The sequence below is a fragment of the Pseudonocardia endophytica genome, assembly GCF_004339565.1.
In the GTDB taxonomy this organism is placed as follows: Bacteria; Actinomycetota; Actinomycetes; order Mycobacteriales; family Pseudonocardiaceae; genus Pseudonocardia; species Pseudonocardia endophytica.
Genome location: NZ_SMFZ01000001.1, coordinates 2811138 through 3041823 on the forward strand (window position 1 = coordinate 2811138; position 230686 = coordinate 3041823).

The 230686-nt window shown below is 72.0% G+C and carries 224 protein-coding genes (2 of these 224 only partly in view); 102 read left to right on the forward strand and 122 right to left on the reverse strand.

The features are described from left to right. From EV378_RS12785 to EV378_RS36740, 3 genes are all read left to right on the forward strand, one after another. Positions 1-207: the 3' portion of a maleylacetate reductase gene (locus EV378_RS12785; protein ID WP_132424383.1), read on the forward strand. 885 nt of this gene lie to the left of the window's left edge; the window shows 207 of its 1092 coding nt (coding positions 886-1092); its start codon lies beyond the left edge, outside the window; its stop codon occupies positions 205-207. Positions 208-624: 417 nt separating this feature from the next. Continuing rightward, positions 625-1221 carry a tyrosine-type recombinase/integrase gene (locus EV378_RS35825; protein WP_207908651.1) on the forward strand — a complete coding sequence of 199 codons (597 nt, stop codon included), beginning with the start codon at positions 625-627 and terminating at the stop codon, positions 1219-1221. Between the two features lie 231 nt (positions 1222-1452). Further along, positions 1453-1704 carry a tyrosine-type recombinase/integrase gene (locus EV378_RS36740; RefSeq protein ID WP_279389646.1) on the forward strand — a complete coding sequence of 84 codons (252 nt, stop codon included), beginning with the start codon at positions 1453-1455 and terminating at the stop codon, positions 1702-1704. 112 nt (positions 1705-1816) lie between these two features. Here EV378_RS36740 and EV378_RS12795 read toward each other — a convergent pair whose 3' ends face one another. From EV378_RS12795 to EV378_RS12820, 6 genes are read right to left on the reverse strand one after another with little or no spacing between them, the layout of a single operon-like run. Continuing rightward, the gene (locus EV378_RS12795) at positions 1817-2062 is read right to left on the reverse strand and encodes a hypothetical protein (protein WP_132424386.1); all 246 of its coding nucleotides are present in this window, start codon (positions 2060-2062) and stop codon (positions 1817-1819) included. Next, positions 2059-3075: an iron-containing redox enzyme family protein gene (locus tag EV378_RS12800; RefSeq protein ID WP_132424389.1), complete on the reverse strand. Its 1017-nt coding sequence runs from the start codon at positions 3073-3075 to the stop codon at positions 2059-2061. The genes EV378_RS12795 and EV378_RS12800 overlap by 4 nt, the downstream gene beginning before the upstream one ends. Then, positions 3075-3284, reverse strand: a complete 210-nt coding sequence (locus tag EV378_RS12805; protein WP_132424392.1) for a CDGSH iron-sulfur domain-containing protein — start codon at positions 3282-3284, stop codon at positions 3075-3077. Before EV378_RS12805 ends, EV378_RS12800 begins: the two co-directional genes overlap by 1 nt. Next, positions 3274-3936, reverse strand: coding sequence for a HemK2/MTQ2 family protein methyltransferase (locus EV378_RS12810; protein WP_132424395.1), 663 nt, complete (start codon positions 3934-3936; stop codon positions 3274-3276). The genes EV378_RS12805 and EV378_RS12810 overlap by 11 nt, the downstream gene beginning before the upstream one ends. Before the next feature lies 1 nt (position 3937). Continuing rightward, positions 3938-4894, reverse strand: a complete 957-nt coding sequence (locus EV378_RS12815; RefSeq protein ID WP_132424398.1) for a DUF8129 domain-containing protein — start codon at positions 4892-4894, stop codon at positions 3938-3940. Positions 4895-4937: 43 nt separating this feature from the next. Further along, positions 4938-5882: a manganese catalase family protein gene (locus EV378_RS12820; RefSeq protein ID WP_132424401.1), complete on the reverse strand. Its 945-nt coding sequence runs from the start codon at positions 5880-5882 to the stop codon at positions 4938-4940. A 715-nt stretch (positions 5883-6597) separates the two neighbouring features. Between EV378_RS12820 and EV378_RS12825 the strand changes: the two genes are divergently transcribed. The 3 genes from EV378_RS12825 to EV378_RS12835 all read left to right on the forward strand — a co-directional run bounded on the left by EV378_RS12825 (position 6598) and on the right by EV378_RS12835 (position 9920). After that, positions 6598-7032 (forward strand): STAS domain-containing protein, encoded by a 435-nt coding sequence (locus tag EV378_RS12825; protein ID WP_165922264.1) that lies wholly within the window; start codon positions 6598-6600, stop codon positions 7030-7032. 426 nt (positions 7033-7458) lie between these two features. Continuing rightward, positions 7459-8739: a cation:proton antiporter gene (locus EV378_RS12830; RefSeq protein ID WP_132424407.1), complete on the forward strand. Its 1281-nt coding sequence runs from the start codon at positions 7459-7461 to the stop codon at positions 8737-8739. After that, a complete protein-coding gene (locus EV378_RS12835) occupies positions 8736-9920 on the forward strand; it encodes a zinc-dependent alcohol dehydrogenase (RefSeq protein ID WP_132424410.1) in 1185 nt (394 codons plus the stop codon). Before EV378_RS12830 ends, EV378_RS12835 begins: the two co-directional genes overlap by 4 nt. A 1692-nt stretch (positions 9921-11612) precedes the next feature. On the opposite strand, the gene EV378_RS36895 is transcribed toward EV378_RS12835, so the two are convergent. The 4 genes from EV378_RS36895 to EV378_RS12855 form a co-directional block, all read right to left on the reverse strand. After that, positions 11613-11900, reverse strand: coding sequence for an RGCVC family protein (locus EV378_RS36895; RefSeq protein ID WP_341540421.1), 288 nt, complete (start codon positions 11898-11900; stop codon positions 11613-11615). Then, entirely contained in the window at positions 11860-12099 is a 240-nt protein-coding gene (locus tag EV378_RS12845) for a hypothetical protein (protein ID WP_132424416.1), read from the reverse strand. Before EV378_RS12845 ends, EV378_RS36895 begins: the two co-directional genes overlap by 41 nt. After that, the gene (locus tag EV378_RS12850) at positions 12096-12458 is read right to left on the reverse strand and encodes a DUF3099 domain-containing protein (protein WP_132424419.1); all 363 of its coding nucleotides are present in this window, start codon (positions 12456-12458) and stop codon (positions 12096-12098) included. The genes EV378_RS12845 and EV378_RS12850 overlap by 4 nt, the downstream gene beginning before the upstream one ends. Positions 12459-12616: 158 nt before the next feature. Then, complete coding sequence (locus EV378_RS12855; protein ID WP_132424422.1) at positions 12617-13567, reverse strand: acyl-CoA desaturase; 951 nt, start codon at positions 13565-13567, stop codon at positions 12617-12619. Positions 13568-13881: 314 nt separating this feature from the next. On the opposite strand from EV378_RS12855, the gene EV378_RS12860 reads away from it, so the two are divergent. Then, on the forward strand, positions 13882-14082 hold the full coding sequence (locus EV378_RS12860; RefSeq protein WP_132427816.1) for a cold-shock protein: 201 nt from the start codon (positions 13882-13884) through the stop codon (positions 14080-14082). Between the two features lie 74 nt (positions 14083-14156). Here the strand turns inward: EV378_RS12860 and EV378_RS12865 are convergent, their stop codons facing one another. Then, positions 14157-14591: an ATP-binding protein gene (locus tag EV378_RS12865; RefSeq protein WP_132424425.1), complete on the reverse strand. Its 435-nt coding sequence runs from the start codon at positions 14589-14591 to the stop codon at positions 14157-14159. Positions 14592-14725: 134 nt separating this feature from the next. Between EV378_RS12865 and EV378_RS12870 the strand changes: the two genes are divergently transcribed. Then, positions 14726-15166, forward strand: a complete 441-nt coding sequence (locus tag EV378_RS12870) for a hypothetical protein (protein ID WP_132424440.1) — start codon at positions 14726-14728, stop codon at positions 15164-15166. Here the strand turns inward: EV378_RS12870 and EV378_RS12875 are convergent. Next, positions 15147-15779, reverse strand: a complete 633-nt coding sequence (locus tag EV378_RS12875) for a TetR/AcrR family transcriptional regulator (RefSeq protein ID WP_207908652.1) — start codon at positions 15777-15779, stop codon at positions 15147-15149. The two genes, EV378_RS12870 and EV378_RS12875, sit on opposite strands and share 20 nt — an antisense overlap. Before the next feature lie 51 nt (positions 15780-15830). On the opposite strand from EV378_RS12875, the gene EV378_RS12880 reads away from it, so the two are divergent. Next, a complete protein-coding gene (locus EV378_RS12880; protein ID WP_207908653.1) occupies positions 15831-16871 on the forward strand; it encodes an alpha/beta hydrolase in 1041 nt (346 codons plus the stop codon). Positions 16872-17195: 324 nt separating this feature from the next. Here EV378_RS12880 and EV378_RS12885 read toward each other — a convergent pair whose 3' ends face one another. Together EV378_RS12885 and EV378_RS12890 are read right to left on the reverse strand one after the other, a co-directional pair. Next, the gene (locus tag EV378_RS12885; RefSeq protein WP_132424442.1) at positions 17196-17663 is read right to left on the reverse strand and encodes a hypothetical protein; all 468 of its coding nucleotides are present in this window, start codon (positions 17661-17663) and stop codon (positions 17196-17198) included. Beyond that, positions 17660-18466 (reverse strand): class I SAM-dependent methyltransferase, encoded by an 807-nt coding sequence (locus tag EV378_RS12890; RefSeq protein WP_132424444.1) that lies wholly within the window; start codon positions 18464-18466, stop codon positions 17660-17662. The genes EV378_RS12885 and EV378_RS12890 overlap by 4 nt, the downstream gene beginning before the upstream one ends. 383 nt (positions 18467-18849) lie before the next feature. Between EV378_RS12890 and EV378_RS12895 the strand changes: the two genes are divergently transcribed. From EV378_RS12895 to EV378_RS12905, 4 genes are all read left to right on the forward strand, one after another. Then, a complete protein-coding gene (locus tag EV378_RS12895) occupies positions 18850-20001 on the forward strand; it encodes a glycosyltransferase (protein ID WP_341540441.1) in 1152 nt (383 codons plus the stop codon). A 106-nt stretch (positions 20002-20107) separates the two neighbouring features. Continuing rightward, a complete protein-coding gene (locus EV378_RS35320; RefSeq protein WP_165922265.1) occupies positions 20108-20278 on the forward strand; it encodes a hypothetical protein in 171 nt (56 codons plus the stop codon). Positions 20279-20281: 3 nt separating this feature from the next. Further along, positions 20282-20881, forward strand: a complete 600-nt coding sequence (locus tag EV378_RS12900; RefSeq protein WP_132424446.1) for a TetR/AcrR family transcriptional regulator — start codon at positions 20282-20284, stop codon at positions 20879-20881. Positions 20882-21005: 124 nt separating this feature from the next. Then, on the forward strand, positions 21006-22991 hold the full coding sequence (locus EV378_RS12905; RefSeq protein ID WP_132424448.1) for a serine hydrolase domain-containing protein: 1986 nt from the start codon (positions 21006-21008) through the stop codon (positions 22989-22991). Positions 22992-23034: 43 nt separating this feature from the next. Here the strand turns inward: EV378_RS12905 and EV378_RS12910 are convergent, their stop codons facing one another. Together EV378_RS12910 and EV378_RS12915 are read right to left on the reverse strand one after the other, a co-directional pair. After that, positions 23035-24576 (reverse strand): AMP-binding protein, encoded by a 1542-nt coding sequence (locus EV378_RS12910; protein WP_132424451.1) that lies wholly within the window; start codon positions 24574-24576, stop codon positions 23035-23037. A 76-nt stretch (positions 24577-24652) separates the two neighbouring features. Then, on the reverse strand, positions 24653-25828 hold the full coding sequence (locus EV378_RS12915; protein ID WP_165922266.1) for a serine hydrolase domain-containing protein: 1176 nt from the start codon (positions 25826-25828) through the stop codon (positions 24653-24655). Between the two features lie 133 nt (positions 25829-25961). Here EV378_RS12915 and EV378_RS12920 point away from each other — a divergent pair, with 133 nt between their 5' ends. From EV378_RS12920 to EV378_RS12995, 16 genes are all read left to right on the forward strand, one after another. Further along, positions 25962-26810 carry a helix-turn-helix transcriptional regulator gene (locus EV378_RS12920; RefSeq protein ID WP_132424457.1) on the forward strand — a complete coding sequence of 283 codons (849 nt, stop codon included), beginning with the start codon at positions 25962-25964 and terminating at the stop codon, positions 26808-26810. 314 nt (positions 26811-27124) lie between these two features. Next, on the forward strand, positions 27125-28147 hold the full coding sequence (locus EV378_RS12925; RefSeq protein WP_243653422.1) for a LacI family DNA-binding transcriptional regulator: 1023 nt from the start codon (positions 27125-27127) through the stop codon (positions 28145-28147). Between the two features lie 151 nt (positions 28148-28298). Beyond that, positions 28299-29822 carry a class-II fumarase/aspartase family protein gene (locus EV378_RS12930; protein ID WP_132424460.1) on the forward strand — a complete coding sequence of 508 codons (1524 nt, stop codon included), beginning with the start codon at positions 28299-28301 and terminating at the stop codon, positions 29820-29822. Then, positions 29819-31288, forward strand: coding sequence for an NAD-dependent succinate-semialdehyde dehydrogenase (locus tag EV378_RS12935; protein WP_132424463.1), 1470 nt, complete (start codon positions 29819-29821; stop codon positions 31286-31288). Before EV378_RS12930 ends, EV378_RS12935 begins: the two co-directional genes overlap by 4 nt. A 22-nt stretch (positions 31289-31310) precedes the next feature. After that, positions 31311-32288 (forward strand): AraC family transcriptional regulator, encoded by a 978-nt coding sequence (locus tag EV378_RS12940; RefSeq protein WP_132424466.1) that lies wholly within the window; start codon positions 31311-31313, stop codon positions 32286-32288. A gap of 199 nt (positions 32289-32487) precedes the next feature. Next, positions 32488-33447 carry a DJ-1/PfpI family protein gene (locus tag EV378_RS12945; protein WP_243653423.1) on the forward strand — a complete coding sequence of 320 codons (960 nt, stop codon included), beginning with the start codon at positions 32488-32490 and terminating at the stop codon, positions 33445-33447. 88 nt (positions 33448-33535) lie between these two features. Further along, positions 33536-33970 carry an ester cyclase gene (locus EV378_RS12950; protein WP_207908654.1) on the forward strand — a complete coding sequence of 145 codons (435 nt, stop codon included), beginning with the start codon at positions 33536-33538 and terminating at the stop codon, positions 33968-33970. 9 nt (positions 33971-33979) lie between these two features. Then, complete coding sequence (locus EV378_RS12955; RefSeq protein WP_132424475.1) at positions 33980-34453, forward strand: nuclear transport factor 2 family protein; 474 nt, start codon at positions 33980-33982, stop codon at positions 34451-34453. A 12-nt stretch (positions 34454-34465) separates the two neighbouring features. Beyond that, positions 34466-35995 (forward strand): ferritin family protein, encoded by a 1530-nt coding sequence (locus EV378_RS12960; protein ID WP_132424478.1) that lies wholly within the window; start codon positions 34466-34468, stop codon positions 35993-35995. After that, complete coding sequence (locus tag EV378_RS12965) at positions 35992-36267, forward strand: toluene-4-monooxygenase system B family protein (protein ID WP_132424481.1); 276 nt, start codon at positions 35992-35994, stop codon at positions 36265-36267. The genes EV378_RS12960 and EV378_RS12965 overlap by 4 nt, the downstream gene beginning before the upstream one ends. Positions 36268-36278: 11 nt before the next feature. Then, complete coding sequence (locus tag EV378_RS12970; RefSeq protein ID WP_132424484.1) at positions 36279-36584, forward strand: MmoB/DmpM family protein; 306 nt, start codon at positions 36279-36281, stop codon at positions 36582-36584. A 13-nt stretch (positions 36585-36597) separates the two neighbouring features. Next, positions 36598-37641, forward strand: coding sequence for a ferritin family protein (locus tag EV378_RS12975; RefSeq protein ID WP_132424487.1), 1044 nt, complete (start codon positions 36598-36600; stop codon positions 37639-37641). A gap of 26 nt (positions 37642-37667) precedes the next feature. Further along, positions 37668-38021, forward strand: coding sequence for a Rieske 2Fe-2S domain-containing protein (locus EV378_RS12980; protein ID WP_243653424.1), 354 nt, complete (start codon positions 37668-37670; stop codon positions 38019-38021). Then, positions 38018-39259: an NAD(P)/FAD-dependent oxidoreductase gene (locus EV378_RS12985; RefSeq protein ID WP_243653425.1), complete on the forward strand. Its 1242-nt coding sequence runs from the start codon at positions 38018-38020 to the stop codon at positions 39257-39259. Before EV378_RS12980 ends, EV378_RS12985 begins: the two co-directional genes overlap by 4 nt. Beyond that, complete coding sequence (locus EV378_RS12990) at positions 39256-39660, forward strand: uL22m family ribosomal protein (protein WP_132424490.1); 405 nt, start codon at positions 39256-39258, stop codon at positions 39658-39660. The genes EV378_RS12985 and EV378_RS12990 overlap by 4 nt, the downstream gene beginning before the upstream one ends. Beyond that, entirely contained in the window at positions 39660-39986 is a 327-nt protein-coding gene (locus EV378_RS12995; RefSeq protein WP_132424493.1) for a metal-sulfur cluster assembly factor, read from the forward strand. Before EV378_RS12990 ends, EV378_RS12995 begins: the two co-directional genes overlap by 1 nt. A gap of 65 nt (positions 39987-40051) precedes the next feature. Here EV378_RS12995 and EV378_RS13000 read toward each other — a convergent pair whose 3' ends face one another. Then, positions 40052-40747, reverse strand: a complete 696-nt coding sequence (locus EV378_RS13000; RefSeq protein WP_132424496.1) for a type 1 glutamine amidotransferase domain-containing protein — start codon at positions 40745-40747, stop codon at positions 40052-40054. 273 nt (positions 40748-41020) lie between these two features. Between EV378_RS13000 and EV378_RS13005 the strand changes: the two genes are divergently transcribed. Beyond that, a complete protein-coding gene (locus EV378_RS13005; RefSeq protein WP_243653426.1) occupies positions 41021-41899 on the forward strand; it encodes a helix-turn-helix transcriptional regulator in 879 nt (292 codons plus the stop codon). Between the two features lie 160 nt (positions 41900-42059). Here EV378_RS13005 and EV378_RS13010 read toward each other — a convergent pair whose 3' ends face one another. From EV378_RS13010 to EV378_RS13050, 9 genes are all read right to left on the reverse strand, one after another. Beyond that, complete coding sequence (locus EV378_RS13010) at positions 42060-44006, reverse strand: hydantoinase B/oxoprolinase family protein (RefSeq protein ID WP_243653427.1); 1947 nt, start codon at positions 44004-44006, stop codon at positions 42060-42062. 13 nt (positions 44007-44019) lie between these two features. After that, positions 44020-46047, reverse strand: coding sequence for a hydantoinase/oxoprolinase family protein (locus EV378_RS13015; RefSeq protein ID WP_132424502.1), 2028 nt, complete (start codon positions 46045-46047; stop codon positions 44020-44022). A 14-nt stretch (positions 46048-46061) separates the two neighbouring features. After that, on the reverse strand, positions 46062-46283 hold the full coding sequence (locus tag EV378_RS13020; protein WP_132424505.1) for a hypothetical protein: 222 nt from the start codon (positions 46281-46283) through the stop codon (positions 46062-46064). A gap of 86 nt (positions 46284-46369) precedes the next feature. Continuing rightward, positions 46370-47173 carry an HpcH/HpaI aldolase family protein gene (locus EV378_RS13025; RefSeq protein WP_132424508.1) on the reverse strand — a complete coding sequence of 268 codons (804 nt, stop codon included), beginning with the start codon at positions 47171-47173 and terminating at the stop codon, positions 46370-46372. Further along, positions 47170-48264, reverse strand: a complete 1095-nt coding sequence (locus EV378_RS13030; protein ID WP_132424511.1) for a CaiB/BaiF CoA transferase family protein — start codon at positions 48262-48264, stop codon at positions 47170-47172. Before EV378_RS13030 ends, EV378_RS13025 begins: the two co-directional genes overlap by 4 nt. Continuing rightward, complete coding sequence (locus EV378_RS13035) at positions 48261-50201, reverse strand: flavin-containing monooxygenase (protein WP_243653428.1); 1941 nt, start codon at positions 50199-50201, stop codon at positions 48261-48263. Before EV378_RS13035 ends, EV378_RS13030 begins: the two co-directional genes overlap by 4 nt. A gap of 79 nt (positions 50202-50280) precedes the next feature. Then, positions 50281-51903: an AMP-binding protein gene (locus tag EV378_RS13040; protein WP_165922267.1), complete on the reverse strand. Its 1623-nt coding sequence runs from the start codon at positions 51901-51903 to the stop codon at positions 50281-50283. A 4-nt stretch (positions 51904-51907) separates the two neighbouring features. Further along, positions 51908-52666, reverse strand: coding sequence for an SDR family NAD(P)-dependent oxidoreductase (locus tag EV378_RS13045; RefSeq protein ID WP_132424516.1), 759 nt, complete (start codon positions 52664-52666; stop codon positions 51908-51910). An 81-nt stretch (positions 52667-52747) separates the two neighbouring features. Continuing rightward, positions 52748-53374 (reverse strand): TetR/AcrR family transcriptional regulator, encoded by a 627-nt coding sequence (locus EV378_RS13050; protein WP_165922268.1) that lies wholly within the window; start codon positions 53372-53374, stop codon positions 52748-52750. Between the two features lie 336 nt (positions 53375-53710). Between EV378_RS13050 and EV378_RS13055 the strand changes: the two genes are divergently transcribed. Then, on the forward strand, positions 53711-54724 hold the full coding sequence (locus EV378_RS13055) for a hypothetical protein (protein ID WP_207908655.1): 1014 nt from the start codon (positions 53711-53713) through the stop codon (positions 54722-54724). Positions 54725-54823: 99 nt separating this feature from the next. On the opposite strand, the gene EV378_RS13060 is transcribed toward EV378_RS13055, so the two are convergent. Further along, a complete protein-coding gene (locus EV378_RS13060; RefSeq protein WP_424511217.1) occupies positions 54824-56128 on the reverse strand; it encodes an MFS transporter in 1305 nt (434 codons plus the stop codon). A gap of 72 nt (positions 56129-56200) precedes the next feature. Here EV378_RS13060 and EV378_RS13065 point away from each other — a divergent pair, with 72 nt between their 5' ends. Then, a complete protein-coding gene (locus EV378_RS13065; protein WP_243653429.1) occupies positions 56201-57178 on the forward strand; it encodes a GlxA family transcriptional regulator in 978 nt (325 codons plus the stop codon). A 135-nt stretch (positions 57179-57313) separates the two neighbouring features. Here the strand turns inward: EV378_RS13065 and EV378_RS13070 are convergent, their stop codons facing one another. From EV378_RS13070 to EV378_RS13095, 5 genes are all read right to left on the reverse strand, one after another. Then, positions 57314-57706, reverse strand: a complete 393-nt coding sequence (locus EV378_RS13070; protein ID WP_132424525.1) for a type II toxin-antitoxin system PemK/MazF family toxin — start codon at positions 57704-57706, stop codon at positions 57314-57316. Positions 57707-58843: 1137 nt separating this feature from the next. Then, positions 58844-59104 carry a hypothetical protein gene (locus EV378_RS13080; RefSeq protein WP_165922269.1) on the reverse strand — a complete coding sequence of 87 codons (261 nt, stop codon included), beginning with the start codon at positions 59102-59104 and terminating at the stop codon, positions 58844-58846. Next, positions 59062-60054, reverse strand: coding sequence for a hypothetical protein (locus EV378_RS13085; protein ID WP_132424531.1), 993 nt, complete (start codon positions 60052-60054; stop codon positions 59062-59064). Before EV378_RS13085 ends, EV378_RS13080 begins: the two co-directional genes overlap by 43 nt. Before the next feature lie 90 nt (positions 60055-60144). Next, positions 60145-60405: a hypothetical protein gene (locus EV378_RS13090; RefSeq protein ID WP_132424534.1), complete on the reverse strand. Its 261-nt coding sequence runs from the start codon at positions 60403-60405 to the stop codon at positions 60145-60147. 10 nt (positions 60406-60415) lie between these two features. After that, the gene (locus EV378_RS13095) at positions 60416-60754 is read right to left on the reverse strand and encodes a DUF6247 family protein (protein WP_132424537.1); all 339 of its coding nucleotides are present in this window, start codon (positions 60752-60754) and stop codon (positions 60416-60418) included. 313 nt (positions 60755-61067) lie between these two features. On the opposite strand from EV378_RS13095, the gene EV378_RS13100 reads away from it, so the two are divergent. The 6 genes from EV378_RS13100 to oxdA all read left to right on the forward strand — a co-directional run bounded on the left by EV378_RS13100 (position 61068) and on the right by oxdA (position 65959). Continuing rightward, a complete protein-coding gene (locus EV378_RS13100) occupies positions 61068-61250 on the forward strand; it encodes a DUF4177 domain-containing protein (protein ID WP_132424540.1) in 183 nt (60 codons plus the stop codon). Positions 61251-61328: 78 nt separating this feature from the next. Beyond that, a complete protein-coding gene (larE, locus tag EV378_RS13105; protein ID WP_132424543.1) occupies positions 61329-62126 on the forward strand; it encodes an ATP-dependent sacrificial sulfur transferase LarE in 798 nt (265 codons plus the stop codon). Further along, positions 62123-62794, forward strand: a complete 672-nt coding sequence (gene larB / locus EV378_RS13110; protein WP_132424546.1) for a nickel pincer cofactor biosynthesis protein LarB — start codon at positions 62123-62125, stop codon at positions 62792-62794. The genes larE and larB overlap by 4 nt, the downstream gene beginning before the upstream one ends. A gap of 175 nt (positions 62795-62969) precedes the next feature. Beyond that, positions 62970-63701 carry a dienelactone hydrolase family protein gene (locus EV378_RS13115; protein WP_132424549.1) on the forward strand — a complete coding sequence of 244 codons (732 nt, stop codon included), beginning with the start codon at positions 62970-62972 and terminating at the stop codon, positions 63699-63701. Positions 63702-63835: 134 nt separating this feature from the next. After that, positions 63836-64789, forward strand: coding sequence for an AraC-like ligand-binding domain-containing protein (locus tag EV378_RS13120; protein ID WP_165922270.1), 954 nt, complete (start codon positions 63836-63838; stop codon positions 64787-64789). A gap of 114 nt (positions 64790-64903) precedes the next feature. After that, positions 64904-65959 (forward strand): aliphatic aldoxime dehydratase, encoded by a 1056-nt coding sequence (gene oxdA / locus EV378_RS13125; protein ID WP_132424555.1) that lies wholly within the window; start codon positions 64904-64906, stop codon positions 65957-65959. Here the strand turns inward: oxdA and EV378_RS13130 are convergent. The 5 genes from EV378_RS13130 to EV378_RS13150 are packed head-to-tail and all read right to left on the reverse strand — an operon-like array spanning position 65898 to position 69762. Continuing rightward, a complete protein-coding gene (locus tag EV378_RS13130) occupies positions 65898-66197 on the reverse strand; it encodes a helix-turn-helix domain-containing protein (protein ID WP_165922271.1) in 300 nt (99 codons plus the stop codon). The two genes, oxdA and EV378_RS13130, sit on opposite strands and share 62 nt — an antisense overlap. Then, complete coding sequence (locus tag EV378_RS13135) at positions 66194-66970, reverse strand: alpha/beta fold hydrolase (protein ID WP_132424561.1); 777 nt, start codon at positions 66968-66970, stop codon at positions 66194-66196. The genes EV378_RS13130 and EV378_RS13135 overlap by 4 nt, the downstream gene beginning before the upstream one ends. A gap of 4 nt (positions 66971-66974) precedes the next feature. After that, positions 66975-67721 carry a dienelactone hydrolase family protein gene (locus tag EV378_RS13140; RefSeq protein WP_243653430.1) on the reverse strand — a complete coding sequence of 249 codons (747 nt, stop codon included), beginning with the start codon at positions 67719-67721 and terminating at the stop codon, positions 66975-66977. After that, positions 67718-68674: a 3-carboxyethylcatechol 2,3-dioxygenase gene (locus EV378_RS13145; protein ID WP_132424564.1), complete on the reverse strand. Its 957-nt coding sequence runs from the start codon at positions 68672-68674 to the stop codon at positions 67718-67720. The genes EV378_RS13140 and EV378_RS13145 overlap by 4 nt, the downstream gene beginning before the upstream one ends. A 2-nt stretch (positions 68675-68676) precedes the next feature. After that, complete coding sequence (locus tag EV378_RS13150; RefSeq protein WP_132424567.1) at positions 68677-69762, reverse strand: LLM class flavin-dependent oxidoreductase; 1086 nt, start codon at positions 69760-69762, stop codon at positions 68677-68679. Between the two features lie 174 nt (positions 69763-69936). Here EV378_RS13150 and EV378_RS13155 point away from each other — a divergent pair, with 174 nt between their 5' ends. Together EV378_RS13155 and EV378_RS13160 are read left to right on the forward strand one after the other, a co-directional pair. Then, positions 69937-70962, forward strand: coding sequence for an AraC family transcriptional regulator (locus EV378_RS13155; RefSeq protein WP_132424570.1), 1026 nt, complete (start codon positions 69937-69939; stop codon positions 70960-70962). A 14-nt stretch (positions 70963-70976) separates the two neighbouring features. After that, complete coding sequence (locus EV378_RS13160; protein ID WP_132424573.1) at positions 70977-72308, forward strand: NAD(P)/FAD-dependent oxidoreductase; 1332 nt, start codon at positions 70977-70979, stop codon at positions 72306-72308. Between the two features lie 264 nt (positions 72309-72572). On the opposite strand, the gene EV378_RS13165 is transcribed toward EV378_RS13160, so the two are convergent. Continuing rightward, positions 72573-73487, reverse strand: coding sequence for a LysR family transcriptional regulator (locus EV378_RS13165; RefSeq protein WP_132424576.1), 915 nt, complete (start codon positions 73485-73487; stop codon positions 72573-72575). Between the two features lie 40 nt (positions 73488-73527). Between EV378_RS13165 and EV378_RS13170 the strand changes: the two genes are divergently transcribed. Genes EV378_RS13170 through EV378_RS13180 form a run of 3 tightly spaced genes read left to right on the forward strand, consistent with a single transcriptional unit; the run spans position 73528 to position 76111 of the window. Next, the gene (locus EV378_RS13170; protein WP_165922272.1) at positions 73528-74298 is read left to right on the forward strand and encodes a sulfite exporter TauE/SafE family protein; all 771 of its coding nucleotides are present in this window, start codon (positions 73528-73530) and stop codon (positions 74296-74298) included. A gap of 44 nt (positions 74299-74342) precedes the next feature. Beyond that, entirely contained in the window at positions 74343-75005 is a 663-nt protein-coding gene (locus EV378_RS13175) for a TetR/AcrR family transcriptional regulator (protein WP_132424582.1), read from the forward strand. Continuing rightward, positions 75002-76111, forward strand: coding sequence for an FAD-dependent oxidoreductase (locus EV378_RS13180; protein ID WP_132424585.1), 1110 nt, complete (start codon positions 75002-75004; stop codon positions 76109-76111). The genes EV378_RS13175 and EV378_RS13180 overlap by 4 nt, the downstream gene beginning before the upstream one ends. A gap of 29 nt (positions 76112-76140) precedes the next feature. Here EV378_RS13180 and EV378_RS13185 read toward each other — a convergent pair whose 3' ends face one another. Next, a complete protein-coding gene (locus tag EV378_RS13185) occupies positions 76141-76941 on the reverse strand; it encodes a GntR family transcriptional regulator (RefSeq protein WP_243653431.1) in 801 nt (266 codons plus the stop codon). A gap of 119 nt (positions 76942-77060) precedes the next feature. Between EV378_RS13185 and EV378_RS13190 the strand changes: the two genes are divergently transcribed. Continuing rightward, positions 77061-78149: a YeiH family protein gene (locus tag EV378_RS13190; protein WP_132424588.1), complete on the forward strand. Its 1089-nt coding sequence runs from the start codon at positions 77061-77063 to the stop codon at positions 78147-78149. 10 nt (positions 78150-78159) lie between these two features. Here EV378_RS13190 and EV378_RS13195 read toward each other — a convergent pair whose 3' ends face one another. From EV378_RS13195 to EV378_RS13230, 8 genes are all read right to left on the reverse strand, one after another. Next, on the reverse strand, positions 78160-79803 hold the full coding sequence (locus EV378_RS13195; protein WP_132424591.1) for a flavin-containing monooxygenase: 1644 nt from the start codon (positions 79801-79803) through the stop codon (positions 78160-78162). A gap of 178 nt (positions 79804-79981) precedes the next feature. Then, on the reverse strand, positions 79982-81802 hold the full coding sequence (locus EV378_RS13200) for a sigma-54-dependent Fis family transcriptional regulator (RefSeq protein ID WP_207908656.1): 1821 nt from the start codon (positions 81800-81802) through the stop codon (positions 79982-79984). Between the two features lie 179 nt (positions 81803-81981). Continuing rightward, on the reverse strand, positions 81982-82665 hold the full coding sequence (locus tag EV378_RS13205) for an HNH endonuclease family protein (protein ID WP_243653432.1): 684 nt from the start codon (positions 82663-82665) through the stop codon (positions 81982-81984). A 73-nt stretch (positions 82666-82738) separates the two neighbouring features. After that, positions 82739-83953 (reverse strand): L,D-transpeptidase, encoded by a 1215-nt coding sequence (locus EV378_RS13210; RefSeq protein WP_132424594.1) that lies wholly within the window; start codon positions 83951-83953, stop codon positions 82739-82741. A 166-nt stretch (positions 83954-84119) separates the two neighbouring features. Continuing rightward, positions 84120-86714 carry a benzoate 1,2-dioxygenase electron transfer component BenC gene (gene benC, locus EV378_RS13215; protein ID WP_243653433.1) on the reverse strand — a complete coding sequence of 865 codons (2595 nt, stop codon included), beginning with the start codon at positions 86712-86714 and terminating at the stop codon, positions 84120-84122. A gap of 10 nt (positions 86715-86724) precedes the next feature. Then, entirely contained in the window at positions 86725-87231 is a 507-nt protein-coding gene (benB, locus tag EV378_RS13220; RefSeq protein ID WP_132424597.1) for a benzoate 1,2-dioxygenase small subunit, read from the reverse strand. Continuing rightward, complete coding sequence (gene benA, locus EV378_RS13225; protein ID WP_132424600.1) at positions 87228-88586, reverse strand: benzoate 1,2-dioxygenase large subunit; 1359 nt, start codon at positions 88584-88586, stop codon at positions 87228-87230. Before benA ends, benB begins: the two co-directional genes overlap by 4 nt. A 185-nt stretch (positions 88587-88771) precedes the next feature. Beyond that, a complete protein-coding gene (locus EV378_RS13230; protein ID WP_207908657.1) occupies positions 88772-89269 on the reverse strand; it encodes a redoxin domain-containing protein in 498 nt (165 codons plus the stop codon). Positions 89270-89294: 25 nt separating this feature from the next. On the opposite strand from EV378_RS13230, the gene EV378_RS13235 reads away from it, so the two are divergent. Beyond that, the gene (locus EV378_RS13235; protein WP_132424603.1) at positions 89295-89741 is read left to right on the forward strand and encodes an SRPBCC family protein; all 447 of its coding nucleotides are present in this window, start codon (positions 89295-89297) and stop codon (positions 89739-89741) included. A 6-nt stretch (positions 89742-89747) separates the two neighbouring features. Here the strand turns inward: EV378_RS13235 and EV378_RS13240 are convergent, their stop codons facing one another. Further along, entirely contained in the window at positions 89748-91229 is a 1482-nt protein-coding gene (locus EV378_RS13240; RefSeq protein WP_132424606.1) for an aldehyde dehydrogenase, read from the reverse strand. Between the two features lie 166 nt (positions 91230-91395). Further along, a complete protein-coding gene (locus EV378_RS13245; RefSeq protein ID WP_132424609.1) occupies positions 91396-93063 on the reverse strand; it encodes a hypothetical protein in 1668 nt (555 codons plus the stop codon). A 123-nt stretch (positions 93064-93186) separates the two neighbouring features. Between EV378_RS13245 and EV378_RS35325 the strand changes: the two genes are divergently transcribed. From EV378_RS35325 to EV378_RS13285, 9 genes are all read left to right on the forward strand, one after another. Further along, positions 93187-93342, forward strand: coding sequence for a hypothetical protein (locus EV378_RS35325; RefSeq protein WP_165922273.1), 156 nt, complete (start codon positions 93187-93189; stop codon positions 93340-93342). 82 nt (positions 93343-93424) lie between these two features. Continuing rightward, entirely contained in the window at positions 93425-94417 is a 993-nt protein-coding gene (locus EV378_RS13250) for a hypothetical protein (RefSeq protein WP_132424612.1), read from the forward strand. A 150-nt stretch (positions 94418-94567) separates the two neighbouring features. Beyond that, positions 94568-95824 carry a hypothetical protein gene (locus EV378_RS13255; RefSeq protein ID WP_132424615.1) on the forward strand — a complete coding sequence of 419 codons (1257 nt, stop codon included), beginning with the start codon at positions 94568-94570 and terminating at the stop codon, positions 95822-95824. Further along, positions 95821-96237: a cupredoxin domain-containing protein gene (locus EV378_RS13260; protein ID WP_132424618.1), complete on the forward strand. Its 417-nt coding sequence runs from the start codon at positions 95821-95823 to the stop codon at positions 96235-96237. The genes EV378_RS13255 and EV378_RS13260 overlap by 4 nt, the downstream gene beginning before the upstream one ends. Beyond that, on the forward strand, positions 96234-97544 hold the full coding sequence (locus tag EV378_RS13265) for a hypothetical protein (RefSeq protein WP_207908658.1): 1311 nt from the start codon (positions 96234-96236) through the stop codon (positions 97542-97544). The genes EV378_RS13260 and EV378_RS13265 overlap by 4 nt, the downstream gene beginning before the upstream one ends. A 79-nt stretch (positions 97545-97623) precedes the next feature. Continuing rightward, positions 97624-98406, forward strand: coding sequence for a sensor histidine kinase (locus EV378_RS13270; RefSeq protein ID WP_132424621.1), 783 nt, complete (start codon positions 97624-97626; stop codon positions 98404-98406). 7 nt (positions 98407-98413) lie between these two features. After that, a complete protein-coding gene (locus EV378_RS13275) occupies positions 98414-99037 on the forward strand; it encodes a response regulator (protein ID WP_132424624.1) in 624 nt (207 codons plus the stop codon). A 91-nt stretch (positions 99038-99128) separates the two neighbouring features. After that, on the forward strand, positions 99129-99848 hold the full coding sequence (locus EV378_RS13280; protein ID WP_132424627.1) for a hypothetical protein: 720 nt from the start codon (positions 99129-99131) through the stop codon (positions 99846-99848). Next, positions 99845-100501, forward strand: a complete 657-nt coding sequence (locus tag EV378_RS13285) for a GNAT family N-acetyltransferase (RefSeq protein WP_132424630.1) — start codon at positions 99845-99847, stop codon at positions 100499-100501. The genes EV378_RS13280 and EV378_RS13285 overlap by 4 nt, the downstream gene beginning before the upstream one ends. A 399-nt stretch (positions 100502-100900) precedes the next feature. Here the strand turns inward: EV378_RS13285 and EV378_RS13290 are convergent, their stop codons facing one another. Beyond that, positions 100901-102049 carry a hypothetical protein gene (locus EV378_RS13290; RefSeq protein WP_132424633.1) on the reverse strand — a complete coding sequence of 383 codons (1149 nt, stop codon included), beginning with the start codon at positions 102047-102049 and terminating at the stop codon, positions 100901-100903. 122 nt (positions 102050-102171) lie between these two features. Next, positions 102172-104580, reverse strand: coding sequence for a galactose oxidase early set domain-containing protein (locus EV378_RS13295; RefSeq protein ID WP_132424636.1), 2409 nt, complete (start codon positions 104578-104580; stop codon positions 102172-102174). Between the two features lie 185 nt (positions 104581-104765). On the opposite strand from EV378_RS13295, the gene EV378_RS13300 reads away from it, so the two are divergent. Further along, positions 104766-105011, forward strand: coding sequence for a hypothetical protein (locus EV378_RS13300; protein ID WP_132424639.1), 246 nt, complete (start codon positions 104766-104768; stop codon positions 105009-105011). 9 nt (positions 105012-105020) lie between these two features. Here EV378_RS13300 and EV378_RS13305 read toward each other — a convergent pair whose 3' ends face one another. The 5 genes from EV378_RS13305 to EV378_RS13325 all read right to left on the reverse strand — a co-directional run bounded on the left by EV378_RS13305 (position 105021) and on the right by EV378_RS13325 (position 108568). Continuing rightward, positions 105021-105515 carry a CBS domain-containing protein gene (locus tag EV378_RS13305; protein WP_165922274.1) on the reverse strand — a complete coding sequence of 165 codons (495 nt, stop codon included), beginning with the start codon at positions 105513-105515 and terminating at the stop codon, positions 105021-105023. Between the two features lie 221 nt (positions 105516-105736). Then, positions 105737-106567, reverse strand: a complete 831-nt coding sequence (locus EV378_RS13310; protein ID WP_132424645.1) for an SDR family NAD(P)-dependent oxidoreductase — start codon at positions 106565-106567, stop codon at positions 105737-105739. A 2-nt stretch (positions 106568-106569) separates the two neighbouring features. Then, positions 106570-106959: a MaoC/PaaZ C-terminal domain-containing protein gene (locus EV378_RS13315; RefSeq protein ID WP_132424648.1), complete on the reverse strand. Its 390-nt coding sequence runs from the start codon at positions 106957-106959 to the stop codon at positions 106570-106572. Continuing rightward, positions 106959-107390 (reverse strand): MaoC family dehydratase N-terminal domain-containing protein, encoded by a 432-nt coding sequence (locus tag EV378_RS13320; RefSeq protein ID WP_132424651.1) that lies wholly within the window; start codon positions 107388-107390, stop codon positions 106959-106961. Before EV378_RS13320 ends, EV378_RS13315 begins: the two co-directional genes overlap by 1 nt. After that, the gene (locus EV378_RS13325) at positions 107387-108568 is read right to left on the reverse strand and encodes a lipid-transfer protein (protein ID WP_132424654.1); all 1182 of its coding nucleotides are present in this window, start codon (positions 108566-108568) and stop codon (positions 107387-107389) included. The genes EV378_RS13320 and EV378_RS13325 overlap by 4 nt, the downstream gene beginning before the upstream one ends. A gap of 113 nt (positions 108569-108681) precedes the next feature. Between EV378_RS13325 and EV378_RS13330 the strand changes: the two genes are divergently transcribed. The 3 genes from EV378_RS13330 to EV378_RS13340 all read left to right on the forward strand — a co-directional run bounded on the left by EV378_RS13330 (position 108682) and on the right by EV378_RS13340 (position 113814). Then, positions 108682-109815, forward strand: a complete 1134-nt coding sequence (locus EV378_RS13330; RefSeq protein ID WP_132424657.1) for a TetR/AcrR family transcriptional regulator — start codon at positions 108682-108684, stop codon at positions 109813-109815. A gap of 88 nt (positions 109816-109903) precedes the next feature. Further along, positions 109904-111451 carry an acyl-CoA synthetase gene (locus EV378_RS13335; protein WP_132424660.1) on the forward strand — a complete coding sequence of 516 codons (1548 nt, stop codon included), beginning with the start codon at positions 109904-109906 and terminating at the stop codon, positions 111449-111451. Positions 111452-111912: 461 nt separating this feature from the next. Beyond that, entirely contained in the window at positions 111913-113814 is a 1902-nt protein-coding gene (locus tag EV378_RS13340; protein ID WP_132424663.1) for an HNH endonuclease, read from the forward strand. 25 nt (positions 113815-113839) lie between these two features. On the opposite strand, the gene EV378_RS13345 is transcribed toward EV378_RS13340, so the two are convergent. The 4 genes from EV378_RS13345 to EV378_RS13355 form a co-directional block, all read right to left on the reverse strand. Continuing rightward, the gene (locus tag EV378_RS13345) at positions 113840-114154 is read right to left on the reverse strand and encodes a muconolactone Delta-isomerase (RefSeq protein WP_132424666.1); all 315 of its coding nucleotides are present in this window, start codon (positions 114152-114154) and stop codon (positions 113840-113842) included. Positions 114155-114243: 89 nt separating this feature from the next. Then, positions 114244-115719 (reverse strand): aldehyde dehydrogenase, encoded by a 1476-nt coding sequence (locus EV378_RS13350; protein WP_132424669.1) that lies wholly within the window; start codon positions 115717-115719, stop codon positions 114244-114246. Between the two features lie 174 nt (positions 115720-115893). Further along, positions 115894-116226 carry a DUF6422 family protein gene (locus EV378_RS37050; protein WP_424511218.1) on the reverse strand — a complete coding sequence of 111 codons (333 nt, stop codon included), beginning with the start codon at positions 116224-116226 and terminating at the stop codon, positions 115894-115896. Positions 116227-116334: 108 nt separating this feature from the next. After that, positions 116335-117408, reverse strand: coding sequence for an enolase C-terminal domain-like protein (locus EV378_RS13355; RefSeq protein WP_243653434.1), 1074 nt, complete (start codon positions 117406-117408; stop codon positions 116335-116337). Positions 117409-117523: 115 nt separating this feature from the next. Here EV378_RS13355 and EV378_RS13360 point away from each other — a divergent pair, with 115 nt between their 5' ends. From EV378_RS13360 to EV378_RS13375, 4 genes are all read left to right on the forward strand, one after another. Next, complete coding sequence (locus tag EV378_RS13360) at positions 117524-118006, forward strand: MarR family winged helix-turn-helix transcriptional regulator (protein WP_243653435.1); 483 nt, start codon at positions 117524-117526, stop codon at positions 118004-118006. Positions 118007-118011: 5 nt separating this feature from the next. After that, the gene (locus EV378_RS13365) at positions 118012-119355 is read left to right on the forward strand and encodes a chloride channel protein (protein WP_207908767.1); all 1344 of its coding nucleotides are present in this window, start codon (positions 118012-118014) and stop codon (positions 119353-119355) included. Between the two features lie 106 nt (positions 119356-119461). Beyond that, positions 119462-120631, forward strand: a complete 1170-nt coding sequence (locus EV378_RS13370) for a uroporphyrinogen decarboxylase/cobalamine-independent methonine synthase family protein (protein WP_132424672.1) — start codon at positions 119462-119464, stop codon at positions 120629-120631. A gap of 78 nt (positions 120632-120709) precedes the next feature. Then, complete coding sequence (locus tag EV378_RS13375; protein ID WP_132424675.1) at positions 120710-121843, forward strand: uroporphyrinogen decarboxylase/cobalamine-independent methonine synthase family protein; 1134 nt, start codon at positions 120710-120712, stop codon at positions 121841-121843. A gap of 124 nt (positions 121844-121967) precedes the next feature. Here EV378_RS13375 and EV378_RS13380 read toward each other — a convergent pair whose 3' ends face one another. The 7 genes from EV378_RS13380 to EV378_RS13410 all read right to left on the reverse strand — a co-directional run bounded on the left by EV378_RS13380 (position 121968) and on the right by EV378_RS13410 (position 130844). Continuing rightward, on the reverse strand, positions 121968-124283 hold the full coding sequence (locus EV378_RS13380; RefSeq protein WP_132424678.1) for a permuted SH3 domain-containing protein: 2316 nt from the start codon (positions 124281-124283) through the stop codon (positions 121968-121970). A 1-nt stretch (position 124284) separates the two neighbouring features. Further along, positions 124285-125517 carry an ABC transporter permease gene (locus EV378_RS13385; protein ID WP_132424681.1) on the reverse strand — a complete coding sequence of 411 codons (1233 nt, stop codon included), beginning with the start codon at positions 125515-125517 and terminating at the stop codon, positions 124285-124287. After that, positions 125514-126218 (reverse strand): ABC transporter ATP-binding protein, encoded by a 705-nt coding sequence (locus EV378_RS13390; protein ID WP_132424684.1) that lies wholly within the window; start codon positions 126216-126218, stop codon positions 125514-125516. Before EV378_RS13390 ends, EV378_RS13385 begins: the two co-directional genes overlap by 4 nt. Continuing rightward, entirely contained in the window at positions 126215-127519 is a 1305-nt protein-coding gene (locus tag EV378_RS13395) for an efflux RND transporter periplasmic adaptor subunit (protein ID WP_132424687.1), read from the reverse strand. The genes EV378_RS13390 and EV378_RS13395 overlap by 4 nt, the downstream gene beginning before the upstream one ends. A 93-nt stretch (positions 127520-127612) precedes the next feature. Next, positions 127613-128848, reverse strand: coding sequence for an acyl-CoA dehydrogenase family protein (locus EV378_RS13400; protein WP_132424690.1), 1236 nt, complete (start codon positions 128846-128848; stop codon positions 127613-127615). 59 nt (positions 128849-128907) lie between these two features. After that, entirely contained in the window at positions 128908-129849 is a 942-nt protein-coding gene (locus EV378_RS13405) for a helix-turn-helix domain-containing protein (protein WP_132424693.1), read from the reverse strand. 47 nt (positions 129850-129896) lie between these two features. Further along, positions 129897-130844 carry an amidohydrolase family protein gene (locus EV378_RS13410; RefSeq protein ID WP_132424696.1) on the reverse strand — a complete coding sequence of 316 codons (948 nt, stop codon included), beginning with the start codon at positions 130842-130844 and terminating at the stop codon, positions 129897-129899. Between the two features lie 53 nt (positions 130845-130897). Here EV378_RS13410 and EV378_RS13415 point away from each other — a divergent pair, with 53 nt between their 5' ends. Next, positions 130898-132193, forward strand: coding sequence for a PucR family transcriptional regulator (locus tag EV378_RS13415; protein ID WP_132424698.1), 1296 nt, complete (start codon positions 130898-130900; stop codon positions 132191-132193). Between the two features lie 249 nt (positions 132194-132442). After that, on the forward strand, positions 132443-133648 hold the full coding sequence (locus EV378_RS13420; RefSeq protein ID WP_132424701.1) for an acyl-CoA dehydrogenase family protein: 1206 nt from the start codon (positions 132443-132445) through the stop codon (positions 133646-133648). Between the two features lie 45 nt (positions 133649-133693). Here EV378_RS13420 and EV378_RS13425 read toward each other — a convergent pair whose 3' ends face one another. The 6 genes from EV378_RS13425 to EV378_RS13450 are packed head-to-tail and all read right to left on the reverse strand — an operon-like array spanning position 133694 to position 139596. Beyond that, positions 133694-134068 (reverse strand): anti-sigma factor antagonist, encoded by a 375-nt coding sequence (locus tag EV378_RS13425; RefSeq protein ID WP_132424704.1) that lies wholly within the window; start codon positions 134066-134068, stop codon positions 133694-133696. Positions 134069-134115: 47 nt separating this feature from the next. Continuing rightward, a complete protein-coding gene (locus EV378_RS13430) occupies positions 134116-135516 on the reverse strand; it encodes a 4-hydroxyphenylacetate 3-hydroxylase N-terminal domain-containing protein (protein ID WP_132424707.1) in 1401 nt (466 codons plus the stop codon). Continuing rightward, the gene (locus tag EV378_RS13435; protein WP_132424710.1) at positions 135513-137171 is read right to left on the reverse strand and encodes a class I adenylate-forming enzyme family protein; all 1659 of its coding nucleotides are present in this window, start codon (positions 137169-137171) and stop codon (positions 135513-135515) included. The genes EV378_RS13430 and EV378_RS13435 overlap by 4 nt, the downstream gene beginning before the upstream one ends. Continuing rightward, positions 137171-137980 carry a mycofactocin-coupled SDR family oxidoreductase gene (locus EV378_RS13440; RefSeq protein WP_132424713.1) on the reverse strand — a complete coding sequence of 270 codons (810 nt, stop codon included), beginning with the start codon at positions 137978-137980 and terminating at the stop codon, positions 137171-137173. The genes EV378_RS13435 and EV378_RS13440 overlap by 1 nt, the downstream gene beginning before the upstream one ends. A 1-nt stretch (position 137981) precedes the next feature. After that, positions 137982-138368, reverse strand: coding sequence for a nuclear transport factor 2 family protein (locus EV378_RS13445; RefSeq protein WP_132424716.1), 387 nt, complete (start codon positions 138366-138368; stop codon positions 137982-137984). A 31-nt stretch (positions 138369-138399) separates the two neighbouring features. Further along, positions 138400-139596, reverse strand: coding sequence for an acyl-CoA dehydrogenase family protein (locus EV378_RS13450; protein ID WP_132424719.1), 1197 nt, complete (start codon positions 139594-139596; stop codon positions 138400-138402). Positions 139597-139918: 322 nt separating this feature from the next. Between EV378_RS13450 and EV378_RS13455 the strand changes: the two genes are divergently transcribed. Then, positions 139919-142558 (forward strand): ATP-binding protein, encoded by a 2640-nt coding sequence (locus EV378_RS13455; RefSeq protein WP_165922275.1) that lies wholly within the window; start codon positions 139919-139921, stop codon positions 142556-142558. Between the two features lie 163 nt (positions 142559-142721). On the opposite strand, the gene EV378_RS13460 is transcribed toward EV378_RS13455, so the two are convergent. The 5 genes from EV378_RS13460 to EV378_RS13480 all read right to left on the reverse strand — a co-directional run bounded on the left by EV378_RS13460 (position 142722) and on the right by EV378_RS13480 (position 147142). After that, positions 142722-143021: a hypothetical protein gene (locus EV378_RS13460; RefSeq protein ID WP_132424725.1), complete on the reverse strand. Its 300-nt coding sequence runs from the start codon at positions 143019-143021 to the stop codon at positions 142722-142724. Then, positions 143018-144079, reverse strand: coding sequence for an FAD-binding oxidoreductase (locus tag EV378_RS13465; protein WP_132424728.1), 1062 nt, complete (start codon positions 144077-144079; stop codon positions 143018-143020). The genes EV378_RS13460 and EV378_RS13465 overlap by 4 nt, the downstream gene beginning before the upstream one ends. A 234-nt stretch (positions 144080-144313) precedes the next feature. After that, positions 144314-145540: a PucR family transcriptional regulator gene (locus tag EV378_RS13470; RefSeq protein WP_132424731.1), complete on the reverse strand. Its 1227-nt coding sequence runs from the start codon at positions 145538-145540 to the stop codon at positions 144314-144316. A gap of 31 nt (positions 145541-145571) precedes the next feature. Next, complete coding sequence (locus EV378_RS13475) at positions 145572-146591, reverse strand: NAD-dependent epimerase/dehydratase family protein (RefSeq protein WP_132424734.1); 1020 nt, start codon at positions 146589-146591, stop codon at positions 145572-145574. After that, positions 146588-147142 (reverse strand): TetR family transcriptional regulator, encoded by a 555-nt coding sequence (locus EV378_RS13480; protein WP_132424737.1) that lies wholly within the window; start codon positions 147140-147142, stop codon positions 146588-146590. Before EV378_RS13480 ends, EV378_RS13475 begins: the two co-directional genes overlap by 4 nt. A gap of 71 nt (positions 147143-147213) precedes the next feature. Here EV378_RS13480 and bioB point away from each other — a divergent pair, with 71 nt between their 5' ends. Genes bioB through bioD form a run of 4 tightly spaced genes read left to right on the forward strand, consistent with a single transcriptional unit; the run spans position 147214 to position 151437 of the window. After that, positions 147214-148272: a biotin synthase BioB gene (gene bioB, locus EV378_RS13485; protein WP_132424740.1), complete on the forward strand. Its 1059-nt coding sequence runs from the start codon at positions 147214-147216 to the stop codon at positions 148270-148272. Then, positions 148269-149585, forward strand: a complete 1317-nt coding sequence (gene bioA, locus EV378_RS13490; RefSeq protein ID WP_132424743.1) for an adenosylmethionine--8-amino-7-oxononanoate transaminase — start codon at positions 148269-148271, stop codon at positions 149583-149585. Before bioB ends, bioA begins: the two co-directional genes overlap by 4 nt. After that, on the forward strand, positions 149585-150733 hold the full coding sequence (locus tag EV378_RS13495) for an 8-amino-7-oxononanoate synthase (protein WP_132424746.1): 1149 nt from the start codon (positions 149585-149587) through the stop codon (positions 150731-150733). The genes bioA and EV378_RS13495 overlap by 1 nt, the downstream gene beginning before the upstream one ends. Then, positions 150730-151437, forward strand: a complete 708-nt coding sequence (bioD, locus tag EV378_RS13500; RefSeq protein WP_132424749.1) for a dethiobiotin synthase — start codon at positions 150730-150732, stop codon at positions 151435-151437. Before EV378_RS13495 ends, bioD begins: the two co-directional genes overlap by 4 nt. A gap of 92 nt (positions 151438-151529) precedes the next feature. On the opposite strand, the gene EV378_RS13505 is transcribed toward bioD, so the two are convergent. Continuing rightward, a complete protein-coding gene (locus EV378_RS13505; protein WP_132424752.1) occupies positions 151530-151850 on the reverse strand; it encodes a hypothetical protein in 321 nt (106 codons plus the stop codon). A gap of 270 nt (positions 151851-152120) precedes the next feature. Between EV378_RS13505 and EV378_RS13510 the strand changes: the two genes are divergently transcribed. Beyond that, positions 152121-152870: a helix-turn-helix domain-containing protein gene (locus EV378_RS13510; protein ID WP_132424755.1), complete on the forward strand. Its 750-nt coding sequence runs from the start codon at positions 152121-152123 to the stop codon at positions 152868-152870. Between the two features lie 7 nt (positions 152871-152877). On the opposite strand, the gene EV378_RS13515 is transcribed toward EV378_RS13510, so the two are convergent. Next, on the reverse strand, positions 152878-153924 hold the full coding sequence (locus EV378_RS13515; RefSeq protein ID WP_132424757.1) for a hypothetical protein: 1047 nt from the start codon (positions 153922-153924) through the stop codon (positions 152878-152880). 94 nt (positions 153925-154018) lie between these two features. Here EV378_RS13515 and EV378_RS13520 point away from each other — a divergent pair, with 94 nt between their 5' ends. Next, the gene (locus EV378_RS13520; protein ID WP_132424760.1) at positions 154019-154627 is read left to right on the forward strand and encodes a TetR family transcriptional regulator; all 609 of its coding nucleotides are present in this window, start codon (positions 154019-154021) and stop codon (positions 154625-154627) included. A 93-nt stretch (positions 154628-154720) separates the two neighbouring features. Here EV378_RS13520 and EV378_RS13525 read toward each other — a convergent pair whose 3' ends face one another. The 3 genes from EV378_RS13525 to EV378_RS13535 all read right to left on the reverse strand — a co-directional run bounded on the left by EV378_RS13525 (position 154721) and on the right by EV378_RS13535 (position 157065). Next, entirely contained in the window at positions 154721-155365 is a 645-nt protein-coding gene (locus tag EV378_RS13525) for a TetR/AcrR family transcriptional regulator (protein ID WP_165922276.1), read from the reverse strand. A 103-nt stretch (positions 155366-155468) separates the two neighbouring features. After that, complete coding sequence (locus EV378_RS13530) at positions 155469-156611, reverse strand: cysteine--tRNA ligase (RefSeq protein ID WP_132424766.1); 1143 nt, start codon at positions 156609-156611, stop codon at positions 155469-155471. Positions 156612-156639: 28 nt separating this feature from the next. Beyond that, the gene (locus EV378_RS13535; RefSeq protein WP_341540424.1) at positions 156640-157065 is read right to left on the reverse strand and encodes a MarR family winged helix-turn-helix transcriptional regulator; all 426 of its coding nucleotides are present in this window, start codon (positions 157063-157065) and stop codon (positions 156640-156642) included. A gap of 71 nt (positions 157066-157136) precedes the next feature. On the opposite strand from EV378_RS13535, the gene EV378_RS13540 reads away from it, so the two are divergent. After that, on the forward strand, positions 157137-157529 hold the full coding sequence (locus tag EV378_RS13540; RefSeq protein WP_132424769.1) for a DUF5313 family protein: 393 nt from the start codon (positions 157137-157139) through the stop codon (positions 157527-157529). 210 nt (positions 157530-157739) lie between these two features. On the opposite strand, the gene ligD is transcribed toward EV378_RS13540, so the two are convergent. The 7 genes from ligD to EV378_RS13575 all read right to left on the reverse strand — a co-directional run bounded on the left by ligD (position 157740) and on the right by EV378_RS13575 (position 168075). After that, complete coding sequence (gene ligD / locus EV378_RS13545) at positions 157740-158711, reverse strand: non-homologous end-joining DNA ligase (protein WP_243653437.1); 972 nt, start codon at positions 158709-158711, stop codon at positions 157740-157742. A 24-nt stretch (positions 158712-158735) separates the two neighbouring features. Continuing rightward, positions 158736-159404: a response regulator gene (locus EV378_RS13550; RefSeq protein WP_207908659.1), complete on the reverse strand. Its 669-nt coding sequence runs from the start codon at positions 159402-159404 to the stop codon at positions 158736-158738. A gap of 1 nt (position 159405) precedes the next feature. Further along, positions 159406-160629, reverse strand: a complete 1224-nt coding sequence (locus EV378_RS13555; protein WP_165922277.1) for a sensor histidine kinase — start codon at positions 160627-160629, stop codon at positions 159406-159408. Between the two features lie 355 nt (positions 160630-160984). Continuing rightward, positions 160985-162475, reverse strand: a complete 1491-nt coding sequence (locus EV378_RS13560; protein ID WP_132424775.1) for an FAD-dependent oxidoreductase — start codon at positions 162473-162475, stop codon at positions 160985-160987. Between the two features lie 18 nt (positions 162476-162493). Then, positions 162494-163387 (reverse strand): AurF N-oxygenase family protein, encoded by an 894-nt coding sequence (locus EV378_RS13565; protein ID WP_132424778.1) that lies wholly within the window; start codon positions 163385-163387, stop codon positions 162494-162496. 182 nt (positions 163388-163569) lie between these two features. Continuing rightward, a complete protein-coding gene (locus tag EV378_RS13570) occupies positions 163570-164748 on the reverse strand; it encodes a family 16 glycosylhydrolase (protein WP_132424782.1) in 1179 nt (392 codons plus the stop codon). A 120-nt stretch (positions 164749-164868) separates the two neighbouring features. After that, a complete protein-coding gene (locus EV378_RS13575; protein ID WP_341540425.1) occupies positions 164869-168075 on the reverse strand; it encodes an acetyl-CoA carboxylase family protein in 3207 nt (1068 codons plus the stop codon). Between the two features lie 162 nt (positions 168076-168237). Between EV378_RS13575 and EV378_RS13580 the strand changes: the two genes are divergently transcribed. After that, complete coding sequence (locus tag EV378_RS13580) at positions 168238-168951, forward strand: 2OG-Fe(II) oxygenase (protein ID WP_132424788.1); 714 nt, start codon at positions 168238-168240, stop codon at positions 168949-168951. 96 nt (positions 168952-169047) lie between these two features. Next, a complete protein-coding gene (locus EV378_RS13585) occupies positions 169048-169956 on the forward strand; it encodes a proline-rich domain-containing protein (RefSeq protein WP_132424791.1) in 909 nt (302 codons plus the stop codon). An 18-nt stretch (positions 169957-169974) separates the two neighbouring features. Here EV378_RS13585 and EV378_RS13590 read toward each other — a convergent pair whose 3' ends face one another. After that, complete coding sequence (locus EV378_RS13590) at positions 169975-170538, reverse strand: P-loop nucleotide/nucleoside kinase family protein (RefSeq protein WP_132424794.1); 564 nt, start codon at positions 170536-170538, stop codon at positions 169975-169977. 43 nt (positions 170539-170581) lie between these two features. Between EV378_RS13590 and EV378_RS13595 the strand changes: the two genes are divergently transcribed. Further along, positions 170582-171787, forward strand: coding sequence for a class I SAM-dependent methyltransferase (locus tag EV378_RS13595; protein WP_132424797.1), 1206 nt, complete (start codon positions 170582-170584; stop codon positions 171785-171787). Here EV378_RS13595 and EV378_RS13600 read toward each other — a convergent pair. Next, the gene (locus EV378_RS13600) at positions 171765-172187 is read right to left on the reverse strand and encodes a VOC family protein (RefSeq protein ID WP_132424800.1); all 423 of its coding nucleotides are present in this window, start codon (positions 172185-172187) and stop codon (positions 171765-171767) included. The two genes, EV378_RS13595 and EV378_RS13600, sit on opposite strands and share 23 nt — an antisense overlap. A gap of 92 nt (positions 172188-172279) precedes the next feature. Here EV378_RS13600 and EV378_RS13605 point away from each other — a divergent pair, with 92 nt between their 5' ends. After that, positions 172280-173296, forward strand: a complete 1017-nt coding sequence (locus EV378_RS13605) for an NAD(P)-dependent alcohol dehydrogenase (RefSeq protein WP_243653438.1) — start codon at positions 172280-172282, stop codon at positions 173294-173296. Further along, a complete protein-coding gene (locus EV378_RS13610; RefSeq protein WP_132424802.1) occupies positions 173293-173895 on the forward strand; it encodes a uridine kinase family protein in 603 nt (200 codons plus the stop codon). Before EV378_RS13605 ends, EV378_RS13610 begins: the two co-directional genes overlap by 4 nt. Before the next feature lie 3 nt (positions 173896-173898). Here the strand turns inward: EV378_RS13610 and EV378_RS13615 are convergent, their stop codons facing one another. The 3 genes from EV378_RS13615 to EV378_RS13625 are packed head-to-tail and all read right to left on the reverse strand — an operon-like array spanning position 173899 to position 175915. Continuing rightward, positions 173899-174636: a hypothetical protein gene (locus tag EV378_RS13615; protein ID WP_132424805.1), complete on the reverse strand. Its 738-nt coding sequence runs from the start codon at positions 174634-174636 to the stop codon at positions 173899-173901. Then, positions 174633-175556, reverse strand: a complete 924-nt coding sequence (locus EV378_RS13620; RefSeq protein ID WP_132424808.1) for an ATP-binding cassette domain-containing protein — start codon at positions 175554-175556, stop codon at positions 174633-174635. Before EV378_RS13620 ends, EV378_RS13615 begins: the two co-directional genes overlap by 4 nt. Next, positions 175553-175915 (reverse strand): GntR family transcriptional regulator, encoded by a 363-nt coding sequence (locus EV378_RS13625; RefSeq protein WP_132424811.1) that lies wholly within the window; start codon positions 175913-175915, stop codon positions 175553-175555. Before EV378_RS13625 ends, EV378_RS13620 begins: the two co-directional genes overlap by 4 nt. 128 nt (positions 175916-176043) lie before the next feature. Between EV378_RS13625 and EV378_RS13630 the strand changes: the two genes are divergently transcribed. From EV378_RS13630 to EV378_RS36750, 4 genes are read left to right on the forward strand one after another with little or no spacing between them, the layout of a single operon-like run. After that, positions 176044-176415 (forward strand): ArsR/SmtB family transcription factor, encoded by a 372-nt coding sequence (locus EV378_RS13630; protein WP_132424814.1) that lies wholly within the window; start codon positions 176044-176046, stop codon positions 176413-176415. Further along, on the forward strand, positions 176412-177005 hold the full coding sequence (locus tag EV378_RS13635) for an SRPBCC family protein (protein WP_132424817.1): 594 nt from the start codon (positions 176412-176414) through the stop codon (positions 177003-177005). Before EV378_RS13630 ends, EV378_RS13635 begins: the two co-directional genes overlap by 4 nt. 17 nt (positions 177006-177022) lie before the next feature. Next, a complete protein-coding gene (locus EV378_RS13640; RefSeq protein ID WP_132424820.1) occupies positions 177023-177484 on the forward strand; it encodes an SRPBCC family protein in 462 nt (153 codons plus the stop codon). 41 nt (positions 177485-177525) lie between these two features. Beyond that, positions 177526-177651, forward strand: coding sequence for a hypothetical protein (locus EV378_RS36750; RefSeq protein WP_279389624.1), 126 nt, complete (start codon positions 177526-177528; stop codon positions 177649-177651). Positions 177652-177949: 298 nt separating this feature from the next. Here the strand turns inward: EV378_RS36750 and EV378_RS13645 are convergent, their stop codons facing one another. Then, on the reverse strand, positions 177950-178585 hold the full coding sequence (locus EV378_RS13645) for a hypothetical protein (protein WP_132424823.1): 636 nt from the start codon (positions 178583-178585) through the stop codon (positions 177950-177952). Between the two features lie 109 nt (positions 178586-178694). Here EV378_RS13645 and EV378_RS13650 point away from each other — a divergent pair, with 109 nt between their 5' ends. Further along, positions 178695-179393 (forward strand): TetR/AcrR family transcriptional regulator, encoded by a 699-nt coding sequence (locus EV378_RS13650; protein WP_132424826.1) that lies wholly within the window; start codon positions 178695-178697, stop codon positions 179391-179393. Here the strand turns inward: EV378_RS13650 and EV378_RS13655 are convergent. The 6 genes from EV378_RS13655 to EV378_RS13680 all read right to left on the reverse strand — a co-directional run bounded on the left by EV378_RS13655 (position 179384) and on the right by EV378_RS13680 (position 185547). After that, positions 179384-180115 (reverse strand): hypothetical protein, encoded by a 732-nt coding sequence (locus EV378_RS13655; RefSeq protein ID WP_132424829.1) that lies wholly within the window; start codon positions 180113-180115, stop codon positions 179384-179386. The genes EV378_RS13650 and EV378_RS13655 overlap by 10 nt on opposite strands. Then, on the reverse strand, positions 180112-180933 hold the full coding sequence (locus EV378_RS35840; RefSeq protein WP_132424832.1) for an ATP-binding cassette domain-containing protein: 822 nt from the start codon (positions 180931-180933) through the stop codon (positions 180112-180114). Before EV378_RS35840 ends, EV378_RS13655 begins: the two co-directional genes overlap by 4 nt. 61 nt (positions 180934-180994) lie before the next feature. Beyond that, on the reverse strand, positions 180995-181612 hold the full coding sequence (locus EV378_RS13665; RefSeq protein WP_243653439.1) for a DedA family protein: 618 nt from the start codon (positions 181610-181612) through the stop codon (positions 180995-180997). Positions 181613-181673: 61 nt separating this feature from the next. Further along, positions 181674-181970, reverse strand: coding sequence for an antibiotic biosynthesis monooxygenase family protein (locus EV378_RS13670; protein ID WP_132424835.1), 297 nt, complete (start codon positions 181968-181970; stop codon positions 181674-181676). 155 nt (positions 181971-182125) lie between these two features. Next, positions 182126-184300, reverse strand: coding sequence for a 3-hydroxyacyl-CoA dehydrogenase NAD-binding domain-containing protein (locus EV378_RS13675; protein WP_132424838.1), 2175 nt, complete (start codon positions 184298-184300; stop codon positions 182126-182128). Between the two features lie 26 nt (positions 184301-184326). Next, complete coding sequence (locus tag EV378_RS13680) at positions 184327-185547, reverse strand: acetyl-CoA C-acetyltransferase (RefSeq protein ID WP_207908661.1); 1221 nt, start codon at positions 185545-185547, stop codon at positions 184327-184329. A gap of 114 nt (positions 185548-185661) precedes the next feature. Here EV378_RS13680 and EV378_RS13685 point away from each other — a divergent pair, with 114 nt between their 5' ends. The 3 genes from EV378_RS13685 to EV378_RS13695 are packed head-to-tail and all read left to right on the forward strand — an operon-like array spanning position 185662 to position 187103. After that, a complete protein-coding gene (locus EV378_RS13685) occupies positions 185662-185988 on the forward strand; it encodes a cupin domain-containing protein (RefSeq protein WP_132424841.1) in 327 nt (108 codons plus the stop codon). Positions 185989-186033: 45 nt separating this feature from the next. Further along, the gene (locus EV378_RS13690; RefSeq protein ID WP_132424844.1) at positions 186034-186651 is read left to right on the forward strand and encodes a MerR family transcriptional regulator; all 618 of its coding nucleotides are present in this window, start codon (positions 186034-186036) and stop codon (positions 186649-186651) included. A 17-nt stretch (positions 186652-186668) separates the two neighbouring features. Further along, positions 186669-187103, forward strand: coding sequence for an acyl-CoA thioesterase (locus EV378_RS13695; RefSeq protein ID WP_132424847.1), 435 nt, complete (start codon positions 186669-186671; stop codon positions 187101-187103). On the opposite strand, the gene EV378_RS13700 is transcribed toward EV378_RS13695, so the two are convergent. Beyond that, a complete protein-coding gene (locus EV378_RS13700) occupies positions 187096-188250 on the reverse strand; it encodes a fumarylacetoacetate hydrolase family protein (protein ID WP_132424850.1) in 1155 nt (384 codons plus the stop codon). The two genes, EV378_RS13695 and EV378_RS13700, sit on opposite strands and share 8 nt — an antisense overlap. 196 nt (positions 188251-188446) lie before the next feature. Then, positions 188447-189418 (reverse strand): DUF2867 domain-containing protein, encoded by a 972-nt coding sequence (locus tag EV378_RS13705; protein WP_132424853.1) that lies wholly within the window; start codon positions 189416-189418, stop codon positions 188447-188449. Positions 189419-189467: 49 nt separating this feature from the next. Between EV378_RS13705 and EV378_RS13710 the strand changes: the two genes are divergently transcribed. Then, positions 189468-190067 (forward strand): TetR/AcrR family transcriptional regulator, encoded by a 600-nt coding sequence (locus EV378_RS13710; protein WP_243653440.1) that lies wholly within the window; start codon positions 189468-189470, stop codon positions 190065-190067. On the opposite strand, the gene EV378_RS13715 is transcribed toward EV378_RS13710, so the two are convergent. Further along, positions 190042-190794: an enoyl-CoA hydratase/isomerase family protein gene (locus EV378_RS13715; protein WP_132424859.1), complete on the reverse strand. Its 753-nt coding sequence runs from the start codon at positions 190792-190794 to the stop codon at positions 190042-190044. The genes EV378_RS13710 and EV378_RS13715 overlap by 26 nt on opposite strands. Positions 190795-190903: 109 nt before the next feature. On the opposite strand from EV378_RS13715, the gene EV378_RS13720 reads away from it, so the two are divergent. Then, entirely contained in the window at positions 190904-191992 is a 1089-nt protein-coding gene (locus EV378_RS13720) for an S-(hydroxymethyl)mycothiol dehydrogenase (RefSeq protein WP_132424862.1), read from the forward strand. 2 nt (positions 191993-191994) lie between these two features. Then, the gene (locus EV378_RS13725; protein ID WP_132424865.1) at positions 191995-192624 is read left to right on the forward strand and encodes an MBL fold metallo-hydrolase; all 630 of its coding nucleotides are present in this window, start codon (positions 191995-191997) and stop codon (positions 192622-192624) included. A gap of 67 nt (positions 192625-192691) precedes the next feature. On the opposite strand, the gene EV378_RS13730 is transcribed toward EV378_RS13725, so the two are convergent. The 7 genes from EV378_RS13730 to EV378_RS13760 all read right to left on the reverse strand — a co-directional run bounded on the left by EV378_RS13730 (position 192692) and on the right by EV378_RS13760 (position 201301). Continuing rightward, on the reverse strand, positions 192692-193810 hold the full coding sequence (locus EV378_RS13730; RefSeq protein WP_132424868.1) for an MFS transporter: 1119 nt from the start codon (positions 193808-193810) through the stop codon (positions 192692-192694). A 10-nt stretch (positions 193811-193820) separates the two neighbouring features. Beyond that, positions 193821-194954 carry an amidohydrolase family protein gene (locus EV378_RS13735; protein ID WP_132424871.1) on the reverse strand — a complete coding sequence of 378 codons (1134 nt, stop codon included), beginning with the start codon at positions 194952-194954 and terminating at the stop codon, positions 193821-193823. An 85-nt stretch (positions 194955-195039) separates the two neighbouring features. Then, entirely contained in the window at positions 195040-196725 is a 1686-nt protein-coding gene (gene groL / locus EV378_RS13740; protein ID WP_132424874.1) for a chaperonin GroEL, read from the reverse strand. Positions 196726-196855: 130 nt separating this feature from the next. After that, complete coding sequence (gene mimD / locus EV378_RS13745) at positions 196856-197236, reverse strand: propane 2-monooxygenase effector subunit MimD (RefSeq protein WP_424511219.1); 381 nt, start codon at positions 197234-197236, stop codon at positions 196856-196858. Further along, positions 197233-198417, reverse strand: a complete 1185-nt coding sequence (locus EV378_RS13750; protein WP_132424877.1) for an aromatic/alkene monooxygenase hydroxylase subunit beta — start codon at positions 198415-198417, stop codon at positions 197233-197235. The genes mimD and EV378_RS13750 overlap by 4 nt, the downstream gene beginning before the upstream one ends. Beyond that, on the reverse strand, positions 198414-199472 hold the full coding sequence (locus EV378_RS13755) for an FAD-binding oxidoreductase (RefSeq protein ID WP_132424880.1): 1059 nt from the start codon (positions 199470-199472) through the stop codon (positions 198414-198416). The genes EV378_RS13750 and EV378_RS13755 overlap by 4 nt, the downstream gene beginning before the upstream one ends. 194 nt (positions 199473-199666) lie before the next feature. Further along, complete coding sequence (locus EV378_RS13760; RefSeq protein WP_165922371.1) at positions 199667-201301, reverse strand: ferritin family protein; 1635 nt, start codon at positions 201299-201301, stop codon at positions 199667-199669. Between the two features lie 412 nt (positions 201302-201713). Between EV378_RS13760 and EV378_RS13765 the strand changes: the two genes are divergently transcribed. Beyond that, entirely contained in the window at positions 201714-203597 is a 1884-nt protein-coding gene (locus EV378_RS13765) for a sigma-54-dependent Fis family transcriptional regulator (protein WP_243653441.1), read from the forward strand. 5 nt (positions 203598-203602) lie between these two features. Beyond that, on the forward strand, positions 203603-204673 hold the full coding sequence (locus tag EV378_RS13770) for a gamma-glutamylcyclotransferase family protein (RefSeq protein ID WP_243653442.1): 1071 nt from the start codon (positions 203603-203605) through the stop codon (positions 204671-204673). Between the two features lie 11 nt (positions 204674-204684). Here the strand turns inward: EV378_RS13770 and EV378_RS13775 are convergent, their stop codons facing one another. Next, positions 204685-206040, reverse strand: a complete 1356-nt coding sequence (locus tag EV378_RS13775) for an MFS transporter (protein WP_243653443.1) — start codon at positions 206038-206040, stop codon at positions 204685-204687. Positions 206041-206179: 139 nt separating this feature from the next. Between EV378_RS13775 and EV378_RS13780 the strand changes: the two genes are divergently transcribed. Further along, positions 206180-207118: an ABC transporter ATP-binding protein gene (locus EV378_RS13780; RefSeq protein WP_132424892.1), complete on the forward strand. Its 939-nt coding sequence runs from the start codon at positions 206180-206182 to the stop codon at positions 207116-207118. Beyond that, the gene (locus EV378_RS13785) at positions 207115-208314 is read left to right on the forward strand and encodes an ABC transporter permease (protein WP_132424895.1); all 1200 of its coding nucleotides are present in this window, start codon (positions 207115-207117) and stop codon (positions 208312-208314) included. Before EV378_RS13780 ends, EV378_RS13785 begins: the two co-directional genes overlap by 4 nt. Here EV378_RS13785 and EV378_RS13790 read toward each other — a convergent pair. Continuing rightward, positions 208298-209689 carry a cryptochrome/photolyase family protein gene (locus tag EV378_RS13790; protein ID WP_132424898.1) on the reverse strand — a complete coding sequence of 464 codons (1392 nt, stop codon included), beginning with the start codon at positions 209687-209689 and terminating at the stop codon, positions 208298-208300. The two genes, EV378_RS13785 and EV378_RS13790, sit on opposite strands and share 17 nt — an antisense overlap. A gap of 61 nt (positions 209690-209750) precedes the next feature. Continuing rightward, a complete protein-coding gene (locus EV378_RS13795) occupies positions 209751-211055 on the reverse strand; it encodes a citrate synthase (RefSeq protein WP_132424901.1) in 1305 nt (434 codons plus the stop codon). Between the two features lie 125 nt (positions 211056-211180). Here EV378_RS13795 and EV378_RS13800 point away from each other — a divergent pair, with 125 nt between their 5' ends. After that, on the forward strand, positions 211181-212188 hold the full coding sequence (locus EV378_RS13800) for an NAD(P)/FAD-dependent oxidoreductase (RefSeq protein WP_132424904.1): 1008 nt from the start codon (positions 211181-211183) through the stop codon (positions 212186-212188). 85 nt (positions 212189-212273) lie between these two features. On the opposite strand, the gene EV378_RS13805 is transcribed toward EV378_RS13800, so the two are convergent. From EV378_RS13805 to pdxH, 3 genes are all read right to left on the reverse strand, one after another. Beyond that, positions 212274-214319 carry a beta-galactosidase gene (locus EV378_RS13805; protein WP_243653444.1) on the reverse strand — a complete coding sequence of 682 codons (2046 nt, stop codon included), beginning with the start codon at positions 214317-214319 and terminating at the stop codon, positions 212274-212276. Continuing rightward, on the reverse strand, positions 214265-215521 hold the full coding sequence (locus EV378_RS13810) for an MFS transporter (protein ID WP_132427873.1): 1257 nt from the start codon (positions 215519-215521) through the stop codon (positions 214265-214267). Before EV378_RS13810 ends, EV378_RS13805 begins: the two co-directional genes overlap by 55 nt. Positions 215522-215659: 138 nt before the next feature. Continuing rightward, positions 215660-216322 carry a pyridoxamine 5'-phosphate oxidase gene (pdxH, locus tag EV378_RS13815; protein ID WP_132424907.1) on the reverse strand — a complete coding sequence of 221 codons (663 nt, stop codon included), beginning with the start codon at positions 216320-216322 and terminating at the stop codon, positions 215660-215662. Positions 216323-216543: 221 nt separating this feature from the next. Between pdxH and EV378_RS13820 the strand changes: the two genes are divergently transcribed. Continuing rightward, positions 216544-217674 (forward strand): citrate synthase 2, encoded by a 1131-nt coding sequence (locus EV378_RS13820; RefSeq protein ID WP_132424910.1) that lies wholly within the window; start codon positions 216544-216546, stop codon positions 217672-217674. A gap of 196 nt (positions 217675-217870) precedes the next feature. Here the strand turns inward: EV378_RS13820 and EV378_RS13825 are convergent, their stop codons facing one another. Together EV378_RS13825 and EV378_RS35335 are read right to left on the reverse strand one after the other, a co-directional pair. Continuing rightward, positions 217871-219661, reverse strand: a complete 1791-nt coding sequence (locus EV378_RS13825; RefSeq protein ID WP_132424913.1) for a hypothetical protein — start codon at positions 219659-219661, stop codon at positions 217871-217873. Positions 219662-219952: 291 nt separating this feature from the next. Beyond that, positions 219953-220174: a hypothetical protein gene (locus EV378_RS35335; protein ID WP_165922278.1), complete on the reverse strand. Its 222-nt coding sequence runs from the start codon at positions 220172-220174 to the stop codon at positions 219953-219955. 236 nt (positions 220175-220410) lie between these two features. Here EV378_RS35335 and serC point away from each other — a divergent pair, with 236 nt between their 5' ends. After that, the gene (gene serC / locus EV378_RS13835) at positions 220411-221541 is read left to right on the forward strand and encodes a phosphoserine transaminase (RefSeq protein ID WP_132424919.1); all 1131 of its coding nucleotides are present in this window, start codon (positions 220411-220413) and stop codon (positions 221539-221541) included. 3 nt (positions 221542-221544) lie between these two features. Here the strand turns inward: serC and EV378_RS13840 are convergent, their stop codons facing one another. Further along, positions 221545-222705, reverse strand: coding sequence for an FAD-dependent monooxygenase (locus EV378_RS13840; RefSeq protein WP_132424922.1), 1161 nt, complete (start codon positions 222703-222705; stop codon positions 221545-221547). A 231-nt stretch (positions 222706-222936) separates the two neighbouring features. Between EV378_RS13840 and sepH the strand changes: the two genes are divergently transcribed. Further along, complete coding sequence (sepH, locus tag EV378_RS13845; RefSeq protein ID WP_132424925.1) at positions 222937-224139, forward strand: septation protein SepH; 1203 nt, start codon at positions 222937-222939, stop codon at positions 224137-224139. Positions 224140-224146: 7 nt separating this feature from the next. Here sepH and EV378_RS13850 read toward each other — a convergent pair whose 3' ends face one another. Then, a complete protein-coding gene (locus EV378_RS13850; protein ID WP_132424928.1) occupies positions 224147-224956 on the reverse strand; it encodes a TrmH family RNA methyltransferase in 810 nt (269 codons plus the stop codon). Between the two features lie 156 nt (positions 224957-225112). Here EV378_RS13850 and EV378_RS13855 point away from each other — a divergent pair, with 156 nt between their 5' ends. From EV378_RS13855 to EV378_RS36755, 6 genes are all read left to right on the forward strand, one after another. Next, positions 225113-226600 (forward strand): glutamate-cysteine ligase family protein, encoded by a 1488-nt coding sequence (locus EV378_RS13855; RefSeq protein ID WP_165922279.1) that lies wholly within the window; start codon positions 225113-225115, stop codon positions 226598-226600. Between the two features lie 215 nt (positions 226601-226815). After that, positions 226816-228060, forward strand: coding sequence for a hypothetical protein (locus tag EV378_RS13860; RefSeq protein ID WP_132424934.1), 1245 nt, complete (start codon positions 226816-226818; stop codon positions 228058-228060). Next, on the forward strand, positions 228057-228587 hold the full coding sequence (locus EV378_RS13865; RefSeq protein ID WP_132424937.1) for a hypothetical protein: 531 nt from the start codon (positions 228057-228059) through the stop codon (positions 228585-228587). The genes EV378_RS13860 and EV378_RS13865 overlap by 4 nt, the downstream gene beginning before the upstream one ends. A gap of 3 nt (positions 228588-228590) precedes the next feature. Continuing rightward, entirely contained in the window at positions 228591-229784 is a 1194-nt protein-coding gene (locus tag EV378_RS13870; RefSeq protein WP_132424940.1) for a VldE C-terminal domain-containing protein, read from the forward strand. Between the two features lie 4 nt (positions 229785-229788). Continuing rightward, positions 229789-230373, forward strand: a complete 585-nt coding sequence (locus EV378_RS13875; protein WP_132424943.1) for a hypothetical protein — start codon at positions 229789-229791, stop codon at positions 230371-230373. 18 nt (positions 230374-230391) lie between these two features. Continuing rightward, positions 230392-230686: the 5' portion of a family 16 glycosylhydrolase gene (locus EV378_RS36755; protein ID WP_207908662.1), read on the forward strand. It continues 2282 nt past the right edge of the window; only the first 295 of its 2577 coding nucleotides appear in the window; the start codon lies at positions 230392-230394; its stop codon lies off the right edge, out of view.

A 230686-nucleotide genomic window follows, 5' to 3' on the forward strand; every position in this document is an offset into this window, starting at 1 on the left:
CGGCCGCCCGGGGATCTGTGGACCTTCATCGGGGATCTCGGCGGCCCACGGTCGTTGCGAGAACTCGGCATGAACGAGGGCGACGTCGCGGCCGTGGCCGAGGCCACCGTCCAGCAGAGCTACGCCAACCCACGGACCGTGACGACGTCTGAGGTCGGAGAGCTCCTGCACCGCGCCTGGTCCGGCGCGCCACCTGCAGCGATTTGATCGCCCCTCTCCTGGAGCCCAATGGTCGAGCACACCGGGAGCATCTCGTCGCTGCCACCACTGCACGGCGAAGGTTCTGACAGTCCGAGATCAGCGCGGTTCTGGTTCACGGCCGGAACCAGGAACCGCATAGCCGCGCGGGCCGCCACCTAGTTCGTGGGGCTATTCGTGGTGCGAAACTCCCGCCACGGACGCCTGTGGTGCCACTCGAGCGGCCGCGCGCACCGGCATCGTGCCTGTTCACCGGCCATGCACGCGTTTACGACAAGCCTCCTAAAGCGGGTGCCGCAGGTTCGAATCCTGCCGGGGACACTGCCGGGGGCGCCATAGTCTGACCAGCGGAAACTCCGTTCACGATCGCAACGGATCCGACCGCGTGGAACGATTCGTGGAACGAAACCGGCCTACCCTTCCCTCATGGCGGCGGGGAAGCGCAGGTCACGGGGTCACATCGAGCAGCTACCGAGCGGCTCGTACCGGGCGATCGTGTTCGCCGGCGTCGACCCGCTTACCGGCCGGAGCCGGCAGCTGAAGGAGACGGCGGCGACCCGCAAGGACGCCGAGAAGGCGCTCACACGCCTCCAGGGCCAGGTCGACGAGAACCGGCAGCCGAAGTCCTCGATCACCGTCGGCCTGGCCGTCGCGCAGTGGCTCGACGTCGCCGACCTCCAACCGACCACACGCGAGCGGTACGACGACCTGATCCGGCTCTACATCCTGCCGACCTTCGGCCAGCTCCAGGCCGGCAAACTCGACGCCGAGCTGCTGGAGCGCTTCTACGCCCGCCTGCAGCGGTGCCGGACACTCTGCAACGGCAAGACGCGCGCCGGCCACGACTGCGAGCCGCACTCGACCGCGCTGTCCGGTGGCGTCACCTCGGGGTCAACCCGGCCGCCATCGCCCAGGCGCCAGCGCCAAGCAAGGCCGAGCCGGACCCACCGAGCGCCAATGAAGCCGCGGCGATCCTCAACGAGGCGTGGCGCGATCCGGAATGGGGCCTGCTGCTCTGGCTGACGATGGTGATCGGCCCTCGACGCGGCGAGATCTCGGCGCTGCGCTGGCGCGACTCCGACCTCGACCGCGAGACGGTGTGGGTGCAGCGCAGCAACACCCAGTCCAAGGCCGGCGTCGTCGAGAAGTCGACCAAGACGGAGCGCAAGCGTCGGGTCGCGCTCGATCCGTACACGGTCCAGCTTCCTCCGAGAGCACCGCGAACGTTGCACAGCCCGTCTCGACGCCCTCGGACTGACGTTCGCCCCCGACGGGTTCGTCTTCTCGCCGGCGCCTGACGGCCGCACGCCCTACGCGCCGCGGGCGATCAGCCAGCGCTACCGCCGGCTCGCGGTGCGACTGAAGCTGCGCAGCACCCGTCTCCACTCGCTGCGGCACTACTCGGCGACCGAGCTGGTCGCTGCCGGCGTGGACATTCGAACCGTCGCCGGCCGCCTCGGTCACGGCAGCGGAGGCGCGACAACGTTGCGCGTCTACGCCGCGTGAGTCGAAGAAGCGGACCGACGGGCCGCGTCGACCATCGCGACCGTGCTACCGGCCGACTCACATGAATCCCGCGCGAACATCTGCTGCGGTCGGTGCTGATAAAGACGCGCACTCATCGTCGAAATAGGAAGGCTCCATACTGCCACGCTGGGTCGACCCAGCCGAACTCGAGCGCCATGCCGTGCGCCGCGACGTCGGAGACGAAGCGGTCGGGGTCGAACTTCGCGGAGCCGCGCTCGTCGTAGCCGAACCATGGGGGGATCCGCGGCACCGGCTCGGTCAGGCAGGCCCGCAGCGTCTCGGTGTCCTCCCAGAAGGCCGCCTGCTCCTCGACGGCGACGACGTCCGCGGCGCTCACCGGGCTCCCCCGTCCAGCGGCCGCCGCAGGCTGGACCGTCCCGCGTCCCAACACCCCAACAGGTGGTCGCCGAGCCGGTCGCCGAGGGCGCTCGACGCCCGGATGCCGAACACGACGTCGGCCGTCAGGTGCGGCTCGCCGTCGAGCAGCGGGGCCAGCACGCGGCGCCGGATGATCTGCTCGTGGACGGCGTCGGCCTCCACGTGCTCGTCGTAGAACCGGATCGAGGCGGGTCCGGCGCCGAGCCTGCGCATCGCGCGCACCAGGCGTTCGGACCCGGGCGAGCTCGTCAGCTCGACGACGGCGAACTGCCCCACGAGCGCGCCGCGCAGGCTGCGGTGCAGCCCGCACAACGACATGAAGTTGACCTCGGCGAGTGTCGCGCCCGGCACCGCGTCGACGTAGCCGCCGTAGGCGTCCGACAGGTCGAGCTCGCGCATCATGTCCGCGAACAGGGTGGCGTGCATGCGCTCCGGGTCGCCGCCGCCGTACTCGTCGTGCTCGACGGTGACCAGGCCCGCCTTCGCAGCGCCGGGCAGGCGCGGGATCACCCAGGCCTGCGGGTCGGCCTCCTTGAGGTGGTAGATCGAGCGGTGCGCGACGTACTCGCGCAGCTGCCACATCTCGCCGTCGCGGCACAGGCGGTGCGAGACACCGGTCTCCGCCGCCGGGCCGACCGGCTCCACCAGCAGCTCGTCCACCGCGGACCACACGTCGTCGGACGGCGCGACGTCCTTGCGGAGCGCATCTAGGAACACCCGCTCAAGCTCGCGACGGAGGCCGAGCACGCGCGGGTCCCACTCGAGCTCGTCGTCGACCCGGGAGTAGCCGCGGTAGTGCAGCTCGTAGCAGCAGTGCAGGGCGAGCTGCAGGTCGTCGCCGAATGGGTCGGCACCGGCCGCGTCGACGGGTCCGGGCTCCCCGCCGCGCAGCAGCGCGAGGACCGCACCGGACAGCGGGCCCCTGGCCTGCGGCAGCACGGCGTCCACGGGGGACGCGGTGGCGGCGGTCATCACGCCTCCTCCTCGCGTCCCGGGCGGACCCGGGTGCGGTGGCTGGTGTCGCAGAACGGGTAGCGGCGGCTGCGTCGGCACACGCACAGCGCGGTCACCGGCCGCTCGGACCGGACCCGGCTGCCGTCCGGCAGCTCGACGTCGACCGGCCCGTCGACGAGCACCGGCCCGTCCCCGGTCAGCACCACCCGGTGCGGTTCATCCGGCACGGCGACCTCCGATCACGACGAGCTCTTCGTCGACGGCTCCGGGTTCGACGAGCCCGCGCGCCTCGTGCAGCGCGGACCGGGCCCGCATCACCGGGCCCAACGGCACGCGTACCCGCTGCCGGACGTCCGCAGTGATGCCGGCGGCCGCCAACCGCTCGACGGTCGCGTCCGCACCGCAACCCGCCGTGTGCACGAGCAGCAGGGCACCACCGGGCACCAAGTGGTCGGCGGCGACGTCGCAGATCCGGTCGAGCAGCGCGCGACCGTCCGGGCCGGCGTCCCAGCACCGGGCCATGCCGTAGCGCGGCAACACGTCCGTCTCGGCGGGCACGTACGGCGGGTTCGCCGTGAGCAGGCCGAACCGCCTGCCCGCCACCGGCCCGAACAGGTCGCCGCGGCGGACGGTCACCGGCAGCCGGTGCATCCAGGCGTTCAGGCGGGCGGCCAACACCGACCGGCGCGACAAGTCGACGGCGGTCACCGACCGGGCACCGGACCGGGCGGCGGCCAGCGCCACCGCCCCCGTCCCGGTGCCCAGGTCCAGCACGTCCGATCCGTCGGCGTACCCGGCCCGTTCCAGCGCGCGGATCAGGACGTCGGTGTCGGACTGCGGCCGGTACACGCCAGGAGGGCTGAGCAGGAACGACGCCATCTCAGGAGACGGTTGACCGCGCCGCTTCGGCGTGACGCGACCGGGCGACGGTCAGCACGCCGGAGCGGTTCTTGTGCTCCTCCTCGTAGCGCAGCACGGCCTGCAGGTCCTCCGGGGACTCGAGGCCGCGCACGGCCGACGCCGCGTCGGACACGGACAGCGAGTCGAAGTCGCGGATCGGCAGCTCCGAGGCCTCCAGCGCCCCACGCTCGCGACGCACCGTGCGGACGGCGTCCGCGGCGTCTCCGGCCCCATCCCGGCGGGCCACCTCCTCGGCCCGGTCCAGCGCCGCGTCGACGCCCGTCCCGACCACCTCGCGGGTCTCCCGCGCGGTGCGGTCCAGGCCGCTGACCAGCTCGAGCACCCGGTCGCGGGCCAGCTCACCGGCCCGGGACACGGTGTGCCCGGCACGGTTGACGCCGTCCGCGGCGACGCGAGCGGGGAACCGGATCACTTGGGTGACCCCGTCCCGCACGACCTGCAGCGGCGTGGCGCGCAGCGGTGCCGGTCCGCCGACGGCCTCCTCGGCCAGCACGGTCGTCAGCCACTCGACGGTCTCGGTGTGGGCCTCGACCAGCTCGCCCGCGAGCGCGTGGTGGCTGGCGGACCCGCCGGCCGTGAGCGCCTGCAGGTAGCGGGCCCTGTCCTGGAGCTGGCGCTCCAGCGCGAGGTCACCGAGCAGCGCCTCGTCGAAGCGCTGCGCCTGCTCGACTTGGCTCTTCAGCACGGCGGCGACGCGTCCCATGACGGTGCCGACGACATCCGGGACGGCGCCGAGCTCGCGCAGCGCATCCTGGATGCGCCCGATCCGGCGCTCCGCGTTGTCCGCGTTGCGCTCCAGCTCACGGCGTGTCTCGTCGGTGCGCGCCTGCACTGTGCGCAGGCGGGCGATCTGGTGCTCGGTCCGCGTCAGCTGCTCGAGCGTGCGCAGCTGCGCGACGACGGCGGTCGTGTTCATCGGGTTTCCTCCCCGGTCGATCGGTATGTGCGGCAGGAGGTCGTCAGCCGACGCGGCCCCACTGGCCCTTCGGCTCTTCCATCTCCATCCGCGCCGCGGCCTGCACCAGCTCGAGCAGCTCGGGGTCGAGGCCGGGGCCGAACTCCTCCGGGCGCTCGGTCGCGATCTCCATCGGGGCGCCCTCCGGCGCCTGCTCGGTGGACAGCGTCGTGCCGTCCTTCGACGGCGACGGGCCCTGGCAGAGGCGACCGGCCTCGGAGAGCTGGTCGAGGCTGAACGTGTACTGCTTGCTCTGCAGACCCTGGTCGAGCAGCGTCTCGACCTCGGGGAAGCGCTCGGCGTTCGTCTTCGGGATCGGCAACAGCTTGTTCCACTCCACGCCGAGCGCCTCGAGCGCCTTCGCGTACGCATTCTCGTGCGCCTGGTCGCGCACGATCAGATACGCGATCGTCGACCGGGCCGTCTTGTTCGCCGTCATCTCGTACAGGCGGCACTTCTGCAGCCGGCCGGTCGACTCGAGCATGAGGTTGTACAGCAGGTTCAACGGCAGGTTCCCGCTGTCGTAGACGTACTTGCCCGTCCACGGATCGCCCTGCGCGTCGACCGGCAGCGCGCCCTGCGCCCCGACGAGCCAGTGGTGGATGTTTCCACCGGAGAGGGCCACGCTCAGCGGCGTGGCCCCGTCGGCGCCGGGCTCGTCCAGGCTCGACGGGTTGCCCTGGTAGCGCGGGGACCCGTCGACCAGCCGGGCGATCGTCGTGGCGATCAGCTCGACGTGGCCGATCTCCTCAGTGCCGACGCCGTAGAGCAGGTCGCGAAACGGCTTCCCGTCCGGCCCTCGGAAATTGAAGCTCTGGAACAGGTACTGCATCATCGTGCGCATCTCGCCGAACTGGCCACCGAGACCCTCCTGCAGCGCGTTCGCCGCGGCGGGGTCGGGCTCGTCGGGGACGATCTCGTTGATCAGGCGCTGAACGTGGAAGAACACAGACATACCTCGCAGGGAGGTCGGAGGTGCGTGACACCGGCTCGAGCTGAACCGGCACGGTCACGGAGAACGGCGGCTCGTCGTCGATGACGAGCGTCGGCGGAAACCTGCGCGACAGGTCCGCCCGCGCCGTTGACGGATACCCGCCTGCCGCGCCCCAAACCCTCGCCCGCGTGCGTTGCCGGTCTCCTACTGTCCGAGCGCATCGAACCGCCGCGAGGCCGGTAGGGAGCCGGCACAGACTGGGTTCGTGGGGCGCCCATGGGGGGTGAGCAAGCCCGCCGGCAGTTGGTCTTCGTCCACATCGCCGTCTCGGTCGGCTGGATGGGCGCCGGTGCGACGTACGTCGTGCTGGCCGTGACCGCAGCGACCGCGTCGGAGAGGACTCGCGACGGCGTCACAGGGCGGGACACCGCGGGACTTGTCGGCTCCCGGAGCGGTCCGGCTCTCGTATCGCCGGCGGCGAGACGGTCACGCGCGCTCTCGATCCGCTGCCGCGATTCGTTGTGGTCACCGGTCGAGAAGGTCGCCGGTCATTCGGGGCGTGGTGAACGCGTGACATCGGCGGCGGCGGGTACACCCCCGTACAACGCATCCCACGACACCTTGTCAAGCGAGCCGCACCGACAGTGCGGAGCACGGGGCGGGGGTGACGGCTGACGGGTCGAGGCGTGGCTCGATGCCCCACCGGTCTCTGTCATCCAGGAGTTTTCAAATGGCCTATGTCTCGTTCCCGTTCCAGGTTCCCGCCGGAGGATCTCCAGCACTGACACCCCCGCGGCGACCGATCATCGATACATCCACCCCGGGTGTCAGGGTGATCCGCGTGATCGGGCGAGTGGATCGGGGCACCGGCGCCCGGGTCTCGCGTCTGGTCGATGCTCAACTCGCAATAACCCATGTAGACGGGTGCAAGATCCGGCATGTGGTGCTCGATCTCGACGACGCCGAGATCGTGGACACGGAGGCGGTGCCGGGCTTGAACGAGGCTCATGCCGCGTGCCGGCGCCGTCGCATCACACTGCACTTGAGCGGCGGTTTCGGCGATCAGCGAAAGCTCGGGCTCCAGGCCAGCGCCCAACTTCGCTCATTCAGCCACTTCCCGGACCTAGGAATCGCACTGAACCATCTGGCGACCGCGCCGGCCTGAGCGGCTCGCATGCGACGTGGCGGCCGTCGTTGCGGCCGTTGTAGAGGAACACCCAGCGTTCAGCGGAACTCGGCCGGAGGCGGCGCGATCTGACAATGCTCTCCACGTCACCGAATGGTGATTTGCAGCTCGAGTTACTACGAGTCGCCCGCGCGACGCCCGGTGCTCTCGGGCCGACCGTGGACGGAAGCGGACGGTGCGGCCAGGGGTGCGTGCTATCGCCAGTTGCCGATGCCGGCCGACGGCACTTGCCCGGGCGAGCCCGAGCAGTTGTTTCCACGACTTCGGCACGAGGTCCGGAGCTCCCTCCAGCGTCACCCCCATTCAGTCCGAGAGGGGCATCTGATCACCGCAACGTCCAGTAAGGCAATCGGGCCCTGTTGAACGCAGGCCGTGTGACTGAGCCGCCGGGCAGGACGGAGGAGCATGCAACTGCTTGACCTGGTCTACCTGGCCGTCGGCGCGGCGGCGCTCTTGGCCGGGTTGCTCCCCCGCCTCCTGGCCGGTCAGCCCCTTTCGCTGCCGATCGTGTTCCTCGGCCTCGGGGCCCTGTTCTACCTGCTCGTCCCAGCGCTACCGGACCCGGACCCGCTGGCCCACCCCGGCCTTGCCGAACACCTCACCGAGCTCGGCGTGATCGTCGCGTTGATGGGCGCGGGCCTCAAGCTCGACCGGCCGATCGGATGGCGGCGCTGGTCCACCACGTGGCGGCTGCTGATCATCGCCATGCCCGTGACCATCGCCGCCGGCGCCCTGCTGGGGTGGTGGTGGCTGGGCCTGGTGCCCGCGTCAGCTCTGTTGCTGGGGTCCGCGGCCGCACCGACCGACCCCGTCCTCGCCGCCGACGTACAAGTCGGCGAACCGAGCGGGCACGCCCACGGTGAGGACGAGGTGCGCTTCTCGCTCACCTCCGAGGCCGGCCTGAACGACGCGCTGGCGCTCCCGTTCGTCTACGCCGCCATCGCGATGGCATCCGCCGGGCCCGCGCCATCGGACTGGATCGGCGAGTGGTTGCTGCACGACGTGCTGGTCAAGCTCGCGATCGGCACCGTCGGAGGACTGGTCGTCGGCAAGGCGCTGGGACGAATGTTCTTCCGCAGCCGCACAGCCACGATGCACCTGGCCTCTCAGGCGGAGGGCTTCATCGCGCTGGCGGCGACGTTCCTCGCCTACGGCGTCACCGAGGTCGCCGGCGGCTACGGATTCCTCGCGGTGTTCCTGTGCGCCAGGTCGATCCGGGCCACCGAACGCGACAGCGGCTACCACGAGGTGCTCCACGACTTCGTCGAGCAGATCGAGCGCCTGCTGATCGTGCTCCTGCTCGTCCTGCTCGGCGGCGCCGTCGTACGCGGCCTACTGGAGCCGCTGACCTGGCCCGCGATCGCCGTGGCGGCCGCGATCGTGTTCGTCGTCCGGCCGATCGCGGCCCGTCTGTCGCTGGCCGGAACACACATCAATCCGGGCGAGAAAATCGCGATCTCGGTGTTCGGCATCCGCGGGATCGGGTCGCTGTTCTACCTCGCCTACGCCACCACCCAGGCCCGCTTCGCCGATAGCGCACTGCTCTGGGCAATGGCCGGTTTCATCGTCGTGCTGTCCGTAGTGGTCCACGGAGTCACCGCCACACCAATCATGAAGCGGCTCGACCGCAGGCGCGACGACGCACCCACACCTGACGACGCACCCACACCGAAGGAGTCCGCATGAAGGCAGTGACATGGCACGGGAAGAACGACGTACGGGTGGACACGGTCCCCGACCCTGTGATCCAGGAGCCGACCGACGCGGTCATCCGGGTCACGACAACTAACATCTGCGGTTCGGACCTGCATCTCTACGAGACACTGGGTCCGTTCATGGGCCATGGCGACATCCTCGGCCACGAACCCATGGGGATTGTGGAGGAGATCGGCTCGCAGGTCACGAACCTCTCGGTCGGTGATCGAGTGGTGATCCCTTTCCAGATCGCCTGCGGTTCCTGCTGGATGTGCGGGCAGGGCCTGCAGACCCAGTGCGAGACCACCCAGGTTCGCGAGCAGGGGATGGGTGCGGCGCTGTTCGGGTTCTCCAAGCTCTATGGCGAGGTGCCCGGTGGGCAGGCGGAGTACCTGCGAGTTCCCCAGGCCCAGTACGGGCCGATCGTCGTGCCGCACGAGCATTCCGACGACCGGTTCGTCTACCTGTCCGACGTCCTGCCGACGGCGTGGCAGTCCGTCGCCTACGCCGACATCCCGAAGGGCGGTTCCGTCGCGGTTCTCGGACTCGGTCCGATCGGTGAGATGGCGACCCGGATCGCCCAGCACCAGGGTGTCGGCCGGGTGATCGCCGTCGACCTCGTATCCGAGCGACTCGAACGTGCCCGCGCACACGGCGTCGACGTCGTCGACCTCCGGAACACCACCGACATCGGGGCAGCGATCCGGGACATGACCGACGGCCGCGGAGCCGACGCCGTCATCGACGCGGTCGGTATGGAGGCCCACGGCTCCCCGGTCGCGCGAGGCATCCAGCAGGTCGCCGGCGCTCTCCCCCAGGCCGTCTCGGCGCCGATCATGAAGACCGCGGGGGTGGACCGCCTCGCGGCGCTGACCACCGCGATCGACGTCGTCCGCCGCGGAGGCACGATCAGCCTGATCGGTGTCTACGGCGGCACCGCCGACCCGCTGCCAATGCTCACCCTGTTCGACAAGCAGATCCAGCTGCGGATGGGACAAGCGAACGTCAAGCACTGGGTCCCCGAGATCCTGCCGCTGCTGACCGGCTCGGACGACCCGCTCGGGGTGGACGACTTCGCAACCCACCGCCTGCCCCTGTCCGAGGCGCCGCACGGCTACGACATCTTTCAGAAGAAGCAGGACAGCGCGATAAAGGTCGTCCTGACCCCATGAGCGTGACGACAACGTTTCGACGATTCTCACGCACCTCGATGTCGGCGCCGCCGCCGAACTCGGAACGTATCCCGGCCGGGCAGCGGTCCCGAGGCCTCCACGGGCTCCGGTTCGAGCCGACGACCTGACGAGTCCTACGTCCGCTGTTCAACCACAATCGGCGGTCGCCCACGATCTGCATCTGCGCTGATCACCAGGCAAGTTGGTAATCGGCGGAATCCAGTGGGGGTCGGCGGTGGGCGGTAGTAGACGTGGACATATCCGTGGGAGTTGATCACGGCAAACCCTCTCTACCGGTGAGGATTCCCTTCACGTCTTCCAGCCGGCCCTGACGGGCCGGTCGGGCGGCTGCGCTGCCTCCCGCCTCTACCTTCGGCCCGGCGTACGGCGCGCGCACGCCCGCCACGGAGTCAGGCCCAGCGGAGACGCCAAGGGCCCCCAACCGCGACGAGCTGAGGCGACAGAGACGAGCGAACCGGGCCGGTGGACGAGCTGCAGGTTGGGGTCGTGTTCAAGGCCGCACGGGCCATGGGATCGGGGCGGACCGCCTCCCGGCGGAGACCTGACGGCCCCTGCAGCGTCACATGGCCGCCCTCTGCATCAAGGGTGCTGCGCATCGGCTGACGCCGACCACCTCCGGCGGCCCTTGACACAGAAGCCTCCACGGCCATGACCCGCGCTCCGCGCGGAGGCGGGGGAACGCACCCCGCCACCAGGGACGGGGCCGACAGGCCCACGAACACTCGATAGCCAGCATCATGCCGAGGACTTGGACTTGACCACTACCGTATGGCCTCGTAAACCACGCATATTGCAACGCGAATGGGGTTCAAGAATGACGGCAACCACATTTCTGGCGATTCTCTCGTTCCTTGTTGCTGGCCTCTCAGCGATTCTCTCCTGGCAATCTTCTCGAACTGCACGCAAAGGTCTCGTTGCTAGCAACTTGATTATCGCTTTGGGTGACATGCTCACGGCACTCCAAAGGCTATCCGATGCAGCCGTAGGGTTTTCGATCCGAGGAAGAGTTGAGGCGTAGTCGTCCGGCTCTGGAGTCAGATTTCCAGGAGTTTACAACAGCTTCGATGCGGGTGGAGTTACTGGAAGTAGTATTAACAAGAGATGATTTGGGCGATTGGGTTCGGACACTTTTGAACAACTTCGCCGCTGACCTACTTCAGGCCAACGATCGTGCATTCAGTGACGCCGAGTGGCTAATTTCCGATGACGAGCCTAATCCCATTGCATTTCGCGCGTCGTCTTCATTCCGCTCGGCGACGATGAACGATCGAAGCTTTCCTCCGCCTGGGGCATCTGGTGTCGAGTCCCTCTGATCGACGAGCAGGCCGCGCAGCCCTGTCTCGGGCACGTGGTGTGCCGGCAGTTCTACCGGGGCGAGGACGGCGAGCGGGCGGTCGCCGGCCTGCCCACGATCTGTGCCTCGCCGGGCACGCAGACGGTCATCGGCGTCTGCGTACTCGTTGTCGTCGCTGTGGCGAACAGGCGGCACGCCGTCTGGAGACCGGCTCGGCCTCGGGCGTAGTGATCCCGCCGACCGTCGCGCCCCGTCCAGCCCACAGCCGGCTCCGGACCGATCGCTCAACCGGTGCTGACCGGATCAGTGGACGGGCGGCGGTGCGGTCCGTTCGACATTGCCTGCCGGGAATCGCTGGCGTATCCACGATCGAATCGTCATGCCGGACCTCCCTCTGACCTGCACACGCAGCCACTTCCGCTGCTGCCCGCGATCCGGGCCGCGCAGAAGCGCCGGGAGATGGCGTCGTGGTCCACCCGGCGGTGCGGGCAGACCGGGCAGATCGAGGACGGCGCGACGTCCCCGTCCCCCAGCGGCCGGGTTCCGTTCGGTTCGGTCACGCGTGTTTCCTCCGGTCGGACCGCGCGGCGCAGCGGGTACGGGTCGTCGTCCGCTCTCTGTTCCTCACGCGGGTGACTCCGTCGTCGTCGGCGGGTTCGCAGCACCGGATGCTGCCCGCTCCTGGTCGGGGTCCGGGGACTCGTCCTCGCGTTCCCGGTCCACGGTCGAGCCGAACACCTTCTGTTCCGACCCGTCGACGGCCTGCTCGGGATCGTGTGTCGGGTACTCGGGCATCCGAGGGTCGGTGCCCGGGTGGTGCTCGTGTCGTGACGATCGGCGGACGATCCGGCGGCGGGTGGTCATGAACGCTCCTCGGCGTCGGTGGAGCACGACGCCGTCAGGAGGTCGGTGCCGGTACGGCTGGTGGAGTCGACGGCTGCCGGGTCGCGCCGGTAGCGGCTCATGGTCCGGCGGCTGCGGGGCAACCGGTCGTTCGCGATCAGGACGGCCATCCAGGGCAGCGGGATGGACAGCACAAGCAGGCTGGCGGCAAGCCACGGAGTCGAGATCAGGAAGACCGCGGCCACCATGAGCGGGATCCGCATCCCCATCATCACGGCGTAGCGCCGCTTGCGTGCGGCCAACTCGTCCGCGTACGAGATCGGGGCGTCGGTGATGAGTTCGGGCGGTGGAGCCTTTCGCGTACGGACCGGATCGGTCACGTGTCACCTTCTCGATCACACCGGTGTCGGGTCGGGCCCCATCCGGGCGGGATCGACGGCATCGGCTGTCGTGCCCCCGCAACCCTCCTCTCCCCGTTGGCGTCGCGCGCGGGGAATCGGTGTCCGGTCTGGCGTCGGTGTCACCGGGCCGGTCCGGCTCAGCCGGCCCGGGCAGCAAGCCGGTCGAGGCGTCGGGTGGTGGGCCAGCGCACACCCGTGACCCAGCCGAGCCTCTCGAAGCCGCGGATCACCTCCGCGGAGATGTCGATCTGGCCCTTCCGCACACCGTGGCGGGCGCAGGTCGGGTCAGCGTGGTGCAGGTTGTGCCACGACTCGCCACAGGACAGGACGGCGAGCCACCACACGTTGGCGGAGCGGTCCCGTGAGGCGAACGGACGGTCGCCCCAGATGTGGCAGATCGAGTTGATCGACCAGGTCACGTGGTGCAGGAGCGCGACGCGGACCAGCCCGGCCCAGAAGAAGGCCGTCAGCGCGCCCCACCAGGACATGGTGGCCAGGCCGCCGATCACAGCGGGTCCGAGCAGGCTCATCACGACGATCAGCGGGAACGCACGGTCCACGCGCTGGATGTCGCGGTCGGCGAGCAGGTCCGGTGCGAAGCGAGCCATGTTGGTGCGTTCCGGCTTGAACAGCCACCCGAGATGGGCGTGCACGAAGCCCTTCACCAGGGCCGCGGGCCCGGTGCCGTAGAGCCAGGGTGAGTGCGGGTCGCCCTCCTTGTCGGAGAACGCGTGGTGGCGGCGGTGGTCGCCCACCCAGTCCAGGACGCTGCCCTGCAGCGACAGGCTGCCCGCGATGGCCAGGGCGATGCGTAGCGGGCGGGCCGCCTTGAACGCGCCGTGAGTGAAGTAGCGGTGGAACCCGACCGTGACGCCGAGGCAGCTGAGGAAGTAGAAGCCCACCGCAAGAGCCACGTCGGTCCAGCCGAGCCCCCACCCCCAGGCGAAGGGCACGGCCGCGACCAGAGCCAGCGTGGGCAGGGCGACGAACAGCCCGACCAGAACCATCTGGCCCGGCGGGCGCTGCCCGTCGGTGATCGGGGCGGGACCGCTCCGCGTGGGTGGCGGTGCGATGTCGAGTGTCGTCATAGTCCCATCAGACCCTGTATCGATCCCGAACACAGACCGGCTGGCCCCCGTCTCCGACGTCGGGTTCCGCCGTCACGGTCCTGGAGATACTGCGATCTCTTCCGGAATTTGCCTCGCCGCACCCGGGTGTGTACTGTCGAAACCTGTCACCGTAGTTCTGACTTTCGTGTGTGACACACGCTCGCAGGATGAAGATGCGGGCGGTTCGCTTTCCTTTGGTTTCAGCCGGAGATGGCTTCCGTCTGAATTTCCGCACGGCGACCCGGACGGCGCGACCAGCGGCCCCGGATTACGCGACACCAGAGGAGATGCACATGACACAAGGCACTGTGAAGTGGTTCAACGCCGAAAAGGGTTTCGGCTTCATCGCCCCCGACGAGGGCGGCCCGGACGTGTTCGTCCACTATTCCGCCATCGAGGCCGACGGATTCCGTGAGCTGGCCGAGAACCAGTCGGTCAGCTACGAGGTGACGCAGGGAGCCAAGGGGCCGCAGGCCTCCACCGTGCGGGTCTGATCCCGCACCGGTTCCGAACAACGGCAGCTCCCCGGTCCAGCACCGGGGAGCTGTTGCGTTACCCATCCCCGTCGTCACGACGGACGGGCAGGCCTCCCGCCGAGGTCGGGTACCGCCTCGTCGTACCGCGACGCCGCGTCGAGGATCGCCCAGACGGTCTTGCCGGTGTCGGTCCACACGACGTCCCAGCAGGCGCAGGACCCGACCAGCACCAGTCCGTGACCGCATGCCCCGTCGTCCCCGGCCCGGCCGACGGTCGGCGTTCCGCCGGCGTCGTGGTCGTCGACCTCGACGACCACACTGCGCGGCAGCACGCTGACCCGGAGCACATCGACTCCGGCGCCGTGGTCGATGGCGTTCGTGACGAGCTCGGTGACCACGAGAGCGGTGTCACAGGCCAGGTCCCCGCCGTCGACCAGGCCGCGGACCAGGTGCCGGACGGTGGGCAGATCGGTCGCCACACAACCGATGAGGGTGAACCCGCGCGGGATGGTGTGCGCGACGGCCACGAAGGACTCCAGTCCGATGGGGGATGTGCCATCCGGACGACGGCCCAACAAGTGGCGTACCCGTTCCGGACATCGCCAACCCGGAGCCGCGTGGTCTCGGACCGGAGCGAGACCACGGCAGGGTCGGAGCGAGGATGGCTGACACCTCCACCGACGGTGACCTCGACGCCATGGGCGACCTGCAACGGCTACGGGCGCTCGCCGGAACCGGGCCGTCCGACGCTCCGGACGACGGGATGCAGTTCATCGCCCGCTGGACACGCAGGGCGCCGGGCGTCCCGCTGGCGGTGGTGTCGCTGATCCAGGCGGACCACCAGATCGTTCCCGGGCCGTCCGCAGAGCCCGGGCTCCCCTCGTTCTCCCGGGCCGCCGTGCCGTCGTGGGAGGTGTGCCGCCGCGTCGTCGCCACGGGGGGACCGGTGGTGATCACCGCTCCCGGACCCGATGCTGCGACCCGAACCCACCCGGACGCCGGGCCGGGGTCGTCGCTGCGGCCGAGTCAGCGGCTGCTGCTTGGACGTCGAACCGGTCGACGACCACGGCTGCCGCCCTGGTTCACGCTGTTCCTGATCTGACCGCTACGTGTCCTGCCTCAGGTGAATTCGGGACCTCCGACTCGGAGCCGATGATGCAGTCCAACGCGACCCGCAGGGCTCGTTGTGCTTCCGTGGCGGACAGGCTGCTCATCAGCACGCGCATGGCGAGGCCGTCGGCCGTGGCCACCAGCAACCGGGCCTCGTCCCGGGGATCTCGGAGGTCGGGCGCAACTGTCCGGAGGAGTCGCGTCGCCTCGCGTTCCTGGCCGTCTTTGGCCTCGGCCAGGAGGCTGGCCAGGGTCGGGTGGTTGATGCTGGCGGCGACGTACTGGTGGAACAGCGAGACGCCTGCTCCGGCCCCTTCCGCCCGCGGGATGGGGTGCCCGATCAGGTGCAACAACGCGGCACGATCCTCGACGTGCTCGGTGGCGTCGGCATGGTGTTGCGCTGCGTCGGACAGCATCGCCTCCAGGCTCACTCTGAGGAGCTCGTCCTTGGTTCGGAACCAGTATTGGATCCGGCCGACCGAAACGGCGGCGGCCGCAGCGACCGTACGCATGGACACCGCCTCCATGCCCTGCTCGGCGATCACCCGCCACACCGCCCGGACGATGGTGGATCGACGATCGCCGGTGCCCGTGTCGCCGCTCACGTCACCAGCCTACCAATACGGTCGTATCGAAACACGGGTAGGCTCTGCCTCGTGATCGATACGACCGTATTTTCCGAGACCTCCACGAGCGGCAAGCCGCGTCGACGGGAGCGACGACACCGGTCGTTGAAGGTCCTCGCGGTCCTGACGGTCGCCTGGTTGGTGATCGACAAGGCAGCCTCGATCATCCAGCCGGCGTCGACGGTGGGCCATTGGCGTAGCCACGAGGGTTTCGAGTCCTATCGGACCGCCTACGACGAGGTGATGGCGACACTGCCGGCGCCGACCCGAACTCACGACGTCCACACCGAATACGGCGCCGTTCGGGTCTACGAGTGGGCGGCCGGCAACGACGCTTCGGCTTCCCGATCCCCCGTAGTGCTGCTGCCCGGGATCCGTTCGGGTGCTCCGATGTGGGGAGAGAACCTGATTCACTGGATCGGGCAGCGCACGCTCTACGCCATGGATGCGATCGGCGACGCCGGGATGTCGACTCAGGCGATGCCCTTCACCTCGTTCGACGACCAGGCCGAATGGGTGGAACAGGTGCTGGTCGGCTTGGATCTCGAGCGCGTGCACGTGGTGGGACATTCCTTCGGCGGCGCCATCGCGGCCGTCCATTCACTCCGGCATCCGGGCCGGGTGGTCTCGCTGACGCTGCTCGAGCCGGTGATGGTGCTGCGCGGGTTGCCCGCGTCGACGTACCTGTGGTCGGCGCTGTTGCTGTTGCCCATGCCGCAGTCGTGGAAGGACTACGCCCTGGCGGAGATCGGTGGTGTCTCGGTGGCCGAGGTGCAGGAACGAACCCCGATGTCCGTGATGATCGACATGGGATCCCGGCACTACGCCTCGGTCACCCTGGTGCCGCGGAGCCTCACCGACGACGAGTGGCGATCGACGTCCATGCCGGTCCGGATCGACCTCGCGAGCGACACGTCCCTCGCCGGTGGCGCCGCCGCCGCGGACCGGGCGCGCAGTCTGGGCATGGAGCCGGTCACCGTCTGGCCTCGGACCACTCACTCCTTGCCCGTACAGGTTGCCGAGCAGCTCGGATCGGAGCTGGACCGGTACTGGGAGCAGCACGACCGGTGAGCCGGCCCCCGAGCCCGACCGCCCTCGCCGCCACCACAGGAATCGACGCCGCACCCTGCTACTGGGCAGGCCCTCGCCGGGCGGGCTGGATGCTCCGGGCTGGGCTTGCCATCCCGCCGACCTCACTCCGGCCCACCACTCGGCCGTCCGCGCGGTCGGCCGACAAACGGATCAGTCCTTGGTCGTGGGTGTTCTCTGTGACCCGGCCGGGTGGGCGGCGGTCACGAAGCGGGCATCGGGAGCGGCCGGGGACAGTCGACGGAGCACGATGCAGATGGCCGGGTGGAGCTTGCATTCGACGTGGTCGACGAGCGTGCGGGCGCGTCATCCGGTTCGGACGCCACGGCGGGTCGCGACGGCGAAGAACTGGCGGACCGATCCCGGCACCCACAACATGGCGATGATGGCGACGTGGAGCACGTCCCCCGCGATCGCCCACCAGAGATACCCGGGACCGCGCGTCGCCGAGTCGAGGCTGCCGAGTGTGGCCAGGACGAGCGCGATGGTCAGCGCGACCCGAGCCCATCGCCGGCGCCGCAGCGTCATGGCTCCGAGCCAGGTGACGAGCACGGCGTAGACCAGGTGTATCGCAGCCGCGTACGCGACAGCCGCCGATGCCCAGCTCTGCACCTCCGAGGGAGGCAGCGACGGATTCTGCCGCTCAACGGACGCGGCCGTCGCGGCCGGATCGAGCACCATCGTCACCGGTAACGCCACCAGCACGACGAGCAGAGCGACGATGACCGCCGGAAGCAGGCGAAGCGGGGTGGGTGAGGACGCCGTCCTGGTCAACGCGTGACCTGCCCGCCGCCATCATCGGGACGCCTACCCCAGACCGAGAACGTCAGATAGGAGTTGACGACGAAGTCGGGGTCGCGCAGGGAGGAACGCACCTCGTCCAGGTCGCCTGCCGTGACCGGACCGGTGCGCAACAACTGATCCTCGAGCTGCCGGGAGTTGATCTCCAGCCACCGCGCGCCGTCGCCACCTCCCGGCCAGGGGTCCGCACGGGCGACCGATCCGACCTCGACCAGCCCCGCGTCCCGGACCGCCTGGTAGGCGTGTACGCCCCACTCGATGTCGGCGCCCGCCTGCTCCAGCACGGCGCACAGGGCGCGATGAAAGCGGGCGAACGCTGCGCCGGTGTCCGGATCGTTGGTCGCCAGCACCTGCAGGGTGGTGCAGTCGAACTCGCCGAGCAGCAGCCACCCGCCCGGCTTCAACGCGCGGACCATCCTGGCGAGCGCTCGACGACGTTCGGGCAGGTGCAGGAGCACCAACCGGGCGTGGACCAGGTCGAACTCGGCTTCGGGGAGATCATCGGTCACGATGTCGTGCCGCCGCACCTCGACGTTTCCTCCGGCGTGCAGGCCGTCCGGCACGGTGTCGGTCACCACGACCGATCCGGTGTTCCCGACCTGCCGACCGAGCCAGTCCGCCACCGAACCGCCGCCACCACCGACGTCCAGGCACCGCCATCCCGGGCCCACACCGAGCGCCTCCAACCGCGCGAACGTGATCGGGTCGAGACACCGCTGCATCGCCTCCCGCTGCTCGCCGACGAGATCGGCCCCACCGAAGACGTAGTCGCTCATCAAACCCCCCGGTTCGGGGTCGGCGTCGTCTCGACACCGCCCTCTTGTTAACACGACTGTACTAGTAAACGTGAGCAGGCTCCACCTCGGGGCGGCACCCGGTCGGCGGGACACGACGCGGCACGCGCAGACGGGCGCGCTACCGCGGCCCGGCCAGTCCGGGGTGGGGATCGGGAACGGACGCGACGGGCAACCCGGCTCTGCCGGCGGTAACGGTCCCCTCCGCAGGCACGGCCCAGAAAGTGTCGCCAGCGCGGAATCGAGCGAGAACGGTGAGCCCGGCGAGATCTCGTCTCATGCGGCCAGATTCAACGTATAGCGCACGGGGGGACTTGCGGCAAGCCCCTCATCGACACGCAGAATCCCGTCCGTCTCAGAGGCCGATGGCCGGAACAGGAGTGGGTTACGTGCGGGTGTTGCTGGCGACATACGGAACTCGGGGCGACGTCGAACCGGTTCTGGCCCTGGCGGTGCAGCTTCAGGAACTGGGAGCAACGGTGCAGGTGTGCGCGCCGCCAGACGTCGAGCTCGTGGCCGTGGCCGAACGGTCCGGAGTGGCACTGACGACGTTTCCGAAGCCCTGGCGTTCGTCGGAGACTGCCCCGACGACAGCAGAGGAACGGGTCGTGGATCCGAGCGAGTTCGTCACCGAGCACATCGACATCACGTTCTGCCCGCTTCTCGAAGCGGCCGAACAGAACGACGTACTACTAGCCAGCGGAATGCTGCATTTCGTTGCACGGTCGGTTGCCGAGCTGACCGGGATCCCCTACCGATTTGTCGTGTTCGCACCCGTCCTGGACCTCCCACAGCGGGACGCGGTGATCGGCCCTCCGATCAACGCCCACCGGTCCTCGCTCGGACTCGCGACGATCGACGACGTCCGCAGCCTCCTGTTCACCGCCCGTCCGTGGGTCGCGGCCGACCCGACCCTGTGGCCCGTGTCGGAGCCGTCGAGCGTCGTGCGAAGCCCCGCGTGGATCCTGCCCGACGACCGGCCGCTCCCGCCCGGTCTCGAGGCGTTCCTCGACGCCGGAGAACCACCCGTGTACGTCGGGTTCGGCAGCATGCGGGTCTGCGAGGACGCCGCTGCGGCGGCCACCACCGCGGCCCGAGCCCACGGACGCCGAACGATCCTCGCCCGTGGTTGGTCCGGACTGTCCGCGATCGACGACCGGGACGACTGCACGGTCGTCGGCGAGATCAACCAGCAGGCCTTGTTCCGGCGCGTGGCCGCCGTCGTCCATCACGGCGGAGCAGGCACCACCACGGCGGCAGCCCGCGCCGGGGCACCTCAGGTCGTCGTGCCCCAGGCGGCGGACCAGTCGTACTGGGCCGCCCGCGTCACCGAACTCGGGATCGGCTCGACACACCACGGCGCACGCCGGACGACGGAGTCACTGTCCGCCTGCCTCGACATCGCGCTGTCGCCGGAGACGCGCCGACGTGCCGACGCCCTGTCCGACCTCATCCCCGTCGACGGGGCACGGACGGCGGCACGATGGCTCCTCGAGTTCGCCGCCGACCGCACGTGACCGTCGCCAACCCGGGTGGCGGAGCCGGCGAGACTTTGCTATTACAGATGTACTAACAAAGGGGTGGGTGTCGATGCGTCGTCGGCCGGCGACCGGAGGGGGTTCGATGGACAGCTGCGTCGTCCGTACGGCCGATCTCGTCGCCGATCACCGAGAGACGCTGCACCAACGCCTCACCCGGATCACGATCGTCCGGCGCGACGCCCGTGTCGGGCCGAGCCGGTCCGACATGGAGCTCCGCGCCGGCGGGCGCAGAGCCGTGATCGGTGGGGAGTGATCGATGCCCAAGCTCATCGATCACGACGATCGCAGGACGCAGCTGGCCGAGGCCGCCTGGCGGGTGATCGTCCGGGACGGGGTCGCCGGAGCCTCGGTCCGCACGGTCGCCGCGGAAGCCGGAGTGTCGACCGGGTCGCTGCGGCACCTGTTCGGGAACCACGCCGACCTGCTCGTGTTCGCCCTGCAGCTGGTCATCGACCGCGCCGTCGGGCGCATCACCTCCCTGCCGACCCGATCCGACCCCGTAGCGGCCGTGGAGGCCGTCGCCGCGGAACTGCTCCCCCTCGACCAGGAGCGTCGGGCCGAGATGGAGGTCTACCTCGCGCTGTTCACCGCAGCCAACACCAACCCCGGCCTACGGAGCACCCGGGACGCGGCGCACCAGCAGGTGCAGGACTCCTGCCGGTGGATGATCGACCGACTCGCCCGGGGAGGGGCACTCGACGCAGGCGCCGACCTCCAGCTCGAAACGCTCCGCCTGCACGCCTTGATCGACGGCCTCGCCGCACACCTCGTCTACGACGTCACCGACACCGTCCCGGACCAGGCCCTCCAGGTCCTGCACCGACACATCCAGTCACTCGCCGCTCCCGCCGCGTAGCCGTCGACCATCAGCGCCCGGCGAACAGCTCGGCGCCTCGACGACCTCACACACCACCCACGATCGAGGTTGATCCGTTGTACCCACAGTTCACGGAAGTACCGCACGCACCGGGCTGCGGCACGTGACCCGCCGTCGCCGGACGACGGCCGCGGCCAGTGCGCGCACCGGACCCGCACGCGCGACGATGCTCGTCCTGCCGGCGCTTCTCCTGAGTGCTGTCCTCGTGGTGGCGGCCTCGGGTGCCGGGCTCGCGGCTCCGCCGGGCGACGCCCCCGGGAACCCCGGCGAGACCGCCGACGACGGTCTCCGTGGACTCGTCGACCACGCTGTCACGAGCCATCTCGCCGGGGACCGGATCCCGGGCGCGGCAGTGGCCGTCGTGGCAGGCGGGAGAACGGTGTACAGCCGCGGGTACGGAGTCGCCGACGTCGAGCGGCGCACACCGGTCGTCGGGGACCGGACCGCGTTCCACCCGGCATCGGTCGTCAAGCTGTTCACCGCGACCGCCGCGAGCCAGCTGATCATGCAGGGTCGGATCGACCCCGACGCCGATGTGAACCGGTACCTCGACACGTTCCGGATCCACGACACGTTCCCGGGGCATCCCGTGACGATGAACGCGCTGCTCACCCACTCCGCGGGCTTCGACCAGGACTTCGTCGGACTCAACGACACCACCGGCGACGGTGTGGCTCCGCTCCGGGACACGCTCGCCGACCTCCAACCGGCGCGGATGCGGCCCCCGGGTACCGCGGTCGCCTACGACAACTACGGGTTCGCCCTCGCCGGGCACGTTGTCGAGGTGGTCTCCGGGATGCCGTTCGACCACTACGTTCGCCAGCACATCCTCGATCCGCTGGGAATGGACGCGACCACACTCGCCCAACCTCACCCGGACGAGGTCACCTCGTCGGTGGCCACCGGCTACCGACCGGCAGGCGACGGGTACACGGCCGCGCGCGGCCAGTACGGGCCATGGACACCGACGGGAGCCGGAGCCGTGACCACCGCCCCCGACATGGCCCGCTTCATCAACGCACAACTGACCGGCGACCCTCGCCTCGGCGAGGGGGTGACCGACCTGATGCAGCGCAGGCACTTCGGCCAGGACCCGCGGGTCCCCGGCATGGGATACGGCTTCGCGGAGGGGCAACGCGGCAGCACCCGTCTCCTCCTCAAGGACGGCGACCTCCCAGGGTTCCACAGCAACCTCGCACTGCTGCCCGAACACGGGATCGGAATCTTCGTCGTCTACAACGGCGACGGCACCGACGGCACCGCCTACCAGGACGCCAAGGACCTGGTCCTCCGGATCGTCGACCACTACATCCCACCGACCGACCCGCCGACGCCGACGGCGACGAGCGATCCGGCCCGCTACGCCGGGACCTACCGGGCATCGACCACGAGCCTGCACTCGTTGATGAAGGTCTCCGCACTGACCACGCCGGTCACCGTCGAAGCCGACACCGGTGGCGGACTCGTCACCACCGGACTGTCGGCAGACCCCGCGGCCGACCCCCGGCACTGGGTGCAGGCCGAGCCCGACCTCTTCGTGTCCGACGACGGGCAGGAGCGGCTCGCGTTCGACGAACACGGTGCGCTGGTCGGCGCCGGCCCGGAAGCCACGTCCTACGAACGACTGGCGTGGTACCAGAACCCCACCCTGCACATGATCGCCCTTGGTCTCGGCGCCACCGTCCTGATCATCTCCTTCGTGTGGTTCCCGGCCACGGCACTGCTCCGTCGTAGCCGCCGGGTGCAACCGACACGCGGTCCCCGGCTCGCCCGGCTCACCGGCTGGGCGAGCGCCGCCCTCGCCGTCGCGTTCACCAGCGGCTTCGTGCTCCTGACCTCGGACGGCAACGCGATGATGGAGGCGGGAGTCCTCGGGTCACCATTGCTCACCGCCTTACCGTTCGTAGCCTCCGCGATGATCCTGACCAGCGCCGGCGTCGTCGTTGCGACGCCGATCGCCTGGCGCAACCGTTGGTGGTCACGGCCCGGGCTGCTGGGCTACACGGTGCTCGCCGTCGCCTCCGTGGCGTTCGTGTCCGTCGCGATCTACTACAACCTCGCCGCACTCGGCGATCTGCGGGGGTCGTGACGACATCGACCGGGGCCTGGCGAGCGATCAGCGCTGAGAGCCCTCAGCGTTGTCGCAGCAGGAAGCGCTGGATCTTGCCGCTCGGCGTCCTCGGAAGCGCGTCGACGAACCGCACGGAGCGCGGGTACGCGTGCGCCGAGTAGTCGTCGCGTACGAGCTGTCGGATCTGGGCGGCCAGCTCGTCGCCCGCCTGGACGCCCTCGGCAGGCACGACGAAGGCCTCGATGATCTCGCCGCGGACCCCCTCCGGGTCCGGGTTCCCCACGACCGCCACGTCGACGACGGAGGGATGGGTGATGATGACGCTCTCGACGTCGGTCGGACCGATGCGGTATCCGGCAGCGAGGATGACGTCGTCGTCACGGGCCGTGAAGTAGAAGAAGCCGTCGTCGTCGACGCGGCCGGTGTCCGCGGTCCGGTACCACCGTCCGTCGGCGGTGAAGCGCTCGGCGGTCCTCTCCGGCGCGTCGTGGTATCCGGCGAACCACAGCAGTGGGCTGTGGGACACGTCGACGGCGATCTGACCGTCGACGATGCCTGCCTGGTAGCCGGGCAGCGGCTTGCCCATCGATCCGGGCCGGAGCGGCTCGGCCATGGCGTCGTTCCAGGCGTTGCTGATGACCATCCCGAGCTCGGTCTGTCCGTAATGGTCGCGGACCTCGACGCCCAGCGCACCGGCCGCCCAGTCCACGACGTCGGGCGTCAGGGGCTCGCCCGCTGACGAGGCTCGACGCAACGATATCCCGTCGATCCGCCCGCACTTGCTCAGTGCCCGGTAGATCGTGGGGGCTCCAGCGAAGTTCGTGACCCCGAACCGCTTGATCGTCGCGATCGTGGACTCGGGGGTGAATCCGGCGTCGAGCAGCAGGTTCCGGCGTCCGCAGGCCAGTGGACCGAGCACGCCGTAGTAGAGGCCGTAGGCCCAACCCGGGTCGGCAGCGTTCCAGAAGACGTCGTCCTCGGTCACGTCGAGGCCGAAGTGCATGTAGCTGTGGAAGGCGGCCAGTGCCCGGGTCGGGACGAGAACGCCCTTGGGACTCCCGGTCGTCCCGCTGGTGAACAGCATGACCATCGGGCCGTCGCCGCCCACCGCCGCCGAGCTCGCCAGCGGCGGGCTCGACTCGACCAGCCGGTCGAGCTCGGCGCCGACCTCGAGCACGTCCACCCCGACGGACGAGTCCAGCTTGGCTCGCTGGGACGGCTCGGTCACGACGATCCCGGCACCGGCGCCGTCGAGACGGGTCCGGATCGCCCCCGTGGCGAAGGCGGTGAACAGCGGGACGTGCACGGCGCCCAGGCGCCAGATCGCGAGCAGGGTGGTCACCAGCTCGCGGCGCCTGCCCATCAGGACGGCGACCCGATCCCCTCGGGTGACCCCCCTTGCCGCCAGGACCGTCGCCAGGCGGCGGGACGTGTCCGCCAGCTCGCCGTATGTCATGTCGTGCGCGGACAGGTCGGCTGCGACGAACGTGAAAGCCACAGCGTCGGCGTCGTGCCGGTCGCACAGCAGGTCTGCGACGACGGCGTCGGCGCGGTCGTACGTGTCGAGCAGCGCATCGACCGTCTCGTTCAGGGACGTGGTCATGTCTCCTCCGGGCCACGGGTCGTGGGTCGGGCGGCCGGGGCGGGGCGCGGACCTGCGTCCGGCCCCGCCACGACGGTCACTCGCCGACCAGCGCCGACAGGACGATGTCGGACAGCTTCTGGGAACGTCGGATGTGGTCGGTGTCCTCGAGGGCACCGGTGGTCACCATCGCGAAGCTGACGTCACGGTCCGGGTCGACCCAGAACAGGCTGGAACCGGAGCCCCACCCGCCGTAGGTCCGCTCGCTGCCGAGATTCGGCAGCGGTCCCGGGTTGATGGCCGTCCCGCGGACGAAGAACCCGAGTCCGACGGCCGCGGGCCAGGGGAGCAGGTGCCGCTGCGAGACCGCGTAGTTGAACATGGTGTTCGGTGCGTCGCCGGTCAGGTTCTTCGTGACCAGGTCCAGTGTCGCGGGCGCGATGATCCGGTGACCGTCGGCGGACACCCCGCCCCTGCGCAGCGTGTCGGCGAACCGCCAGAGGTCGCCGATGGTGGTGACGAAACCGCCGCCGGGGATCTGCGAGCCCGGGGCGAGCACCAGGCCACCGATACCGGCGACCTCGGCCTCGTGGAAGATGCCCGCGGGCGCGTTGTACCGGGTGACGACGGGCGCGACCTGCGACGGGTCCTCGGGCGGGCCGAGCGTCGTGTTCACCATGCCGACCGGCTGGAGGATCTCGTCGCGCAGAATCTGGTCCAGGGAACGCTTCTGTGGGTCGGCCGCGACCAGGATCGAGGACAGAACGGCGTGGCCACCGAGCAATGAGTAGATGACCTGGCGACCCGGTTCCGGCGTCTCCGGGAGCGCGCCGCAGACGTACTCGGTCCACTTCTCGTACCGGATCAGGTCCTCCGGCCCGAACGGAGGAATCCCGGAGAAGACACCGCCGGTGTGGGTCAACAGGTGCCAGATCTGGATCCGGTCTTTACCGCGCTGGCCGAACTCGGGGATCACCTCGGCCACCGGCTGGGCCAGGCCGATCAGACCTCGCTCGACGAAACCGAGGATGGCGACGTTGATGAACTGCTTGCTCACCGAGAACGGGATGACGAGCTGGTCCTCGACCATCGGACGTTCCTCGGCACGGTCGGCCCAACCGGCCACGTCGAGCGACACCAGCCCCGCACCGCGGCCGACCGCCACCGCGCCACCGTCGTAGTGCCCGGAGTCGATGTCGGCCTGCAGGGACTCCCCCACCCTGCGGAGACGATCCGGATCGAAACCGGCGTCGATCACGTCCACAGTCGTCATGTCGTGCACCCTTCCTGTTCCCCACCACCGTTGGCGGGACCTCGTCGAGCGCGTCGGTCGTGGCCCGAACGGCGCCGGCCACCTGCCTGGACGCGAACTTGACCACGACTCGCGCCGTGGTGACACTCTCGGCATGGCCGGCGTGGACGGGAACCCTCCGAAGAGGGGGGCGCTGGACGACACGCTGCGTCCGCTGATCGACCGGTCCCTGGTGCGCCTGCGGAAGGAGACCGGCACGTCGTTGACCTTCGCCGGCCGGGTGCAGGACACGGCGCTGGAACTGGGCTACTTCGACGGTCGCGTGGTCGGGCCCCTCCGAGGCGCCCTGCTCGACGCCGGGCACGGCCTCGGTGGCCAGGTGCTGGTTCGGCGTCAAGCCATGGCGCTCAAGGACTATCTGCGCACCCCGGCGATCACGCACGTCTATGACACGATCATTCGGGCGGAGCAGCTGCGGTCCTTGGCCGCGGCCCCGGTCATCGTCGGACGCACACAGGTCGCCGTGCTCTATTCCGCCGTCCGCTCGCCGGTCCAGGAGTTCGGCCGCATGGTGGACGCGGTCCTCACCGAAGCACGTCTCCTGGAGCAGTCGCTGGTGGTAGCCGATGTGCTTCGCCTCCTGCGTTCCCCGGAGAGCGATCGGGCCGTGACGGCGCGCCGCGACCGATGCGACAACGTGCAGCAGAAGATCGACGAGATGGCCGGGAAAGTCCCCGACAAGGACGTCAGGTTCATGGTGCGCGCCGTCGTCGAGGAACTCTCCGACGGCGACCAGGAAAGCGTGCCGGTCCGTCTGACTCCCCGCGAGAACGATGTCTTGATGCTGCTCAGTACGGGGGCGTCGAATCGCGTCATTGCCGAGCGGCTGGGAATCGGCGTACACACGGTGAAAGGTCATGTCAAGAGCATCTTGACCAAACTGGACGCCACCAGCCGTTTCGAGGCCGTGGTCGTGGGGCGCCAGCTGGACCTGTTGCCGTGACCCTGCCTCTGCCGAGGGGCCTTGAAGCGGTCCGGCTGCCGCCATTGCGCGGGGCACGGCCGACGCCGATCTGGTGCAGGCGGCCCTGACAGCGGATCGAGACGGCTCCGGTGGTGTCGATGCGGTCGCGGCGGATCCGCGGGTCCGCCGCGGCGATGGTGGTGGCCGGGGTGGCTTTCGACGGGTGTGCCTCGGCCTGGGCGCGGTGGCGGCCACGGGTTCGTCGGACGGCGGCGATCGTCGCGGCCCGCGCGCCGGTGCACACCTACGGTCGCAGTGGGCCCGAGCCGCCCACCGCTGTACATTGCTGCTCCGTGCCGACTCTCGCCGATGTTGCGCGGCTGGCGGGGGTCGGTGTCGGTACGGCGTCGCGCGCGATCAGCGGCAAAGGATACGTCGACCCGGTCACCAGGGACCGCGTCCTCGTCGCGGCGCGGGAGTTGGGCTACCGGCGCAACGCGGCCGCACGGGCGCTGCGCGAGCGGCGGTCCCGCGCTGTCGGCCTGCTCGTCCCCGACCTCAGCAACGAGTTCTACACCTCGGCCGCCGAGGTCCTGCAGGCCGAGCTGGACGCGGCCGGTTTCCAGCTCGTCGTCGCGCTGACCGGGGCCGATCCGGCCGACGAGCGGCACGCCTGGGAGACGATGCTCGACCGGCAGGTCGACGGCGTGGTCCACGTGCCGGTCGACCCCGCAGCCCCGCTTCCGGACGGACCGCCGATCGTGCAACTCAACCGGCGATCGCGGCGGGTGTCGGTGCCCGCGATCGTGAGCGACGACATCACCGGCGTGCGCGAGCTGACCGAACAGGTGCTGGCCGCCGGGCACCGCGACATCGTCGCCATCGCCGGTCCGCCCCGGCTGAGCACCACCCGTGACCGGGTCGAGGGCTACCGCCGCGCGGTACGGAAGGCCGGGCTCGGTGAGCCCGCCGACGTCGGCCGGACCGGCCCCGATCGTGCGCGCCTGATCAGCGCCGACCTGACCACCGGGGGTGGGCGGGACGCGATGCACCGCCTGGCGGCGGACCCGCCGACGGCCGTGGTGGCCCTGAGCAGCCGGCTGCTGCTCGGCGCCCTGAAGGCCTGCGCGGAGCTCGGCATCCCGATCCCTGACGAGCTGTCCGTGGTGGGCCTCGGCGACCCCGAGTGGTTCGCCATCTGGCGGCCGTCGATCACCACGTTCGCCCCGCCGCTGGCCGAGATGGGGCGCGAGGCCGGGAAGGCGATCCTGGCCGCGATCTCGGCGGACGGCGCCGCGGAGCGCCCCGCGCGGCCGCACGTCCTTCGCCTCCCCGGCCGACTACAGCTCCGCGAGTCGATCCAGCCACCCGGCTGACCCGGGACGGCGAACCCGGTGGACGGGCCTTGACACGACCTGGAATCGATCCCATAGTGGAATCTATTCCACATCGTGCTCCCGCCGCCCGTCCACCAGTGCGGCCCGGCACTCGTCCCGTGAGGACGCACGTCAGATTGGACGCCAGCACATGGACGTCGGCGCGCCGATTACCCAGGCACCGCCCTTCACCCTGCTCACACAGCTCGTCGGGGACCCCGACCAGCTCGAGATCTTCTCCGAGCGTGGCGCGATCGAGAGCTGGCTCGCCGTCGAGCGGGCACTCGCACTCGCCCAGGCCGAGCACGGGATCCTGACCGACGACGAGGCCGTCGCGATCGCCTCGGCGGCCCGCTACGACAACGTGGACCGTGCCCGCCTGTGGGGATCCGCCCGCAACGTCGGCTACCCGATACTCGGGCTCGTCGGCGAGATCGGCCGGTCGCTCGGCCGGCACGACGCCGGTCGGGTCCATTTCGGAGCGACCACCCAGGACATCATGGACTCGGGCCTCGCCCTCCAGATCGTCCGGTCGGTGGGTGCGCTCGACCGCGATCTCGGCCTGCTCGGGGATGCCGTCGCGCGGCGGGCCGTCGAGCACGCCCACACCGTGATGCCCGCCCGCACGCACGGCCAGCAGGCGGTCCCGACGACGTTCGGGGCGACGCTGGGGACCCTGCTCGCCGAGCTCACCCGGCACCGGGCCCGGCTCGCCGAGGGACGCGCGAGACTGTCCGTCGTCTCGCTGTTCGGGGCGGGCGGCACCGCCGCGGCGCTGGGGCCGCGGTCCCGGGAGGTCCGGGCGTCGGTCGCGCGCCTCCTCCGTCTGCGCGACCCCGGGGTCTCCTGGCACGTCGGTCGCGACGTCGTCGCGGAGTTCGGCTGGCTCTGCACGACGGTCACCGCGACCTGCGCGCGGTTCGCGCGCAACATCGTCGACCTGTCCCGCACCGAGATCGGCGAGGTCTTCGAGCCCTACGCCACGCACCGCGGCGCGTCGTCGACGATGCCGCAGAAGGCCAATCCCATCTCGTCGGAGATCCTGATCGGCCTGGCCGGGACGGCCGGATCGCTCGCGTCGTCGCTGGCGCGGATCCAGGAGGCCGGCCACGAGCGGGCGGCGGGCGAGTGGCAGATCGAGTGGCAGGTGCTCCCGCAGCTGGCGGTGCTCGCCGGCAGCGCGCTGAAGGAGGCGACGACGCTGGCCGACGGGATGCGGGTGGACGCCCGGCGGATGCGCGCGAACCTCGACCTCGACGGCGGCCTCGTCATGGCCGAGGCACAGATGATGCGTCTCGCCGACGACATCGGGCACGACGTCGCGCACGATCTCGTCTACACCGCGGCCCACCGCGCGCGGGAACGGGGTGGCGGGCTCGCCGACGCGCTCTACGAGGCAGCGGGTGCGCGCGGCCGTCCGGACCTGTTGCGCGCCCCGCTCCCGACCCCGGAGTCCCACCTGGGCGAGGCAGCGACCGCGGTCCGGACCGCGGTCGATCAGTGGTCCCGGACCCCACCCGGCGCGCCGGAGCCCGACCCCCCGGTGGCCGGGCTGGCCACGACCGGCCCCCGGCCACCGGTGCCCGGCGCCGCGAGTCCGGACCCTCCGCACCTCCGGTCGGAGTCGCTCGTCGCGCAGAAGCACGCCGCCTCCGAGATCGAGAGCAGATCATGACGACGTCACCCGCCGCCACGCGTGGGGCCATCGACCACCTCGACACCCGCCTGTCCGTCGGCGGTGTCCGCCGCGACGCCGCGACCGGCCGCACGTTCGGTGTGGAGAACCCGGCGACCGGCGAGATCGTCTGCGAGGTCGCCGACGCGAACGCCGCGGACGCGCTGGACGCGCTGGACGCGGCCGCGGCCGCCCAGGACGGATGGGCCGCGACCGCGCCACGGGAGCGGTCGGAGATCCTGCGCCGCGCCCACGACGCGCTCGTCGCGCGCACCGACGAGATCGCCGAGCTGATCACCCTCGAGATGGGCAAGTCGCTGGCCGAGTCGCGCGGCGAGGTCGCCTACGGCGCCGACTTCCTGCGGTGGTACGCCGAGGAGGCCGTGCGCATCGCGGGCGAGTGGCGGGTCAACGGTGCGGGCGACGGCCGGATCCTGACCATGCGTCAGCCGGTCGGGCCCTGCCTGCTGATCACGCCGTGGAACGTGCCACTGGCCATGCCCACCCGCAAGATCGGCCCGGCGATCGCCGCCGGGTGCGCCATGATCCTCAAGCCGGCCGAGCAGACACCGCTGACCGCGCTGCTCGTGGCCGACGTGCTCGCCGAGGCGGGCCTGCCGGACGGCGTCCTCAGCGTGCTGCCGACGTCGGACCCCGCACCGGTCAGCGACGTGCTGATGCGCGACCCGCGGCTGCGCAAGGTGTCCTTCACCGGTTCCACCGAGGTCGGCAGGCTACTGCTGGAGAAGTCCGCCGGCACCGTCCTACGCACGTCGATGGAGCTCGGCGGGAACGCCCCGTTCGTGGTCTGCGCGGACGCCGACGTGGACGCGGCCGTGGCCGGCGCCATGATCGCCAAGATGCGCAACATCGGTGAGGCGTGCATCGCGGCGAACCGCTTCCTCGTGCACGCAGACGTCGTCGAGGAGTTCGCGACGAAGCTCGCCGCCCGGATGGGGTCGCTGGACGTCGGCGACGGCAACGCCGACGGCCCCCGGGTCGGACCGCTGATCGACGCCGCGGCCCGGGACAAGGTCGCGGGCCTGGTAGCGGACGCGACGGCGTCCGGGGCGCGCACGCTGGTCGGCGGCACGGTGCCGGACGGTGCCGGGTACTTCTACCCGCCGACCGTCGTCACCGACGTCCCACCGTCGGCGCGGATCAACCGTGAGGAGATCTTCGGCCCGGTCGCGTCCCTCTCGGTCTTCCACGACGAGGACGACGCGATCCGCAGGGCCAACGACACCCCGGCCGGCCTGATCGCCTACCTGTTCACCCGCGACGTCGGCCGGGCCGTACGTCTCGCCGAGCGGCTGCACACCGGCATGGTCGGGCTGAACCGCGGTTACGTCTCCGACGCGAGCGCACCGTTCGGCGGGGTGAAGCAGTCCGGGCTCGGCCGGGAGGGCGGCTCGGCAGGCATCGCGGAGTACCTGGAGACGAAGTACGTCGCGTTCGGGCTCTGACCAGCGCGGCGGAGGGGACACGGTGGCACTCGAACTCCCACCCGAGGAGCGCCTGACCGCGGGCGACCTCATCGCGGAGGTCGCCGACAAGTCCCCGGACACCGGGCCGAACACGTCGGTCTGGCCGGGCCTGACGTTCTACCGCTTCACCCGGCCGCAGCCGGCCCAGTGGTCGATGGTGGAGTCGTTGTCCCTCTGCTGCGTGCTGCAGGGAAGCAAGCGGGTGGTCGTGGACGGGCAGGAGTTCCGCTACGACCCGTTCAGCTACCTCGTCTTCACCGGCGGCACGCACTACGAGACGCAGGTACTCGAAGCGGGTGTCGAGAAACCGTTCCTGTCGTTCGTGCTGCAGATCGGACCCGGCCTCGTGCGCTCCGTTCTCAGCGAGATGGCGGACCCGTCGACGACCGCGGCGGGCAGTGCGGTTCCCAACCCAGGCAACTCCAAGGCATACGTTTCCCCGGTGGACCAGAATCTCATGGGTGCGGTTCTCCGATTTCTACGTTCCCTCACCGCGAATATGGACAGGCGCGTTCTGGCACCCACCTATCTGCACGAGATCACGTATCGGTTGATGCGGGAGGCGCAGGTGGCCCGGCTGGTGGATGCGGCCACCACCGAGCAGGACACGAACCCCGTCTCGGAGGTCATTCGATACGTCCGCGAGCGGATGTCGGAACCGTTGACGGTCGCCGACCTGGCACACCGGGTCCGACTGAGCCAGACCACCCTGTCGACGGTCTTTGCCGAGGCCACGGGCATGACCCCGTACCAGTTCGTCAAGCGGATGCGCCTCGACGAGGCCCGGGTCCTGCTGCTCCGCGACGACGTGAACGTGGGAGAGGCCGCCCGCAGCGTCGGCTATACGAGCCTGTCCCATTTCATCAACGAGTTCAAGCGCTATTACGGCACCACTCCCCGGGCCTACGCCGCCACACAGCGTCGGAACATGGGCGCCGGACCCGGGGAGACGTACCGGAGGTCCGACTTCCGCGTCTGATCCCACGGGAATGGGCACATTTTCCGCGGGATCGCGACTAGGGGGTGGCCGAACGCCGCTTCTACAGTGTTGTCCGACGGCGATCCAGCCCAAAGGAGGAGTTGCGATGCCACGTCTGATGTTCCTCGTTTCGAGTGCTCATAGTCTGCCACTCGACGACGGTACGACCCACCCGACCGGATATTTCGCAGAAGAAGCGTTGACGCCGTACGAACGGTTCGTCGCGGCCGGCCTCGACGTGGATGTGGTCACCCCGGACGGGCGGCCACCGTACGCCGATCCGTACGGCCTCGACCCGATCTTCCACTACCCCGACGAGGACGAGGACTTCCTCGCCTCGGTCACCCGGACGTTCGCCCACGACGTCGACGACATCCGGCTCACCCTGCGCCACCTGACCGAGCTCGGCATGATCGCCGCCCGGCGAGTGTTCTTCGCGCTCCGCGAGGAGGGTCTCACCGCCTCCGACGCGCGGGACCTGGTCGACCGCGCGGCACGGATCTGCTGGGAGCAGGACCGTGAGTTCGTCGAGGTCCTCGTCTCGGAGAACCTCGCGGGCCCGCTGAGCGCGTCGCGCGTCCAGGCCGCCCTGGACGCGGTGAACCTGGACAGCCGCGCGGAGTCCGATCGGGTCGCCCGCGCGCTGTCCGAGATCGAGGGATTCCGCGCGCCGCTGGACCTGTCCCGGATGAGCGTCGAGCAGATGGCCGCCTACGACGCCGTCTTCGCGCCCGGCGGGCACGGCCCGATGGTCGATCTGGCCGACGACGACCAGGTCCAGAGGCTCCTCGCGGTACTGCACGAGAAGACCGCGCCGATCGCCTCGCTGTGCCACGGACCCGCGATGCTCCTCGCCGCCCCGGCCGGGACCGACGGGCAGTGGATCTTCGACGGGTACCGCGTCACCTCGATCACGAACGAGGAGGAGTACCAGACCGAGCCGGCTGCCCGGCCGGTCGCCGACGAGTCGCAGCGGCCGACCGGTGCCGTGCCGTGGCAGCTGGAGTCGGCGCTGCGCAACGCCGGGGTCGTGTTCGACGACGCCCGCGCCCCGTGGACCTCGCACGTCGTGGTCGACCGCAACCTGATCACCGGTCAGAACCCGAACTCGTCGGAAGCGGTCGCCGACGCGGTCCTGAAGTCGCTCGATGTTCTCTGATGTCCGATCCGGGGCGGCTCGGCTGGTCACGGGCCTGACCCGTCGACGCGCCCGGCACGACCCCGACCACCACGATGGGAGCAGCCCCGTGACCGTCCCCGACGGCAGACCCCCCGCAGCCGAGTTCTGGGCCGGACTGGCCGACCGCGACGTGGCGGCGGCGTTCTCGGTCGTGGCCGACGACGCCGAGGTCACCATCATCCCGGCCGGCGTGGTCGGCACGTCCGACGCCGGGCGCCGGTTCTTCGAGGACACCGTGTCCGCGTTTCCCGACGTGGAGTTCTTCGTGAAGAACTCCTTCACCGGGACCGACGGCGTCACCGTGACCGAGGTGTCGATGGAGGGCACCCAGGCGGGCGACTACCTCGGTGTGATCAACCAGGAGAAGCACATCGACGTCGACCAGGTCTGGCTCGTGCACGACGACGGGAACCAGGTCCGGTCCATCACCGGCTACTGGTGCCAGAACCAGCTCTACCGGCGGCTGGCCGTGAAGCGTCTCGACCAGGTCGCCATCATCTGAGGAGTCGTCATGACACTGGCAAGCCAGGAACGTACGACGTCGAGCACCACGGCCGCCGTCACCGCGTTCTTCGACGCCTACCGCGCGCAGGACGTCGAGGGAATGGTCGACTGCTGCTCCGACGGCGCGTCGTTCGAGTACATCCCGTTCGAGATGTGGGGGCGGCAGCGCGTCACGCGCGGCGCGGGAAAGGTCCGGACACTCGGGAAGCCGCTGTGGACGGGAATGATCGACGCTTTCCCCGATCTGACGAACACGGTCCGTTCGATCACGGCCGACGCGGCCGGTAACGCCGCGGTCCAGGTCGTTCTCTCCGGGACCCAGAGCAGCGCGTGGGGCACCATCGCCGGCCGCGGTCTGAGTTTCTCCGAACCGAACCTGTTCGTGATGCGTGTCGACGACTCGTCACTCATCGAGTCCATCACCTGCTACTGGGACTGCGCGAGCGTCGCACGGCAGCTCGGCCACCTCGAAGTCGACTGAGAAGGGAATGCAATGACGCTCCTGAAGCGGGAAGAGTGGCAGGACATCGTCCGGGACGTCGACTGGACGTACGGTTTCGTCGACGACGACGCGGTCTTCCCGGACTGGCAGTCCGGGACCGGGAAGATCCCGCGTGCGGACTGGTCGAAGTGGGAGGAGAGCTACAAGGTCTCCTACCCCGAGTACGTGATGACCCAGCACGAGAAGGAGGGCGCCGCCTACGCCGTCAAGGCCGCGCTGCAGCGGTCGAGGACGTTCGAGTCGCTCGACGCGGGATGGAAGTCGGCCACGAAGATGCACTTCGGTGGCGTCTCCCTGGTCGAGTACGCCGGGCTGCTCGGCGAGCTGAAGATGGCCCGGTTCGGCCTGAGTCCCTCGTGGCGGAACATGGCCGTGTTCGGCGCGCTGGACGAGATGCGGCACGCACAGATCACGCTGTTCTTCGGCCACGAGTTCGTCGCGAAGGACCCGCAGTACGACTGGTCGCAGAAGGCGTTCCACACCAACGACTGGGCGTCGATCGCGCTGCGCACCCTGTTCGACGGGATGATCATCGGCCCGGACGTCGTGGACCTCGCGGTCCAGCTGCCGATGACGTTCGAGACCGGGTTCACGAACCTGCAGTTCGTGGCCCTGTCCTCGGACGCGCTCGAAGCGGGCGACATCAACTTCGCCAACATGATCAGCTCCATCCAGACCGACGAGGCGCGGCACGCCCAGCAGGGCGGCCCGACCCTGGAGCTGCTCGTCGAGCACGACCCGGTCCGAGCACAGTGGACGATCGACAAGTACTTCTGGTTCTCCGCCCGCGCGTTCGCCGGGCTCACCGGACCGCCGATGGACTACTACACCCCCGTCGAACACCGGAAGCAGTCCTACCGGGAGTTCATGGAGGAGTGGATCATCGACCAGTTCGTGCGCACGCTCGAGGACTACGGGTTGCGCAAGCCGTGGTACTGGGACGAGTTCATGCAGGGCCTGGACACCTGGCACCACTCGTTGCACCTCGGGTTCTGGAACTACCGGCCGACGGTGTGGTGGAACCCGCCCGGTGGGGTGGACGCCGACTCCCGCGACTGGCTCCGCGAGAAGTACCCCAACTGGGACAAGTTCTACCTCGAGAAGTGGGAGGTGATGGCGGAGAACATCACTGCAGGAAACGTCGAGGCGACCCTCCCCGAGACGCTCCCCTGGCTGTGCAACATGTGCCACTTCCCGGCCATCAACCCCTCGTTCGGCCGTGACGGGAAATGGCGGGTGCGCAACTACCCGCTCAAGCACAACGGGACGACGTACTACTTCTGCACGAAGGGCTGCCGGCAGATCTGGTGGGAGGACCGCGACGCGGTCAACCACCACACCGTCGTCGAGCGATTCCTGGGCGGCGAGATCCAGCCGATGGACATGCCGGGAATCCTGAACTGGATGGGCCTGACCCCGGACGTGATGGGGGACGACGCCGACGGCTACGCGTGGGCGGAATCGTTCGCCCCGGCCGAGGACCACGGCGGCCTTCTCGTGGCGGGCGGTTCCGGACGATGACCGGCACCGAGACCGCTCCCGAGCCGGAACTGGTCCCGCTGAACGGGATCTTCGCCGACGATTACTCCCAGCTCCTCATCCCGGTGATGTCGAACGAGACGGTCGCCGAGCTCGCCGAGAAGGTCGCCTACCACAGCGAGGGGAAGCGCGTCCGCAAGCAGGACAAGGAGAAGGTCGTCTACCACGAGTCACGCGTCGTACCGATGCACCTGACCGTGGCCGAGGCCGGGATCAAGCCGCTCGACCACGTGCGCGTCGACTACAAGGACTGAGGACCAGACCCATGGACAACCCCGTCGGCCCCGTCCTGCGCATGGGCGACGACGTCGAGCTCGTCGTCGCGGCCATCGAGGACGACAACCCGGACCGCGAGATCGAGGTCATCGACCGCGGCGCGTACGTCCGGGTCCAGGCCTCCGGTCACCTGAGGGTGACGGCGGTGTCGCTGAAGCGACACCTCGGTGAGGCGTTCGAGATCCGATCCCTCGAGGGCATGCTGTCGTCGTTCTCGGGCCGGATCAACACCAGCAGCGACGCCATCGAGTGGTCGCTCGGCCGGCGCGCCGCCACGACCACCGCGGCCCGCTGAGAGGAACACGACCATGACCGAGACACCGTCGGCCCCGCCGGCCGGCAAGCGACTGCGAACCTGGAGCGCGTTCGGCGACATCCGCAAGCGTCCCAGCGAGTACGAGATCGTCACCGAGGGCGCCAACTGGACGCTGCGATCGGGCCGCAAGGCCCCGCTGGAGGGCAACCCGTCCTCTCCAGGGAACCTGTGGCTGACCACCTACCGGGACAAGTCTCCGCTGCAGGTCGAGGACTGGGGCGGGTTCCGCGACCCGGACGCCCAGACCTACCGCTCCTACGTCGCGCTCCAGGACGAGCAGGAGAGTCAGGTCAACGGCCTGCTCGAGCAGTACGCGGAGGCCGGTGCCGATGCCACGCTCGGCGAGCGGTGGCGGCACGTGCTGGCGCACCTGCTCACCCCGCAGCGCTACCCGCTGCACGGGCTGCAGAAGATCGAGGCGTACCTCGGCTACGTCGCACCGTCGCCCTACATCACCAACGCCGCCGCCCTCGGCACGGCGGACCTGCTGCGCCGGGTGACGCGGGTGGCGTACCGGACCCGCGAGCTCCAGCTCGCCCACCCGGAGGGTGGCTTCGGCACCGGGGAGCGCGAGGTGTGGGAGCGCGCGCAGGGATGGCAGCCCACCCGCGAGGCGGTCGAGCTCGCGCTGATCTCCTACGACTGGGCCGAGGCGTTCACCGCGGTCAACCTGGTCCTGCTGCCCACCCTCGACGACGTGCTGCTGCGCCAGTTCGGCGACGTGGCACGGGAGAACGGGGACGAGCTGACCTGGCTGCTCAACTCCTACCTGAGCCGGGACACGGAGCGCCGGGCCCGCTGGTCGGCGGCCCTCGCGCGCTACGCCGTGGAGCACCGGCCCGCCAACGCCGACGTCCTCGGGAAGTGGATCGCGAGGTGGAGCCCGAGGGCGGACGCCGCGGCGGAGTCGCTTGGCACGCTGCTCGAGACGCTGCCGGAACGCGGCCGGGCGGCGGGCGTCGTGGCGGACCAGGCCCGGGACGCCCGCACCCGGTTCCACGCCGAGCTCGGGCTGGTGCCGGCCACGGCCGGCTGAGACGACAGCAGAGGAGGAGGAGATCCGTGGCCCCCGTGAACGACGTCTCGCCCGGTCCGTCGAGCGCCGCTCGGAGCTGGACTCCCGCGTTCGCCGAGGACGACCTGTGGGAAGGAGACATGGTCGGCGTCACCGTCGACGGCGAGAAGGTGCTGCTGCTGAACGTCGACGGCGAGATCCGGGCGTACCGGAACCGGTGCCCGCACCAGGACTGGGCCCTCGACGAGGGCGAGTTCGAGGACGGGACGCTCACCTGCTCCCGTCACCTGTGGGAGTTCGACGCCGTCACGGGCAAGGGCATCAACCCCGACGACTGCGCGTTGACCCGGTTCCCGGTCAAGGTCGAGGCCGGCGAGATCTCGGTCTCGGTGTCCGGATGACCGGGTCCCGGTTCGTGATCGTCGGCGGCGGCGCGGCGGCGGCATCGGCCGCCGCCGCGCTCCGCAGGGCGGGTTACGACGGGGCGGTGACCGTGGTGTCCGCCGAGGGGATGCCGCCCTACGAACGGCCCCCGCTCTCCAAGGGCTTCCTCACCGGTGCATGCGGCCGCGCGGAGCTGCTGCTGCACCCGCCGCAGTGGTACGACGAGAACGGCGTCGAGCTCGTGCTGGACACCCGGGCGGAGTCGGTCGACGTGCCCGGCCACGTCGTGCGGCTCACCGGAGGACGGCGGATCGCCTACGACCGCCTCCTGCTGGCCACCGGCGGCACCGCCCGGCGGCTGCCGGTACCGGAGTCCGAACGGGTGCTGTGCCTGCGCGAGGTCGGGGATGCCGAGGCGCTGGCCGGGCGGCTGGCGCCCGGAGATCCGCTGGTCGTCGTCGGCGGCGGCTTCATCGGGTGCGAGATCGCGGCGTCGGCTCGGGAGCTCGGCGTCGACGTGACGATGCTGGAGGCCGGACGGGTCCCGCTGCAGCGCGTCCTCGGGGACCAGGCGGGTTCCGTGGTCGCCGAGCTCCACCGGGAGCGCGGGGTCACCGTCCGCACCGGCGAGACGATCGAGACGATCGAGTCCGGGGCGGACGGTGCCGTCGTGCACACCACCACCGGGCCGATCGAGTGTGCGACGGTCGTGGTCGCGCTGGGCCTGACGCCGGCCACCGGCCTGGCCGCGGGCGCGGGCATCGCGGTCGACGAGGCGACCGGCGGCATCCTGGTGGACCGGTTCTGCCGCACCTCGGCCCCCGACGTGTACGCGGCCGGGGACGTCGCGGCACACGAGCATCCCGCCTACCCGCGACCGGTGCGGGTCGAGCACCACGACCACGCGGTGCGCCAGGGCGCCGCGGCTGCCCGCAGCATGCTGCACGGCGACACCGAGCCGTACGACGACCTGCACTGGTTCTGGTCCGACCAGTACGAGTTCAGCCTGCAGCAGATCGGCCGGGCCGACGGGTGCGACGGGTCGGTCGTGCGGGGCTCGCTCGACGAGCGGTGCTTCTCGGTCGTCTCGCTGGCCGACGGGCGGGCCCGGTCGGTGTTCGCGTTCGACCGCGCCACCGACATCCTCGGCGGGCGACGGCTGATCGCCTCCGGACGGCAGGTCACGGCGACCGAGCTGGCCGACACCTCGGTGAGCCTGAAGAAGCTCGCCACGGCAGAGAGGGAACGGACATGAGCAGCGCCGTCGTCGAACCGTCCGCGCGGGCCGACCCCGGCCCGAGCCGGGTGTACGTCGGGCGGACGAACCAGGCCAGGGTCGATCCGCGACAGGCCCTGCGGGTGCTGGAACGGGTGGACGGGATGCGCGCCCCGGACGCGGTGGCGACACTGCGGTTCGCCGCCGGCTCCGTGTGCGTCGAGGTCGCGAGGGTCGTCGAGCAGGCCGTCGCACGAGCGAGGTCGACGTCCGGCGTCGACGAGGACGCGCTGGTCGTCACCGGCTTCGAGGTCGGTGACGGGGAAGCGATCACCCGGGTACGGCGGCTGGCCCACGGCCGTGCCGACTGGATCACCACGCGGACGACGTCCGTGCGGGTCGAGCTGACCGACGTGCGAGTGGAACGGGAGGAGCCGTGATGACCGCGAGCACCGTCGGGACCGACCGGCTGCGGGACGCCCTGTTCGACGTGATCGACCCGGACCTGGGTGTGAACGTCGTCGACCTCGGGTTCCTGTACGCGATCGAGTCCGGCCCGGACGGCCGCGTCAGCCTGAGGATGACGCTGACCTCACCGGCCTGCCCGCTCACCGGCGTGATCGAGGACCAGATCCGGGCCGCGCTGGTCGACACCGGCCTGGCCACCGCCGTCGACGTGGAATGGGTCTTCGTCCCGGCGTGGACCCCGGCCCGGATCACGGAGGACGGGCGCGACCAGCTCAGCGCCATCGGCTTCACCCTGTGACGACGACACCCGGACCCGGACGGGCCGGCCGCTGATCCAGCGGCCGGCCCGTCCGTCGTCGTGCGTCAGGACGCCAACGCCTCGACGATCGCGTTCGCCATCGGGGCGCTCGACGCCGGGTTCTGCCCGGTGAACAGGTTCCCGTCGCGCACCGAGTAGGCCTGGTACGCGGCACCGCCCTCGTGCAGGGCGCCCCGCTCACGCAGCCGGCTGGCGAGCAGCCACGGCGCCCCCTCTGCGGTGCCGAACATCTCCTCCTCCTCGTCGGTGAACGCGGTGAGCCTGCGACCGGCGAACCGCCACTCGCCCGCGTCGTCGACAGCGCTGAGCAGGGCGGCCGGGCCGTGGCAGACGGCACCGATCAGCTTGCCCGCGTCGTCGGCGCCCAGCAGGAGCCGGCCGAGGTCCCGGTCCTCGAACAGGTCGACGACCGGACCGTGCCCGCCGGGCAGGACGATCGCGTCGTAGTCGTCGAGCGCGACGTCGGACAGCCTCAGCAGGGGCCCGAACGCGGCGAGCGCCTTCTCCGCGTGCTCGACGTACTGCCCGCAGTCCTCGCCCGCGATCGCCGGATCGGCGCTGTGCTTGTCCAACGGCTGCAGGACCCCGCCCGGGGAGGCGAAGTCCACCGTGTGACCGGCGTCGACGAAGATCTTGTGCGGCGCCGCGAGCTCCTCGGCCCAGTAGCCGGTCGGGTAGGCGGACCCGTCGTTGCGGACCCAGGTGTCCGCAGCGGACATGACGATCAGGATCGTGGACATGCTCGTCCTCTCGTAGCGATCGGTGCAGGTCGGACGGGCGACGCCGGTGAGCCGGGGGGCTCACGGGCCGCCCCCTTCGCGGGGGGCGGCCGGTCGGGGTCGTCCGTCCTGGGTGGCGCCGCGTCGTGGCCGCGGCGTGGTTCAAGCCTCGCGCCGCGGCCACCGGCTCGGGGACGCATGATGAGCCCTGCTCGACCTGGTACCGCCGTGACGAGGACTCCCAGGCCCACCTCGGACGCTGACAGGCCGCGCGTACGGGCGGATGATCGAGGTGTGGCCGACGTCAACCCGGAACTGTCCGACTTCCTGCGCCGCGCACGCAGCCAGTGCGACCCCACGCGGGCCGGGCTCCCCGCCGACGGTCGCGTTCGTCGGGTCCCGGGGCTGCGCCGCGAGGAGGTCGCGCTCCTCGCCGGGATCTCGACCGACTACTACGCACGCCTCGAGCAGGGCAGGCGGATCCAGCCCTCGGCCGCCGTCGTCGACGCCGTGGCCCGCGCGCTGGAGCTCGACGCCGCAGGCCGGGCGCACCTGGCGGACCTGATCGGGAGACGCTCCGGCGCCGCGGGCAGGCGCCCGCAGGGCGTCCAGCGCGTCCGCCCCGGCCTGCGCCAGCTGCTCGACTCGCTCGACGGCCAGCCGGCGCTGCTGCTGGGCAGGCGGACCGACGTCCTGGCCGCGAACCGCATGGGCGCCGCGCTGTTCACCGACTTCGAGCGGTTCCCGGGCCCGGAGCGCAACTACACGCGTTGGATGTTCCTCGACGAGCAGGCCAGGGCCCTGTTCGCCGACTGGGAGACCAACGCCCGCGTGCTCGTCGAGAACCTCCGACTCGACGTCGGGAACGACCCGTCCGACCGCGCGACCACGGCGCTGGTCGTCGAGCTGCGCTCGCGCAGCCCCGAGTTCGCCCGGTGGTGGGACGACCACCGCGTCTACCAGCGCACCCACGGATCCAAGACGCTGCACCACCCGGTCGTCGGCGAGGTCACCGTCGACTACGAGACGCTCCTGCTGCCCGGCGACCCGGACACCACGCTCTACGTCTACACCACCGAGGCCGGGTCGTCGTCCCGCCAGGCGATGGACATCCTGGCCAGCTGGACGCTGACGTCCACGACCCGCGACCGGTCGGCAGGCCCTCCGGCCTGACGGCGTTCCGGACCCGGTGGACGGGCTCGGTCGGCCAGGCGTGACCGGTGCCGGTGGACGTCTGCTCCCGAGACGTCGTTCGTCGCCGCACGCCGGCGAGAGTCGGCCCCGGCACGGAGGGCGATCGCGGGACGCTCTCCGCACCGGGGCCGTGGATCGACTACCCCGCGACGTCGTCGCGCAGTGCGCGGGTCGCGTCCGCGTCGACCGTGATTCCCTCCGGGTCGTCGTCCGGGTCGCCGAGCACGACGACGCCGTAGTCGGCCTTCGCGCCCACGACGCTGACGTACCCGTCGCGGACGTCGCGCAGGACGCGCTCGGGGTCGCGGGTGCGCGGGTCGCCCCAGCCTCCGCCGCCGTTGGTCAGGTAGCGGAACATCGCGCCGGCCTTCGAGTCCCAGGACGGCTGCGAGGCGAAGTAGAAGTACCGGCCCTGCGGGTCGAGTTCCTTGGTCGTCGGGTCCAGCATCCCGCCGACCGGGACGGTTCCGCCGTAGACGTCCGGCGCGTGCGGAACCAGCCCGCCGCGTTCCCGGATCCGCGCGGCGTCGGGCGGGAACATCCAGACCGCGCCGAGCTTGCCGTCGCCACCGCCGTGCGCGCCGACCCCGCTCGGGACCTTCGTGCGGAACGGCGAGCAGTAGGCCGAGGCATCGGTGAGCCAGAGGCTGTCCCGCATGGTCGCGGCGCCGCCGCGGTTGAACCCGGGGCCGGCGGTGTCGACGGTCGCTTCCTTGCGCAGGAGCACGACCGGCACGTCGTGCTCGATCGCCTCGGTGGCCGGGTCGAGGTTGTTGAGCATGAACAGCACGGTGTAGCTGTCGCCGTCCCCGTCACCGGTCGCGCCCCACGGACCGTGCTCGCCGCCGCACTGCGCCGCGGTCGCCCACGGTGTCCCGTCGGGGAGCACTCCGGTCGCGTTGTGCAGGCTCAACGAGCCGTAGTCGCCGGCGACGGCACGCTCGCCCAGCACCGGGTTCAGCGCGTCGAACACGGCGCAGACAAGCGTCGTGGTGATCTCCCAGAACATCATGCTGGCGCCGCTGGGCGGCATGGCGTTGAGCAGCGACCCCGGTGGGCAGGCCATGTCGATGGTGCGCCAGGTGCCGCTGGTGAACGGCGTCGAGGGGTCGAGCAGCATCGTGATCGCCACGCCGACGGCGGTCTTCGAGTCGAGCATGCTCGCGTTGATCGACGTGCGAGCCTGCCGGGAGGTGCCGGACAGCTCGGCCTCGATGTGCTCGCCACGCTTGATGAGCGTGACCTTGATCCGGAACTCCTCGGTGTCGTCGAGGCCGTCGGCGTCGACGAGCCCGGTGCCGACGTAGTCGCCGTCGGGGATCCGGGCGATCGCCTCCCGCATCCGTTCGGCGGACGTGTCCACCGCGTACCGGAGCGTGCCGAGCAGCGGTTCGGCGCCGTAGCGGTCCAGGTTCTCCCGGATCAGGCGGGCTCCGAGGTGCAGCTGCTGGTAGCAGGACTTGAAGTCGGGCAGCAGGATGTCGCCGAAGCGGGAGTTGTCGAAGATCAGGCTGAACGTCGACCGGACCGGCTTGCCTGCGCTGTAGAGCAGCACCGGAGGGATGGTCAGGCCTTCCTCGTACTTGTTGTTCTTCGTGCCGGAGAATCCGCCGGGCACGGTGCCGCCCATGTCGAGCTGGTGGGCTCGGATGTTGACGAACGCGACGATGCGGTCGTCGTGGAAGACCGGATGGATGAACAGGATGTCGTTGACGTGGGTACCGGTGCGGTACGGATCGTTGCCGATCAGCACGTCACCGGGGCGCAGGTTCTCCGGCCCGTACTCGATGACGGTGTTGCGCACGGCATCGCCCATCGTGCCGAGGAACACCACGAGGCTGTTGCTGACCACCGACATCGGGTAGTCCTGCTCGGGTGGGCCGCTGATGGTGCAGGCGAAGTCGTACCAGTCGCGGATGATCGGGGAGAACGCCTCGCGCAGGAAGCCGGTCGACATGTGTTCGACGACGTAGTGCAGCCGGTTGGTGATGACCGAGGCGGTGAACCGGTCGGTCGCGTAGCGACGGGTGAACTCCGCGTCGGACATGTTCCGGAGTCGGACGTCTGGCAGGTCGGTGGTGGTCACGTCGGTACCCTTCTCACTTCCTCGTGACGACGAGCTCGCCGTAGGGGCCGACGAGCGCGCTCTGCCCGGCACCGACGTGGGTGGTGGACAGGCTCTCGTCGATGATCGCGGGGCCGGTGACGACGTCGCCGGCGCGCAGGTGGGCCCGGTCGTAGACCGGCGCCTGCTGTTCGGTGTCGGTCAGGTAGCGCAGCGTGGTGTGCCGTGTCGGTGTCAGGTCGCCGTCGGCACCGCCTCGGGTGGGCACGAGCGGGTAGTCGACCTTCTCGGTACCGAGGATCGCCCGGACCCGGTAGGTGACGCCCTCGACCGGCATGACCTCGAAGCGGTTGCCGGTGTGCTGCTCGTAGGTGTCGTGGAAGTTCGCGATCATCGATGTCACGGCGACCGCGTCCAGCCGGCCGTCGGGCACCGGGACGAACGGGGTCTCCCAGCTCTGGCCGACCAGCCGGCCGTCGAAGCTTCGGGCGAACGTGACGTCGCGGGCCTGCCCGACCCGCTCGCGCAGCTGCTCCTCCATCTCGGAGAACAGGGCGTCGACGCTCTCGGCGGCGTCCTGGGTGAGCACGGTGTAGGCGCTGCGGTTGGCGGTGAACACCTGGTCGGTGGAAAGCAGCCCGAGCGCGGAGAACAGTCCCGGGTTCGGCGGGACGACGACCTGCTTGCACTTGATCAGGTCGAGCAGGGCGGGCAGCAGCATCGGGCCGGCCGCACCGTAGGCGACGAGGCTGTAGTCGCGCGGGTCGACGCCGTGCTTGATGGCGATGTTGAACACGCCCTCGGCGATGTTGTTCACGCCCATCTCGTAGGCGTAGCGAACCCGCTGGGCGAAGGTGAAGTCGCAGTCCAGTGCCTCGAAGGCGGCGCGGGAGCGCTCGACGTCGAGCGAGAAGCGCCCGCCTGCGAAGTGGTCGCCGTCGAGGATCCCGGCCAGCAGGCAGGTGTCGGTCGTGGTCGGGCGATCGCCGCCGCGCCCGTAGCAGGCGGGTCCCGGCTCCGCGCCGGCGCTGCCCGGCCCGACCTGGATCTCGCCGGCCGAGCCGACGGTGACCAGGCTGCCGCCGCCGGCGCCGATGCTGGACACGTCGATCGCCAGCGAGTTGACGATCAGGTCGTGCTCGAGCTCGAACGTGGTGTTCACGGTCGGCTCGCCCCCGGTCACGACGCTGATGTCGCACGAGGTGCCGCCGACGTCGGCACAGAGCAGGTTCCGCTCGTCGATCAGCGCGCCGAAGTGCGCGCAGGCGACGGTGCCCGCGGCCGGGCCGGAGAACACGATCCGGAACGGCTGCTCCATCGCGCGCTCGGCCGGGACGAGCGTCGCGGCACAGTCGGCGTAGTTGAGCTGGCCGGTGAAGCCCAGCTCGGCCAGGCCCTTGCCGAGCTCGTCGGAGTACGCGCTGTAGATGATCTTCATGAACGTGTCGACGACGGTGGTCGACGCCCGCGCGTACTCCTTGGCCAGCGGGGAGACCTCGCTGGAGATCGAGCACGGCACGTCACCGAGCTCCTCGCGGACGAGCTCGCGCAGCCGCTCCTCGTGGGCGCGGTTGACGTAGGAGTTGAGCAGGCAGATCGCGACGCCGGTGACGCCGCACCGGCGCAGCACGGCCAGCTGCGCACGGGCCTGCACCTCGTCGAGTCCGAACAGGACGTCGCCGGAGGCCAGCACCCGCTCGTGCACCGGGCGGCGGAGGTAGCGGGGGACCAGCGGACGGCCGGCGTCGCCGAAGCTGCGCCGCCACCGCGGGTTCAGCATCGCCGACGCGGGCCGCCACGTGCGGCCCTGGTCGAGGACGTCGCGGTGGCCCTCCGTGGTCAGGAACCCGATCTTGGGGAGGTTGCGGGTGATCACGGCGTTGAGGCCGTGGGTGCTGGCGTGGTTGAACACCGCGGCGTTCTCGACGCCCAGCTCGGCGGCACCGGCGAGCACCGGCCCGTACGCGGTGGTCGGGTCGGTCGAGACCTTCGCCGTGCGGATGCGTCCGTTCTCCAGGGCGACGACATCGGTGAACGTGCCGCCCACATCGACTGCGATCATGGCCTTCTCCTCCTTCAGATCGTGTCGGCCAGCAGCTGCAGCGAGCCGAACAGGTTCCACCGCTCGCGGCTCACCGAGTGCAGGCAGTTCTGGCACTTGACGACCTGGAACCAGCCGCCCTCGGAGTTCACGGGGTAGCGGCGGAGCTCGGCCGCCGAGCACGCGGGGCAGGACCCGTCGACCGGCTCCTTCACCAGCGAGACGGTCGGTTCCTCGGGTCGGGGGAATGGGGGCATGCAGCGACTCCTTCGTCGACGAGGCCGGTCGTTCCGGCCGGTTGGAATGTCACGGCGACACGGGAGTGCCGCGCCGGGAGATCGGCTCATCGGCCGGCTGCGATCACCTCCAGCGTGTGCCGGTAGGCGCCGGCCAGCGTGTGCCGGTCGAGCAGCGCGGTCGCGATGCGGCAGCCCGCCGCGCGCCATCGGGCGACGGGCTCGGCCGACGCGTCGGCGTCGGACTCGAGCGTGACGGCGACGCAGTCGAGACCCTCGCCGGCCGCGGCCGCCAGGACGCGGTCGAGGGCGGCCCGGACGTCCGGATGGGCGTGGTCACCGCTGTGGCCCATCGCGACGGCCAGGTCGAACGGGCCCATGACCAGCGCGGTCACCCCGGCTCCGGCGGCCTCCCGGGCGAGGATCTCGATCTCGGCGACGGCGTCCGGGTGCTCGATCAGCAGCCAGACGTGCGGTGCCGGAGCCTCGTCCCAAGCGAGTAGTCCGTGATCGAGCGAGGGCACGTACGGGCAGGCGCCGCGGTTCCCGGCGGGAGGGAACCTGGTAGCTGCGGCGACGCGCCGGGCGTCGTCGGCGCTGCGGACTCCGGGGACGAGGACACCGCGGGCACCGGTGTCGAGTACCCGTCCGATGGTCGTGGCCTCGACCGCCGGGACGCGAACGACGGCATCCGCGCCGCGACCCTGTACGGCCCGGACCATGCCCGCGACCGCGGGCAGGTCGAGCGCGCCGTGCTCCATGTCGACGACCACGACGTCGAAGCCCGCGGCGGCGGCCAGCTCGCCCGTCTCGGGGCTGTTCATCTGGACCCACGTGCCGATGGCGCAGCCGCGCTCGTCGAGCGCAGCCGTGAGCGTCGAGGAGGCCCGAGCACCCGGGGCCGCCGTCACGGCGCGGTCCAGCGAACGAGCGTGTCCTGGATCTCGGACGGCGGTTGCGGCGCGGTCGGCGTTCCCGGGGCGGTGCGGGAGAACCGCGGGGCCGGCGCCGGCTGGACGATGCCCTCGAGCTCGACGAACGCGTCGCGGGCGTGGGCGTGTGGGTGGTCCGCGGCCTCGGAGAAGGTCAGCACCGGGGTCACGCAGGCGTCCAGGTCGGCGAACACGGCAGCCCAGTCATCACGCGGGCGGGACGCGAACTCGGCGGCGAACCGCTCCCGCAGTGCGGGCCATGCGGCGCGGTCGTCCTGGTCCGGGAGGTCCTCGCCGATCAGGCCGAGACCTTTGAGCAGGTCGGCGTAGAACGCGGGCTCGATCGCCCCGACGGCGACGAAGCGGTCGTCGGCACAGCGGTAGCAGCGGTAGTACGGGGCGGCGCCGTCGAGCAGGTTCGCCTCCCGCCCGTCGTCCCACCGGTCGGAGCCCCGCCAGGCCCAGACGGCCTGCATCAGCAGGGCCGATCCGTCGATCATCGCGGCGTCCACGACCTGCCCCCGGCCGGAGCTCTGCCGCTCCCACAGCGCGGCGAGCACGCCGGTCAGCAGCAGCATCGATCCGCCGCCGAAGTCTCCGGCGAGGTTGAGCGGCGCGACCGGCGGCTCCGCTGCCGGGCCGATCGCGTGCAGGGTGCCGTTCGCGGCGATGTAGTTGATGTCGTGCCCGACGGCGCCGGCCAGCGGGCCGTCGCCACCCCAGCCGGTCATCCGGCCGTAGACCAGGGCCGGGTTGCGGCCGGTCAGCTCGTCGGGGCCGAGTCCGAGCCGTTCCGCGACACCGGGCCGGAAGCCCTCCAACACGACGTCGGCGTGGTCGGTCAGCTCGCGGACCTCGTCCCGCTGCGCGGGGTCCTTGAGGTCGAGGACGTGGGTGCGGCGGCTGCGCAGCAGGTGGTCCCGCTCCGGGTCGGTGATCGTGAACCCACCGGGACGCTGGATGCGGACGACGTCGGCGCCGAGGTCGCCGAGGACCATCGCCGCGTGCGGGACCGGTCCGATGCCGCCCAGCTCGACGACCCGAAGGCGGTCGAGCGGCCCGGCGGTCACGACGCCCTCGAGTGCTGCGGCCGGACGGCGGGGGTCGAGGTGAAGTCGTCGAGATCCGCTTCTCGGGTCATGGCCCAGTAGTCCACGACGCGATACGGCGAGTTCGTGACGACCCGACCCCGGGAGTTGCGGTAGTAGGTACTCATCCCGGGGTGGCTCCAGACCATCCGCTCGTGCGCGGCGTCCACGTCGGACCTCCACCGGTCGAGCGCCTGCGGGCGGCAGTCGAGCGTCCCGAGGTCGTCGCGCAGCATCGTCGCGAGGAGATCGACGATGTAGCGGCCCTGGGACTCGGCCACGAAGATGAAGCTGCCGCCCGCGCCGGCGTTGGTGTTGGGTCCGTACATCAGGAACAGGTTCGGGAAGCCGGGCACGCTGATCCCGAGGTGCGCGACGGCGTCGTCGTCGCCCCAGACGTCGTGCAGCTCGCGCTCGTCGCGGCCGGTGATCCGGATTCCCGGCAGGTAGCGTCGTGCGGCGAAGCCGGTGGACAGAACGACGACGTCCGCGTCGTACTGCTCGCCGCCGTCGGTGACCACGCCGGACGGGGTGAACCCGGCCACGGACTCGGTGACGAGCTCGACGTCGTCGCGGCGCAGGGCCGCGTACCAGCCGTTGTCGAGCAGCATCCGCTTGCCGAACGGCGGGTAGTCCGGCACGCACTTCTCGATCAGGTCGGGTCGCCCGTCGAGCTGCTGTTCGATGTAGCGGGTGAAGTGACGGCGGTGCCCGTCGTTGGCCGCGTTCAGGGAACGCTGCGGGTCGTTCCAGGTGTCGTCGATCTGCAGCGACGCGTGCACGCGGTCGTTGAACACCCAGGCCAGCCGGAACCGGTACCAGGCGTGATACCAGGGCACGTGGGCCATCAACCAGTGGACGTCGTCGCCGACCGGGGCGAAGTACTCGTCGTTCGGGGCGACCCACTGCGGGGAGCGCTGGAACACCGTGAGATGCGCGGTCCGGTCGGCGACCGCTGGCACGACCTGCATCGCGCTGGCTCCGGTCCCGACCACCGCGACCCGCTTGCCGGTGAGATCGACATCGTCGGGCCACTCGGCGGTGTGGAACACCGGGCCGTGGAACGACCCGGCGCCGGGCAGGTCCGGCACGGTCGGGGTGTTGAACAGCCCGACCGCACTGATCACAGCGCTCGCGGTCCAGGTACGCGCTCCTGCGGTGACCGTCCAGCGCTGCGCTGTCTCGTCCCAGGTCGCGCCGTCGACGTCGACACCGAACTCGACGTGCTCGCGGAGTCCGAAGTGGTCGACGACGTCGGCGGTGTAGTCGGCGACCTCGTCGCGCTTGCCGAAGTGCGTCGACCAGTTCCGCGGGTGGAACGAGAACGAGTAGAGGTAGCTCGGGGTGTCGACGCCGGCACCGGGATAGGTGTTGGTCCGCCACACGCCACCGACGTCGTTGCCGCGCTCCAGGATCGTGAACGGGATGCCGGCCGCCTGCAGCCGCACGGCGGCGATGATCCCGGAGACCCCCGCTCCGATCACGATCACGGAGAAGTCCCGCTCGGCGACCGCACCGGCCGACACGGTGGGCGGACCGGGGTCGGGGTCGAACCCCATCTCCTCGCGCATGAGCCGCTCGTACTCGTCGGGAACCGGCTCGCCCATCGCCGTGGAGAGCATGCGGCGCAGCAGATCCGGCTCGGGAGCGGGAACGGCGGGCTCGGCACCGCGCGACCAGGCGGTGATCGCCTCGACCGCGCCGCGGCGCAGCTCGTCGGCCTCCGGGGCGTCCAGCCCGCCGGAGTCGTGCGGGCCGAGCCCCGGGCCGCGGGTCGGGCGGAACGGGTCGCGCAGCCAGCGGTGGTCGCCGGTGAGCTGGAAGGTCACCATCGCCAGCGTCGGCAGGTTCGCGGCGGCCACCGCGCGGTGCAGCCGGTCCTCGTCGAGGGGCCGATCGGGCGTCGGGATCCTGGACACGTCGGTCCTCCAGTCGGGCAGGGGAGATCGCGCAACGGGCCGGTCGGGCGCGTGGCGTGACCTTCGGGGTGCGGGCGGGTCAGGTGGTGCGGACGGGTCCGTCCCGCGTCATGCGCCACCCTGCGGCGGTGGCGTCCCATGTGGACTCGCCGACTCCCGCGGAACGCAGCTTGTACTTCTCGACCTTGTCGGTCGGGGTCCGTGGCAGCGCGTCGACGATGTCGATGTAGCGCGGGACCATGTGGTAGGGCATGGACGCGGCGTAGTGCAGGAAGAGCTCCTCCGGGGTGGCCTCGACCCCGTCGCGCAGCACGACGGCGACCCGGACCTCCTCCTCCCCCAGCTCGGACGGGGCCCCGACGGCGGCCGACTCGGCGACCGCAGGGTGGCCGTTCACGAGGCGCTCGACCTCGTAGGAGGAGATGTTCTCGCCGCGGCGGCGGATCGCGTCCTTGATCCGGTCCTGGAACCACAGCGCGCCACCGGCGTCGCGCACGGCCCGGTCCCCGGTGTGGAACCGGCCGCCCCTCCAGGCGACCTCGGTCGCCTCCGGCAGCCCGTCGTAGCCCATCGACAGCAGCAGCGGATCCGTGCAGCTCACGACGATCTCGCCGGACGCACCGTCCTGGACCTCGTCGCCCGACTCGTCGACGACACGGACGTCGAAGACCGGGTTCGGGCGTCCGCAGGCGCCGGGCAGCGATTCCTGCAGCGAGGAGTTCACGATCAGGTTCGTCTCGGTCGAGCCGTAGGCCTCGACGAGCTTGAGGCCGAACCGCTGCTCGAAGTCGTGGTAGATCTCCGCGGGAGCCGGGACGGCGTAGACGATGCGGACCGGGTTGTCCGCGTCGTCCGGTCGCGGCGAGCGCCCGTGCAGCATGTGGCAGACCCCGCCGATGGCGACGAACCCGGTGATGCCGTACTCGCGGGCCTCGTCCCAGAACCGTTCGATCGACAGCCGGGTGCGGAGCACCATCCGCGCGCCGGACAGCAGGCAGCCCAGCGTCGTGAACTTGCCGGAGATGTGGAAGAACGGCGAGTAGTTGAGCATCACGTCGTCCGCCGACAGAGCGGTGATCTCGGCGAACAGGTGCCCGAACGCGACCTGCTGGTGCTGGCTGACCAGCACGCCCTTCGACGGGCCCGTGGTGCCGGAGGTGTAGAGCACGCACGCCACGTCGGACGGCGCGGCGACCGCGTGCACGGTGGCGGGGCCGCCGTCGAGCAGATCCGAGTAGGCGCCCGGGAAGGTCAGGATCTCCGTGATCGTCGGGACGTGGTCGCGGACGGCCTCGACGGCGTCGGCGAGCGTGCCGTGGTCGGCGATCACCAGCGTCACCGCCGCGCGGCGCATCTGATGGGCCAGCAGTTCTCCGCGATAGGCGGTGTTGATCGGCACCTCGACCGCTCCGAGCTTGGCCAGCGCGAACCAGCCGTAGAGGTACTCGATCCCGGTCGTCATCAGCAGTCCGACGCGGGTTCCGGACCCGACACCACGCGCCCGCAGGCCGGCCGCGAGCACGTCGACCCGGTGGTTCACGTCGGCCAGCGTGTGGTCGACCCGCTCGTGGGTGACGAGCACGTCGTCCGGCCGGGACCGCGCGGCCCGTTCGAGCAACCGGCCGACGGTCCGCTCGGCCAACGGCACCTCGGCCAGCAGGCCGGAGACGATGCCGGACCCGGGTTCCTGGGTGGTGATCACGGCGTCAGTAGCCCTTTCCGGCCGTCCAGCCACCGTCGGCGAACAGGGTGGTCCCGTTCACATAGTCCGAGTCCGGACCCGCCAGGAACAGCACCGGCCGGGCGATCTCGTCCGGTTGCGCCCAGCGCTCCATCGGGGCGTTGGCCCTGATCGACGCGGCCATCTCGTCGGATCGGAAGTACGCGCTGGTCATCGGTGTCTCGACCACACCCGGTGCGACAGCGTTGCACCAGATTCCGCTCGCTCCGAACTCCATGGTGATCGTCTTGGTGAGCATCATCAGCCCGGCCTTGGCCGTGCAGTACGCGGCCCGGTCCCGGAACGCCATGTGCCCGGCCATCGACGCGATGTTGACGATCTTCCCGCGGCCCTTCTCGACCATCCCGGGGATCGCCGCGCGGGACAGCACGAAGGGCGCGGTCAGGTCCACGTCCAAGGTGCGGCGCCAGTCGGCGGGCTCGAGCTCCAGCATCGGGACGATCTGGCGCACCCCGGCGTTGTTGACCAGCACGTCCAAGCCACCGAGCTCCGCACGTACGCGCGCAGGCAGGGCCGCGGTCTCCTCGTCGTCGGTGAGGTCGACTGCGATGGTGGCCACGTCGTCGCCCGACCACTCGTCGGCCACCGCGTCGAGTGCCGCCTTGTCGACGTCGACCAGGGCGACCCGGGCGCCGGCGTCGCGCAACCCCCGGCAGATCGACTGCCCGATCCCACCCGCCGCGCCGGTCACGAGGGCCACCTGGCCCGACAGCGTCGTCGTCATGCTCGCGCACCTCGTTTCATACCATCTGGTCGGAATGTTTGTAGCCGACCAGCGGTCAGAGCGCAAGAGGCAATCAGACGGTCAGGACAGCACGACGGTCGAGTGCCGCGCCCCGACGCTGTTCATGGTCATCGTCGCGAACTGGCGCGCCACCTCGTTCGCCTCGCGGGGACCGGTCGGGCGGAACCACTGGTAGGACCACACCCACATGCCGAGCAGGCCGAGCGCGGCCACCGTCGGGTCCAGGTGCCGGTCGAACTCGCCGGCCTCGACCCCGCGCCGCACCGTCTGCTCGAACAGCGCGGTCGAGCGCCGCCGCTTCTCCAGGATCGCCTCCCGGATGTCGCCGGTCAGGACGCCGATCTCCTGGAAGAACACCCGGACGTGCTTCTGGTAGTCGATGCAGATCCGGGTCGTGTCGAACGCCATCTTCGCCAGTTGCTCGGACGGCGAGGAATAGTCGGCGAGAGCCCGCTCCTGCGAGTCCAGCGCACGGTCGATGAACTCGTCGTGGATCAGATGCAGGACGTCGTCCTTGGTCCGGAAATGGTGGTAGAACGCCCCCTTGGTCAGGCCGGCCGCATCGGCCACCTCCTGCACCGAGGTACCGCGGAAGCCCTTCTCCGCGAAGAGCTCCAACGCCGCGGCGATCAGGAGCCGGCGAGTCTCGTCCGGGTCGTAGGACCGCTCCGGAGGCTTACGGGGCACCACCCACTCCTTCCCTCGACCAGAAACCCGACCACATGGTACGAGGCCGTACCGCGGCCGACCCCACCCTGCCGAACTGGTCACCGGGTTCCGCCCGTCGGGGTCGACGCCCGGGGACGACAACACCGGCGCCGGATCCACGGACGTATTCACATCATACCGACCAGATGGTACGTACTGCCCCTGATCGAACTCGTCGAGCTGAGCCACGAGCGCGCCGTCTTCACGACCACCACGACGAGCTGAGAGGTCGACCGGCAACCACCGGGGACGACCCTGAACAACCTCCGGGCAGCGCGGCGCGATCTCACACGCCAGGCGTCCTAGCATCGAGGCGTGCGTCAGCGAATCCGTCGGGTCGCGCCCGCAGTGGGGTTGTTCCTGCTGGCGCCGCTGACCGGGGAGTTCCTGCTCGGCAACCTGCGCATCGACCAGCTGTACATGCTGGCGCCGTTCGCACTGCTGTACGGGTCCGGCGCGCTGCTGATCCGCGAGACGGTGCGGCGCACCGGCCGGGGCTGGCCCGCGATCCTGATGCTCGCGGTCGCGTACGCGCTGCTCGAGGAGGGGCCGGTCGACCAGCTGCTGTGGAACCCGTCGTACAGCGAGCAGGTCACGCTCGCCGGCGACGCGTACCTCCCCGCACTCGGTACGAACGTCTCGATCGTGCAGGCCGTGCTGTCCCTGCACGCGATCTGGAGCATCTGCGTGCCGATCGCCATGGTGGAGACGTTCGTGCCGGAACGCCGCACGGTGCCGTGGCTGGGCCGCGTCGGCCTGGCGGTCACCGTCGGGCTGTTCGCTCTCGGCGTGGCCGTCTGGTGCCTGGGCAGCCGGATGGAGTCCCACTTCGCGGCCGGCGCGGGCCAGCTCGCCGGGTCCGCAGTGGTGATCGGGGTGCTGGTCGTGTCCGCGTTCGTGATCCCGTTCCGTCCGCGGCGGCGCATCGAGCGCGAGGCACCGAGCCCGTGGTCGGTCGGGGTGCTCGCGCTCCTGCTGACCAGTCTGATGCTCGCCCTGGTGATGTTCTGGCCGACCTGGCTCTCCCAGTGGGTGAGCGTGGCCGGCTGGTGCGTCGTGGCCGCCACGCTAATCACCCTCGTCGCGCGCTGGTCGCGGTACCGAGGCTGGGGTGCCGCACACCGGCTCGGCCTCGCAGCCGGCGCGCTCCTGACCTACGTCTGGGTCGCGTTCCCGCATCGCCCGGGGGGCGCCGACCCCGCCGGGACCGCCGACCCCGTCGACCTGCTCGGCAACACGGTGTTCGCACTGTTCGCGGTGGTACTGATCGTGTCCGCCGCTCGGGTCGTCCGTCGTACCGGTGAGCCCGCCGCACCCGTCAGCGCGTAGGCAGGCCCGGGTACGACGGACCAGGACGCCGCAGATCCGGGACGTGGTCCCGCCCTCCACGCGAGCCGGTGGCCGCAGGTACTGGGCTCGCCGGTTCGATCAGGACCGCACGGTCATCGTCCGTCCGCCGGCCGCCGGAACGCGTCGCAGGGCCACGGAGAGAACTGCCGCGAGGACGCAGAGCGCACCTGCGCTCCACCAGGCGCCGTCGTAGTCGCCGGTCAGGTCGTGGATCAGGCCTGCCCCGCTCGCGGCGATGGCCGATCCGATCTGGTGGCAGGCGAACACCCAGCCGAACACGATCGCGCCGCGGTCACCGAAGTTCTCCCGGCACAGGGCGACGGTCGGGGGCACGGTCGCGACCCAGTCCAGCCCGTAGAAGATCACGAACGCCCAGATCGGCGGGGTGGCCGTCGGCGCGAGCACCACGGGCAGCACGAGGAGGGAGACGCCGCGCAGCGAGTAGTAGACGGCGAGCAGGAAGCGCGGGTCCCAGCGGTCGGTGAGCCAGCCGGAGACGACGGTGCCTGCGACGTCGAACAGCCCGATGACCGCGAGCAGGCTCGCCGCGGTCGTCGCGGGCATCCCGTGCTCGTGCGCGGCCGGGACGAAATGCGTACCGATGAGCCCGACCGTGCTCGCGCCGCAGATCGCGAACCCGCCCGCGAGCAGCCAGAACGTCCCGGTCCGCGCGGCGTCGCGCAGTGCCGTGACGGCCATTCGCGCTGCACCGCCGGTCGGTTGCACGGAGGGCGCGACCTGTCCCGGTTCCGCACCGTGCGCGACGGCCCCGACGTCGCGCGGATGCTCGCGCAGGAGCAGCAGCACGATCGGCACGACGAGCAACGCCGCGCCGGCGATCACCAGGGAGGCGGGCCGCCACCCGACCGAGCCGGCGAGCGAGGCGATCACCGGCAGGAAGATCAGTCCACCGGCTGCCTGCGCCGCCGTCAGCACCCCGCTGACCAGTCCGCGGCGGCGGACGAACCAGCGCCCGGTCACCGTCGCGACGAACGCGAGCGCCATCGACCCGGTCCCGACCCCGACCAGCACGCCCCACAGCAGGACCAGCTGCCACGTCGCGTTCATGAACACGGTCAGCCCGCTGCCCGCGGCGACCAGCACCAGTGCGCCCGCCACTACCCGGCGCATGCCGAGCCGCTCCATCAGCGCCGCCGCGAACGGTGATATGACGCCGTAGAGCAGCAGGTTCACCGACACCGCCGACGAGATCGTCGCCGTCGACCACCCGAACTCCGCGTGCAACGGCTCGATCAGCACGCCGGGCGCCGAGCGGAACCCCGCCGCACCGACGAGCGCGACGAACGCCGCCGCGGCGACGGCCCACGGCCACAACGACGGCCGCACGGAGGGTTCGACGGGTGCGGCGCGCTGATCGGTCACGACATCGCAGTCTCATCGTCGGCTCGCCCGCGGAACAGTGGCCGGAACGCCAACATGTGCAAGAATCCGGCCATGCCCACGCCCGACGGTCGTCACGTCGTCGTCGTGCTCGCGTTCGCTCCGGTCGTCGGGTTCGACCTGCAGATCCCGCCCCAGGTGTTCGGCACCGCGGAGCGGGACGGGCGGCCGCTCTACGACGTCCGGGTCACCGGCGTCGAGGGACGCACCGTCCCGACCGCGGCGGGCTTCGCGCTGCAGCTCGAACACGGCCCTGAGGCGCTGGCGGAGGCGGACACCGTGATCGTCCCGGGCACCCGGCACGAGTCCGCCCGCCGGGACGGCACCCTGTCCGACGACGTGCTCGAGATCCTCTCGACCGCACCACCGCACGCACGGTGGATGTCGATCTGTACGGGCGCGTTCGTCCTCGCGGCGGCCGGGCTCCTCGACGGCCGTCGCGTCACGACGCACTGGGCCCACGCCGACGAGCTGCGCCGGCTGCACCCGCGCGTCGAGGTCGACGAGTCCGTGCTGTTCGTCGACGACGGCGACCTCGCCACGTCCGCGGGACTCGCCGCCGGGCTGGACCTGTGCCTGCACGTACTGCGCGGCGACCACGGCGCCGCGGTGGCCAACGACGTCGCGCGCCACCTCGTCGTCGCACCATGGCGCGACGGTGGGCAGGCCCAGTTCATCGACTCCCCCGTGCCCGCCGCCGGCGACGGGTCGACGGCCGCAGCCAGGGCATGGGCGCTGGACCACCTCGACGAACCCCTCGACGTCGCCACGCTCGCCGCCCGCGCGTCGATGAGCGTGCGGACGTTCACGCGCCGGTTCCGCATCGAGGCCGGAGTGTCGCCGCACGCCTGGCTCGTCGCCCGTCGGGTGGCTCGCGCGCGCACGCTCCTCGAGGACAGCGACCTCCCCGTCGACCGGATCGCCGTCGCCGCCGGCCTCGGCACCGCCGCGTCGCTGCGGTCCCACCTCGCCGCGGACGTCGGACTCTCGCCGCTGGCCTACCGCCGCCGGTTCCGGGGCGCTGACCGCTGACCGGCCCCGTGACGTCGGCGACGCCGGCCTGTAGCTCCGCCCGGAGCTCGTCGTGGATCCCACGAGGCGTCGTGCCGTGCTGAGGACACTGCGCCCTCGATGAGCAGCCGGGTCGAACCGATCGGCGGGTGCTGATCAGAGTTCGAGCAACGCGCGCAGCGCGATGTCGACCTGTTCCATCTCCTCGTCCGAGACCACCCCGACCTGCTCGGTGAGGCGTCGGCGCATCACCTGCTCCAGGGTTCCCGCGGCGGCCCAGCCGTGGGGGTCGACGGCGACAAACAGCAGCGAGTCGCTGGCGTCCGCCACAACGTGCACTGCGAACGCCGTCGGCAGGTCGGCCCGATCGATGGAGTCGGAGGAGACGATCAGACGCAGGTTCGAGCGGTTCTCTCGCCCGAGGATGGGGTCGTGGCGCCAGATCTGACCACGGGTCGGGGAGACCGGTCCAGGGAGAAGGGCGCACCAGCCGGGGCTCTCCCGGTATGGCGCCTGGCGGTCGATGCCGGCCGCCCGGCGCGCGGTCATGTTTCCGGATTCTGCCGGGACGGAAGAGAGTGGCCGCTCGCCGACGATGTCGTCACACTGACCGCGTACCGCCCGGCGCGTGCGGGTGGAGACTGGCCGTGCTCGGCCGTGGTGACTAAGAAGGGTCGGGCCGCTCCCCAGCGTTCCTCTCCCCCGGTGGCCGCGGCGATGGCCACTCTGGCCGGGCGCGCAGGTCGGCGTCGCGGTCCGCGGCCCCGGGGTCGGGGTAGGTCCTGTGCCCACCCTGAAGTGCCGTGCGACGCAGGAGCATCCGGCCCCGATCGTGGCCGTCTGGCCCGGCCCCATCAGCGAGTTCTGGTGCCGTGCAGGGGCGGGCTGGGGCGGAGGGTGTGTGCCGGGTGGTCGCCCCTCGGGACGACCACCCGGCTCGCGGCCGCTCACGTCCGCTCCCCAGCGACGAGGCGGCGAGGACTCCATTGTGCGCCGTGCCCTACCCCGTGCGCAGAGGTTTTGCGGCGATATCACCGCGATGGGGCCTGTCGCGTCGCTCGAAGGGGGGTGGCCGTCGCCGCACAGCGACCTACCCTGCGGCGGTGTCGGTGGTGCGGATGTCGTGCCGTGGCCGGGAGTGGGTCGGCCCTGATCGTGCGCACTGCTGTGTCCGTCGCAGTGGGTTCGGCGCGCTGTTCGACGATGCGGAACTGTGGGACGCCCACCGTGGGTCGGAGGCTGCCGCGATCCGCGTGAGCTTGGGCGGGTGGCAATCCGCAACGGGGCCTGGCTGCGCGCGCTCGGTGAAGTAGACCGGTGCGGTCACTCGGCGATCTTGGCGATAGGCCAACCCCAAGGGGGATATTGCCAGCCGGTTTTGATGCAGCACACGCGAGTCTCACCGCAGGGATACCGACGTCCGGCGGTCCGCTATGGAGGGTCGTCCGAGCTGCGTCGAGTCGCGCTTCTTGGCTCAGCGCGCGGGTCTTGACGACGCGGCAGGCCGTCCAATGCGCTCCGGATCTGCGTCCGCTCGTCTCGATCCGCGGAGCTCGCCACGACCCGGGCGACGTCGACGAAGGAGCGGCAGACCGCATGAGATGTCAGCGATGGCCGCACGGGAATATCAGTACATCGGGCCGGTGCCGGTGGAGAGCGACACTTGCCGACCCGAGGGATGCCCATTCACGGCGAGGGACTTCTGGCCTGGACAACGACGGCCGCGATCACGCACGCAACGACCGTGACCACACTACCGAGCAGAGCCAGCGTCAACGGCAGGGCGGCAAGCGCAGCTCCGGCGAGCACGTATCCGATGCCGGTGGACGCGGAGTTGAGGCCATAGGCCTCGGTCTCCCGGCTCTCCGGAGCCAGATGCTGAACGGTCCGCAGCACAGTGACGATCAACGGGGCGGTGCACAGGCCCACCAGCACGTAGCCGGCCACCAGCGCGGTGATGCCCGGCTGGCAGGCCAGCACCACCACACCGACACCAACACCGACAAGCAGAACCGCCCCACGCTGGACGGCGCTGCCGGGTATCCGGTCGCTGCGAGCGGCGTAGACGATCCCCGACACTGCGCTCGCCAGACACACGACACCTGCAACGCCACCGCCAGGACCGTCCCACCGCCCACCTGCCGGGCGAGCGGGAGAGCCGAGACCTCGACCACACCGATTCCCTGACCGGCGGCCACGCCGACGAAGAACCACAGCGCGAACGCCGGCGACCAGAGCCGCGGACCCCGAGCGTGCCCGCCCCCGCCCGCGGATGCCGTGGCCCGCGCCGGCGGGGCCACGAGCCCGCGCACCAGAAGCGCCGCCAGCCCGGTGAACAGGGCCATCGCCCCCACGCCGCCGACCCCGGCCGCCACCGCGGCGGCGGCCGCGACCAGGAGCGGGCCGCTCACGACCGTCAACTCGACGAAGATCCCATCAACGGCCAGAGCCGGCACCAGCAGCCGGACCGGCACTGTGACCGACAGGATCCGTCGCATCCCGGCCGGGGCCCCCGCCGTCAGACCCGAGCTGATCACCGCAAGGCCGACCAGCAGCACCCCCGGCAGGCTCAGCGCCCCGGCCAGGGCCAGAAGCCCGAGAACAACAGCCGCCGCAATCAGCAGCCACGACGTCAGAACCAAAGTGTTCCGCCGGTCGAGCAGCCGACCGACCGGCGCGGCCATGACGACCGCGACCGCCGTCGCGGCAGCGACCATCACCCCTCCCAGCCGATAGTTACCGATCGCCGCCGTCGCCAGCAGCATGAACGCTAGCGGCAACATCGCCGAGGGCAGCCGCACCAGCTGCGCAGTCACCGACCACCGGCGGTAAGCAGGCGAACGAAGCACCTCCGCGACAGCCCCGCCCCCGGAACCCCGATCGTCCTCGCCGGTCACGCACGCGAGCGTAAGCGCCGCCACTTGACCGTCGCTCCACATCGTCTGTCGTGGGTCCGCGGGGCGCGCCTGAAGACCGCGGCCCGGTCGTCAGCCAGCCCAGAGCAACGAGACGAGGTGTACCTCGTCGTCGCGTTCGAGGACCAAGTACGTCAGCAGGCCGGCGGCGTCCGGACCGAACGGCAGGTTCCGTAGCTCCCCGTCCGGATTCGCGACGGGATTGACCGATGGGCCGGCCCACGGGGTGAGTTCGAGGACGGTGTAGAGCTCCGCGAGGGCGGTCCGCCCGGCCGGTGGGAGGTTCGCGATCGCCGCCTGGACCTCGGGGTACACCTTGATCGTGTAGCTCACCGAGCGCGGGTCACTCCCCAGGCCCGAGCTCGGCCATCAGCTGATCCCACGAGACGGTGCCTTCCGGCTCGCCGCCGGTCCGGACCCGCTCGCGGGCGTCGCTGAGCATCTGCCGGTACCGGTCGTGGCCGTGCGCGGTGCTCAGCCACGCGACCCGGCGCCACGCCTCGAGGGCATCGAACAACTCGGTGAGGTCGAGACTCTCGGTGGCCCGGCGCATCACCGCAAGCCAGTGCTGATCGAACGCGGCCGCGTCCTCGACGGTCAACGCCGTCCGGATCTGCGCGGGCGAGGCGTGCGCGAATGGCGGGCCGCTGCCCCCCGTTCCGCCTGCCACCGCCGCGCTCATGGCCCGGATCCTAGCGGGTCGTCCGGGCGCCAATCGGTTCCCGGCGTGAGCGTCGCGCGGAATATCGAGCGCCTCGTGCCAGGGTTCTGCTGGCGTCTCGCGACCGCGCGGACATGGCGCCCACGAACGGACACCTTCTGGCCGGTCCAGGTGCTCATCGATCCGTGCCGGGTGGACGGACGGGCTCGCCCGCCGCGAGAGCGGCTGAGCGGCGCCACACCGCTTGACCCTGCCGCTACGGCACGGTGTCCGATGGCGTCCGCACCGGAGGAACGGCGACGCCGGCCTCCACCGATCGGAGAGTGAGGATGCCGTGTTCGAGCACAAGGTTCTGAAGTTCACGTATGGCTGGAAGGGGTTCGACTACGTCGCGATGGAGCGGGAGCTCAGCGAACTGGGCGCGCAGGGCTGGGAGGCGGTCGGAACGATCGTGCCCAGCGTCGGGGCGGGACAGTCCATCGAGATCGGCGTGATCCTGAAGAGGACGCGGAGCTGAGCGGCGCCGCGCACGCCCCACGTCGCGCTCGTTCCCCGAGAGACGGGGCAGAGGGGCGACCCGACCTAGACTGGCCGCATGCCCGACGGCCCGCTCGATCCCCTGCGGCCGGTTCTCGACGGGTGCCGCCCGGCCGCCGTCGCCGTGTCCGGCGGGGTGGACAGCATGACGCTGGCCCACGTCGCCCACGCGGTGCTCGGCGACGACGTCGCGATGTTCCACGCCGCCTCACCGGCGGTCCCGGCCGACGCCGCGTCGCGGATCCAGGAGCACGCCGACCGGTTCGGCTGGCGGCTGCGGATCGTCGACGCCGGTGAGTTCACCGACGAGCGGTATCTCACGAACCCGTCGAACCGCTGCTTCTTCTGCAAGTCCGACCTGTACGGCACGCTCGCCGCCCACACGGACGCACAGCTGCTGTCCGGCACCAACACCGACGACCTCGGCGACTGGCGCCCCGGCCTGCGTGCCGCCGACGACCACGCCGTCCGGCACCCGTTCGTCGAGGCGGGGATGTCCAAACAGGACGTCCGCGACGCCGCCGCGACGCTCGGCCTGCACGACCTGGCGGAGCTGCCGTCCGCACCGTGTCTGTCCAGCCGCGTCGAGACCGGAATCCGGATCCTGCCGTCGTCGCTGCGGGCGATCGACGCCGTCGAGTCGATGCTGCGCGAGACCCTGCGGCCGGCCACGGTGCGGTGCCGGATGCGGGAGGCGGGCCTCGTCGTCGAGCTCGACCGGGACACACTGGCCCGGCTCGACCCCGCCCACCGCGCCGAGCTCGTGGCGCGGATCCGCGACGACCTCGGACTGTCGGTCAGCGCATTCACGGCGTACGAGCGCGGCAGCGCGTTCCTGCGGGGAGCGCGCGGATGACCGACCGGGAGGTCCGGCTCGATCTCGGCCGCACCGACCGCGTCGGCTTCGACGAGGCCGTGCTCTGCACCGGGAAGTCCGACGCGCAGCTCACCGAGATCATGAACCGGCTCGTCGACGCCGGCCGAGGGATGTTGATGACCCGCCTCGACGCGGACGTCGTCGACCGCATGACCCCCGGGCACCGCGAGCGGCTCGACCACGACGCCCTGTCCCGCACGGCGTTCTTCAACCGTGTGCCCGGACCTGCACAGGCCCCGACGGTCGGGGTGGTCGCCGCGGGCAGCTCGGACATGCCACAGGTCGCCGAGGTCGTACGGACGCTGAGCTGGTTCGAGACGGCCACCGAGACCGTCGTCGACGTCGGCGTCGCCGGGCTGTGGCGGCTGCTCGACCAGGTCGAACGGCTCCGGACGTTCCCGGTGCTCGTCGTCGCCGCCGGGATGGACGGCGCCCTGCCGAGCGTGCTCGGCGGCCTCGTGCCCGGCGTCCTGATCTGCCTGCCCACCTCCACCGGGTACGGCGCGGCCCGGGGCGGCGAGACCGCGCTGCACGCCGCGCTCGCCTCCTGCGCGCCGGGACTGACCGTCGTGAACATCGACAACGGGTACGGCGCCGCCTGTGCGGCGTTCCGGGCCGTGCAGGCCGTCCGCCGGGCGTCCGGCTGATCCCGCAAACCCCTCGCGGCCCGCGACGGCCGCTGCTAGCTTTCCGGCAGCCGTGCAAGCGATCGAGGAGGTGGTACCCGTGAACGTTGCGACAGGGGTGCTTCCCTCCGGGGTCACGGTCGGGCGATAGGTCGTCCGGGAGCGCCGCACACGAGCTCTCCCGAAAGGCACGACCATGCGATTCACGTCCGAACAGCGCCTCGACGACGGCGTCCTCGAACGCACCTTCACCCTCGACGGGATCCCCGGCGTCCTGTGGACGCCCGATCCCGCACCCACGCACGCCCCGCTGGTCCTGCTTGGTCAGCCGGGCGACCTGACACGGATGTACCCGCGGCTGGCGGCCAGGGCCCGGCGCGTCGTCGCCGACGGCTACGCGGCGGCCACCCTCGAGCTGCCCGGCTGCGGTGACCGGCCCCGTTCCGCCGCCTCCGACGCGGCCCGCGCCGACCTGCGCCGGGCGATCCAGGCCGGCGAGCCGGTCCCGGACGAGGTCGTCGACCGGCTCGTCCTCCCGCTCGTCGACCTGGCGGTCCCGGAGTGGCGGGCGCTCGTCGACGCCGCCGTCGAGCTGCCCGGGATCGGCGGCCCGGCCGGTCTCGCGGGCGGGAACATCTCCATCGCCGTCCGGCTGGCACTGGTCGAGCCACGCATCGCGGCCGCCGTGCTGTTCGCCGGGAGCCGGGTGCCGCGCGCCGTCCTCCGGGAGGCCCGACGGCTCACCGTCCCGCTGCTGATGCTGCTGCAGTGGGACGACGAGGGCAACGACCGGCAGGAGGCCCTGGATCTGTTCGACGCGTTCGGGTCGACGGAGAAGACCCTGCACGCCAACATGGGCGGGCACACCGGCGTCCCGGAGTTCGAGGGAGACGACGGGAACCGCTTCTTCGCCCGGCATCTGAGGTAGGAGCCGGCGGTCACCGTCCGCAGACGCGGCGCGGAACCGGCGACACGGAGACCCTCGGCGGCTATTCTCGAGGTTCCGCCCGCGCACGGCGGGTGCCGGGCGGGACCGAGACAGGGATGCCGCGCGGGGTACCCATGACAGTCGATCGTTCGACCGGGCCGGGCCCGGACACCGCTCGCCACCTGTCGCGCTGGCAGGACCTGATCCGGGAGCGCTTCGTGGCGCTCGACATCGACTCCCGGCCCGAGCGCCGGACGTTCCGAGGATCCATCGGGCACACCCACAGCGTCGGGACGCTCGACGTGGCGCGGGTCAGCTCCGACGCACAGACGTTCCGCCGGACCTCCGGCCTGATCAGCAGGTACGGCGAGGACTTCCTGCAGGTCGGGCATCTGCGCACCGGCACGGCGCGGCTCGAGCAGGACGGGCGCGCATGTGCCCTGCAGGCCGGTCAGTTCGCCGTCTACGACACGACGCGCCCGTTCACCTGGACCATGCACGGGCCGTGGACGATGGACGTCCTGACCTGGCCACGACGGGCGCTGGTGGCCGACGACCGGCGCGCGCAGAGCCTCACCGCCCAGCCGCTGGGTGCGGGCCCCACCGGCCAGGTCGCCCGCGCCGTGATGGACGAGCTCGGCCGGCTGGACGGCGACCTCGGTGGAGCCGACGGCATCGTGCTGTCCGCGCGGGTCGCCGATCTGGTGGTCGGAGCGGCGACATGGACCACCGGCTCACCGGACGACCGTCCGGCCGCCCCCGACCCGCGCGTCGACGTGATCCTCGACTTCATCGAGCTCCACCTGGAGGACCCGCACCTGAACCCGGCTCACGTCGCGCGGCAGTTCCACCTGTCGCAGCGCAGCCTGCAGCGCCTGTTCGCCGACCAGCCGCGCGGCGTCGCCGACTGGATCCGCTACCGCCGTCTCGACCGCGCTCGCGCCGACCTCGCCGATCCGCGGCGGAGCGTCACGTCCGTCGCCGCCCAGTACTGCTTCTCCTCGCCGACGATCTTCGCCAGGGCGTTCCGCGGCGAGTTCGGCATCCGCCCACACGACGCCCGTTCGGACGGCCCCGGGGCCCGGTAGGGGTTGGCGCGGAACGTCGCGTTCCTGGCGCCGGATGCACGGGTCGCCCCGGCTGTCGTGGCTACCGTCGTCGGACCCGGCTCCGACGCCCACCACGTCGCCATGGAGGAACGCATGGAATCCGCGATCGACAAGCACATGCAGTGCCCGCGCACGCTGTCCCGCCGCGTCGCCGACGACTACACCCCGCCGTTCCCGATGGTCGTGGCGCGCGCCGAGCAGGACCTGACCCAGGTCGTGATGGCGTACCTCGGGGTCCAGTACCGCGGCGAGGAGAACCGCGCGGAGGCGCTGGAGACGCTGCGGCACATCGTCGGGACGTTCGACGTGGAGGACGGTCCGGGTGAGTGGGACGCCACGCAGCACACGGACAACTCCGGCTACGACAACCTCATCGTCGTCGGCTACTGGCGCCACCCGGAGACCTACACGAGCTGGGCCGCCCGGCCGGAGGTCGAGGGCTGGTGGAGCTCCGACGACCGCCTGCAGGGCAACGTCGGCGTCTTCCGGGAGATCGTCTCGCCGCGCGCCGACCAGTTCGAGACGCTGTACGCGTTCACCGAGGGCTTCCCGGGTGTCGGCGCGATCATGGACGGGGTCAGCGGCGAGATCGAGGAGCACGGCTACTGGGGGTCGGCGCGCGACCGCATGCCGAAGTCGCAGACGGACTGGATGAGCGCGAGCGGTCAGCTGCAGACCGACGGCGAGAAGTCCGGCCGCGTGGTGGTCCGGGCGCACGACAACATCTGCCTGATCCGCTCCGGCCAGGACTGGGTCGACGCCGGTGAGGCCGAGCGGAAGCTCTACCTCGAGGACGTCGAGCCGGTGCTGCGCGCCGGGATGGACTTCCTGCGCGACAACGGCGAGGCCATCGGCTGTTACTCGAACCGCTACGTGACCTACATCGACCTCGACGGCAACCCGATCGAGAAGTCGTACAACATCGGCCACTGGCGGGCGCTGGACATGCTCGAGCGGTGGGCCGAGTCGCACCCGACCCACCTGCGGATCTTCACGAAGTTCTTCGAGGTCGTGGAGAGCCTGGAGAAGCTGAAGCTCTACCACGAGGTCTCGACGTTCGACGCCGCCGACCAGTACTACGAGTACGTCAACTGCCACCCGTCCACCGGCATGCTGCGGGACGCGACCGTTCCGGCCGCCATGGCCTGACGCCGGCCCGCATGCGGGCATGCGGCCGGGTCGTGCTGGCCAGCTCGGACAGGCGGTCGCCGACGCGGTAGCGGCCGTTGCGCCGGACGAGCCAGCCGACGGCCAGCATGTTCGACGCGATCCGGAACACCGTCGTCCTCGGCAGGCCGGTCCGGGCCGTCAGTCCGGCAAGGGACAGGTCGGGGTGCTCCGCGTCGAACGCGCCGAGGACCAGGTCGGCGCGCCCGAGTGCGGTCACGGCCGGTCCGCCAGGAACTCGCGAACCATCGACCCGAGCCGTGTGGGCACCTCGTACTGCACGAGGTGCCCACACGCCGCGAACAGGTGCAGGTCCGCGTGCGGCAGGTGCTCGGCCAGGAACAGGCCGGCCGTCGGGGCGATGGTCCGGTCGTCCTTCCCGTGGACGACGAGCACCCTGTGGCCGACGCCCGCGAGCACCGTCGGGTCGTAGGTCGGCATCGGCTCGCCGGGAGCCATGGCCGCCCGGAACGACCGACGGACCTCCGGCCGCACCGCGACGGCGAGGCGCTCGCGGACGTACCCCTCGTCGGGGTCGCCGCGGGACAGCTGCGCGGCCACCATCCGGCGCATCGCCGGCTCGTCCGGGTCCCGGTAGAAGTCGGTCAACGTCGACAGCGCGGCCTTCACCGGGGTCCCGCCCGCGGCGACGAGCACGGCCCGTCCGACGCGCCCGGGCGACCGGAGCATCAGCTCCAACGCCACCCGGGCGCCGTAGGAGTGGGCGACCAGGTGCACACGGTCGAGGCCGAGCTCGTCCAGCAGCCGGACCACGGCATCGACCCGGTGCGCGAACCAGGGGCCCGGCCCGTCGGGCACGGTCTCGGGGTGGTCACTGCGCCCGAATCCGACGAGGTCGGGGACGAGGCACCGGTAGGTCGCGAGCGCGGGCAGGACCGGCCGGAAGCTCAGTTCCCCGGTGGCACCCGGCCCGGTCCCGTGCAGGAACAGCAGCGGCTCGCCCCGCTCGTCGCCGGCCGTCTCGAGGTGCACGGCGCTACCGGAGGGCACGGTCGAACAGCGCCAGCGTGCGCTCCCACGAGACGGACGCCGCGTGCTCGTGGTGGGCCGGGAGGCGCGCGAACATGAAGCCGTGGTCGGCGCCGTCGAAGATCTCGACGGAGGCGCGGACCGGCGGCCTGCCCAGCTCGTCGCGCAGTGGCTCGTTCAGCTCGAGCGGGGCGAGCGTGTCCGCCGCGCCGAACGCCACGAACAGCTCCGCGGAGATCGACGAGATGCTCCGGTGCGGGGAGTCCGGGTCGTCGGTCACGCAGAACGACGGGTGCATCGTCGCCCCGGCCGCGAACCCGTCCGGATCGGAGGCGAGCAGCCGGAACGTCAGCCGCGCACCGACGCAGAACCCCATGGCGCCCTTGACGCCGTCGCCCGCCGCCGGGTCGTCCGCGACGACGGCGAGCAGCGCGCTCGTGTCGGCCAGCACCGCGTCGTCGTCCAGGGAGCCGACGGCCGCCATCAGCCGCTCGAACTCCGGAGAGCCCGGCCCCTGCCCGACACCCGCCATGTCGAACGAGATCCGCGGCCCGATCCGGTGGTAGAGGTCGGGCAGGACGGCGTAGTAGCCGGCGTCGGCGAGTGTCCTGGTGACGTCGTGGACGTCCTCGCGCAACCCCGGCCCGTCGTGGAACACGACGACCACCGGGAACGGGCCGTCGCCGTCGGGACGGCGGACCGCGACGGTCATGGGTCCGTCCGCGGTCGCCACCGTCAGGTCCTTCTCGATCATGTCTGTCCTCTGTCGACGGGCCGTGCGGTGGTGACGGCGAATCCGATGATCCATTCGGGGACCGGCTGGTAGAACGACGACTCGGTCCGGTACGGGCCTGCGGTGCGCAGTGCCGCGTGCGCCGCGATCCAGGCCCGTACCTCGTGGATCGAGCTGCCGCCCTGCTCGCCGAGCCACCCGACGTCGAGCGCGTCGAAGCCGTCGACGTCGCCGGCCTCGAAGCGCCGGAGGATGTCCCGGTCGAGGTCGGGGTTCAGCGGCCGGAGCGGGGAGTCGCCGCGGGCGAACGCCTGGCCGGCCTCGAACACGGTCTCCTCGCGGGCCTGCTGCTCCGCCGGGGTGCGACGACGGTCGACCAGGTACGCGGCGGCCTCCGGTGTGGCCTCGCGCAGCCGCGGGATCGGAACGTCGTGCGACAGCCCGCCGGAGCCGACGAGCAGGACGGTCCGGTCCAGCCGCCCGGCCCACTCCCCGACGGCCTCGCCGAGGCGGCGGATCCGCCGCAGGGGCCCGAGCGGCTCGGCGACGGAGTTGACGAACACCGGGACGACCGGCTTCGCCGCGCTCGAACCGAACAGGACGTCCAGCGGCTGCGCGACACCGTGGTCGACGACCATCGTCTCGGACATCGCGACGTCCAGATCGGACGCGAGCAGGTGGGCGATCAGGTCGTCGGCCAGGTCCTGCGGCACGTCGAGGGCGCCGGAGCTGGTGCCGTAGTCACCGATCGCCGTCGCCGCCGTGCCGACGCAGAACGGCGGCATGAGCTCGTACCGGAAGCCCTGGTAGTGGTCGGGGCCGAACACGACGACCAGGTCCGGGTCGACCTCTCGGGCGAACTCCCGCGCCCCGCGCAGCGCTTCCTCGACCCGTTCGGCCACGGCCGCACCGGGATCGGCGCGCCGCAGCAGCGGGGTGTGGGACAGGCAGCACAGGGCCAGTTCCGAGGCCACGCCTAGACCGTCAGGGAGTGCAGAGCGGGCACGACGTGCTCGCCGAACAGCCGGTAGGAGCGCATCGTCTGCTCCTTGGTCAGGCCCCCGAACGACCCCCAGTTCAGGAAGTTCCCGCAGCCGATCGTCTCCATCTGGCTGACGATCTGGTCGCGGACCGTCGCCGGGGTGCCGACGCAGATCGCCCCGATCCCGACGAGCGCGTCGAACGAGACGTCCTCTCCGGCGAACGGGCGGAAGAACGACTGGTAGTGCTCGTAGCCCGCGGGCACGTTGTCGAGGTCGTGGAACACGGCGGCCTCCTTGAACGCCGCGAACAGCGCGTCGAACGCCGGCTCGGCGAGGTCGCGGGCCTCCTGCTCGGAGTCGGCGATGAACACGTTGCGGCACACACCCATGTCGCCGGGCTCCGCTTCGCGGCCGGCGTCCGCGGCGGCCTTCCGGTACCCGTCGAAGATCGTTCGCATCTGCTCGGTCGGCGAGAAGACCGACGTGAACCGGAAGCCCTGCCGGGCCGCCCAGCTCACGGTCGCCGGGCTGAGTGCGGTCACCCAGATCGGCAGTTCCGGCCGCAGCGGCCGGGGCCAGATACCGACGTTCTCGTAGTGGTAGAACTCGCCGTGGAACGACCAGGTCGGTTCCTTCCACGCGGACTGGACGAGCGCGACCGACTCCTCGAACCGTGCGCGCGTCTCCTCCATCTTCACCCCCTCGCGGAGGAACTCCGGCTCGTCGACGCCGCGACCCATTCCGATCTCAAGGCGCCCGCCGGTGAGGTGGTCGAGCATCGCGCCCTCCTCGGCGAGCCGGCGCGGGTTGTGGAACGCGGTGATGTTCGCCATCACGCCGATGTTGATCCGGCTCGTTCGCTGGGCCAGCGTCGCGACCAGCAGGTTCGGCGACGGGCTGATGCTGTACGGCGTGAAGTGGTGCTCGGAGAAGAACACGCCGTCGAATCCGTGCTCCTCGGCGGCGATCCAGGACTCCAGCTTCCAGTCGTACAGTTCCTTGCACAGTTGCGGATCGAACTTCTCCGGATTCTGGTCGTAGGGATAGCTGAAGATCTCGAAGAGCCAGGATTTGACCATGTGACGAAAGCTAGGTCGGGCACCGACGATCCGACGATCCGCTGCGCGCGCGGCCACGTCCGCATTCCGCTGCGCGATCCGGACGGTCCGCCGCGAGAACCGGCTTCCCCCGTGGACCACAGCGCCTAGGCTGGCGGGACTGCGACCCAGGGGAGCAGAGGAGGGATCGCGGCGATGGAGCCGAGCGGACCGGCGGGGCGCGAGATCCTCGCCGGCGTGGCGCCCCCGGCCGGTTCGCTGGTGCACACCAGTGACCTCGACGAGGCCAGCGCGGCGATCTCAGAGGCCTACGCCCCGAACAAGCTCCAGATCGCGGGCCGGCCGGGCCGGTTCGACATGCGGCTGTGGACGAACGGCATGCCCGGCCTCGACTTCGGCTACGTCGAGCTCGGCACCGACGTCCGGCTGTATGCGCCGCCACCGGGCTACCACGTCGTGGTGTTCGCCGGCGTCGGACACGTCCGGGTCGGGCAGCGACACGGCTCGGTCCTCGCGTCGCGTGGCCGTGGCGTGGTCGTGTCCCCGCGTGATCCGGTGTTCTTCGAGGACTGGAGCCCGGACTGCAGGCTGGTCACGGCCCGTTTCGACCCCGTCGCCGTCGAACACGTGCTGGGCGCGCTGCTCGGCCGGACGCCCGTCGAACCGATCCGCTTCGGAACGGAGCTGGACCTCGACGGCCCGCGCGGCGGCTCGTTCCTGCGCACGCTGCAGCTACTGCGGTCCGAACTGGACAGACCCGACGGCATGACGACGGATCCGGTGATGGCCGGGAGCCTCGCGAACCTGGCCATGACCGGACTGCTGCGCGGACAGCCGCACAACTACACCGACGAGCTGTCCGACGCCGGCCGGGCCGGCGTGCCCGCGAGCATCCGCAACGCGCGCGAGCACATCGAGGCCCACGCCGGGGAGGCGATCTCGGTGATCGACGTCGCGACGGCCGCCGGCGTCAGCGTGCGTGCTCTCGAGGAGGGGTTCCGGCGGCACGTCGGCACGCCGCCGATGACCTACCTGCGCGAGGTCCGGCTCGCGCGGGTCCACGGTGAGCTGCAGGGCGCCGATCCCGACCAGACCACCGTCTCCGCCGTCGCGCGGCGCTGGGGCCTGCACCACTACGGCCGTTTCACCGCGGCCTACCACGCACGCTACGGCGTCAGTCCCGCCGAGACGTTGCGACGACCGGTCACCGTGCTGCTCTGAGAGGGGAAAGATCGATGCTTCCCGACAAGGTCCGCTACGTCGTCGTCGGCGCGGGCATCCACGGGCTGGCCACGGCACGCGCGCTCGCGCACGGACTGTCCGATGCCGGGCAGGGCGACGGGACCGACGTCCTCGTGGTGGACAAGACCGCCATCGGCGCCGGCGCGTCCGGCGTCGCGTGCGGCGTCATCCGCAACAACTACTTCCAGCCCGCGATGCGCCGCCTGATGGCGCACTCGGTGCAGGCGTGGGAACGCGACGCGGAGGCGCTGTCCTACCACGGCGTCGGCTACATCCAGGCCGCTCCGGACGCGATGGCCGACGACGTCCGGCAGATCGCCCGCGAGCAGAACGAGATCGGCTACGAGTCGGTCCTGGTCGAGGGCGTCGACGCGTGCAACGCCTACATGCGCGAGATCTTCGCCGACTGGCAGGCGCCCGGGATCTCGATCCTGCTGCACGAGAAGCGCGGCGGGTACGCCAACAACACGCTCTCGCTCGCCGGGCTGGCCGGCATGGTCCGGGAGGCGGGCGTCCGGATCGAGACTGGCGTGTCCGTCACCGGCTTCGAGCGCGACGGCGGGCGCGTCGGCGCCGTCGTGACCGACCAGGGCACGGTGGCCTGCGACGCCGTCGTGGTCGCCGTCGGGCCGTGGGTCCGCGACATCTGGTCGATGCTCGGGCTCCCGGAGACGATCACCGTGCAGGACGGGGGCGTCGACCACCCGGACCGGCCGATGTGGACGTACTGGGCGCTGCAGGAGGGCACGCTCGAGGTGGATCCGGAGGAGTTCACCGACAACCGCGGCGGGTTCCCGCCGGTCGTCCACGTCGACTCCGACGCCCCACTGCACGACGACACGGACGGATCTCTCGTCACCGACGCGATGTGGGGCATCTACTACAAGCCGGACTTCCACTTCGGCGGCGTGCAGGGCGGCGCCTCCCCGGAGCGGATCGACCGGCCCGCCGGCACCGTGGCCGTCGACCCGTACGGCCCGGCCAGCCCGGAGTTCACCGTCGACGACTCGTTCGTGCGGATGTGGACCTCCGCGCTCGCCGCATGCCACAAGCGGTTCGAGCGCAAGCGCGGCCTCTACTCGACGGAGCCGTCCGGCGGGATCGGCGCGTTCACACCGGACAGCTTCCCGGTGTTCGACACGTTCCGCGGCAACGCCTACGTCATCGCCGACTCGAACCACGGCTACAAGATGCTCGGCGTCGGCGAGCTGGTCGCCCGCGAGCTGCTCGGCGAGCACCAGCCGCTGCTGGAGCCGTTCCGGTTCGACCGTTACCGCACCGGCGACCTGCACCCGACGAGCCACTCACCGTTCCCGTGGAGCTGACCCGCTTCGACGGCTGCCGGGCGCCGCGGACGACCACCGCCCGTCGCGCGTGACCCTCCGTACGCCCCGGTAGCCCGCACACTCACCGCGATCGGGAACGGATCCGGTGTCGACCCGTCGACGCCCGGGCATACCTTCGGTGCAGGCCAGAGAGCGAGAGATCCACCGCTGGGGAGCCGGTTCTCTCGTTCGGACCACGCGGGGCCGGCTCGTCTCGGGGGCGACCCGCCCCGCGTGGTCACTCCTCCCCTCCCCCACCCGCGATCAGGACCGGGTCGCGTCGCCGGCCACGTACGTCAGGTGCCGGGTGAAGCGCTCCACCGCGGCCGAGGACGGCCCCTCGGACGGCGTGAGCGCGGTGAGCACCCGCGATCCGAGTTCCGCGGGGCCCGGGTGGACCGCGACGCCGCCGACCGGCAGGGCGGCGAGCGTGAGCTCGGGGACGATCGCGGCGCCCAGACCGGCCGCGACGAGTGCCAGGCGCGTCCGCGACTCGGTGCAGACGTGGTGCACGCCGGGCGCGATGCGGTGCTCGTGGCGGAGCCGGTGCAGGATCCGGCTCGTCGGATGGTCGGGCGGCGACGTCACCCACGGTCCGGCGAGCAGGTCCCCGATGTCACCGGTCCGCTCCCAGAGCGCCGGCACGACGACGCGGTAGTGGTCGCGGCACAGGTCGGACTCGTCCACACCGGACGGCAGGCCCGGCCCGTCCGGGTCGCGGGTGCTCAGCAGCAGGTCGAGCTCGCCGAGACGCAGCCGGTCGAGCCCGTCCGGCTCGTCGATCTCGACGATCTCGGCGCGGATCGCGGGATCGCTGATCGACAGCTCCACGACGACCGGCACCGCGAGCCGGGTCAGGGCCGTGGCGAACCCGCCCACGCGCACCGCACCCTGTGAGCCGTCCCGCAGCCGGTCGACCTCGCGCCCGGCCTCGGCCAGCGCGCCTGCCACGGTGTCCGCGCGGCCCGCCAGCGCCAGTCCGGCGTCGGTGAGCCGGACCGCGCGCCCGCCGCCGCGACGGCTGCGGTCGAGCAGGGCAAGGCCGGTCTCGGACTCCAGCCGGGTCAGGTGCTGGGACAGCCCGGACGGCGTGAGGCGCAGCGCGGTCGCAGCGGCCTGGATGCTGCCGGTGCGCCGCACCGCACGGAGGACGAGCAGGCGGTGCGGATCGATCTGCATCAGTCACGCTAACGCAGCGGTCAAGGAGAAGTCACTACCGATGACGACCGGTCCGGGCGAGGGTGGACGCATGGACCGCGTCGGGCTGCTCGTCCTCGCCGGCGTGGTCGCCGGCACCGTCGCCACCGCGGGGGGCATCGCGTCGCTGGTTTCCTACCCGGCGCTGCTGCTGGCCGGCCTGCCTCCGCTGCCCGCCGACATCGTCAACGCCGTCGCGTTCGTCGTGTGTGGACCCGGGTCCACGCTCACGTCGCGACGGGAACTGCGCGAGGTGCGCGGGTCGCTCGCCGCGGGGCTTCCGGTCGCGGCGGGCGGCGCGGCCGTCGGAGCGGTCCTGCTCCTGGTCACCCCGCCCGAGGCGTTCGCACGGGTCGCGCCGTTCCTGGTTCTGACGGGTGCGGCGGGCCTGGCGCTGCAGCCGTGGCTGACCGCGCAGCGCGGACGGCGGCGCGGCATGGCCGTCCTGACCTGGCCGACCGTCGGTGCCGTCAGTGTCTACGCCGGCTACTTCGGAGCGGGATCCGGGATCATGCTGCTCACCACGCTGCTGGTGTTCGTGGACAGGCGGATGCCGGAGGCGAACGCGCTGAAGAACCTGCTCGTCGCCGCCGCGGCGGCTGCGTCCACAGTGGTCCTGGCGCTGACCGCGCCGGTCGAGTGGTGGGCGGTGCTCCCGCTCGCGGCGGGTCTCGTCGTCGGGAGCATGGCCGGGCCGCTCGTCGCCCGCCGGATCCCGGCCCGGGTCATGCGCTGGATCCTCGTACCGCTCAGCGTGGGACTCGCCGCCGCGCTCTGGTGGAACCATGACTGAACCAATACTTTGACTCTTCCAAAAATTGGGCGCACCATAGCCGTGTGGCACGAACGAGCGGGCTCCGTGAGCGGAAGAAGGCGCGGACGCGTCAGCACATCGCCGACACGGCGGCACGTCTGTTCGCCGTCCACGGGTACGACGACGTGTCCGTCCTCGACGTCGCCCGTGCCGCCGACGTGTCCGACCAGACGGTCTACAACTACTTCCCGGCCAAGCACGATCTCGTCCTCGACCGGGCCGAGGAGATCCGCGACCTCTACGCGCGCACCGTCACCGAGCGCCCGGACGGGACGAGCCCGGCAGAGGCCCTGCGCGCCGTGGCCCGGCGCGACGTCGACCGGCACCGCCACAGCGATCCCGACGAGGCGCGCGGCCTGTACCCGGCGCTGTGCGCGAGCAGCCCGGTCATCCGGCGTCTCGCCCTCGAGGACAGGGACCGGCAGACCGACGCCGTCGCGGCCGCGATCGCCGAGACGTCGCCGGGCGTCCATCCCGCCGTCGGCCGCGTCCACGCGGCCGCTCTCGTCGCCGTCTTCCAGATGATCTTCGACCGGCTCGGCCGCAGCGTGCTGGACGGAACCGCCCCGCACGTCGTCGCCGACGAGCTGGCCCCGGACGTGGAGGCCGCACTCGACGACCTCGACGAGCACTTCCACCGCATGCGCCGAGCCCGGCGCACGGTCCGACACGAGGAGCCGTCATGAGCACGTCGGTCACGATCGCCGGTGCCGGCCTCGGCGGCCTCGTCCTGGCGAGGGTCCTGCACGTCCACGGCGTGCCGTCCACCGTGTACGAGGCCGAGCCGTCACCGACCGCGCGCGCCCAGGGCGGCATGCTCGACATCCACGACGACACCGGCCTGCCCGCGATCGCCGCCGCCGGCCTGACCGGACAGTTCCGCGGTCTCGTCCTGGAGGGCCGCGAGGCGACACGGGCGCTGGACCGCAACGGCACCGTCCTGTTCGACGAGCCCGACGACGGCACCGGCGGACGGCCCGAGGTCCAGCGCGCCGCGCTCCGCCGGCTCCTGCTCGACTCGCTGCCGCCGGACACCGTCCGCTGGGGACACCGGGTCGCGACGGCGCGCCCGCTCGGCGGTGGCCGCCACGAGCTCGCGTTCACCGACGGCTCCACGATCCGGACGAGCGTCCTGGTCGGCGCGGACGGCGCGTGGTCGCGGATCCGGCCACTGCTCACCGACGCCGTCCCGGCGTACGTCGGCACCTCGTTCGTCGAGACGTTCCTGTTCGACGGCGACCGCCGTCACCCCGCCGCCGCGACGGCCGTCGGCGGCGGGTCGCTGTTCGCGGTCGACCTCGCCGCCAACGACCGGAGGATCGACGCCCACCGTGAGAGCGGCGGCGACCTGCACGCCTACGTGACGCTCACGGAGCCGCTCGACTGGTTCGACGCCGTCGACTTCACCGACCCGGACGCGGCCACCGCGCGGATCGCCAGGGAGTTCGACGGCTGGGCGCCCGAGCTCACGGCCCTGATCACCGACAGCGACACCGCGCCGGTGCACCGCCCGCACTACGCCCTGCCGGTCGAGCACCGCTGGGAGCGCACGCCCGGCGTCACCCTGCTCGGCGACGCCGCCCACCTCGCGCCACCGGACGGCGAGGGCGCGAACCTGGCCATGCAGGACGCCGCCGAGCTCGCGCTGGCCCTCGTCGCGCATCCCGGCGACGTCGAGGCCGCGCTCGGCGCCTACGAGGCGACGCTGTTCCCGCGCAGCATCGAGCACTCGGCCGCCGCGGCCCGCACCCCGACGACGCAGGAGATCATCGACTTCTTCACCGGGAGCTGAGTCCCGACGTCCACATCGGACGTAGGCGGCTATCTCCCGGCGCGGCCCGGTGACGCCACCAGGTCGAGCTGGTACCCGTCGCGGGCGGCGAAGTCGGTGCGCAGGACGAAGCGGTCGCCACGCACGAGCGTGTGGCGCCACTCGACGGGTCGCCCGTGCGACGTGCCGAGCCGGTGCACCGAGAACGCGACCGTCGCCGCGCCGCCGCCGAGGAGCCGCTGCTCGGCGGGCGTCGGGAGGATCGGCTGGATCTCCTCGCGGCCGCCGGTCAGCACGACCCCGCACACGTCGGCGTAGCGCTGGTAGAGCGCGCCCGTGGTGAAGTCCGCACCCAGCAGCGGTGCGGCGAGCGCGTGCGGCAGCCAGACCCGGTCCAGCGCCAGCGGCTCGTCGTCGGCGAACCGGAGCCGCTCGAGATGGACCAGGCGCGTGGACTCCTCGAGCCCGAGGCGGGTGGCGACGACGCCGTCGGCGCGGGTGTCCAGCACCCGGACCTCGCTGCGCTGGTCGAGCCCCATGGCGCGGACCGACTCGTTGAGACTGTAGAGCGCGCCGAGCCGCTGGACGATCTCCTCCGGCTCCCCCCGCCGGGACTGGCGCCCGCGGGCCCCGACGACCAGACCCTCGTCGCGCAGGACCTTCAGTGCCTGCCGCACCGTGTGCCTGCTGATCTCGTACTCGTCGACGAGCGCGAGCTCGCCGGGGAAGCCCTCGGAGAACTCGTCGGCGGCCAGGCGTCGTCGCAGGTCGCCGAGCAGGCGCTCCCACAGCAGCCGTTCGGGCCGCTCGCGCAGCGGGGCCGGGCCGGCCGTCGCCTGATCCGATGCCACGCCCCAAATGTACGGACCTGTCCACGCAGGAGATGTCCGGACATTAGGTCGCGCCGTGCCCGAGATCGCGCTACCATTCTCCGCGGAAATGTTCGGACATTAGCCGGGAGGGCTGGCGGATGGCGTTCCACCTGGACCTGCACCACCCCGTGGGCACGGCTCAGGAGGCCGGATCGGCTGCCGCGCAGTGGCTCCGCAGCCGGTCGCCAGGGCTCCTGGTCGCCCTCGCCGTCGCCGCTGCCGCCACGGCGGCCGGGACGGCGCTGCCGGTCGTCGGCGGGCCGGTCTTCGGGATCGTGTTCGGCCTGGTGGTCGCCGTCGTCCTGCGCCCGGGCCCGCGGATGCGTCCCGGGATCGGGTTCGCCTCCCGTCCTGTGCTGCAGACCTCGATCGTCGTGCTCGGCGCGACGCTGTCGCTGTCCCAGATCGCCGACGTCGGGATGGGCTCGCTCCCGGTCATGCTCGGCACGCTGGCCGTGGCACTGGCCGGCGCGTACGTCGCCGGACGCCTGCTCGGAGTGCGCGGCGACACGCAGCTGCTGATCGGCGTCGGCACCGCGATCTGCGGTGCCTCGGCGATCGCCGCGACCCAGTCGGTGGTCCGCGCGAAGGAGTCACAGGTCGCCTACGCGGTGGCCACGATCTTCGTCTTCAACGTGGCGGCCGTCCTGACGTTCCCGCAGCTCGGGCATCTGATGGGGCTCGACCCGCACGCGTTCGGGCTGTGGGCCGGCACGGCGATCAACGACACGTCGTCGGTCGTCGCGGCCGGGTACGCCTACGGCGGGGACGCCGGGTCGTACGCCGTCATCGTCAAGCTCACCCGCACGCTGATGATCATCCCGATCGTCGTCGGACTGGCGATGTGGGCCGCCCGCCGGGAGGCCGCCGTGTCCGAGCCTGCTGGTGCGGGCGACGCCGCGCAGAAACGCCGGCTGCCCTGGCGGAAGCTCGTCCCGCTGTTCCTCGTCGGGTTCGTCGCCACGTCCGCGCTGACCAGCGTCGGGGTGATCCCGGCGGCGTGGCACCCGGCGCTCACCGCGGTCGGCACGTTCCTCATCACCACCGCCCTGGCCGGCATCGGGCTGTCCATGCAGCCGTCGGAGATCCGGCACGCCGGGATCCGGCCGCTGCTGCTCGGCGCCGTGCTGTGGGTGCTGGTCGCCGCGAGCAGCCTCGGCCTGCAGGCACTGACCGGGACGCTCTGACCCGGCACCGTCACGAGGCGTCGTACTCCTTGAACCCCTGCCCCCTGACCTCGTCCCACTTGCCGAAGTAGGAGACCAGGCCACCACAGTAGTTCAGCATCTGTGCGGGCTTGCCCGGCACGTTCGCGCCCCAGTACCAGGACCGGGCCTTCGTGAACAGCGATCCGTCGAACAACCCGTCGAGGTGCTCGGTCCACTCCGTCTCGCTCTCCCGGGACGACTCGAACCGGGTCACTCCGCGCTCCCGCATGCACTCGAGGAGCTCGATCACGATGTCGCCCTGGTACTCCGCCGACGTCGGGCCGTTGCAGAACCCGGACGGGCTCTGCGGGCCGTAGAGGAACAGCATGTTCGGGAACCCGGCAGTGGACAGGCCCATGAACGTGTCGACCTTGTTCTGCCACTTCTCCTGCAGGCGCTCGCCGTCGACGCCCTGGATGTCGATGGCCAGGATGCCGCCACGGTTGTTGTCGAAACCGGTCGCGAGGGCGATCACGTCGCACTCGATCAGGCCGTTCTTCGTGACCACACCGTTCGGCTCGATCTCCAGGACGGGCTCGTCGTTCTGGTCGATCAGGCGGACGTTGTCCTGGTTGAACACGTCGAAGTAGTTCTGCTCGAGCGCGGGGCGCTTGACCCCGAACGGGTGCGGCGGCTCCGTCGGCGCCAGCAGCTCCGCCGTGGCGGCGTCGTGCACCCGCTCGTGCACCTTCTCCCGCCAGAAGTCGTAGAACGTCCGGTTGGCCTCCTCGTCACCGAGCAGGTCCTGGTACATGCCGAGCCAGATCGGGAACCCGCCCTGCGCCCAGAACCGCTCGTAGAGGGCGCGTCGCTCCTCCGGCGTGGCGTCGGCGGCGTTCTCCGGGGTGAAGTCGAAGTCGAAGCCGGCGAACGCCGTCCGCCGCGCCACGAAGCGCTCCGGCAACCCGTCACGCTCCGCCTCGTTGTCGTCGTGGTCGAGCGCGCGCTGGCGCATCGGCAGCGCCAGGTTCGGCGTCCGCTGGAACACCGCCACCTGCGAGGCGACCGCAGCGGCCTCCTGCACGACCTGGACGCCGCTGGCGCCGGTACCGATGACCACGACCCGCTTGCCGGTCATGTCGAGACCCTCCTGCGGCCAGCGCGCCGTGTGGTGGCACTCGCCGGAGAACGTCTCCATCCCGGGGATGGTCGGGTACAGCGGCTTCGCCCCGAACCCGGTCGCGACGAGCACGGTGCGGGCCTTCTGCTGCCTGCCGTCCGAGGAGAACACCGTCCACTCACGCGCGTCCTCGTCCCACTGGGCCTGGGAGGCGAACGTGCTGAACTCGACGTCCTTCCTCAGGTCGAGCTTGCGATCGACGTGCTCGAAGTACTCCCGGACCGTCGCGAAGTCCGGGTAGCGCTCCGGGAAGTCGAAGTCCTTCCACAGGTCCTTGTGCGCGAACTGGTAGATGTGCGCGACCGTGTCCGTGCGCGCTCCCGGATAGCAGTTGAACCACCAGATCCCGCCGAAATCACCGGCGGCGTCCCAGACCTTGACGTCGTAGCCGAGATCGCGCAACCGGTCGAGTTGGTAGAGGCCGGAGAATCCACCGCCCACCACGAGTACGTCGAGAACGTCGGATTCCTTGCCGTCGCTACGGGCGTCGGCGGAAGACGTCGCTGTCGTCATGGCAACTCCTCATTTTCTGGTCGTTTCGGCGACCGGTCACTCGTCCCGTCGGACGGTAGGGACGGCGACGGCCGGGAACTGTCCGAAATCGCGTCAGTGAATGCGTTCAGGGGGTGCTGAGAAGTCGACGAACTACAGCGTGCCGTCGTACCAGCGCGGGCCCTCGGTGTAGGTGAGTTCAGCCGCGGCCGGCGGCCGGCAGGTGTTTCTCGTCGATTCCGAGAAGGCGCATCTTGCGGTACAACGTGGAGCGGGCCACCCCGAGCCGCTCGGCGGCGGCGAGCTTGTTGCCCTGCGTCTCGGCGAGCGCTTCGAGCACGATGTCGCGTTCCGCGCGTCGCAGCGACGACCCACCGGACCGCCCGGCCGAGCGGTACTCCGGCGGCAGGTGCTCGTGCCCGATGTCGGATCCGAGCGACCGCACGGCCGCCGTGGACAGGACCGCCTCGAGCTCGCGGACGTTGCCCGGCCAGTCCAGCGTCACGAGGGTCCGGAGCGTCTGCGGCTGCAGCCGTGGCGCGGTCCGGTTCATGCCCTGCGCGCGGAGCAGGTGCGGAGCGAGGTCGGCGATGTCCTCCCCGCGGTAGCGCAGGGGCGGCACCGTGACCGAGACCGGGAAGTGGTCCAGGACGCGGTCGGCGGGGCCCTGGCCGCCACGGCCGTGCGCCGTCGCCAGCAGGCGGGCGCCCTCCACCTGCTCGACCACTCCCGCGACCCGTGCCGCGACCGCGGGGGCCAGGTCGTCGAGGTGGCGCAGCACCACTGTTCCGGGAGCGGCGATGCTGACCGTCAGCCGCGCGACCCATGCGTCCGGGTCGTCGTGGGACGCGACCGCGTCCAGGACCGTCAGCGACTCCCCCGGGCTGCGGCGGCCGTGGATGTGGGACGCGACGAACAGCTTCCCGGACCCCGGCTCGCCACAGACGAGGAGCGGCCGGTCGGCGGCGATGGCGGCCTCGACGTCGTCGCGCAGACGGACGCTCGCGACGCTGCGTCCTGGCAGGGCGTCCCGATGGGAGTCCGGCTCCCTACGCCGCCGGCGGCTGCCGGGGCGAGCGGTCGAACACCCGCCGTCGACCCGCTGCCGCGGCCGCATCTCCAGGACGACGCCCGCGGTCGAGCCCCGCTCCCCCACGCGCGTCGCCCTCGCCTGCACGACGACGTCGTGGGACAGCGTGATCTCGCCGGTGTACTCGTCCTGCGTGCCGAGGATCCGGCAGGCCCAGTCCCAGAGCATCGCCTGGTCGGAGAGGTCGAGCAGGCCGGAGGCCGCCGTGTTGGCCATGACGACGTCCTCGTTGAGCGTGACGACGGCCGCGGTGGACCGGCGGCTGGCCCGCACGAACCGTTCGAGCAGCATCTGCTCGCGCCGCGACGCGTCGGCGTAGATCCGGGACTCGATCTCCCGCACGGCGGCGAGGACCAACGGCTTCATCAGTCCGTGGGTCTCGTCGACCTGGCACGTGACGTCCAGGACGCCCTCCACGGACCCCGTGATCGGGTGCCGGACCGGGGAGCCGATGCAGGTGAACTCCGTCAGGTTGTCGCGGAAGTGCTCGGCACCGGACACGACGAACGGCTTGCGCTCCTCCAGCGCGCTGCCGATGCCGTTCGTCCCGGTGAACTCCTCTGCGTAGGAGAACCCGGGCGCGACCATGGCCTTGTCGAGCGCCTTCTCCAGCGTCCGCATGCCGGGGCGCCGGTCGATGATCTGAGCCTCGGAGTCGGCCAGCAGGATCGAGACCGGTCCCTCGCTCATCTGCTCGGCGAGCCGGTCGATGACCGGCTCCGCGGCGCGCAGGAGACGGTTGGGGCGCTCGAACTCCGGCTGGTACGGCACGTCCTGACCGGCGGGCACCACGCCGACGACCTGGCACCGGCGCCACGAGGAGACGATCTCCTCGCGGAACGCGCGAGCCGACGCGGCGTCCTCGCCGAGACCGCCGTCCAGCGCGAGCTCGCGCTGGGTGCGGAGCCGCCCCTCCGGGGTCGTCTGCACGGCCGGCCTCCTCAGCGTCGACGAAAGCCCAGGTCAAGTCTAAGTCCGCGAGTCAATCAGCCGGGTGCGTGCCGACACTGTCCGAATGTGCGACAGAACCGCCCGGAGCGGGCGATCGTGCGGGCCTCTCGCAGCGCCGCCCCGGGCGATCACCGGCATCCCGTCCTTCGGGCCGTCTCCTAGCGTGGGAGCGGCTGGTCCGGGCACCGGGAGAGGATCCGCGCGATCGCGTCCCGCTCCGGTGGCGTCACCCAGAGCCGGTAGCGGGTCTTCACCGCCACCTGCCGGGCGACGTACCCGCACCGGGCTCCCGTCGAGGGCGGCAGCCAGGTCGCGGCGTCACCGTCGCGTTTGGACTCGTTCACCGACCCCTGCGTCGCGAGCAGCCCCAGCGGGTCGTTCGCCAGGCGCTCGCGCTCGTCGTCAGCGAGCTGGGCGGCGCCGGTCTGCCAGGCGTTCGACAACGCCACCACGTGGTCGATCTGCACCTCCTCGCTCGTGCGGGCGCCGCGCCGGAACGCCACCGTCGCGCCGGTGTACGGATCGTGCAGCGAGCCGGTGAGGACCTTGCATCCCTGACGCGTCGTGGCGGTCAGGTCGCGGGCCAGGACGTCGTTGCGGGTGTCGCAGCCGTTGCGGTCGACGTCGGCCCACGACTCGCCGAACCGGTCCCTGGCGTACCCGGTCTTCGGCGCGCGGCCCTTCACCGGCAGCCGGTCGAGTGCCTGCGCCGCCGACCCGGCGGGCGCCGGCGCCCCGGGGGCGACGACGGCGTCGAACGACCCGGCGAGCGAGCAACCGCCGAGCAGCGCGACCAGCACGATGCCGGCCAGTACCCGCAGCGCCGCACCACGTCCCGTCACGGTCGGAGACTCTGCCCGGTCGGGCCGGCCGAACCGGGCACCGACGCGCCGTGCCGGTCCCGCCCGGGGTGGGTCAGAGGGCGGAACCCTCCTGCCACTTCGCCCAGTCCAGTTCCCAGTCGCCGTAGGTGTCGTAGACCGGGAGCGGGGGTCCGCCGGAGTTCGTGATCTCCACGACGTCGCCGATCCCGAAGTGGTCGAAGAACCACTGGGCGTCGGCCGGGGCGAGGTTCACGCAGCCGTGCGAGACGTTCGAGTTGCCCTGCTGCCCGACCGACCATGGCGCGGAGTGCACGAACTCGCCGTCGTTGGAGATCCGCTCGTCGAGGTCGACCTTCTCGTTGTAGTAGCCCGGCTGGCCCTGGCACACGCCGTAGGTGCACGAGTCCATCGTGATCGTGGGCTGCTTGTCCGAGATGACGTGCGGGCCGGTGTGCGACGGGAAGCCCGGCGAGCCGAGGCTGATCTTCATCGTCTTCACGAGCTTGCCGTTGTCGAAGATCTGCATCTGCTCGGCGCCGCCGTCGGCCTTGGCCACCCACGCGTCGTGGACGTGCACGGTCTCGGTCCGGTCGGTCGCGCCGTACACGCCCTTGCCGAGGTCGACGCCGTACAGGTCGGTGTTCACGGTGAGCGTGCTGCCCGGTTTCCAGTAGACCTTCGGGCGGTAGTGCACCTCGGAGTCGGAGATCCAGTACCAGCTACCCGCCTGGTCCGGGGACGACGTGACGTGCAGGTGCTTCTCGGTCGCCGCGCGGTCGTGCACCGGGTGGTCGAAACGGACGACGATCGGCTGGCCGACGCCGACCGACGCCGCCGCCGTCGAGGGCGCCGGGATCAGCGACGGGTAGGCCTGGGCCGCCGGTGCGACGGTCGTGACCGTGTCGTCCTGGTGGGCGGGCGTGCCGTCGTCCCCGGCGCTGTCCACACCGACTCGGTAGGTGCCCGCGTAGGCCAGGTCGCCCGTCGACGTCCAGGAGTGCCCGTCCGGACCCATGCGCCCCTCGACCGCCTTGCCGGTGGCCGTGTTCGTCACGTGCACGGCGCGGAGCACGCCGCCGGCCGCCTGCACCGTGATCGGGTCCGACGGCGCGAGTGCCGTCCCGGACGCCGGGGTGACCGTCACAGCGGCCGGGACCGGTTTACCGGACACGACGGCGGCGACGCCGTTCTGTGCCTCGGCGGCGGCGCCGGGGTCCAGCGCCACCGTCACACCGAGGGCGGTCGATGCGAGCACCGCGATCCCGAGGACGAGCGGGACCCAGCGGCGCCGGGCGGGACGGGCCATCCAGTGCACTCCTCACCACGTGACCAACGATGCCTGCACCGATGCAGCCGCCACCGAGCGTGTCACAACCCGGGGCCCTCGCGCCCGTAGGGGGAGGCCTCTGACCAGTGTGTACAGCGATGTCCGGCCTCGTCCGTTTAGGGGCGGAACGCTCCGCTCACGCGTGCTAACCCAGGTCGCCTCCCGCCACCGGCAGCACGGTGGCGGTGATGTACGACGACTCGTCGGACGCCAGGAAGCACAGCGCCGCGGCCTGCTCGTCGACCGTGCCGTAGCGCTTCATCAGCGCCGACTCCGTCGTCTGGTCGACGATCGTCCGGTACCAGTCCTTCTCCTGCTCGGTCTGCGGAGCCGGACCGCGCGGGTTGCGCCGCGGGGGCGCCTCGGTGCCGCCCGGTGCGGTGGCGACGACCCGGATCCCGTGCGGCGCCAGCTCCAGCGCGAGCGCCGACGTGATCGCGTTGACGCCACCCTTGGCCGCCGCGTACGGCACCCGGTTCAGCCCGCGGGTCGCCACCGAGGAGACGTTGACGATCGTGCCGCCGCCCGCGGAGATCATGTGCGGGGCGACCGCGCGGCAGCCCCACAGCGTCGGCCACAACGAGCGGTTGATCTCGGCCTCGATCTGGTCCGGCGGGTAGTGCTCGAACGGCTTGGCCCAGATCGTGCCGCCGACGGTGTGGATCGCGACGTCGACGCGGCCGAACTCGGCGACCGCCGCGTCGACGGCCGCCTGCGCGCCTGCCCACGTCTCCAGATCGCCGGTCACGCCGAACGCCCGGGGAGCGTCGTCCTCGGCGAGCTCGGAGGCCAGCTCGTGGACGTTCCCGGCGCGGTCGGCGAGCACGAGCGTGCCGCCCTCGGCGTTGATCCGCCGGGCCGTCGCCTCCCCGATCCCCTGTGCCGCACCGGTGACGAGGACGACCTTGCCGTCGAACCGGCCCGGCGAGACGAACCGGGGGCGCGGCGTGCGTCTCGCCCGCCGGTCCCGCATGGCCTGGCGCATCGTCGCCTTCGAGTTCCGGGCGTGGTCGACGATCAGCGTGCGCGCCCGGTCCCGGTCACCCGCCTCGAACGCGTCGACGATGTCCAGGTGGTCCTGCGCGCAGTCCGGATGGCACCACACGGCGGAGCGCAGCGTCTCCTCCATCGCGCCCTTGACGCCGAGCGCCTGGTAGGCGCGCAGCAGGTGCTCGTTGCCGGTGAGTGTGAACAGGTAGTCGTGGAACGCGGCGTTCGTCTCGGTGTAGGCGTGCGCGTCGGTGAACCGCTCGTTGTCGGTGTCCACATAGGGCACCGTGGCCTGGGCGAGCAGCCGGTAGCCGGAGACCTGCTGCGTCGTCAGCCGCCCGATCACCAGCTCCAGCGCGCCGAGCTCGAGTCCCTGACGGGCGTCGAAGATCGCGTCCGAGGAGTGGATCGAGGGGTGCTCCTCGCCGATGACGTACCCGTCGGCGACGACGGTGTCGTCCACCTGCCGCACCGTGAGCGGTGCGATGTCGCTGCGCGGCAGGATCTCGCGCGTCCGCATCCCACGGGCGTCCCCGTGCACGAGCAGCTCGTCGTCACCGTCGTCCACACCGGACGGTGGCGCGGCGGACAGCCACGCGGACGCGACCCGCTGCCCGAGGACCTGCCACGCTGATTCGTCGGGCTCACGGGGTTCCGCGCCGTGCGGCGGCTCGGCATCGCCGTCCCGTTGCTCACCGGCACGGTCGGCCTGCGGCTCCGGCTCCGCCTTCTCGTCCGGGACGGCGGCGAGCGCGAACTTCTCGTAGTAGAAGCCGGACGGCTCGTGCCCCTCCTCGGACAGGAACCCGCGGACCGCCTCCACCATCGGCGGCGGACCGCACAGGTAGACGGCGGCATCGCCGTCGTGGAAGTGCTCCGGCCCGATCAGCGACGTCACGTAACCCTGGTGCTCGGCCGACGTGTTCTCGTCGGCGACGCAGTACTCCCAGGTCAGGATGCCGTCGGCGGCGAGGCTCCGCAGCGTGTCCAGCTCCACGACGTCCTCGTCGGTGGTGGCGCCGTAGACCAGGTGCACCGGCCGCTCGCTGCCGATCGCGACGAGCGTGCGCAGGATCGACAGGATCGGCGCCAGCCCGGTCCCGCCGGCGAGCAGCAGCAGCGGGGCGTCCGACTCGCGCAGGAAGAAGCTGCCGTGCGGGCCGGTCAGCTCGATCTCGTCGCCGACGGCAGCGCGCTCGGTCAGGTAGTCCGACATCATCCCGCCGGGCGTGACCTTGACCAGGAACGTCAGCTCGGGGTCGTCGGGACCGTTCGAGAACGAGTACGAGCGCGTGACGTCCGTACCCGGCACGGCGATGTTCACGTACTGGCCGGGCAGGAACGCCAGCCTGCCGCGCTCGGCGACCTCGATCCGCAGGTCGACCGTGGTGTCCGACAGGCGGTTCACGGCCGTGACGATGCCGGTGTGCGTCGCCGCGCTGGTCTTCGCGACGGCGGACGTGGTCGCGATCTGCACGACCATGTCCGAGCGCGGCTTCGCCTGGCAGGCCAGGAGGTAGCCCTGCTCCGACTCGTCGTCGGAGAGCGCGTCGGAGATGTAGGAGCCGCCGTCGTAGTCGCCGGACTCGCAGAACGCCTTGCACGTGCCGCAGGCGCCGTCGCTGCAGTCCACCGGGATGTTGATCCTGGACCGGTACGACGCGTCGGCGACGCTCTGGTCCTCCGTGCAGGTCACGAACCGGGTGACACCGTCCTCGAAGGAGAGCGCCACCTGATGGGTGGTGGTCACTGCGCTCTCCTCAGAAGTGGTAGACGTCCACGACGTGGTGGATGTAGTCGTTCTTCAGCACCACGGTCTTGCGGCGGATCAGCGGGGCGTCCCCGCTGAAGTCGATCGTGTAGAACGACGTGCCGTAGTACGGGTCGATCGTGTTGTAGCGGAAGTACATCGTGTGCCAGTTGAACCGGACGTCGACGAGATCGCCGCGGCGCTCGATCACCTCCACGTTGGAGATGTTGTGGCTGGTCCGCGGCTCCGGGATGGACGTCGCCGACGAGCGCTCGGTGCGGATCCGGAACACCCGGTCCTCGAGCCCGCCCTTGTTGCCGTAGTAGATCAGCGAGATCTCGCGCTGCGGGTCCTCGGTGAGCCGGTCGTCGACGTCCCAGGACGGCATCCAGTAGACGACGTCGTCGGCGTAGCACTCGAGCCAGCGCTCGAACTCGCGGTCGTCGAGGTAGCGCGCCTCGCGGTAGAGGAACTGCTCGATCGTGTTCTGGGTGATGTGCGTTTCGGTGGTGGTCATCGCGCAGCGACCTCCTTCGCGATCGCGCTCCGCATCACCTGCTGCCAGTAGCTGTGCTGGACGGGGTAGAGGCCCTCGTCCTCGTTCTTCTTACCGGCGGAGATCACGCCGTCCATGCCGAGCGACGTCGCGACCTCGTCCGGTCCGGTGAGCCAGTGCTCCGCTCCGCGGCTCATGTCGTTCCACGGCGCGGCCGTCGCGCGGTAGGTCAGCTGGCAGGCGCGGAACTCCTCCAGGTCGTCCGGGGTGGCCATGCCGGAGGCGTTGAAGAAGTCCTCGTACTGGCGGATCCGGTGCGCGCGGGCCTCGTCGCTCTCCCCCTTCGGCGCGATGCAGAAGATCGTCACCTCGGTCCGGTCCGGCGCGATCGGCCGGTAGTGCCGGATCTGGGTGGAGAACTGGTCCATGATGTAGACGTTCGGGTACACGCACAGGTTGCGGGACCCCTTGACCATGAACTCGCCCTTGGCCTCGCCGAACCTCTCCTTCAGCTCCTCCATCGAGCTCCACAGAGGACGGTCCTCGGGGTTGCCCGCGAACGTCCACAGGCACAGGTGCCCGTTCGGGAACGACCAGTAGCCGCCGCCGGAGCGGCCCCAGCTGCCCGCGTCGAGCGCCTTCGTGTCGTTCGTGGACTCACCGGATTCGCGCCGCGACGTCGTCGCCGCGTAGTTCCAGTGCAGCGACGAGACGTGGTAGCCGTCGGCGCCGTTCTCGGTCTGCACCTTCCAGTTGCCGTCGAACGTGTAGGTCGACGCACCGCGCAGCACCTCCAGGCCCTCCGGCGACTGGTCGACGAGCAGGTCGATCACCTTCGTCGCGTCGCCCAGGTGCTCGTCCAGCGGAAGCACGTCCGGGTTCAGCGAGCCGAACAGGAAGCCGCGGTAGGAGTCGAAGCGCGCGACGTGCGTGAGGTCGTGCGAGCCGTCGGTGTCGAAGTTCGGCGGGTAGCCCGCACCGTCCGGGTCCTTGACCTTGAGCAGCCTGCCGTCGTTACGGAACGTCCAGCCGTGGAACGGGCAGGTGATCGTCATCCGGTTGTCGGTCTTGCGACGGCACAGCATCGAGCCGCGGTGCGCGCAGGCGTTGATGATGCAGTGCAGCTCGCCCTGCTTGTCGCGGGTGATCATCACCGGCTGGCGGCCGATGTAGGTGGTGAAGTAGTCGCCGGGGTCCGGCAGCTGGCTCTCGTGCGCCAGGAAGATCCAGTTCCCCTCGAAGATGTGCGCCATCTCCAGCTCGAAGATCTCCTCGTCGGTGAAGATCCGCCGGTTGGCCCGGTAGACCCCCGCGTCCCGGTCCTCGACGACTGCGGAGTCGACGATCGACTCCACGTGGGTGAGGTCTTCGGTCATGGGAGTCCTCCTGTGGTGGGGGGACACTCCGTCGGTCCCCGGCGCGGCGTCGTCACACTGTCGCCGGGACCGGACGGCACGGGCATCGGACAGATGCCTAGTGCTGACCTGGGGTACCTCCCAGGGCGCCCGTGACCTGCAAAGATGCGGCCAGACGCTTCAGGTCTGGCTTCGGACCGGCGCCGTCAGCCCGCGGGCCGCTCGTCGATCAGCCTGGCCACCGCAGCCGCCAGCACCATGTCGTCGATCGCGCCCATCTGCTGGCCGCGCAGGATCCCGTCGCGGTCGATCAGCAGGGTCGTCGGCGTGCCCTGCATGGCGTAGGTCCCGAACGTGACCGGCTCCGGGTCGGGCGGCTCGTGGGCGTCCACCCCGACCGGGAACCGCACCCGGTACTGCGCCAGGAACGCCGCCAGGCTCGTCGGGGTCATCGCGTCGTGGTGCTCGAACACCGTGTGCAGCCCGATCACGGCGAGATCGTCGCCGAACACCCGCGAGATGTGGTCGGCCTGCGGGAGGCCGTACCGGACGCAGCCGGGGCACAGCATCTGGAACGCCTCGACGAGCACGACCCGGCCGCGCAGGTCGTCGAGCGTCAGCGGGTCGCTGTTGAACCACTGCGCGACCCGCCACGCCGGCGCCTTCTCCCGGTAGCGGCGCTGCGGTGAGAGGGAGATCGTCACGCTCCCACCCTCCTAGACTCGCGGCATGGACACACGGCAGGTCGTGGAACGGGTCGTCGACGCACCGGCGGAGGCGATGTTCGACCTGCTCACCGACCCGTCCCGGCACCACGAGCTGGACGGGTCCGGCACGGTGCTGGGGCTGGTGTCCGGCGAGCGGATCACCGCGGTGGGACAACGGTTCCGGATGTCGATGGACCGTCCGGGCCGCTCGGACTACCGGTCCGACAACATCGTCACGATCCTCGAGCCGGGCACCACCGTCGGCTGGGCGACCACCGAGGTCGACGGCGAGCACCTCGGCTACACCTGGACGTTCCGGCTGGCGCCCGACGGCCCGGACCGGACCGTCGTGACGCACGTCTACGACTGGAGCGACGTCGTCGACCCCGATCTTTTCGTCCGCTTCCCGCAGGTCAGCTACGCGGAGATGATGCGGACGGTGGACCGGCTGGCCGCCGCCGTCGCCTGAGGACGGTCAGCTCCCCGGCGGGACCTCGTTGAGGATCACGCTCTTGTTCTCCAGGTACATCCGCAGGCCCTCGACGCCGCCCTCGCGGCCGAGGCCGGACTGCTTGAAGCCGCCGAACCCGACCCAGAAGTCGGTGCGGTGGGCGTTGTGCCCCACCGTCCCCGAGCGCAGGCGGCGGGCGACGGCGCGGGCGCGCTCGACGTCCGGCGTGAACACCGACGCGTTCAGGCCGTAGTTCGTGTCGTTGGCGATCCGGATCGCGTGCTCCTCGTCGTCGGCCGGGATCACCGAGAGCACCGGGCCGAAGATCTCCTCGCGCCCGATCGTGGAGGCGTTGTCCACGCCGGCGAACACGGTCGGCTCGACGAACCAGCCCTTGTCCAGGCCCTTCGGGCGGCCGCCTCCGGTGAGCAGGCGCGCGCCCTCCCGGACGCCGGTGGCGATGTAGCCCTCGACGCGGTCACGCTGGCGCTGCATCGCCAGCGGGCCCATCTGGGTCGCCTCGTCGAACGGGTCACCGACCCGGACCTGGGAGAACGTCGCCGCGAGCGCCTCGGCCAGCTCGTCGTGCCGGTTGCGGGTGACCACGATCCGGGTCAGCGACGAGCACACCTGGCCGGAGATGTTGCACTCCGCCGCGGACAGCACGCTCGCCGCCTCGGCGAGGTCGGCGTCGTCCAGGACGACCGCGGCGGACTTGCCACCCAGCTCCAGCGTGCAGCGCGCGATCCGCTCCCCGCAGAGCGACGCGATCCGCTTGCCCGCGGCCGTCGACCCGGTGAACGCGATCTTGTCGACGCGCGGGTCACGCACCAGCAGCTCGGAGACCTCGCGGTCGGCCGTGACGACGTTGACGACGCCCGGCGGCAGGCCGATCTGCTCGCAGATCTCGGCGATCAGGTAGCCGGCGCCCGGCGCCTCGGGCGAGTTCTTCAGCACGACCGTGCAGCCCGCGATCAGGGCGGGAGCGACCTTCCACGCGATCAGTCCGGGCGGACCGTTCCAGGGGATGATCGCGCCGACCACGCCGACCGGCTCCTTGACGATCTCGGCCCACGCGCCGGCCTGCGGCGTCGCGGGCTCCGTCCAGTCGAACGTGTCGGCCAGGCCCGCGTAGTACTCGTAGATCTTGCCGGTCTGCGCCGTCCCGGCCCTGGCCGAGGCGTGCAGGATGCCGGACTCGCGGGGCCAGATGTCCGCGGCGTCCGCGGCCCGCTCCCGCAGCTTCTCGCCGATCGCACGCAGGTACCCGGCCCGCTCCTGGTGGCTCATCCGCGGCCACGGGCCCTCGTGGAACGCCTCGGCCGCCGCGCCGACCGCGCGGTCCATGTCGGCCTCGCGGGCCTCCGCGATCCGGTAGTACAGCTGCTCGGTGGCGGCCTCGATCACGTCGATCGTCGCGTCCGTGGACGGGCTGACCCACTGTCCGCCGATGAAGAACCGGTCGAGGCTCCGCAGGGGTGCCCTGGTGTCGTCGGTGATGCTCATGGCGGCTCCTGTCCGTGGTGACGAGGCGTTCCCTAGTCTCAGTGTTACTAGTGAACGGGCCCTGTGTCGACAGGCCGCGCCAGAACAGACGCGCGAGCGCAGCGCCCGGACCGTCCACTTCGGACGTTTCGATCCGGATGCGACCCTCCGGTGCGTTCCGGCCGCCTCACTCGGTGTCGACGAACAGCGACAGGTCGAGCGGCTCGCCGTTCGTCAGGGAGCCCTCCTTCTCCAACGAGAGGTCCGGCTTCGGGCCGAGCACCTGGCCGTTGTGCCGGTCGTCGGCGGGCTGCCCCTCCTCGCGCAGGTACCGGTCACCGGTCCCGGCCAGGTCGAGCATCGCGCCGATGCCGCCGAGGAACCCGCTGCCCTGCGAGCCGTGCGCGAACCGGATCAGCCCGGGCACCGCCTGCGTCGGGAGGCCCTCCTCCTGGTTGCGGTAGCCGGCCGCGCGGTACGTGTCGTCGCCCGCGGAGTCGACCAGCAGTCCGAGCGCCGGAGCGACGAAGATCCCGACGCCCTGCAGGCTCCGCGGGAGGTTGTCGCACCGGCCGCCGACCTTGTCCTCGTCGTTCGGGCTGGCGTGCAGCTCCGAGCCGAGCCCGCTGTCGTCGATCACGCCGCCGGAGCCGTCCGTCTGGAACTCGGCGTCCGGGTCGAGCGGGCCGGGCATGTAGTAGTCGTAGTCGTCGTCGCCCGCGTCGTCGTGGAGGATGCCGACGCCGACCAGCAGGCCGAGACCCTGTGCGTTGCGCATGGCGAGGTAGTGGTCGTCGCCGTCGCGGTCCTCGAGCAGGCCGACGCCGCCGAGGTGCCCGGATCCCATCGTCCCCGTGCGGCCGGTGTAGCGATCGTTCCCGGCCTCGTCGACGAGCATGCCGACGCCCTCGACGCCGGAGCCGATCGTGGCGAACCGGCGGACGGCGGGATCGCTGCTGCACAGGTCGTCCGGGAACTCGGGGGCCTCGCGCACGCCGTAGGTGTCGTCGCCGTCCATGTCCCAGAGCAGGGCGGCGGCCGGGACGCACTCCGGACCGTCGAACGACGGGACACGGCTGCCGTCCGGCCCCTTCAGGACGCGACCGGACAGCGAGTCCGGGTAGGTCTGGCGGCAGCCGCGGGCCGGCTCGTGGTAACGGGCGAGCGGGTTCGTCACGCTGCGCTTGACGTCGATCTGGTTGCCGCCCTGGTTGTTCAGGTACGTGTCGTTCCCACCCTGGTCGACCGTGAGCATGTAGTCCTCGACGTACGTGTCGTCGGTCTCGCCCGGCGAGAACGCCAGCAGCGGCCAGATCCGCAGCGGCTTCGCGTCACCGGTGTCGGTGAGCGCCGGGCGGGCGGCCTCCATCGCGCCGCGCAGCGTCACGGCACAGGCCCGCAGCGCCGCGGCGGACGCCGGATCGGGCTGCGCCGTGCCGTCCATCAGGTCCGCGTGCGACGTCCTCCCCAGCAGGGCCGTCGTGTCGCCGTTGCACAGCCCGAGCTGGGCGACGAGCCCGGCCAGCGCGCCGGACGACTCCGGGCTCAGGTTCGCGTCGTCGACGTCCCGCTGGACCGTCGCGCGGTCCTGGCCGACGCCGAGCCTCCCGGAGACCGAGAGGATCTCGTCGACGAGGGAACCGGCCTCGGGCAGCGATGCCGTGGGGAGCGGCGCGAGCCCTGCGAGCTCGGCCGCTCCGGACGGCACCGCCGGGCCGAGGATCCCGAGCGGGTCGGCGTGCTCCGGCTCCGCGCCCGCGGTCCCGGCGGCCGCCACCGCCGCGCCGACCACCAGGAGAGGTGCGACGACCATCGCCATCGTGCGCCGGAACGGTCGCCGCGTGCGGTTCCCCATGTAGCTGTGCTCTCCTCGTGTATCCCGTCGGTCGGACGGCCCGAGCTTCGGCCGCGGGACGCGCGAGCGACCACCCCCATGTGGGGGCAGTGACCCGATGGGCCGGTGCCTACCGTCCGAGGAGTGTTCGACGGCGTGTTGTGGGGCCATCTGGCCCTCCTGGTGATGGCCGCGGGATCGATCCTGATCCCGGAGCTGGTGCACGCCGCCGTGCGGGAGCGGCGGGGCGCCAGCGTCCCCGAGCCGTCGCCCGTTCAGGTCGCCACCCCGATCGAGTGACCGCCCAGCCTGACCGAACCCACGGTCGATTCGGCCCGTTCTTCTCCGCGAATACGGAACTATCAGGCGAGATGGGGCGCAGGTGCGACTCTCCAGAACGACCCTCCTGACCGCGGTCGCGGCCGCGCTGGTCACGGCCGCCGTCAGCACGACGGCAGGCATCGCCGAGCCCACCGGCAACAACCTGGAGCGCCCGCTCAGGGCGAACCAGACCGAGGGTTTCGGCGAGGGGCAGAACCAGGTTTTCACCTACGCCCAGAACTTCCACTGCACGATCGAGCCGTTCGACGACCTCGACGGCATCGGGCGCGGCGGGGACGGTGTCCCGGCCGCGTCGGACCCGGACGAGATGATCATCCCCGAGTGCCTGGCCGGCACCACGCCCGGCGGCGCGGAGCCGCAGATCGACCCCGCCGGACGGTCGCTGGACGAGGCCCGGAAGTTCTGGGCGATCGTCCCGACGTTCGACGCGAACGGCAACGGCGTCCCGGAGGCGCTCGACCCGGCCCCCGGCGTCGACCTGCAGTGCCCGGAGCCCGGCCCGCCCGCGACCGAGAAGAAGCAGCCGGTCGGGTCGTGCACGATGCACCCGAGCGTCGTGCTCGTCGACCCGATCCTCGGCCGGGCCCTGCGCAACATCACCGGGCTGCCAGCGCCGGACGTCCCGCCGCTGGCCGGCGTCCCCGGCCCGCTCCCGGTGAGCCCGCCGGTGGCGCTGCCGACGGTCGATCCCGGCGCGGTCATCCCGCTGCCGAGCCACAGCCACATCGTGGAGACGACCGACGACCCGGACCAGCAGTGGTGGCAGGTCGTCGTCGTGCTCGTCAAGGACCAGTCGGTCTGGCCGGACAAGGACGGCAACTGCGCCGCGGGCCGGGACAGGTGCCTGACGTCGATCGACTCGCTGCGCGCGGCCCAGGCCGAGGGCGAGACGACGACCGGCCAGGACATCCCGACCAACATCTGGCTGTTCTTCGCGAACGAGCCGGAGCAGGGACCGGTCGGGGAGAACGCGCCCGCCGAGTCGGCCTCCATGGGCTCCATGGGGCACGATATGAGCCACATGACCGGCTGAACGAGCCCGATACACGCGTCCGCGACTGCGGATTCGCATCTCGGTCACGATCCGCAGTAGCGGACTTTTCCGCGGCACAACCGTGACGGTGGGGCCATCGAGACCGTTGTGCACCCAAAGGGCTCAGCTCCCGCCGAACCGAGGTTCTCCATGAGACACAGGGCGACGACGCCCACGGACGACACCCGCCCGCAGAGGGGACGGAGTGCTCGCCTCGTGCTCGCCGCGGCACTCGTCGCGTGCTCGGTGGTCGGTCTCGGCCTCGTGGGCGGTCCGGCGTGGGCCCAGGACAACCGCACGGTCACCGGCCCCGTCGTCGACGGCGTCCGGCCGGCCCTGCCCGCCGGCTCCACGGTGGCGATGACCCCTACCGGAGAGCTCGCGGCCGCCGGCACGTCGGACGTCCCGATGAGCGTCCTCGCGCCGGACGGGCGGGACTTCCTGCGGATCTCCACGCGCGGTGTCGACCTCGACGCGGCCCACCCGTTCACCTACGAGAGCCGGACGCCGCCGGGCATCGCGACCCGCCTGCCCGCCGGCGTTGCACCGGGCGCACCGGAGCGCTGGGTGCACGTCTCGGACGCCGCGTCCTGGAAGTGGTTCGACGCCAGGACATGGCCCGCGGCGGTCGGCTCGCCCTCCGGCGGCAGGCCCGGCACGACACAGGTGCTCGGTGCCTGGACGGTCCCGCTCCGGATCGGCGCCGACCAGTACACCGTGGACGGTCGTCTCGAGCGGCGCCAGCCGGTCGGTGCGCTGCGGACGACGGTCGACTCGCCCCCGGACGGGCTGTCCGCCGTCGTCGCGCCCGGCGACCGGCCGAGCCTGATCCTGCAGGGTCCGCCCGGGCCGGTCGTGACGGTCCTCGGGCTCGACGGCGAGCCGTTCCTCCGGCGCACCGCGGACGGCTCGTGGGAGGCGGACAGCGCGAGCCGGACCTACCGTCTCGGCCTGCTGCGCGACGGCCGCCCGGTCCCGCAGGTGTCCGGCTGGGTCCCGTACGCCGAGGCCGGATCGGTGAGCTGGGCCGACGACCGCCTGCCCCCGCCGGGGCCGGTCCTGCAGGCCGCGTACGCGGCGGCCACTCCGGCCGACATCTGGCGCTGGCAGGTCACCGTCCTCGTCGACGACCGCAGGGACACGCTCTCCGGCGTGGTCCGCTTCGGCCCGGGTCCCGCCGCGGCGGGCGGTTCCGGGTCGGCGAGCCTGCCGCTGATCGGGCTCGGTGCCGCCGTGCTGGTCCTCGGCGCCGGTCTGGTCCTCCTGACCCGGCGCCACCGGCGGCTGGCCGCCGCCGACTTCGCGGCGACCGGCTCGGGCGCCACCACGTCCACGCACGCCGGCTCCCCCGCCGACTCCGACGATGCCGATCTCGTTCCCCCGCGAGAAGGAGCTCCCCTCCCATGACCACGATCCGACACCTCGCACTCGGCGCCGCCACGGTCGCCGCGCTCGCGCTGGGCGGCTGCGGGAACGCCGCCGACAGCGCCGCGCCCGCCCCGCAGCCGGCGAGCCCGGCCGCGGCCGCGGCGCCGTCCGCCGCCCCGCAGGCACCGGCCACGAAGCGGATCGAGATCACCGTCGCGGGCGGGAAGGTCCAGGGTGGCCTGCAACGGATCGAGATCCCGCTCGGCACACCGGTCACGCTCGTCGTGACCAGCGACGAGAACGACGAGGTCCACCTGCACGGCTACGACCGCGAGGCCGAGCTGACCGCGGGCACGCCGGCCACGATCGAGTTCACGGCGGACCAGCCCGGCGTGTTCGAGCTGGAGCTGCACGGGTCGGGGACGCAGCTGGCGAAGCTCGAGGTCCGGTGACGACCGTGATGGTCCCGGCGCACGGCGTCGGCACCCGCAGCGACCTGCCCGTCCCGCTCGGCCCCGCCGCCGCGGCCGCGTCCGTCACGCTGATCATCTCGTTCGTCGTGCTGGCGTTCCTGTGGCGCTCGCCGCGCTCCCCCGGCGGTGGCCGCCCGCTGCCGCGGGTGGTCACGGACGTCGTCGACCACCCGGCGACACGCACGACGGTCCGGGCGGTCGCGCTCGCCGTGCTGATCGCGGTGATCAACATCGGGTTCGTCGGCCCGGACGACCCGTCGGACAACGTCGCGCCGTGGGCGTTCTACGTGACGTTCTGGGCGGGGCTCGTGCCGCTGTCGCTGCTGCTCGGGCCGGTCGTCCGGTACGCGAACCCGCTGCGGCTGCTGCACCGGATCGTCACGGGCGCGCTGCGGATCGACCCGGACGGGCTGCGGACGCCGCCGGCGTCGGTCGGGTACTGGCCCGCCGCCGCATCGCTGACGGCGTTCGCCTGGCTGGAGCTCGTCGCGCCCGGCCGGGCCGAGCCGGCGACCGTGGCCGGGTTCCTGGCCGGCTACGCCGTGGTGCAGGTCGCGGCCGCGACCGTGTTCGGAGCCCGGTGGTTCGACCGCGGCGACGGCTTCGAGGTGTACTCGTCGCTGATCGGCGGGCTGTCTCCGGTGGGCCGCCTGGACGACGGGCGGTTCGGGCTGCGCAACCCGCTGGACGGCCTCGAGCGGCTCGCGCCGGGCCCGGGGCTGGTCGGCGTCGTCGTCGCGCTCGTCGGCACCACCGGCTACGACGGGATCTCCCGGACGACGTGGTGGACCTCGACGGTCACCGAGGGGGTACTCGGCGGCACGCTGGGGCTGGCCGCGACCACGCTGGCCGTCGGCGTCATCTACCTGCTCGGCTGCGCGGCACTCACCCCGCACGGCGCGCACGAGGGTCAGCGGCCGGGACCGGCGACGTTCGCGACCACGCTGGCCCCGATCGCGGCGGGCTACGCGATCGCGCACTACTTCAGCCTGCTCGTGTTCGACGGGCAGCAGACGTTCATCCTGGCCGGGGACCCGCTCGGCACCGGCGCCGACCTCCTCGGCCTCGCCGGGACCCGCATCGACTACACGCTGCTCGGCCCGATCGCGATCATGGCGGTGCAGCTGCTGGCCATCGTGACCGGCCACCTCGTCGCCTCCGTCGCGGCGCACGACAGGGCCGTCCGGCTGTACCGGTCCGAGGACGCCGTCCGCACCCAGTACCCGATGCTCGCCGCCATGGTCGCGCTGACGATCGGCGCCGTCGGTCTGCTGTTTGCGGGATAGTAACTCCGCAGACGCGGACAAAGCTACGATCTTTGGGTGATTCTGCGGAACTCCGGGAACCATTCGTCGTTAAGCAGACATGCGCACAGTGAACGGCAGCGTTGCCGCCCAACCGGGCGTATCCCCCGCGTGGACGCAGGCCGCCACGGCCGGAGCAGTCCGGCACGGGCAGCTCGAGTGCTCGCCACTCCCGTCCCTGCGCCGGGCGTCGGGCAAGCGGGGCGACGACACCGAGATCCGTCGCCGCGTCGACGCCGAGCGCCAGACCCTGGCCGGCGCGCTGCACGACGAGATCGGGCCGCTGCTGTTCGCCATCGCCGCCAGCACCCAGCGGGCCCAGGCCCTCTACCGCGAGGACGTCGGCGAGCTGTGCCGCACGGTGGACGACGTCGCGAACCGCGTGCACGCCGCGTCCGACCGGCTCCGCGAGCTGCTCGCCGCCGCCGCTCCGGTCGACGCGGACGATGCCGTCCCGACGGCCGTCGAGCGCGACGTCGCGGACTTCCGCCGGCGCACCGGCCTCTGCGCCCACCTGGTCGTCCGTGGCCGGGCCCGGCGCCTGGACGCCCGCGTCGAGCGGACCGTCCTGAACTGCCTGCGGCAGGCGCTGTTCAACATCGAGCGGCACGCCGACGCCGACCAGGTCGTCGTCACGCTGGACTTCGCGCCGGAGGAGATCTCACTCGTGGTGCTGGACGACGGCCGCGGCCCCGAGGAGTTCGAGGCGCTGGCCGGCGTGCCGTCCGGCGCCCGGCGCTGGGGCTTCGCCTCGATGTCGCGGCAGGCCGAGCAGAACGGTGGCTCCGTCGGCCTGCGCCGCGAGGACGGCGGGACGGCCCTCCGATTGCGCCTCCCCTGCTGAGGCCCTGATGAGCACCCCGCACACGGTCCTGGTCGTCGACGACCACCCCGTCGTCCTCGACGGCGTGCGCGCGCTCGTCGAGACGGCGGCGGACCTGACGGTCGTCGGAGAGGCGACCGACCGGGCGACCGCGATCAGCCGGGCCGCGCTGCTGCGCCCGGACGCCGTCGTCCTGGACCTGCGCATGCAGGGCAGCCACGCCCCCGAGACCGCGGCGCGGATCAAGAGTGCCGCGCCCGGCGCCCGGGTCCTGCTGCACACCGCGACCGAGGAGCTGGAGCCGGTGCGCGCGGCGCTCGGTGCGGGTGCCGACGGGGCGGTCTTCAAGGACAGCAGGCTGCTCGTCGAGGGTCTGCGTGCGGTCCTGACCGGCCAGGTTCCGTTCGTCGATCCGCGGCTGGCCGCCGGGCGGCGTTCGGACGACCCGCGCTCCGCCCAGCAGGTGCTGTCCCCGCGCGAGTACGAGCTGCTCGTCGCGTTCGCGGACGGGAAGTCGACGCGCGACATCGCGGGCGACCTCTACCTCACCGAGAGCACGGTGCGCAGCTACGTGAAGTCGCTGCTGACCAAGCTCGGGGTGCACAGCCGCATCGAGGCGGTGGCGGAGGCACGCCGGCTGACCTTGATCTGACCAGCGGCACCACCCTCGGATGCGGGTATCAGAACTCGATCTCGCACACGGACGCTGGCGTTCGACCCCGACACGAGACTGGAGCCGGCCGATGACCACGATCGAGAGCTACGAGTCCGCCCTCGATCCCGCACGCACCGCGTTCGCGCAGGATCCCTCCGTCCGCCTCGTGCAGGACCCGGCCATCGGCGAGACCCGCCTGGAGAGCTTCCTGATCACGTTCAACGCGCTCGGGGTCGCGATGACCGAACCGGTCGAAGGGTGGATCCGGCGGGCAGGCCAGGCGTGCGTCGACACCGGCGGGTCCGGCACGACGGAGCTCGGTGAAGCGCTGCAGAAGCACGCTGCGGGCGAGGCCGACCACCACCTGATGATGATCTCCGACCTGCGCGCGCTGTGCGACCGGCGCACCCGGGCGGGTCGCCCCGCACCGGACCCGGACGACATGCTCGGGCTGGAGTGGCCGGAGCCCGTACACCGGTACCGCGAGCTGCACGAGGACGTCATCGCGGGCGACACGCCGTTCGCCCAGATCGCCATCGAGAACGAGATCGAGCTGCTGTCGCTCGGGTTCGGCGCCGGCATGCTGGACAACGCCCGCACGCTGCTGCACAGCGACGGGAGCGAGCTGAGCTTCCTCGACGAGCACGTGTCGCTCGACGTGGGACACACCGCGTTCAACAAGCGGCAGATGGCCGGTTTCCTCAGCGAGCGTCCGGACGCGCTGGAGCCGCTCGTGCAGGCCGGGACGGCCGCTCTGGACGCCTACCGGGCGTTCGTGGGCCACTGTCTCGCCCTCTCCCCGGAGTGACCGCGCCCGCCCGGCCGGACTGGCACGTCCTCGAACCGCAGGCGGCCGGGACGCCATGGCCGATGCTGGACGCCGTCCGCTGCTTCCGCGGGCGGCTCCTCTACGACGACGGGCTGCGGCCCGCGTTCGCCGGTGGCACGGACGGCCCGTGCGACGACGACCCCGCGGACCTCGGCGCCCACCACGTCGTCGCCGTCTCCGGCGGTGAACCGTGCGCGGCGCTGCGCGTGCTGCCGCTCGACGACGGTTCGGCCGGCTTCTGCGACCGGTTGCTCGGCGACGGGGCCACCGCGCGCCTGCTGACCCGCCTCGACGTACCGCTCGAGGACGCGTGGGAGGGGTCCGGATGGGCCGTCCGGCCGGGGCCCGGCCGTGCCCGGACGGCCGCCGAGACGCTCGCGGCGGGCGTCGCCGTGGCCCGTGAGCTGGGCCGGGACACGCTCGTCGGTGCGTCCGGAACGCGGTACGGCCAGCTGCACCGCGTGCTGTCCGCCGGGTTCCGCCGGGCCCCCGGCGTCGACCCCGTCACGGTGCCGGAGCTCGCCGACGACCTGCAGGTCGTGCTGGGACACGTGGACACGTTGCGACCGGAGTTCCGCGCTCTCGTGGACCGGATGACGCCCCGGCTGTCCTGGCCGGCACGCCGCTCCTGAACGACCCGGCACCGTCCGACCGACCGGCACGTCCGACCGACCCGCACGACGAGTGATGCGGACGGCGCGCACTGACTCGGAAGGCGCACCGGTTCGGCGAACGCGCGCTGATCCGGCGAACGCGCGCTCGTCCGGCGAATGCGCGTGCCCGATCGCGTGCGTCTGCCGGTTCGGCGAGCGTTCTCCGATGTCGGGTGCGGCGGGCCGGGACACAGTCGCCGGTGGTCGCGTCCGAGCCCGGCGTGCGCTGGTCCGGAGCACACGCCGATTCGGTGAACGCGTGCGTCTGGGCGCGTGCGGTCACCGGTTCCGCGAGCGTTCTCCGATGTCGTGTGACACGGCTGACGACACGGGCCGGCACCGATACCCGGTGCCGGCCCCTGCGGTCGTGTGCGGGCGTCAGCTCGTGACGTCCGCCTTCGCCCGGTGCGATCCCCGCGGCACGGAGGTGCCCGCGTCGTTCCCGCCGGAGCCGGACGACGTCCGCCTGCGGCGCAGGATCCACCGGGTCCCCACGATGACGACGGCCAGCAGCACGACAGCGCCGCCGATCCACCACCAGATGCTGATGCCGCCCCGGTCGGCCGGGTTGAACGTGGTCACGCCCGGCACGTCGAAGCGCTGGCCGTCGACGATCATGCTGATCGTCCAGTTCTGCACGTCCTGGGAGCCGGACATCGCGTAGAGGTCCGCAGGCGACAGGTCCGAGTCCGCCCACGGAACCGTGAACGAGACCTGCGGGCTCTGCCCGAGCGACCGCCACTGCGGCGGCGCCGCCGGGTCACCCTTCGGACCAGCCGCCTCGGCACCGCCCTGCTGGGCCAGCCACGTCGGGCTCTGCTCGTTCGCCTCGGCGCCCTGCTGCGTCACCTTCAGGAACGGCTCGCCCGCCTCACCGAGGACGACGATCTCGCCGGCGCCCTGGTTGTTCACGCCGATGCCGGGCGTCGGGTTGCCCGGCAGCGCCGTCAGCGACACGCCGTCGGCCGGCTGGGTCTCGGACAGCGTGGGGACGAACGACCCCATCGGCGGCCGGTACTCGAAGTGGCCGTCCGCCGTGCCCGGCCTGTCCCCGACCGTGACCGGCACCGACCAGGCGCCGAACGGGTCGAGCGGGTCCATCGATGCCTTCTGGTCGTCGGTCAGGGTCGCGTCCCGCAGGCGCGGGTCGAACCAGCCCCACGACGGGTCGAGGCTGACCTTGACCCAGACCGGGGTGCCGCGGTCGGCCGCCCGCGGCGGGATCTGGACCTCCTCGGCGACGGCCTTGGACCGGTACCAGTCCGGGGAGCGGAAGTTGGCGAGCACGCCACCCGGCCCGATCCGGAACAGCGGGTCACCCGCCGTGGACATGACCGTGATCTCGGTCGGTGTCGGGTTGTCCAGGACGAACTGCGACCCCATCTCGGTCGCCTGGACGGACAGGGTGGCGCCGGCCAGGTCCGGCGACCGGTCCATCACCGCGGCGATGTCCGACGACGTGCCCTGTGCCTGCGCCGAGGCCACCGGCGCGATGCCCAGCAGCGCGACCAGCGCCAGGAACAGCACACCGGCGCCGGACGCGAGGCGCCCCGTGACGGATGTGACGGATGTGTTCCGGGGGGAGACGCGCCGAAGCGCCCGTCCGGACCGGACGAGCGCTTCGGCGGTGCTCCGTGGGGAGCGGTGGATCATGAAATCGACCTCGGGTGCTTCCGGCGGCCGTGGCCGCGTCGTCCTTCGGAGGCCCCGCCGCCCAGGTTGGGCAGCAGGCCCGGCTGCTGTCCGCTCCCGGACGACCGGCCGTCGTCCGAGGTCGAACCGCCCGGCGGACCCTGCTCGGGCTCGGAACCGTCGCCGTTCACGTTCGGCGGTGCCTGCCCGATCCCGGTGTTGTTCGGGTCGTCGACGTTGCCGCTGACGCCGGGGATGCCCTTCGGCACGCCGAGCGGGTCGGTCTGACCCGGCACGGTCGGGGTCTGCAGCGGGTTCGGCGGGTTGTCCAGGATCGTGTTCGGCTCGGTCTGGGTCGCGCCGTTGGGCTGGAAGCCGTCGACGGTCTCCGGACCCATCGGCTGGAGCGCCTCGCCGCCGTCGGACTGGTCACCGACGTGGACGATGCGAGCCACGGACGGGATCGAGCTGCCGTCCTGGGCCGTCCGGTTCACGAACAGGTAGTAGTAACCGGGCGGTGCCGCGACGCCGTCCTGCGGCGTCGACGCCGACAGGGTGCCGTCGTCCTTCTTCTGGAACGGCAGCTCCAGCGTCCGGGTGTCGCTGTCCATCACGTGCTGCGGCGACGGCATGCGCATCAGCATCACCTTGCTGATGTCACCCGCGTTGCCGGTCGCGATGTCGAAGTCCTCGCCCCACGCGACGCCCTTCTGGACGCCGTCGATGTTCGGGCGGTCTCCCTTGTGCAGGTACGGCGGCGAGAACAGCTCGAAGGACGGGTCCTTGTCGTTGTTGCCCGTGATGCCCGGCACCGCGTCGCGCTGGATGCCGTAGCCCAGCGAGATCGGCGAGTTGCCGCCGATCAGCACCTGGCCGTTGGGCAGGAGCAGACCGTTGTTGTGGTAGGTCCGCGCCCGCTCCGGCAGCGCCATCTGCGTGAACGTCTTCGTGTCCGGGTTGTAGAGCTCCGGCGTCTTGACCGGCAGCTCGGCGCCCGGGAACACGACCTCGTCGTTGCGCGCGCCGTTGGTCAGCAGCGTCTGACCGTCCGGCAGCGGCGTCGGCTGGCTGAACCAGCGGCCCTCGTTCATGAGCGGGCCCGGCTCGTTCGTGACCTTGCCCTCCTTGTCGACGCTGGTCAGCGTCGTGGTGGGCGTCGCGACGTAGGTGCCGGGAGGCGGACCGAAGTTTCCGCCGGCTCGCAGGATCGTCATCTTGTCGTACGGCGCCTTCATCGGGAGCGCCACCGACGCGGGCGAGCTGCGCGGCAGCGTGAGCCCGGCGTTCTCCCACTCCTTGGTCTCCGGGTTGAAGAAGCCCTGCTGCGCATAGAGCGCCTCGTCGGCCGCCTGCCCGAACGGGCCGAACATCTGCCCGTCGCCGGAGTAGAACAGCTTGCCGTTCGGGGTGAGGTACATCCGCGCGTTCTGCGGGAGCGTCTTCTCGGAGTTCGGCCCGGTGTAGTCCTCGGTCCACTGCCCGGTGGCCGGGTCATAGGTCTCGGTGCGACGGACCTGCGAACCCTGGGTCGACTTGATCAGCTTGGTGGTGCCGCTGACGGCCGTGACCTTGCCGTCGGGCATCGTCGTGACCGTCGGGTACCAGCGGCCGTACTTCATCGAGCCGGTCGCGTCCCAGCGGTTCTTCTCGCCGTCGAAGATCCGCGCGCTGCGCAGGCCCTCGAGCTCGATCACGCCGACGTTCGCCGGGTCGCCGTCCGCCTTCTCCAGGATCGACGGCTCGTTGTACCAGTCGGTGCCGCCGACCAGCAGGTTCCGGCCGTCGGGGAGCTGGGCGATGTCGGCGCAGAAGATGTCGCCGTCGTTGTCCTGGACGTCGTCCGGGGAGCAGGTCGGGTTCGCCTGCGGCCCGCCGAGCGCGCCGTTGGTGGAGCCGACCAGGCCGTCGCCGGGGCGACCGGGGACGCCGGCCACACCGAGCGGGTCCTGCGTGAGGCAGTCGTCGCTGGTCCGGCCGGGCTGGATGTTCGGGTTGTCCCCGTCGGTCCGCTCGTTGTCCGGCTTGGTCCACGTCGGCTTGCCGTCACGCAGGTCGAGAACGCGGGTGCGGCCGTCGCGCGCCTCCGGCGAGAGGGCCGGGACGACGGTCTCCTCCGCGTTCTCCTCGGCCTCGATGCCGTTGCCGTACAGGACCCGGCCGTCGGGCTGCATGGCGCTGGTGACCGCGGTCGGCTTGCACTGCAGCCGGTCGCGCTCGTCGTTCGGACCGTCGTTCGGAACGGTCTCGCAACGCGGGGTACCTGCACCGCCCTCCTCGAACGGGACCGACCACGACCCCTCCGCGGCGGGGTCGGCGGCGGGGGCCGCGAACACGAACGGTGCTGTCGCGATACCTCCCCCGGTCACCAGGGCGGTGGTCGTCGCGAGCACGACCAGCCGCCGTCCCCCCATTCTGGGACGTCGCATGAAAGTTCTCCTCTCGAGCACACGCCCTGGGGAGTCGTCCGACGTCCGGGGAGCTGGAGTCGGAGGCATGGGCTCACGCGCAGTCAAGAGGAGATCAACGACAGTCAAATACCCTCATCTGAGGGCAGGGCGGCACCCGCCGTCCTGGCTACCGTCCGGCCGACGCCACCCCCAGGGAGTCAGCCATGCCGCACACGACCCACGTCGGCGCCGAGCCCGGCGAGTACCACTGCAGCGACAACGGGTGCCGGCGTGTCTGGACGCACGACGGTGGACCGCTGCGGCACCAGCCCGTCGACGACGAGTACTCGACCCTCACGCCGCGCCGCTGGCACCCGTGCCCGTCGTGCCTGGACGCCGATCCGCTGATCGCCGACTTCGCGCACGACCTCCGCCGCCGGACCGCCCAGGACATCCTCGCCTGGGTCTGACCGACCGGATCAGCGGCAGGACGGCGCGTCGGCCGCCACGGCCTCGACCCCGCCGATCGGCGGCGGCAGCGCCCGGCCCAGCTCTACGGCCCGGTCGGCCACGTCGGTGTCGCTGCAGAAGCCGCGCCCCGACCGCTTGAGGCAGAGCAGCCCGGCCAGCGCGTTCCCGGGCCCGACGACGGCAAGCCGCCTGCGGTGCCCGGACTCCATGGACCGCCAGGTGCGGTGCAGGTCGGCGTCCGGCCCGACGACGCGCCCGGCCAGCCGCCCGGTCGTCGACGCCGGCGCGTCCGGTGGTGCCGTGAACAGATCCATGGGCTCGACGACGGCGAGCAGAACGCCACCGTCGACGACGAGCACGCAGTGGACGTGGTCGTCGGAGAACATGTCGCGCACCTCGGCGACCGTGGTCTCCGGACCGCACACCTTCGGTCGGCGGATCATCGCGGAGCCCACCGTCCGGGCCGCGCCGTTCCCGAGGCCCGTCCACGAGCCGTTCGCCATCGGACCTCCTCCCGTCCCGCTCATCCCCCGATCGTCCGTCATCCGGCGCCTGCACGCCATGCAGCGCGCCCCCGGGCCCGGTACTCGGCCCGACTCGCGCATCACCAGCCACAGCGCGGGCCCCGCCGGTTCGACGGCCGCCGCGGGCATCCGGGTCGCCCGGCACGTCGAGCCCGATGGTGCGGGCGCCCGGCGTGGATCCGGGACACCCGGGATCCGCGTCAGACCATCAGGCCGCCGCCGCAGACGACGGTCTGGGCGCTGACGTAGTCCGACTCCGGGATGCAGAACAGGTAGACCGCACCGGCGGCGTCGGCCGGGGTGCCGCTGCGGCCCAGCGGGATCATCTGCTCCATCGAGGCCAGCAGGTCCGGGTTGACGCCCACCTTGATCTCGCGGCCCTGCACGTCGATCGTGCCGTCCCCGCCCGCGACCGTGCCGGTGAGCCGGGTCGTGATCAGGCCGAACGCGACCGTGTTGACGGTGACGTTGTAGCGGCCCCACTCCTTGGCCAGCGTCTTCGTCAGCCCGGTGACGCCCGCCTTGGCGGCCGCGTAGTTCGCCTGACCGGCGTTGCCGCCGAGACCCGCGATGGACGAGATGTTCACGACCTTGCGGCACGGCACGTCGTCGCCAGCGGCCTTGGCCGCCTTCACCAGCCCGGAGATCACCGGCTGCGCGGCGCGCAGGATCCGGAACGGCGCCTTGAGGTGCACGTCGAGGATCGCGTCCCACTGCTCGTCGGACATCTTCTGCACGACGCCGTCCCACGTGTAGCCGGCGTTGTTCACGATCACGTCCAGCCCGCCGAACGCATCCACACCGGTCTGCACGAAACGCTCGGCGAACCCGTCGTCGGTCACGCTGCCGACGCAGGCCACGGCGCGTCCGCCGGCCGCCTCGACGGCGGCGACGGTCTCCTTCGCGGGGGCGTCGTCCAGGTCGTTCACGACGACGGCGGCCCCGTCACCGGCCAGCTTGCGCGCGATCTCGGCGCCGATCCCCCGGCCGGAGCCGGTGACGAGCGCGACCTTGCCGTCCAGCTTTCCCATGGTCAGTCCTGTCGGTCGACGGCGACGGTCGCGTCGCCGGTGAGGGTGGTGGTGCCGTCGGCCAGGGTCACGGCGAGCTCGATCGTCGCGAGCCCGTCGTCGACGCCGGTGACGCGGCCGGTGCAGGTCGGCTGCCCGTGCACCGGGGTGATCGCGGCGAAGCGCACCCGGTAGGTGCGGATCCGTTCCTGTCCGAAGTGGTCGGTGAGCAGGCGGGCCAGGTACGCCATCGACAGCATCCCGTGGGCGAACACGTCGTCCAGGCCCGCGCCGCGGGCCACGTCGATGTCGATGTGGATCGGGTTGTGGTCGCCGGACGCGCCGGCGAACAGCGCGAGCGTGGTGCGCGTGATCGGCGGGACGGACAGCTCCATGGTGTCGCCGGTCCGCATCAGCGCACCACGATCGTCGTCGTGGCGTCGGCGATCCGCTCGCCACCGCGGGTGATCTCGGTCCGCTTCACGACGAAGTCCAGGTCCTTCTTCGCGTACGCGCCGGTGATCCGCGGGCGCAGGGTCACGGTGTCCCCGGCGTGCGCGAGCGCGTGGTAGGTGAACGACTGTTCGCCGTGCAGCACGCGGCGCAGGTCGACACCGAGCTCCTCCAGCCAGCCGAACGCCTCGGGCCGCTCCATCTCGAGTCCGAACAGAAACGTCGGGGGCACCGGCACGTCCGGGTGGCCCGCCGCCTTCGCGGCGTCCACATCGGAGTATACGGGGTCCGTCTGCCCGGTGGCCGAGGCGAAGAACGCCAGCCGCCCGCGGTCGACGGTGACCGTCAGCGGCTCGAACACCACCGCCGTCGCCCGGTCCGGATCGATCATCCGGAGACCTTCTCGTACAGCGTCACCACTGCCGCGCCACCGAGACCGATGTTGTGCTGCAGGGCGATCGACACGTCGTCGACCTGGCGGGGCCCGGCGTCGCCGCGCAGCTGCCAGGTCAGCTCGGCGCACTGTGCGAGGCCGGTGGCGCCGAGCGGGTGCCCCTTGGACAGCAGCCCGCCGGACGGGTTCGTGACGACGCGGCCGCCGTAGGTGTTGTCCCCGTCGGACACGAACTTCTCGGCCGTGCCCTCCGGCGTCAGCCCGAGCGCCTCGTAGGACAGCAACTCGTTCGTGGTGAAGCAGTCGTGCAGCTCGACGACCCGGACGTCCTCCGGCGCGACCCCGGCCGCCTCGTAGACCTGCTGCGCGGCGGCCTTCGACATGTCGTAACCGACCAGGCGCATCGGGTCGCCCTCGAAGCTCGACGCGGTGTCGGTCGTCATCGCCTGGGCCTTCACCGCGACGTCGGTGCGCAGGCCGTGCCGCCGCGCGTACTCCTCGCTCACCAGCACCGCCGCGGCCGCACCGCAGGTCGGCGGGCAGCACTGCAGCCGGGTCAGCGGGCCGGTGATGTGCGGGGAGGCCAGCACGTCCTCGACCGTGACCTGGTCGCGGAACACCGCGTACGGGTTCCCGACGGCGTGCTTGCGCGCCTTCACCGAGATCCGCGCGAACACGGCTGGGTCCATGCCGTAACGGTCCACATAGGCCGTACCGGCGGCGCCGAAGTAGCGCGGGGCGAGCGGCACCTCGGGGTTGCCCGCGTCGCCGAGCGCGGTCTCGAAGCGCCCGAACGCGCTCGGCCGGTCGTCCCAGTGCTCCTTCAGGGCGCCGCGCTGCATCTGCTCGAACCCGAACGCCAGCACGCAGTCCGCCGCACCCGAGGCGATCGCCTGGCGGGCCAGGAACAGCGCCGACGACCCGGTGGAACAGTTGTTGTTGACGTTGACGACCGGTAGGCCGGTCATCCCGACCCGGTAGAGCGCGTTCTGCCCGCTCGTCGAGTCGCCGTACACGTAGCCCGCGTACGCCTGCTGCACCGCACCGAGCTCGACGCCCGCGTCGGCCAGCGCGGCGCGCACGGCGCCATCGGCCAGCACGTCGTAGGGCTCGCTCCGGCTCGGCGTCGCGAAGGGCACCATGCCCACGCCCGCCACGGTGACCCGCTGAACCATGCCCGTCCCCTGCTCTATGTGAATTGCGGTTAGCTTTGGTAGGAGACTAGCACCGTTTCGACGTGGCGGAAGAGAACAGCGGCTAGAGTCCTGCCGGACGAAGGAGGTGCCCGATGACGGTGCAGGCCCGCGACGTGCCCCGGCGACGGCCCGCGGACCGGCGCGCGCAGATCCTGGCCGCCGCGGCCCGGCGGTTCCGCCGCGACGGCTACCACCGCGTCGCGATGGCCGACATCGCCGCCGACGTCGGGATCCGGGCCAGCGCGCTCTACCGGCACGTCCGCGGCAAGGAGGAGCTGCTGCTCACCGTGCTCGACGGGCAGCTCGCCCGGATGGAGGAGGTGGCGGCGGGCTCAGCCGACCCGATCGCCGCGCTGGCCGCGCACGCCGTCGAGCTCCGCGAGTTCGGTGCGCTGTGGGGCCGGGAGGCGGGCCACCTCCCGCCGGACGCGCGACGGGCAGTGCGCCACCGGCTGCGCGGGGTCGCCGCATCCCTGGCCGGCGACGTCGCGGACGAGGACGACCTGCGCTCGTGGGCCGTCCTGTCGGTGCTGGACAGCCCGGCCCATCACGGCGTGCAGGTCGACGCGGACCGGCTCTCGGCCGTCCTGCTCGCCGCGGCCCGCGCCGTCGCCGTCGCACCGTTGCCCGACGACCGGGACGTGCTCCCGCCGGAGGACGGCGGCCTGCCGCCCGCGTCCCGGCGCGAGGCGCTGCTCGGCGTGGCGGCCCGGCTGTTCGCCGACCGCGGCTACCCGTCCGTCGGCCTCGACGACATCGGCGCCGCGGCCGGCATCGCGGGGCCGAGCGTCTACAACCACTTCGCCAGCAAGGCCGACGTGCTGGCCTCCGTGCTGCAGCGCGGAAACGAGGCGCTGTGGTTCACGCTGCACCACGACCTGGCCCGCGCGTCGGACCCGGCGGACGCCCTGCGCAGGCTGGCGGCCCGCTACAGCGCGTTCGTCGCCGACGACCCGGCGATCGTCGGCGTGCTGCTCACCGAGGTCGTCCACCTCCCCGCGGACGTGCGGGAGCCGTTCCGCAGGGCCCAGCGGGACTACGTGGCCGAATGGGTGGCGCTGCTGCGCCGGGACCGCCCGGACCGCGACGAGACCGACGCGCTCCTGCGCGTGCACGCCGCGCTGTCCGTGGTGAACAGCCTGTCGCGCATCCACCATCTGCGGACCCGGCCCGGCCACGTGGCCAGGACCGCGACCCTCGCCCGTTCGGCGCTGGAGCTTAGCTAGCCGCGATTCACTTTACCTTGACTTTGCCGCTCGGCGCCGTCACTCTGGGCGACATCGCACTCGCGGTGATTCACATAGGAGTGATCTCGTGTACCTGACGCAGGGTCTGCACCGAGCCGTCCAGCAGCATCCCGACGACGTGATGACCGTGTTCGGGGACCGCACCCGCACGTTCGCCGAGGTCGCCGACCGCGTCGGCAGGCTCGCCGCCGCGCTGCAGGGGCTCGGGGTCGGCTCCGGCGACCGGGTCGCGATGCTCTCGCTCAACTCGGACCGGTTCGGCGAGTACCTGCTCGCCGTGCCGTGGGCGGACGCCGTGCTCAACCCGGTCAACATCCGGTGGAGCCCGGCCGAGATCGCCTACTCGCTGCAGGACTCGGACACCGGTGTGCTGCTCGTCGACGACACGTTCGCCCCGATGCTCCCCGCCCTGCGCGAGGCGGCCCCCGGCCTGCGGACGGTGATCCACGCGGGCGACGGCCCGACGCCGGATGGTGCGGAGTCCTACGAGGACCTGATCGCGGGCCACGACCCGGTGCCGGACGCCCGCCGCGGCGGGGACGCGCTCGCCGGCCTGTTCTACACCGGGGGCACCACCGGCCACCCGAAGGGCGTGATGCTCTCGCACGCCAACCTGATGGTCTCGGCGCTCGGCATCCTCTCGACCGGCTACCTGTTCGGGTCCGGCACGCGCTGCCTGCACGCCGCCCCGATGTTCCACCTCGCCGACATGGCGGCCTGGAACGCGACCACCGCGGCGGGCGGCGCGCACGTGATCGTCCCGGCGTTCGAACCGGTCGCGGTCATGAACGCGATCGCGACGCACGGCGCCACGGACTCGCTGCTGGTTCCGGTGATGATCCAGATGTTGATCGACCACCCGCAGATCGCCGAGCACGACCTGACCAGCCTGCGCGCCGTGCTCTACGGCGCCTCGCCGATCGCGCAGTCCGTGCTGGAGCGCGCGATGAAGGCGTTCCCGAACGCCGACTTCACGCAGGCCTACGGCATGACCGAGCTGTCCCCCGTCGCCACCCTGCTCAGTCCGGACGACCACCGCCGCGGCGATCGCCTGCGCTCGGCCGGTCGCGCGGCGCCGCACTCCGAGGTACTGGTCGTGGACGCCGAGGACGACGAGGTGCCGCGCGGGACGGTCGGCGAGATCGTCGCGCTCGGCGGGCACGTGATGCTGGGCTACTGGAACCAGCCGGAGGCCACCGCGGCGGCGGTGCGCGACGGGTGGATGCACACCGGCGACGGCGGCTACATGGACGACGACGGCTACGTCTTCGTCGTCGACCGGATCAAGGACATGATCGTCAGCGGCGGCGAGAACGTGTACTCGGCCGAGGTCGAGAACGCGCTCGCCACGCACCCCGCCGTCGCCTCGTGCGCCGTCATCGGCGTGCCCGACGACCAGTGGGGCGAGCGCGTGCACGCCGTCGTCGTCCTGCGGGCGGATCAGACGGTGACGGCCGAGGAGCTGCGCGAGCACGCCAAGACCCGGATCGCCGGATACAAGGCGCCGCGCAGCGCGGAGTTCGTCGACGCCCTACCGGTCTCCGCCGCCGGCAAGATCCTCAAGCGGGAACTGCGCGCCGCCCACTGGTCCGAAGGAGACCGGGAGGTCCACTAAGGACCGACACAGCACGGCCGCTCGCCCACCGGTGCGACTTCCGTCGACTCGGCCGGCACGACCGCGAGAACGACGCCGGCCCGGCGGGTCGACCACCAGGTCCGGAGTGGACGGTCGCCGGCGTTCCGACGCCTCGCGGCGGGCGGTCCGGCGTGCGGTGCGACGGCCTGGTCGCCGCAGTCAGCACGGACAGCTCGTCGGCTCGGCCCACCAGGCGAGTGACCATGCGGGTCAGGTCTCCGCGAGCGCGGCCCGGGGCGGCTGCACGGCGCCCCCGAACGCTGAACGGGGCGGCCCTCTTGTCCAGGTCGAGCATCGGTTGCCGCAGGTCGCGCCGCGGTGTCGCACCTGGCCGCACCTGAGGCGAACCGGCGCTCCCGGCCCGTCCGGCAGGTTCACGATCGCGAACGATCTGGAGCGGATCCTGGATATCGTCGGACAAGTTCGATAGAATCGAACACATGTTCGCATTCGTGGACGAGGTGGACCCCGACCTCGTCGAGCACGACACCCGCTGTGCGCACGGGATCCACGCCATGTGGTGCGACGACGCCCGCTGCCGAGGTCCGGTGATCGACCCGGACCGGGCGCCGGGCGCGCGGCTGGCGCGGCAACTGCAGGCCGCCGGTGAGATGCCCGAGCTGTTGTCGCGGACCGAGGTGCTCGACGTCGTCGAGGCCGCGGAGACCCAGATCCGCTGGCTGCACGGGCTGCGCACCCGGATGCTGGCCGAGTTCGTCGACCGCCACCCCGACGGCTCGGTCACCGCCCCACCCGGGGCGGACGAGTCGGCGGCGGTGCCGTCGCAACGCTGGGTGCCCGACGAGATCGCTCTCACCCTGGAGGTGTCCCGGCTCGAAGCGCTCGGGGAGATCGAACAGGCGAAACGGTTCGCGCACGTCCTGCCCGACACCCTCGCCGAGCTCGAGGCGGGCCGGATCTGCCTGCGCCGGGCCGAGGTGATCGCCCGCGCAACGGCGGTGCTGCCCAATGACCTGGCCCGCGCGGTCGAGGCGAAGGTGCTGCCCAAGGCGCACGACGCGACGCTGCGGCAGGTCCGCGACCGGGTGCGGCGGGCGATCGCCCGGGTCGACCCGGACGGGGAGTACCGCCGCCACAAGGAAGCCGACCGCGGCCGGCGGGTGTCGATCCGGGCGCTCGAGGACGGGATGGCGTCGTTGTGGTTCTACGGCTCGGCCGCCGAGATCGAAGCGGCCTGGCAGGTCGCCGACCGACTCGCCCGCTCACTCGGCAAGGACGACCCGCGCACGTTGGACCAGCGGCGGTTCGACCTGTCGATGCAGATCCTGCAAGGCAGGTTGACCGTCACCGACCGCACCGACCTCGAGACCGCGGTCGCCGAGGCGCTCGCCGAGTCGGACGCCGGCGGCGATGATCCTGGAGGCGCCGACTCCAGCAGCGCCGACTCCAGCAGCGCCGGGTCAGACGGCTCCGAGTCAGAGAGCGCTGAGCCCGGCGCCACCGAGTCCGCAGGCGCCGAGTCCGCCAGCGCCGAGTCCAACGCCGACAACTCCGCCAGCGCCGAGTCCAATGCTGCCGACTCCGCCGACGCGGGGTCCGGCTCTGGCGGCTCCGATGTGGCGGAGTCCGCCGGCGCAGGTACGGATCCCGACCCGACCGGGACCGACGGCCCACCCGCTGAGCCGCCCGGCGACCCGTCCCGAGACCGGCCGCCGCCCGACCACCCGATCCCGCTCGACGCCCTCACCGCCGCCGTCGCCGACGCCCTGTCACGACGCCCTGACCTGCATAACGGTGTCGGACGCAAACCCCTGATCCAGGTCGTCGTCGGCATCGACACCCTCATGGGATCCGACCGGCCCGGCGAGCTCGTCGGGCACGGCCCGATCGACGCCGACACCGCCCGCGCCCTCGCCGTGGACAGCATCATCGTCCGGCTCCTGACCGACGAGCCCACCGGCACCCTGCTCGAGCACGGGCGCAAGCACTACGCCCCGCCCGCCGCACTCGCCGACCACGTTCGCGCCCGCGACCAGATCTGCCGGGGACCCCGCTGCACCCGACGCGTACGCGACCTCGACCACCACCGGGAATGGGCCCTCGGCGGCGACACCGACCAGAGCAACCTCTACGGCCTCTGCCAGCACTGCCACCAGCTCAAGGACGTCCCCGGCTGGCACTGCATCACCGACCCGACCGACCCGAACGGCGACGTCGTCTGGGTCTCCCCGTGCGGACGGAGCACCACCAGCGGCCCGTACGACTACCGCGACTACACCGACGACCTCCCCGACCCGGTCGACCACCGGAGCGCGGCCGTCGGCGTGCGGCCCGGCCGCGAGAGCGACACCGGGATGGACGACCCACGTCCGCCGTTCTGATGCCCGGGCGGGCGCCGAGTTACACCTAGTTCTGGAGCAGACGTCCGACGGAGGCAGCGAAGTCCTCGTAGCGGCGCAGCGCGGTCACGTCGATCGTCACGTACTGCCCCATCTCGACCATGATCGGGAGGGTGAGGGAGATCTCGTCGAGCGTGTCGTGGCTGTCCACGTCGACGATGGCGATCACGCGCCGTTCGCCTGCGACCTTCCACAGGTCGACGACGACGCCCGCCTTCTTCGCGCCGAGGGCCGCCTCGGCCTCGCGCGTCCAGGTGGCGAACAGGTCCTGCTGGCTCATCGTGGCGCCGTACTCCACGTGAAAGTCCAGGTGGAAGAGCATCGGGGATCTCCGAATCCGGGTGGGGGAACGCGAACGCCGCAGGCCGGTCCGCCGGCGACGAACGACGGCGGACCGGCCCGTGGAGTGGATCAGTCCAGCTGGTTGGCCGGTGCGTAGATCGACTTGTACTCGAGGTAGTTGTTGATGCCCTCCGGGCCGAGCTCGCGACCGATGCCGGAGTCCTTGAACCCGCCGAACGGCGACCCGAGGTCGATGTCGTAGCGGTTGATGCCGATCGTGCCGGTGCGGATCCGGCGCGCGACGTTCAGGGCGCGCTCCTCGTCCGCCGACCAGACCGAGCCGCCGAGACCGTAGTTGCTGTCGTTCGCGATCCGGACCGCGTCCTCGTCGGAGTCGAACGGGATGACGGCCATGACCGGCCCGAAGACCTCCTCGCGGGCGAGCTGGTCGTTGTTGTCCACGTCGGCGAACACGGTCGGCTCGACGAACCAGCCGCGGTCCTGGTCGGACGGACGCCCGCCACCGGTGACCAGGCGCGCGTTGGAGTTGCGGCCGACCTCGATGTAGCCGAGTACGCGCTCCAGGTGCTGCGCGCTGGCCATCGGGCCACAGGTCGTGGCCGGGTCGAGCGGGTTGCCGACCTGCAAGCCCTGCGAGAACGAGGCCACGGCGTCGACGACCTCGTCGTACCGCGAGCGCGGCGCGAGGATGCGGGACTGCGTGGTGCAGGTCTGGCTGTTGTTCATGAACGACGCGTTCGGCAGGCCCGCGAGGAACGTGTCGACGTCGCCGTCGTCGAGGAAGATCGCGGCGGACTTGCCGCCGAGCTCCAGGGTGCAGCGGCGGATCAGGCGGCCGCACTCGGCGCCGATCTCGCGCCCGGCCCTCGTCGAACCGGTGAACGCGATCTTGTCCACGCCCGGGTGCGTGACCAGCGACGCGCCGGCCTCGCGGCCCGCGAGCACGATGTTCAGCACGCCCGGCGGGAGGCCGATCTCCTGCGCGACGTCGGCGAAGATGTAGGTGTCGAGCGCGGTCTCCGGCGACGGCTTGAGCACCATCGTGCAGCCGGTGGCCAGCGCCGGGGCCAGCTTGAACATGGCCAGCGCCTGCGGGTAGTTCCACGGCGTGATCGCGCCGACGACGCCGACCGGCTCGCGGCGGACGATCGTCGCGCCCTGGGCGCTCGGGCGCGCCTTCTCCAGGTCGACGCCCTGGATGACCTGGGCGTACATGCGCAGGAGACCGGCCGGAGCCGCGCCGTTGAACGCCGACGACAGCGTGATCGGCATGCCGTTCTCCTGGCTGACGAGCTTGCTCGTGCTCTCGGCACGGGCGTCCAGCGCGTCGGCGAACTTCAGCATGAACTCGACTCGCTCGGCCACGGTCGTGCGGCTCCACGGACCCTCGTCGAGGGCCTTGCGCGCGGCCTGGACGGCGGCGTCGATGTCGGCGTCGGTACCGAGGGCGGCCTCGCCCAGCGGCTCGCCGGTCGCGGCCTCGACCGCGCGGTGGGTCTCGGCGCCGCGGGGCTCGACCCACTCGCCGTTGATGAAGAAGCGCGTGCGGTCCAGCTCGGTACGGGCGTCGGCGGTGACGGTCACGACGGGGTCCTTTCCCACGGTCGGTGTGGCGACCACCACTCTGTCCGCAGATGCGTGTCTTTTCAAGAGTCGACAACTCACCTGCGGACAGCAGACGATCGGTGGAACGCGAACGCGGCGTCGCTCCCGGTCCGCGGACGAGGACACGTCCGCCGTCCGTACGGAGATCGACCGTCAGGACCGCAGGTGCAGCCGCTCCGGATGCGAGCACCGGGCCGTGCTGTCCTGCAAGGGCACGCCAGGAGGCGCGATCCTCGTGCTGCAGTTCCCCGTGCCCGTGTAGTTCGAGCACGGGCATCGGCTCCCGTCGAAATGTCCGGTACACGGGTTACCGAACATGGAGTCGCCGTCCAGCCCGGCGTTGTTCAGCATCGCCGCCGCACCTCGCCTGGCACCGATGACCAGCCGCGCCGCATCGTCCACGGTATCGACCTGTTCGGCCGACAATTCCGCGAAACTCGATTTGTCGAATATCGTCCGAATTCCTCCCGCTCGCGCCCGCACCATTTCCAGCCCCGACGGTGCGGCCTCGCGGAGCAGATCGACGATGTTACGAGGACGCGAATTCCGCCGGGAAAGTCGGTTGTGCGGATTCCTACGGAAAAAGGGCCGGAATCAGACGCGATGGCGGTCCACGGCGTCCTCGTCCCATGCGACGCCGCTGCCCGGCCCGCCGGGGATCACCACGGCGCCGTCGACGACCCGGACGGGCTCGCGCAGCACGCCCGCTGCGACGTCGAGGTACTCCAGCAGGAACGCTCCGGGAGACACCGCGAGCAGCGCGGCGCTGACCTCGGGCCACAGATGACTGGAGACCGGGAGCCCCGCGGCATGGGCCACCGGGGCGGCGCGCAGCCACCCGGTCACCCCACCGATGCGCGCCACGTCGAGCATGGCGTGGTCGCCCGCGCCCGCGGTGATGCTCGCGGTCATCTCGTCGACGCCCCACCAGCTCTCCCCCAGCTGGATCGGCGTCGGGACCGCGTCCCGGATGCGGGCGTGCCCGGCCGCGTCGTCGGCGCGGGTCGGCTCCTCCACCCAGAGCAGGTTCTCCTCGGACAGCGCCCGGATGCGGCGCACGGCCTCCGGGACCGGCAGCGTCTGGTTGTAGTCGACGGCCAGATCCGCGACGGGCCCGACGGCGTCGCGCAGCGCGTGCAGCACCTCCCGATCCCGGTCGAGACCGGCGGCCCCGACCTTGACCTTGTAGGCGCCGAACCCGAACGCGGCCAGTTCCGTCGCCTCGCGACGGACGGCGTCGGGAGCCATCGAACGCAGGCTGCCGTACGACCGGACCGGCCGCGGTTCGCCACCGAGCAGGCGCACCAGCGACAGACCGGCGTTGCGCGCCAGCGCGTCCCAGCAGGCCATGTCGATACCGGAGATCGCCATCGTGACCAGTCCCTGCGGGCGCAGCAGCCGCATGCGCCCCCGGAGGGCGGCCTCGACGGCCACCGGCGCGGCGGACGTCCCGACGACGGTGGCGCCCATCTCCTCGACCAGGCTCGTCAGCGCGGCCAGGACCGTCGGCGTGTAGCAGAACAGGTAGGCGTGGCCGACGACGTCGTCGGACGTCGTGACGTCGATCAGGACGAGCGGGGCGGCCGGGACCTCGCCCGCGGCCGTCTGCACCGGCGGGTCGAGCGGGGCCAGCACCGGCCGCGCCACGACGCTCCGGATCGTTCTCATGATCGCCTCCCCTCTCGCCGTCGCCGTCCGGTCAGCCTCGCCCGCGTCCCGGACCGTGGGCAAGACCACGCGCGACCACCCAGCCCAATCAATTGCACACTGCAATGATGTCCGTGTGCAACCCGAGGACGATCCACCGGACGATCAGCTCGTCGACGCCGTGATGACGGCGAGCCGTGCCCTGCTGGCGGTGACCGCGCGCTCGCTCGCGGCGGTGGACGAGGAGGTCACGCTGCCGCAGTACCGGGCACTGGTGGTGCTGGCCCAGCGCGGACCACGACGACCGGCCGACCTGGCCGCGGCGCTGGCCGTCACGCCGTCCACCGGTACCCGGATGTGTGACCGGCTCGTGGCGCATGGACTGGTCCGTCGCGACCGCCCGGACGACGACCGGCGGGCCGTCGCGGTGTCGCTGTCCGAGGCGGGCGAGGCGCTGGTCCGGGACGTGACGCGGCGCCGTCGCAGCGACCTCGCCCGGCTGCTGGAGGCGCTGCCCGCGGACCGCAGGCGGGACGTCGCCGACGCGTTGCGCGCGTTCTCCGACGCGGCGGGCGAGGTGCCGGAGACCGAGTGGGCACTCGCCCCGGTGCAGCTGTGAGCGAGATGGCGCGCGGCAACCGCCTGCACCGCATGCTCGTCGACACCCGGCCGGGGCTCGTCGCGCTGGCGCTGATCGTCGGCGTCGGCGCGGGGCTCGGCGCGGTCGCGTTCCGTTACCTGATCATCGGTATCACCTGGCTCGTCACCGGGCGGGACGACTTCTCCGACGCCGGCCGGGTCGCCAGCACCCACCTGCCGTGGCTCGGCGTGTGGTTCCTGCTGCTCGCCCCGGTCCTGGGTGGACTCGTCTACGGGCCGCTCGTGCACCGCTTCGCCCGCGAGGCCCGCGGCCACGGCGTGCCCGAGGTGATGTACGCCGTGGCGCGCAACGGTGGCCGCATCCCGCCACGGGTGGCGGCCGTGAAGGCGCTGGCGTCCGCGCTGTGCATCGGCACCGGCGGGTCGGTCGGCCGCGAGGGCCCGATCGTCCAGATCGGATCCGCGCTCGGGTCGTCCATCGGAGGGTGGCTGCGGGTGCCGTCGCACCGGCTGGTGCTGATGGTCGCCTGCGGTGCGGCGGGTGGGATCTCGGCGACGTTCAACGCCCCGATCGCCGGTGTGGTGTTCGGGCTCGAGCTGATCCTGCGCGCGTTCACCGCGGAGGCGTTCGGCGTGCTCGTGCTGTCGTCGGTGACCGCGAACCTGCTCGCCCGCTCGCTCGTCGGCGACGACACGATCTTCCACCTGCCCCGTTTCGCGCTTGGCTCGCCGGCGGAGCTCCCCCTCTACGCCCTGCTCGGCCTCGGAGCAGGTCTGGTCGGGTGGGGATTCTCGCGGTTCCTCTACCTGGTCGAGGACGCGTGCGACGCGATGTGGCGCGGTCCCGAGTGGCTCCGGCCCGGCGTCGGCGGCCTGCTGCTCGGCGCGCTGCTGCTCGCCCTGCCGCAGATGTACGGGGTCGGCTACCCGGTACTGCAGTCGGGCATCACGGGCGCCTACGCGGTCGGGTTCCTGCTCCTGCTCGCCGCCGGGAAAATGGTCGCGACGAGCCTGACGATCGGCATCGGCGGTTCCGGCGGCGTGTTCGCGCCCTCGCTGTTCGTCGGCGGCATGGTCGGGACCGCGTACGGCGTCGCGGTCCACGCCGTGCTGCCCGGTCTCGACCTGTCGCCGGGCGCGTTCGGGCTCGTCGGCATGGCCGCCGTGTTCGCGGGCGCCGCACACGCCCCGATCACGGCCGTCCTGATCGTGTTCGAGCTGACCGGCGACTACCCGATCATCCTTCCGCTGATGGCCGCCGTCGCCCTGGCCACCGGCGTCAGCCACCTGATCTCCCGGGAGAACATCTACACGCTGAAGCTCGTGCGTCGAGGCGTGGACATCCAGTCGGAGCCCTCCCGGACGTAGCACCACCGTGGCGCGTTCGGAGGTATGGCTCGCCGACCATGTGTCCTACACTCGGCCTTCGATGTGATCTTGCTCACATGATCACCGTCTCACCGAGGAGACCCCGATGGCGTTCGATCCGCGTGCCGAGACCGGAATCCCGACCGAGCCGGTGGGGTCGATGCCCCGCCCGTCGACGTTGCAGGAGGCCTACGCCGCCTACGACGAGGGAAAGATCGACAAGGCGGCTCTGGAGCAGGAGCAGGAGGCCGCGGTCAAGGACACGATCGACCGCTACGAGTCGACCGGTGCCACGATCATCTCCGACGGCGAGCAGCGGTGGTCGTCGTTCGCCACGTACCCGATCACCGACACCCTGGCCGGCACCGGCCTGGCTCCCTCGCTCGGACCGGGCGGACAGTTCTTCGCGATCTTCGCCGACGGGCACGGACGCCAGCTGCCGAAGCTCGAGCGGGGCCCGTTCGAGTACCAGAACTACGCCGCCGACTCGTTGAAGAAGTCCATCGCCTACGCGAAGAAGCCGATGAAGCAGGCCGTCATCGCGCCGTCGATGCTGGCGCTGCTCTACCCGCTCAAGGACCCGGTGGACGGCTACAGCCGCGAGGACTTCGAGGCCAAGCTCATCGACGAGTGCGAGAAGGACATCCGCGACGCGTTCGCCGCGGGCGCCGCGCGTGTGTCCGTGGACTTCACCGAGGGCCGCCTGGCCACCCGTGAGGACCCGCGCAACCCGTGGACCGGCGCCGGGTTGCTGCCGCACTTCATCGAGCTCAACAACCGGGTGATGGCCCGGTTCTCGCCCGAGGAGCGGACCAACATCGGGATCCACACCTGTCCCGGTGGTGACCGGGACTCCGTGCACTCCGCCGACGTGCCCTACAACAACCTCCTCCCCGAGATGTTCACGATCAACGCCGGCTACTTCCTGATCCAACTGGCGAGCGAGCGGGAGAAGGACCCGGTCTACGAGTCCATCGGCAAGAACATCCGCACCGACGCCGACGGCGTCACGCAGATGGCCTACATCGGCGTGATCAACCCGGGCAACCCGCGGGTCGAGGGCGCACAGGAGGTCGCCGACCGGCTCGTGCGGGCCGCGGACTTCATCCCCAAGGAACAGCTCGGCTCGACCGACGACTGCGGGTTCTCGCCGTTTTCGATCGACGAGAAGCCGAACCACGGCTCGCCGGACTTCGCCCGCGACGTCGCGTTCCAGAAGATCAAGAACCGGGTCGACGGCACGAAGATGGCCGCCGAGAAGCTCGGCGTGGGGTGAGAATGCCCGCGTGACGGCCGCGCGACTCACACGCGGCCGCCACGTCCGCCCTCACCGGTACGACCGGAGGAACCCGAGATGTTCGATGCCCGCGCCACGACCGGGATCCCGACCGAACCGGTCGGGTCGCTGCCCCGCCCGCAGGCGCTGCTCGACGCGAACGCCGCGTTCGACGACGGACGCATCGACGAGGCCGCCCTCGACGCCGCGCGCGACGACGCGGTGCGGGACACGCTCGAGCACTACGCCGCGACCGGAGCGCCGGTCGTCTCGGACGGCGAGCAGCGCCGGTCGTCGTTCGCGGCGTACCCGGTGACCGACACACCGGGCGTCGCCGCGGAGCCGCCGGACGTCCTCGTCGACGGGCACGGGTGGCAGCTGCCCGGGCGGGTCGACGGTCCGTTCCGCTACCGGGCCTACGCGGGCGACGCGCTCGCCCGGTCGATCAGCCTCGCCACCGTGCCGATGAAGCAGTCCGTCGTCTCGCCGTCGACGCTGGCGTTGCTGTACCCGCTGCACGAGCAGACGCCGGACTACCCGGCGGACCGGTTCGAGCAGGATCTCGTCGACGAGTGCGAGCGCGACATCCGGTCGGCGTTCGCGGCCGGCGCGGTCCGGGTCTCGATCGACTACTCCGACGGGCGGCTCACCGCGGGCGGCGGGTCGCGGCACCGCCGTCCGGAGAACGGCCTGCCCACCCACGGGATCGAGTTGATCGCCCGTGTGATGCGGCGCTTCACCGCCCGCGAGCGGATGCACATCGGCGTGCACACGTGCGTGCCGCCGGACCGCGGCGCAGCGGGCGCACCGTCCTATCTGGAGCTGCTGCGCGAGATCCTGCGCATCGACGCCGGCTACTTCCTGCTGCAGCTCGCGGGCGAGCCGGACCGGGACGCGGTCTGCGCGACGATCGGCGAGCACCTGCGCGCCGACGGCGGAGGCGTCACCCCGATCGCCCACCTCGGTGTGATCGACACCCGCAGCCCGCACGTCGAGAGCGCGCAGGAGGTCGCCGACGTGCTCGTCCGGGCGGCCGCGCACATCCCGGCCGAGCAGCTCGGCTCCACCGACGACTGCGGGTTCTCCCCGTTCTCGCGCGACCCGCGCCCGCTGGCCGGGCTCACCGACCTGGCGCGCGGCATCGCGTTCCGCAAGATCAGGAGCCGGGTCGACGGCACGCTGCTGGCCGCGGAGAAGCTGGGGTTCGCCTGACCGCGACGCCGCTCGGTGCCGGTCGTCGGACCTCGACGGCGGCGCGTCGGGCCAGGCTGTAGGGCGGCCTGTGCGATGGGGTGGCCCGCACTCGTCGCGGGCAGACGCGGCCCGTCACCGCTGACTACCCGCCGGGGCGGCCGCCGCCCAGCGACCGCAGGTCGACGCTCGGCAGGGGCCGGGTCAGGTCGGCGATCACGACGCGGTCGCCGGGGCCGACCCCGGACAGGATCTGGGTCAGCCCGGCCCCGACGGCGCCCACCTGCACCGGCGTCGACCGGGTCTCTCCGTCGGACAACAGCGTCACCGTGTGCGACGTGCCGTCGGTGCGTACGGCGGAGCTCGGCACCGCGACGGCGTCGGCGACCTGGGCGGTCACGATCGCGACCGACGCTCCCCGGCCGTCCGGCTGCGACGCGGCGCCGGGCAGGCCGACCGTCACGTCGTAGGCGGCCGGGCTCCCGGCGGCCGCGGTGTCGAGCAGCCCCACCGAGGTCACGGTGCCGGTCAGGGGCGCGGTCGCGCCGTTCGGCGTGACCCGCACGGTCTGGCCGGTCCTGACCATGCCGACGGTGACGTCGTTGACGGCGACGGTCACCTCGTCGCTGCCCGGGCCGAGTACGACGATCTGGCCGTCCGCCGCGGCGGCGACCTTCTGACCGACGGTGAGGTTCACGGCACCGACGGTCCCGTCGATCGGGCTGACGATGGTCGCCTGGTCGAGGGACTGCTGCACGACGGCGACGGCCGCCTCGTCGGCGTCCACCTCGGCCTGGTCGGCGGCCAGCTGCGCGGCCGAGACCGCAGAGCCGCCACCGGCGCCCGAGCCGCCCGCCGCTCCGGACCGCCCCGCCGACGCGCCGCCGGACCGGGACGCCGCACCGCCGCCCGCCGCATCGGTTCCGGGTTCCGCCGACGGCCGGCCCGCGGAGCCGGTCCCCGCCCGACCCTCCGTGCCCGACGGCTGCTTCCCGCTCGCCCCGGCCGCACCAGGTGCGATGGTGCCGGGACCACCGGTGCCCGCGCCGCCGGGAGCCGAGCCGGTGCCGCCGTGACCGCCGGTCGCACCCTGACCACCAGTCCCGCCCTGACCACCGGTGCCCGAGCCACCCGAGCCCGAGCCACCCGAGCCCGTCCCGCTTCCACCGCCGGCGCCGCCTCCGCCCGAACCGCCGGTACCGCCCGATCCCGAACCGCGACCGGCCGCCGTGAGGGCGTCGTCCAGGGCCTTCTCGTCCGCCGCGACGGCCTGCTCGTCCTCCGCGACGGACGTCTGCCGCGCGAGCACCGACTCGAGCGCCGACGCGCAGCCCGCCGGCATCCCCGACACCGCGCCGGAACCACCGGAACCGCCGGTGCCGCCGGAACCACCGGTGCCGCCGGTGCCGCTCGTGGCCGGAGGATCGGTCGTCGCCGACGCGTGCGGGGACCGGCCGGTCGACGCACCACCGCCGGACGTGCCGTCCCCGGTCGAGGCGCCGCCCCCGGCCGCCCCGCTCCCGCCGCTCGGTGTGGGGGTGGGCGTCGGGTCCGGTGTGGACGACAACGTCGCCGGTCGGGCGACCGCGCCATCGGCGAGATCGCCCAGGAACGCCGACGGCTGCGTGCCGGACGTGCGGCACGCCTTGTTCGCGGCGGCGAGCGCGGATCTCGCGGCGGCCAGGTCGATGTCCGTGCGGTGCTGGTCCGCGAGAAGCTGGGCCTGCAGGTCGGGAATCGAGCGGCCGGCCGCCGGGTCCGTCGCCACAGCGGCAGCCGGGTCGGGTCCGCCCGCAGCAGCCGGACCGGCCGCTACATCCGGCGCGACCGCGAGCGCCGGGTCGGACACCGCTGCAGCGGGTTCGGCCGTGGCAGCCGCCATCGGGCCGGTCGTCGACACCGCCGGCTCGGCGTGCGCGTTCCCGTCCGCAGGGACCCGGTACGCCGAACCGGTCACCCCCGGCTGGGAGCCGGTCGCACCGCCCGCACCCCCACCGCCGCCCGTGCCGGACCCGGAGCCGCCGGAGCCGCCGGAGCCGCCGGAGCCGCTGCCGGGGGAGCCGTTGCCCGAGCCGGTGCCGCCGCTGCTCTGCCCCGACTCGTCGGAGGCCAGGCGGTTCCGGGCGGTGGCCAGAGTGGACTGTGCCTGGGCGAGCTGGGCCCGCAGACTCGTCGTGTCCACGGTCGCGAGCGGCTGACCGACCGTGACGTGCTGCCCGATCGTCGCGGGCACCGTCGCGACCGTGCCCGCGACCGGGAACGCCAGGCTCGCCCGGTTCACCGCCGTGATCGTCCCGCTGCCGGACACCGTCGACTCGACGGCGCCGCGGACCGCCGCCGCCGTCCGGTACCGGGAGCTCCCGTCGTCGCCGCTCGCGGCGGCCAGCCCGGCCACGACGGCGACGAGGACGGCGGCGGCGACCACGGCCACGACCAGCAGCCTGCGTCGGGATCGAGGCATGTCATTCGCTCCGCAGGGCGTCGATGGGGGCGAGCCGGGCCGCCCGGCTCGCGGGGTAGACCCCGAACGCGAGGCCGATCCCGATGGACACGGCGAGCGCGAGGAGCGTGGCGGGCACCGAGACCACGACCGGCTGGCCGATGGCCGTGGCCAGCAGCACGGACCCGACGATCCCGAGGATCGTGCCGCAGACCCCGCCCGCCAGGCCGAGGACGGCCGCCTCGACGAGGAACTGCCGCCGGATCACCTTCGGCGTCGCACCGAGTGCCTTGCGCAGGCCGATCTCGCGGATCCGTTCGGTGACCGAGACCAGCATGATGTTCATGACGCCGATGCCGCCGACCAGCAGCGAGATACCCGCGATGCCGGACAGCACGACGGTCAGGATGTCCGTGATCTGGTTCGCCGTGTCCAAGATGGACTGCTGGCTGGTGATCGTGAAGTCGGCGGAGTCCGGCGTGACGTCGTGGTGCAGGGCCAGCAGCTCGCCCTCCGCCTCCTGGTAGGCGGCCGACACGACGTCCTGCGACGCCGCTTGCAGGTAGATGTTCTGCACCGACGTCGCCGCGGTGCCGCCGATCACCCGGTCCGCCGCTGTGCTGAGCGGCAGGACGGCCTGGTCGTCCTGGTTGGCGCCGGCGCTGGACCCGGCCGGGTCCAGCACGCCGATCACGGTGAGCGGGACCCCGCCCGCGGCGACCGTCCGCCCGACCGGCTCGCGGGTGCCGAACAGCTGCTGCGCCGTCGTCGCGCCCAGGACGACGACGGCGCCGTGCCCGGTGACGTCGTCGGCGCTCAGGAAGCGCCCGTCGCCGATGGTCCGGGACCGCACCGCTGCCCAGTCCTCGGTCGTGCCGACGACGGTGGTGGTCCAGTTCGTGCCCTCCGCGGTGAGCGACTCGGACTTCTGCACGGTCGGTGCGACGCCCGCGATGTCCGGGGCGGCCGTCCGGTCCCGCAGGGCGACGGCGTCGGCCTCGGTCAGCGTGGACGCCGTGCCCGCGCCGCCGCGGACCCCGCCGGTCGACGTACTGCTGCCGGGCGTGACGACGAGCAGATTGCTGCCCAGCGCGTTGATCCGCTGGTTGACGCTCGCCTGCGCGCCCTGGCCGAGCCCGACGGTGAGCATGACCGCCGCGACGCCGATCAGGATGCCCAGCATGGTCAGCGCGGAGCGCATCCGGTGCGCCCGTACGGCGTCCAGCCCCGTCCGGATCGTCTCCGCCCAGTTCACGACGCCACCCCTGCGGTGTCCGAGACGACCTCGCCGTCGTGCAGGCGCAGCACCCGTCGTGCGCGGGCCGCGACGTCCTGCTCGTGCGTGATCAGCACGATCGTGCGGCCTGCCTCGTGCAGCTCGTCGAGCAGGTCGAGCACGTCCTCGGTGGACGACGAGTCGAGGTTGCCGGTCGGCTCGTCGGCGAGGATCAGGGCGGGGTCGGTGACAAGCGCCCGCGCGACGGCGACCCGCTGCTGCTGCCCGCCGGACAGCTCGCCCGGCCGGTGCGCGAGGCGCTCGCCGAGCCCGACGCGCTCCAGTGACGCCTCGGCCCGCCGCCTGCGCTCGGCGCGTCCGGTCCCGGCGTAGCAGAGCGGCAGCTCGACGTTCCGCCACGCCGGCATCGACGGCAGCAGGTGGAACTGCTGGAACACGAAGCCGATCCGCTGGTTGCGCACCGCGGCCAGCTCCTCCTCGGACATCCCGCCGACGTCGGCGCCGGCCAGCCGGTAGGTGCCAGCGGTCGCGACGTCGAGGCAGCCCAGGATGTGCATGAGCGTCGACTTGCCGGAGCCGGACGGGCCCATGATCGCCACGTACTCGCCCTCGGCGACGGTGACGTCGACCCCGTGCAGGGCGGTGACCTCGAGCGTCCCGCTGCGGTAGGTCTTGGTGATGCCGGTCAGCTCGAGGAGCGGGGACGGGTCGGGGGTCATCCTCCACCGCCCTGTCCGGTGCCCGTGCGGCCGTTCCCGTCGCCGCCGGCACCGCCGCCACCGCCGAACGGTCCGCCGCCACCGAACCCGCCGCCCCCGCTGCCGGCGGTGGCCGCCGGGTCGGCAGCCGGTGCGGCCGGGACCACGATCCGCATCCCGTCGTGCACTCCCGGACCGCTGATCTGCGAGTTCCCGTCCGACGACAGGCCGACCGTCACCAAGACCGGCACCTGCTGGCCGTCGCGCTCCTCGCGGACGACGGTGCCCCCGTTCTCCTGGTGGACGGCGGCCGTGGGCGCGACGAGGACGTTCGTGGCCTGCTCGACGACGATCTGGACCTGCGCGCTCGCGCCGTCGTGCAGCCCGTCAGGGGTCCCGCTGACCGTGATCGTCACCGGGTAGGTCGCGACGCCCGTGGTCGTCGTGGCGACGAGTCCGACCGTGGAGACCGTGCCGGCGACCGGCGTGGTGGCCCCGTTCGGGGTGATCATCACCTGCTGGCCCGTCCTGACCTGCGAGATCTGGGTGTCGTCGACCGAGGCGTCCACCTCGAACGTGTTCGTCGACACGACCACGATCTGCGACGTCGACGAGCCGGACGCCGACGACGTCGAGGCCCCGGAGCCACCCGCCGAGGAGCCGGATGCTCCCCCACCTCCGCCGGACGCCGACCCGGCGCCGCCGCCCGACCCGGACGTCCCGCCGCCGCCCCCGGACCCGGAGCCGCTCGACGCGGCGGCCGCGCCCGACCCGCCCCCGGACGCCCCGCCCGCGATCTGCTGCCCGACCGTCAGGTCGACGGCGGCGACCGTCCCGGCGAACGGCGCGGTGAGCGTCGCCCCGGACAGCGACTGCCGCGCCTCGTCGAGCTGCGCCTGCGCGGCCGTCACCGCCGCCTCGTCGGCGTCCCGCTGGGCGGCGGACGCGCCGGAGTCGGCGTCGACCTTCGCCTGCGCCGAGGCGAGCGTCGCCTTCGCCTGCGCGACCTGGCTCGGCAGCGACGCGGCGTCGATCGTCGCCAGCGTCTGGCCTGCGGCGACCGTGTCCCCCACCTTCACCGGGACCGACGTGACCTTCCCCGCGGCGCCGAAGTCCAGATCGGCCTCCTGCGCGGGCGCGATCGTGCCGCTCGCACCGACGGTGCGGTGCACCGATCCGGTCGTGACCATGCCGAACCGGGGCTCCGGCGTCGCGGCCGACGACCGGGTCACCCAGACGACCACGGCGGCGATCACCACGACCAGTATCCCGATCGCCACCAGCACCCTGCGTCGCGTCAGGTGTTCCCGTACCGCCGGCATGCCCACCCGTTTCTCGACGACTCGCTGTGCAGCCGAGTATCGAGGCGTCGACGGGTCCGGTTACTGAGCCGATCTCAGATCCGACAATCCGGATCACGACATCCCGGACGCGGCGAGCGGGTCGTAGCCGGCAGACGTGAACAGCGACTGCATCTGGCGCCTGCGCACCCCGATGTTGGAACCCTCGATGACCGGGTACGCGAGCGCCTCGTCGAGGTGACGCTGGAGCGGGAACGCGGTGTCGTAGGCCGAGACGCCGACGACCTGGATCAGCCTGGTGATCACCTCGACGGCCGTCTCCGATCCGAGGACCTTGGCGTGCAGGGCCCACTCGAGCGCGTTCGGATCGCCGGACAGCGCCGCGTCCAGCGCACGCCATGACAGCAGCCGGGTGGACTCGATGCGGGCCTTCGCGTCGGCGAGGGCGTCCGAGACGGCCTGGTGGGAGATGATCGGGACGGCTCCGCCGCGGCGCTCGGTCGTCGCGAACCGGTACGCGACGTCGAACGCCTGCCGCATCGCCGCCACCGAGAACGTCCCGATCGACGCGCCGCTGCCGACGAACGCGTTGCGGGTCAGCTCGACCCCCTGCCCCTCGGCGCCGAGCAGGTTCGCCCGCGGGACGCGGACGTCGCGCAGCCGGACCTGCGCGGTCAGGCAGCCGCGCAGACCCGGCAGGTCGTAGAGGTGTTCGACGTCGACGTGCCCGGCCAGGTGCTCCCGCTCGGCCACGACCAGCGAGACACCGCCCGGCGCCCGGCAGACGATCGTCATGACGTCCGGCCCGTCGCCGTCCCATCCGGGCAGGTGCGACGCCCACGCCTTGGTCCCGTTGATCACGTAGTGGTCGCCGTCCGGTTCCGCCGTCGTACGGGTCCCCTCCGCGGGGGCCGGGGCGTCGAAGTTCGCGCTGCCGCCCGGTTCCGAGTAGGCCATCGCGGCGACCGGTGCGCCGCCGTCGGCCAGGAACGGGGCGACGAACCGCTCGATCTGCTCCGGCGTGCCCACCTGGTAGACCGGCACCAGCGCGATCAGCGGGCCGGCCATCGAGATCACGAAGTCCGGGCTGTGGCAGGCCCACTCCTCGATCAGGACCGCGGCGTCCACGCCGCTCCCGGCGGCGCCCCCGAACGGCACCGGGATCAGCCCCTTGAGGAATCCCGCCTCGACCGCCTTCTCGAACGCGGGACGGGCGAGCGCCGCGCGACGGGCCGGGTCCGGTTCGTCCCGGACGGCCGCGGCGAGGTCGCGCAGGTGCGCCTCGGCGAACTGACGGGCCACCTTCTTCAGCTGCTCCTGCTCGGGCGAGAGCGTGAACGAGACCGGCATGGGCACCTCCGTCGTCGACGTGAGGCCCCAGGATCGCGACGGCGGCGGGTGGCGTCTGTTCAGTCCGTGCGCGGTTCCTGCACATTCCGTGCGCGCGCCTCGGTCGGGGTGCGCCCGAACCGGCGGCGGAACGCCCTGCTGAACGACGACGGGCCGTCGAAGCCCACGGAGGCGGCGATCTCGGTGACCGACGAACGCCCGCCAGCGTCGGCGAGCAGCGTCGCGGCCCGCTCGAGCCTGCGGCGGCGGACCATCGCCGCGAACGTCTCGCCGCCGGCGCTGACGGCGGCGTGCAGGGTACGGGCCGAGACACCGATCTCGCGGCTCACGGTGGCGACACTCAGCGACGGGTCGGCGAGACCCCGCTCGACGTGCCGCTCGATCTCCGCCCGCAGCACCGCGCGGCGGTCGTCGGATCCTGCTGCCCGCTCCGCGGCGACGGCGCTCACGGCCGAGACCATGGCGTGTTCGACGTCCGGTGTCCCGGCACCGGCCTCGAGGCCCCACATCGACGCCATCACGGCCGTCACGACGCCTCCTGCGCCCGTGGCGTCCCAGCTGCGGCCGGTCAGGGACCGCACCGCGTCGAGCCGCCCGCCGATCATCGCGTGCGGGATGCGGTAGGACACCATCCCCCACGGGTCGTCGAACCCGAAGTGGTACGGCTCGGTCGTGTCGACGACGGTGAACCGCCCGGGCCGCACCACCGCCCGTCGACCGCCCTGCTCGACGGCGCACGTGCCGGCCGTCTGCACGTTCACGAACACGTACGCGCCGTCGGTCCGGGCGACCTCGCGGGCGCCGTGCGCGGTGCGCTGCGGCTGCGACGCGAGCCGCGCCCTGACGATCTGCCCGAGCGGGCGCGTCTCCACCCGGCTGTGGAAGTCGTCCGTCGCGCGCAGCCGGGACGGCGTCAGCGGGACGAACGCCTCGCAGATCACCTCGCGCCAGTAGCCGAACTGCTCGCCGGGCGGCCGGGCCGCCACGTCCCACACCGCCATGCCGCACCTCCGGTCCCGGGGAAGCGTCACGCGTCCCGGCCGGACGGTCAATGCCCGCCGGTCCGGGTCAGCAGGCGGCGCGCGTTGTCGGTCGTCAGCTCGCGCCACGTACGCCCGTCCCCGGGAGGCGGCGCCGCGTCGACGGAGGCGACCTGGGCGCGGACGGCGGGCTCCGGCGTCCAGCAGAAGTCGCTGCCGTAGAGCAGCCGGTCGACGCCGAGCGTGCGCTGCAGCGTCGGCACCTGGTGCGGGAACGGGGTCCCGGCCGTGTCGAACCACAGCCCGGCCAGCTGCTCCGGCACCGGCGTCCCGCTGCCGTCGCCGAACGCGGTGCGGAACAGCTCCACCCGGTCGGCCAGCAGCGGCAGCGCCCCGCCGCCGTGCGTGGCGATCCACCGGATGCGAGGGAAGCGCGTGAGCGTCCCGGACAGCGCGAGGTCGGTGAACGCGCGGGTGGTGTCGAACACGAACTCCAGCATCGGGCGCGGGCGGCCCGAGGTGAGCGCCTCCGCGCCGGGCGGGGACGTCGGGTGCACGAACACGGCGGCGCCGCGCCGGTCCAGTTCGGACCACAGCGGCTCGTGGTCCGGGTGCCCGAGGTAGCGTCCGCCCGCGTTCGTCTCCACCGTGACGCCGTCGCTGCCCAGCTCCCCGAGCGCGTGCGCGGCCTCGGCGAGCGCGCCGTCGACGTCGGGCAGCGGGAGGGAGGCGAAGTGCCCGAACCGGTCCGGGCGCCCGGCCCGCAGCGCGGCGCCGTACTCGTTGACCTCGCGGGCGAGGTTCCGGGCGGCGGCGTCGTCGCCGAAGTGGACCCCCGGCGAGGACACCGACAGGACCGATGCCGCGATCCCGCAGGAGTCCATCAGGGCGAGGTGCGCCTCCGGGCTCCAGTCCGGCCAGCCGGGCATGCCGTCCGGGTGGTCGTGCCCGGCCGACCGGGCGGCGTCCACGTAGGACTCGGTGACGAAGTGGGCGTGGACGTCGACGAGACTCATGGGCGGGCTCCGGGGATACTCGGGCGGATGGACACGTGCGAGGAGGCACGTCGATGACGCGCACGGTTCGGGGCCGGGAGTGGCTGCTCGACCTCGCCCCGGACCGCGACGGGGTCGCGCTGGAGCACGCCGCCGGGGCGCCGGCGAACACCGCCGACGCGGTGGAGCGGGTCGGCGCGCCCGCGGTGTGCTGGGCGGTCGCGATCGGTGAGGACATGGCCGCCCACATCGTGCGGGAGATCCCGCAGTTCGGCGGCGGGAACAGCCCGTTCGAGATGCTGCGCAAGGGGACCGAGTCGTCGGTCGTACGCGCCCTGCTGCTGTTCGCGCAGCCGGACGCGGGCCTGGCCACGATCACCGACGAGTCGCTGGAGGGCATCCGCGAGTTCGTGCGGCGGGGGATCTCGCTGGACGGCGTGCTGCGCGGCATCCGGCTCGGACACGCCGAGATGGCCCACGCGTTCCTGCGCGCCTGCGAGGCACTGGTGGCTCCGGACCGGCTCGCCGACGAGATGAAGGCGATCTCCGACGAGCTGTTCGCGTTCGTCGACGGCTTCGCGGACGCGATGACCCGCGAGTACCTCGCCGAGTACGACCGGTGGACGACCAGCGCCGCGGCCACCCGAGCGGAGACCGTCCGCACGATCCTGGCCGGCGACGACGTCGACGTCGCGGCCGCGTCCCGGGTACTCGGCTACGACCTGCGTCGCAGGCACGTCGGCCTGGCCATGTGGACTCGGTCGGTGTCGGCCGACGCGGGTCTGCACCTGGCGGCGACCGAGCTGCTCTCGGCACGCGGGGCGACGTCCACGCTGGTCGTCCCGATCGGGTCCGGTCAGCTGTGGGCGTGGGGTGCGATTCCGGCGAGCGGGCCGGGACCCGCGCCGGCACCGACCGGGCCGGACGTCCGGGTCGCGTTCGGCACGCCGGGCGCCGGCGTCGACGGCTTCCGGCGCACCCACCGGGAGGCGCAGCGTGCCGAGCGGTTGCGGCGGCTGTCCGGCGACCACCGGGACGGCGCCACGGAGTACGACGACGTCGTCGTCGCCGCCCTGCTGGCCTCCGACGTCGTCGCGGCCGGCGAGTTCGTGCGCCGCGAGCTCGGCGACCTGGCCACGCGCGGCGAGCAGGCCGCGGACCTGCGCACCACGCTGCTGCACTATCTCGACGCCGAACGCAGCCTCGTCACCGTCGCCGGTGAGCTGCACGTCGCCCGAGGCACGGTGGCCTACCGCGTGAAGCGGGCCGAGCAGATCCTCGGACGCCCGGCTGGTGAGCGCAGGCTCGCCCTGCACGTCGCGCTGTTGCTGGCCGACGAGCTGGGGGACGCGGTTCTCGGCCCCGCCTGAGCCCGCCGTGGCCGGCGCGTCGGACGGTGTCACCGGGGCAGTCGACCAGCCGCGACGAGCGAGGCGCTCGTACTCCCGGCACAGGACCGACTGCGCGCGTTGGTCCCGCAGTCCGAACCACCGTGATCACCGTCACGCCGGTCCAACGCCGTCGCGCACGCTTGCACTCCGGGACCAAGAGCCGAAGGGGGTCCGGGCTGTCTCCTGATGCCCTGCACGGACCACCCCCTGTGGCGAGGAGAAGAGACGATGACCATCCTGCTGGACCGCCCCGGCGCCACCGACGCCGACCGCGAGCGACGGGCCGATCTCGTCGGCCGCGCCGCGAAGCTCGTCCCCACGCTCGCCCGCAACGCCGCGCGGACCGAGGACGACCGCCGCGTCGTCGAGGAGAACATCGCCGCGATCGACGAGGCCGGGCTGTTCTCGATCATGCGCCCGAGCCGGTTCGGCGGCATGCAGACCGACTTCCGCACGAAGCTGGAGGTCTCCCGCGAGCTGGCCCGCGGCTGCGGCTCGACGGCGTGGGTGACCACGCTGATGAACGTCTGCTCCTGGTTCACCGGGCTGTGGCCGGAGCAGGCCCAGGTCGACGTGTGGGGCGAGACCCCGGACGCGCGGGTCGCGGGTGTGCTGGCCCCGACCGGCTCGGCCCGCGAGGTCGACGGCGGCTGGATCGTGTCCGGCCGCTGGGGCTGGGCGTCCGGCTCCGCGCACTCGCAGTGGGCGCTCGTCGGGCTCCCGCTGACCGACGCCGACGGCAACCCGGTCGACCAGGGCATGGTCCTGATCCCGATGTCCGACATCACGATCGAGGACACCTGGTTCGTCGCCGGGATGCGCGGAACGGCGTCCAACACGCTCGTCGCCGACGGGGTGTTCGTGCCGACGCACCGCTACCTCTCGGTCGGCCCGGCGATCGTCGGCGCGAACCCGTCCGACGAGGCGCTCTACCGCTCGGCGTTCGTGCCGGTCGCCGCGCTCGTGCTGGCCGGCCCGCAGCTGGGCATGGCGCAGGCCGCGCTCGACCTCGTCGTCGACAAGGCTCCGAAGCGCTCGATCTCCTACACGTTCTACGACACTCAGGTCGGCGCCCCGACCGTGCAGCTGGCCGTCGCGAAGGCCGCGTCGTTGATCGACTCCGCGCACCTGCACGCCTACCGCGCCGCCGCCGAGATCGACGAGCTGGCCGCCGGCGGCGAGTACCCGGACTACGACGTCCGCGCCCGGATGCGGATGGACACCGGCGTCGCCGTCACCTACGCCCGCGAGGCGATCCGCACGCTGGTCTCCGCGCACGGCGCGTCCAGCTTCGCCGAGTCCAGCCCGTTGCAGCGCATCTGGCGCGACAGCGAGACCGCCAGCCGGCACGCCGTCGTCAACCCGGAGATCTCGACCGAGATCTACGGCAAGGCGCTGCTCGGCATCCGCGGCGACGTCACGGCGCTCGTCTGACGGGCGTGTCCTCCGACCGCGCCGGCGACCACCGGGTCGAGTGGATCAGTCGGGATCGTCGAGGGCGTCGAGTGCCTCTGACACGCTCGTGCAGGTGTCCACCCGCGTGACGATCCCGCTGATCCGCAGCGGCCGGACCACGGCACGGTTCGTCCCGACGACGAAGCAGAGCCCGACCTCCGCTCGCGCGAACCGGCCGACGGCGTCCAGGAGGGTCGCCACCCCGACCGACCCGAGGAACTCGACCGCGACCAGGTCGACGACCAGGGGGCGGCCGTCGTCGCGGCCGAGCACGGCCGCGATGGCGGCCTCCAGCCGGTCGACGGTGGTCGGGTCGACCTCACCGGCGACGGTCACCACGACCGCGCCCAGCCGGACGTCGACGCCGACATCCAGGTGCGCGGCCGACTCGGCAGCCATCGCCGCAGGTTAGACCGTTGATCCCCGGCGTGGGTCCTGGAACGGCGTCACACCCCGGCGACGGTGCGCGCGTAGTCGATCGCCGGGCCCGTGTCGTGGGCCCTGGCGATCTGCAGCTTCTCGGCCTCCAGCGAGCCCTCGGCGTGCGTCGCGAGCACGGACTGGTAGCCGCCGTACGCGCTCGCGGTCAGGTCGGCGACCAGGCCGAGGATCCGCAGCCGCTGCTCGCCGGGGACGGCGCCCGCGTAGTACTTCTCCAGCACCGGCCGGATCTCCGGGTTCGCCCAGTCCCGCCCGCCGGGCCCGGTGGCCAGCAGGCCGCCCGCCAGGTCGACCAGCGTCGCCGACGCCTCGGAGTACCCGTGCGCGAACGTGTACTTGGCCGTGTTGACCAGCAGCGGGTCCGGCATCCACACGCCGTGCTCCCCCTCGCGCGCCTTGAGCGCGGACAGTTCGGCGAGCCCGCGGACGGTCGCCGCCCACGCGGACAGGCGGGCGAGCTTGTCCCTGACGTGCCCGGCACGCGTGATCCCGTTCGCCTCCGCGACGAGGTGCGCGGCACCGACGATCAGGTCGATCAACGGCAGCTTGTAGTTGATCGCGGTGAACCGGTGGTAGTCGACGAACCCGATGGCCACCGGCCCGGCGAGTGTCGGGTCGCCGTCGAGGAACACACGGTCGCGGGGGACGCGGACGTCGTCGAACACGGTCAGGGACTCGAGCAGCTTGTGGGTCGACGACAGCGGGCGGCTGAAGTCGTCGGGCTCGCCGGACAGGTGCGGCGACACGTAGAGCGAGAGCCCTGGAGTGTCGACGGGCACGGCGAACGACACGGCGTACGCCGCATCGCCCGGTCCCATCGCGCGGGTGGGGAGCACGACGATCTCGTCGGCGTTGGCGGAGAACGACGTGTGCGTCTTCGCCCCGCGCACCGTGATCGAGTCCGTGTCCGACGCGACGATCCGGAGGTACAGGTCGGGATCGTCCTGTTCGGACGGTCCGAGGGCGCGGTGGCCCTTCACGTCGCTCTGCGCCACGGCCAGCGCCAGGTCCTCGTCGAGGCACCGGCGGTGGAACGCTCGCGCCGCCTCCAGCCCGGCACCGCGGACCGTGCGGAGGAGGCCGAACACGGCGTCTGATCCGACCTCCTTGAGCACGATCGTCCCGGCGCCGCGGCGCGAGACCTCCTCGATCAGCCTGCCGCGCGCGGAGAGGTCCTCCGACGTGCCCGGCAGGTGGTAGAACGCCGAGTAGTCGCCGGTCTCGAACGTCGAGCGGACGGCCAGGTCGGGCCGGTCCTCGGCGATCGAGAAGCAGAGCGCGGAATGGTCGACGGCCAGTGCGAGCTCGGGGTGCCCGACGACATCCTTGACGCGTTCACCCTGGTAGAAGACGTTCCGGCGGTCGGAGAGCCCGGCGCGGTACTCGGCCGCGGTGCGCAGTGTCATGCCGGCGTCCCTCCACGCAGCTCGCGGCGCAGCACCTTCCCGCTGACGGTCTTCGGGATCTCGTCGAGGATCTCGAGCCGCCGCGGGTACTTGTAGGCCGCCATCCGTTGCCTCGCGAACGCGATGATCTCCTCGGGTGTGGTGGTCGCGTCGGCCCGCAGCGAGACGAACGCCTTCACGGTCTCGCCCCGGTACTCGTCGGGCACGCCGACGACCGCCGCCTCGCGCACGGCCGGATGCTCGTAGAGCACGTCCTCCACCTCGCGCGGCCAGATCTTGTAGCCGCCCGCGTTGATCTGGTCCTTCTTGCGGTCGACGATGTAGAACCAGCCGTCGGCGTCCATGTACCCGACGTCGCCGGTGTGCAGCACACCGCCGGGCAGCGCCGCCGCGGTCTCGTCGGGCTTGTTCCAGTAGCCGGCGACGACCTGCGGACCGGCCGTCACGAGCTCGCCGATCTCGCCGACCGGCACGTCGTCACCGTGCTCGTCGACGATCCGGACGACCGTGTCGTAGACCGGCACGCCGACCGACAGCGCACCGGACTCCGGGTCGACGGGTGCCTCGGCGTGGAACGGGACGCCGTGCGACGGCGACGTCGTCTCGGTCAGGCCGTAGATGTTGTGGATGTAGTGCCCGAACGCGTCCCGGAACGCCTGCACCGAGCTCGGCGGGATCGGCGCGCCCCCGGAGTAGACCTTCGTCAGCGTGGCCAGCTTCGCCGTGTCCGCGCCCGGCGCGTTCATCAGCGCGATGAACACGGTGATGGACCCGACGGTGAACGTCGCGCCCTCGGCCTCGACGGTGTCGAGGGTGAGCGCCGGGTCGAGCCGGTACATCAGGACCAGCGGCGCGCCGGTCAGCAGCGTGATCGCGATGTGCCCGACGAGCCCGGTGATGTGGAACAGCGGCGCGACGCCGAGCACGACGTCGTCGTCGCCGATCCCGACCCAGTCGCGGTAGGTCTGCGCGTTGAACACGACGTTGCGGTGCGTGGTCATGGCCCCCTTGGGCGGCCCGGTCGTCCCGGACGTGTAGGTCAGGAACGCGATGTCGTCCGGGCGCGGCGTCACCGGCGGCGGAGCGGAGCCGTCGTGCCGTTCGAGGAACGCGAGCAGGTCGTCGGTCCCGGCACAGTCGAGCCGCTCCACGCCGGCGAACACGGACGCCCCGGGGTCGCCGCACAGGTCCAGTTCGGACGTGGTCAGCACGGTGCGCACCGACGACCCCGGCACGACGCCGGCCGCGACGTCGCGCCACAGCGACTGCAGGCACACCAGCACCGTCGCGCCGGAGTCGGCGAGCAGCCCGGTCAGCTCGCGTGCCTTGTTCATCGGGTTGATCGAGACCGCGATGCCGCCGGCCTTCCAGGTCCCGATCTGTGCGATCACGAACTGCGGGACGTTCTGGGTGAAGATCGCGACCCGTTCCCCTGACGAGAAGCCCTCGGCCGCCAGCCCGGCCGCGAACGCGTCGGAGAGCCGGTCGAGCTCGGTGAACGTGACCGTCCGGCCGAAGTACCGGATCGCGGCCCGGTCCCCCGCCCGCGCGACGGTCGCGCGGACCATCGACAACGCGTCGTCGAACTCCGGCGTGATCCCCTCCGGCTGGCCGCGGTCGTAGCGGGCGAGCCAGGGCTTCTCGTCGTAGGACATCAGTACTCGGTCACCCCGGCGTCGGGCGCGAGCTCGTGCGCGGTCATCGTCTTCGACGCATCCGAGGCCAGGAACAGCACCGTGTCGGTGATGTCCTCGGGCTCGAGCTGCTCGACCGGGAGGATGTTCGTGAACATCCCGCCGAGCTTCGGGTGCGCCTCGAGCGCCTCTCCGATGATCGCGAGCACGTCGTTGCTGCCCATCGGCGTCTTCACGGCGCTGGGATGGACGCTGTTGACCCGGATGTCGTGCTCGCCGAGCTCGACGGCGAACGCCTTCGCCATGCCGCGCACGGCGAACTTGCTGGTCGTGTACGGGATCAGGAACGGCTGGACGGTCAGCCCGGCCGCGGAGCTGATCAGCACCATCGACCCGCCGCCCGCGGCGACCAGGTGCGGCGCACCGACCATCGCGGTGTTCCAGACGCCGGTGACGTTCGTGCTCATGTGCTGCTCGAACAGCTCCGGCGTGACGCGGTCCCACATGGCGGGCACGCAGACGGCCGCGTTGGCGACGACGACGTCGAGCCTGCCCAGCTCGCCCACCGCGTCGTCGACGACCGTGCGCAGCGCGGCCAGGTCCCGCACGTCGACCTGCGCCGTGACGATCCGGCGGCCGGTCTTCTCGACGAGCCGTGCGGTCTCGGCGAGGTCCTCGGTCGTCGACGACGGGTACGGCACGCCGAGGTCCGCCGCGATGTCGACGCCGATGACGTCGGCGCCCTCCTCGGCGAACCGCACCGCGTGGCTGCGGCCCTGGCCACGGGCCGCTCCGGTGACCAGCGCGACCTTTCCTTCGAGAACCCCCATGTCAGGCGAGCCCCGTCTCGGCCCAGTACTCGGCGAACGACGGCGGGCAGACGTCCGTGCTGCGCGTGATCTTCCCGTCGACGAACTGGTGGGTGGTGATCATCGTGACGTCGAGGACCTTGTCCCCGAACTTGCGGTAGATCCGGACCCACGCGACGACGAGGCCCTCCGGTGTCGTCTCGGTGCGCGTCACCTCGTTGGCGAACGCGTCGACCTTGGCGAGCACGCCGAAGGCCTCCAGGAACTCGCCCTTCGTGTAGACCTGCTGGGTTCCCTCGAGGGTGAACCCGGCCCACGTCATGTCGTCGTGCATCAGCTCGACGAGCGGGGCGGCGTCGCCCTTGTCGGCGGCCGCGAACGCGGCGACCAGGTTGTCGGCGTCGGACATCACTGTCTCCTTCTCGACGGTCGGTGTCGGGTCAGCGGTTCTGGTAGCCGGCGAGGATCGGGCCCGCGGCCTCGACGAGCGTCATCGGCTCGACGAGCATGTGCTGGGCGCCGACGGAGATGTCGCGGTGGCACCGGCCGAGGACGCTGGGGTTGCGGATCGAGGCGCTGCCGCCCCAGTTGTAGGCGAACGTGACGACGTCCTGGGCGACGCCCTGCACCCAGGTGGTGACCTGGCGCAGGCGGGCGCGCTGCTCGTCGTCCAGCTCGCCGCTCTCCGCGGCGGCCTCGGCGTCGGCGTGCGCGTCGTAGACGTAGCGGCGGGCGGCCTGCAGGAGCGCCTCGTTCGTGGCGAACTCGCGGCGGAACATGTCCGAGTCGCCGATCACCGACGGGTAGCCGGGACGGGTCTTCGCCGCGGCGATCACCGCGATCTCCTCGAGCGCGCGCTGCGCGATGCCGAGCGCGACCGGAGCGTGCCCGCCGACGCCGATGCCGAGCAGGCCGAGCTTGTAGACGCTCTCCGGGCGTGTGGGCACCGTGGAGAACGTGTCCATCGCGTGCGCCTCCGGCACGAACACGTCGGTCACGGCGTAGTTGTCGCTGCCGGTCGCGACCATGCCCATGACGTCCCAGCCGCCGAGGAACTCGATCTCGGAGCGCGGGATGAACGCGACACGGCAGACCGGGGAGACGCCGTCGGCGCCGAGCTCGGGGTTGCCCTCGTCGTCGTGCACGACGAAGCCGGCGCCGATCCAGGACGCGTGCCCCGAGCCGCTGGCGAAGCCGTAGGTGCCGGTGACCTTGTAGCCACCATCGACCCGCACGCCCTTGCCGGTCGGCAGGATCATGCCCGCGGTGATGCCCTTGTCCTCGCCCGCGAACAGCTCGTGCCCGCCGGTCTCGGCCAGGTACCCGGCGGCGATGCCGGTGCTGAACGCGTTGGCCATCACGGCCCAGCCGGTCGAGCCGTCGCTGCGCGCCAGCTCCTCGATGACCTTCAGCGAGTCGACGATGCCGAGGCCCGCGCCGCCCCACTCGCGCGGCACGAGCACCCAGAACAGGCCCTTCTCGGCGATCGCGTCGACCACCGGCTGCGAGATGGCGCGCCCGGACTCCATGCCGTCGGCCTCGGCGTCGATCAGCGCCGCGAGACCGCGGGCCGCCGCGATGTAGCTCGCGCCGTCGCCGATCTCGCCGGCCTCCGGGCGGGACAGCGTCTGCGTCATGGTCGTGGGACCTCCATCGGTCGTTCCGGTCCGCACGTCCGGCGGACCCCGTATGACTGGGAGCACAGTGCTGCCGGCGCGGGGGTGCGCGGCAGCGGGCGACCCCGCAGGTCGTGCGAACAGGTGGTTCGATGTCCGGAAGCCACCCGTGAGCTGCGGGTTCCTCCTCCACGTGCGCAGGGGGTCCGGATCCGACGCCCGGATCGGGACCCCCGCCCCCGGCCCACATCTGGATCGAGGGGGTCCGGAGTCGGCGTCGACCACGTGCCCGTCGAGGTGCTACACCTGGGTCGCAGCGTCGACGACGACGTGGGAGGCCTTCGTGGACACCGACACATGGCTCGACATCAGGGCACGCCACGCCGCCGGCGCGGCGATCAAGGCGATCGCGCGGGAGAGGGGCGTGTCGCGCAACACCGTCCGGCGCGCGCTGGCGGCGGACTCACCACCGAGCCGCGGACCCGCCCCCGTGCGTGCGGGCGCGCTCCACGACTTCACGGCCGAGATCGCCCAGGTGCTCGCCGCCGACCCGTCGCTGCCCGCTCCGGAGATCGCGCGCCGGATCGGGTGGCCGCACTCCCTGACCGCGCTCAAGGAGCGGGTGCGGGCCGTCCGGGCCAGGCCCGCACCGGCCGTCACCCGGCCGTCGGACACCGGTTCGCGGCTGTCCGGCGAGCTGACCTCGTTCGTCGGCCGCGACCAGGAGCTCACCGAGATCCTCTACGCCGTCGAGCGGCACCGGCTCGTGTCGCTCGTCGGCCCCGGCGGCGTCGGGAAGTCCCGGCTGGCCCAGCGTGCCGCCGCCAACGCGGCGTCGGTGTTCCCGGACGGCGTGCGGACGATCGAGCTGGCGTCGCTGCACGACCCGGAGCTGGCGGCGCAGGCCCTGCTCGACGGGTTCGGTGTCTCCGCGGGCGACTCCGCGGGCGGGTCGGCGATGCAGGCGCTCGTCGAGCACCTCCGGCACCGCTCGCTGCTGCTGGTGCTGGACAACACCGAGCACCTGCTGGACCCGCTGGCCGGCATCCTGCACCCGCTGCTGCGCGCGGCCCCCGCACTACGGGTGTTGATGACGACCCGCCAGACGATCGGCATGGCGGGCGAGCACGTGCTGCCGGTCGCCCCGCTGGCCGTCCCGGAGTCCACACCGGACAGTGCGGCCGAGGCGCTGCGCTACCCCGCCGTCCGGCTGTTCGTCGACCGGGCCGACTCCGTGCTGTCCGGATTCGTCCTCGACGCGACGACGCTGGCGGACATCGTCGAGCTGTGCCGCCGCCTCGACGGGATCCCGCTCGCGATGGAGCTCGCGGCCGTGCGGTTGCGCGTGCTCTCGTTGCGCCAGTTGCTGTCCCGTCTCGCCGACCGGTTCGCCGTGCTCACCGGTGGCGACCGGGCCGGGCCCGCCAGGCACCGCACGTTGCTGGCGACGGTCACCTGGAGCCACGAGCTCTGCACGGCGACCGAGCGGACACTGTGGAGCCACGCCACCGTCTTCCCCGGCTCGTTCGACCTCGACGCGCTCGACGCCGTCTGCGCACGGGACGCCACGCTCCCGGCGGGCGTGGACCCGGCGGAGCTGCTCGACGCCGTGTCCGGGCTGACGGCCAAGTCCATCCTGATCCGCGAGGAGGACGGCCAGGACGGGCACGTCCGCTTCCGGATGCTCGAGACGCTGCGCGAGTTCGGCCGCGAGTACCTCGACGACGCCGACGACCGCACGTTGAAGGCGCGCCACCTCACCTACCGGCTCGCCGTCCACGACGCGCTCGCCGACGTCTGGTACGGGCCGGACCAGGCGTCGTGGGTGCGCCGGATGAAGATCGAACAGGCCGATCTGCGGGCCGCGCTGACGCACGCGATGAGCCATGACGGCGACCCGTCCGCGGCGTTGCGCCTGCTCAGCGCGCCGTGGTTCCAGTGGGCGGTGTCGTTGTCGATGACCGAGCACCGCCGGTGGCTGACCCGCGCGCTGGCGGCGTCCCCGGAGCCCGGCCCGGAGCGCGCGGACGCGCTGGTCACGGCCGCGCTGGTCGCCTCGCTCCAGGGCGACCAGCCGGCCGCCGCGACGCTGGTGAAGGAGGCCCGCTCGCTCGCCGACGAGGTGGGCGACCCGCGCTGCGTCGCGTTCGCGGTCCACACCGCGGGCCTGACGGCGTTCTTCAGCGACGACTTCGCGACGGCCGCGGCGTTGTTCGACGACGCCGAGGCGCTCTACCGCGCGGCGGGAGCCGGCGGGGACATCCTGGTCGCCGCGCTCGACGTCCAGATCGGACTGCTGGGCATCTCGCGCGGCGACCTCGAGGGCGCGCGGAGGCGGTTCGCCGACCGGCTCGACCGCAGCATCGCCGTCGAGGAGACGTGGATCCGCTCCTACACGTTGGACGGGCTCGGGTTCATCGCGCTGCTGAGCAACGACGTCGACGAGGCACGCAGGCTCGCCCGCGAGGCGCTCACCGCAACCTCCCGCTTCGACGACACGATCGGGCTCTCGCTGGCACTGGACCTCACCGCGTGGACGGCCGCCGCCGACGGGCGGTACGAGCGGTGCGCGGTACTGCTGGGCGCGGCGTCCGCGCGCTGGGGCTCGTTCGGCAACCAGCTCTACGGCTCGCCCGACTGGCAGGCCCGCCGCCAGGGCTACGAGCAGCAGGCCCGCGACACGCTCGGCGAGCCGATCTTCGACACGGCGTTCCGGCACGGCGCGACGATGGGTGCCCCGGACATCCTCGGTTACGCGCTCACCGACGCGCCGGAGCCGCTGCACGCCGCCGACGAGTACCTCACCGACCGCGAGTACGAGATCGCCGGACACGTCGCGCGGGGCATGACGAACCGGGAGATCGCCGAGCAGCTCGTGCTGTCGCACCGGACCGTCGAGGGCCACGTCAGCCGGGTCCTGACGAAGCTCGGGTTCAGCAGGCGCGCCCAGCTCGCGGCGTGGATGGAGCGCACCCGGGCCTGAGTGTGAGGGGATCACCCGCCGAGCTGGGGCTCGACGAGGCCCGCGGAAACGTCACTCTCGACGGCCCGCGGCATCGAGTGGTGGGTTACGGCTGTTGCGACCGCCAGAACGTCACACTCGATCCACGGGACGGAGTCCAGTGGCGCGTTCCGGTCGCCGGCGGCTAGACGCCCGCGGTGCTCGGGCGCGGCGCCGACACGATGACGGTGACCGCCATCGGTCCGGGGAGAAGTGGCCGGACCGCCCGTCGCACACTGGCCGTGACCTCGGCGTTCGTCGTGTCGCGCTCCGCGATCACGCCGACGACGAGGCACTGCCCCTGGAACAGCAGCCCGACGATGCGGCCGGTGGCCGTCGCGCTGGCGATCCGTCCGGTCGGACCGGCGTGCAGCGACACGACGTCCGGGCAGTCCAGGACCGCGCGCGCGATCCGTCCGAGCTGGTCGAGCTGCGCCCGCATCATGCGGCACCTCCGGCCTCGTCGGCGGTCTCGCCGGTGGTGGTGAACTTGTCGTAGAAGATGTTCGACTCCTTCACGCCGAGTTTCGTCAACGTCGCGATCGCGGCGTCCACCATCGGTGGCGGCCCGCACACGTAGGCGTCGGCACCGGTCAGGTCGGTCTCCTCGGCCTGCACCACGTCGGTGATCAGCCCGGTCCGGCCGGCCCAGTCGTCACCGTCCGGTTCGGACAGTGCAGGTGCGTAGCTGAAGTCGCTGGGGAGCTTGTCCCCCAACGCTTCGATCTCGGACGAGAAGCACAGGTCCTTCGCGGTGCGGGCTCCGTAGTAGAACGTCGCCTTGCGCTCCACCTGACGCTCGGCCAGCGACCGGAGCAGGCCCAGGATCGGGGCCATGCCCGCGCCGCCGCCGACGAAGATCAGGTCCGACGAGCGGCTCTCGCGGAGCGTGCACGTCCCGAACGGCGCCTCCACCTCGAGGTGGTCCCCGACCGAAACCGTCTCCGAGAGGAACTGCGAGAACAGCCCGTCGGGGTAGATCTTGATGACGAACTCCAGGAGCCCGTCCCGGTTCGGCGTGTTCGCCATCGAGAACGACCGCGACTCGCCGGTCCCCGGGATCGTGAAGTCCATGTACTGGCCCGGGAAGAACTTGATCTCCGACGGCTCCACCATCTTCACGACGAGATGGCGCATGTCGTGCGTGACCGCCTCGTTCGAGACGACCTCCACCGTCCCCTTCGTCAACGGAAGACCCGACCGGATGATCTCCTCGTCATAGTTCAGCAACTCGATCGTCAGGTCCTCGTACGCATGCGCACGACACAGGAGCGTCGAGCCCTCCTCACGCTCATAGTCCGGCAACGCGAACGTGGAGTACGAGTCGTACTCGATGTCCTCCCCCTCGAGGACGAACGACTTGCACGCCGCGCACTGACCCTCCTTGCAGCCGTGCATGAGCTGAACGCCCTGCTCGGCAGCAGCACGGAGAATCGTCTGGTCCTCGTCGGCCTCGATCTCGATGCCGACCGGCTCGAACCGCACGATGTGCTTCTCGCCCATCCGTCGCTCCCTACGGTCTCGGTGCTGCGTCGCCGGACCACCGCACGACCGTGTGCGGGTACGCCGGGGTCTCCGGCGGTGAGCGGTGGTTGGTCGACCGGAACGGTCTGTGTCGTGGCGGCCGTGGAGCCCGGGGTGGGCTCCGATCCGGTGCGCTGTCGGACGTAGTGGACCCCGGAACCCCGACCGGCAGAGGTCTCACTCTGAGACAGCGGGTGCCCGCGAGCCTTCACCTCAGGTGACGACGCGCAGCTCAGGACGCTCGCGGTAGGCCTGCAGGACGCGACGCAGCTTCACGCCGACGTGCAGCGAGAGCCTGCTCGGACCGTCGCGCAGCCCGACGCCGGTGAACGTCTCGATCCGACCGAGCCGGTAGTACAGCGTGGACCGGTGCAGCCGCAGCTGCGTGGCGGTGCGGGTGGCGTCGCCGCAGCAGTCCAGGTAGGCCTCCAGCGTGTCGACCAGCACCCCGCCCGTGTCCTGCTCGGCCAGCCGTCGCAGTCCGGCCGGGAGGCGGGACTCGTCGATCTCCGAGGCGGGCAGGCGGAGCAGCAGCCCGTACACGCCGAGCCCGTCGTCGTCGAGGACGTCGCCGAGGAACGGCAGGAGCGCGCAGGCGTGCGCGGCGAGCCGGGCCCCGGACAGACCCCGCACCGCGGCCTCCGGCCCGTGATGCGCCGCGCCGATACCGGCCACCGCCCGGACCGGCGCCGCCGTCCGGGAGAACTCGGCGAGCACCCGCGTGCCGACGGCGCGTCCGGACTCGACGGTCGCCGCGTCACCGAACAGCAGCACCACGGCCCGTCCGCCCCGGACCGTCGCCAGCGACCGTGCGGCGACGCGGTCGCGGGTCGCCCGCTCGACGGCCGTGCGCAGCGCGGTGCCGGTTCCGTCACGGGCGTCGAGCGCGTCGACGGCGACGGTCACGACCGGCCCGTCCGGCGGGAGCCGGAGCTCCGCGCCCGCCGCCCGCCAGGCTCGCTCGCGCTCCGCCGCCGTGTCCGCGACGAGCTGTCCGGCGAGCTCCTCCCGGCGGGCCTGCTCCTGCTCGTGCAGGACCACCCTCCGGTACATCAGCGACCCGACCTCGGCCGCCGCGGCCGCCGCGAGCTCGATCTCCCGGTCCACGACGCCGTCGTCGATCAGGAACAGGTGCCCGAACAGGAGCCCGTGGGCACGGGCCGGGCAGCAGACCCGTGCCTTGAAGCCGATCTCCGGGTTCCGCGGCACGCGGCCGGGCGACGTCCAGTCGTAGATCCCGTGCTCCCGGAAGTGCGCCATCACCCGCGGGTCGGAGTCGCGCTGGAGCACGGCGTACACGCGCAGCGGGTCCTCGTCGCCGAAGTGCCGGCTGACCGAGACCACCCGCCCGTGGGTGTCGTCCACGGCGACGGACCGCCCGAGCCGGTTCGCCAGGCCGTCGACGACCTGTTGCAGTCCGTCCGCGGCGGCACCCGTCATGCCCGGACGGTCGTGCAGCCGCTGGACTCCGTCAAGACCCGGCCAGGCCCCTGCGCACCATGCTCTCGCCGGCGGCGACGATCGCGTCCACCGACGGCCGGGGCGCCCAGCCCAGCACCCGGCGGGCCTTGGAGTCGGAGACCTTCTTCGCGTAGCCGAGGTCGCCGACGACGGGCCGGAACTCCGCGGAGAACAGCGCGGCGAGCCGGACCACGACGCTCGGGATCGAGCGGGTCGGGACCTTGCCTGCGCCGTCGCCCATGTGGTCCCGCAACGTCGCCCCGACCTGCTTCAACGACATCGCGGGGTCGCTCGCGAGCAGGAAGCGCTGTCCGGCGGCGCCGTCGGCGGTCATCGCCCGCACGTGCGCGTCGGCGACGTCGCGGACGTCGACGATCGGGATCCACAGGTCGGGGTAGCCGGGCATCCCGCCGTTCAGGATCCGCTGGAGCAGGAGGTTCGATCCGGAGACGGCGTTCCCCATCACCGGTCCCATCACGGCGACCGGCAGGAGCGTGGTGAGCTCGGTCGGCCCGCCGTCGAGGAGGTCCCACGCAGAGCGCTCGGCGAGCGTCTTGCTCCGGGCGTAGGCATCGGTGCCCGGGCCGTCCAGGACGGTCCAGTCGTCGTCGGTGAACGTGCGGCCGTCGTGCGGGTGGCCCCAGCCGACCGCGTGGAACGCCGAGGTGAGGACGACGCGCGTCACGCCGGCGTCGCGCGCGGCACGCAGCACCCGCAGGGTGCCCTCCCTGGCTGCCGCGATCACGGCGTCGGAGTCGGTCACGTTCTCGGTCGCGACCGGCGAGGCGACGTGCAGCACGTGGTCGCAGCCCGCGACGGCGTCGGCCCACCCGGCGTCGTCGGTGAGGTCGGCCTCGACGAACGTCAGCGCGTCACCGCGGGTCATCCCGGCGTCGGTGAGGACCGACCGCACCGTGTCCACACGCGACAGTGAGCGGACGGTCGCGCGGACCTCGTGTCCCTGCTCCAGAAGCGCCAGGATGCAGTGCCCGGCCACGAAGCCGGACCCGCCGGTGACGAGTGTGGTCATGTGTCCTCCTGTTCGGCGACGGCGTCGAGTCCCCGCACCAGCGCCTCGACGCCGAACCGGAACGCGTCGTCGGTCTCCTCGGCCCGCGCCGGGACGTCGTCGAGAATCGTGGTGCCGACGAGCTCGGCGTAGTTCTGTTCCTCGGCGACGAAGCCGAGGACGTAGCGTACGAGAGTCCTTGCGGCCCAACCGGCCTCGCGCGACCGGTGACGCGCGGCGAACAGACCGTGCAGCTCCCGGAACCCCGGCAGGGCATCCGGCCGGAACGCGAGCGCGAACGAGACGACCTCCGCGCCGTCCCGGACCCTCAGCAGCGCGTCGCGGATGTCGTGGGCGGCCCGCCGGGCGTCGACCGTCGAGATCGGACGTCCTTCGAGGATCCGCCCGGCGATCTCGACGAGCAGGTCCTGCTTGCTCGCGACGTGGTAGTAGAGCGCGCCGGGCTTGACGCCGAGATCCTGCGCGAGCCGGCGCATGGACAGACCGCCGAGCCCCTGCTCGTCGAGCATCGCGCAGGCACCGTCCACGACCTGCGTGCGGTTGAGGACCACGCCCCTCCCTCCGTCGCCCTCCAGTCTGCTGACCCTTGTCGTCACGCCGCGCGTCGGGCTAGGTTTGAACGGTGTTCAAAACCTTCGACGACCTCGCTGAACGGCAACTCACGGGTAGCACGCTCGACCGGGAGGACGCGCTCGCCGTACTGGCCGCGAACGACGACCAGGTCCTGGACGTCGTCGCCGCGGCGGCCCGGTTGCGGCGGGCCCACTTCGGAGACCGGGTCAAGGTCAACTACCTGGTGAACCTGAAGTCGGGGCTGTGTCCGGAGGACTGCGGCTACTGCTCCCAGCGCCTCGGTTCGACGGCCGGTGTCCTGCAGTACTCGTGGCTCTCGCCCCAGGACGTCGTCGCCCAGGCGAGCGCCGGGATCCGCGGCGGCGCGTCGCGCGTCTGCCTGGTCGCGAGCGGACGCGGACCGGGGTCGCGGGACATCGACCGGGTGGCGGGCGTCGTCGACGAGCTGAAGTCGGCCCACCCTGGCGTCGAGGTGTGCGCCTGCCTCGGGCTGCTGAAGGAGGGCCAGGCGGAGCGGCTGTCCGAGGCCGGTGTGGACGCCTACAACCACAACCTCAACACCAGCGAGGACCGCTACGCCGACATCTGCTCGACGCACACGTTCGCCGACCGGGTGGACACCGTCGAGCGGGCCAAGCGCGCCGGGCTCTCACCGTGCTCGGGGCTGATCGTCGGCATGGGCGAGTCCGACGACGAGCTCGTCGACGCCGTGTTCTCGCTGCGCGAGCTGGAGAGCGACTCGATCCCGATCAACTTCCTGATGCCGTTCGACGGCACGCCGCTGGCCGGCACGTGGCTGCTGAACCCGTTGCGCTGCCTGCGGATCCTCGCGATGGCGCGGTTCGCGTGCCCGGCCGCCGAGATCCGCATGGCCGGCGGGCGCGAGATGCACCTGCGGTCGTTGCAACCGCTGGCCCTGCACCTGGCCAACTCGCTGTTCCTCGGCGACTACCTGACCAGCGAGGGCCAGGCGGCGAAGGCCGACCTGGACATGATCGCGGACGCCGGGTTCCGGGTGCTCGGGACGGACGAGGCCCACGCCGGCGCGCGCGTCCCGGTGGCGGTGCGGCAGCGGGGCGCCGGCACGGTCGCGGCACCCAACGCATGACGACGCTGGTCGAACGGGACCGCGGCCTGCTCTGGCATCCGTACGCGCCGCTGGACGGGCCCGCGCCGTACGCCGTCGTCGACGCCTCGGGCACGCGCCTCACGCTCGAGTCCGACGACGGGTGGCGCGGCGACGTCGTCGACGCCATGAGCTCGTGGTGGTGCGCGATCCACGGCTACCGTCACCCGGAGCTCGACGCCGCGGTGCACCAGCAGGTCGACCGCTTCAGCCACGTCATGTTCGGCGGGCTGACACACGAACCCGCGGTGCGGCTCGCCGAGCAGCTCGTCGCCATGACCCCGGACCCGCTGCGGCACGTGTTCCTCGCCGACTCCGGTTCGGTGTCGATCGAGGTCGCCCTCAAGCTCGCCGTGCAGTACCAGGCGGCGCACGGCTTCCCGGAACGACGGGGGTTCGTCGGCCTGCGCGGCGCGTACCACGGCGACACGTCCGGGGCGATGAGCGTCTGCGACCCGGTCGACGGCATGCACGCGCTGTTCCCGGTCGCCGAGCAGCGGTTCCTGCCCCGGCCTCCCGCCGCGCGCGTCGAGGACGGCCGCATCGCCGAGCCGGACGCCGAGGACCTCCGTGCCGTCGCGGCGTGGACGGCGGACGCCGACCGGATCGTCGCCGAGCACGCGGACACGCTCGCGGCGATCGTGGTCGAGCCGGTGCTGCAGGGCGCGGGCGGCATGTACGCGTACCGGCCGGAGTGCGTGGCCGAGCTGCGACGGATCGCCGACCGGCACGGCCTGCTGCTGATCGCCGACGAGATCGCGACCGGCTTCGGGCGGACCGGCACGGCGTTCGCCGTCGGGCACGCCGGCGTCTGTCCGGACGTGCTGTGCGTCGGCAAGGCGCTGACCGGCGGATACGTGACGCTCGCCGCGCTCCTGTGCACCGGCGACGTCGCCGAGGCGATCACCCGCTCCCCGCAGCGGGCGCTGCTGCACGGGCCGACGTTCATGGCGAACCCGCTCGCCTGCGCCGTCGCGTCGGCGTCGCTGTCGCTGCTGACGCCCGAGCGGATGCGCCGGGTCGACGAGATCGGGGTGGAGCTGGCCGGCGCGCTCGCGAAGGCGTCCACACTGGACTCCGTCGGCGAGGTCAGGGCACTCGGCGCGGTCGGCGTCGTCGCGCTCGACCGGCCGGTCGACGTGCCCGCGGTGACGCGGGCGGCACTGGAGCACGGCGCGTGGGTCCGGCCGTTCCGGAACCTCGTCTACACGATGCCGCCGTACGTCGCGGACGCCGACGACGTCGCGACGATCGCGGGTGCGATCACGTCCGCGATCGCCGAGGTGCACGGCTGATGGCCGCCGTCACCCAGTGGCTCGCGTCCGCGGCCGCCGACCGGGACCGCGCCGGTCTCGTCCGCCGCACCGACTCCGCGCGCAACCCGCAGACCCGCCCGCACCTGCTCGACCTCGCCTCCAACGACTACCTCGGACTCGCCGACGACCCGCGCCTGAAGGCCGCGGCGACGGACGCGGTGGCGCGGTACGGCACCGGCGCCCGCGCGTCCCGGGTCGTCACCGGCACGACCGCTGCCCACGACGACCTCGAACACGCGCTCACCACGCTCACCGGCAGGCCAGCGTGCCTCGCGTTCTCCAGCGGCTACACGGCCAACATCGGGCTGCTCACCGCACTCGGCGACCCGGACACGCTGATCGTCTCCGACGCGCACGTCCACGCGTCGCTGATCGACGGGGCCCGGCTGTCCCGCTCGCCGGTCGCGATCTGCCCGCACTCCGACCTGGACGCGCTGGATGCGCTGCTGCGGACCCGCACACAGCGCCGGGCACTCGTCGTCGTCGAGTCGGTCTACTCGGTGCTCGGCGACGCCGCCGACCTCCCCCGGATCGCGGCGCTCTGCGACTCCCGCGACGCGCTGCTCGTCGTCGACGAGGCGCACGGTGTCGGAGTTCGGGGCGACGGGCGCGGCGCCGTGCACGCGGCCGGGCTGGCCGGCGCCGAGCACGTCGTCGTGACGGCGACGCTGTCCAAGGCGCTCGGGGCGCAGGGCGGCGCCGTGCTCGGGTCGCCGCTGCTGCGCGAGCACCTCGTCACCACGGCGCGCACGTTCGTGTTCGACACGGCGTTGGCACCGGCCGCCGCGGCGGCCGCGGCGGCCGCGTGCCGGATCGTCGCGGCCGAACCGGAGCGGGTCGCCGCCCTGCACGAGGCGGCCGCGACGATCGCCGGGGCGGCCGGCGTGGACGTCGCCCCCGGCGCGGTGCAGTCGATCCCGATCGGAGCCCCGGACGTCGCGCTGGCCGCGGCGACGACGCTGCACGAGCGGGGCGTCGTCGTCGGCTGCTTCCGGCCGCCGAGCGTTCCGGACGGGATCTCCCGGCTGCGGCTGACGGCGCGGGCCACCGTGGACCTCGGCCGAGCGGCGTCGGCGGCGGCGCTCGCGGCCCGGCTCGCGCTCGCGCCGGTCGGGGTCGACGCATGACCGTCCGGTTCGTGACCGGCACCGACACCGACGTCGGCAAGACGATCACCACGGCCGCGCTGGCCGCGGCGCTCGTCGCCGACGGTCGATCGGTCGCGGTGTACAAACCCGTGCAGGCCGGGACCGGCGAGCACGGCGACGGGGACGTCGACACGGTCCGCCGTCTCGCGGACGTGACGGTGGCCGAGGGTGTCCGGCTCCCGGAACCGATGGCGCCGGTCGCGGCGGCCACGCGCGCGGGTGTCGCCCTCCCGCCGGCGCGGGCCCACCTCGACCGGATCGCGGAACTCGCCGCACACCACGACGACGTGCTCGTCGAGGGCGCGGGCGGCGTACTCGTCCACCTCGACCACGACGCGACGACGCTCGCCGACCTGGCCGAGGGCGCGGAGGCGGTCGTCGTGTGCCGCAGCGGGCTCGGGACGCTCAACCACACCGACCTCGTCCTGGAGGCACTCGCCCGCCGGGACGTCGCCGTCGCCGGGCTGGTGATCGGGTCGTGGCCGGCCGCGCCGTCGGAGATCGATCTGGACAACCGGGTGGAGCTGGCCCGGCGCGCTCCCCTGCTGGGCGCGATCCCGGAGCGGTCCGGCGCACTCTCCCCGGACCGGTTCCGCGCGCTCGCCCCCGGCTGGGCGGACCCGACGATCCGGCTGACATGGCGCTCATGGCTGCCACAGGCCCTCTCGGACAGCCATCAGTGACATCTCAGCCGGAGTCGATCTCTCGCGCCGACGCGCGGGCCTCCCGGAGCGGACCCCTCACCGCTCCGGGAGACCCACCCCCGTCGCAGCCGTCAGCAGGCCTTGATGTCCCGGACCGCGGCCCAGCCGGCGATGACGCGCGAGTCGGACACCGTCTGCCCCGGCTTGATCGTGTGGCACGTGCCGTCCGTGGTCCCGGCGATGTCGAGCTTGCGCTTCACGGTCGTGTCGTGGCAGTTCCGGATCTTGTAGTAGACGATCTTCAACGGCCCGCCGGGCACGTCTCCCGTCTGGTAGCTGAGGCCGCACGGCTCGGCCGCCATCGCGGGCGTCGCGACGGCCAGGGCCGTTCCGGACATCAGCGCTCCGACCGCGGCGATCGACACGGCCATACGCTTCATCGTCGTCGTCATCGTGCATTCCTTTCCGCAGGGACCCGCGATCCCCTCATCGGGAAGCTGTGCGTTCCGGGAGCGGGTCGGGAAGAAGGTGAGGGACCGTTGTTCCGGTGCGCCACTCACGTCGAGATACGCCGACGAATCTGGTCCCGGCGGCTCCCCCGGGGCAAGGCCGTCGGGGTTTCACTTCTTCAGCGCGGCCCTCAGCGGTAAGGTGATCACCCCTGACCAGCAGGTTCAGGGCCTCGGATCATCTTCACCGGTGAAGAAGGTGAACGGCTCCCCGTGACCGAACACGAACAGAAGCCCGTGGAGCAGGTCGCGGAGCGCGGCTTCACGGCCCGCCTGGAACGGCTCCGGTCCGACGCAGGGCATCCGACCCTCGAGACCATCTCGCGGCACGCCGGCCGGTCGATGGGAGCCGTTTCCAACACGTTCACCGGAAAGGCGGTTCCGAGCAACGCGAAGGCCGAACGGATCGTCGCGGCGCTCGGCGGCACGTTCGACGACGAGTGGCGGGAACTGCTCGACCGGGCCCGCGCGGAACGGAACCGCACACGCACGGACGACGAGCCCGATTCCGTTCCGGCACCGGACCGGAAACGCCCGCGACGACGGACGGTGCTGATCGCGGGAATCGTCGCGCTCGTCGTCGTCGCGGGCGCCGCGATCGCCTTCCTGCCCGACTGGAACGGTGCCGCCGACCGTTCCGGGTCCGGCGGCGTCGGTCCGGTCGTCGTCACCCGGGCCGGCCCGCTGGGCCTGATCGTGCGGTCGTCCGGCACGCGCGACGGCGAGCAGATCGGCAGCGCGGCGGAGGGCCAGACGCTCTGGGCCGAGTGCCACGCCGTCACCGACTTCGACCCGCGCCCGGACACCGGGAAGGGGCCCGTCTGGTACCGGGTCCGCTGGCCGAGCTCCGGCCCGACGAAGGACTTCCTCGGCTCGACACCGGACGACGCGTACGTCGGCTGGGTCTACGGCGGGTTCGCCGTGCCCCGCGCTCCGGAGAACACGCAGATCCCGCACTGCTGACCGCGGGTCAGCCGGCCGGCTCCTGGAGGCGCACCCGCCGGTCGAGGCGGACCAGGCCGAACACCGTCACCGCGATGACGACCACGCCGATCACCGGCGACACGACCACCTGCCCGGCGGCGAGACCGGAGGCGACCGCGAACAGCGAGTGCCCGACCATCGCCCCGCCGATCAGCAGGATGCGCTGCCGGTCGCCGAAGCCGTCGGTCACCGACCAGCGCACGACCAGCCATCCGACACCGACGGCGAGCACCAGGGCCACGACCATCGGGACCACCGTCGGCACGGCGTCCCCGAGAGCGGGCCGCCCGGCGTCCGACCACAGCGGGAACAGCAGGCCGTGCACGACGATCGGCGCCACCGCCGCGACCGACACCAGGACGGCCGGATGCGGGAGGCGCCGCAGCGGCGCGGGCCGCGGCAGACGGACCCGCGGCAGCACGACCAGCGCCACCACCGCGAGGACGACGACCAGCAGCAGCTCGACGACGACGGCCGGCCACGGTGTCCGGTAGCCGGGGTCCTCGATCCCGGAGATGCCGAAGCGCACGAGCGCCACGCCCACGAGGAACACCAGCGCGGCCACGACGGTCCCGCCGGCCCTCAGGTACGGACGCCCCGCGTGCCTGCGGAACAGCAGGTCGGCGAGCATCACCGGGATCAGCACGGAGAACACCAGGTGGTAGCCGATCTGGCTCTGCCAGTACGTGGTGTTGAACCCGAGCACGCGCGGTCCCCACTCGGCCGCCGTGTACAGGTGCGGGCTGGTCAGCGCCTGCAGGCCGAACCCGTCCTCGGCGATCTCGTAGGCGACACCGAGCACCAGCAGCCCCGGCCACCCCGCTCCCGCGCGCACCACCAGCTCCCGGACGAGCAGCACGCCCGCCCCGTACATCGGCACCAGCAGCGGCAGCGCCACCCAGATCGCCGGCAGCGAGATCCCGCTGAACGCCGCCTCGGCGCACAGCGGCGCGAGCACCACCAGCACCCACGCGGCCTTCACGCGCCCCCGTCCGGCCCGGTCGACCTGCCCGGTTCGTTCCGTTGCGGTCATGCCGTCCCCCTTGTTACTTGTCTGAGTAACAAGCCCACCGTAACGCACCACCGGCCGGGCCCGCACGTCCGGAGCGTCCGGTAGAACGGCGGGCGTGAGGGAACGGTCGGGACGGCGGCTGCCGCCGGAGGTCCGGCGGCAGCAGATCGTCGAGGCCACGATCGAGGCGGTCGCCGCGCTCGGCTACCGCGCGGCGTCGTTCGCGAAGATCGCCGAGCGCAGCGGCCTGAGCAGCACGCGGCTGATCTCGTACCACTTCGCGGGCCGCGACGAGCTCATGTCGGCCACCGTCGCCCACGTCTACGAGCAGCTGGGCGGGCACGTCGCCGGCCATCTCGCCGCGGCGGACGGGCCCCGTGCCGAACTGGCGGCCTACGTCCGCGCCGTCGTCGGGTTCGTCGACGGTCACCGCACCGAGATGCAGGCTCTGTCGCGGATCTTCGTGGCGTTCCGCGACGAGTCCGGCCTCAGCCGTTCCTACGACGCCGACACCGACGAGCGGGTGATCGGCACGGTCGAGGACATCCTGCGCCGGGGACAGGACGACGGCGTGTTCCGCACGTTCGACACGTTCGTCATGGGGTCGCTGGTGCAGCGCTCGGTCGACGGCGTCGCGTTCCTGCTCGAGACCCGGCCCGACCTGGACCTGACCGCGTACGCCGACGAGCTCGTCGCGACGTTCGACATCGCCACCCGGCGGTGACGCGGGCGACGACCCGGCCGCTCAGCGGCCGGCACAGGACCCGGAACCCCGGCACGTGGAACCGCGCCGTGGCGGCTCCACATCGTCCACCGGTCAGGACGACGCGAGCTGGGCCTCGAGCCCCGCGATCAACAGGTCGATCTTGTAGATCGTCCAGGCACTGCCCGGCTGGTCGATCATGCGCGCCGTGGCCTCGCGGACGCCGGGATCGACCGGCGGGTCGATGGCGTCGACCTGACGCTGGCGGTCCTGCAGCGAATGACCGAGGCCCGGCGTCGTCAGGTCGGCGACCGTCACGGTCTCGAGCGCGTAGATCGCACCCATGGCGGCCTTGTGCGCCGGGATCCCGGCACCGACGAGCGCGTCGGTGAGCCTGCGGTAGACGGCCATGACCTCGATCGGCAGCTCCGGCAACGCCACGACCGCAGCGCCCATTCCGGGGTTGCGGTCGAGCATCTGCCCGAGCTCGGCGCAGGTGTCGCGCACGGTGTCCTGCCAGGAACCGCCGGGTGCCGACAGCTGGAGCTCCTTCTCGAACACCAGGTCCACCAGCGAACCGACCATCGCGTCGAGCGTCGGGAAGTGCCGGTAGAACGTCGAGTACTTGACGCCGACGGCGGCGGTCACCGCTCCGACCGTCAGTCCCTCGAACCCGATGTCGCGGGCAGCCGCCAGCAACGCGTGGCGGTCGGTCAGCGGTGGCCGACCGAGTCGCTTGGCGATCGTCTCGTGACTCACACCCGCCACAGTACGGGCACGCATCGGCCCGGAGTGCCGACCGACCGGTCGAATGCGACGCGTCCGCCCGGTCCTGCGGCAGGTACGACCCTCCGGGAGCGGACTACTGCAGCGCCAGCGTGCGGATGACCAGCCGGGCGGCATCCCCGCCGTCGGCGAGCGCGGTCTCGACGGCTGCCGGGACGTCCAGGTCGGTGACCAGCGCGTCCCGCACCGCGGCGACGGCCGTGTCCGATCCGGTCTTGCGGCCCGCGGCCACGTACAGCTCCTCGAGCCGCTGCATCGCGAACGCGACGTCCGCGGGGCGGTGGTCCCACTCCGCGTCCCATCGCCTGTCCAGCACCAGCATCCGCAGCGCGGCGCCGGACGCCGACCCGAGGAGGTCCTGCACCAGGACGAGGTTGCCGGTGGACTTCGCCATCTTGACCCCGTCGACCCGGACCGTCCCGACCCGGAAGCCGCGCCGCGCGAACAGGCCGGCGCCGGTGGCGGCCGCGGCCATCGCGGACTGGTAGGCGTGGTGCGGGAACGCGAGGTCGGCGCCGCCGGCCAGCACGTCGACCACCCCGCCCAGCGTGGCCGCGGCCATCGCAGCGCACTCCGCGTGCCACCCCGGCCGCCCCGGTCCCCACGGGCTGGGCCACGCCGGGTGGACCCCGTCGGAGGGCTTCCACACCGCGACGTCGAACGGGTCGTCACGGCGCGGGTCGTCCGGCTCGTCGCCGTACTCCGCCGCCAGCACGAGCGCGGTGTCCCGGTCCAGCCCGGCCGCCTCCGGTACGCCGGAACCCCGGAAGTAGACGTGTCCGTCACGCTCGTACGCGGCACCGGTCGCGACCAGGGCCTGCGCCAGCGCGATCACGTGCCGGACGTGGTGGCGTGCCCGCGGTGCGTGGTCCGGCGGGCGCACGTGCAGGTCGGCCATCGTCCGGTCGAACCAGAACTCCTGGCGCAGGCCGAACTCGTCGTAGGCGACATCGCGTTCGACGGCGGTCCGGGTCAGCACGTCGTCGACGTCGGTGACGTTGCGGCTCACCACGGTCCGGCCGCCGGTCATGCGGATCACCCGCGCCAGCACGTCGGCCCAGACGAACGTCGCAGCGTGCCCGAGGTGGGTCACGTCGTACGGCGTGATCCCGCAGACGTAGATCCGCGACGGCACGGTCAGCGGCAGCGGTTCGCCGCCCAGTAGGAAACCGGCGCCGCTCCCGAAGTCGCCCGCCCCGGGCTCCATCTGCTGGTCCATGGCCCCAAAGTAGCCCCGCCCCGGCACGTCATCCCCTGGCGGCGTCGATCACCCGGTCCAGGACGCCGCGCAGATCCTCCAGCTCGGAGAGCTCCATCCCGAGGCGTTCGACGATCGCCGGCGGGATGAGCTCGGCCCGCGCCCGCAGCGCCCTGCCCTCGCCGGTCAGCGAGACGGCGAGGCTGCGCTCGTTGCCCGGCACTCGCCTACGGGTGAGCAGCCCGGCGGCCTCCAACCGCTTGAGCAGCGGCGACAGCGTGCCGGGGTCGAGCGCCAGCGCCGTCGCCAGCTCACCGACCGACCGCGGCGACCGCTCCCAGAGCGCCAGCATCACGAGGTACTGCGGGTGCGTGAGGCCCATCGGCTCCAGCAGCGGGCGGTAGAGCGCGATCACGTTCCGGGCAGCGACGGCCAGGCCGAAGCACACCTGACGGTCCAGCTGCAGTAGATCCACGTCACGTCCCGCTGCGGCCTCCACGCCAGGGATCGTACACTCTTGGGGCACCAACAATTAGGGAGCAAACAGTGGACGAGCGGATCCGGCCGAACCCGGCGCGGTGGGTGCTCTACGTGTTCGGCGCGGGCCTTCCGACACGTCACCGGACCTGGGTCCTGCACGACGTGACGGCGCGGACCTGGCAGCTCCGCCACCTCGCCCGCACCACCGTGCAGCTGCTCCCGATCGGGATCCTGCTGTTCCTGTTCATCCCGAGCCCGCCGTACGTCCGCGCGCTGGCCGTGCTGGCCGGCGCCCTGCTCGGCTACTTCTACTCCGCGGCCTACATGACCGAGTCTGCCGAGCACCGCGTGATGAAGGCCGGCTACCCGGTCGGTACCGCCGCCGCCGTCCGGGAGGCGGCGCACGAGGACGCGAACGCCGCCGCCCGGGAGCGGTACGAGCAGCGCTGGCGGACCTGAGCCGTCGGTGGCGCCAGCCGCTCGTGCCGTCGTCGACGGCGGACGTCGATGACGTCACCATCGCGGTCCCGCTCTCGCCGCCCGCGACCAGGGCGACCGTGCCCCGGAGCTCACCGTCGCCGGGCCTCCCCGTCCGTGCTGCCGTCGCCGTCGGCGATCACCCTGTCGGACACCGCACGGCCCCCATCTCCCCGGCCCCGCCGACGCGGGTCAGGTGGGCGGCTCCAGATCGGAGAGGTCCACGTCGGGGCGCAGGCCGTGCCAGGACGGGTGCCGGAACGACCCGTCCCGGGTGAACTGGCGGTAGTGGATGTCGCCCACCAGACCCGGCTCGGCCCAGTGCACGGTGCCGAGCGGGCCGGCCGGTCGCCAGCGGTGGGTGCGGTCGTCCACCGGCACCGGCGGGTCCGGCCGTGAGCGCTCCTCGAGCAGATCGCGGAGCCGGTCGCGGGTGGCCTGGCTGAAGCCGGTACCGACGTCGCCCGCGTAGACCAGCTCCCCCGATCCGTCCGGCACCGCCATCTGCAACGACGACAGGTGGCGCCCGCTCGTCGCGCTCGGGGTCCAGCCGATCACCGCGACCGAGCAGGTGCGCCGGATCGGGGTCTTGATCCACGACCTGCTGCGTCGCCCTGGCTCGTAGCGGGAGTCGAGCCGCTTGGCCACGACGCCCTCCAGTCCCTGGGCGTCCACGGCGGACAGCATCTGCTCGCCGGAGATCCCGGTGAACGACGGCGGCACGTACACCCCGCCGTGCTCGTCGAGGCCGAGTTCGAGCAGCGCCTCCCGCCGCCGCTCGTACGGCACCCGGACGAGATCCTCGCCGTCGTGGTGCAGCAGGTCGAACACGACGAGCGTGACCGGCACCTGCTCCCGCAGCTCGGCGGACGGCCGGGTCAGATTCATCCGCTGCTGGAGCAGCCCGAAGTCCGCCCGTCCCGACGAGTCCAGCGCGACGACCTCGGTGTCCAGCAACAGCCCCGGCCCGAGGTCCAGTTCGGACAGTTCCGGATAGCCCGCCGTCAGGTCCTTGTCGTTGCGCGAGCGCAGCCGCAGCCGCCCGTCCCGTGCGGCCGCGACGGCGCGGATGCCGTCGAACTTGATCTCGAAAGCCCATCGGTCGCCGCCGGGCACCGGGCCGGCCGTCGCCAGCATCGGCGCGATCCACGCGGGTCCGTCCACGTCCGCATCGTCGCCCAGTGGGCCTCAGGTGACCAGGCCGGCCCGGAACGCCAGCGCGACGGCCTGGACCCGGTCCCGCGACTGCGTCTTCGCCAGCACGTGCCCGACGTGCGTCTTCACGGTCGCCTCGGACACGACGAGCTCTGCGGCGATCTCGGAGTTCGTCAGCCCGCGTCCGATGAGGACGAGCACGTCGCGCTCGCGCGGGGTGAGCTCGCCAGGCACGGCGGCCTGCTGCTGCCGGTCCGGTTCCGGCTCGGCGAGCAGCGGCGCGGTGCGGCGCAGCAGGCGGCGGGTGGAGACCGGGTCGACGACGGAGTCGCCCCGGTGCACCGTGCGCACCGCTTCGATCAGGGCCTGCGGCGCGACGTCCTTGAGCAGGAACCCGCTGGCGCCCGCGCCGATCGCTGCGGTGACCGACTCGTCGAGGTCGTACGTCGTGAGCACGACGATCCGCAGGTCCGGATGGGTCTCCAGCGCACGCCGGGTGGTCTCGATGCCGTCGAGGCGCGGCATCCGGACGTCCATCAGCACGACGTCCACCGGCGTGGTCTCCAGCACCCGCAGCGCGTCCTCGCCGTCGGCGGCCTGGGCGACCACGGTGAGGTCGTCGCACGAGTCGAGCACCATCGCGAAGCCGGCGCGGACCAGTTCCTGGTCGTCGACGAGCAGCAGGCGCACGGGGTCGGTCACGTCAGGTCCTCACGGTGCGGTCGGTGCGGGCGTACGGGAGTCGCATGCGGACGGTGAAGCCTCCGCCCGTGTTCGGTCCGGTCTCGACGGACCCGCCGTGCAGCGCGGCCCGCTCGCGCATGCCGACCAGCCCGTGACCTCCGCGCGGTGGAGTCGGCCGCGGCCCGGACGCGCCGTCGTCGCGGATCTCGACGGTCAGCTCGTCGCGGCCCCAGTCCATCCCGACGCGGGCCGGGGTGGACGGCCCGGCGTGCTTGACGACGTTCGTCAGCGCCTCCTGCACGACGCGGTAGACGGCCAGGCCGGCGCCGGTGGTCAGCGTGGCCGGGGTGCCGGACGTCCCGAACGTGACCGGTAGGCCACCGGCCCTGACCTGCTCGACGAGAGCCGGGACGTCGTCCGCGCCGGGCTGCGGGCCGCCGTCGGCGGTGTCGTCCACGGGGGCCGTGTCGCGCAACATGTCCAGCAGGCCACGCACGTCGTTCAGCGCCTCCCGCCCGGTCGTCGCGATGCCGGCGAGCACGTCGACGGCCCGCCCGGGGTCCCGTGTCGCGGCGTACTGCCCTCCGTCGGCCTGGGCGATGATCCCGGACAGCGAGTGCGCGACGACGTCGTGCACCTCGCGGGAGATCCGCGCCCGTTCCGCGAGCAGCTCGAGCCGGACCTCCTGACGGCGCCCCTCCTCCAGGAGCCTGGCCCGCTCGCGCAGCTGCTCGACCGAGCGGCGACGGGCCCTCCGGAGCGCCCCGGCCAGCCACACGCACAGCGCGACCAGCACGGACACGACGACCATGAACACCAGCACACCGGCGGGCGCTCCCGCGCCGCCGCCGCGGACGGCGAACGGCAGCACCCCGCCGAACAGCATCACCCCGGCCATCAGCGGCCCGGCCCACCGCGGCCCGTAGACGACGACCGAGTACCCCATGATCAGGACCGGCAGCTCGAGGCCCCGGACCCCGATGACGGACAGCGCGACCGCCGCGATCACCGCCGTCACGATCGCCGACGGCAGCGGGAACCGGCGTCGCAGCACGATCGGCGCGGCCGCCACGACCGCGACGACGGTGCTCTGGTCCCACTGCACCCGCGGGCTGTACGCGCTGCGCGCCAGAGCGATCCCGATCAGGGCGACGAGCACGGCGAGCACCGCGTCGACGACGACCGGGTTCCGCCGGCACCACTCGACGTAGCGCTCCACCACCGACGGCCGGCGTTCGTCCACGCTCCGAGATGATCCCCTCATGGGAGTGGACGATGCCCGCACCCCCATCCCCCGCGCGTCGGAGCACGGTCGGATCTCCGACGTCCGACCACGGTCGGAGACGCCACGGTCGGGGCGACCGCCACACCGTCACGCTCGACGCCCCTGCGGTGACCGAGTGGCGGGTTGCGGCGGTTCCGACCGCCGAAACGTCACGCTCGATCGCCGACCCCCTGGTCGAGCGGCACGTCGTGGTGGTGCCGACCCGGCTTCCCGGCCGGGCCGCCGGGATCCGGCATCGGCCGGCGCTCCCCATGATCAGCGATCCGGCGACGTTCCGTGCCACACACGGCGCCGATCCGCGCCGGTCCGGCGATCAGCGGAGGCGGAGGCGGTCCCGGAGGCGGGACCCGACGGACGTGGTGCGCGTCGGGAGTCGGCCGGCCACCGCATCGTCGAGCAGGGAACCGACGGTCTCGGCGGCGTCGGTGCGATTCGTGCCGATCCCGCCGGACGGGCCACGCTTGATCCACCCGACGACGTAGTGACCGGGGCGGTCGGCCACCCGGCCGGCGTCGTTCGGGATCGTGCCGCGGTCCTCGTCGAACGGGAGCCCGGGCACGGGTGAGCCGCGGTGACCGACGGCGCGCACGACGAGATCGGCCGGAATCGTCGCACCGTCGACGACGACGCCGTCGACGTGACCCGAGCCGGTGATCCGCTCCGGAGCGGCGAGGAACCGGAACACGATCCGCGGTCGCTCGGGGATCGAGGCGTAGGAGACGCGCTCGTGCGTCGCGGAACCGAGCAGGGCGCTCGCCGTGCCCGCCACGGCCTCGCCGACGGCCTTCTCGACGCGCGGGTCGTGCGTGTCCAGCACCACGTCCACATCGGACCGTCGCAGTAGCGCGCGCAGTTCCGGCGCGGTGGCCGCCACCGTCTCCGGACCGCGGCGGGCCAGCAGCACGACCTCGCGCACCGGGCGGGACCCCAACGCGGACAGGGCGTGCGGCGCGATCGTCGTCCCCGCGAGGTCCGACGGGTCCGCGGTCAGGATGCGCGCCACGTCGATCGCGACGTTCCCGGTCCCGACGATCACGACCCGGCCGGTCGGGTCCACAGCGGACGCCGCGACGTCGGGGTGGCCGTTGTACCAGCTGACGACGGTCCCGGCCGCGACGTTGCCGGGCAGGTCCTCACCGGGGACGCCCAGGTCGCGGGCTCCGGACGCGCCGACGGCGTGGATCACCGCGTCGTGCCGGGACGCCAGCTCGTCGACGGTGACGTCACGACCGACCTCCGTGCCGAGCCGCATGCGGACCCGCGGGTGGTCGTGGAAGCGCGCGAACGATCCCCCGATCGCCTTCGTCGACGGGTGGTCCGGCGCGACGCCGTAGCGGACCAGCCCGCCCGGCGTGTCCAGCCGGTCGTAGAGCGTCACGCGGGAGCTGGTGTGCAGCAACAGGTCCTGCGCGGCGTACATGCCGGCCGGGCCGGTCCCGACGACGGCCACGTCCAACGGACGTATGTCCGACGGGAGGCTCCGCCGGAACTGCGGCGGATCCCACGAGTGGAACAGCGGTGACCCTTCTGCGCGTTGCCCGGCGACCGGCTTGCCGTCGTAGAATGCGGCGTTGACCTCGGCGTACTCGGCCAGCGACGCCGTCAGCTTCTCCACCGGGAACACGGCGTCCACCGGGCAGGCGTCCGCGCACGCCCCGCAGTCGATGCACGCCCGCGGGTCGATGTAGAGCATGTCGGTCGTGCCGAACTCCGCCTCGTCCGGAGTCGGGTGGATGCAGTTGACCGGGCACGCCGCCACACAGGACGCGTCGGTGCAGCAGGTCTGCGTGATCGCGAACGCCATCGCCCTCGTGTCCCGGCGTCAGATCAGGTTGGCGCGCTTGTAGAACCAGAGAGCCGGCTTCGTGAGCAGCCCGCAGGACGCGAGGAACTCCATCAGCCCGGCGCAGGAGCTGCGCAGCAGCGCCTTGTGATGCTCGTTGTCCTTCTTCTCGCGCAGCGCCCGCTGCTCGTCGAGCCCGGCGTTGGCGTAGATCTTGTCGTTCCACATGCTGGTGACGATGAAGTAGGCCGCCCCGGCGACGCTGACGGCGTTGATCTGGCGCCGCAGCCAGCCGGAGCCCTTCATCCTCTCCTTCGTCTCCTCCCGGGCGAACTTCATGTGCCGGGACTCCTCGACGACGTGGATGTCGTTGATCGTCCGCACGAACGGGGCGACGCGCTCGTCGCGCATCCAGTCGCGCTGCATGACGTCGAGGACCTCTTCGGCGACCAGGATCGACGCGTAGGCCGCCTCACCGGACGCCACGGTCTTGAAGATCCGTCCGAGCTCGACGGCCGTGCGCCGCGGGATGTACGCGGGCGCACCGAGCTTCGTCGCGCCGCGGGCGAACATGATCGAGTGCCGGCACTCGTCGGCGATCTCGGTCAGCGCCCACTGGAACTCGGGGTCCGTCGGGTCCTTCGCGTAGAAGTCCCGCAGCACCATCTGCTGCAGGATCATCTCGAACCAGATGCCCGTGCTGGCCACCGACGCCGCCTCGTGGCGGGTCAGCTCCTTGCGCTGGGCGTCGGTCATCTCGTCCCAGTAGGACGTCCCGTAGAGCGTGCTCCACTCAGGACTGGTGCCGTGGTGGTCCTTGTCGAGCGGGGTCTCCCAGTCGACCTGCTTGGCCGGATCGAACGACAGTTGCTCCGACGAGCGGAGCAGGCGGGTCGCGGTGTCGTGCGCGGCCTGGTCGTCGGTGACGGTCATCGCTCACACCTCACAAGAGGACGGCTTCGATGTTACCGCCGGTAACGTTACCAGAGGTAACACCTCGCCGCATCCCCGCAGATCGCGCATCACGCGTCCACGATCATGGCGTCGGCCGTGCCGTGGTCAAGGAAGTCGACGCGCACCGCGAGGTCGATCGGCTCCCCGCCGGACGCAGGTCGTCAGGGCAGCTTGTAGATGCGCACCCAGTCCACCTCGTACGTGGCGGGCTGCATGTTCCCGCCGAAGAAGTTGTCCAGCTGGATCGTCAGATGCCCCGCGGGCATGTCCTGGATGTTCCTGCGGCTCCCGCCGGCTCCGCCGGAGTAGTCGAACCACTGCTTGCCGTCGATGTAGCCGCGCACGTGGTCCGGCGTCCACTCGAACGCGACGTTGTGCCACTGGGTCAGCGGCGCGCCACACTTCTTCTCCTTCGCGAACTCCTGCTGCACCGCGCCCGGGTCGTGCGGGTAGTGGATGAAGCTCTCCGCGCAGTCCTGGCCGGGCGCACCGTTCTCCAGGAAGTCGTACTCGCCGTCCTGCGGCCAGCGGTTCGACGTCGGCCAGACGATCAGCAGCGGGTGGTACTGCCTGCCGTTGTCCGGTCCGGTGGCCGTGGACCGCACGCGCGCCTCCCACCGGCCGTACCGCTGCGAGGTCTTGCTCCCGAGCCACGCACTGTTCCCGTTCGCGAGTCCGGTCTGGACCAGCTTCGATCCGTCCACCGTGGAGCGACTGGCGCAGCGGCCGCCGTTGCCCGCGTGGCCCGCCCAGCACTCGCCCGCCACGTTCCACTTCGCGGGGTCCGGCGGGCCGGTGTAGGTGAACTCGTCGGAGCCGGGGAGCGGCGCGCCCCAGTCGTAGCGCTCGGCGGCGGTCGTCGGGACGGCGGGCGCCTTCTTCGGTTCGGCGGCCGCCGGGTCCTCCGGCTTCGTCGGCTCGGCGGGCTTCGGATCGGCCGGCTCGGGATCAGCGAGCTTCGGATCGGCGGTCGTGGGATCTGCCGGCTCGGGATCCGCCGGCACGGCATCAGCAGGCTTGGGATCTGCCGGCTCGGGATCTGCCGGCTCGGGATCAGCCGGCTTGCGACCAGCCGGTGTCGAGCCAGGTTCGGAGTCCCTCGGCTCCGCCGGGCTCGATGCCGCCGGTGCGGGCTCCGAGACCGGATCCGGATCGTCCGCCACCGGTGCGGCCTGCGCCTCGGCCATCGGTATCGCCGCCGGCGCGGGTGCGGCGGCCACGACGGCGGGCGGGAACGGCGACGAGGACGGATCCGCCCTGGCCAGCTCGCTCCCCGCGAGGGCCAGCATCGCGCCGGTGACCAGTACCGCCACGCCGGTGACCGTGCGTACGCGCCTCATGACCGTGACCGCCCCCGTTCGGTATGTGACCGATGATGCAGAAGCGACGCTAGACACGCATGTGGACTGCGAGTCAGAAGTGATACCCGTTAGAGGTGTGACGGAACACGACCGTGTCGGTCACCAGGTGTCGACGAACGGCCGGACGTTCCCGGCCTTCACACCGGCGCTGAGCTGCGGAAACGATGCCGCGATCCAGCGCCGGGTGTCGGCCGGGTCGATCACGTCGTCGATCTCGAACACCTGCGCGGTCGAGACGGCCTTGCCCTTCTCGTACTCGGCCGCGAGGAGCTCGTCGAACAGCGCGGCGGGGTCGTCCGCGGCGTCCAGCTCCTTCCGGTAACCGAGCCGGACCGCTCCCTCCAGGCCCATCCCGCCGAGCTCCCCGGTCGGCCACGCCACGGCGAACGCGGCCGCCTTCAGCGATCCGCCGCACATGCCCTGCCCGCCGAGGCCGTAGCACTTGCGCAGGATGACCAACCCGATCGGCACGGACAGGTTCGCCCCGACCGCGAACAGCCTGCTGACGTGCCGGACGGCGGCCTGCTCCTCGGACTCGATCCCGACCATGAACCCCGGCGTGTCGCACAGCGAGATCACCGGGAGGCCGAACGCGTCGCAGAGCTGCAGGAACCGGGCGGCCTTGTCCGCGGCGTCCACGTCGATCGCGCCGCCGAGGTGGGTCGGGTCGTTTGCGATCAGACCCATCGGCCTGCCCTCGACCCGGACCAGGGCGGTGATCATGGCCGGGGCGAACCCGCGGCGCAGCTCCAGCACGGACCCGACGTCGGCGACCCCGTCGATCGCGACGCGCACGTCGTAGACCCGGCGGCGGTTCGGCGGGACGGCGTGGCGCAACGTGCGCGGGTCGGGCGCCTCCCAGTCCGCGACCGGCCCCTGGAAGTACGACAGGTACTGCCGCGCGACACGGGTCGCCTCCGCCTCGTCGGGCACCAGCACGTCGACGACGCCGTTCGGGACCTGCGTCGACATCGGACCGACGTCCTCCGGCGCGACGACGCCGAGACCACCGCCCTCGATCATGGCCGGACCGCCCATGCCGAGGTTCGCCCCCTCGACGGCGATGATCACGTCGCAGATCCCGGCGAGCGCGGCGTTGCCCGCGAAGCACCGACCCGCGACGACGCTCACCAGTGGCACCGTCCCGGACAGCTTCGCGACCAGCTCGAACGCAGGGACGTCCAACATGGACGCCCACGCGCCGTCGGTGTCGCCGGGGCGCCCGCCGCCGCCCTCGGCGTAGACGACGAGCGGCAGTCCGCGCCGCGCGCACAGCTCGAAGATCCGGTCCTTCTTGCGGTGGTTCGTGGCCCCCTGGGTGCCCGCCAGCACGGAGTAGTCGTAGGCGATGACGGCGACGCGCGCGTTCTCCTCGCCGACGAGGTCCGCGTTGACCGTCGCCGTCCCGGCCAGCATGCCGTCGGCCGGTGTGCGTTCGACGAGGTCGTCAAGGCTGCGACGGCGCCGTTGCGCGGCGATCGCGAGCGGTCCGTACTCGACGAACGACCCGTCGTCGCAGAGGTCGGCGAGGTTCTCCCGGGCCGTGCGCAGACCGCGCCCGTGCCGCTTCGCGACGGCGTCCGGACGGGCGGCGTCCAGGCCTCGCTCGTGCCGGGCGCGCACGTCCGCGAGGTCGGCACGGACGGTGTCGAGGTCGACGGCCTCGCCCACGCCATCGGACGTGTCGTCCACTTCGGATCGATCGAGGACGAGGAGCACCCCGCCCGCGTCGACCGTCTCCGCCGGCGTCACGACGATCTCGGTCACCGTCCCGGAGGACGGTGCCGCGACGACGTGCTCCATCTTCATCGCCTCGAGCACGACGAGCGCGGCTCCGGCCGCGACCTTGTCGCCGACCGAGACGTCGACGCTGACGACCGTCCCGGCACCCGCGGCCCGGACGAGTCCGGCGTCGTCGGGCGATCCGCCGGTCGCATCGCCCGGCCCGGGATCGGTGGAGCCGGGATCGGAGCCGTACCGGCGTGGGCGGTGGGCCGCACCGATCTCGCCGGCGTGGTCGTCGAGGAACGACGTGGTCAGCTCACCGCGCACGAAGGCGGGAGTCGCGACGATCCCGGCCAGCTCGTCGAGGTTCGTCGCGACGCCCTCGATCCGGCACTCGGACAGCGCCCGTGCCGCGCGGGCGGCAAGTACGGCGAGATCGCCGCCCCGGTCGTGGACGACGAGCTTGGCGAGCAGCGGGTCGTAGCGCGGGCTCACGTGGTAGCCGCGGTAACCGGCGCCGTCCACCCGGATGCCGCGCCCGGCCGGCAGGGACCACGCCGTGAGCCCGCCCGCCGACCCGGCGACGATCCGCAGTTGCACGGCGGCGCCGACGGGATCGCCGAACGGACGGACCTCGTCCAGCGTCGCGCCCGCCGCGATCCGGATCCCGGTCGCCACGAGATCGACGCCGGTGACCTCCTCGGTGATCGTGTGCTCGACCTGCAGACGCGGGTTGACCTCGAGGAACGAGATTCCCGTCGAGCTGACGAGGAACTCGACGGTGCCGAGCCCGGCGTACTGCACGGATTCCGCCAGCCGCACCGCGGCGGACCGCAGCTCGTCGCGGACGCCGGGATCGAGCCCTGGCGCCGGGGTGATCTCGACGACCTTCTGGTTCCGCCGCTGCACGGAGCAGTCCCGTTCACCGAGCGCGACGACGGCACCGCTGCCGTCGCCGACCACCTGCACCTCGACGTGCCGCGCGCCGGTCAGCAGCTCCTCGGCGTAGACGCGGTCGTCGCCGAACGCGGCGAGCGCCTCGGACGCACACCGGGCGTGCTCCGCGGCGACCTCGTCCGGGTCGCCGGACGTGACCGCCCGCATCCCCCGTCCACCGCCACCCGCGACGGCCTTGAGCATCACGGCAGGCACCGTGCGCGCGAACGCGGCCGCACCCGCGGCGTCGACCGGACCGTCGGTCCCGCGCGGCAGCGGCACCCCCGCCTCCCGCGCCAGCTCGCGGGCACGGGTCTTGTCCCCGAACGCGTCCAGCACCTCCGGCGACGGCCCGACGAACGTGATCCCAGCCGCCGCGCACGCCCGCGCGAACGTCGCGTTCTCGGACAGGAACCCGTAACCCGGGTGCACGGCGTCGGCCCCAGCCTCGCGGGCGGCGCGCACCACGTCGTCGACGTCGAGGTAGCCGGCAGGCCCGGATCCGGCCAGTGCGACGGGCTCGTCGACGGCGGACACGTGCGGGGCGTCCGCGTCGTCGGTGGCGTACACGCCGACCGGAGTCACACCGAGCTCGACGGCGGCGTGCGCGATCCGGATCGCGATCTCGCCCCGATTGGCGATCAACAAGCGGGAGAACACGTATCGGATACAACGTTCGCGATCACTCCGTGTCAACGCCGCAGACCCGTGCCCGACGTCGCCGCCGCACGAGAGGAGCTCTCCTCCGACGGCGGGGGCGCCTGCAACCCGTGGCGCCGGCGTGGTGTTCGGACCACCATGACGCGCATGACGACGGCCGACGTCCCCGCCCTGGACGACCTGGACTGGGACGCGCTGGGCGCCCGCCTGGACGACGACGGCGTCGCGGCCACCCCGCCACTGCTGTCCCGCGACCGGTGCGACGAGATCACGGCGATGTTCGACGACGACGCCCGCTTCCGCAGCACCGTCCAGATGGAACGGGTGTCGTTCGGCATCGGCCGCTACCGCTACTTCGCCGACCCCCTGCCCCCGCTCGTCCAGGAGCTGCGGGAGCGCGTGTACCCGCACCTGGCGCGCGTCGCGAACGGCTGGAACACCGCACTCGGTGAGCCCGGCCGGTTCCCGGACACGCACGCCGACTACGTCGCCGAGTGCGCCGACGCCGGCCAGCACAAGCCGACCCCGCTCGTGCTCCGCTACGGCCCCGGCGGCTACAACTGCCTGCACCAGGACGTGTACGGCGACCTCGTGTTCCCGCTGCAGTTCCTCGTGATGCTGTCCCGGCCGGACGTGGACTTCACCGGCGGCGAGAGCGTGTTCGTCGAGCAGCGGCCACGCCAGCAGTCACGCCCGACGGTCCTGCGCCCGGAGCAGGGTCAGGCGGTGATCTTCCCGGTGCGGCAGCGGCCGCGCCGGGGCAGCCGCGGGTACCACCGCGTGCAGATGCGCCACGGCGTGAGCGCCGTGCACTCGGGCGAGCGCAACGTCCTGGGGATCATCTTCCACAACGCTCGCTGACCTGCTCCGCCCGATCTTCCAGGCGCTGGGCTAGTCAGTTCTGGGGATCCGTCCGATCGCGCAGCAACGACTCGGCCGTTCAGCCGAGACACTAGCGTGACCACGCCGCAGATCCCCCGCCACAGCGCCGAGCCGACCGGTCGACCCGATATCCGTGCGACCCCGCAGATCCCCGCTCAGTGGGGACCCCCGACGGCTCCGCCTCAGTGGAACCACCCGCAGACCGGACCTCAGTGGGGCCACCCGCAGACCGGGCCCTACTGGAACCACCCACAGATCCCGCCCCAGTGGGCCGGCCCACCGTCCGCCCGGGGACCCCGGCCGGACCTGCCGAAGCGAGGTATCGGCCTCGGCCTGGCCGCGCTGATCACTGCCGCCATCGGGCTCCTGTTCGGTCTGTTCGGCTCGGCCATCGGGTTCCTGCTCGGCCTCGTGGCGATCGGCCTCGGCATCGCGGGCTACATCCGGCGGTCGGGGCGGGTCCTCGCCGCGGTCGGCGGCGGCGTCGCGGCCCTGGCGATGATCGCGAGTCTGACGGTCGCCTCCGTCGGTGCGTCGACGAGCTCCACTCCGGCAAGCGCATCACCCACGCCGTCCGCGCCCCCGGTGTCGACGGCACCGGTCGCGCAGCCGACGACGGCACCGCCTCCGCCACCGGCACCCGCACGCACCATCACCGCTCGTGACTGGCAGAAGATCGCGAAGGACCCCACCGCCCACATCGGAGAGTCGATCGTGGTCTACGGCACGGTCACGCAGTTCGACGCCGCCACCGGCACCGACTCGTTCCGCGCGAACGTCGACGGCGTCCGCCAGCAGAACGAGTACGAGTACGAGACGAACACCTTTCTCACCGGAGACGTCTCGACGCTGTCCGACGTGGTCAACGGCGACACCTTCCGCGCGGAGGTCGTGGTGGGCCAGCCGTACACCTACACGACGACGATGGGCGGGCAGATGACGGTGCCGACCCTGAGCGTCACGAAGATCGCGCCCCTCAAGTAGGGACGAGTAGGTCCCGGCTCAACCGCAACGCTCGCTGACCTGCTCGGACAGCGGAGGCGCTCCGAGGCGGTTGTCGATCTCGACGTGTTCGACGGGCGGTGGTTCCTCCGGCCGCATACGGGCCACGAACACGTCGAACGCATCCAGCTTGCCGGTGTCCCGGGGCGAGCCGCGGCTCTCCAGGCGGTGCCGGAGCGACGCGGAGTCGGTGCGGACCCACACCAGTCGCACCCGGGGTCCGCCGAGCTCGTCGACCCAGGACCGCCAGCGGTCCATCGAACGGATCTGTCCGGTGAACGGCCCGGACAGCAGCACCGGGCACCCGTGCGACCGGATCTCCCGCGCGACGGCCGTCATGCCGCCGTACTCGTGGATCTTGACGTGCTCGTCGTACCACTCGCCCTCGCGCTCGCCGGGGTCGCGGCCCGCGGCGGCGAGCGTCGCGGCGACGAACGCGCCGTAGAGCGTGTCCTTGTCCAGCAGGGCAGGCGTCGGCGTGAGCAGCGACAACAGCTCGTCGGAGACGGTGCTCTTGCCGGAACCCGGCGGTCCGGCGACGACCCAGGCATCCGCGATGGCCATGCCCCGCATCCTCCCCCGGCGACGCCCGGGAGAATCGGCCGTGATGGACCGCTACGAGGCGCTGCGCACACCGCAGGGCCGGGCGCTGCTCGACGAGCTGGTCGCCCGCTCCGCGGAGCCGGCGCTGCGCCTGGGCACGGAGCTGCGCACGCGGTACCCGGCCGACCTCGTGGTGGACGCGCTCGGGCAGGCAGAGCTGCGCGGCCGGGCGGCGGCCAAGTTCAGCCGGGCCGCGGACCTGTTCCTCACCCGCGACGGGCTGGAGCAGGCGTCGTCCGAGGCGGTCGCACGGCATCGCGCCGGGCGGTTCCCGGCCGGTGCGCCCCTGGTCGACCTGTGCTGCGGGATCGGCGGCGACCTCGTCGCGCTCGGAGCGGACCACCCGGTGCTCGGCGTCGACCGGGACCCGGTCCACCTGTGGATGGCCGCGCGCAACGCCGAGGCGTACCGAGTCGACGTCCGGACCCTCGAGTCCGACGTCCGGGACGCACCCCTGGACGGCGCGAGCGGCGTGTTCGTCGACCCGGCACGACGGGGCGAGCGTGGCCGGATGGCCACCGGCGAGAGCGAGCCGCCGCTGGACTGGTGCCTGGCGCTGGCCGGGCGGGTCGGCGCCGTCGGCATCAAGGCCGCCCCCGGTATCGCGCACGACGTCGTCCCGGACGGCTGGGAGATCGAGTTCCTGTCGCTCGGACGGGACATCAAGGAGGCCGTGCTGTGGTCCCCGGCGCTCGCCGGGCCACGGGTGAGGGCCAGCGTGCTGCCGCCGACCGGGCCCGCGCCGGTCGCGCCCGACGCGCACACGCTGACCGGGGACCCGGACCCGCCGGAGGGCGATCCGGACGTCCGCGTCGTCGATCCCGGCGGCTACCTGCTGGACCCGAACCCGGCCGTCACCCGCGCCGGTCTGGTGTCCGAACTGGCGCGGCGCACCGGCACGTCGAAGATCGACCCGAGGATCGCGTTCCTGACCGGCGACGCGCCCGTCGCGACGCCGTTCGCCCGCACGCTGCAGGTGATCGACTCCGCCCCGTGGGACCAGAAACGGCTGCCCGCCCGGCTGCGGGCGCTCGACGTCGGTTCCGTGGACGTCCGCCGCCGCGGGCTGGCGGGCGACGTGGACGCGCTGGTCCGCAAGCTCCGCCTGACCGGGTCACGACGCGCGACGGTCGTCATGACGCGCGTGCGGGACACGCCGTGGGGGCTCGTCTGCGTGGAGCCGGAGATCACACCCGCGGGAAGTGGATGAACTCCAGCGCGATCCCGTCCGGGTCGTGAAACTCGAGCGTCGCGTAGTCGGTCGGCTCCGTGCGGTCCGCGACGCCGTCGTGCGCAACGCCGAGCGTGTCCAGCCAGGCCGCCCATCCCTCGAGCGTCGCGCGGTCGGCGACCCCGAACGCGACGTGTGCGAGGTGCGCGGGCGTCCCGTCCCCGCGTCGTAGCTCGATCATCACGCCGGTCGTGGTGTCCAGGAGCAGGGCGGCACCGTCGCGGTCCCACGGACCCTCGCCGTGGTGCGGGAACGTGGCAGGCAGACGTTGCAACCCGAGCACCCGTTGGTACCAGGTCGCGCTGGTCTCGACGTCCGACACGACCGCCGACACATGATGGAAGCCGGTGACGGCCGGCCGTTCGATGCCCGTGCCCATCGGCGCCCTTCTGCACGTGGAGAGGTCGCGGTCAGTCAATCGGTCGGGCGGGTGCCGTGTCCACCCGGCGCACCGCCGGTACGGTCGCCACGGTGACCGACGTACCCGAGTCGATGCGATGCAGCGTGCTCCGTGGAGCGGGCGAGCTCGAGGTCCGCGAGCGGGCGGTCCCGAGCCCGGCTCACGGTGAGGTGCTCGTCCGGATCAGCGCCGTCGGCACCTGCGGCTCCGACGTGCACTACTACCGGCACGGACGGATCGGCAAGTACGTCGTGCGGGAGCCGATGGTGCTCGGGCACGAACCGGCCGGGCGGATCGTCGCCGTCGGCGAGGGCGTCGACCCCTCGCGGACCGGGCAGCGGGTGTCGCTCGAGCCCGGCGTGCCGTGCCGTCGCTGCCGCTGGTGCCACGAGGGCCGCTACAACCTGTGCCCGGACATCGTGTTCTTCGCGACCCCTCCGGTGGACGGGGCGTTCGCGGAGTACGTCGCGATCGCCGACGACTTCGCGCACCCGGTACCGGACTCCGTGTCCGACGACGCGGCCGCCCTTCTCGAGCCGCTGTCCGTCGCGCTGTGGGCGAACGCGAAGGCCGGCACCGGGCTCGGCTCGCACGTCCTGGTCGCCGGTGCCGGACCGATCGGTCTGCTCGTGGCCCGGGTCGCCCAGGTCCGCGGCGCCACCCGCGTCGTGATCTCCGATCCGGACGCCGGGCGGCGCCGGTTCGCCGCCGGCTACGGCGTCGGCGAGACCGTCGACCCCGGCGCGACGACGCTCGACCGCGAGGTCGACGCGTTCCTGGACTGTTCCGGCGCGCCGCCCGCGGTGACGGCCGGGATCGCGGCCGTGCGACCGGGCGGGTCGGTGACGCTGGTCGGCATGGGCGCCGACGAGATGACGCTCCCGGTGTCGGCCATGCAGTCCCGGGAGATCTCGCTGACCGGCACGTTCCGCTACGCGAACACGTGGCCCGCCGCCGTCGCGCTGGCCGCGTCCGGGGAGATCGAGCTGGACCGGCTCGTCACCTCGCACGTCGGCCTGGACGACGTCGGCACCGCGCTGTCCCCCGACCCGGCGCAGGTCAAGGTCGTCGTCACGCCCGGGGCGTGAACCGGATCCGCGTCGCGGACCGTCCGGAGTGGACCGACGACGTCGTCGCGCTGGTCCGGTCCGCGGGACCCGGCCCGGCCGGGAACCGGCTCGTCGGCGTCGACGGGTACTCCGGGTCCGGGAAGTCGACGCTCGCCGGGCGGCTGGCCGACCGGCTCGGTGCCCCGCTGCTCACGCTGGAGGAGATCACGCCCGGCTGGGACGGCCTGGCCGCGGCGATCGAGCTGGCGCGCATCGCGATCGCGGAGCCGCTCGCCCACGGCCGTGACCTACGACCGCCCACATGGGACTGGCACGCGGGCGCACCCGGCCCCGTCCGCAGCGTCGCAGCCGCCCCGGTCGTCGTGCTGGAGGGCTGTGGAGCGGGGTCGCCGGTCCTTGCTCCGACGACGTCGCTGCTGGTCTGGGTGGACGTGCCGGCCGGGGAACGGGAGCGACGACTGCGGGCCCGTGACGACTGGGAGGTCTACGCGCCGTTCCGCGAACGATGGCGCGCACAGGAAGCCGGCCTCGCCGGGACGGACCGGCGGGCCGACGTCGTGCTGGACAACGAGGAGGACCCGGCCGCCCCCTCGACGGCCGGGTCCTCCACGTCCTGACGGCTACGGCGTCGCCTTGCGCACCAACAGGAATCCCCCGAACGCGGCCAGCACGGCGATCACCAACGGGTAGAGCGCGGCGAGCTGGATCATCGGCGTCGTGGCGAAGAACGTGCCCACCGAGCCCCACCACTGCTGCCAGGTCACGAGGGCGACCAGGCCGCCCAGCACGAGCGTCGTGCCGATCGCGGCCGCGTACAGGCCGAGCTGGCCCCAGCGCTTGAACAGTGTCCCGACCATCATCCCGATGAACCCGAGCGCGAGCAGCGGCCCGCCGTAAACCGCCACCTGCGCGAACGGGTTGGACTGCACGAGGAACCCCACGCCGAAGAACCGCAGGTCGATCCCCCACCCGCCGGTCCCGTTCTCGATCGCCAGCATCACGGTCAGCCCGATCGCGTGCAGGATGCTCTCGCCGAGCACGACCAGGCCGGTGCCGAGATAGAAGTGGCGACGGGTGATTCCCAGGCTGAGCGCGAACGGGAACGTCTGGGTCATGGTCTGCAGGTGGGCCGCCGCGACGGCGAAGTACAGGGCGGCCAGCGCGCCGGTCACTCCCGGGTCACCGTCGTCGGTGTTCGCGCGGATCAAGCCGAAGATCAGCAGGTTGATCAAGAACGCGGCACCGACGACCATCCACGGGATGGCGAGCCTGCCCCAGGCGCCGACCAGGTTCAGACGGGCGGCGGTCAGCACGCGGTTCTGCGCGGGAGCCGCGGTCGCGGCGATCGCGGTGGTCATGACGAGACCTTCCGGTTCGAGGAGGCGACGACCAGCCCGTCGTCGGATCCGTGGTTCTGCTGGGTGGTGCGGACGACGAGCTGCTGCAGCGAGACGGGCTCGAACTCCAGGCCCTGCGTTCCGAGCGCGGGCTCCGGAACCGCACCGGACAGCGTGACCCGCAGGAAGCCCCCCAGCTTCTCGCGGTGCAGCTCGGTGTGACCGACGGCGAACCGCTCGACCGCCTCGGCCGGCCCGGTCACGGTCACGGCGCGGCCGCGCAGCACGTCCGAGTCCTCGTCGATCAGCACCTTGCCGTTGTCGATCAGGACGACGTGCTCGATCAGGTCGGACACCTCGTCGATCAGGTGCGTGGACAGCACGACCGTGCGCGGGTTCTCCGCGTAGTCGGCGAGCAGGTGGTCGTAGAACAGCTGTCGGGCGACGGCGTCCAGGCCGAGGTACGGCTCGTCGAAGAACGTCAGCGGCGCCCGCGAGGCGAGTCCGATGATCACCCCGACGGCGGAGAGCTGGCCCCTCGAAAGCTTCTTGATGCGGCGCTTCACCGGGACCCCGAACTCCCCGACCAGGGTCTCGGCGAACGCGGCGTCCCAGTTCGGGTACACCATCTCCGCCGCGCGCAGCGCGTGCCGGACGACGTAGTTGTCCGGGTACTTCAGTGCCTCGCGGATGAAGCACGTCCGGCTCAGCACGCCCGCGTTCTCGTAGGGCTCCTCGCCGAACACCTCGATCAGGCCCGCCGTCGCGAAGTTCTGCGCGGTCAGGATCTGCATCATCGTGGTCTTGCCAGCGCCGTTGCGACCGAGCAGGCCGTGGATCTGGTTCTCCTGCAGCCGGACGCTCACGTCGTCGAGCGCGGTGAACGCGCCGTAGCGCTTGGTGACGCCGTGCATCGCGACGACATCGGTCGACCCGGTCATTCCTCTTCCCCCCACACGTCGATCATCTTCTTGAGCTGCTCCGCGTCGATGCCCAGCTTCTGCGCCTCGGTGACCAGCGGAGCGATGAACTGGCGGGAGAAGTCCTCCCGGCGGCTCTCCAGCAGGCGGGTACGCGCGCCCTCGGCGACGAACATCCCGATCCCTCGTCTCTTGTAGAGCACCCCGTCCGTCACCAGCTGGTTGAGGCCCTTGGCGGCGGTGGCGGGGTTGATGCGGTGGAACGCGGCCAGCTCGTTGGTGGAGGGCACCTGCGTCTCCTCCGGGTACGTGCCGTCGACGACCGACGTGGCGATCTGCTCGGCGATCTGGAGGAAGAGCGGGCGCCCGTCGTCCCTCACGGCGACCGCCTCGGCAAGTCCGTTGGTTCATTACTCATGTAACTAACCATGGGACCAATGAACCTTCCCGTCAAGCCGCAATGTTCAGAAATCTTGACTTATATAATTTTGTGCTTAGCATTAGAGGTGTGCACGCCTTCGACGTCCTCGGCGACCCGGTGCGCCGCCGGATCCTCGAGCTGCTGGCCACCGGGGAGCACACCTCGGGCCAGGTGGTCGAGGTGATCTCGGCGGAGTTCGGGATCACCCAGCCGGCCGTCTCTCAGCACCTGAGAGTGTTGCGGGACAACGGGTTCGCTGCGGTCCGCGCGGAAGGGACCCGGCGCATCTACTCCGTCGACCCGACCGGCGTGGGCGAGGCCGAGCAGTGGCTGGCCGGCCTGCGCGCGTTCTGGTCGCAGCGCCTCGACGCACTCGGCACCGAGCTCGCCCGCGGGCGCCGGGCACGGCGCGCATCCCCCGACACCGATCCCGCGTCCGAACGGAAGGCCTCCGAATGATCGACATCATCGCCGAGCTGGACGCGATCCGGCGGCGCGTGCACGCCCCCGGCGACGACCTCGCGGTCCGGCTCGAACGCCGATATCCGTCCGATGTGGAGGACGTCTGGGACGCCCTGACCGACCCGGAGCGGATCGCGCGCTGGTTCCTGCCGGTGTCCGGCGACCTGCGCGTCGGCGGCCACTTCACGACCGAGGGCAACGCGGACGGCGAGATCCGCGTCTGCGACCGGCCGTCGAGGCTCGTGCTGACGTGGGGCGGGCCGGACAGCGTCGTGACGCTGGATCTCGCCCCGGACGGCGACGCGACCGTCCTCACGCTCGAGCACGCCGTGCCGCTCGCGTTCGTGCCGGACGGCAGCGGCGCGCTCTACGTCGGCCCGGGCTGGGACGGTGCCCTGCTCGGTCTCGGGGCCCACGTGTCCGGCACCACGATCGGCGACCCGGACTCGCCCGAGATGCTGGAGTTCAACGGCGGGTCGATCCCGCGGTGGGAGACCGCCGTCCGGGAGTCGGGGCTGGCCACCGAGGAGCAGATCGCCGCCTCCGTCGTGGCCGCCACCGCCCAGTACACGGTGGTCCCGTCGTGACCGGCGTGGACAGTCCGATGGGGACGATCGAACGGGAGGGCGACCGGGACGTGGTCGCGTTCCGACGCACCTACCCGGACCCGCCGGAGACCGTGTGGGCCTCGCTGACCGAGTCCGACCGCCTCGCCCGCTGGTACGGCTCGTTCACCGGCGACGCCCGGCCCGGCGCAGTGGTCCAGCTGACGTTGACGAGCGCGGAGGACGGCGGCGGTCCACCACATCCGGTCCGGATCCTGGAGTGCGACGAGCACCGGCGGCTGCGGGTCCTCGTCGAGGGCGACGACCCGTGGGACATCACGGTCGAGCTGACGCCGTCGGCGGACGGGACCGTGCTGGACTTCCGGCAGATCGTGCCGAGGCAGTACTCCACATCGGACGTCGGGCCGGGCTGGCACTGGTACATCGACCGGCTCACCGCCCACCTCGCGGGCGGGCCGTTCCCCGACTGGGCGGACTACGAGACGCTCGCCTACCCCTGATTGCGGTGCGCGCCGAAACGACGCGGGCCTACCGTCGTGACATGCCGACGTCCGGTCCCGCCGATCCGGCCGAGTTGGCCGACCTGGCCGGGCTGCTGGCCGCGCGCCGGGCGGGACGCCTCGCCGCAGCCCGGACCTGCCTGGGCGTCGAACCGCCGGCGGCCTGATCCCCGCCGAGATGCAGCACAGCGGGCTCGGGTGATCGACAGCTCCCGCTGAACCGCATCTCGGCGGCTCCGTCACCGACGCCGCCCCGCACCGCACCGCACCGCGCGAACGCCCGGGCGTCGAACTGCCGGTGAGTGACCCGCCGACGCCGGCCCCGACCCCGCCGCGACGTGCGAGCGCCTCGGTGCGGGAGCCCGCGGTCCAGCGGAACCTCCGCGAGATGCGCGTCATCGCTGCGGGGAGCGCGACAACTCGCCATGGTCCGCATCTCACGCCGGGGTCGAGTCGAGACCCGGGTCAGGCGGCCACCGCCCGCTCGGCCGGCGTCGTGCGGCCGGTCGAGCGCACCGTCCGCAGGTACCACGCCACGGCCAGGCACCCGGCCGCGACGAGCACGCCGTGCACCACCCGTAGCTCGTACGGCGCGAAGAACTGCGGCAGGTAGAGCACCCACCCGGTGGCGAGCAGCCACCCGGTCCATGCCGGCAGTACCCGCGAGCGATGCACGGCCAGCGCGGCGAGCACCGACGCGACGGCCAGCGCCGCCAGGCCCGTCGCGAACGTCGTCGCGGCCGCGGGCAGGAACCGGATCTGGTCCCCCAGCGTCGCCGGTGCACCCTGCGATCCGAGGACGTGCAGCGCGAACACCTCCGCGCCGTAGTACGGCAGCACGAGCACGGCGCCGACACCCCCGGTCACGACGGCCGCGAACCCGAGCCGCTCCCCCGGCCCGTCGCGGACCGCCGACCACAGCGCCCCCAGCCCGGCGACCAGCAGCCCGAAGCCCGCGACCGCCAGCAGGTGGCCGACGAGCCACGCCGTCGTCGCCCAGTCCGCGCCCGAGTCACCCGACGGGCGCACCGCCGGGTAGGCGGCGAACGCCAGTCCCGCCCCGATCCACGCCGGCGCGCCCATCCGTCGTCGACCGTTCACGGTCGCCTCCTCGATCACTGCTCCGATGACAGAGCAATGCTCTGCCTCGCGCGGCGATCCTGTCAAGAGCATTGCTCTCGTCTCGGTCACATGCTCTACACTTCTCGCGATGAACGCACCGCGCACCGCCCGGGAACGGGCACGGGCCGAGCTGACCCGCGAGATCGTCGACGCCGCCCGGCGCCAGCTGTCCGACGTCGGCGCCGCCGGCCTGTCGCTGCGCGCCGTCTCCCGAGAGCTCGGCATGGTGTCCTCCGCGCTGCACCGCTACTTCCCCACGCGCGACGACCTGCTCACCGCGTTGATCATCGAGGGGTACCGGGCGCTCGGTGACGCCGTCGAAGCCGCCGACGAGGCGATCCCGCGCGACGACTTCCCGGGCCGCTGGCGGGCCGCGACGACGGCGATCCGCACCTGGGCGCTGGCCCGCCCGCACGAGTACGCGCTGATCTACGGCTCGCCGGTGCCCGGATACAGCGCGCCGGCCGACACGATCGCCGAGGCGGGCCGGACCGTCGGAGCCCTGGCGCGGATCATGGGAGACGCACATGCCGCCGGACGACTCGACGTCGCACCGGACCCGGCGGGCGCTCCGCTGGACGGGGACACGGCGCGGGTGCGGGAGGCGCTCGAGGTCGACCTCCCGGACGACGCCGTGCTGCGCGGCGTCACCGCGTGGACGGCCGCGTTCGGGCACGTGTCGTTCGAGCTGTTCGGCCAGTTCGAGAACGTCATCGACGAGCGCGACGCGCTGTTCGCCTCCGCCGTCGACCGGCTCGGCCGGCTGGCCGGTCTCGCCTACCCCTGACCGGGCATCCGGCGACGGAGCGCGACCCACCGCTCCGCCCACCGGTCGGCCCACTCGCCCGACCATCCCCGCTCGGCACGCACGACCAGCGCCGTCGCCGCGACCGCCAGGACGGCGGCCAGCACCAGGTCGCCGAACGGCCCGATCCCGCCGCGGACGGTGCCGAGGGATGCGGCGGCCGTCCCGACCGGCGGCAACCACGACTGCGTCCCGGTGATCACGACGAACGCCAGCCCCCCGAGCAGGGCCCACCCCAGGTGCCCGACCATCGGCCGGGCGAAGACGAGCCCGACGGCGACGCCGGTCAGGCCGCACGCGAGGTGGGCGCACAGGCCGTCGAACAGGCCGCCGACGGTCGCCGACGAGAACGACGCGACGGTCCCCCAGACGAGCGCGAGCAGGGACAGCACGGCCACCCCGGCGCTGCCTGCCATCAGCACGCCGATGGTCACCGGAGCCGGGCCGCCCGCCGCGGACACGGTCACCGTGCGCTGCACGTCGTCCTCGGTCTCGGCCAGGCTGTGCGTGAGCCAGGCGCCGACCGGGTAGAGCATCAGGGCGCTCGCCGCCCACGGGAGCGGCAGCGGCCCGGGGTCGCCGCCGAACAGCACGGCGAGCACGGCCGCGAACAGCAGCATCGGTACGAGGAAACGGGACGACCGGCCGACGTCCTCGCCGAGGAGCCGGGCGACCGCACCGGCGGTCCGCAGCGTGGTCGTCACGCCTCCTCCCGGGTCACCGACCGCACGGAACAGCCCGCGGCGAGCGCGGCCGCCAGCCACGCGTCGCTGCTCCGCGGGTGGAGGACGACGGTCATCCGTCCGGGCGCGAGCGCGTCGACGCGAGCGGGGGGCAGCCCGTCCAGCACGACCCTCGGGTCCGCCCGGCAGGTCAGCTCGATCCGGACGCGGCGCGACCGGCGGACCGGAGCGGGCGGAGCCTCGTCCTCGAGGCGACCGTCCGGGCGGATGCCGACGATGCGGACGCCGTCCAGGCGGTCGGCCTCCCGCGTGTGGTCGGTCAGCAGCATGGGGACGTCCACGCCGGACAGACGGGCGGTCAGGGCGTCGACCGCGTCGGCGTCCAGGCCGGACCACGGCTCGTCGAGAACCAGCAGCTCCGCGTCGCAGCTCAGCGCCTGCGCGAGCCCGACCTTCTGGGCGTTGCCCTTGGACAGCGCCGACATCGGCTCGTCGTCCTCGCCGGTGAACCCGAGCTCGTCGAGGACCTCGTCGGCCGTCTGCTCGGAGGCCTCGCGGTCCGCACCGTGCACGGCGGCGAGATGGCGCAGGTAGCGGCGCGCCGGGAGCCGGAGCAGGGCCGGGAAGCGGTCCGGCAGGTACCCGACGACGTCCGGGCGGTCCACGACGGATCCCGCGGTCGGCGTGTCGCATCCGGCCGCGATCCGCAGCAGCGTCGACTTCCCGCTGCCGTTCGCGCCGGCGACCACGACCGGGACGCCCGGCTCCAGCTCCAGGTCGACGCCGGTCAGCACGACCGGTGCCGGGCGGTAGCTCTTGTGGACGCCGACGAGGCGCACTGGCCGTCACCTCCCGCCGTCACACCCGACGATCAGGCTGCCACACCGCCCGCCGATCGGGTCATCCGGCGGCGTCCACCCGCTCCCGGCTCCGCAGCCGTCGCACGACCAGCCACGCCAGCACCGCCACGGCGATCACGACGACGCCGGTGCTCAGCGGGCCCATGTACTCCTCGATGAGCTCCCAGCGCTCGCCCATGTACCACCCGAGCCCGACGAAGATCGCGTTCCACACGCCGCTACCGAGCGCGCTGAGCAGGGTGAACCGCAGCAGCGGCATCCCCGCGATCCCGGCCGGGATGGAGACGAGACTGCGGACGAGCGGGACACAGCGTCCGAACAGGACGATCGGACCGCCGTGCCGGTCGAACAGCTCGCGGCCCTTGTCCAGGTCCTTCTGGCTGGACAGCAGGAACCAGCGACGGCCGCACAGCCTGTGCACGCGGTCGTAGCCGAGCCAGGCGCCGAGCGCGTACAGCAGCAGCGCACCGGCCAGGGCGCCGATCGTCGCGGCGATCCACACCGCGACCGGGTTCATCACACCGACCTGGGCACGGAACCCGCCCAGCGGCAGGATCACCTCGGACGGGATGGGTGGGACGACGTTCTCCAGGAAGATCAACAGACCGATCCCGGCCGCTCCGAGGCGGTCCACCACGTCGAACACCCACTGCGTCACCCCTCCATGGTGCCCGACGCTCTGAGCGCTATGTCCGAATGGTCCGACTCTGCGGGTCGTATCACCCCGGCAGGCGGAACTGGATCCGTTCGATCGAGGCGCTGAGCGGGGCGAACAGCTCGCGGCGGATCCGGTTGTGCTCCGCGTCCGCGTCGTAGGTGCGGTAGGCGTCCTCGTCGACCAGGTCGACCGTGATCACGTAGTGCGCGTTGCCCTCGCGCAGGCCGACGTCCAGGCCCGCCTTCAGGTCCAGGTCGACACCGTCGACGCGCAGGTCGCGCAACGCCTGCAACCCCGGTTCGATCTCCGACGGATCGACGCCGTCGCGCACCCGCCCGACCACCACGTTGCGAATCATGAGCGGAACATAACGCCGCCGCCCCCTCCCGACGCGAACGAACGGCACCTTCGGGCAGTGTCACTGCTCGAAGGTGCCGTTCGTTCGGAAAGGGCGCCGAGGGCGCCGAGCGGCGGAGGGCGCCGAGACGCGCGGAGATGCGCCCGGGCGGAGCGTCAGGCGGCGGCCGTGGCCGGCTCCCCCTTCGCCGCGCGGTCACGCAGGCTCTGCGGCACGTCGAACCGCTCGCCGTACCTGGCACGGAACTCGTCGGCACGGGCCACGAAACCGGCCGGACCCCCGGGGTAGCCCTCGATGTACTGCAGCACACCGCCGGTCCAGGCCGGGAAGCCGATGCCGAAGATCGAGCCGATGTTCGCGTCGGCGACCGTGGTGAGCACGCCCTCGTCGACGCACTTCACGGTCTCCAGCGACTCCACGAACAGCATCCGCTCGGACAGCTCGTGCAGGTCGACGTCGTGGTTCGTGGCGCCGAACTGCTCGCGCAGGCCCGGCCACAGCCGCGTCCGCCTGCCGTTCTCGTACTCGTAGAACCCGGCGCCGGAGCTCTTGCCCTTGCGGTCGAACTCGTCGACCATCCGGTCGATCACCGCGTCCGACGGGTGCGGCGTCCACGTTCCGCCCGCGGCCTCGACGCCCTTGCGCGTCTCCTCGCGGATCTTGCGCGGCAGCGTGAGGGTCAGCTCGTCCATCAGCTGGAGCACCGGGGCCGGGTAGCCGGCCTGCGACGACGCCTGCTCGATCGTCTGCGGGTCGATGCCCTCGGCGATCATCGCGACGCCCTCGTTGATGAACGTCCCGATCACGCGGCTGGTGAAGAAGCCGCGGGAGTCGTTGACCACGATCGGCGTCTTCTTGATCCCGAGCGTGAGGTCGAACGCCTTGGCCAGCGCCGCGTCGTTCGTCCTCTCGCCCTTGATGATCTCCACCAGCGGCATCTTGTCCACAGGGGAGAAGAAGTGCAGTCCGATGAAGTCGTCCGGACGCTCCACACCGGACGCCAGCTCGGTGATCGGCAGCGTCGAGGTGTTCGAGCAGAGCAGGGCGTCCGGGTTCACGACCTTGGCGGCCTCGGCGAACACCTCCTGCTTCAGCGCGACGGACTCGAACACGGCCTCGATCACGACGTCGCAGCCGGCGAGGTCGGCGTAGTCGTCGGTCGCGGTGATCCGGCCGAGCAGCGCGTCGCCCTTCTCCTGCGTGGTCTTCCCACGCTGGACGCCCTTCTCGACCAGGCCCTGCGAGTAGGCCTTGCCCTTGTCGGCCGCCTCCTGCGAGACGTCCTTGAGCACGACGTCCCAGCCGGACAGCGCGCAGACGTACGCGATGCCCGCGCCCATCATCCCGGCGCCGAGCACGGCGACCTTGGTCGGCGCCCACTTCTCGATGCCGTCCGGGCGGGACTTGCCGCCGTTGATCGCGTTCAGGTCGAAGAAGAACGCCTTGGTCATGTTCTTCGAGACCTGGCCCGCGACGAGCTCGGCGAAGTAGCGGCCCTCGATCCGCAGCGCGGTGTCGAAGTCGACCTGCGTGCCCTCGACGGCCGCCGCCAGGATGTTGCGCGGGGCGGGCATCGGGGCGCCCTTGAGCTGCTTGCGCAGGTTCGCCGGGAACGCCGGCAGGATCGACGCCAGCTGAGGGTTCGACGGCGTGCCGCCCGGGATCTTGTACTTCGGCCTGTCCCAGGGCTGGGCGGCCTCCGGGTTGGCCTTGATCCACTCCTTGGCCTTGGTCAGCATCTCATCGGGGCTCGACGCGAGCTCGTCGACGATGCCCAGCTCCAGGGCCTTGTCCGGCTTGTGCCGCTGGCCCTGCGCGAGGACGTTCATGAACCCGTTGGCGATGCCGAGCATGCGCGTGATGCGGGTGACGCCACCACCACCGGGCAGCAGGCCCAGCGTGACCTCCGGCAGCCCGTAGACGACGCCCTTGGCGTCCAGGCCGATCCGGTGGTGGCACGCCAGGCCGATCTCCAGCCCGCCGCCGAGCGCGGTGCCGTTCATCGCCGCGACGACCGGCTTGCCCAGCGTCTCCAGCTTGCGCAGCTGCGCCTTGACCTCGGTGACGTTCTCGAACACGGCGGGCGCGTCGTCCGGCCCTGCCGAGGACAGCTGCTCCAGGTCGCCGCCCGCGAAGAACGTCTTCTTCGCCGACGTGACGATCACGCCGGCGATGTCGTCCTTCTTGGACACGAGCTCGTCGACGACCTCGCCCATCGCCGCCTTGTAGCGGTCGTTCATCGTGTTGGCACTGCGGCCGGGGTCGTCGAGGGTGACGATCGCGACGCCGTCGGCGTCGAGCTCCCAGCGGACGGCCTTCTGCTCACTCACTGCTCTGGTCTCCAGTTCCGGGGTCGTCAGACGCGCTCGATGATCGCGGCGATGCCCATGCCGCCACCGACGCAGAGCGTGGCCAGGCCGCGGCGCAGCTCGCGGCGCTCCAGCTCGTCGAGCAGCGTGCCGGTGATCATCGCGCCGGTGGCGCCGAGCGGGTGGCCCATCGCGATGGCGCCGCCGTTGACGTTCGTCTTCTCGTGCGAGATGCCCATGTCCTTCATGAACCGCAGTGCGACGGCCGCGAACGCCTCGTTGATCTCGAACAGGTCGATGTCGTCGACCGTCAGACCGGCCTTGGCCAGAGCCTTCTTCGACGCGGGCGCCGGACCGGTGAGCATGATCGTCGGGTCGGCGCCGGACAGTGCGGTCGCGACGATCCGGGCGCGCGGCTCGATGCCGGCCACCCTGCCCGCCGCCTCGGTGCCGATCAGCGTGAGCGCCGCGCCGTCGACGATGCCGGACGAGTTGCCGGCGTGGTGCACGTGGTCGATCTTCTCTACCCAGTGGTAGTGCTGCAGCGCGACGGCATCGAACCCGCCGTCGTTGCCCATCATCTCGAACGACGGCTTGAGCCCGGCCAGGCTCTCCAGCGTCGCGCCGGCACGGATGAACTCGTCGTGGTCGAGCACGGTCATCCCGTTGCGGTCGGTGACCGGGACGACCGACTTCGCGAAGTAGCCGTTGGCCCACGCCTTGGCCGCGCGCGCCTGGGACTCCACGGCGAACGTGTCGACGTCCTCGCGGGAGTAGCCCTCGAGCGTCGCGATCAGGTCGGCGCCGATGCCCTGCGGCACGAAACCGGTCTGGTACGACGTCTCGGGGTCCATGGCCCACGCGCCGCCGTCGGAGCCCATCGGCACGCGGCTCATCGCCTCGACACCGCCGGCGAGGACCATCTCCTCCATCCCGGAGCGGACCTTCTGCGCGGCGGTGTTCACGGCCTCCAGGCCGGACGCGCAGAAGCGGTTGAGCTGCACGCCGGCCACCGTCTCGGGCAGGCCGGCCGCGATCGCCGCGGTCTTGGCGATGTCGCCGCCCTGGTCGCCGATCGGGGACACGACGCCGAGCACGACGTCGTCGATCGTCGCCGGGTCCAGCTCGGGGTAGCGGCGCCGCAGCTCGTGGATCAGGCCGATCACCAGCGAGACCGGCTTGACCTCGTGCAGCGACCCGGAGGCCTTGCCCCGGCCGCGTGGCGTGCGGATGGCGTCGTAGATGTAGGCCTCGGGGATCTCGGTCATCCGAACCTCTCGTCGGGTAGGCAGCACTGCGCCGTTCTCGTGAACCTTTGTTACAGCAGCACTGTCACATAGGTCAAGCGGCGCGACCCTGCCGGTTGCGGCTACCGTCCGTACGTGCAGATCCTGCGAGCGGCCGGACACTTCGCCGTACCCGACGGGGAACCGAACCAGTACCGGGAACACCTGCGCGTGGCGGACCTGTCCGTCGGCACCTACTGCATCCCGGTGGGCGGCAAGGACGGCCAGGAACCGCACTCCGAGGACGAGGTCTACGTCGTGCTACGCGGGCGCGGCACGCTCGTGTGCGGCAGCGAGGAGCACGAGGTCCGCCCCGGCATGGTCGTGTACGTCCCCGCCCGTGAGGAGCACCGGTTCGTCGACGTGAGCGAGGACCTGTCGGTGGTCGTCGTGTTCGCGCCCGCGGAGCGCATGCGCTCGTGACAGCGGAACTGTCACATCGCGCCGGGACCGCGTAACCTCCCGCGGATGGTGGCCCCGACGACCCGAGAGTCCGACGCGGACGACCTGCTCACCGTCGACCAGCTCGCCGAGGCGACCGGCGTCTCGGTCCGCACGATCCGCTTCTACTCCGGCAAGGGCCTGCTCCCTGCGCCGCGGCTGCGCGGGCGCACCGGGCTCTACGACACCACGCACCGCGCCCGTCTGGAGCTGATCGGCGAGCTGTCCGCACTCGGGTTCACGCTGGCCGCGATCGAGAAGCGCCTCGAGCGCGTGCCGCACCACGCGGGCCCGGAGGAGCTGGCGCTGCAGCTGGCACTGCTCACGCCGTGGACGCCGGAGGACCCCGAGGACGTCGACGGCGCCGGCCTGGAGACGCTCAGCCCCGACCTGCCGCCCGAGCTGTCCCGGCGTGCCCAGGAGCTCATCGACCGGCACACGACGGCGCTCGCCGAGGACCTGATGACGCTGTTCCAGGACGAGGTGCTGCAGCCCTACCGGGAGCGCGGCCGTCCGTCCGACGAGCGGTCCCGGCTCGCAGCGGCGCTGGCCCGGCTCAAGCCGGTCACCGTGCAGGGCGTGGTCACCGCATTCGGACGCGCCGTGAACCGGACGATCCGCGATCGTGTCGGGAACGAGGGCTGACGCTCTACGCTCCGTCGATGGCGGTGTTCGAGTTCCCGGTGCGGGTTCGCTACCACGAGGTGGACGCCCAGGGCGTCGTGTTCAACGCGTGGTACCTCGCCTGGTTCGACGAGGCGATGACCGAGTTCCTGGAGGCCAGGGACCTCTCCTACCGGACGATGCTGGACGCCGGGTACGACGTCCAGCTCGTGCACTCCGAGATCGACTGGCGGTCCGGCGTCGGCTGGGGCGACGACGTCGTGATCGCGGTGTCCACCGCCCGGATCGGCCGGACCAGCTTCGCGCTGGACTTCCAGGTCCGCACCGACGACGGGACCGGCGGCCGCACCGTCACCTGCGACGCGCGCACCGTCTACGTCGTGATCGCGGTGAACGGCGAGGGCAAGCAGGAGATCCCGCCGATCATCAGGAACGCGCTGGGCGACCCCGACCCGTTGCTGCCGTTCACGTAGCGGGGTCGATGCGCCCGCGCACCTCGCCGAGCGGGATCCGCCCGCCACCGGCGCGCGGCGCCGTCGCGGTGAGCACGACCTCGTCGCCGTCCTCCAACCAGCTCCGGGTCGCGCCGCCGGCCAGCTCCAGGGGCTCCGCACCGTTCCAGGACAGCTCCAGCATCGAGCCGCGCTGCGCGCGTTCCGGGCCGGACACGGTCCCCGACCCGAGCAGGTCGCCCGCTCGCAGGCCGGCGCCGTTCGACGTCAGGTGCGCGACGAGCTGGGCGGCCGTCCAGTAGAGGTCCGCGCCGGGCGGGGTGGAGACCCGCTCGCCGTTCAGGTGGATCTCGCAGGCGATGTCCAGACCGCGGTCGGCCTCCCCGGTCAGGTACGGGAGCGGATCGGGGTCGCGGGGCGGCGGGTCCGTCCATGCCGCGGTGAGCTCGTCGGCCGGGGTCACCCACGCCGAGACCGACGTCGCGAACGACTTGCCCAGGTGCGGGCCCAGCGGGCGGGTCTCCCAGCCCTGGATGTCGCGGGCCGACCAGTCGTTGAGCAGCACGACGCCGAACACGTGGTCCAGCGCGTCCGACATGGACACCGGGCCGGGCACCGGGTCGCCGAGCACGAAGCCGAGCTCGCACTCCAGGTCCAGGCGCCGGCTGGGGCCGAAGTCACCCGCACCGCGCTGCCCGCTCGGCCGCACGACCGGCGTGCCGCTCACCCGTACCGTGCCCGCGCGACCGTGGTAGCCGACCGGCAGGTGCTTCCAGTTGGGCATCAACGGTTCCGCGTCCGGCCGGAAGATCAGCCCGGCGTTCCGCGCGTGCTGCTCGCACGCGTAGAAGTCCACGTAGTCGGCGACCGAGAACGGCAGCACCGGGTCCGGTCCCCCGGCGGGCATCCGGTGCGGCGCCAGCCGATCCGGATCGTCCAGCCAGGACCGCAGCCACTGCGTCACCTCCATCCACACCGGACGGTTGGCGGCCAGCAGCGGGTCCAGGTTCGGCGCGCTGAGCAGGTCGGCGTGCGGCCCGCGCTGCGCCGTCGCGAGCGACGCGATGTCGAGCATCCCGCCGTCGGCGAGCGGTGCGACGATCCGGGACGGGCCCGCGCCCGCCACCACTCCGAACGCGACACCGGGCGGGGGCGATGCGGCCGTCATGCCCGGGACCGTACCGGCCGGAACCCCGCAGAACCCCGCGACGCTGACTGTCCGAATCAGGCTGTTCGACCGATTCCGACGATGGCCGGAGGCACGCCCACGACGGGTCTGCTGGACAAGCGACTTCTGACGGCGGTGATCAGCCGTTGTGGAGTGAGGCGTTCGACGCGCGAACGCCTCGCTCCACGACCCGCGATCACGGCGACGAGACGGCGGCGGGTCGGGCCGGTGGGGTGACCTGGTCACGGGCGCGACGGGCGGCCCGGGCGAGCATGGCGCGCACGACCCACGGGTGGACGTGGCGCACCACGCCCCAGTAGAGACGGCCGCGGAACCCGTGCAGGTCGACGGCCGTGGCCAGCACGACCCGTCGGGGCGCGGTCCGCACCACGCAGCGGAAGTCCAGGTGCCCGGCGTCCGCGGCGATCAGCACCTCGTCGTCGGTGCTCGTGCGCGGGTCGAACTCGTCGCCCCGCGCACGCTCGATCCCGACGAGGCCCACCAGCGCCTCGCGCAGGGCCAGCAGACCGACCACGACCGGGGGCAGGTCGCGGAACAGCGCGCGTGCCCACCACCGCGGGTCGTCCGGCAGCCCGGGCCCGATCCGCACGGCGAACGCGTCCGCCGCGTCCGCGCCGCGCGCGTCCAGCAGGCCGTCATCCGGAACCGGTACGGCCTCCACCGGGGACCGCCCGGTGATCCGGCGCAGCACACGCACCCACGGCGACCATGTGGCCGGACGGGCCGGCCCGGTGCCCAGCGCCGCGTCCGCGCGGTCGAGCAGGTCCTCGAGCACCGCGTCGTGCAGCCATCGGACCGCCAGTGGCCAGCCCAGGCGCATGGTGCCCGTGGTGCGTCCGTCGATCTCGTGCCTGATCCGGCAGCGATCCGCACCGACGGCCTCGACGGTGAACGTGTGCGTGCCGTCGAGGCCGACTCCCGGATCGACCCCGCACTCCAGCAGCCGACCCGGCTCGTAGCGGCCGACCCGGTAGCGGATCGGGCCGTGCCCGCCGGCGGACCCGCTGCGCAGCGGCTGGTCGAGGTGCATCGCGGGCCACCACGGGGACGGCCAGAGCACGTCGTCGGGACCGCCCAGCGTGTCGAGCAGGGCACCCGCCTCGGCCACCGGGACGTCGAACTCGCGGGAATGGACGTTGCGGACCATCGGAACCTCCATACGCTGGCGTATGTTTTCCGTACGGTAGCGTATGGTCGTGCCCGTACGGAAGCGACTGGACCGCCACGAGTGGGCAGCGGCGGCACTCGACGCGCTCGCGGCAGGCGGGCTCGCCGCGGTCGCCGTCGAACCGATCGCGGCCCGTCTGGGCGCCACGAAGGGCAGCTTCTACCACCACTTCCGCAACAGGGACGCGCTCGTCGACGCGGCACTGGAGCTCTGGGAACTGCGGAACACCGACGCCGTGATCGCCGCGACCGGCGACCCTGCGGACGCCCGCGCGGCGCTGCGGAACCTGCTGGGCACCGTGCTCGGGTCGGTGACCGCCGAGCCGGGGGACCTCGCGCGGGGGCACGCCGTCGAGATGGCGCTGCAGGCCGACGGCAGGCACCCGGCCGTGGCGGCGGCGCTGGAGCGGGTGAGCCACAGGCGGATCGAGCACCTGACGGCGCTGTTCGCCGATCTGGGCCTTGCCCCGGACGAGGCGGCGCACCGGGCGCTGCTGGCGTTCACCGCCTACCTCGGGCACGTCCAGCTGGCCCGCGCGACGCCGGACCTGCTCCCGCGCGGTGCGGCCCTGGACGCCTACCTGGACGGGATGCTCGCCGCGCTCACCGGCGCGCCACGGACTCCATGAAGCCGGCGATCGTCCCGTCCGTCGCGTGCCGGGCCCAGAGCAACATCGCCGTGGCGTCCTCGTCGGCGAAGCGCTCCACACGCTCGGTCGCGACGTGGCGGAGCGCGGCCTTCGTCGCGGCGAACGTGTCCGACGGCGTCTGCGCGACGAGGCCGGCCGCCGCGCCGCCGGCCCGCTCGACCAGCTCGTCGGCCGGCACCACGTCGTCGACCAGCCCGAACTCGCGGGCCTGCTCGGCGGAGTAGGTCATCGCGCCGACCACCATGCGTCGCAGCACGACCTCCCCGACCCGGTGTCCGACGACCTCCAGCGCGATCCGCGGGAACGGCACGCCGACCTTCAGCTCGGGCAGTCCGATGCCGCCCTTGCCGTCGGTCATCAGCACGAGGTCCGCCGCGGCGGCCAGCACGCACCCGCCGGCGATCGCGTGCCCGTTCACGGCCGCGACGAGCGGCTTGCCGAGCGCGAACGCGGCCGCGAACAGCTCGGAGAGTGCCGGGAAGAACTCCTGGACGTAGTCCGCGCCGCCGTCGACGATCCGCTTCAGGTCGACGCCGGCGGAGAACGAGCCGCCCGTCCCGGTCAGCACGACCGCCTGAGCGGGGTCCGCGACCAGCGCACGCAGCGTCGACGCCAGCTCCGTGCAGAGCTCGGTGTCCATCGCCCCGACCGGGCCGTGCTCGATCCGGATGACTGCCACGTCGTCGTGGTCCTCGCGATGGATCATCCCGCGACACTAATTGAGACGGTGCCCGTCCTGACACCCGACGCAACTCATGCCAAGGTCGCCATCACAACACCTGTTACCGAGTCGCCGACGACTGGAGCACCTTCCGATGCCACAGAACGTACGAGGGGTGGTCGCCCGCAAGAAGGGTGAGCCGGTCTCCGTCGAGACCGTCGTCATCCCGGACCCGGGCCCCGGCGAGGCCGTGGTGAAGATCCAGGCCTGCGGGGTCTGTCACACCGACCTGTCCTACCGCGAGGGCGGGATCAACGACGAGTTCCCGTTCCTGCTCGGACACGAGGCCGCCGGCGTCGTCGAGTCGGTCGGCGACGGCGTCGTCGACCTCGAGCCCGGCGACTACGTCGTGCTCAACTGGCGTGCCGTCTGCGGCGTCTGCCGGGCCTGCAAGAAGGGCAAGCCGCAGTACTGCTTCGACACGCACAACGCGAAGCAGCCGATGACGCTCGAGGACGGCACCGCGCTGTCCCCCGCGCTCGGGATCGGCGCGTTCGTGGAGAAGACGCTCGTCGCGGCCGGCCAGTGCACGAAGGTCAACCCGGACGCCCCGGCCAAGGTCGCAGGCCTGCTCGGCTGCGGCATGATGGCCGGCCTCGGCGCGGCGGTGAACACCGGCGGCATCGGCCGCGGCGACTCGATCGCCGTGATCGGCTGCGGCGGCGTCGGCGACGCGGCGATCGCCGGTGCACAGCTGGCGGGCGCGACGACGATCATCGCGGTGGACACCGACCCGCGGAAGCTGGAGTGGGCCAAGGGCTTCGGCGCCACCCACACGGTGAACGCGAAGGAGGAGGACGCGGTCGAGGCGATCCGGGCCGCCACCGACGGCAACGGCGCCGACGTCGTCGTCGAGGCGGTGGGGCACCCGGAGACCTACCGGCAGGCGTTCTACGCCCGTGACCTGGCCGGCACCGTCGTCCTGGTCGGCGTGCCGTACCCGGACATGAAGGTCCCGGACATCCCGCTGATCGACTTCTTCGGTCGCGGCGGCGCGCTCAAGTCCTCCTGGTACGGCGACTGCCTGCCCAGCCGCGACTTCCCGATGTACCTCGACCTCTACCTGCAGGGCCGCTTCCCGCTGGACAAGTTCGTCACCGAGGAGATCGCTCTCGACGGTGTCGAGCAGGCCTTCGAGAAGATGCACAAGGGCGAGGTCCTCCGTTCGGTGGTGATCTTCTAGCAATGGCGGGACCGATAGACAACGTCGTCACGAGTGGCACGTTCAACCTGGACGGCGGCAGCTTCGACGTCGACAACAACGTCTGGATCGTCGGGAACGACTCCGAGGTCTTCGTGATCGACGCCGCGCACGACGCGGACGCGATCGCGCAGGCCGTCGGTGACCGGCGGGTCAAGGCGATCGTGTGCACGCACGCGCACGACGACCACGTCAACCAGGCTCCGGCGCTGGCGGACCGGTTCTCCGCGCCGATCTGGCTGAACCCGAACGAGAAGGTCCTCTGGGACATGACATGGCCGGACCGGCAGCCGGACGCCGACCTGCACGACGGTGACGTGCTCACCGCGGGCGGGATCGACCTCCGGGTGTTGCAGACGCCGGGCCACTCCCCCGGCTCGTCCTGCCTGTACTCGCCGGAGCTGAAGGTCGTGTTCTCGGGCGACACGCTGTTCCAGGGCGGCCCTGGCGCGACCGGACGGTCGTACTCCAGCTTCGACACGATCATCGAGTCGATCCGCACGACGCTGCTGACCCTGCCGGGCGACACGCAGGTCCGCACCGGCCACGGGGACTCGACGAAGATCGGCGACGAGGCACCGCACCTCGAGGAATGGATCCGGAACGGGGGCTGACCCCTCCCGCACCCGAACGAAGGGGCCGTTCGTGCACCGTGAGTGCACGAACGGCCCCTTCGTCGCGTCACCCGGCAGGTGAGCGGCGCAGCACGGCAGGGGTGAGAACGGCCAGGACGGCCGCCGCGGCGCCGAAGGCGACGCCGAACCCGAACGGCTGCGCGACGGCACCGAGCGCCGTCGCGCCGAGTCCGGTGCCGGCGTCGTAGCCGATGTTCCACTGCGCACTGGCTCCGCCGTACCCGCCGGGCCCGGCCTGGGCGAACAGCGCCACGAGCGCGGCGTTCTGCACGATCCCGAAGCCGGCGCCGACCAGCAGCGCCCCGGCGACCAGACCGCCCGTCCCGGCGACCGCGACGAGCACCAGGCCCACCGCCGTCGCACCCACCCCGGCCGGCAGCAGCATGCCGGGCCGGATGCCGCGGTCGGCGATCTCACCGGCCACGCCACGCCCGACGAGCGCGGCGAGCCCCGTGAGCAGCAGCGCCGCGGGCACCGCGACGGTCGCGGCCGGGGCCAGCAGCGGCGCGAACGTGACCACGGCACCCTGGGCCGTGGCGCAACCCAGCATCGCCAGGAAGGGCGGACCCGGGCGCCACGGTCGCCGTTCCCGCGGCCGCAGGTGTTCCGGCGGCGTCGCCGCCACCGGCCGCATCCCGATCACGACGAGCGCGGCCAGCACCGGCATGACGCCCGCGGTCCAGAACACGGCCGGGAACCCGAACGCGTCGGCCACCCCGACGCCCGCCGGGAGCAGCAGCACGTTCGGCAGGCCGATCGCGTACCCGAACCGCGCCGAGGCCCGTCCCCGCTCGTCCGGCGTCACCAGCTCGGCCACCAGCGCCGACCCGGCGACGGTGAGCAGCCCGAACCCGATCCCGCGCAGCACGCACACGACGAGCACCGGGGCGAGATCGGCGGAGAGGATCAACAGCGGGGACGGCGGACCGAGCAGCAGCGCGCCGGCCACCAGCACCGGGCGGTGGCCGAACCGCCTCAGCAGGGCGGGCACGCCGAGCTGGGTGCCGACCGTGACGGCCATCAGGACACCCGTCGACAGCCCAGCACCGAACTCGCCGGACCCGCCACGCGCCACCCACAGCGGGACGGCGGGCAGCAGCAGCGCGTAACCGCCGAACCCGACCAGGGAGAACAGCAGCAGGAGGCGGAAGTCGCGGCCGTACACGGCCGTCTGACTACCTCATCGGCGACGACCGGCGCGCACGGGGCGCGGTGACCTCGGCCGACAGCCGGTACAGACGGGCGGCGGTGCCGCCGAGCACGGCTCGCCGCGCGTCCGCGTCGAGGTCGGGGAACTCGCCGCCGAGCTCGTCCGGGTAGCGGTGCGCGACGAACTCGCGGACCAGCCTCGCCGGGCGCACGAGCGGGTAGCCGCTGCCGAACATCAGCCGGTCCGGGCCGAACGCGGCGACCAGCCGCCCGAGCGCGCGGCCGGCCTCGACCGGGTAGCGGCGCAGGGCCACCAGGAGCTCGGTGAGCAGGACGTACACGTTGGACAGGCGCGCCATGCGACACAGCACGTCGGTCGGCAGCGATCCGGCGCCGAGCACGAACCGCACCCGGGGCAGCGCGGAGGCCAGCTCGCTGATCTCGGTCGCGTCGAACCCGCCGGCCGGGAGCGGCCCGGTGTTGCGGGCGCGCACCGGCAGCGCCGACCCCGCCCGCACCGGCTCGGCCCAGCTCGGCCATCGCGGCCGCCGCTCGGACGTCCCGCTCTCCACCACGCCCGCCTGCGCCCACTCCGGGGCGCCGGGCATCGGGTGCACCAGCGGTCCGACGCCGATGTGCACGACCGGCGCCCCGGCCTGCTCGGCCCGGGACAGGACCCGTCGCAGCCACGGAGCGCCGAGCTGCAGGCGCGCCTCCGGGCGGCGTGCCGGGACGACGGTGAGCCCGCGCAGGTCGTCGCGCCGCACCTGGGCGGCGATCCCGCGCAGCCGCGACCGGTCGGCTGCCGGGTCCACCTCGCCGCAGAGGATCAGCCGGCCCGCGGCGGCGCGGTCCCCGGCCAGCTCCGTGTGCCAGGACAGCGGGGCGAACCCGAGCACGAACAGGTCGGAGAACGACGCGGGCTGCAGCACGGCGCGATCCACGCCGGAGCCGAGGACGTCGCCGATCAGGTCCCGGTCGGTCACCTGCCCGAACGCGTCGGCGGACATCGGACGGGGCGAGTGATCGAGCATCCGGTGCCGATGGTGCAGGTCGGCGACGAACTGCTCGCCCGCGGGGCCCGCCTGGTTGTGCGGCCTGCCGTCCCAGGCGTGCACCTGCGCGTCGACGACGAGGTAGCGCTCCGAGTCGATGTCCACGCGGCACCCTCCCGTCGTCGTGCATGACACGCGCCCGGGCCGGGGTCGGCCCGGCCCGGGCGCGGTCGCTCTTCGTGCTCCGACCTCAGCCCATCGATGGGCCGAGTCCGAGCGACTGCGGCGTGCTGGAGTCGGGGCTGGGTTGGGGGATTCCTTCGTCGAGTTCGCCGTACTCGGTCATCAGTGCCTTGTTCCACGGTGTCTGTTCCTCGGCCACGAGCGAGTTCGTGGTCAGGATCAGACCGGCCACCGAGGCGCCGTTCTGCAGCGCCTGGCGCACCACGCGCAGCGGGTCGATGATCCCCATCTCGACCATGTTCCCGAAGCGGCCCTCGAGCGCGTCGAACCCTTCGTCGACGCCCATGTCGCGGACCTGCTTGACGGCGTCCGAGCCGTCATAGCCCGCGTTCGACGCGATCAGGCTGGCCGGCTCGCCCAGCGCCGCCCGCACGATCTCCACGCCCGTCCGGTAGTCGCCCGTGACGTCCAGCGAGTCGAGCGCGCCCTCCGCGTGCAGCAGCGCCGCGCCACCGCCGGCGACGATGCCCTCCGCCATCGCGGCGCGGGTCGCCTGCAGTGAGTCGTCGACCCGGTGCCGGATCTCCTTGAGCTCGGCGTTCGTCGGCGCCCCGACCTGCAGGATCGCGGCCTTGCCGGACAGGCGGGCGATCCGGTCGTTGAGCCAGTCCTCGTCGGTGCCGATGCTCGCGCGCTCCATCTCCGCGCGCAGCTGCTGCACCCGCTGGTCGCGGGCGGCCGTGTCGCCGAGCCCGCCGATGATCGCGGTGTGCTCGTTCGTGGCGCGGACCTGCGTGGCGCGGCCGAGGTGCTCGATGCCGATCTGCTCCAGCGAGAAGGACGACGCCTTGGAGTGGACCTTGCCGCCGCACAGGGCCGCCATGTCCTCGAGCATGTGGACGCGCTTCTCCCCGAAGCCCGGCGCCTGGATCGCGGTGACCTTGAGGTGCCCGTTCACGTGGTTGTGCACCAGCATCTGCAGGGCCGTGCCCTCGACCTTCTCGGCCACGATCACGAGGGGCTTCGGGTCACGCATGATCTTCTCGAGCACCGGCATCAGCAGCCGGACGTCGTTGATCTTCTCGGCGGAGAACAACAGGTACGGGTCGTCGAGGACGGCCATCATCGAGCCCGGGTCGGTGACCAGGTACGGCGACACGTAGCCGTTGTCGAACTCGAAGTCCTCGACGAAGTTGACGGACAGGCCGAGCACCGGCGCGTCGTCCACCGTGATCACGCCGTCGTCGCCGACAGTGTGCAGGGTCTGGGCGACGATGCGGCCGATGGAGTCGTCGTCGTTGGCCGAGATCGCGGCGACACGGGACAGCGACTCGACGTCGTCGACGGGGTGCGCGACGGTCGCGAGGTGCTCCACGACGCGGGCGACCGCGACGTCGATGCCGCGCTTGACCAACACCGGGTTGCCGCCGGACGTGATCGCCCGCATGCCCTGGTGCACGATCGCCTGAGCGAGCACCGTCGCCGTGGTGGTGCCGTCACCGACCACGTCGTTCGTCTTGACCGCGGCTTCCTTGAGGATCTGCGCGCCCATGTTCTCGAACTGGTCGCGCAGGTAGATCTCCCGCGCGATCGTCACGCCATCGTTGGTGACCTCCGGGGTCCCGGTGATCTTCTCGATGACGACGTTGCGACCCTTCGGACCCAGGGTGGACTTCACCGCCTCGGCCAGTTGATCGACACCGGCGGTCAGCCGGTCCCGGGCTTCCTGCCCGAACTTGAGTTCCTTGGCCACGGTGTTCCTCCTGGAATTCCTGCGTCCTGGTGTTTCTGCGCGGGTGTAGGACGTGAAAACGGACAACGGCCGGGTCGCCGGTCACGCTCGAAGCGTGACCGGCGACCGGGCGTTCTCGGGCCGGTACGGCCTACTGGCTGACCTCGGGCGGCAGCATGTCGCCGATGAACTCGGCGGCCTCCTCCAGGTTGCCGAACATGATCGTCCGGTCATCCATGTGGATCATCTTGCCGTAGTGCGTCGACATGTTCTCCTCGAACTCGGCCGCGTCGTAGAAGTCCTCGTCCTCGCCGAGGGCCTCGCAGATGTCCGAGTACACGAAGTCCATGCGACCGACACAGTCCACCCGGATCATGGACGGGAGGTGCGTGACCGTCACGTTCTCCTGACGGTCCATCACCTCCGCCACGACGGCACCCACCTGGTTGTTCATCAGGGTGACGCCGGCCATTCCGGACGCGCTGTTGTCGGCCTTGTACGGATCCGGGGCCGTCTTGAACGAACGAGTCACTGGTTCAGCTCCTTCGGGGTCTCGAGTCCGAGGTCGTTGATGATTCCGGCGAACCGGCTCTTGGCCCGGTCGAGGCTGTCCTCGAAGCGCGGGGGCTTCGCGTCCGGCAGCGACCAGATGGGCTGCAGCGTCCGGGCCGCCTCGAGGCACTGCGGGACCCAGTGCGAGAGCCAGCCCTGCATCAGCTGCTTGTTGTGGTCGGCGAACTCCCGATCCTGCGTGAGCGGGCCGAAACAGGCCTGCGTCCAGCGCAGGTCGCGCTGGGCGTAGTCGTACTCGGCGGCACCCATCACGGTCGGGGTGACGAAGTCACCGTTGCCGGCCGCGGCCTGCATGACCAGGTTGGACCGGAACAGCTCACCGATCAGCGGCTCGAACACGACGTTCGTGGCGAACACCGACTCGCCCCAGTCGTCGTCGACCGCGGTCAGCGCCTCGGCGACCTTGCGCACGCCCTGCCACTCGGCGTCCTCGTTCCACGCCGGCAGGTGAGCGGTGCCGTCGAAGCCGTCGATCTCCTCGGTCAGCGTCAGGTTGTACAGCGCGAGGTCCTGCGCGAACCGGATCTTGTGCATGCTGTTCACCGCCATGGCGGTGTTGTGCATGTTCGTCGGGCCGGAGCGGTTGCAGGCGGCGAAGACGTAGAGGCCGAGACCGTGCTCGACGTGCATCCAGGCGCCGACGTTGCGCTCCACGAACTGCTTCCAGTTCGACGTCCAGTTGTCGAACGCCTTCGCGTTGCGGGCGTTCTCGATGTTCTGCTGGACCTGCCGGACAACGTTCGCGTTGTACCGGTAGAAAGTGAGCTCCCACTCCTCGTTCGGGTCGCGGAACTCGTGCCAGCCGTGCGCCGGCCAGTCGTAGCCCTTGCCGCCGGAACCGGGGTAGCGCTCGGGCTCGGGGCGGTCGACGCCCCACGCCTTGAGCTTCGTCCAGTGCAGCGGGTAGCCGGCCGTGCCGTCGGCGAACCCGTAGATCCAGCCCTGCGAGAGGTAGTGCCGGGGGTCGGGCTGTACGTCGACGGTGACGTCCTCGTAGTGCGTCTGCTTGCGCTTCGCCGGGACGTAGTAGTTGTAGCGACGGGCGCCGGGGCCCGAGTCGGGGAACTCGCGTGCGCCCGCTTCCGCGTCGGTGAAGACGGGCTTCGGAACGCTTCTTTCTGGCTTCTCCGTGGTGGTCATGAACCGTCCTCGCCTTCCGATTCACCGGTGGTGGTGAACTTGTCGTAGAAGATGTGCTCTTCCTTCACTCCGAGCTTGGTCAAACTGGCGATCGCCGCGTCGACCATCGGCGGCGGACCGCAGACATAGGCATCTGCTCCCTTCAGATCGCTGAGATCGGCCTCGACCACCTCGGTGATCAGTCCGGTGCGCCCGGTCCATTCCGCGTCGTCGGCCGCGTCGGACAGGGCGGGGATGTAGGAGAAACCGGACTTCAGCTGTTCGCCGAGTTCGGTGATCTCCTTCTCGAAGCACAGATCGGCGGCCGTCCGGGCGCCGTAGTAGAACGTCACCTTGCGTTCCACCTCGCGCTCGGCCAGCGAGCGCAGCAGGGACAACAGCGGTGACATTCCGGCGCCACCACCGACGAAGATCAGGTCCGACGAGCGGCTCTCCCGGAGAGTGCAGGTCCCGAACGGTGCCTCCACCTCGATCCGATCGCCCACGGAGACGCGTTCGGCGAGGAACTGGGAGAACAGACCGTCGGGATAGATCTTGATGACGAACTCCAGGAGCCCGTCCCGGTTCGGCGTGTTCGCCATCGAGAACGACCGCGACTCGCCGGTCCCCGGGATCGTGAAATCCATGTACTGACCCGGAAAGAACTTGATCTCCGACGGCTCCACCATCTTCACGACGAGATGGCGCATATCGTGCGTGACCGCCTCGTTCGAGACGACCTCCACCGTCCCCTTCGTCAGCGGAAGACCCGACCGGATGATCTCCTCGTCATAGTTCAGCAGCTCGATCGTCAGGTCCTCGTACGCATGCGCACGACACAGGAGCGTCGAGCCCTCCTCACGCTCATAGTCCGGCAACGCGAACGTGGAGTACGAGTCGTACTCGATGTCCTCCCCCTCGAGGACGAACGACTTGCACGCCGCGCACTGACCCTCCTTGCAGCCGTGCATGAGCTGAACGCCCTGCTCGGCAGCAGCACGGAGAATCGTCTGGTCCTCGTCGGCCTCGATCTCGATGCCGACCGGCTCGAACCGCACGATGTGTTTGTCACCCAATGGAGAGAACCTTCCGCTCCGATAAACCAGACGAATCGGACATGTAACGGTGTAAGAGCGCGTTTGCGGGCAGGGGAGGGCGACCCGACCGGGAGGAAACCCCCCGGTCGGGCCAGCAGGGAGAGGACTCCCTCACCGAGTCCGAGGACTCAGTTCGGGAGACCTCCCCCCTCGCCTGACCCGCGCTCAGGCGTTCAGTTCGCCGGAGCCGGGCGACCGGCCGGACCCTGCTTGTTGTAGTCGGCGACGTAGGCCGCCCGCTCCTCGTCGTTCATCTCGTTGAAGAGGACGTTGGGGCTCTGCAGCGGAGCGAGCCGCCGCATGTGGTCCAGCGTCCACATCTTCTTCGGGTCGAGATCGAGGTGCGGCTGGGCGGTCATGGTGTTGCCGTCGTCGCGGACGAAGCCCATGTCCTGGACCACGTCGGCCCAGTTCCAGCCGTGGTACAGCGTCTCCCACTCACGCTTACCGACCAGCTTGCCCATGTTCGGGGTCTCGCGACCCTGGTACGTGGGCCGGAACGCCTCGGCGTCGGTCCAGCGGCAGACCTCGTGGCAGTACGTGCGGTGCTGGCCGTCGACGTAGTCCACGACCATGTCCTCACGCACCAGACACGGGACCATGCACGTCCAGCAACGCGCCGGGTAGACGTAGTCCACGTCCTCGGCGACGATCGGGTTGTGCCCGTTCGGCTTCGCCAGACGGTTGTAGTTCTCCCACCACTTGCCGTACTTGTCGTACCAGCCCGGGTACTTGTACTCGAACCACTCGAAGTCCTCGTCGGTCATGCCGTCGATGCGCCAGTAGTTGGCGAGCCAACCGGTGGCGAAGAACTGCGCGACCTCGTGGACGTAGCCCTTCTCCCAGATCTGCTTCCACGACTCTTCGATCAGGTCGTGGGGGATGACCAGGCCGTACTTCTCGAGCGGCACCAGGTAGGCACGGTAGTAGTCGTCGTAGATCCAGCGACGCCACATCTCCGCGTAGGACTCGCGGTCCTTACGACGGTCCTTCGTGCCGTACTCGATGAACGTGCCGATGGCGGCGTCCACCACGCGGTGGTTGTTCCACCACGCGTAGCGCAGGTCGCGCTCGAGCAGCTGGCGGTTGTCCTCGTCCGACAGCGCCATCAGAAGCGTGGCGTAGCCGTTCGAGATGTGCCGCGACTCGTCGGACTGCACCGAGTGGAACACCGTCGGCAGCAGGTAGTCACCGTTGGCCGCGGCCTCGGACGGCATGGCCACGAACAGCGTGTTCGTGAAGGCCGTCTCGGCGACGATCGTCAGGTAGATGCTGGCCGCGGTGATCGCGTCACCGGTGATGAAGCCCTCGGCGAACTGACGGCCGATCGTGCCGCAGTAGTCCGAGTGGAAGTTCCGCAGCGAGTTGTTGAAGCCCGCCGGGTCGATGTAGTTGTTCATGTACAGGCGCTTCAGGTTCTGCTGGATCGTCGAGTGACGCACCTCGTCGATCATCTGAATCGCCTGGCCGTTGTGCAGCTCCGGGTTCGGCACGGCCTGGAACAGCATCGGCATCGACCGCGCGGCCGAGACCTCCGGGAGCGGGATGATGGACAGGAACAGCTTCTGCCACTCCAGCCAGCGCTCCTGCACGCCCCGGAACATGTTCCCGCGGATCGCGCCGTCGGACGCACCGTAGACACGGTGGTCCTTCTCCTCCTGCATCGGGAAGTAGGACCTGAGCACCTGCTTCAGGGGGTCCTTCTTCGCCGCCTTGCGGAAGGTGTAGTCGGTTCCGTACTTCATGTACGGCTCGTGGTACTGCGGCTCCCAGGAAAGCTCCTGGATCTTCTGGTGAGCCTTTGCCAAGCTCTGCCGACTCACGGCTTCTCCTCACAGTGGTGGGTTGTGGTCGGATTTTCGGTCCGCCCGGTCGTGCGTCGTTCGTGTGACCGGACCCCGTCCTCGTCTCCGCGGGTGGAGCCGGCTCCTCACCGGTCCCGAGCCTCGGAGGGCTACGGCCACTCGCCCGACCGCCGGACCGCGGAGCGAGCGCGGGCGCCCCGGGTTGTGGTCGAACGCGGAATCAAACGGGCACCGTGTGGCCCCGATCTCTTCCGTGCTGCGAATCACACATGCACGGCCCGGCACCTGGGGTCTCAATATGAGACGCTGCCCGACACACCCCGGTGGTGATCTCTCTTCTGTCCCAGTAATGTTCTTGGGGCTACCCGGCTGCACCGCACACGCGGACCGTCGCTGCTCCGAGGAGGGCAACCGGTTGGTTCTTCCGCCCGAACCCGCGTCAACCCACCACCACCGCGACGCCCACACCACCGTCTCGCAGGACGGTGGCCTTGCCGCGCCGTCCTCCGCGGCAGCCGAGCGGATCGCCGTGGCCAGGGACGCGTTCCTGGTCGACGACGCGCTGTCGCCCGGCTCGGTGCGGGGGCCGATCCTCGCCTCGTGGATCCGCTCGCGTGAGCTGTCGGTCCCCGCCGACCACCTGGAGCTCCCGTACGAGACGGCCGCGGAGCCGGACACCCCGCTGCTGCGGGCCGCGCGCCCGGTCGTCGCCGAGCTGGCCGACCAGTTCGCGACGGAGCCGGTCAGCCTCATCCTGTGCGACGCCGACGGCGTCGTCCTCGAACGGCGGACCGGCGACTCCACGCTGAACCAGCATCTGGACAAGGTGTGGCTCGCGCCCGGCTTCTCCTACGCCGAGCGCTACGTGGGCACGAACGGCATCGGCACCGCGCTGGAGGGCCGCAGGGCCACCGAGGTGTTCGGGTGCGAGCACTACGTCGAGCACCTCGAGGACCTGGCCTGCGCGGGCGCGCCGATCCGGCACCCGGTTTCCGGGAAGGTCGTCGGCGTCATCGACCTGACGTGCTGGCGTCGCGAGGCGAACGCGCTGATGGTGGCGACCGCGTCGTCGATGGCCCGCCGGATCGAGGAGAACCTGCTCGAGCAGTCCGGCAGGCGCGAGCTGACGCTGCTGCAGGACTACCTGACGACCGTCCAGCGCAGCAGCGGCGCCGTGTTCGCCGTCAGCGACGACCTGCTGATGATGAACGACCGCGCCCGCGAGCTGATCGACCCGGCGGACCAGGCGCCGCTGCTGGCCGACGCCGGCGAGGCGCTGCGATCCGGGCGGGCCCGCCAGCTCGTCGTCGACCTGCCGAGCGGCGCGTGTGCCCGCGTGCACTGCCGTCCGAGCTGGTCCGACGGCGGTGTGTCCGGCGGGATCCTGCAGGTCAAACTCACGTCGAGGGAGCCGGCCGCGGTGCGGCCCGCACACCCGACGATCACGACGGCGCTCCCGGCCGCCGTCGGGTCCGGTGCTCTGTGGGCGAAGTGCTGTCAGGCCGTCGACCGGCACTTCCGCACCCGCGAGTGGCTGGTGCTGGAGGGCGAGCAGGGCAGCGGGCGGACCACGCTCGCGCGCGCCACCCACCAGATGCACACACCCGCCGGGCACGTCCGGGTGCTCGACGCCGAGGACTTCGGGCCGCGGTGGATGGCCGAGGTCAACGAGGAGCTCTCCACCGGCGGCGGAACGCTGGTGCTCCAGCGGGTCGACCGGCTCAGCGCCTCCGCGGCGCAGGCGCTGACCGACGCGCTGGAGCCGCACCGCGAGTCCACCGACCTGGAACGGCCGTGGGTGGTGGCCACCCGCGGGCCGATGCCGGACGCGCACCCGGACGCCCCGGAGCTGACCGAGCTGCTCGGGGTGTTCCCGCGGACGATCGAGGTCCCGCCGCTGCGCCACCACATCGAGGACGTCGCGGAGCTGGTGCCGTACCTGCTGTCGCGGCTGACCAGGGGCGCCGACCTGACGTGCTCCCCGGAGGCGATGCGCGTCCTGATGCGCAACCGCTGGCCGGGCAACGTCGAGCAGCTCTACCAGGTGCTGCGCAAGGTCGTGGCCCGCCGCCGGACCGGCGTGATCCGCCCGGACGACCTCCCGGCCGAGACCAGGGCGATCACCCGCCGGGTTCTCACCCCGCTCGAGGCGATCGAGTGCGACGCGATCGTGGACGCGCTGATCGACGCGGACGGGAACAAGGCGGAGGCGGCCCGCCGCCTCGGCATGTCCCGCGCGACGATCTACCGCAAGATCCGCGGCTACGGGATCTCGGTGCCGACGAGCGGGGACGACTGACCTCCGTGCCACCCGAGGCCTGGCCGGACGACCTCTTTCCGGCCGATCCGTACCCGGGTGCGCGCCCGCCGACGTCGTTCGTGCACGTCGACGGCGTGAGCCGGGTGCTGGAGCCGGACCCCGCGCAGCCGTCCGGCTGGTGCGTCGACGGCGGTGATCTCGACGCCTGGCTCGAGGCCCGGGGTGCGCCGCCGCTGCCCGGACGGGTGCCGGTGCTGGCCTACGGGTCGAACGCGAACCCGTCGAAGATCACCTGGATGCGCGACGAGCGCGGGCTGACCGGCCCGGTCGTCGTGCTCCGCGCGACGACGACCGGGCTCGCGGCCGCGTGGGCGGCCGGTCTGCGCGTCGTCGACGACCAGAGGCCCGCCGTGCTGGTCGCCGCGAACCGCACGGAGCAGCACGCCGTGTGGATGGCGGCGCCGGAGCAGTTCGTGCCGCTGGACCGCGTCGAGGGCCGCGGCGCCGACCCGCAACGCCATCGACTGGGCCGGCTGCGGACCGGCACCGTGCGCGTCGAGGACGGCGGGGTCGTCGACGGCTGCTGCGCCTACCTGGGACTGGATCCCGACGTTCGGCGACGCAGCCGGCACCCGCTGCTGGTGGACGGCGCTCCGGTGTTCTGCTCGGACGTGGACCAGGCCGGGGCGACGGCGCTGACCGGCGAGCCGGCGCCGGACGACGGCATCGACGCGGAGACGGTCGACGGCACGCCGCACCCGGACGCCTGGCCGGCGCGGGTGTTCGTCTACGGGCTGCTCATGCCGGGACAGCCGTCCTGGCCGTTGATGGCGCCGCACGTCACGGGCGAACCACGCGAGGCCGCTCTTCCCGGCACGGTGTCGGACACCGGGCTCGGCTTCCCCGCGCTGACCCGCGACGGCGTGCAGGGTGACGTGCCGGGATACGTCGTCGACCTGGCCGACCCGGTCACCGCCCTGCCCGGCCTCGACGACTACGAGGGCCCCGAGTACCGCCGGGTCCGGGTCGTGCTCGGGGACGGCACCGTGTGCTGGACGTACCTGTGGACCGAGACGTCGGTCCCGCTCAGGCCGCTACCGCACGGGTGGCGGTAGCGGCGCGCCGGTCACGACGCCCTGACGAGCTCCGGTGCCACCGGGATCTCCCGGCCCCTCAGCGACGCGCCCCTCGTCTCCTTCAGGAAGAACATCGAGATCAGCCCGATCACGCAGGCGCCCATCATGTAGTAGGCGGGGAACAGTTCGTTCCCCGGCGTGGCGACGACGGACTCGTTCACGTACGGCGCGGTTCCGCCGAAGATCGCCGTGGCGACGTTGTACGAGATCGCCATGCCCGCGTAGCGCACGTGCGTCGGGAACATCGCCGGGAACGTCGCCGAGATCGTGCCGAGCTGCAGGATGTAGATCAGGCCGAGCACGGTGAACCCGAGGATCGCCAGCCCGAACCCCTGCGACATCAGCTGGTACATCGGTATCGCCAACACCAGGATGCCGATCAGCGATATCCACCAGCACGGTTTCCGTCCGATCCGGTCGGACAGCGCGCCCGCGAACGGGATGAGCAGCATCATCGCGAGCTGGCCGATGATCAGCAGCAGCTCCGCGTCGCCCGCATCCATGTCGATCGTCGTCTGCAGGTAGGTCGAGGTGTAGGTCAGCAGCGTGTAGTTGACCACGTTCAGGGCGATGACCAGCCCGAACAGGACCAGGATCGGTCGCCAGTAGCTGCGGAACAGGTCCGCGAACGCACCGGTGGCCTTCTCCTCCTTCTCGCCCTTGTCCTCCAGGTCGCGGAACACCGGCGTGTCCTCGATGCGGGATCGCAGGTAGAGCCCGATCAGACCCAGCGGCAGCGCGATCAGGAACGGGATCCGCCAGCCCCAGTCGTTCATCGCGGCCTCGCCCACGATGGCACGGACGGCGTAGACGACGCCCGTACCGGCTGCGAAGCCGGCCAGCGTGCCGAACTCCAGGAAGCTGCCCCAGAAGCCGCGCTTCTTGTCCGGGGCGTACTCGGCCATGAACGTGGCCGCGCCTCCGTACTCGCCACCGGTGGAGAAGCCCTGCACGATGCGCAGCGCGAACAGCAGGATCGGCGCCAGGATGCCGACGCTCGCCGCCGTCGGCAGCACTCCGATCAGCGCCGTACACACACTCATCAGCAGGATCGTCATCGCCAGGACGCGTTGACGGCCGAGGCGGTCGCCCAGCGGTCCCCAGATGAAGCCGCCCAGCGGGCGGAGGATGAACGAGACGGCGAGACCCAGCAGCGTCAGAGCGGCTGCATTCTCTCCCTGGCCGGGGAAGAACTGGTCACCGAGGATGACCGTCAGGTTCGCGTAGAGCCCGTAGTCGAACCACTCCGTGCCGTTCCCGATCGCCGACGCGGCGACGGCTTTGCGGAGAACCGGTTTCGGTACCTCGTTGGCGTCCTTCGTTCCGACCGGCTGATCAGAGCTCACCGTCGCCACCCCCATGGTCGTCGATCCGGAGACGCTACCCAGCGACTTCCACGATCGCTACCCCGTGCAATCGGCTGGGCGGCAACGATCCGGCTGCATTTCCGATGCAGGTGTCGGGGGGTCGCGCTAGGGTCCGGGCGTGCTGGCGATCGAGGGGTTGACCAAGCGCTTCGGAACCGTCACTGCCCTGGACGGCGTCTCGTTCGACGTCCGTCCGGGGGAGCTGTTCGGGTTCGTCGGGGGCAACGGGGCAGGCAAGACGACGACGATGCGGATCGTCCTGGGGGTGCTGGCGTCCGACGGGGGGACGGTCAGCTGGCAGGGCGCGCCGATCGACGCGGACGTGCGGCGGCGGATCGGCTACATGCCAGAGGAACGGGGGCTGTACCCGAAGATGAGGGTGGCCGAGCAGCTCGGCTACCTCGCCCGGCTGCACGGCATGAGCGCCGGTGACGCGCGCACGGCCGTCGAACGATGGACCGAGCGCGTGGGGATCTCGGCGCGTGCCGGGGACGCGGTGGAGAAGCTCTCGCTGGGCAACCAGCAACGGGTGCAGCTCTGCGCGGCGCTGGTGCACGACCCGGACGTGCTCGTGCTGGACGAGCCGTTCTCCGGGCTGGACCCGACGGCCGTGGAGACGATGAGCGGGGTGCTGGCCGAGAAGGCCGCGTCCGGCACCCCGGTGATCTTCTCGAGCCACCAGCTGGAGCTCGTCGAACGGCTCTGTGACCGGGTCGGGATCATCTCGGCAGGCCGGATGGTCGCCGTCGGGACGGTGGACGAGCTGCGCGCCGGGGAGACGGCGCGGATCGACGTGGTCGGCCCGCCGGCCGGATGGCCGGACGGTGTGGCCGGCGTGACCGTGCTGGAGGCCGGGCACCGTCCGGGTGGCGACTGGGTCCGCGTCGCGCTGGACGACGGGACCGACGACCAGGCCGTCCTGCGCGCGGCGGCCGCGGCGGGCCCGGTCCGCGAGTTCACGCCGTACCGCCCACCGCTCACCGAGCTCTACCGGGACGCGGTCGCCGACCGCGTCGTCGTCGAGCCGCAGCCCGAGACCGCAGGGGCGCGGTCGTGAGCGCCCCGCTCGGTGCGGGCGCCGCGATCGCTCTGATCGCGCGCCGGGAGATCAGCACGACGCTGCGCTCCCGGACGTTCCTGATCGGCCTGGTGATCACGGTAGTGATCCTGGTCGGGTACGCGGTGCTGTTCGCGTTCATCGGCAGCCAGTTCTCGTCGTCGTCGATCGCGCTGTCCGGGCAGGCCCAGCAGCTGCGTCCGGTACTGGCGTCGGCAGCCGAGCGGGCAGGCACCGACCTGACGCTCACCGACGCGCCCGGTCCGGCCGACCAGACGCTGCGCGGCGACGACGCACCGGACGCCGTGCTGGAGGGCGGCCCCGGCGGCTACCGGCTGATCGGCCTGGACGACGTCGACGGCGACCTGCAGAACCTCGTCTCGAACGCGCTGCGCCAGAACGCCACCGACACGGCCCTGCGGGCGGCGGGCGCCGACCCGGCGGCGATCGACCGGACCGCGGCCGTCCAGGTGAGCTCCGTGAACCCGGAGGATCCGCTGCGCGGGCAGCGGATCGGGGTCGCGTTCGCCGTCGCCTTCCTGCTGTTCATCTCCGTTCAGACCTACGGCTCCCTGGTGGCCCAGGGTGTGGTGGAGGAGAAGTCCAGCCGGGTGGTCGAGCTGCTGCTGTCCACGATCCGCCCGGTCCACCTGCTGGCGGGCAAGATCCTCGGGCTGGGACTGGTCGGGCTGCTCCAGCTCGTGATCCTCGGTGCGATCGGCATCGTGGGCGGGCTGGCGGTCGGTGCGCTCACCGTCCCGACGGCCGCGTTGTCCGCGATCGGGACGGGCCTGCTCTGGTATCTGGTCGGGTTCTTCCTCTACGCGTCGGCGTTCGGCGCGCTCGGGGCGACCGTGTCCCGGCAGGAGGAGCTGCAGTCGGCCATCACGCCGCTGATCTTCCCGCTGCTGATCCCGTTCGTGCTGTCGGTCAGCGTGCTGCCGAACGACCCGCGCAACCCGCTGATCACGGTGCTGTCGTTCATCCCGTTCCTGTCCCAGTCGCTGATGCCAGCGCGGGCCGCGATCGGGGTGGCGTCCGGCTGGGAGCAGCTGATCGCGTTCGTGCTGGCCGTGATCGCGATCGCGGTCGTGGTCCGGCTCGCCGCGCGGATCTACCAGAACTCCGTGCTGCGCACCGGAGCCAAGGTCAGCTGGTCCGAGGCCCTGCGCGGGTCGCCTACCGCGCGGCCTTGACCTTCTCGTAGCGGTCGAGCGCCTCCTGGCGCTCGACCTTGTGCTCGACCATCGGCTCGGGGTAGCCGCCCGGGATCCCGTCGCGCAGCTTCCACGGCTGGTGGACGGCCTTGCCCTGCACGCCCGCCAGCTCGGGCACCCAGCGGCGGACGTACTCGCCCTCGGGGTCGAAGCGCTCGCCCTGGGTGATCGGATTGAAGATCCGGAAGTAGGGGGCGGCGTCGGTCCCGCAGCCGGCCGTCCACTGCCACCCGTGCTGGTTGGACGCCAGGTCGCCGTCGACGAGCAGCTGCATGAAGTGCCGTGCGCCCCACCACCACGGCAGGTGCAGGTCCTTCACCAGGAACGACGCGACGATCATCCGCACCCGGTTGTGCATCCACGCCTCGGCGCGCAGCTGGCGCATCCCGGCGTCGACGATCGGGAACCCGGTGCGGCCCTCCTGCCAGGCCGCGAACGCCTCGTCGGCGTCCTTGCCGTACTCGACCGGCAGCGCGTCGAACTTCTTGTCGTAGTTCTCCCGCGCCGAGTCCGGGCGCTGGAAGAGCACGTCGGCGTAGAACTCGCGCCACGCGATCTCGGTCCGGTACGCGCTCGCCGAGGTCGACGACTTCCGCTTCGCCAGGTCGGCCAGCATCGTGCGTGGATGGACGCAGCCGTACTTCAGGTACGGCGACATCCCGGACGTGCCCTTCTTGGCAGGCAGGTCGCGGTCGGTCTGATAGCCCTGCACGCCGCCGTCGAGGAAGTCGGACCAGCGGTCGAGCGCGGCCTTCTCCCCCGGATCCGGCAACTCCGAGTCGATCTTCTCGTCGGCCGGGACCTGCACCGCCCGCGGCCCGCCGTCCTTCTTCCCGGGGTCCATCCAGGTGACGGTCGACGCGTCGGTGTCCGCAGGCGCCCGCCAGCCGTGATCGGCCCACGCGCGGCTGAACGGCGTGAACACCTTGAACGGGTCGCCACTGCCGTTCTTCACGCGATCCGGTGCGACGGCGTACGGCGAGCCGGTGCGCACCAGCTCCGCGCCGGCGTCGGCCAGGGCCTTCTCGGTGTCCTCGTCGCGCTGCCGCCCGTAGGGCCCGTAGTCGGCGGCCACGTGCACGGTGGACGCGCCGACGGCCTTCGCCACCCGCGGCACGACGTCCGCCGGGTCACCCTTGACCACGAGCAGCTTCCCGCCGAGCGCGTCGTCCAGCTCCCGCAGGCAGCCGTACAGGAAGTTCTTGCGCGCTCCGCCGGACGGTTCGAGCAGCGCAGGGTCCAGCACGAACAGCGCGAGCGCCCGGTCCGCGGCGTCCGCGGCGGCGAGGAACGTGGGCTGGTCGGCGACCCTCAGGTCACGCCGGAACCAGACGACGGCGGTCGAGTCGGCCATGGGCCGACGCTAGCGGCGCCCGCCTCCGGCCGCGCGGCGACCGGTGGCGGGCGCCGTGGAGTCAGCGCTTCCCGATCGCGACGTAGCTCCGCTCGCCCTCTCCGGTGTAGAGCTGGCGCGGGCGGCCGATCTTGTTCTGCGGGTCGTTCATCATCTCGCGCCAGTGCGCGATCCAGCCGGGCAGGCGGCCGAGCGCGAACAGCACGGTGAACATCTTCACCGGGAAACCCATCGCCCGGTAGATCACGCCGGTGTAGAAGTCGACGTTCGGGTAGAGCTTGCGCTCGACGAAGTAGTCGTCGGCGAGCGCCTTCTCCTCGAGCGTCATGGCGATGTCCAGCAGCGGGTCCTGCACGCCGAGCTTCTTCAGGATCGTCTCCGCCTGCTGCTTGACGATCTTCGCGCGCGGGTCGTAGTTCTTGTAGACCCGGTGCCCGAAGCCCATCAACCGGGCGCCCTGCTCGCGGTTCTTGACCCGCTTGACGAACGCCTCGACGTCGCCGTTCTCGGTGTCCCGGATCCGCGTGAGCATCTCCAGGACGGCCTGGTTCGCGCCGCCGTGCAGCGGCCCGAACAGCGCGTTGATGCCGGCCGAGATGGACGCGAACAGGTTCGCCTGGCTGGAGCCGACGAGCCGGACCGTCGACGTCGAGCAGTTCTGCTCGTGGTCGGCGTGCAGGATCAGCAGCGTGTCCAGCGCGCGGGCCATGTCCGGGTCGACGTCGTAGGGCTCCGCCGGGAAGCCGAACGTCATCCGCAGGAAGTTCTCCACCAGGCTCATCGAGTTGTCCGGGTAGAGGAACGGCTGGCCGACGGACTTCTTGTACGCGTAGGCGGCGATCGTGAAGACCTTCGCCATCAGGCGCAGCGTGGACAGCTCGACGGCCGCCTCGTCGTGCGGGTCGAGGCTGTCCTGGTAGAACGTCGACAGGGCGCTGACCGCGGACGACAAAACCGGCATCGGGTGCGCGTCGCGCGGGAACCCGTCGAAGAAGCCCTTCAGGTCCTCGTGCAGCAGCGTGTGCCGGCTGATGCCGGTGGTGAACGCCTCGAGCTGCTGCGTGGACGGCAGCTCGCCGTAGATCAGCAGGTAGCTGACCTCGAGGTACGACGAGTTGCTGGCCAGCTCGTCGATCGGATAGCCGCGGTAGCGCAGGATCCCGGCGTCGCCGTCGATGTAGGTGATGGCCGAGGAACAGGCCGCCGTGCTGGTGAAGCCCGGGTCGTAGGTGACGAGGCCGGTCTGCCCGAGCAGTTTGCTCACGTCGACGGCTTGTGCACCCTCGGTCGGGGTGTGCACCGCCGTCTCGAACTCGCCGCCGCTGTAGTGCAGTGTCGCGGTGTCGGCGGCCTTCTCGTCGGACATGTGGAGGTTCCCTCTCACAGCTGGGATCTTGGGGTTCTGCCGCACACGCTAGTCCGCCGGGCGGAGTTTGCATCGTCCAGCGTTACGACAGGAGACTCTCGCCACCCCCGGTACCGTCACGTGGGATGAGGATCGCCGTGGTCGGGGCCGGGGTCGTCGGGATGTCCACCGCCGCAGCGCTGGTGGCGGCCGGCGAGGACGTGCTCGTGTTCGAGTCGTCCGACGTGGTGATGGGTGAGCGCTCCGCCGGCTCGTCGCGCATCTTCCGGTTGGCGCACACCGATCCCGAGCTGGTCCGGTACGCGTCGCGAGCCCGGACCGCGTTCGACGGGTGGTCGACGCGGGCAGGCACGCCCCTGCTCGATCCCTGCGGGTGCGTGGTCAGCGGGACGGACGCCCCCGATCGTGCGCGGGCGATGGCGTCGGCCGGCGCTCCGCATTCGTTCGATCTCGCGGACGGCACGCTGCCGACCCGTTCGGTGGAGGGGCCGGTGCTCGTCGACCCGTCCGGCGGGGTGCTCGACGTCGACGGGGTGCGACGGCTGCTGTCCGCCGAGGTCGGGACGGTCGTGCACCACGAGCGGGTCACCTCGATCGACGAGGGCACGGTGTCCACACCGGACGGCATCTACGCCGCCGATACCGTCGTCGTCGCCGCGGGAGCGGACACGCCGGCGCTGGCTCTGCCCGTCGGGATCGAGCTTCCGCAGGCGCTGGAGCACCACGTCCGGTTCACGTTCGCGCTGCCCGACGACGGGCCGGTCCCGGCATGGATCGACGCGTCGCCCGGCCGGGTGTCGACCTACCAGCACCGCACCGGGCCAGGACGATGGTCGGTCGGCGCCACCCTGCCGTCGTCGCTCGTGTCGTGGGAGAACGGTCAGGAGGCGGCATCGGTCGCGTCGGAGCGGGCCGTCGTCGAGTACGCGACGGAGCACCTGACCGTCGACCCCGCCGTCCTCGACCGGCTGTACTGCACGCACGCCCCGGACACCGGCGACGGCATCCTGTTCCGCCGCTCCGGACCGGTACTGGCCGTGTACGGCGAGAACCTGATGAAGTTCGCACCGGTACTGGGCGAGACGCTCGCCGCGGCCGCCCGGGACGGGTCCACCCCACCGGACCTGGGCTGAATCCGAACGAAGGTGCCGTTCGTGCAGTGTGATTGCACGAAGGTGCCGTTCGTTCGGGAGGGGCGGGGCGGGGGCGGGGGCGGGATCAGGCTGGCGCGCGGACGACGGCGACCTCGCGCGGGCCCAGCCGGACGCCGTCCTCGGCCGGGGTGCCGTGCAGTACCTCGCCGGCGATCGCGACGTCGATCTCGTCGTCGGTGCGGTTGATCAGGAAGCGGAACGGCTCCCGCACCACCAGCTCGACCCGGCCGGCCGCCTCCGGCCCCAACTCCGGCGTGACGTCGGCGGGCAGCAGCGTCGAGGCCAGAGCGGGCAGTGTGCGGTCGTCGATACGGGTGGACACCCACGTCGCCGAGCCGCGGCCGACGGCCCGACGGGTGATCGCCGGGCGCCCCGCCTGCTCACCGGACGTGTAGCGGGCGAGCACCTCCACGTCGTCGGCGACCACGTCGATCCGGTCCGTCCACACACTCCCGGTCGCGCCGAACGCGTCCAGGGTGACCGTCTCGTCGGCGGCCGGCGGCGCGAACTCCTCGATCCGAATGCCCAGTAGGTCGCGCAGCGCACCGGGGTAGCCGCCGAGGTGGACGTGCAGGCGGGCGTCGGCGACGCCCGAGAAGTACGTCGCGACCAGGTGCAGCCCTCCGCGGACCCGCTGCGTCAGGCGCGCCGCGTCGGACGTGCTCATGACGTGCAGCATCGGCGCGACCGCGACCCGGTAGCCGGTCAGGTCGGCACCCGCCGGCAGCACGTCGCAGCGGAACCCGGCGTCGAGCAGTGCCCGGTACCAGGCCAGTGCCTCGCCGCGCAGGTCCAGCTCGGAGCTGGGCAAGAACGGCTGCGTGGTGGCCCACCAGGACGGCCAGTCGAACAGCAATGCCACCGGCGCGGGCGTCCGGCGCGTCCCGGCGACCGGTGCGAGCCGGTCCAGTGTGGAGCCGAGCCGGCTGACGGCGCGGAACGTCCCGGAGTCCGCTCCGGCGTGCGGCACCATCGCCGAGTGGAACCGCTCCGCCCCGGCAGCGGACTGGCGCCACTGGAAGAAGCAGATCGCGTCCGCGCCGTGCGCGAGATGGGTCAGCGAGTCGCGTTCCAGCTCGCCGCGGCGCTTGGCGTGGTTGACCGGCTGCCAGTTCACCGCGCTCGGCGAGTGCTCCATCAGCCACCACGGCTCGCCGCCGGCCAGCCCGGACGTCAGGTTCGCGGAGAACGAGAGCTCGTCGCGACCGAGCGGCTCCGGGAACACGTAGTGATCGTTCGAGACGATGTCCACATCGGAGGCCCACGACGCGTAGTCCATCCGCTGCGCGTTCGCCATCACCATGAAGTTCGTGGTCACCGGCACGCCAGGACTGATGTCGCGCAACAGGTCCCGCTCGGAGCGCAGGTGGTCGCGCAGCGCGTCCGAGCTGAACCGCCAGAAGTCCAGGGTCTGCGACGGGTTCGGCGCGGCCCCCGCGAGACGCGGCGGCAGGATCTCGTCCCAGTCCCGGTACCCCTGCGACCAGAACGCCGTCGCCCACGCGTCGTTCAGCGCGTCGAGCACGAGGTAGCGCTCGCGCAGCCAGTCCCGGAACGCCTGCGCGGCGTCGTCGGAGTAGTCGTGCGCGTTGTGGCAGCCGAGCTCGTTGTTCACGTGCCACGCGACGAGTGCGGGATGGTCGCGGTAGCGGTGGGCGAGCACGCCGGCCAGCGTCAGCGCGTACCCGCGGAAGATCGGCGACGTCGGACGCCAGTGCTGGCGCCCGCCCGGCCAGACCGTGCGTCCGTGCTCGTCGACCGGGAGCACCTCGGGATGCTTCGCGGTCAGCCACGGCGGGGGCGACGCCGTCGCGGTCGCCAGGTCGACGGCGATGCCGCCGTCGTGCATCAGATCCATGACGTCGTCGAGCCAGTCCAGCGACCACTCGTCGGGCCCCGGCTGCAGGCGTGCCCACGAGAACACGCCGACCGTGACGAGCGAGACGCCCGCCTCGCGCATCAGCTCGACGTCGGAGCGCCACACCTCGCGTGGCCACTGCTCGGGGTTGTAGTCGCCGCCGAACTCGATCCGGCCGCCCCGGCCGCGCAACCAGGTCACGCCGAGGGCGCGCGAGGTGCGCGGTAGCGCCAGAACTCGGGAAACCGCCACACGACCAACGCCATGACGACGATGACGGCGACCCCACCGATCGTCGCCGTGAGCCCCGGCCCGATCGCCGCGGCGGACGGGCCGTGCCAGAGGTCCGCCAGGCGCGGTCCGCCCGCCACGACGACGCCGAACACGCCCTGCATGCGGCCGCGCATCTCGTCGGTGGCGACGGTCTGCAGCATCGAGTTCCGGTACACGGAGCTGACCAGGTCACCCGCCCCGGCCAGCGCCAGCGCCAGCACGGCGAGGAGCAGCGATCCGGTCAGACCGAACACGGCGACGCCGAGTCCCCACACACAGATCGCGGCGACGACCGCGACGCCCTGGCGCTCCACCCGTTGCAGCCATCCGGACAGCACGCCGGCGGCGACCATGCCGATCGGGATCGCGGCGAACAGCAGGCCGAGTGCGAACCCGCCGCCCGGCGGATCGCCGAACACCTTCTGGGACATCTCCGGGAACACGATGCGCGGCATGCCGAAGCCCATCGCGATGATGTCGGCGAGGAACGACACCAGCAGCACCTTGTGCATGCCGACGTAGCGGAAGCCGTCGAGCACCGCGCGCACGCCCATCCGGTCGCGGGCAGGGCGCTGCGCGCCGTCCACCGGGAGCGGGGGCAGCCGCCAGGTCGCCCACAGCGTGGCCAGCAGCGCGATCGCGTCCAGCAGGTACAGCGTCGGGAGCCCGACGACCGGGATCAGCACCCCGGCCAGCAGCGGCCCGAGCACGGCGCCGAGCTGCATGACCGTCATGTTCAACGCGTTCGCGGCCGGCAGCTGGTCGGCCGGCAGCAGACGGGGGATGACCGCACTGCGGGTGGGCTGGTTCATCGCGAGCATCGCCGACTGGACGGCGAACAGGCACAGCACCACCCAGACGTTGCCGACGCCGGAGGCGGACACGACCCACAACGACAGCGACGTGACGGCGACGCCGGCACCGGTGACCAGCAGCATCACCCGGCGGTCCATCGCGTCCGCGACCGCGCCGCCCCACAGCCCGAACACGACGAGCGGGACGAGCCCGAACAGGCCGGTCAGGCCGACGTAGGCGGACGAGCCGGTCATCGCGTAGATCTGCGTCGGCACCGCCACGACGGACAGCTGCGCACCGATCACGGTGACCACGCCCGCCGACCACAGCCGCCGGTAGGCCGGGGTGCGCAGCGGCGTCGTGTCCGCGAACGTCGCGCGGATCATCCCGGTCAGGCGCGACGTCGCGGAGCCGCCCCGGGACGTGGGGGCGGTCGGTCGGTCGTCACCGCCAGGACCGGGCACGGGCGTCGTCGGCCCGCTCGGATCACTCACCGTTCCATCGTTACACGACGCACCGACAGATCACGGAGCGAGCCTGCGCACCTGCCACCGGTCGTCGCGGCCGAACTCGAAGCGCAGCCGGTCGTGCATCCGGTCCGCCCGGCCCTGCCAGAACTCGACCTGCCACGGCGAGACCCGCCAGCCACCCCAGTGCGGGGGTCGCGGGATCCGCTCGTCGTCGGCGAAGCGCCGGGTCACGTTCGCGAGCGCGTCGTCCAGTGCGACGCGTCGGGCGACCACGGTGGACTGCGCCGACGCCCACGCACCGAGCTGGGCGCCGCGCGGACGCTCGGCCCAGTACGCGTCGGACTCCGCCTCGGTGGCCCGCTCCACACGACCGGCGAGCTGGACCTGCCGATGCAGCCCGTACCAGGGGAACGTGACGGCGGCGACGCGCGTGCGGTGCAGGTCGTGGCTCTTGGCCGACGTGTAGTTCGTGTAGAAGACGACGCCGCCGGCGTCCAGGCCCTTGCAGAGCACGGTGCGCGACGACGGCACGCCGTGCTCGTCGGCCGTCGCCAGTACCATCGCGTTCGGGTCCGGCAGCGACTTGCTCTCCGCCTCGGCCAGCCACGCCGCCAGCTGCTCGTGCCAGGTGGGGGCGAGATCGTCGACGTCGAACGGGCGGCTGTCGTAGTCGGTCCGCATGCGTGGCAGGGACCTTTCCAGCGTGCTGTCCGACATCCGGCCACGGTAGGGGTCGTGCGGCGCGAACGCACCCCTTGTGGTGACACACACCACGGTCGTCCGCGTTGCCCACGCGCCCCGGCGCGGTGGAGGGTGACGCCGGGCCTGCTGCGAGACGACATCGGAGCCGGTCCCGGCACCGGTGCCGGCGCCCACCGTGACCCTCGGGCGTCGTCGGTCCGGTCGCTACCCGCCCGGACCGAGCCGAAGGAGACCCGGTGTCCGAGACCCACTCCGTCCCGCCACCCCCGCCCGGATTCAGGTCCGGCCTGGAGGGGCACGTCGCGTTCCGCACCGAGATCGCCGAACCGGACAAGGACGGCGGCGCGCTGCGCTACCGGGGCGTTGACATCGAGGACCTCGCCGGCACGGTGACGTTCGGGAACGTGTGGGCCCTGCTGGTCGACGGCCGCTTCGGCGCAGGCCTGCCGCCCGCGGAGCCGTTCCCGATCCCGGTGCACACCGGCGACGTGCGCGTCGACGTCCAGGCCGCCCTCGCCATGCTCGCGCCGTACTGGGGCTACCGGCCGCTGCTCGACATCGACGAGGCCGAGGCGCGCGACAACCTGGCCCGTGCGTCGGTGATGGCGCTGTCCTACGTCGCGCAGTCGGCGCGCGGGATCGGCGTCCCGGCCGTCCCGCAGTCCCGGATCGACGAGTGCTCCACGATCACCGAGCGGTTCATGACCCGCTGGCGCGGCGAGCCGGACCCGGCCCACGTCAAGGCCGTGGACGCGTACTTCGTCTCGGCCGCCGAGCACGGCATGAACGCGTCCACGTTCACCGCCAGGGTGATCGCGTCCACCGGTGCCGACGTGGCCGCGTCGCTGTCCGGGGCGATCGGCGCCATGTCCGGGCCGCTGCACGGCGGCGCACCGGCACGCGTGCTCCCGATGCTCGACGAGGTCGAGCGCACCGGGGACCCGGACGGCCTGGTCCGCGGCATCCTGGACCGCAAGGAGAAGCTGATGGGCTTCGGTCACCGGGTGTACCGGGCCGAGGACCCACGCGCCCGCGTGCTGCGGCGCACGTGCCAGGAGCTGTCGGCGCCGCGCTACGAGACGGCGATCGCACTGGAGAAGGCGGCACTGACGGTCCTGCGCGAGCGCCGTCCGGACCACCCGATCGAGACGAACGTCGAGTTCTGGGCCGCCGTGATCCTGGACTTCGCCCAGGTCCCGCCGCACATGATGCCCGCGTTGTTCACCAGCGCCCGCACGGCGGGATGGTCGGCGCACATCCTGGAGCAGAAGCGGGAGAACAAGCTCGTCCGTCCGTCGGCGCAGTACGTCGGCCCCGGGCCTCGTGCTCCGCAGGACGTCGAGGGTTGGGACCTGGTCGGGAAGTAGGGCCACGCGGGCCGAACCGCCCGGCCGCCCCGCCGCCCGGCCCGATGCGCGCGCTGATCCGCGGAACGCACGTCGGAACGGAGAACGCGCGCGTCCGGGCACATGCGTTATCCGCCGACGAGCGCGTTCCCCGGATCATGGCCACGCACCTCTACCGCGTCCCCACCGCTCCGGTGGGGTCGTTGTGATCACCGGGTCACGGGTTGCCCTGGGCGATCGCAGCGAGCTGGAGGTCGAAGCGCTCGCGCCGGATGCGCTGGTCGACGTAGAGCAGGCCGACCATGCCGCAGATGTAGGCGATCGCCAGTGTCCCGATGATGACCTGCCCGATCCCGATGATCAAGAAGTACGAGACCGGCAACGTTCCGGTGCTCGAGATCTCGAAGGCCGATGAGTAGCTGACGACGGCGGCCAGGATGCCGATCGGGATGAGCACGATCACCGCCGCCACCCCGATGAGCAGTCCGCCGAGCAGCTGGATCCCGAAGAACCGCCACCACACGCCCTGCACCAGCGCGCGCGAGCGCTCGATCGCGGCACGGACGCCGATCCCCTCCACGACCGTGATCGGGAGGGACGGTGACAGCAGCACGCTGAGGTAGATGACGCCGACGTAGGCCGCGATCACGAGCAGGACCCCGATCGCGATCCCGGCTCCACCGAGCGAGCCGAGCAGCACGGCGAGCCCGACCGCCACCCCGACCAGGACGAGGCCGATCAGCGACAACAGCAGGTACACGGCGTAGGCGCGACCCATGTGCGGACGAGCGACGGCCCAGGCCTGACCGATCGTCAGCTTCCGGCCGATCACGGCGGGCACGACCGTCCCGTAGAGGATCGCCAGCACCGGGGGGTAGATCGCCACGCTGACGAGGAGGATCACGCCGATCAGCGGCAGCTGCGCAGTGATCGCCTCCAGAGGATTGATCGTCGCCCGGACGTTCGAGAACACGGAGAGCTGCACGACGACCTGAGCCGCCGCGACCACGAGCGCCACGACGAACGCCGGCAGGAGCACCGCGGCCGGGTTCGTGCGGACGAACCGGAACGCGCCGCCGAGCATGTCGTCGACGGCGAGCGGCCGGAGCGGGACGATGCCGGGCCGCGGCGCAGGGGGTGGGCCGTATCCGGGTGGTGGTGCGCCGTAGGCGTAGCCCGGCTGCGGCGCTCCGGGGTGCTGCCCATGGCCCGGCGGCTGCGCGCCCTGCTGGCCGTACCCGGGCTGCGCGCCGTAACCACCCGGCTGTCCGCCGTAGCCGGGCCCGCCGTACCCAGGTTGCTGGCCGTACCCGGGCTGTGCGCCATACCCGGGGTACCCGCCGTAGTCAGGCTGCTGGCCGCCATACCCTGGCCGGCCGTACTGCGGTTGCTGACCGGGGCCCGCCTGCTGGCCGTACCCGGGTGGCTGCCCGTACCCGGGTGGCTGGCCGTACCCCGGCGGCTGGCTCCCGTAACCCGGCTGCTGGCCGTATCCGGGGGCGACATAACCGCCACCCGGTTGCGCACCGGAACCGGGCTGGGCCGATCCGGGCTGTCCGCCCTCACCCCCCGGCGGGGAGCCGTAGTCGGGCTGTTGGCCGCCATACCCGGGCCGGCCGTACTGCGGCTGCTGACCACCCGGGCTCGCCTGCTGGCCGTATCCGGGGCCGCCGTAACCGCCCGGCTGCGCGCCGGACCCGGGCTGAGCCGAATCGGGGTGCTGCTGGGCCGAACCAGGCTCTCCGCCGTAGCCGGGCTGTCCGCCGTCACCCGGCCCACCGCCGGCCCAGTGCCCGGCCGGACCCGACTGCTGAACGGCGTCCGACGTACCCGCCGCACCCGGATGCCCAGCGCCGCCGGGCTGCTCGGCGCCGCCATATCGCTCGGTGCCGTCAGGGTGCTCGCCACCGCTCTGCTGGTCACCGGCGGCGGGCTGCTCGTCGCGGCCGGACGAGCCCTGCTCCGGTCCTCCGTCGCCGGCGTCCGGCCGGTCGGATCCATCCGTCATCGGGCTCCCCCGTTCGCTCGAGCGGCGTCATCCTTGCAGCGCAGCTGCTTCCTGCACAGGCCACGCGGCACGATCGGGGGACATCTCAGGACGACGGCGACGGGACCCCTCCCGAGGTCGGCGCACAGCGGTTCGAGCATCACGCCCTGCGTCGACCGGAACCCGGCCGCGCCGAGCAGCGCGAGGAACGTCGCGGCCGCCGCCCACCACGCCGGGTGGATCCGACGGGTCCGGGCCGGGTCGCACGTCGGTCACGGTGCCCAGCTTCGTGACCGCCGGACGGGGCAGCGGTCATCCGGGGTACCTCTCCACGAACCGCAGCGTCATCGCGAGGTAGTCCCGCAGCGGGACCGTGTCCGGCGCGCGTCGGTGGCGAGTCCAGATGTCGTTGGCACGCTGCGGATCCATCCCGTGCGCGAGGACGACGACGGCGTCGGCCTCCGCGGCGCCGATCTCCCGTCCGGCGAGAGCGGCGAGCGCGACGACGAGCTCGGCGGCCCGCGCGTCGTCCATCCGTCCAGTGTGCTCGGTGCCACCGACAGTTCACGGCCGGCGACGGCGTCGGCGGGACCTGGTACCGGAACCGCGACCATCCCGGGCGAGCCGAGGGCCGTGCCGCCGTACGCGGGCGGATTCGCGAACTATGCCCGGATCTGCGGCGACGTGCCCTGCGCGGCCACCCCCGGGTTCCACATGAGCTGAGCCACGGCGCGGTGGCCTCCTCCGGCCGGGCTGAGAGACTGGATGCCGTGACCTCACCCACCGATCTGAAGATCCCGTCCGATCTCCTGCCGTCCGACGGCCGCTTCGGCTGCGGGCCGTCCAAGGTGCGCCCGGAGCAGCTGGCCGCGCTGGCCGCGACCGGCACCTCGGTGATGGGCACCTCCCACCGGCAGAAGCCGGTGAAGAACATCGTCGGACGCGTGCGCGCCGGCCTGCGCGAGCTGTTCTCGCTGCCCGACGGCTACCAGGTCGTGCTCGGCAACGGCGGTTCGACGGCGTTCTGGGACGCCGCCGCGTTCGGTCTCGTCCGCGAGCGGTCGCTGCACCTGACCTACGGCGAGTTCTCCGCCAAGTTCGCCGAGACGACGAAGGGCGCGCCGTTCCTGGCCGAGCCGGTCGTCGTGTCCGCCGACCCGGGCGGCGCGCCGGAGCCGACCACCGACCCGTCGGTGGACGCGATCGCGTGGGCGCACAACGAGACGTCCACCGGTGTCGCGGTGCCGGTGACCCGCCCGTCGGGCGGAGGAGACGACCAGCTCGTCCTGATCGACGCGACGTCCGGTGCGGGCGGCCTGCCGGTCGACGTGACCCAGGCCGACGCGTACTACTTCGCGCCGCAGAAGGGCTTCGCCTCCGACGGCGGCCTGTTCGTCGCGCTGATGAGCCCCGCGGCGCTGGCCCGTGTGGAGGAGCTCGACGCGTCGGACCGCTGGATCCCGCCGTTCCTGTCGCTGGCCACCGCCGTGGACAACTCCGGCAAGGACCAGACGTACAACACGCCGTCGCTGGCCACGCTGTTCCTGCTGGCCGAGCAGATCGACTGGATGAACGGGCTCGGCGGTCTGGAGGGCTGCGTCGCGCGCACCCGCGACTCCTCGGAGCGCCTGTACGGCTGGGCCGACAAGAGCGCGTTCGCGACGCCGTTCGTCACCGACCCCGCGCTACGCAGCCTCGTCGTCGGCACCATCGACTTCGACGACGCCGTGGACGCCTCCGCGGTCGCGACGGCGCTGCGGGCGAACGGCGTGGTGGACACCGAGCCGTACCGCAAGCTCGGCCGCAACCAGCTGCGGATCGGGATGTTCCCGGCCGTCGAGCCGGACGACGTGTCGGCGCTGACGGCGTGCGTCGACTGGGTCGTCGAGCAGCTCGGCTGAGCCTCAGGGCGGCGTCCAGGTGATGTCCCGGGCGCCCGCCCTGGCCATCGGGCCTGGCGGGGTCAGCCGCAGCAGCGCGTCCCGCACGGCCCGCGGCCACCGCCCGACCAGGTCGGCCCCCATCCGTTGCACCTGAAGGGAACGGCGGGCGATCCGCTGCGTGCGCGGGCGCCGGGCGGTGTCGTAGGCCCGCAGACCCGCGGCGAGGTCGGCGCCGCGCAACAGCGGGCCGAGCGTCACGCCGTCCTCGAGCGCGGTGTTCGCGCCCTGGCCCATCGTCGGGACGAGCGCGTGCGCGGCGTCGCCGGCGAGCGCCACCCGTCCGCGCACGTAGGACGGCAGGGGTGGCGCCACGTGGAAGACATCGTGGCGGACCAGGTTCGACGGGTCGGTGGCCGCGACGAGCTCGGTCAGCTCCGGCGCCCACCCGTCGACGGCGCGACGGGCGGTGCCCAGCTCGTCGTCGAACGTCGCGCCGGGCGGATGCAGCAGGTAGAGGTACCAGTAGACGCCGTCGCGGCCGGTGCTCAGCACGCCCGCGTCGGCACCCGCGCCCCAGAACGTCGTGAAACCGTCGTCGACCGGGAGCGTGCCCGCGGTGTCGTCGACGACCGCGCGCCAGCACGTCGCCCCCGAGTAGGACGGGCCGCTGCCGGGCCACAACACGGACCGCACGGCGCTGCGCAGACCGTCCGCGCCGACGACGAGGTCGGCCTCCCGCCGCAGCTCGCCCACGGCGTCGCGCCAGCGGACACCGGCCCGTGCCCCGCCCGCGTCACCGGGGTCGACGCCGACGACCTCCGCGCCCGCCACCAGGTGTGCTCCGGCGACAGCGGCGAGCAGCGCGTCGTGCAGCCGGCGGCGATGGATACCGACGGCCGTCGTCGCGGGCGTGACCGGAAGGGCAGCGAGGCGGCGGCCGCGGCCGTTGCGGTAGGTCAGGCTCGCGAGCCGGTGCCCGGCCGCGCGGACGGCGTCGCCGGAGCCGATCGCGTCGAGCGCGGCCATCCCGTTGGCCGTCACCGCCAGGCCCGCCCCGATCTCGCCGAACCGCGGCGCACGTTCCAGGATGGTGACCTCCCATCCGTGCCGCAGCAGCGACGCGGACGCCGCCAGTCCCCCGATCCCGCCGCCGACGACCACGGCCGCACGCCCGTCCCCCACGGCGACACCCTATGACCGGTTGCAACCGAATGTAGTCACATCTGTCACACTGGCCACTCCGGTCACTGTAGTGACCAGGCGTCCGGAGGGCCTCCACGGCCGACGTCGTCGACCGGCCCGGTCGGCTCCGGCGCGCCTCACCCGGCGACCGGAGACGGTTGACTACCGTCACCCGGACGGGGACGGAGAGTGTGGTCCGGGGCGACACGCCGCGGTGGAGAGGGTGGATCGATGCGCGCGTTGCGGGTCGTCGGGGTCACCGGGGACGGCTCGGTCGTCCTCGAGGACCCGGGCCGTCGCGAGCGCTACACCGTGCCCGCCGACGAGCAGCTGCGGGCCGCCGCACGGGGGGACGTGACCCGGCTCGGCCAGATCGCGATCGAGTTGGAGAGCCAGTTGCGCCCACGGGAGATCCAGGCACGCATCCGGGGCGGCGCGTCGGTGGCCCAGGTCGCCGAGGCCGCCGGAGTCCCTGTCCAGAAGATCGAGCGCTTCGCCTATCCGGTGCTGCTGGAGCGTTCCCGCACCGCCGAGCTCGCGCAGGGCGCGCACCCGCAGCGGGCCGACGGCCCCGACCTGCGCACGCTCGGCGAGACCGTCGCGCACACGTTCGGCCTGCGCGGCCAGGACTACAACGACGCCGACTGGGACTCCTGGAAGGGCGACGACGGCAAGTGGGTCGTCGCGCTGTCCTGGCGGGCCGGGCGGTCGGACAACGCGGCGCACTGGGCGTTCCAGCCCGGCGCGCACGGTGGCACCGTCTCCGCGCTCGACGAGCACGCCAGCGACCTCGTCGAAGGCCTTCCGGCGCGTCCGCTCCGCACGGTCGGCCCGGTCATCGACATCGGCCGCGACGACGAGCCCCCGCAGGAGCCCGACGAGCCGGAGACACCGCAGGCCCGCGCGGCCGTCGCCGGGGAGACCCGCGGCGACCAGCGCCGTCGGATCGCCCCCGAGCAGCGGCGCTCCAGCCCGGCGACCCCGCCCGCCCGCAGCGCGCCGTCCGCGCCCGCCACCCCACCGACACCACCGCCCGCGCCGCCCGCACGGCCGTCGCAGCCCGACCCGGCTCCGGCCGAGCCGGCCGCGAGCGAGCCCGCGGCGGAGGAGACCGTCGCGAGCGAGCCCGCGCCGATCGAGGAGCCGCCCGACGTCGACCTGACGGCGCCCGAGCCCGCCGCACCCGTCGCGGAGGAACCGGCTGCCGTCACGGAGCGGGAACCGGAGGTCAACGGGGCTCAGGAGCCGGAACCGGCTGCGCACACGGACGGTGACGGACCCGCCACGCAGGACGACGGTCCCGCCGAGGAGGCGGAGAAGCCGGCGCGGCCCGGCGGCAACCGCGGCACCGCGGCGAGCCGGCGGACGAAGAAGGGCAAGCCGGTCATGCCGTCGTGGGACGAGGTCCTGCTCGGGGTGCGCGGCCAGCGCTGACCCGCGCTCAGCCCCCGCCGGTGACGGCGTGGAACGCGATCGCGGCGGCCGTCGCGACGTTCAGGGAGTCCACACCCGTCGCCATCGGGATGCGGACCCGGACGTCGGCGGCCTGCTGCGCCTCGTCCGTCAGCCCGGGGCCCTCCGCCCCCAGCAGGAGCGCCACACGGCGTCCCCAGAGCCCGGCCCTGGCGAGCGGTACCGCGTCGGCGGCCGGGGTCAGGGCCGCGACGGTGAACCCGGCGTCACGGAGCACCTCGAGGGACTCCGGCCACGGCCCGGGCAACGTCGTGAACGGGACCCGCAGCACGTGTCCCATCGAGACCCGCACACTCCTGCGGTACAGGGGGTCCGAGCATCCCGGGCCGAGCACGACCCCGTCGACACCGAGCGCGGCCGCGTTGCGAAACAGCGAGCCCAGGTTCTCGTGGTCGCCGACGCCCTCGGTGACCGCCAGCACCCGCGCGGTCCGGGCGAGTTCCGGGACGTCCGGTCGTCGCACCCGGTCGGCGACGGCGAGCACGCCGCGGTTGAGGTGGAAGCCGACGGCGTCCGCCATCACGTCGGCCGATGTCGCGTAGGCCGGGACGTCGACGTCGCCCAGGTCGTCGGCCAGCTCGTCGAGGCGTCGCGGGACACCGAGCAGGGACCGCACCGGGAACGGTGAGTCCAGCAGGCGCCGGACGACCACGACACCCTCCGCGATCACCAGGCCCCGGCCGCCCGGGCGGTCCGGCCGCCGGTCGGCCGTGGTGAGGTCGCGGTAGTCGTCGAGGCGCGGGTCGTCCGCGCGGCCGACCGGCGTGATACTGGCCACGAGACCGATCGTCCCATGCCAGCGACCGTCCGCCGCGCCCAGTAGCCCGGTCAGCCGGTACCGCCGATCGCTCGTGTGTGACACCGTGTAATGCCGCTCGTGTGCCGGAACCGGTCCCGGCGCGGTGCTCCCCCGTTGATGGAGGTCGGTTCGCGCATGGGTCAGGTCGTCGACCGGACGTCGTTCAGCCGTCGCGACCGACAGCGGTACCGCATCAAGGTGCAACGGTGCCTGGACACGCTCGACCTGATGCTGCGCGAGTACCCGTTCGCCGACTCCGAGCCGATGACCGGCGTCGAGATCGAGTTCAATCTCGTCGGATCCGACCTCACGCCGTCGCTGAACGGGCGCGACGTGCTGGAGACGATCAACGCCGAGGAGTTCCAGACCGAGCTCGGCCGGTGGAACCTCGAGCTCAACCTCCCGCCGCGGCCGCTGCCCGGCGACCAGTGGCGCCAGCTGGAGCACGAGCTGCTGGACCTGCTCGCCGGCGCCGGTGCGAAGGCAGGTGACCTGCGCACCCAGCTGATCATGATCGGGATCCTGCCGACGCTGCGGTCCGACCACATGGTCGCGGACTCGATCACCCCGGACGACCGCTACTACGCCCTGAACGACCAGCTGCTGAACGCGCGGGGCGAGCCGGTCCACATCGACATCAGCGGGAACGGCAGCGGCGAGCAGCTCGCCGAGGACTTCGAGACGATCATCCCGGAGGCCGCCTGCACGTCGTTGCAGCTGCACCTGCAGGTGGCGCCCGCGGACTTCGGGCGGTACTGGAACGCGGCCCAGTGCCTGGCCGGCGTCCAGCTCGGGCTCGGCGCCAATTCGCCGTTCCTGCTGGACAAGCACCTGTGGGCGGAGACCCGCATCCCGCTGTTCGAGCAGGCCTGCGACGTCCGCACACCGGAGCTGCGCAACCAGGGCGTCCGTCCGCGCGTCTGGTTCGGTGAGCGCTGGATCGACTCGGTGCTGGACCTGTTCAGCGAGAACGCCCGGTACTTCCCGGCGCTGGTCCCGGTGACCAGCGAGGTCGACCCGATGACCCAGCTGCACAGCGACGGCGCGCCGGAGCTCCCGGAGCTGACGCTGCACAACGGCACGATCTGGCGCTGGAACCGCCCGATCTACGACATCTCCGACTCGACGCCGCACGTGCGCCTGGAGAACCGGGTGCTGCCGGCCGGCCCGACGACCGTCGACATGGTGGCGAACGCGCTGTTCTTCTACGGGCTGCTGCGCACGCTCGTCGAGGCGGACCAGCAGCTGTGGCGGACCGTGTCGTTCGAGGCGGCCGCCGAGAACTTCCAGACGGCGGCCAAGCACGGGATGAACGCGCCGCTCTACTGGCCGGGTACCGGCTGGATCCGTCCGGACGAGCTCGTGCTGCGCAAGCTCCTCCCGATGGCCCACGAGGGGCTGTCCCGGTGGGGCGTCAGCGCGGCGGTCCGTGACCGGTACCTGACGGTGATCGAGCGCCGGTGCGTGACGCGGCAGACCGGGTCGACCTGGCAGGTGGACACCGTGGCCGCGCTGGAGGAGCGCGGCGCGGACCGCCCGGAGGCGCTGCGCGAGATGGTCGAGCGCTATCTCGTCGCGTCGACGGCGAACCAACCGGTCCACACCTGGGAGATCCCGGACTAGTCCCTCGCACGTTCGCCATCGCGAACCGGTCTCCCGACCGGCCCCGGGGCACCCCTCCGCGTTCCTAGCGTCGTCCCCCGACCCGCTCCCGGGTCGGGGGCGGAGGGACCCGAGGTGGACCACCAGGTGACGGCGCACACCGCCCATGCTCGGACGGGCCGGTGAGCCCGGTGGCCCGTTTCCGGCCGTTCGGCCGCCGCCAGGACGGTCCCGACGTGCACGAGCCCGACCCGTGGCTCGACGACGTGCCGTCCCCCGTGCGCGCGGGGCACGACCGGCTCACCGACGGCTGGGACGCCGACGTGGCCCCGTCCTCCGCTCCCGCGACGCGTGCGGCGACGCCGGCGATGTGGGCGCCGCGCCCGTCGGAACCCGTGGAGCCGATCGAGTCCGTGCGGGGTCCGGTCACGGACCCGTTCGGCTTTCCCCCGGTCCCGCCGGTGTCCCCGGTGCTCGGTGCGCGGGACGACGCGCCGGTCCGCGGGGAGGCAGCGCCTCCCGCGTGGGCGGCGTGGGTGCCGGAGCGTCGGTCGCCGGACGTGCGCTCGCCGTGGGCGGTGGACGTCGAGGCAGAGCCACAGGACGTCGAGGTCGTCGACGAGTGGTCGGCCGCCTCGCAGCCCGGGCCTCCGGCTTCGCGCATCGCCCCGCCGGACCGGAACGGCCGCCGGAACCCCGTCGCTGCCCGGGAGGCCATGGCTCCGCACGACGCGGCCACCCGGGACGCCGCAACTCCCCCGGACGCGGACGGCAGCTGGGCCGGCGCCGCTCGGTCGGGCGGCGTCGCACCTCCGAGCGCAGGCGGTCGTCCGGACACCGTCCAGGCGGATCCCCCGGACGCCGCCGCCGTCCCGAACACCCCGGCGCCTCCGGACGCGCACTCCGAGCCGCTGCCCGACCCGGTCGAGGCCGCCGCGCTCGCCGGCGCGTTCGCCGCCGACTACCTGTCCTGGGACGAGGACGACCCGGCCCGTCGCGGACGGGCGCTGGCCGACCACCTGTCCGGTCCGGACGCCGGCCATGCGCTGCTGGGCTGGTCGGGCGCGGGCAGGCAGCGGGCGGAGATCGTCCTGCCCGGCGCGGTGCGGCCGGACGGCGGGGGGCGGCTCGTCGTCGACGTGCGCGTCCGCGTCGTGCCCTACCGCAGGGTCTCCCGGTCCGAGGCAACGCCGGAGCCGGACCCGGACGACGCGCTCGGCACGCCGGCCGCGGCGCCGCCGGTCACCGCGCGCGGCTGGCGTGGCCTGGCGGCGCGGTGGGTGCGGCTCGGTGTCGGGGTCGTACGGGACGGCGACCGGCTCGTCGTCGACGCGGGCGAGGAGACGCTCGACGACCGGAACGCCGTGCACGCGCCGCCCGAGCAGGCACCGCGGCCGGTTCGGTCCGGACGATCGGGTCCGTCGGCCGAGGACCCGACGCTCGACGGCGACGACGACGCGTCCCCGGACGGCCCGCGGTGAGCCCGCTGCGCGCCCCGACCGTCGGCGGCCTGGCGGGCGGCGTCGGCGCGACGACCGTGGCCAGGGCGCTGCACGCCCGGGAGATCGGCCGGGTCGGCGACGCGGGCCGGTTGCCGGACGTCGTCGTCTGCCGGGCGACCCGGTGCGGGCTCGCACTCGCCGAGCGGCCGGAGACGGCCGGCTCCGCGCCCGCTCCGGTGCTCGCGGTGACGGCCGCCGGCGGCGACCCGGACGACGCCGTCGTGGCCCGGCTGGCGGCCGTCGGAGCAGGCTGGTCCGGACCGGTCGTGCTGCCGCGCGTCGGCCACTGGGACGTCTCCGACGACCCGTACGCCGACGCCGCCGGCCTGCTCGGCCGCTCGACACCGCCGGCGCCGCTGGCCCGGTACGCGGAGGCGCTCGGCGAGATCGTCGCACTGCTCACCGCGAGCGGGCGGCTCGAGATCGTCGACGACGAGCGGGACTCGGTCGGCGCGCTGCGCCCGGTGCGGGGGATCCGGATCGGTGTCCCCGGGACGGCGTGGTGACCCGTGCGGAGAGTCCCCCGCGGGCGGCGGACCGTTCCGGTCGCCGTCGCGATGCTCTCGCTCCTCGCCGCCCTGGTGCTCGGGGCCGCGCCGGCGAGCGCGGCCGAGCCCGATCCGTCGACCTCGGGTGTGGCGACCGACAAGGTCCCGGAGCGGGCCAGGGAGTCCCTGCCCGAGATCGAGCAGCTGACCGGCGACTTCTGCCCGGAGCTGCCGCCGGTGTGGGTGGTCGCGCAGGTGCAGGCGGAGTCCGGGTGGGACCCGACGCTGCGCACCGGCGACGCCGCGGGGCTGTTCCAGCTCAGCGAGAGGACGTGGGTCGCGGCGGGCGGGAAGTCCTGGCCGGATCCGGACCTCACCGATCCGCAGGCGCACCTGCGGATCGCCGTGCCGTGGATGTGTTCGACGCTGCGGGCGGTCGCCGGGCATCTCGCGACGAGTCCGAAGTCCGTGTCGGTGCTCGACGCGATGCTGGTCTGCCACATCGCCGGCTGCCGGCGGGTGACCGGCAGCAGGAGCGGCGTGCCGCAGGCCGGGGAGGCGGACTGCTCGCAGGCGTGCAGCGCGGCGATCGGGCGCTACCTGGACGCGGTGCACCGCAACCTGGAGGCGTACTCGGCGGGCGGCGGACGCCCGGGCACGAACGACCGCGACGACCGCGAGTCGTCGCCCGCTCCCCGGGGTGTGCAGCGACAGGCGCCCGCGGCTCCCACGGTGTCCTCCCCCGCACCGGCGTGGACCGGTGGGAGGACGTCATGTGCCCCGCCGGACCCGACACGCCCCAGCGACGGATGCCTGACCGGCGCCGCACGGCACGGGCTGGCGACGGCCGAGCAGGTGTTCGGCGGTCTGGACGACGGACCGGTGATCAAGAAGGCCGGGTGCTGGGACGCGCACGCCTGGAACCCGACCAGCGACCACCCGAAGGGCAGGGCGTGCGACCTGTTCCCGGGCGAGGCGGGCACGTTCCCGAAGGGCGAGCCGCTCGACAACGGCTGGCAGATCGCGCACTGGTTCGAGAAGAACGCCGGCCCGCTGAAGGTCAAGTACCTGATCTGGCAGGGCCGGTACTGGGACGCGTCGGTGCGCTCCGACGGGCCCGGGTGGGGCCGCCGCTACACCGGAGGCGGCGTCTACGACACGAAGGATCCGACCGGCGGTCACTACGACCACGTCCACGTCAGCTTCGCGGAGTGACGCCGTGACCCGCCGGTCCCTCGTACCCGTGCTGACGTCGATCGCCGCCGTGCTGGTCGCGGTCGGGCTCGGGGCGTGGCTGCTCGCGCCGGGCCCCTCGCCGTCCGTGCTGAGCTCCGACGACCGCGCCGTGCTCGGTGGACCGGACGTCGAGCGCGGCGACCTGCCGCCGGCCGTCGGGTACCCCGTGCCGGACGGTGCCGACGCGGTCGCGCGGGCCTACCTCGTCGCGGCCTACGCGGCCGGTCCGTCCGACGCCGGGCGGACCCGGCTGGACGCCGCCCGCTACGCCGAGCCGGGCAGCCCGCCCGCCGTCGTCGGCGTGACCGTCGTCGACGCGCCGCCGCCGGGAGCCCGGCGGGTCGCCGCTGTCGAGCAGCTGACGGATGCGGCATCGGACCCCGACGACACCCGCAGGGCGTTCCTGGCGACCGTCCGCACGACGACCGGCGCGCCCGGCGAATCGGCGGCGTCGTCGCGGCTGCTGACCCGCGTCGTCGTGCACCGGCAGCCGGACGGCCGGTGGCTCGTCGTCGCCGAGACCCCGGACACCCCCGACACGCCAGCACTCCCGGCCGGCGACGGCTGAGGACCAGGAGCGAAGGACATGACCACCGACGAGCTCGAAGAGCTGATCAAGAAACTACTGGCCAAGGGTGTCACGGTGATCGTGCTGATCGCCGGTCCCGGCGGGGCGATCCTCGGGTCGACGCCGGACGGGTCGACGCCGAGCACGCCCCCGGCGGTCGACGCACCCGCCACGCCGTCCACGTCGGAACCTGCCTCGCCGACGGCCGAGCCGGACCGGACTCCGGCGTCGACCGCTCCTCGGACGGCAACTCCGGCACCAGCCGCTCCCCGGACGGCAACTCCGGCACCGGCCACGCCCCGGACCGCGGCGC

Coding starts and splice junctions, on each gene's coding strand:
- EV378_RS12845 (WP_132424416.1), bottom strand. CDS start 12,099: ATGACCACCCGCCGCCGGATCGTCCGCCGATCGTCACGACACGAGCAC.
- EV378_RS13245 (WP_132424609.1), bottom strand. CDS start 93,063: ATGGGGAACCGCACGCGGCGACCGTTCCGGCGCACGATGGCGATGGTC.
- EV378_RS12990 (WP_132424490.1), top strand. CDS start 39,256: ATGAGCAGCGCCGTCGTCGAACCGTCCGCGCGGGCCGACCCCGGCCCG.
- EV378_RS13400 (WP_132424690.1), bottom strand. CDS start 128,848: ATGCCGGTCTCGTTCACGCTCTCGCCCGAGCAGGAGCAGCTGAAGAAG.
- EV378_RS13580 (WP_132424788.1), top strand. CDS start 168,238: ATGACGACGGCCGACGTCCCCGCCCTGGACGACCTGGACTGGGACGCG.
- EV378_RS13695 (WP_132424847.1), top strand. CDS start 186,669: ATGGCGGTGTTCGAGTTCCCGGTGCGGGTTCGCTACCACGAGGTGGAC.
- EV378_RS13825 (WP_132424913.1), bottom strand. CDS start 219,661: ATGACGGATGGATCCGACCGGCCGGACGCCGGCGACGGAGGACCGGAG.
- EV378_RS12965 (WP_132424481.1), top strand. CDS start 35,992: ATGACCGGCACCGAGACCGCTCCCGAGCCGGAACTGGTCCCGCTGAAC.
- sepH (WP_132424925.1), top strand. CDS start 222,937: ATGCGCGCGTTGCGGGTCGTCGGGGTCACCGGGGACGGCTCGGTCGTC.
- EV378_RS13750 (WP_132424877.1), bottom strand. CDS start 198,417: ATGACCACCACGGAGAAGCCAGAAAGAAGCGTTCCGAAGCCCGTCTTC.
- EV378_RS13425 (WP_132424704.1), bottom strand. CDS start 134,068: ATGGCTGCCGAGTCGGCCGCGCACCTGGATGTCGGCGTCGACGTCCGG.
- EV378_RS13380 (WP_132424678.1), bottom strand. CDS start 124,283: ATGCCTCGATCCCGACGCAGGCTGCTGGTCGTGGCCGTGGTCGCCGCC.
- EV378_RS13345 (WP_132424666.1), bottom strand. CDS start 114,154: ATGCTCTTCCACCTGGACTTTCACGTGGAGTACGGCGCCACGATGAGC.
- EV378_RS13515 (WP_132424757.1), bottom strand. CDS start 153,924: ATGACCGCAACGGAACGAACCGGGCAGGTCGACCGGGCCGGACGGGGG.
- EV378_RS35825 (WP_207908651.1), top strand. CDS start 625: ATGGCGGCGGGGAAGCGCAGGTCACGGGGTCACATCGAGCAGCTACCG.
- EV378_RS13810 (WP_132427873.1), bottom strand. CDS start 215,521: ATGATCCGCGCGACGTTCGCGGACACGACGCCGCTGCGCACCCCGGCC.
- EV378_RS13070 (WP_132424525.1), bottom strand. CDS start 57,706: ATGACCGCGCGCCGGGCGGCCGGCATCGACCGCCAGGCGCCATACCGG.
- EV378_RS13475 (WP_132424734.1), bottom strand. CDS start 146,591: ATGACCACACTCGTCACCGGCGGGTCCGGCTTCGTGGCCGGGCACTGC.
- EV378_RS13275 (WP_132424624.1), top strand. CDS start 98,414: ATGAGCACCCCGCACACGGTCCTGGTCGTCGACGACCACCCCGTCGTC.
- bioD (WP_132424749.1), top strand. CDS start 150,730: ATGACCGTCCGGTTCGTGACCGGCACCGACACCGACGTCGGCAAGACG.
- EV378_RS12810 (WP_132424395.1), bottom strand. CDS start 3,936: ATGGCGTCGTTCCTGCTCAGCCCTCCTGGCGTGTACCGGCCGCAGTCC.
- EV378_RS13390 (WP_132424684.1), bottom strand. CDS start 126,218: ATGACCCCCGACCCGTCCCCGCTCCTCGAGCTGACCGGCATCACCAAG.
- EV378_RS12920 (WP_132424457.1), top strand. CDS start 25,962: ATGGCCGGCGTGGACGGGAACCCTCCGAAGAGGGGGGCGCTGGACGAC.
- EV378_RS12900 (WP_132424446.1), top strand. CDS start 20,282: ATGCCCAAGCTCATCGATCACGACGATCGCAGGACGCAGCTGGCCGAG.
- EV378_RS13320 (WP_132424651.1), bottom strand. CDS start 107,390: ATGATCGATCCGGACCGGGCGACGGCGGTGGTGTTCGAGCCGCTGACG.
- EV378_RS13280 (WP_132424627.1), top strand. CDS start 99,129: ATGACCACGATCGAGAGCTACGAGTCCGCCCTCGATCCCGCACGCACC.
- pdxH (WP_132424907.1), bottom strand. CDS start 216,322: ATGTCGGACAGCACGCTGGAAAGGTCCCTGCCACGCATGCGGACCGAC.
- benA (WP_132424600.1), bottom strand. CDS start 88,586: ATGACCGAAGACCTCACCCACGTGGAGTCGATCGTCGACTCCGCAGTC.
- EV378_RS12995 (WP_132424493.1), top strand. CDS start 39,660: ATGACCGCGAGCACCGTCGGGACCGACCGGCTGCGGGACGCCCTGTTC.
- EV378_RS13690 (WP_132424844.1), top strand. CDS start 186,034: ATGGTGGCCCCGACGACCCGAGAGTCCGACGCGGACGACCTGCTCACC.
- EV378_RS13340 (WP_132424663.1), top strand. CDS start 111,913: ATGTTCGCATTCGTGGACGAGGTGGACCCCGACCTCGTCGAGCACGAC.
- EV378_RS13235 (WP_132424603.1), top strand. CDS start 89,295: ATGGACACACGGCAGGTCGTGGAACGGGTCGTCGACGCACCGGCGGAG.
- EV378_RS13155 (WP_132424570.1), top strand. CDS start 69,937: ATGGAGCCGAGCGGACCGGCGGGGCGCGAGATCCTCGCCGGCGTGGCG.
- EV378_RS13415 (WP_132424698.1), top strand. CDS start 130,898: ATGACGCGCACGGTTCGGGGCCGGGAGTGGCTGCTCGACCTCGCCCCG.
- EV378_RS13450 (WP_132424719.1), bottom strand. CDS start 139,596: ATGACGCAGACGCTGTCCCGCCCGGAGGCCGGCGAGATCGGCGACGGC.
- oxdA (WP_132424555.1), top strand. CDS start 64,904: ATGGAATCCGCGATCGACAAGCACATGCAGTGCCCGCGCACGCTGTCC.
- EV378_RS13420 (WP_132424701.1), top strand. CDS start 132,443: ATGACCATCCTGCTGGACCGCCCCGGCGCCACCGACGCCGACCGCGAG.
- EV378_RS13505 (WP_132424752.1), bottom strand. CDS start 151,850: ATGACGACGACGATGAAGCGTATGGCCGTGTCGATCGCCGCGGTCGGA.
- larE (WP_132424543.1), top strand. CDS start 61,329: ATGCCCGACGGCCCGCTCGATCCCCTGCGGCCGGTTCTCGACGGGTGC.
- EV378_RS13270 (WP_132424621.1), top strand. CDS start 97,624: ATGCGCACAGTGAACGGCAGCGTTGCCGCCCAACCGGGCGTATCCCCC.
- EV378_RS13310 (WP_132424645.1), bottom strand. CDS start 106,567: ATGGGAAAGCTGGACGGCAAGGTCGCGCTCGTCACCGGCTCCGGCCGG.
- EV378_RS13165 (WP_132424576.1), bottom strand. CDS start 73,487: ATGCAGATCGATCCGCACCGCCTGCTCGTCCTCCGTGCGGTGCGGCGC.
- EV378_RS37050 (WP_424511218.1), bottom strand. CDS start 116,226: ATGGTGCGGGCGCGAGCGGGAGGAATTCGGACGATATTCGACAAATCG.
- EV378_RS13405 (WP_132424693.1), bottom strand. CDS start 129,849: ATGGCGGTGTGGGACGTGGCGGCCCGGCCGCCCGGCGAGCAGTTCGGC.
- EV378_RS13160 (WP_132424573.1), top strand. CDS start 70,977: ATGCTTCCCGACAAGGTCCGCTACGTCGTCGTCGGCGCGGGCATCCAC.
- benB (WP_132424597.1), bottom strand. CDS start 87,231: ATGACCACCACCGAAACGCACATCACCCAGAACACGATCGAGCAGTTC.
- EV378_RS13325 (WP_132424654.1), bottom strand. CDS start 108,568: ATGGTTCAGCGGGTCACCGTGGCGGGCGTGGGCATGGTGCCCTTCGCG.
- larB (WP_132424546.1), top strand. CDS start 62,123: ATGACCGACCGGGAGGTCCGGCTCGATCTCGGCCGCACCGACCGCGTC.
- EV378_RS13650 (WP_132424826.1), top strand. CDS start 178,695: ATGAACGCACCGCGCACCGCCCGGGAACGGGCACGGGCCGAGCTGACC.
- EV378_RS13445 (WP_132424716.1), bottom strand. CDS start 138,368: ATGTCCGACGCCGACAACCTGGTCGCCGCGTTCGCGGCCGCCGACAAG.
- EV378_RS12970 (WP_132424484.1), top strand. CDS start 36,279: ATGGACAACCCCGTCGGCCCCGTCCTGCGCATGGGCGACGACGTCGAG.
- EV378_RS12910 (WP_132424451.1), bottom strand. CDS start 24,576: ATGACCACGTCCCTGAACGAGACGGTCGATGCGCTGCTCGACACGTAC.
- EV378_RS13635 (WP_132424817.1), top strand. CDS start 176,412: ATGATCGACATCATCGCCGAGCTGGACGCGATCCGGCGGCGCGTGCAC.
- EV378_RS13170 (WP_165922272.1), top strand. CDS start 73,528: ATGACGACCGGTCCGGGCGAGGGTGGACGCATGGACCGCGTCGGGCTG.
- EV378_RS36750 (WP_279389624.1), top strand. CDS start 177,526: ATGCCGACGTCCGGTCCCGCCGATCCGGCCGAGTTGGCCGACCTGGCC.
- EV378_RS13330 (WP_132424657.1), top strand. CDS start 108,682: ATGACGGTGCAGGCCCGCGACGTGCCCCGGCGACGGCCCGCGGACCGG.
- EV378_RS13365 (WP_207908767.1), top strand. CDS start 118,012: ATGGCGCGCGGCAACCGCCTGCACCGCATGCTCGTCGACACCCGGCCG.
- EV378_RS13020 (WP_132424505.1), bottom strand. CDS start 46,283: ATGCCCCCATTCCCCCGACCCGAGGAACCGACCGTCTCGCTGGTGAAG.
- EV378_RS13355 (WP_243653434.1), bottom strand. CDS start 117,408: ATGAGAACGATCCGGAGCGTCGTGGCGCGGCCGGTGCTGGCCCCGCTC.
- EV378_RS12830 (WP_132424407.1), top strand. CDS start 7,459: ATGCAACTGCTTGACCTGGTCTACCTGGCCGTCGGCGCGGCGGCGCTC.
- EV378_RS13315 (WP_132424648.1), bottom strand. CDS start 106,959: ATGCGGACCGGCGACACCATGGAGCTGTCCGTCCCGCCGATCACGCGC.
- EV378_RS12930 (WP_132424460.1), top strand. CDS start 28,299: ATGGACGTCGGCGCGCCGATTACCCAGGCACCGCCCTTCACCCTGCTC.
- EV378_RS13800 (WP_132424904.1), top strand. CDS start 211,181: ATGAGGATCGCCGTGGTCGGGGCCGGGGTCGTCGGGATGTCCACCGCC.
- EV378_RS13370 (WP_132424672.1), top strand. CDS start 119,462: ATGGCGTTCGATCCGCGTGCCGAGACCGGAATCCCGACCGAGCCGGTG.
- EV378_RS13430 (WP_132424707.1), bottom strand. CDS start 135,516: ATGACACTGCGCACCGCGGCCGAGTACCGCGCCGGGCTCTCCGACCGC.
- EV378_RS12835 (WP_132424410.1), top strand. CDS start 8,736: ATGAAGGCAGTGACATGGCACGGGAAGAACGACGTACGGGTGGACACG.
- EV378_RS12895 (WP_341540441.1), top strand. CDS start 18,850: ATGGCCGGAACAGGAGTGGGTTACGTGCGGGTGTTGCTGGCGACATAC.
- EV378_RS13120 (WP_165922270.1), top strand. CDS start 63,836: ATGACAGTCGATCGTTCGACCGGGCCGGGCCCGGACACCGCTCGCCAC.
- EV378_RS13705 (WP_132424853.1), bottom strand. CDS start 189,418: ATGGTCCGCAACGTCCATTCCCGCGAGTTCGACGTCCCGGTGGCCGAG.
- EV378_RS13065 (WP_243653429.1), top strand. CDS start 56,201: ATGCCCACGCCCGACGGTCGTCACGTCGTCGTCGTGCTCGCGTTCGCT.
- EV378_RS13150 (WP_132424567.1), bottom strand. CDS start 69,762: ATGGTCAAATCCTGGCTCTTCGAGATCTTCAGCTATCCCTACGACCAG.
- EV378_RS13295 (WP_132424636.1), bottom strand. CDS start 104,580: ATGCGACGTCCCAGAATGGGGGGACGGCGGCTGGTCGTGCTCGCGACG.
- EV378_RS13720 (WP_132424862.1), top strand. CDS start 190,904: ATGCCACAGAACGTACGAGGGGTGGTCGCCCGCAAGAAGGGTGAGCCG.
- EV378_RS13180 (WP_132424585.1), top strand. CDS start 75,002: ATGAGCACGTCGGTCACGATCGCCGGTGCCGGCCTCGGCGGCCTCGTC.
- EV378_RS12915 (WP_165922266.1), bottom strand. CDS start 25,828: ATGACGACTGTGGACGTGATCGACGCCGGTTTCGATCCGGATCGTCTC.
- EV378_RS12955 (WP_132424475.1), top strand. CDS start 33,980: ATGACACTGGCAAGCCAGGAACGTACGACGTCGAGCACCACGGCCGCC.
- EV378_RS12860 (WP_132427816.1), top strand. CDS start 13,882: ATGACACAAGGCACTGTGAAGTGGTTCAACGCCGAAAAGGGTTTCGGC.
- EV378_RS13300 (WP_132424639.1), top strand. CDS start 104,766: ATGCCGCACACGACCCACGTCGGCGCCGAGCCCGGCGAGTACCACTGC.
- EV378_RS13470 (WP_132424731.1), bottom strand. CDS start 145,540: ATGACGGGTGCCGCCGCGGACGGACTGCAACAGGTCGTCGACGGCCTG.
- EV378_RS13715 (WP_132424859.1), bottom strand. CDS start 190,794: ATGATCCATCGCGAGGACCACGACGACGTGGCAGTCATCCGGATCGAG.
- EV378_RS13140 (WP_243653430.1), bottom strand. CDS start 67,721: ATGATCGAGAAGGACCTGACGGTGGCGACCGCGGACGGACCCATGACC.
- EV378_RS12825 (WP_165922264.1), top strand. CDS start 6,598: ATGGCCTATGTCTCGTTCCCGTTCCAGGTTCCCGCCGGAGGATCTCCA.
- EV378_RS13115 (WP_132424549.1), top strand. CDS start 62,970: ATGCGATTCACGTCCGAACAGCGCCTCGACGACGGCGTCCTCGAACGC.
- EV378_RS35320 (WP_165922265.1), top strand. CDS start 20,108: ATGGACAGCTGCGTCGTCCGTACGGCCGATCTCGTCGCCGATCACCGA.
- EV378_RS13560 (WP_132424775.1), bottom strand. CDS start 162,475: ATGGCGTTCGCGATCACGCAGACCTGCTGCACCGACGCGTCCTGTGTG.
- EV378_RS13530 (WP_132424766.1), bottom strand. CDS start 156,611: ATGGACCAGCAGATGGAGCCCGGGGCGGGCGACTTCGGGAGCGGCGCC.
- EV378_RS13465 (WP_132424728.1), bottom strand. CDS start 144,079: ATGGGCGAGAAGCACATCGTGCGGTTCGAGCCGGTCGGCATCGAGATC.
- EV378_RS13495 (WP_132424746.1), top strand. CDS start 149,585: ATGGCCGCCGTCACCCAGTGGCTCGCGTCCGCGGCCGCCGACCGGGAC.
- EV378_RS13565 (WP_132424778.1), bottom strand. CDS start 163,387: ATGACCGTCACCGACGACCAGGCCGCGCACGACACCGCGACCCGCCTG.
- EV378_RS13615 (WP_132424805.1), bottom strand. CDS start 174,636: ATGACCACCGCGATCGCCGCGACCGCGGCTCCCGCGCAGAACCGCGTG.
- EV378_RS12800 (WP_132424389.1), bottom strand. CDS start 3,075: ATGACCGCCGCCACCGCGTCCCCCGTGGACGCCGTGCTGCCGCAGGCC.
- EV378_RS13460 (WP_132424725.1), bottom strand. CDS start 143,021: ATGATGCGGGCGCAGCTCGACCAGCTCGGACGGATCGCGCGCGCGGTC.
- EV378_RS12855 (WP_132424422.1), bottom strand. CDS start 13,567: ATGACGACACTCGACATCGCACCGCCACCCACGCGGAGCGGTCCCGCC.
- EV378_RS13595 (WP_132424797.1), top strand. CDS start 170,582: ATGGACCGCTACGAGGCGCTGCGCACACCGCAGGGCCGGGCGCTGCTC.
- EV378_RS13210 (WP_132424594.1), bottom strand. CDS start 83,953: ATGGCCCGTCCCGCCCGGCGCCGCTGGGTCCCGCTCGTCCTCGGGATC.
- EV378_RS13670 (WP_132424835.1), bottom strand. CDS start 181,970: ATGATTCGCAACGTGGTGGTCGGGCGGGTGCGCGACGGCGTCGATCCG.
- EV378_RS13255 (WP_132424615.1), top strand. CDS start 94,568: ATGAGACACAGGGCGACGACGCCCACGGACGACACCCGCCCGCAGAGG.
- EV378_RS13725 (WP_132424865.1), top strand. CDS start 191,995: ATGGCGGGACCGATAGACAACGTCGTCACGAGTGGCACGTTCAACCTG.
- EV378_RS13600 (WP_132424800.1), bottom strand. CDS start 172,187: ATGGGCACGGGCATCGAACGGCCGGCCGTCACCGGCTTCCATCATGTG.
- EV378_RS13855 (WP_165922279.1), top strand. CDS start 225,113: ATGGGTCAGGTCGTCGACCGGACGTCGTTCAGCCGTCGCGACCGACAG.
- EV378_RS13395 (WP_132424687.1), bottom strand. CDS start 127,519: ATGCCGGCGGTACGGGAACACCTGACGCGACGCAGGGTGCTGGTGGCG.
- EV378_RS13440 (WP_132424713.1), bottom strand. CDS start 137,980: ATGGGGGTTCTCGAAGGAAAGGTCGCGCTGGTCACCGGAGCGGCCCGT.
- EV378_RS13435 (WP_132424710.1), bottom strand. CDS start 137,171: ATGTCCTACGACGAGAAGCCCTGGCTCGCCCGCTACGACCGCGGCCAG.
- EV378_RS12890 (WP_132424444.1), bottom strand. CDS start 18,466: ATGAGCGACTACGTCTTCGGTGGGGCCGATCTCGTCGGCGAGCAGCGG.
- EV378_RS13045 (WP_132424516.1), bottom strand. CDS start 52,666: ATGACGACGACGCTGTCGGGCCAGGTGGCCCTCGTGACCGGCGCGGCG.
- EV378_RS13410 (WP_132424696.1), bottom strand. CDS start 130,844: ATGAGTCTCGTCGACGTCCACGCCCACTTCGTCACCGAGTCCTACGTG.
- EV378_RS13190 (WP_132424588.1), top strand. CDS start 77,061: ATGGCGTTCCACCTGGACCTGCACCACCCCGTGGGCACGGCTCAGGAG.
- EV378_RS12975 (WP_132424487.1), top strand. CDS start 36,598: ATGACCGAGACACCGTCGGCCCCGCCGGCCGGCAAGCGACTGCGAACC.
- EV378_RS13015 (WP_132424502.1), bottom strand. CDS start 46,047: ATGATCGCAGTCGATGTGGGCGGCACGTTCACCGATGTCGTCGCCCTG.
- EV378_RS12870 (WP_132424440.1), top strand. CDS start 14,726: ATGGCTGACACCTCCACCGACGGTGACCTCGACGCCATGGGCGACCTG.
- EV378_RS13640 (WP_132424820.1), top strand. CDS start 177,023: ATGGGGACGATCGAACGGGAGGGCGACCGGGACGTGGTCGCGTTCCGA.
- EV378_RS13195 (WP_132424591.1), bottom strand. CDS start 79,803: ATGACGACAGCGACGTCTTCCGCCGACGCCCGTAGCGACGGCAAGGAA.
- EV378_RS13305 (WP_165922274.1), bottom strand. CDS start 105,515: ATGGCGAACGGCTCGTGGACGGGCCTCGGGAACGGCGCGGCCCGGACG.
- EV378_RS13790 (WP_132424898.1), bottom strand. CDS start 209,689: ATGGCCGACTCGACCGCCGTCGTCTGGTTCCGGCGTGACCTGAGGGTC.
- bioA (WP_132424743.1), top strand. CDS start 148,269: ATGACGACGCTGGTCGAACGGGACCGCGGCCTGCTCTGGCATCCGTAC.
- EV378_RS13590 (WP_132424794.1), bottom strand. CDS start 170,538: ATGGCCATCGCGGATGCCTGGGTCGTCGCCGGACCGCCGGGTTCCGGC.
- EV378_RS35335 (WP_165922278.1), bottom strand. CDS start 220,174: ATGGACGACGCGCGGGCCGCCGAGCTCGTCGTCGCGCTCGCCGCTCTC.
- EV378_RS13700 (WP_132424850.1), bottom strand. CDS start 188,250: ATGACGGCCGCATCGCCCCCGCCCGGTGTCGCGTTCGGAGTGGTGGCG.
- EV378_RS12815 (WP_132424398.1), bottom strand. CDS start 4,894: ATGAACACGACCGCCGTCGTCGCGCAGCTGCGCACGCTCGAGCAGCTG.
- EV378_RS13620 (WP_132424808.1), bottom strand. CDS start 175,556: ATGACCGGGTCGACCGATGTCGTCGCGATGCACGGCGTCACCAAGCGC.
- EV378_RS13000 (WP_132424496.1), bottom strand. CDS start 40,747: ATGTCCACGATCCTGATCGTCATGTCCGCTGCGGACACCTGGGTCCGC.
- EV378_RS13795 (WP_132424901.1), bottom strand. CDS start 211,055: ATGTCCGACGAGAAGGCCGCCGACACCGCGACACTGCACTACAGCGGC.
- EV378_RS12960 (WP_132424478.1), top strand. CDS start 34,466: ATGACGCTCCTGAAGCGGGAAGAGTGGCAGGACATCGTCCGGGACGTC.
- EV378_RS13570 (WP_132424782.1), bottom strand. CDS start 164,748: ATGAGGCGCGTACGCACGGTCACCGGCGTGGCGGTACTGGTCACCGGC.
- EV378_RS12935 (WP_132424463.1), top strand. CDS start 29,819: ATGACGACGTCACCCGCCGCCACGCGTGGGGCCATCGACCACCTCGAC.
- EV378_RS13240 (WP_132424606.1), bottom strand. CDS start 91,229: ATGAGCATCACCGACGACACCAGGGCACCCCTGCGGAGCCTCGACCGG.
- EV378_RS13375 (WP_132424675.1), top strand. CDS start 120,710: ATGTTCGATGCCCGCGCCACGACCGGGATCCCGACCGAACCGGTCGGG.
- EV378_RS13260 (WP_132424618.1), top strand. CDS start 95,821: ATGACCACGATCCGACACCTCGCACTCGGCGCCGCCACGGTCGCCGCG.
- EV378_RS12985 (WP_243653425.1), top strand. CDS start 38,018: ATGACCGGGTCCCGGTTCGTGATCGTCGGCGGCGGCGCGGCGGCGGCA.
- EV378_RS13095 (WP_132424537.1), bottom strand. CDS start 60,754: ATGAGCGCGGCGGTGGCAGGCGGAACGGGGGGCAGCGGCCCGCCATTC.
- EV378_RS13680 (WP_207908661.1), bottom strand. CDS start 185,547: ATGACCGAGATCCCCGAGGCCTACATCTACGACGCCATCCGCACGCCA.